This window comes from Trinickia sp. EG282A (genome assembly GCF_040965455.1).
GTDB classification, from domain to species: Bacteria; Pseudomonadota; Gammaproteobacteria; order Burkholderiales; family Burkholderiaceae; genus Trinickia; species Trinickia symbiotica.
This window is the reverse complement of the sequence record NZ_JBFRCC010000002.1, coordinates 57,672-287,034: the sequence shown is the minus strand read 5'-3', so window position 1 is coordinate 287,034 and position 229,363 is coordinate 57,672. Positions and strand designations below refer to the sequence as shown.

The 229,363-nt window shown below is 62.9% G+C and carries 210 protein-coding genes, 2 tRNA genes, 2 pseudogenes and 2 riboswitches (2 of these 216 only partly in view); of the genes and pseudogenes, 130 read left to right on the top strand and 84 right to left on the bottom strand.

The annotated features are described in order from the left end of the window. Positions 1-522 carry the 3' portion of a LysR family transcriptional regulator gene (locus AB4Y31_RS09205; RefSeq protein ID WP_368673681.1) on the top strand. It extends 369 nt beyond the left edge of the window, so 522 of the gene's 891 nt are visible here — the last part of the coding sequence; the start codon falls outside the window, past its left edge; its stop codon occupies positions 520-522. 104 nt (positions 523-626) lie between these two features. On the opposite strand, the gene AB4Y31_RS09200 is transcribed toward AB4Y31_RS09205, so the two are convergent. After that, positions 627-2,456, bottom strand: coding sequence for an ATP-dependent DNA helicase RecQ (locus AB4Y31_RS09200; protein ID WP_368673680.1), 1,830 nt, complete (start codon positions 2,454-2,456; stop codon positions 627-629). A gap of 177 nt (positions 2,457-2,633) precedes the next feature. Next, the gene (locus AB4Y31_RS09195) at positions 2,634-3,224 is read right to left on the bottom strand and encodes a ParB-like protein (RefSeq protein ID WP_368673679.1); all 591 of its coding nucleotides are present in this window, start codon (positions 3,222-3,224) and stop codon (positions 2,634-2,636) included. A 268-nt stretch (positions 3,225-3,492) separates the two neighbouring features. On the opposite strand from AB4Y31_RS09195, the gene AB4Y31_RS09190 reads away from it, so the two are divergent. Beyond that, the gene (locus tag AB4Y31_RS09190; protein ID WP_258187814.1) at positions 3,493-4,362 is read left to right on the top strand and encodes a YihY/virulence factor BrkB family protein; all 870 of its coding nucleotides are present in this window, start codon (positions 3,493-3,495) and stop codon (positions 4,360-4,362) included. A 164-nt stretch (positions 4,363-4,526) separates the two neighbouring features. Further along, the gene (locus tag AB4Y31_RS09185; protein ID WP_368673678.1) at positions 4,527-5,483 is read left to right on the top strand and encodes an alpha/beta hydrolase family protein; all 957 of its coding nucleotides are present in this window, start codon (positions 4,527-4,529) and stop codon (positions 5,481-5,483) included. A gap of 155 nt (positions 5,484-5,638) precedes the next feature. On the opposite strand, the gene ilvD is transcribed toward AB4Y31_RS09185, so the two are convergent. Together ilvD and AB4Y31_RS09175 are read right to left on the bottom strand one after the other, a co-directional pair. Beyond that, positions 5,639-7,501, bottom strand: a complete 1,863-nt coding sequence (gene ilvD / locus AB4Y31_RS09180; RefSeq protein ID WP_368673677.1) for a dihydroxy-acid dehydratase — start codon at positions 7,499-7,501, stop codon at positions 5,639-5,641. Positions 7,502-7,762: 261 nt separating this feature from the next. Then, the gene (locus tag AB4Y31_RS09175; RefSeq protein ID WP_368674463.1) at positions 7,763-8,398 is read right to left on the bottom strand and encodes an ABATE domain-containing protein; all 636 of its coding nucleotides are present in this window, start codon (positions 8,396-8,398) and stop codon (positions 7,763-7,765) included. Between the two features lie 241 nt (positions 8,399-8,639). Here AB4Y31_RS09175 and AB4Y31_RS09170 point away from each other — a divergent pair, with 241 nt between their 5' ends. Then, positions 8,640-9,494, top strand: coding sequence for an alpha/beta fold hydrolase (locus tag AB4Y31_RS09170; RefSeq protein ID WP_368673676.1), 855 nt, complete (start codon positions 8,640-8,642; stop codon positions 9,492-9,494). Between the two features lie 207 nt (positions 9,495-9,701). Here the strand turns inward: AB4Y31_RS09170 and AB4Y31_RS09165 are convergent, their stop codons facing one another. Then, positions 9,702-10,076 (bottom strand): DUF4148 domain-containing protein, encoded by a 375-nt coding sequence (locus tag AB4Y31_RS09165; protein WP_368673675.1) that lies wholly within the window; start codon positions 10,074-10,076, stop codon positions 9,702-9,704. Positions 10,077-10,115: 39 nt separating this feature from the next. Beyond that, the gene (locus AB4Y31_RS09160; RefSeq protein ID WP_368673674.1) at positions 10,116-10,490 is read right to left on the bottom strand and encodes a DUF4148 domain-containing protein; all 375 of its coding nucleotides are present in this window, start codon (positions 10,488-10,490) and stop codon (positions 10,116-10,118) included. Between the two features lie 583 nt (positions 10,491-11,073). Here AB4Y31_RS09160 and AB4Y31_RS09155 point away from each other — a divergent pair. From AB4Y31_RS09155 to AB4Y31_RS09135, 5 genes and pseudogenes are all read left to right on the top strand, one after another. Next, positions 11,074-11,847 (top strand): alpha/beta fold hydrolase, encoded by a 774-nt coding sequence (locus AB4Y31_RS09155; RefSeq protein ID WP_368673673.1) that lies wholly within the window; start codon positions 11,074-11,076, stop codon positions 11,845-11,847. A 108-nt stretch (positions 11,848-11,955) separates the two neighbouring features. Further along, positions 11,956-12,633, top strand: coding sequence for a heavy metal response regulator transcription factor (locus AB4Y31_RS09150; protein ID WP_368673672.1), 678 nt, complete (start codon positions 11,956-11,958; stop codon positions 12,631-12,633). Further along, complete coding sequence (locus AB4Y31_RS09145; protein WP_368673671.1) at positions 12,630-14,060, top strand: heavy metal sensor histidine kinase; 1,431 nt, start codon at positions 12,630-12,632, stop codon at positions 14,058-14,060. The genes AB4Y31_RS09150 and AB4Y31_RS09145 overlap by 4 nt, the downstream gene beginning before the upstream one ends. A gap of 39 nt (positions 14,061-14,099) precedes the next feature. Continuing rightward, positions 14,100-14,273: pseudogene (locus AB4Y31_RS09140) on the top strand (DUF4172 domain-containing protein); the annotation flags it as partial. A gap of 78 nt (positions 14,274-14,351) precedes the next feature. After that, entirely contained in the window at positions 14,352-15,383 is a 1,032-nt protein-coding gene (locus AB4Y31_RS09135) for a histone deacetylase family protein (protein ID WP_368673670.1), read from the top strand. A gap of 14 nt (positions 15,384-15,397) precedes the next feature. Here AB4Y31_RS09135 and AB4Y31_RS09130 read toward each other — a convergent pair whose 3' ends face one another. Beyond that, positions 15,398-15,988, bottom strand: coding sequence for a YSC84-related protein (locus AB4Y31_RS09130; protein ID WP_018441423.1), 591 nt, complete (start codon positions 15,986-15,988; stop codon positions 15,398-15,400). 448 nt (positions 15,989-16,436) lie between these two features. Between AB4Y31_RS09130 and poxB the strand changes: the two genes are divergently transcribed. From poxB to AB4Y31_RS09090, 8 genes are all read left to right on the top strand, one after another. Then, positions 16,437-18,161, top strand: coding sequence for a ubiquinone-dependent pyruvate dehydrogenase (gene poxB / locus AB4Y31_RS09125; RefSeq protein ID WP_368673669.1), 1,725 nt, complete (start codon positions 16,437-16,439; stop codon positions 18,159-18,161). A gap of 147 nt (positions 18,162-18,308) precedes the next feature. After that, complete coding sequence (locus AB4Y31_RS09120; RefSeq protein WP_368673668.1) at positions 18,309-18,626, top strand: hypothetical protein; 318 nt, start codon at positions 18,309-18,311, stop codon at positions 18,624-18,626. 132 nt (positions 18,627-18,758) lie between these two features. Then, positions 18,759-18,864: riboswitch (glycine riboswitch) on the top strand. Positions 18,865-18,886: 22 nt separating this feature from the next. Beyond that, positions 18,887-19,090: riboswitch (glycine riboswitch) on the top strand. Positions 19,091-19,182: 92 nt separating this feature from the next. After that, positions 19,183-20,301: a glycine cleavage system aminomethyltransferase GcvT gene (gene gcvT, locus AB4Y31_RS09115; protein ID WP_368673667.1), complete on the top strand. Its 1,119-nt coding sequence runs from the start codon at positions 19,183-19,185 to the stop codon at positions 20,299-20,301. Between the two features lie 74 nt (positions 20,302-20,375). Then, the gene (gene gcvH, locus AB4Y31_RS09110) at positions 20,376-20,756 is read left to right on the top strand and encodes a glycine cleavage system protein GcvH (protein WP_368673666.1); all 381 of its coding nucleotides are present in this window, start codon (positions 20,376-20,378) and stop codon (positions 20,754-20,756) included. A 122-nt stretch (positions 20,757-20,878) separates the two neighbouring features. After that, on the top strand, positions 20,879-23,854 hold the full coding sequence (gcvP, locus tag AB4Y31_RS09105) for an aminomethyl-transferring glycine dehydrogenase (RefSeq protein ID WP_368673665.1): 2,976 nt from the start codon (positions 20,879-20,881) through the stop codon (positions 23,852-23,854). Positions 23,855-24,149: 295 nt separating this feature from the next. Continuing rightward, the gene (locus tag AB4Y31_RS09100; RefSeq protein ID WP_368674462.1) at positions 24,150-25,151 is read left to right on the top strand and encodes an alginate lyase family protein; all 1,002 of its coding nucleotides are present in this window, start codon (positions 24,150-24,152) and stop codon (positions 25,149-25,151) included. Positions 25,152-25,264: 113 nt separating this feature from the next. Further along, the gene (locus AB4Y31_RS09095; protein ID WP_368673664.1) at positions 25,265-26,653 is read left to right on the top strand and encodes an L-serine ammonia-lyase; all 1,389 of its coding nucleotides are present in this window, start codon (positions 25,265-25,267) and stop codon (positions 26,651-26,653) included. Between the two features lie 40 nt (positions 26,654-26,693). Beyond that, a complete protein-coding gene (locus AB4Y31_RS09090; protein WP_368673663.1) occupies positions 26,694-28,391 on the top strand; it encodes a thiamine pyrophosphate-binding protein in 1,698 nt (565 codons plus the stop codon). Positions 28,392-28,490: 99 nt separating this feature from the next. Here the strand turns inward: AB4Y31_RS09090 and AB4Y31_RS09085 are convergent, their stop codons facing one another. Together AB4Y31_RS09085 and AB4Y31_RS09080 are read right to left on the bottom strand one after the other, a co-directional pair. Further along, a complete protein-coding gene (locus tag AB4Y31_RS09085; RefSeq protein ID WP_368673662.1) occupies positions 28,491-28,892 on the bottom strand; it encodes a type II toxin-antitoxin system VapC family toxin in 402 nt (133 codons plus the stop codon). Then, complete coding sequence (locus AB4Y31_RS09080) at positions 28,892-29,131, bottom strand: antitoxin (RefSeq protein ID WP_018441434.1); 240 nt, start codon at positions 29,129-29,131, stop codon at positions 28,892-28,894. Before AB4Y31_RS09080 ends, AB4Y31_RS09085 begins: the two co-directional genes overlap by 1 nt. Before the next feature lie 2,576 nt (positions 29,132-31,707). On the opposite strand from AB4Y31_RS09080, the gene AB4Y31_RS09075 reads away from it, so the two are divergent. Continuing rightward, the gene (locus AB4Y31_RS09075) at positions 31,708-33,294 is read left to right on the top strand and encodes a tetratricopeptide repeat protein (RefSeq protein WP_368674461.1); all 1,587 of its coding nucleotides are present in this window, start codon (positions 31,708-31,710) and stop codon (positions 33,292-33,294) included. Between the two features lie 25 nt (positions 33,295-33,319). On the opposite strand, the gene AB4Y31_RS09070 is transcribed toward AB4Y31_RS09075, so the two are convergent. After that, positions 33,320-33,694, bottom strand: coding sequence for a DUF2784 domain-containing protein (locus AB4Y31_RS09070; RefSeq protein ID WP_368673661.1), 375 nt, complete (start codon positions 33,692-33,694; stop codon positions 33,320-33,322). A 112-nt stretch (positions 33,695-33,806) separates the two neighbouring features. On the opposite strand from AB4Y31_RS09070, the gene AB4Y31_RS09065 reads away from it, so the two are divergent. Both AB4Y31_RS09065 and AB4Y31_RS09060 read left to right on the top strand, forming a co-directional pair. Next, positions 33,807-34,892, top strand: a complete 1,086-nt coding sequence (locus tag AB4Y31_RS09065; protein ID WP_368673660.1) for a phytoene/squalene synthase family protein — start codon at positions 33,807-33,809, stop codon at positions 34,890-34,892. A 45-nt stretch (positions 34,893-34,937) separates the two neighbouring features. Continuing rightward, a complete protein-coding gene (locus AB4Y31_RS09060; RefSeq protein ID WP_018441440.1) occupies positions 34,938-35,567 on the top strand; it encodes a LysE family translocator in 630 nt (209 codons plus the stop codon). A gap of 170 nt (positions 35,568-35,737) precedes the next feature. Here the strand turns inward: AB4Y31_RS09060 and AB4Y31_RS09055 are convergent, their stop codons facing one another. From AB4Y31_RS09055 to AB4Y31_RS09045, 3 genes are all read right to left on the bottom strand, one after another. Further along, positions 35,738-36,463: a DUF899 family protein gene (locus AB4Y31_RS09055; RefSeq protein WP_368673659.1), complete on the bottom strand. Its 726-nt coding sequence runs from the start codon at positions 36,461-36,463 to the stop codon at positions 35,738-35,740. Positions 36,464-36,666: 203 nt separating this feature from the next. Further along, positions 36,667-37,032 (bottom strand): hypothetical protein, encoded by a 366-nt coding sequence (locus AB4Y31_RS09050; RefSeq protein ID WP_368673658.1) that lies wholly within the window; start codon positions 37,030-37,032, stop codon positions 36,667-36,669. Positions 37,033-37,223: 191 nt separating this feature from the next. Next, positions 37,224-38,303 carry an oxidoreductase gene (locus AB4Y31_RS09045; protein WP_368673657.1) on the bottom strand — a complete coding sequence of 360 codons (1,080 nt, stop codon included), beginning with the start codon at positions 38,301-38,303 and terminating at the stop codon, positions 37,224-37,226. Positions 38,304-38,538: 235 nt separating this feature from the next. On the opposite strand from AB4Y31_RS09045, the gene AB4Y31_RS09040 reads away from it, so the two are divergent. Further along, positions 38,539-40,629, top strand: a complete 2,091-nt coding sequence (locus tag AB4Y31_RS09040; protein WP_368673656.1) for a UvrD-helicase domain-containing protein — start codon at positions 38,539-38,541, stop codon at positions 40,627-40,629. A gap of 32 nt (positions 40,630-40,661) precedes the next feature. Here the strand turns inward: AB4Y31_RS09040 and AB4Y31_RS09035 are convergent, their stop codons facing one another. After that, a complete protein-coding gene (locus AB4Y31_RS09035; protein WP_368673655.1) occupies positions 40,662-41,594 on the bottom strand; it encodes a cytochrome c5 family protein in 933 nt (310 codons plus the stop codon). A 355-nt stretch (positions 41,595-41,949) separates the two neighbouring features. Here AB4Y31_RS09035 and AB4Y31_RS09030 point away from each other — a divergent pair. Then, a tRNA-Arg gene (locus AB4Y31_RS09030) sits at positions 41,950-42,025 on the top strand. 65 nt (positions 42,026-42,090) lie between these two features. Here the strand turns inward: AB4Y31_RS09030 and AB4Y31_RS09025 are convergent. Then, positions 42,091-42,243 (bottom strand): hypothetical protein, encoded by a 153-nt coding sequence (locus AB4Y31_RS09025; protein ID WP_368673654.1) that lies wholly within the window; start codon positions 42,241-42,243, stop codon positions 42,091-42,093. A 113-nt stretch (positions 42,244-42,356) separates the two neighbouring features. Here AB4Y31_RS09025 and AB4Y31_RS09020 point away from each other — a divergent pair, with 113 nt between their 5' ends. Together AB4Y31_RS09020 and AB4Y31_RS09015 are read left to right on the top strand one after the other, a co-directional pair. Continuing rightward, positions 42,357-42,629: a BrnT family toxin gene (locus AB4Y31_RS09020; protein WP_368673653.1), complete on the top strand. Its 273-nt coding sequence runs from the start codon at positions 42,357-42,359 to the stop codon at positions 42,627-42,629. Then, complete coding sequence (locus AB4Y31_RS09015; RefSeq protein ID WP_368673652.1) at positions 42,589-42,861, top strand: BrnA antitoxin family protein; 273 nt, start codon at positions 42,589-42,591, stop codon at positions 42,859-42,861. The genes AB4Y31_RS09020 and AB4Y31_RS09015 overlap by 41 nt, the downstream gene beginning before the upstream one ends. A 51-nt stretch (positions 42,862-42,912) precedes the next feature. Here the strand turns inward: AB4Y31_RS09015 and AB4Y31_RS09010 are convergent, their stop codons facing one another. From AB4Y31_RS09010 to AB4Y31_RS08965, 10 genes and pseudogenes are all read right to left on the bottom strand, one after another. After that, on the bottom strand, positions 42,913-43,350 hold the full coding sequence (locus AB4Y31_RS09010) for a type II toxin-antitoxin system MqsA family antitoxin (protein WP_368673651.1): 438 nt from the start codon (positions 43,348-43,350) through the stop codon (positions 42,913-42,915). Positions 43,351-43,352: 2 nt separating this feature from the next. Then, positions 43,353-43,675: pseudogene (locus AB4Y31_RS09005) on the bottom strand (type II toxin-antitoxin system MqsR family toxin). Between the two features lie 7 nt (positions 43,676-43,682). Beyond that, complete coding sequence (locus AB4Y31_RS09000; RefSeq protein ID WP_368673650.1) at positions 43,683-43,919, bottom strand: type II toxin-antitoxin system MqsA family antitoxin; 237 nt, start codon at positions 43,917-43,919, stop codon at positions 43,683-43,685. Between the two features lie 300 nt (positions 43,920-44,219). Then, positions 44,220-44,663, bottom strand: coding sequence for a hypothetical protein (locus AB4Y31_RS08995; RefSeq protein WP_368673649.1), 444 nt, complete (start codon positions 44,661-44,663; stop codon positions 44,220-44,222). A 127-nt stretch (positions 44,664-44,790) separates the two neighbouring features. Further along, entirely contained in the window at positions 44,791-44,964 is a 174-nt protein-coding gene (locus AB4Y31_RS08990) for a hypothetical protein (RefSeq protein ID WP_368673648.1), read from the bottom strand. A 224-nt stretch (positions 44,965-45,188) separates the two neighbouring features. Further along, complete coding sequence (locus tag AB4Y31_RS08985) at positions 45,189-45,482, bottom strand: GYD domain-containing protein (protein ID WP_368673647.1); 294 nt, start codon at positions 45,480-45,482, stop codon at positions 45,189-45,191. A gap of 196 nt (positions 45,483-45,678) precedes the next feature. Further along, a complete protein-coding gene (locus AB4Y31_RS08980) occupies positions 45,679-47,235 on the bottom strand; it encodes a methyl-accepting chemotaxis protein (protein ID WP_368673646.1) in 1,557 nt (518 codons plus the stop codon). Between the two features lie 103 nt (positions 47,236-47,338). After that, positions 47,339-48,628 carry an MFS transporter gene (locus tag AB4Y31_RS08975; protein ID WP_368673645.1) on the bottom strand — a complete coding sequence of 430 codons (1,290 nt, stop codon included), beginning with the start codon at positions 48,626-48,628 and terminating at the stop codon, positions 47,339-47,341. 107 nt (positions 48,629-48,735) lie between these two features. Continuing rightward, on the bottom strand, positions 48,736-51,768 hold the full coding sequence (locus tag AB4Y31_RS08970) for an FAD-binding and (Fe-S)-binding domain-containing protein (RefSeq protein WP_368673644.1): 3,033 nt from the start codon (positions 51,766-51,768) through the stop codon (positions 48,736-48,738). Positions 51,769-51,820: 52 nt separating this feature from the next. Beyond that, positions 51,821-53,041 (bottom strand): alanine--glyoxylate aminotransferase family protein, encoded by a 1,221-nt coding sequence (locus tag AB4Y31_RS08965; protein ID WP_368673643.1) that lies wholly within the window; start codon positions 53,039-53,041, stop codon positions 51,821-51,823. A 149-nt stretch (positions 53,042-53,190) separates the two neighbouring features. On the opposite strand from AB4Y31_RS08965, the gene AB4Y31_RS08960 reads away from it, so the two are divergent. The 12 genes from AB4Y31_RS08960 to AB4Y31_RS08905 all read left to right on the top strand — a co-directional run bounded on the left by AB4Y31_RS08960 (position 53,191) and on the right by AB4Y31_RS08905 (position 68,334). Beyond that, entirely contained in the window at positions 53,191-53,913 is a 723-nt protein-coding gene (locus AB4Y31_RS08960; protein WP_368673642.1) for a GntR family transcriptional regulator, read from the top strand. 202 nt (positions 53,914-54,115) lie between these two features. Then, positions 54,116-54,859 (top strand): class I SAM-dependent methyltransferase, encoded by a 744-nt coding sequence (locus AB4Y31_RS08955; RefSeq protein WP_368673641.1) that lies wholly within the window; start codon positions 54,116-54,118, stop codon positions 54,857-54,859. A 9-nt stretch (positions 54,860-54,868) separates the two neighbouring features. After that, complete coding sequence (locus AB4Y31_RS08950; RefSeq protein ID WP_368673640.1) at positions 54,869-55,543, top strand: acetyltransferase; 675 nt, start codon at positions 54,869-54,871, stop codon at positions 55,541-55,543. Then, a complete protein-coding gene (locus AB4Y31_RS08945; RefSeq protein ID WP_368673639.1) occupies positions 55,540-56,463 on the top strand; it encodes a hypothetical protein in 924 nt (307 codons plus the stop codon). Before AB4Y31_RS08950 ends, AB4Y31_RS08945 begins: the two co-directional genes overlap by 4 nt. After that, the gene (locus AB4Y31_RS08940) at positions 56,463-57,434 is read left to right on the top strand and encodes a GNAT family N-acetyltransferase (RefSeq protein ID WP_368673638.1); all 972 of its coding nucleotides are present in this window, start codon (positions 56,463-56,465) and stop codon (positions 57,432-57,434) included. Before AB4Y31_RS08945 ends, AB4Y31_RS08940 begins: the two co-directional genes overlap by 1 nt. Beyond that, positions 57,421-57,885 (top strand): FdtA/QdtA family cupin domain-containing protein, encoded by a 465-nt coding sequence (locus AB4Y31_RS08935; protein ID WP_368673637.1) that lies wholly within the window; start codon positions 57,421-57,423, stop codon positions 57,883-57,885. The genes AB4Y31_RS08940 and AB4Y31_RS08935 overlap by 14 nt, the downstream gene beginning before the upstream one ends. Continuing rightward, positions 57,885-58,985 carry a DegT/DnrJ/EryC1/StrS family aminotransferase gene (locus AB4Y31_RS08930; RefSeq protein WP_368674460.1) on the top strand — a complete coding sequence of 367 codons (1,101 nt, stop codon included), beginning with the start codon at positions 57,885-57,887 and terminating at the stop codon, positions 58,983-58,985. Before AB4Y31_RS08935 ends, AB4Y31_RS08930 begins: the two co-directional genes overlap by 1 nt. 51 nt (positions 58,986-59,036) lie before the next feature. Then, positions 59,037-59,987, top strand: a complete 951-nt coding sequence (locus tag AB4Y31_RS08925; RefSeq protein WP_368673636.1) for a glycosyltransferase family 2 protein — start codon at positions 59,037-59,039, stop codon at positions 59,985-59,987. A 251-nt stretch (positions 59,988-60,238) separates the two neighbouring features. After that, positions 60,239-61,945, top strand: a complete 1,707-nt coding sequence (locus tag AB4Y31_RS08920; RefSeq protein ID WP_368673635.1) for a glycosyltransferase — start codon at positions 60,239-60,241, stop codon at positions 61,943-61,945. Next, the gene (locus AB4Y31_RS08915; RefSeq protein ID WP_368673634.1) at positions 61,935-63,962 is read left to right on the top strand and encodes a tetratricopeptide repeat protein; all 2,028 of its coding nucleotides are present in this window, start codon (positions 61,935-61,937) and stop codon (positions 63,960-63,962) included. The genes AB4Y31_RS08920 and AB4Y31_RS08915 overlap by 11 nt, the downstream gene beginning before the upstream one ends. Further along, complete coding sequence (locus AB4Y31_RS08910) at positions 63,959-66,355, top strand: tetratricopeptide repeat protein (RefSeq protein WP_368673633.1); 2,397 nt, start codon at positions 63,959-63,961, stop codon at positions 66,353-66,355. The genes AB4Y31_RS08915 and AB4Y31_RS08910 overlap by 4 nt, the downstream gene beginning before the upstream one ends. Continuing rightward, on the top strand, positions 66,352-68,334 hold the full coding sequence (locus tag AB4Y31_RS08905; RefSeq protein WP_368673632.1) for a tetratricopeptide repeat protein: 1,983 nt from the start codon (positions 66,352-66,354) through the stop codon (positions 68,332-68,334). The genes AB4Y31_RS08910 and AB4Y31_RS08905 overlap by 4 nt, the downstream gene beginning before the upstream one ends. A 4-nt stretch (positions 68,335-68,338) precedes the next feature. Here AB4Y31_RS08905 and fliT read toward each other — a convergent pair whose 3' ends face one another. The 3 genes from fliT to AB4Y31_RS08890 form a co-directional block, all read right to left on the bottom strand. Continuing rightward, a complete protein-coding gene (gene fliT / locus AB4Y31_RS08900; RefSeq protein WP_368673631.1) occupies positions 68,339-68,638 on the bottom strand; it encodes a flagellar protein FliT in 300 nt (99 codons plus the stop codon). Positions 68,639-68,656: 18 nt separating this feature from the next. Further along, positions 68,657-70,126, bottom strand: a complete 1,470-nt coding sequence (gene fliD / locus AB4Y31_RS08895; RefSeq protein ID WP_368673630.1) for a flagellar filament capping protein FliD — start codon at positions 70,124-70,126, stop codon at positions 68,657-68,659. Positions 70,127-70,319: 193 nt separating this feature from the next. Further along, on the bottom strand, positions 70,320-71,150 hold the full coding sequence (locus AB4Y31_RS08890; RefSeq protein WP_368673629.1) for a flagellin domain-containing protein: 831 nt from the start codon (positions 71,148-71,150) through the stop codon (positions 70,320-70,322). Between the two features lie 561 nt (positions 71,151-71,711). Here AB4Y31_RS08890 and rpsU point away from each other — a divergent pair. Then, positions 71,712-71,924: a 30S ribosomal protein S21 gene (gene rpsU / locus AB4Y31_RS08885; RefSeq protein ID WP_018441477.1), complete on the top strand. Its 213-nt coding sequence runs from the start codon at positions 71,712-71,714 to the stop codon at positions 71,922-71,924. A gap of 289 nt (positions 71,925-72,213) precedes the next feature. Here rpsU and AB4Y31_RS08880 read toward each other — a convergent pair whose 3' ends face one another. Next, entirely contained in the window at positions 72,214-72,816 is a 603-nt protein-coding gene (locus AB4Y31_RS08880) for a DNA-3-methyladenine glycosylase I (RefSeq protein ID WP_368673628.1), read from the bottom strand. A gap of 335 nt (positions 72,817-73,151) precedes the next feature. On the opposite strand from AB4Y31_RS08880, the gene AB4Y31_RS08875 reads away from it, so the two are divergent. From AB4Y31_RS08875 to AB4Y31_RS08865, 3 genes are all read left to right on the top strand, one after another. Continuing rightward, positions 73,152-74,066 carry a BadF/BadG/BcrA/BcrD ATPase family protein gene (locus AB4Y31_RS08875; RefSeq protein ID WP_368673627.1) on the top strand — a complete coding sequence of 305 codons (915 nt, stop codon included), beginning with the start codon at positions 73,152-73,154 and terminating at the stop codon, positions 74,064-74,066. A 49-nt stretch (positions 74,067-74,115) separates the two neighbouring features. Beyond that, positions 74,116-74,937: a Cof-type HAD-IIB family hydrolase gene (locus AB4Y31_RS08870; RefSeq protein ID WP_368673626.1), complete on the top strand. Its 822-nt coding sequence runs from the start codon at positions 74,116-74,118 to the stop codon at positions 74,935-74,937. Positions 74,938-75,270: 333 nt separating this feature from the next. After that, on the top strand, positions 75,271-75,582 hold the full coding sequence (locus AB4Y31_RS08865) for an H-NS family nucleoid-associated regulatory protein (protein WP_368673625.1): 312 nt from the start codon (positions 75,271-75,273) through the stop codon (positions 75,580-75,582). A gap of 80 nt (positions 75,583-75,662) precedes the next feature. Here AB4Y31_RS08865 and AB4Y31_RS08860 read toward each other — a convergent pair whose 3' ends face one another. Beyond that, complete coding sequence (locus AB4Y31_RS08860; RefSeq protein WP_368673624.1) at positions 75,663-76,730, bottom strand: glycosyltransferase family 4 protein; 1,068 nt, start codon at positions 76,728-76,730, stop codon at positions 75,663-75,665. A 572-nt stretch (positions 76,731-77,302) separates the two neighbouring features. On the opposite strand from AB4Y31_RS08860, the gene flhD reads away from it, so the two are divergent. The 15 genes from flhD to AB4Y31_RS08785 all read left to right on the top strand — a co-directional run bounded on the left by flhD (position 77,303) and on the right by AB4Y31_RS08785 (position 91,854). Then, complete coding sequence (gene flhD / locus AB4Y31_RS08855; RefSeq protein ID WP_368673623.1) at positions 77,303-77,623, top strand: flagellar transcriptional regulator FlhD; 321 nt, start codon at positions 77,303-77,305, stop codon at positions 77,621-77,623. A gap of 14 nt (positions 77,624-77,637) precedes the next feature. After that, a complete protein-coding gene (gene flhC / locus AB4Y31_RS08850) occupies positions 77,638-78,195 on the top strand; it encodes a flagellar transcriptional regulator FlhC (RefSeq protein ID WP_368673622.1) in 558 nt (185 codons plus the stop codon). A gap of 193 nt (positions 78,196-78,388) precedes the next feature. Beyond that, on the top strand, positions 78,389-79,249 hold the full coding sequence (gene motA / locus AB4Y31_RS08845) for a flagellar motor stator protein MotA (RefSeq protein WP_018441486.1): 861 nt from the start codon (positions 78,389-78,391) through the stop codon (positions 79,247-79,249). A gap of 57 nt (positions 79,250-79,306) precedes the next feature. Further along, positions 79,307-80,314 (top strand): flagellar motor protein MotB, encoded by a 1,008-nt coding sequence (gene motB / locus AB4Y31_RS08840; protein WP_018441487.1) that lies wholly within the window; start codon positions 79,307-79,309, stop codon positions 80,312-80,314. 7 nt (positions 80,315-80,321) lie between these two features. Continuing rightward, a complete protein-coding gene (locus AB4Y31_RS08835) occupies positions 80,322-80,693 on the top strand; it encodes a response regulator (protein WP_018441488.1) in 372 nt (123 codons plus the stop codon). 20 nt (positions 80,694-80,713) lie between these two features. Continuing rightward, positions 80,714-83,035, top strand: a complete 2,322-nt coding sequence (gene cheA, locus AB4Y31_RS08830) for a chemotaxis protein CheA (protein WP_368673621.1) — start codon at positions 80,714-80,716, stop codon at positions 83,033-83,035. A gap of 24 nt (positions 83,036-83,059) precedes the next feature. Beyond that, positions 83,060-83,590, top strand: a complete 531-nt coding sequence (gene cheW / locus AB4Y31_RS08825; RefSeq protein WP_018441490.1) for a chemotaxis protein CheW — start codon at positions 83,060-83,062, stop codon at positions 83,588-83,590. A 76-nt stretch (positions 83,591-83,666) separates the two neighbouring features. Then, entirely contained in the window at positions 83,667-85,658 is a 1,992-nt protein-coding gene (locus tag AB4Y31_RS08820) for a methyl-accepting chemotaxis protein (RefSeq protein ID WP_368673620.1), read from the top strand. A 100-nt stretch (positions 85,659-85,758) separates the two neighbouring features. Further along, positions 85,759-86,739, top strand: a complete 981-nt coding sequence (locus AB4Y31_RS08815; protein WP_368673619.1) for a CheR family methyltransferase — start codon at positions 85,759-85,761, stop codon at positions 86,737-86,739. Beyond that, positions 86,736-87,521 carry a chemoreceptor glutamine deamidase CheD gene (gene cheD, locus AB4Y31_RS08810; protein WP_368673618.1) on the top strand — a complete coding sequence of 262 codons (786 nt, stop codon included), beginning with the start codon at positions 86,736-86,738 and terminating at the stop codon, positions 87,519-87,521. The genes AB4Y31_RS08815 and cheD overlap by 4 nt, the downstream gene beginning before the upstream one ends. 5 nt (positions 87,522-87,526) lie before the next feature. Then, the gene (locus tag AB4Y31_RS08805; protein WP_368673617.1) at positions 87,527-88,603 is read left to right on the top strand and encodes a chemotaxis response regulator protein-glutamate methylesterase; all 1,077 of its coding nucleotides are present in this window, start codon (positions 87,527-87,529) and stop codon (positions 88,601-88,603) included. A 94-nt stretch (positions 88,604-88,697) separates the two neighbouring features. Further along, the gene (cheY, locus tag AB4Y31_RS08800) at positions 88,698-89,093 is read left to right on the top strand and encodes a chemotaxis response regulator CheY (RefSeq protein ID WP_018441495.1); all 396 of its coding nucleotides are present in this window, start codon (positions 88,698-88,700) and stop codon (positions 89,091-89,093) included. A gap of 1 nt (position 89,094) precedes the next feature. Continuing rightward, a complete protein-coding gene (gene cheZ / locus AB4Y31_RS08795) occupies positions 89,095-89,811 on the top strand; it encodes a protein phosphatase CheZ (protein WP_018441496.1) in 717 nt (238 codons plus the stop codon). Positions 89,812-90,032: 221 nt separating this feature from the next. Continuing rightward, the gene (locus AB4Y31_RS08790) at positions 90,033-90,542 is read left to right on the top strand and encodes a DUF2844 domain-containing protein (protein ID WP_018441497.1); all 510 of its coding nucleotides are present in this window, start codon (positions 90,033-90,035) and stop codon (positions 90,540-90,542) included. A 28-nt stretch (positions 90,543-90,570) separates the two neighbouring features. Continuing rightward, positions 90,571-91,854, top strand: coding sequence for a DUF3443 domain-containing protein (locus AB4Y31_RS08785; protein WP_368673616.1), 1,284 nt, complete (start codon positions 90,571-90,573; stop codon positions 91,852-91,854). A 163-nt stretch (positions 91,855-92,017) separates the two neighbouring features. Here the strand turns inward: AB4Y31_RS08785 and AB4Y31_RS08780 are convergent, their stop codons facing one another. Next, positions 92,018-92,338, bottom strand: a complete 321-nt coding sequence (locus tag AB4Y31_RS08780; RefSeq protein WP_368674459.1) for a type II toxin-antitoxin system RelE/ParE family toxin — start codon at positions 92,336-92,338, stop codon at positions 92,018-92,020. An 8-nt stretch (positions 92,339-92,346) separates the two neighbouring features. Further along, positions 92,347-92,643: a type II toxin-antitoxin system Phd/YefM family antitoxin gene (locus AB4Y31_RS08775; protein WP_368673615.1), complete on the bottom strand. Its 297-nt coding sequence runs from the start codon at positions 92,641-92,643 to the stop codon at positions 92,347-92,349. 229 nt (positions 92,644-92,872) lie between these two features. Between AB4Y31_RS08775 and flhB the strand changes: the two genes are divergently transcribed. Genes flhB through AB4Y31_RS08750 form a run of 5 tightly spaced genes read left to right on the top strand, consistent with a single transcriptional unit; the run spans position 92,873 to position 99,881 of the window. Further along, on the top strand, positions 92,873-94,111 hold the full coding sequence (gene flhB, locus AB4Y31_RS08770) for a flagellar biosynthesis protein FlhB (RefSeq protein WP_368673614.1): 1,239 nt from the start codon (positions 92,873-92,875) through the stop codon (positions 94,109-94,111). Positions 94,112-94,149: 38 nt separating this feature from the next. Then, a complete protein-coding gene (flhA, locus tag AB4Y31_RS08765; RefSeq protein WP_085952731.1) occupies positions 94,150-96,210 on the top strand; it encodes a flagellar biosynthesis protein FlhA in 2,061 nt (686 codons plus the stop codon). Beyond that, positions 96,207-98,255, top strand: a complete 2,049-nt coding sequence (gene flhF / locus AB4Y31_RS08760) for a flagellar biosynthesis protein FlhF (RefSeq protein ID WP_368673613.1) — start codon at positions 96,207-96,209, stop codon at positions 98,253-98,255. Before flhA ends, flhF begins: the two co-directional genes overlap by 4 nt. After that, entirely contained in the window at positions 98,248-99,120 is an 873-nt protein-coding gene (locus AB4Y31_RS08755; protein ID WP_368673612.1) for a MinD/ParA family protein, read from the top strand. Before flhF ends, AB4Y31_RS08755 begins: the two co-directional genes overlap by 8 nt. Before the next feature lie 32 nt (positions 99,121-99,152). After that, on the top strand, positions 99,153-99,881 hold the full coding sequence (locus AB4Y31_RS08750; protein WP_026229813.1) for an RNA polymerase sigma factor FliA: 729 nt from the start codon (positions 99,153-99,155) through the stop codon (positions 99,879-99,881). Between the two features lie 164 nt (positions 99,882-100,045). Here AB4Y31_RS08750 and AB4Y31_RS08745 read toward each other — a convergent pair whose 3' ends face one another. From AB4Y31_RS08745 to flgA, 3 genes are all read right to left on the bottom strand, one after another. Continuing rightward, on the bottom strand, positions 100,046-100,492 hold the full coding sequence (locus tag AB4Y31_RS08745; RefSeq protein WP_368673611.1) for a flagella synthesis protein FlgN: 447 nt from the start codon (positions 100,490-100,492) through the stop codon (positions 100,046-100,048). 161 nt (positions 100,493-100,653) lie between these two features. Next, the gene (flgM, locus tag AB4Y31_RS08740) at positions 100,654-101,007 is read right to left on the bottom strand and encodes a flagellar biosynthesis anti-sigma factor FlgM (protein ID WP_368673610.1); all 354 of its coding nucleotides are present in this window, start codon (positions 101,005-101,007) and stop codon (positions 100,654-100,656) included. Positions 101,008-101,226: 219 nt separating this feature from the next. Beyond that, on the bottom strand, positions 101,227-102,597 hold the full coding sequence (gene flgA, locus AB4Y31_RS08735) for a flagellar basal body P-ring formation chaperone FlgA (RefSeq protein WP_368673609.1): 1,371 nt from the start codon (positions 102,595-102,597) through the stop codon (positions 101,227-101,229). 320 nt (positions 102,598-102,917) lie between these two features. Between flgA and flgB the strand changes: the two genes are divergently transcribed. The 12 genes from flgB to flgL all read left to right on the top strand — a co-directional run bounded on the left by flgB (position 102,918) and on the right by flgL (position 115,044). Next, on the top strand, positions 102,918-103,430 hold the full coding sequence (gene flgB, locus AB4Y31_RS08730) for a flagellar basal body rod protein FlgB (RefSeq protein WP_368673608.1): 513 nt from the start codon (positions 102,918-102,920) through the stop codon (positions 103,428-103,430). A 98-nt stretch (positions 103,431-103,528) separates the two neighbouring features. After that, positions 103,529-103,951 carry a flagellar basal body rod protein FlgC gene (gene flgC / locus AB4Y31_RS08725; RefSeq protein ID WP_020566496.1) on the top strand — a complete coding sequence of 141 codons (423 nt, stop codon included), beginning with the start codon at positions 103,529-103,531 and terminating at the stop codon, positions 103,949-103,951. An 8-nt stretch (positions 103,952-103,959) separates the two neighbouring features. Continuing rightward, on the top strand, positions 103,960-104,682 hold the full coding sequence (locus AB4Y31_RS08720) for a flagellar hook assembly protein FlgD (RefSeq protein WP_026230150.1): 723 nt from the start codon (positions 103,960-103,962) through the stop codon (positions 104,680-104,682). 33 nt (positions 104,683-104,715) lie between these two features. Continuing rightward, positions 104,716-105,951, top strand: a complete 1,236-nt coding sequence (flgE, locus tag AB4Y31_RS08715; RefSeq protein WP_368673607.1) for a flagellar hook protein FlgE — start codon at positions 104,716-104,718, stop codon at positions 105,949-105,951. A 39-nt stretch (positions 105,952-105,990) separates the two neighbouring features. Further along, positions 105,991-106,749 carry a flagellar basal-body rod protein FlgF gene (gene flgF, locus AB4Y31_RS08710; protein ID WP_107153228.1) on the top strand — a complete coding sequence of 253 codons (759 nt, stop codon included), beginning with the start codon at positions 105,991-105,993 and terminating at the stop codon, positions 106,747-106,749. Positions 106,750-106,797: 48 nt separating this feature from the next. Continuing rightward, positions 106,798-107,586, top strand: a complete 789-nt coding sequence (gene flgG, locus AB4Y31_RS08705) for a flagellar basal-body rod protein FlgG (protein WP_368673606.1) — start codon at positions 106,798-106,800, stop codon at positions 107,584-107,586. 129 nt (positions 107,587-107,715) lie between these two features. Next, the gene (locus AB4Y31_RS08700) at positions 107,716-108,360 is read left to right on the top strand and encodes a flagellar basal body L-ring protein FlgH (protein WP_233216016.1); all 645 of its coding nucleotides are present in this window, start codon (positions 107,716-107,718) and stop codon (positions 108,358-108,360) included. A 2-nt stretch (positions 108,361-108,362) separates the two neighbouring features. After that, on the top strand, positions 108,363-109,559 hold the full coding sequence (locus AB4Y31_RS08695; RefSeq protein ID WP_368673605.1) for a flagellar basal body P-ring protein FlgI: 1,197 nt from the start codon (positions 108,363-108,365) through the stop codon (positions 109,557-109,559). A 22-nt stretch (positions 109,560-109,581) separates the two neighbouring features. Then, complete coding sequence (gene flgJ, locus AB4Y31_RS08690) at positions 109,582-110,577, top strand: flagellar assembly peptidoglycan hydrolase FlgJ (protein WP_018443262.1); 996 nt, start codon at positions 109,582-109,584, stop codon at positions 110,575-110,577. Positions 110,578-110,919: 342 nt separating this feature from the next. After that, the gene (locus tag AB4Y31_RS08685) at positions 110,920-111,687 is read left to right on the top strand and encodes a flagellar brake protein (protein WP_368673604.1); all 768 of its coding nucleotides are present in this window, start codon (positions 110,920-110,922) and stop codon (positions 111,685-111,687) included. A gap of 144 nt (positions 111,688-111,831) precedes the next feature. Beyond that, complete coding sequence (flgK, locus tag AB4Y31_RS08680; RefSeq protein WP_368673603.1) at positions 111,832-113,793, top strand: flagellar hook-associated protein FlgK; 1,962 nt, start codon at positions 111,832-111,834, stop codon at positions 113,791-113,793. Positions 113,794-113,805: 12 nt separating this feature from the next. After that, complete coding sequence (gene flgL / locus AB4Y31_RS08675; protein WP_368673602.1) at positions 113,806-115,044, top strand: flagellar hook-associated protein FlgL; 1,239 nt, start codon at positions 113,806-113,808, stop codon at positions 115,042-115,044. 87 nt (positions 115,045-115,131) lie between these two features. Here flgL and fliR read toward each other — a convergent pair whose 3' ends face one another. The 13 genes from fliR to fliF all read right to left on the bottom strand — a co-directional run bounded on the left by fliR (position 115,132) and on the right by fliF (position 126,934). Then, positions 115,132-115,914: a flagellar biosynthetic protein FliR gene (gene fliR / locus AB4Y31_RS08670; protein ID WP_368673601.1), complete on the bottom strand. Its 783-nt coding sequence runs from the start codon at positions 115,912-115,914 to the stop codon at positions 115,132-115,134. Between the two features lie 43 nt (positions 115,915-115,957). Beyond that, on the bottom strand, positions 115,958-116,227 hold the full coding sequence (fliQ, locus tag AB4Y31_RS08665; RefSeq protein ID WP_018442641.1) for a flagellar biosynthesis protein FliQ: 270 nt from the start codon (positions 116,225-116,227) through the stop codon (positions 115,958-115,960). 21 nt (positions 116,228-116,248) lie between these two features. Further along, entirely contained in the window at positions 116,249-117,043 is a 795-nt protein-coding gene (fliP, locus tag AB4Y31_RS08660; RefSeq protein ID WP_018442642.1) for a flagellar type III secretion system pore protein FliP, read from the bottom strand. Continuing rightward, positions 117,044-117,607, bottom strand: a complete 564-nt coding sequence (gene fliO / locus AB4Y31_RS08655; RefSeq protein WP_368673600.1) for a flagellar biosynthetic protein FliO — start codon at positions 117,605-117,607, stop codon at positions 117,044-117,046. Continuing rightward, positions 117,604-118,080 carry a flagellar motor switch protein FliN gene (gene fliN, locus AB4Y31_RS08650; protein WP_368673599.1) on the bottom strand — a complete coding sequence of 159 codons (477 nt, stop codon included), beginning with the start codon at positions 118,078-118,080 and terminating at the stop codon, positions 117,604-117,606. The genes fliO and fliN overlap by 4 nt, the downstream gene beginning before the upstream one ends. Next, positions 118,073-119,071 carry a flagellar motor switch protein FliM gene (gene fliM / locus AB4Y31_RS08645; protein WP_018442645.1) on the bottom strand — a complete coding sequence of 333 codons (999 nt, stop codon included), beginning with the start codon at positions 119,069-119,071 and terminating at the stop codon, positions 118,073-118,075. Before fliM ends, fliN begins: the two co-directional genes overlap by 8 nt. Before the next feature lie 91 nt (positions 119,072-119,162). Further along, the gene (gene fliL, locus AB4Y31_RS08640; RefSeq protein ID WP_368673598.1) at positions 119,163-119,660 is read right to left on the bottom strand and encodes a flagellar basal body-associated protein FliL; all 498 of its coding nucleotides are present in this window, start codon (positions 119,658-119,660) and stop codon (positions 119,163-119,165) included. 261 nt (positions 119,661-119,921) lie between these two features. Continuing rightward, complete coding sequence (locus AB4Y31_RS08635; protein ID WP_368673597.1) at positions 119,922-121,544, bottom strand: flagellar hook-length control protein FliK; 1,623 nt, start codon at positions 121,542-121,544, stop codon at positions 119,922-119,924. A 19-nt stretch (positions 121,545-121,563) separates the two neighbouring features. Further along, positions 121,564-122,019: a flagellar export protein FliJ gene (gene fliJ, locus AB4Y31_RS08630; RefSeq protein WP_018442648.1), complete on the bottom strand. Its 456-nt coding sequence runs from the start codon at positions 122,017-122,019 to the stop codon at positions 121,564-121,566. A gap of 24 nt (positions 122,020-122,043) precedes the next feature. Beyond that, a complete protein-coding gene (fliI, locus tag AB4Y31_RS08625; protein WP_368674458.1) occupies positions 122,044-123,447 on the bottom strand; it encodes a flagellar protein export ATPase FliI in 1,404 nt (467 codons plus the stop codon). A 29-nt stretch (positions 123,448-123,476) separates the two neighbouring features. Further along, positions 123,477-124,151: a flagellar assembly protein FliH gene (fliH, locus tag AB4Y31_RS08620; RefSeq protein ID WP_368673596.1), complete on the bottom strand. Its 675-nt coding sequence runs from the start codon at positions 124,149-124,151 to the stop codon at positions 123,477-123,479. Next, entirely contained in the window at positions 124,138-125,133 is a 996-nt protein-coding gene (gene fliG / locus AB4Y31_RS08615; RefSeq protein WP_018442651.1) for a flagellar motor switch protein FliG, read from the bottom strand. Before fliG ends, fliH begins: the two co-directional genes overlap by 14 nt. Then, entirely contained in the window at positions 125,123-126,934 is a 1,812-nt protein-coding gene (fliF, locus tag AB4Y31_RS08610; RefSeq protein WP_368673595.1) for a flagellar basal-body MS-ring/collar protein FliF, read from the bottom strand. The genes fliG and fliF overlap by 11 nt, the downstream gene beginning before the upstream one ends. A 278-nt stretch (positions 126,935-127,212) precedes the next feature. Between fliF and fliE the strand changes: the two genes are divergently transcribed. From fliE to AB4Y31_RS08585, 5 genes are all read left to right on the top strand, one after another. Then, positions 127,213-127,554: a flagellar hook-basal body complex protein FliE gene (fliE, locus tag AB4Y31_RS08605; RefSeq protein WP_026230036.1), complete on the top strand. Its 342-nt coding sequence runs from the start codon at positions 127,213-127,215 to the stop codon at positions 127,552-127,554. Between the two features lie 360 nt (positions 127,555-127,914). Next, entirely contained in the window at positions 127,915-128,349 is a 435-nt protein-coding gene (gene fliS, locus AB4Y31_RS08600; protein WP_018442654.1) for a flagellar export chaperone FliS, read from the top strand. Next, positions 128,346-128,675 (top strand): flagellar protein FliT, encoded by a 330-nt coding sequence (locus AB4Y31_RS08595; RefSeq protein WP_018442655.1) that lies wholly within the window; start codon positions 128,346-128,348, stop codon positions 128,673-128,675. The genes fliS and AB4Y31_RS08595 overlap by 4 nt, the downstream gene beginning before the upstream one ends. 71 nt (positions 128,676-128,746) lie before the next feature. Next, positions 128,747-130,318 carry a flagellar hook-length control protein FliK gene (locus AB4Y31_RS08590; RefSeq protein WP_368673594.1) on the top strand — a complete coding sequence of 524 codons (1,572 nt, stop codon included), beginning with the start codon at positions 128,747-128,749 and terminating at the stop codon, positions 130,316-130,318. Then, a complete protein-coding gene (locus AB4Y31_RS08585) occupies positions 130,315-130,668 on the top strand; it encodes an EscU/YscU/HrcU family type III secretion system export apparatus switch protein (RefSeq protein WP_368673593.1) in 354 nt (117 codons plus the stop codon). Before AB4Y31_RS08590 ends, AB4Y31_RS08585 begins: the two co-directional genes overlap by 4 nt. Before the next feature lie 179 nt (positions 130,669-130,847). On the opposite strand, the gene AB4Y31_RS08580 is transcribed toward AB4Y31_RS08585, so the two are convergent. The 7 genes from AB4Y31_RS08580 to AB4Y31_RS08550 all read right to left on the bottom strand — a co-directional run bounded on the left by AB4Y31_RS08580 (position 130,848) and on the right by AB4Y31_RS08550 (position 137,448). Beyond that, the gene (locus tag AB4Y31_RS08580; RefSeq protein ID WP_018442658.1) at positions 130,848-131,393 is read right to left on the bottom strand and encodes a CoxG family protein; all 546 of its coding nucleotides are present in this window, start codon (positions 131,391-131,393) and stop codon (positions 130,848-130,850) included. Positions 131,394-131,548: 155 nt separating this feature from the next. Then, on the bottom strand, positions 131,549-132,946 hold the full coding sequence (locus AB4Y31_RS08575; protein ID WP_368673592.1) for an amino acid permease: 1,398 nt from the start codon (positions 132,944-132,946) through the stop codon (positions 131,549-131,551). A 194-nt stretch (positions 132,947-133,140) separates the two neighbouring features. After that, positions 133,141-133,815, bottom strand: a complete 675-nt coding sequence (gene rqpR, locus AB4Y31_RS08570; RefSeq protein ID WP_368673591.1) for a response regulator transcription factor RqpR — start codon at positions 133,813-133,815, stop codon at positions 133,141-133,143. Positions 133,816-133,819: 4 nt separating this feature from the next. Beyond that, positions 133,820-134,701: a sensor histidine kinase gene (locus AB4Y31_RS08565; protein WP_368673590.1), complete on the bottom strand. Its 882-nt coding sequence runs from the start codon at positions 134,699-134,701 to the stop codon at positions 133,820-133,822. A gap of 433 nt (positions 134,702-135,134) precedes the next feature. Further along, positions 135,135-135,905: a ferredoxin--NADP reductase gene (locus tag AB4Y31_RS08560; RefSeq protein WP_368673589.1), complete on the bottom strand. Its 771-nt coding sequence runs from the start codon at positions 135,903-135,905 to the stop codon at positions 135,135-135,137. Between the two features lie 214 nt (positions 135,906-136,119). Continuing rightward, the gene (locus tag AB4Y31_RS08555) at positions 136,120-136,926 is read right to left on the bottom strand and encodes an endonuclease/exonuclease/phosphatase family protein (protein ID WP_368673588.1); all 807 of its coding nucleotides are present in this window, start codon (positions 136,924-136,926) and stop codon (positions 136,120-136,122) included. 30 nt (positions 136,927-136,956) lie between these two features. Next, on the bottom strand, positions 136,957-137,448 hold the full coding sequence (locus AB4Y31_RS08550) for a hypothetical protein (protein WP_368673587.1): 492 nt from the start codon (positions 137,446-137,448) through the stop codon (positions 136,957-136,959). Between the two features lie 311 nt (positions 137,449-137,759). Between AB4Y31_RS08550 and AB4Y31_RS08545 the strand changes: the two genes are divergently transcribed. The 3 genes from AB4Y31_RS08545 to AB4Y31_RS08535 all read left to right on the top strand — a co-directional run bounded on the left by AB4Y31_RS08545 (position 137,760) and on the right by AB4Y31_RS08535 (position 140,504). After that, a complete protein-coding gene (locus AB4Y31_RS08545; protein ID WP_026230038.1) occupies positions 137,760-138,737 on the top strand; it encodes an AAA family ATPase in 978 nt (325 codons plus the stop codon). Positions 138,738-138,880: 143 nt separating this feature from the next. Beyond that, positions 138,881-139,987 carry an NAD(P)/FAD-dependent oxidoreductase gene (locus AB4Y31_RS08540; protein WP_368673586.1) on the top strand — a complete coding sequence of 369 codons (1,107 nt, stop codon included), beginning with the start codon at positions 138,881-138,883 and terminating at the stop codon, positions 139,985-139,987. Positions 139,988-140,192: 205 nt separating this feature from the next. Further along, a complete protein-coding gene (locus AB4Y31_RS08535) occupies positions 140,193-140,504 on the top strand; it encodes a high-potential iron-sulfur protein (RefSeq protein WP_368673585.1) in 312 nt (103 codons plus the stop codon). 49 nt (positions 140,505-140,553) lie between these two features. Here the strand turns inward: AB4Y31_RS08535 and AB4Y31_RS08530 are convergent, their stop codons facing one another. Then, a complete protein-coding gene (locus AB4Y31_RS08530; RefSeq protein ID WP_368674457.1) occupies positions 140,554-141,252 on the bottom strand; it encodes a dienelactone hydrolase family protein in 699 nt (232 codons plus the stop codon). Between the two features lie 504 nt (positions 141,253-141,756). On the opposite strand from AB4Y31_RS08530, the gene AB4Y31_RS08525 reads away from it, so the two are divergent. Beyond that, complete coding sequence (locus tag AB4Y31_RS08525) at positions 141,757-142,905, top strand: branched-chain amino acid ABC transporter substrate-binding protein (RefSeq protein ID WP_368673584.1); 1,149 nt, start codon at positions 141,757-141,759, stop codon at positions 142,903-142,905. 191 nt (positions 142,906-143,096) lie between these two features. On the opposite strand, the gene AB4Y31_RS08520 is transcribed toward AB4Y31_RS08525, so the two are convergent. Next, positions 143,097-144,251, bottom strand: a complete 1,155-nt coding sequence (locus AB4Y31_RS08520) for an MFS transporter (protein WP_368674456.1) — start codon at positions 144,249-144,251, stop codon at positions 143,097-143,099. A 235-nt stretch (positions 144,252-144,486) separates the two neighbouring features. Between AB4Y31_RS08520 and AB4Y31_RS08515 the strand changes: the two genes are divergently transcribed. The 3 genes from AB4Y31_RS08515 (at position 144,487) to AB4Y31_RS08505 (ending at position 147,310) form a co-directional block, all read left to right on the top strand. Then, the gene (locus AB4Y31_RS08515; RefSeq protein WP_368673583.1) at positions 144,487-145,161 is read left to right on the top strand and encodes a HugZ family protein; all 675 of its coding nucleotides are present in this window, start codon (positions 144,487-144,489) and stop codon (positions 145,159-145,161) included. Positions 145,162-145,461: 300 nt separating this feature from the next. Further along, the gene (locus AB4Y31_RS08510; protein WP_018442672.1) at positions 145,462-145,761 is read left to right on the top strand and encodes an H-NS family nucleoid-associated regulatory protein; all 300 of its coding nucleotides are present in this window, start codon (positions 145,462-145,464) and stop codon (positions 145,759-145,761) included. A gap of 352 nt (positions 145,762-146,113) precedes the next feature. Then, positions 146,114-147,310, top strand: coding sequence for a cation diffusion facilitator family transporter (locus AB4Y31_RS08505; protein ID WP_368673582.1), 1,197 nt, complete (start codon positions 146,114-146,116; stop codon positions 147,308-147,310). Positions 147,311-147,376: 66 nt separating this feature from the next. Here AB4Y31_RS08505 and AB4Y31_RS08500 read toward each other — a convergent pair whose 3' ends face one another. From AB4Y31_RS08500 to AB4Y31_RS08490, 3 genes are all read right to left on the bottom strand, one after another. Further along, entirely contained in the window at positions 147,377-147,835 is a 459-nt protein-coding gene (locus AB4Y31_RS08500; RefSeq protein ID WP_018442674.1) for an Lrp/AsnC family transcriptional regulator, read from the bottom strand. Positions 147,836-147,924: 89 nt separating this feature from the next. Then, the gene (locus AB4Y31_RS08495) at positions 147,925-148,593 is read right to left on the bottom strand and encodes an exonuclease (RefSeq protein WP_368673581.1); all 669 of its coding nucleotides are present in this window, start codon (positions 148,591-148,593) and stop codon (positions 147,925-147,927) included. Continuing rightward, positions 148,590-149,234, bottom strand: a complete 645-nt coding sequence (locus AB4Y31_RS08490; protein WP_368673580.1) for an MBL fold metallo-hydrolase — start codon at positions 149,232-149,234, stop codon at positions 148,590-148,592. Before AB4Y31_RS08490 ends, AB4Y31_RS08495 begins: the two co-directional genes overlap by 4 nt. 664 nt (positions 149,235-149,898) lie before the next feature. Between AB4Y31_RS08490 and AB4Y31_RS08485 the strand changes: the two genes are divergently transcribed. Next, positions 149,899-150,498 carry a septal ring lytic transglycosylase RlpA family protein gene (locus AB4Y31_RS08485; protein ID WP_368673579.1) on the top strand — a complete coding sequence of 200 codons (600 nt, stop codon included), beginning with the start codon at positions 149,899-149,901 and terminating at the stop codon, positions 150,496-150,498. Between the two features lie 104 nt (positions 150,499-150,602). On the opposite strand, the gene rsmI is transcribed toward AB4Y31_RS08485, so the two are convergent. Further along, the gene (rsmI, locus tag AB4Y31_RS08480) at positions 150,603-151,499 is read right to left on the bottom strand and encodes a 16S rRNA (cytidine(1402)-2'-O)-methyltransferase (RefSeq protein WP_368673578.1); all 897 of its coding nucleotides are present in this window, start codon (positions 151,497-151,499) and stop codon (positions 150,603-150,605) included. Positions 151,500-151,590: 91 nt separating this feature from the next. On the opposite strand from rsmI, the gene AB4Y31_RS08475 reads away from it, so the two are divergent. The 11 genes from AB4Y31_RS08475 (at position 151,591) to AB4Y31_RS08425 (ending at position 161,870) form a co-directional block, all read left to right on the top strand. Beyond that, complete coding sequence (locus tag AB4Y31_RS08475) at positions 151,591-151,986, top strand: YraN family protein (protein WP_368674455.1); 396 nt, start codon at positions 151,591-151,593, stop codon at positions 151,984-151,986. 144 nt (positions 151,987-152,130) lie between these two features. Beyond that, entirely contained in the window at positions 152,131-152,781 is a 651-nt protein-coding gene (locus AB4Y31_RS08470) for an SIS domain-containing protein (RefSeq protein ID WP_368673577.1), read from the top strand. Positions 152,782-152,815: 34 nt separating this feature from the next. After that, the gene (locus tag AB4Y31_RS08465; protein WP_368673576.1) at positions 152,816-153,610 is read left to right on the top strand and encodes a BON domain-containing protein; all 795 of its coding nucleotides are present in this window, start codon (positions 152,816-152,818) and stop codon (positions 153,608-153,610) included. Positions 153,611-153,618: 8 nt separating this feature from the next. After that, complete coding sequence (locus tag AB4Y31_RS08460; RefSeq protein ID WP_368673575.1) at positions 153,619-153,984, top strand: c-type cytochrome; 366 nt, start codon at positions 153,619-153,621, stop codon at positions 153,982-153,984. Positions 153,985-154,063: 79 nt separating this feature from the next. Next, positions 154,064-154,139, top strand: a tRNA-Ala gene (locus AB4Y31_RS08455). A gap of 164 nt (positions 154,140-154,303) precedes the next feature. Next, complete coding sequence (locus tag AB4Y31_RS08450; protein ID WP_368673574.1) at positions 154,304-155,485, top strand: tyrosine-type recombinase/integrase; 1,182 nt, start codon at positions 154,304-154,306, stop codon at positions 155,483-155,485. Positions 155,486-155,690: 205 nt separating this feature from the next. Continuing rightward, the gene (locus AB4Y31_RS08445; protein WP_368673573.1) at positions 155,691-157,031 is read left to right on the top strand and encodes a tyrosine-type recombinase/integrase; all 1,341 of its coding nucleotides are present in this window, start codon (positions 155,691-155,693) and stop codon (positions 157,029-157,031) included. A gap of 105 nt (positions 157,032-157,136) precedes the next feature. Beyond that, entirely contained in the window at positions 157,137-157,436 is a 300-nt protein-coding gene (locus AB4Y31_RS08440) for a helix-turn-helix transcriptional regulator (protein WP_368673572.1), read from the top strand. Between the two features lie 613 nt (positions 157,437-158,049). After that, a complete protein-coding gene (locus tag AB4Y31_RS08435; protein ID WP_368673571.1) occupies positions 158,050-158,421 on the top strand; it encodes a hypothetical protein in 372 nt (123 codons plus the stop codon). Positions 158,422-158,907: 486 nt separating this feature from the next. Beyond that, entirely contained in the window at positions 158,908-159,768 is an 861-nt protein-coding gene (locus tag AB4Y31_RS08430; protein ID WP_368673570.1) for a DUF1837 domain-containing protein, read from the top strand. 2 nt (positions 159,769-159,770) lie between these two features. Further along, positions 159,771-161,870: a DEAD/DEAH box helicase gene (locus tag AB4Y31_RS08425; protein WP_368673569.1), complete on the top strand. Its 2,100-nt coding sequence runs from the start codon at positions 159,771-159,773 to the stop codon at positions 161,868-161,870. 383 nt (positions 161,871-162,253) lie between these two features. Here the strand turns inward: AB4Y31_RS08425 and AB4Y31_RS08420 are convergent, their stop codons facing one another. Continuing rightward, positions 162,254-162,553, bottom strand: a complete 300-nt coding sequence (locus tag AB4Y31_RS08420) for a helix-turn-helix domain-containing protein (protein ID WP_368674454.1) — start codon at positions 162,551-162,553, stop codon at positions 162,254-162,256. A 253-nt stretch (positions 162,554-162,806) separates the two neighbouring features. Between AB4Y31_RS08420 and AB4Y31_RS08415 the strand changes: the two genes are divergently transcribed. From AB4Y31_RS08415 to AB4Y31_RS08390, 6 genes are all read left to right on the top strand, one after another. Then, positions 162,807-163,439: a hypothetical protein gene (locus AB4Y31_RS08415; protein WP_368673568.1), complete on the top strand. Its 633-nt coding sequence runs from the start codon at positions 162,807-162,809 to the stop codon at positions 163,437-163,439. An 11-nt stretch (positions 163,440-163,450) separates the two neighbouring features. After that, positions 163,451-163,792 (top strand): hypothetical protein, encoded by a 342-nt coding sequence (locus AB4Y31_RS08410; RefSeq protein WP_368673567.1) that lies wholly within the window; start codon positions 163,451-163,453, stop codon positions 163,790-163,792. Next, on the top strand, positions 163,753-164,700 hold the full coding sequence (locus AB4Y31_RS08405) for an HAD domain-containing protein (RefSeq protein ID WP_368673566.1): 948 nt from the start codon (positions 163,753-163,755) through the stop codon (positions 164,698-164,700). Before AB4Y31_RS08410 ends, AB4Y31_RS08405 begins: the two co-directional genes overlap by 40 nt. Positions 164,701-164,761: 61 nt before the next feature. Continuing rightward, positions 164,762-164,986, top strand: coding sequence for a helix-turn-helix domain-containing protein (locus tag AB4Y31_RS08400; RefSeq protein WP_368673565.1), 225 nt, complete (start codon positions 164,762-164,764; stop codon positions 164,984-164,986). A gap of 146 nt (positions 164,987-165,132) precedes the next feature. Further along, positions 165,133-165,456, top strand: a complete 324-nt coding sequence (locus tag AB4Y31_RS08395; protein ID WP_368673564.1) for a helix-turn-helix domain-containing protein — start codon at positions 165,133-165,135, stop codon at positions 165,454-165,456. Positions 165,457-165,608: 152 nt separating this feature from the next. After that, positions 165,609-165,950 carry an H-NS family nucleoid-associated regulatory protein gene (locus AB4Y31_RS08390; protein ID WP_368673563.1) on the top strand — a complete coding sequence of 114 codons (342 nt, stop codon included), beginning with the start codon at positions 165,609-165,611 and terminating at the stop codon, positions 165,948-165,950. A 278-nt stretch (positions 165,951-166,228) separates the two neighbouring features. Here AB4Y31_RS08390 and AB4Y31_RS08385 read toward each other — a convergent pair whose 3' ends face one another. Then, a complete protein-coding gene (locus AB4Y31_RS08385) occupies positions 166,229-168,202 on the bottom strand; it encodes a hypothetical protein (RefSeq protein WP_368673562.1) in 1,974 nt (657 codons plus the stop codon). A gap of 887 nt (positions 168,203-169,089) precedes the next feature. On the opposite strand from AB4Y31_RS08385, the gene AB4Y31_RS08380 reads away from it, so the two are divergent. The 6 genes from AB4Y31_RS08380 (at position 169,090) to AB4Y31_RS08355 (ending at position 182,993) form a co-directional block, all read left to right on the top strand. Further along, positions 169,090-171,768 carry a hypothetical protein gene (locus AB4Y31_RS08380; protein WP_368673561.1) on the top strand — a complete coding sequence of 893 codons (2,679 nt, stop codon included), beginning with the start codon at positions 169,090-169,092 and terminating at the stop codon, positions 171,766-171,768. A gap of 22 nt (positions 171,769-171,790) precedes the next feature. Beyond that, positions 171,791-173,875, top strand: coding sequence for a hypothetical protein (locus AB4Y31_RS08375; protein WP_368673560.1), 2,085 nt, complete (start codon positions 171,791-171,793; stop codon positions 173,873-173,875). Positions 173,876-173,900: 25 nt separating this feature from the next. Next, entirely contained in the window at positions 173,901-179,747 is a 5,847-nt protein-coding gene (locus AB4Y31_RS08370; RefSeq protein WP_368673559.1) for a DEAD/DEAH box helicase, read from the top strand. A gap of 290 nt (positions 179,748-180,037) precedes the next feature. Beyond that, positions 180,038-181,213, top strand: a complete 1,176-nt coding sequence (locus AB4Y31_RS08365; protein ID WP_368673558.1) for a DNA cytosine methyltransferase — start codon at positions 180,038-180,040, stop codon at positions 181,211-181,213. 53 nt (positions 181,214-181,266) lie between these two features. Continuing rightward, positions 181,267-182,364 (top strand): DUF262 domain-containing protein, encoded by a 1,098-nt coding sequence (locus AB4Y31_RS08360; protein ID WP_368673557.1) that lies wholly within the window; start codon positions 181,267-181,269, stop codon positions 182,362-182,364. A 2-nt stretch (positions 182,365-182,366) separates the two neighbouring features. Then, positions 182,367-182,993 (top strand): MAE_28990/MAE_18760 family HEPN-like nuclease, encoded by a 627-nt coding sequence (locus AB4Y31_RS08355; protein ID WP_368673556.1) that lies wholly within the window; start codon positions 182,367-182,369, stop codon positions 182,991-182,993. Here AB4Y31_RS08355 and AB4Y31_RS08350 read toward each other — a convergent pair. Then, a complete protein-coding gene (locus tag AB4Y31_RS08350; RefSeq protein WP_368674453.1) occupies positions 182,975-183,394 on the bottom strand; it encodes a very short patch repair endonuclease in 420 nt (139 codons plus the stop codon). The genes AB4Y31_RS08355 and AB4Y31_RS08350 overlap by 19 nt on opposite strands. Positions 183,395-184,383: 989 nt before the next feature. Here AB4Y31_RS08350 and trfA point away from each other — a divergent pair. Beyond that, positions 184,384-185,298, top strand: a complete 915-nt coding sequence (trfA, locus tag AB4Y31_RS08345; RefSeq protein WP_368673555.1) for a plasmid replication initiator TrfA — start codon at positions 184,384-184,386, stop codon at positions 185,296-185,298. Positions 185,299-185,447: 149 nt separating this feature from the next. Here the strand turns inward: trfA and AB4Y31_RS08340 are convergent, their stop codons facing one another. From AB4Y31_RS08340 to AB4Y31_RS08330, 3 genes are all read right to left on the bottom strand, one after another. Further along, entirely contained in the window at positions 185,448-185,918 is a 471-nt protein-coding gene (locus tag AB4Y31_RS08340; RefSeq protein ID WP_368673554.1) for a hypothetical protein, read from the bottom strand. Positions 185,919-186,607: 689 nt separating this feature from the next. After that, the gene (locus tag AB4Y31_RS08335; protein ID WP_368673553.1) at positions 186,608-187,522 is read right to left on the bottom strand and encodes a DUF4868 domain-containing protein; all 915 of its coding nucleotides are present in this window, start codon (positions 187,520-187,522) and stop codon (positions 186,608-186,610) included. Positions 187,523-187,524: 2 nt separating this feature from the next. After that, complete coding sequence (locus AB4Y31_RS08330; protein WP_368673552.1) at positions 187,525-188,106, bottom strand: hypothetical protein; 582 nt, start codon at positions 188,104-188,106, stop codon at positions 187,525-187,527. Between the two features lie 769 nt (positions 188,107-188,875). Here AB4Y31_RS08330 and AB4Y31_RS08325 point away from each other — a divergent pair. The 8 genes from AB4Y31_RS08325 (at position 188,876) to AB4Y31_RS08290 (ending at position 204,781) form a co-directional block, all read left to right on the top strand. Next, positions 188,876-189,472 carry a GNAT family N-acetyltransferase gene (locus AB4Y31_RS08325; RefSeq protein WP_368673551.1) on the top strand — a complete coding sequence of 199 codons (597 nt, stop codon included), beginning with the start codon at positions 188,876-188,878 and terminating at the stop codon, positions 189,470-189,472. A gap of 132 nt (positions 189,473-189,604) precedes the next feature. Continuing rightward, entirely contained in the window at positions 189,605-189,946 is a 342-nt protein-coding gene (locus tag AB4Y31_RS08320; protein ID WP_368673550.1) for a hypothetical protein, read from the top strand. Between the two features lie 35 nt (positions 189,947-189,981). Next, positions 189,982-190,599, top strand: coding sequence for a phage tail protein (locus AB4Y31_RS08315; protein ID WP_368673549.1), 618 nt, complete (start codon positions 189,982-189,984; stop codon positions 190,597-190,599). Between the two features lie 48 nt (positions 190,600-190,647). Then, positions 190,648-198,714 (top strand): DUF4347 domain-containing protein, encoded by an 8,067-nt coding sequence (locus AB4Y31_RS08310; RefSeq protein WP_368673548.1) that lies wholly within the window; start codon positions 190,648-190,650, stop codon positions 198,712-198,714. Between the two features lie 23 nt (positions 198,715-198,737). Beyond that, a complete protein-coding gene (locus AB4Y31_RS08305) occupies positions 198,738-200,339 on the top strand; it encodes a TolC family protein (RefSeq protein WP_368673547.1) in 1,602 nt (533 codons plus the stop codon). A 134-nt stretch (positions 200,340-200,473) separates the two neighbouring features. Next, on the top strand, positions 200,474-201,220 hold the full coding sequence (locus tag AB4Y31_RS08300) for an efflux RND transporter periplasmic adaptor subunit (RefSeq protein WP_368673546.1): 747 nt from the start codon (positions 200,474-200,476) through the stop codon (positions 201,218-201,220). A 7-nt stretch (positions 201,221-201,227) separates the two neighbouring features. Then, a complete protein-coding gene (locus AB4Y31_RS08295) occupies positions 201,228-202,622 on the top strand; it encodes an efflux RND transporter periplasmic adaptor subunit (protein ID WP_368673545.1) in 1,395 nt (464 codons plus the stop codon). Between the two features lie 47 nt (positions 202,623-202,669). Then, complete coding sequence (locus tag AB4Y31_RS08290; RefSeq protein WP_368673544.1) at positions 202,670-204,781, top strand: HlyD family efflux transporter periplasmic adaptor subunit; 2,112 nt, start codon at positions 202,670-202,672, stop codon at positions 204,779-204,781. A gap of 27 nt (positions 204,782-204,808) precedes the next feature. Here the strand turns inward: AB4Y31_RS08290 and AB4Y31_RS08285 are convergent, their stop codons facing one another. From AB4Y31_RS08285 to AB4Y31_RS08270, 4 genes are all read right to left on the bottom strand, one after another. Beyond that, complete coding sequence (locus AB4Y31_RS08285; RefSeq protein ID WP_368673543.1) at positions 204,809-205,549, bottom strand: class I SAM-dependent methyltransferase; 741 nt, start codon at positions 205,547-205,549, stop codon at positions 204,809-204,811. Positions 205,550-205,731: 182 nt separating this feature from the next. Next, positions 205,732-206,445: a hypothetical protein gene (locus AB4Y31_RS08280; RefSeq protein WP_368673542.1), complete on the bottom strand. Its 714-nt coding sequence runs from the start codon at positions 206,443-206,445 to the stop codon at positions 205,732-205,734. 1 nt (position 206,446) lies between these two features. Next, positions 206,447-206,800 carry a Tox-REase-5 domain-containing protein gene (locus AB4Y31_RS08275; protein ID WP_368673541.1) on the bottom strand — a complete coding sequence of 118 codons (354 nt, stop codon included), beginning with the start codon at positions 206,798-206,800 and terminating at the stop codon, positions 206,447-206,449. A gap of 233 nt (positions 206,801-207,033) precedes the next feature. Continuing rightward, entirely contained in the window at positions 207,034-207,381 is a 348-nt protein-coding gene (locus tag AB4Y31_RS08270) for a hypothetical protein (RefSeq protein WP_368673540.1), read from the bottom strand. Between the two features lie 360 nt (positions 207,382-207,741). Between AB4Y31_RS08270 and AB4Y31_RS08265 the strand changes: the two genes are divergently transcribed. Beyond that, on the top strand, positions 207,742-208,545 hold the full coding sequence (locus tag AB4Y31_RS08265; protein WP_368673539.1) for a TSUP family transporter: 804 nt from the start codon (positions 207,742-207,744) through the stop codon (positions 208,543-208,545). Between the two features lie 177 nt (positions 208,546-208,722). Continuing rightward, entirely contained in the window at positions 208,723-209,136 is a 414-nt protein-coding gene (locus AB4Y31_RS08260; RefSeq protein ID WP_368673538.1) for a VOC family protein, read from the top strand. Positions 209,137-209,222: 86 nt separating this feature from the next. On the opposite strand, the gene AB4Y31_RS08255 is transcribed toward AB4Y31_RS08260, so the two are convergent. The 4 genes from AB4Y31_RS08255 to AB4Y31_RS08240 all read right to left on the bottom strand — a co-directional run bounded on the left by AB4Y31_RS08255 (position 209,223) and on the right by AB4Y31_RS08240 (position 211,722). After that, positions 209,223-209,933 (bottom strand): Imm52 family immunity protein, encoded by a 711-nt coding sequence (locus AB4Y31_RS08255; protein WP_368673537.1) that lies wholly within the window; start codon positions 209,931-209,933, stop codon positions 209,223-209,225. A 160-nt stretch (positions 209,934-210,093) separates the two neighbouring features. Beyond that, positions 210,094-210,813 (bottom strand): Imm52 family immunity protein, encoded by a 720-nt coding sequence (locus AB4Y31_RS08250; protein WP_368673536.1) that lies wholly within the window; start codon positions 210,811-210,813, stop codon positions 210,094-210,096. After that, on the bottom strand, positions 210,806-211,327 hold the full coding sequence (locus AB4Y31_RS08245; protein ID WP_368673535.1) for a restriction endonuclease fold toxin 5 domain-containing protein: 522 nt from the start codon (positions 211,325-211,327) through the stop codon (positions 210,806-210,808). Before AB4Y31_RS08245 ends, AB4Y31_RS08250 begins: the two co-directional genes overlap by 8 nt. A 47-nt stretch (positions 211,328-211,374) precedes the next feature. Next, on the bottom strand, positions 211,375-211,722 hold the full coding sequence (locus AB4Y31_RS08240; protein ID WP_368673534.1) for a hypothetical protein: 348 nt from the start codon (positions 211,720-211,722) through the stop codon (positions 211,375-211,377). 344 nt (positions 211,723-212,066) lie between these two features. Between AB4Y31_RS08240 and AB4Y31_RS08235 the strand changes: the two genes are divergently transcribed. The 4 genes from AB4Y31_RS08235 to AB4Y31_RS08220 all read left to right on the top strand — a co-directional run bounded on the left by AB4Y31_RS08235 (position 212,067) and on the right by AB4Y31_RS08220 (position 213,756). Continuing rightward, positions 212,067-212,426: a helix-turn-helix domain-containing protein gene (locus AB4Y31_RS08235; protein WP_368673533.1), complete on the top strand. Its 360-nt coding sequence runs from the start codon at positions 212,067-212,069 to the stop codon at positions 212,424-212,426. Positions 212,427-212,518: 92 nt separating this feature from the next. Continuing rightward, a complete protein-coding gene (locus tag AB4Y31_RS08230) occupies positions 212,519-212,749 on the top strand; it encodes a SymE family type I addiction module toxin (RefSeq protein ID WP_368673532.1) in 231 nt (76 codons plus the stop codon). 307 nt (positions 212,750-213,056) lie between these two features. After that, positions 213,057-213,422 carry a type II toxin-antitoxin system RelE/ParE family toxin gene (locus AB4Y31_RS08225; protein WP_368673531.1) on the top strand — a complete coding sequence of 122 codons (366 nt, stop codon included), beginning with the start codon at positions 213,057-213,059 and terminating at the stop codon, positions 213,420-213,422. After that, positions 213,415-213,756: a helix-turn-helix domain-containing protein gene (locus AB4Y31_RS08220; RefSeq protein WP_368673530.1), complete on the top strand. Its 342-nt coding sequence runs from the start codon at positions 213,415-213,417 to the stop codon at positions 213,754-213,756. The genes AB4Y31_RS08225 and AB4Y31_RS08220 overlap by 8 nt, the downstream gene beginning before the upstream one ends. 202 nt (positions 213,757-213,958) lie before the next feature. On the opposite strand, the gene AB4Y31_RS08215 is transcribed toward AB4Y31_RS08220, so the two are convergent. From AB4Y31_RS08215 to AB4Y31_RS08205, 3 genes are all read right to left on the bottom strand, one after another. After that, complete coding sequence (locus AB4Y31_RS08215) at positions 213,959-214,150, bottom strand: hypothetical protein (RefSeq protein ID WP_018441759.1); 192 nt, start codon at positions 214,148-214,150, stop codon at positions 213,959-213,961. 96 nt (positions 214,151-214,246) lie between these two features. After that, the gene (locus AB4Y31_RS08210) at positions 214,247-214,564 is read right to left on the bottom strand and encodes a YnfA family protein (RefSeq protein ID WP_368674452.1); all 318 of its coding nucleotides are present in this window, start codon (positions 214,562-214,564) and stop codon (positions 214,247-214,249) included. Positions 214,565-214,566: 2 nt separating this feature from the next. Then, positions 214,567-215,622 carry a cation diffusion facilitator family transporter gene (locus AB4Y31_RS08205; RefSeq protein ID WP_368673529.1) on the bottom strand — a complete coding sequence of 352 codons (1,056 nt, stop codon included), beginning with the start codon at positions 215,620-215,622 and terminating at the stop codon, positions 214,567-214,569. Positions 215,623-215,703: 81 nt separating this feature from the next. Here AB4Y31_RS08205 and AB4Y31_RS08200 point away from each other — a divergent pair, with 81 nt between their 5' ends. Further along, on the top strand, positions 215,704-216,039 hold the full coding sequence (locus AB4Y31_RS08200; RefSeq protein WP_018441755.1) for a helix-turn-helix transcriptional regulator: 336 nt from the start codon (positions 215,704-215,706) through the stop codon (positions 216,037-216,039). A 99-nt stretch (positions 216,040-216,138) separates the two neighbouring features. Here AB4Y31_RS08200 and hpnI read toward each other — a convergent pair whose 3' ends face one another. Then, entirely contained in the window at positions 216,139-217,371 is a 1,233-nt protein-coding gene (gene hpnI / locus AB4Y31_RS08195; protein WP_368673528.1) for a bacteriohopanetetrol glucosamine biosynthesis glycosyltransferase HpnI, read from the bottom strand. Between the two features lie 344 nt (positions 217,372-217,715). Between hpnI and AB4Y31_RS08190 the strand changes: the two genes are divergently transcribed. Further along, a complete protein-coding gene (locus AB4Y31_RS08190; RefSeq protein ID WP_368673527.1) occupies positions 217,716-219,404 on the top strand; it encodes a hypothetical protein in 1,689 nt (562 codons plus the stop codon). 158 nt (positions 219,405-219,562) lie between these two features. Here the strand turns inward: AB4Y31_RS08190 and AB4Y31_RS08185 are convergent, their stop codons facing one another. The 3 genes from AB4Y31_RS08185 to AB4Y31_RS08175 form a co-directional block, all read right to left on the bottom strand. Beyond that, a complete protein-coding gene (locus AB4Y31_RS08185) occupies positions 219,563-220,915 on the bottom strand; it encodes a TRAP transporter large permease (RefSeq protein ID WP_368673526.1) in 1,353 nt (450 codons plus the stop codon). A gap of 5 nt (positions 220,916-220,920) precedes the next feature. Then, positions 220,921-221,400, bottom strand: a complete 480-nt coding sequence (locus AB4Y31_RS08180; protein ID WP_018441751.1) for a TRAP transporter small permease — start codon at positions 221,398-221,400, stop codon at positions 220,921-220,923. A 94-nt stretch (positions 221,401-221,494) separates the two neighbouring features. Then, entirely contained in the window at positions 221,495-222,481 is a 987-nt protein-coding gene (locus tag AB4Y31_RS08175) for a TRAP transporter substrate-binding protein (RefSeq protein WP_368673525.1), read from the bottom strand. 456 nt (positions 222,482-222,937) lie between these two features. Between AB4Y31_RS08175 and AB4Y31_RS08170 the strand changes: the two genes are divergently transcribed. From AB4Y31_RS08170 to AB4Y31_RS08160, 3 genes are all read left to right on the top strand, one after another. Next, positions 222,938-225,085 carry a glycoside hydrolase family 28 protein gene (locus tag AB4Y31_RS08170; RefSeq protein ID WP_368673524.1) on the top strand — a complete coding sequence of 716 codons (2,148 nt, stop codon included), beginning with the start codon at positions 222,938-222,940 and terminating at the stop codon, positions 225,083-225,085. A gap of 130 nt (positions 225,086-225,215) precedes the next feature. Beyond that, positions 225,216-225,647, top strand: coding sequence for an STM2901 family protein (locus AB4Y31_RS08165; protein WP_368673523.1), 432 nt, complete (start codon positions 225,216-225,218; stop codon positions 225,645-225,647). Beyond that, entirely contained in the window at positions 225,648-226,004 is a 357-nt protein-coding gene (locus tag AB4Y31_RS08160; protein ID WP_018441747.1) for a DUF1493 family protein, read from the top strand. It begins immediately after the preceding gene. A gap of 45 nt (positions 226,005-226,049) precedes the next feature. On the opposite strand, the gene AB4Y31_RS08155 is transcribed toward AB4Y31_RS08160, so the two are convergent. Both AB4Y31_RS08155 and AB4Y31_RS08150 read right to left on the bottom strand, forming a co-directional pair. After that, complete coding sequence (locus AB4Y31_RS08155; RefSeq protein ID WP_368673522.1) at positions 226,050-226,352, bottom strand: acylphosphatase; 303 nt, start codon at positions 226,350-226,352, stop codon at positions 226,050-226,052. A gap of 28 nt (positions 226,353-226,380) precedes the next feature. After that, positions 226,381-227,259, bottom strand: a complete 879-nt coding sequence (locus AB4Y31_RS08150; protein ID WP_368673521.1) for a LysR family transcriptional regulator — start codon at positions 227,257-227,259, stop codon at positions 226,381-226,383. A gap of 127 nt (positions 227,260-227,386) precedes the next feature. On the opposite strand from AB4Y31_RS08150, the gene AB4Y31_RS08145 reads away from it, so the two are divergent. Next, positions 227,387-228,772, top strand: a complete 1,386-nt coding sequence (locus AB4Y31_RS08145) for an MFS transporter (RefSeq protein WP_368673520.1) — start codon at positions 227,387-227,389, stop codon at positions 228,770-228,772. After that, on the top strand, positions 228,769-229,363 hold the 5' portion of the coding sequence (locus tag AB4Y31_RS08140; RefSeq protein ID WP_368673519.1) for an NAD(P)/FAD-dependent oxidoreductase. The gene runs 530 nt beyond the window's last position; the window shows 595 of its 1,125 coding nt (coding positions 1-595); its start codon is at positions 228,769-228,771; the stop codon falls past the right edge of the window. Before AB4Y31_RS08145 ends, AB4Y31_RS08140 begins: the two co-directional genes overlap by 4 nt.

Sequence of the window (229,363 nt, the reverse complement as noted above, 5' to 3'; positions counted from 1 at the left end):
GATCTTGTGTTGTCGGATTTCGCGCGCGATTTGGTGGATGACCGGATCGATCTCGCGATTCGCTTGGGTGTTGTCAACGAACCGGATTCGATTGTGAAGCGAATTGCCAGCACTCCGCTGGTCTGTGTCGGATCGCGTCGTTATTTCCAGCAGCACGGCATTCCGAAAGATCCCTCGGAACTGGTCAATCACAATTGCCTGGTCTATGGCGGGTTGCTGGAATCAGCGCAGTGGCCATTTCACGGGCCTCGCGGCAAGTTCAGCGTCCCGGTGCGAGGCAACTTGTCGTCGAATAGCGTCGAGACACTACGATCGGCCGTGCTCGCGGGTGTCGGCATCGGTCTGTTCGCAAAGCTTTCTCTGGTCGATGAACTCGAGCATCCCGACGTCATGACCGTACTGGACGAATTCATTCGGGACACACGCGATGTCAGCATCGTCTGGCCGACGCGCCGTTTCGTGCCTCCGCGCGTGCGTCTGGTGACTGACTATTTTGCTGCCGAGATCCCGTCGCGTCTGTAAAGGCTCGATACCGCGACGCGCTTCAAACGCGGATCTTAGTGGAGCTTTTCCTGGTGCCATCCGTACCGACGTTCCCGTTGGCAGGTTGGGATGCGCGACAACGGTTACACGAGGGCGCTTCCTTGCGCGGCGCCAGCATCGCCGTCTTGCGACGCGGGTGGCGGCGCACGCTGCACGCGATCGCCAACGAAGGTGCGCACGCTCCCATCGGGGAATCGTATCGCCACTTGCTCGTCGGTCGACATGACCACTTCGCCGATGCCAAAGCGAGCGACCCGGACGCTTTCCCCACGTGTCCATCCATGCCGCTCCTCGGTCATGCGCTCCATGCGCCGGTGCGCGATCGCCACGGCTGAACGGGGCTCCGGCAGCGGCTCCACATGCGGCGGATGCATGCAATTGTCGCAAGTGCCGCAACGTTCAATTGTGGCGTCTTCCTCGTAGTAGTCCAACATCAGCCGCCACCGGCAACGCCCGCTCTGCGCATAGTCGATCATCTGCTGCAACGCCTTGTGGTCGCGTTCGCGCATGCGTTGAAACTGTTCCGCGGCAATGGGCACCGCATCTCGCAGTTCAGCCGTCGCCGGCCCTTTGCGCAGCCGGTAACGATGCTGCCGATCCCGCTGAACGATCCGCGCGTCAATCAACATGGCGAGCGCGACATCAACTTTGCCTGCCGCCAGGTCCGGCAGCATGCTCGCGAGCGCTTTCGCGGACACGGGCGTCCGGCCGGATGCGTCGGACCGCGACTGCCGTTCGTCGCGCGCCTCTTCCATCCCGCCCGCAATCGCATCGAATACCTGCAGCACCAGCGCCGTGTCCGGGTATCGCCCCGCCAGAAAGAACTGCTGAATACGGCGATCGTTGAGATCGAACAGAAGTACGCAATCCGCGGGCTCACCGTCGCGCCCGGCTCGTCCGGTCTCTTGATAGTACGCATCGAGGTTGCCCGGCACTTGATAGTGAATGACGAATCGCACGTCGGGCTTATCGATGCCCATCCCGAAGGCATTCGTCGCGACGATGAGACGTGAGTGCCCGTTCATGAACCGGTCTTGCTCCTCGCGGCGCTCGTTCGCCGGCAAGCGGCCATGATAGTGCGCCACGCTTTCTCCGGCCGCGGCAAGCCACGCACGTACGCGTTGCACGTCGCGCAACGTCGCGACATAGACGATCCCCGCACCCTTTAGTTCGCCGATCAAATCGAGCAGCTGTTGCTGCTTCAGCGCGAGCGCTCGAGCCGCTTCGCGACGGCCATGCCCAGCACCCGTATGCACGACGCGATACCGCAGGTTAGGTCTGTATGTGCCGGTGCGTACGATTGTTGGCTCACGCAGCCGCAGCGAGTGAACGATATCCGCGATGACCTCACGCGTGGCGGTTGCGGTAAGCGCAAGAACTGGCGGTGCGCCGATGGCCTCGACCGCGTGAGCGATGCCGAGGAATGCCGGACGAAAATCGTGGCCCCACTTGGAGACACAGTGAGCCTCGTCCACGACCACGAGCTCCACGGGGCGCCCGGTGCAGCCCGCCAGAACATCGACGAAAGTGGGCTGCGCGAGCCGCTCGGGCGTCACGAACACGATGCGTTTGCGGCCCTCTCGTAACGCATCGAGAACGGCCTTTTCATCCTTGTGCTTCAGCGTGCTGTTGACGAGCAGAGGCTCGAGGCCAATGGCCCGTAGTTTGTCCGCTTGATCCTTCATCAGCGAGATCAGCGGCGACACGACGAGCGTCATGCCTTCGAGATGCAACGCCGGCAACTGGTAGCACAGCGATTTGCCGGCGCCCGACGGCATCGTCGCGAGCGTGTCGCAACGCGCGAGCACACTACGGATGATCTCCTCCTGGCCTTCGCGCAGGCGTGCGATGCCGAATCGCTCGCGCATCGTCCTGCGCAGCTCGCGCAGCCGCTTATCCGCGGTCATATTCATCCCCGGTAGTCATGGCGACGACGCTTGCGCAAGGGCCATGCCGTGAGAGAGACGGCGAGACGGCGCACGGCGCCCACCGCCCATGCAATGCGCGCCGGGGCCAGCGTCCTGGTACCGTCCGTGGACTCCTATTCAGATGGCCATCCGGGACGACCGTCCAGTGGCAACCTCGGCGCGTTACTTGGGTCCGATGTACCCGGGCAGGTCGGCGGCGTCCTCTTCGCGCGCGACGCGCATCGCCTCGAGCAGCGCGAGGCTGAACGCGCCGGGAGTGTCCGAATCGATCTTGACACGATCGCGCATGTAGTTCGCCCAAACGAACGATATGTAGGCCCGCTTTGGCTTGCGGTATGCGCCGGCGCGGCGCGCCAAGGCCGCGAGGCTGTGGTAGGGATCGTCCTGCATGCCGTCGAGCGAGTTCGGCAGTGCCTCGAGTTCGCATCTCTGCCCGCGCTCATCGAACAGGTGCAGCCATCCATGTTTGCGCATCAATGCCCAGAAGTCGTTGCTGTCTATGTCGCGATAGTCTTTTTGCACGCGTACGGGCGCCTCGACAATGCCGAGCCGATGCCACGCAAACGCCCAATGGTGGTGATCGACGATGTAAGTGCCTTCGGGGCCGCGGACGACGCGAATGGCGTGATCGCGCAAGAACGGCTCGAGCGCAGTTCCCCCATGCCTTTGTGTGATGATCGATTTGACTTCGACGTAGGCGAAGCCGACCGTCATCTGCGTCGGACGTAGCGAGGACAGGAGCATGGTCTCCATTCGATTCCGCCATTGTGGTGAGATATCCAGCGCGAAGCAACGCGCATGCCGGTAATCGCCTGCTTCCCATAGACGCAGCGCGGCGCCGCTTGTCGGTGGGTCAGCACGGCGCCGCTTGTCGGTGGGGCAGCAGGGGCGCCACTTGTCGGTTAGGCAGCGCGGCATAGCGATTGCTCGTATGGCATTACCCGATGCGCACGGCGTATTCGGACGGAGATCCGCGATGTCGGGAGTTGGCCTGCAACGGTTCGGGACGCGCGCGCTGAACATGAAACCTGTTCGCCTCGCGATAAGCGCGGCCAAGGGCTTTTCGTCGGACCGATGCACGATGATGGGCGCGGGCATCGCCTTTTACTCCGCGTTTTCGCTGGCGCCGACGCTGCTCCTGGTGCTCGCCGTTGCCGGCTGGTTCTTCGGCGAGGCAGCGGCGCGCGGCCAGTTGTTCTCGGAGATCAAGAACGTCGTCGGCAGTGACGCGGCGCGTGCCATGCAGGACATCGTCACGCACGCGCATCACTCGGCCGGCGGAGGCTTCGCGACGCTGGCATCGATCGTCTTGCTGATCGTTGGCGCATCCGCCACTTTCACTTCGCTCAATACCGCACTCGATGCGGTGTTCGACACCGAGTCGCCGCCCGGCATCAAAGGGTTCGCGCTGTTGCTGCGCGCGCGGCTGATGTCGTTCGCGCTGGTGCTCGGCCTGGGATTCCTGCTCGTCGTGTCACTGGTGCTCGATACGGCAATTCAAATCGCCGCGCGCGCCATCTTCGGCGACAGTCCGGTCGTCATCATTGCCGCGATTCTCCAGTCCGCCGTCACACTCGCGATTCTGACGGTGGCGCTCGCCGCGCTGATCAAATGGCTGCCCGATACCCGGATACGCTACGGTCACGCGGCAATCGGCGCGTTTATCGCCGCCGTACTTTTCACGGTCGGCCGGCATCTGTTCGCGCTTTACCTCTCGCATGCGGGCACAGCGACCACTTTCGGCGCCGCGGGATCACTCGCCGTTCTGATGATGTGGCTGTACTTCTCTTCAGTCGTCTTCCTGCTCGGCGCAGAAGTGACGGCCGCGGTTCGCGCCGACCGCACGCACGCGTCCGACCGGGCGAGAGCGGGTGCAACGTCGAACAGGTAGACGAATCGCGGCCAATTAGCACGGCGTCCAATTCGTTGATGCGGTTGGCGCTGGGCAGTCTGGCACTCTTATAGTCATGGCTTCGCGCTATCATCCGGCTGCCAGGGCATTTTCGGTTCGTGCGCTCGATCAATAGCGGCCCGCTTCGTTAGAAAAACAACGTCATGAGAAAACTCATATCCATTGCGCTGTTCTGCTTGTCGACGACGATCACACACGCAGCGGGAATCAAGCTCGTGAATATTCCGCCCGACGCCAACGGCCCAGCATTAAAGGCGATAGTGTGGACGCCATGCGCGGCTGCGGCACAGGAAATACCGATCGGTCCGTACGTTCTATCAGGAAAACGCGACTGTCCGACAGTTGGCGAAAGATTGCCGTTGATCGTGATTTCACACGGTCACACCGGATCGTTCCTTAATCACCACGATATTGCCGAGAGGCTTGCCGACGCCGGCTTCGTCGTGGCGGCGATCAATCATCCAGGCGATTCGTTCTCCGATAAGAGCCGTCAGGCCGACATATCCGTATTCGTCGAGCGTCCGACCGACATCACGCGTCTCATCGATTACATGTTGAACCGGTCGCCGGACGCTGCGAAGATCGATCCCGAATCGATAGGCTTCTTCGGCTTTTCGCGTGGCGGGTACACCGGGCTGGTACTGGCTGGCGGTAACCCGGACTTCCTGGACGCCAACGTTCCATGCCCGGACCCTAAGCTCCCTATTTGCCAACAAATCGAGCGCAAAGAGGTTCCAGCGGGACCGTTGGCGCATGATGCGCGGATCAAAGCGTATGTGCTGGCGGACCCGCTCGACGAGTTTCCGACATCGGCTAGCCTGAAAGACGTGAAAGCGCCGATCCAGCTCTGGGCTTCCCAGTTCGGTGGAGACGGCGTGCTGCCCGAAACCATGCCGGCGCTTGCCCACGCGCTCCCCCAAAGCCCTGAATTCCACGTTGTCCCCGGCGCGGCGCATTTCGCTTTCCTCGCACCTTGCCCTACGGAATTGACGAAGGATGCGCCCGCGCTATGCGTCGACGCGAAGGGATTCGACCGCGTTGCCTTTCACGAGCAATTCGATGAGAAGGTGCTTGGCTTCTTTAAAGCCAAACTACATTGAGCGCCGATGACACTGAGGGAAAAAGGCTTTGACGTAAGCGCCCAGAGTAGACGGTTGACGCTGATCGGCGCTTTCGTCGATCAGCGGCGGCGCTGACCGGCACCGGAGGCATACTCGCGGCCCCGATCGCGTGACTGCGACGGAGCCGCGCTAGCTCATTTGCGCTTCAGCTGCGAGATATCGCGCACCGCGCCGCGGTCGGCCGAAGTCGCCAGCGCCGCGTAGGCCTGCAGCGCTTGCGACACCACGCGTTCGCGGTCCGTGGGCATCCACGCTTTGTCGCCGCGCGCTTCCATCGCTTGCCGGCGGCTCGCCAGTTCGTCGTCCCGCACCGCCAAGTGGATTTTGCGCTTGGGGATGTCGATTTCGATGACATCGCCGTCTTCCACGAGACCGATCGTGCCACCCTCGGCCGCTTCGGGCGATGCATGCCCAATCACGAGTCCTGACGAGCCGCCGGAGAAGCGGCCGTCGGTAAAGAGCGCGCAGCTCTTGCCGAGGCCCTTCGACTTCAAATACGACGTGGGGTACAGCATTTCCTGCATGCCGGGGCCGCCTTTCGGTCCCTCGTAACGGATCACGACGACGTCGCCCGGCACGACCTTGTCGCCCAGAATGGCTTCGACAGCCTCGTCCTGGCTTTCGAAGACGCGGGCGCATCCCGAGAAGACCCACTGCGATTCGTCGACACCCGCTGTTTTCACGATGCAGCCTTTCTCGGCGAGGTTGCCGTAGAGCACCGCGAGGCCGCCGTCTTGCGAATATGCGTGCGCCTTGCTGCGAATGCAGCCGGTTTTGCGATCGGTATCGAGCGACGCGAACGTCGCTTCCTGGCTGAACGCGACGGTCGTCGGGATTCCGCCGGGAGCCGCGCGAAAGAATCGCTGCGCCTGCTCGCCCGCGCCGCCGGCGATGTCCCACTTGGCAATGGCGTCGCCAAGCGTTCCGCTGTGCACGTTACCGCAAGACAAGTCGATGAGATCGGCCCTTGCCAGCTCGCCGAGGATACCGAGGATGCCGCCGGCACGATGCACGTCTTCGATATGGTACTTGTCGGTCGCGGGTGCCGCCTTGCAAAGGCACGGCACTTTGCGCGATATGCGGTCGATGTCGGACATCGTGAAATCGACACCGGCTTCCTGTGCGGCTGCCAGCAGGTGCAGCACGGTATTGGTCGAGCCGCCCATTGCCACGTCCAGCGCCATGGCATTTTCGAATGCCCGCTTGGTGGCGATGCTTCTTGGCAGCACAGAGCTGTCTTCTTCTTGATAGTAGCGACGGCAGAGCTCGACGACGAGGCGGCCAGCCTGCTCGAAGAGGCCCTTGCGCCATGCGTGCGTGGCGACAAGCGTGCCGTTGCCGGTCAACGCGAGGCCGATCGCCTCGGTCAGGCAGTTCATGGAGTTCGCCGTGAACATGCCGGAACAGGAGCCGCATGTCGGGCAGGCGCTGCGCTCGACTTCAGCCACTTCCGCGTCGCTGACTTTGGGGTCGGCGGCCTTGATCATCGCGTCGATCAGATCGATCTTCGCGATGACTTGGCCACTCTTCGGCGATGTGACCTTGCCCGCTTCCATCGGACCGCCCGACACGAACACCACCGGAATGTTGAGGCGCATCGCGGCCATCAGCATGCCCGGTGTGATCTTGTCGCAATTGGAAATGCAGACCATCGCGTCAGCACAATGCGCGTTGACCATGTACTCGACCGAATCGGCGATCAGCTCGCGCGAAGGCAGCGAATACAGCATGCCGCCGTGACCCATGGCGATGCCGTCGTCCACTGCGATGGTGTTGAATTCCTTGGCGACTCCGCCTGCCGCTTCGATCTCCTTGGCGACCAGCGCCCCGAGATCGCGCAAATGCACATGGCCCGGCACGAACTGGGTGAACGAGTTCACCACGGCGATGATGGGCTTGCCGAAATCGCCGTCTTTCATTCCGGTGGCGCGCCACAGGGCGCGGGCGCCGGCCATGTTGCGGCCATGCGTCGAAGTGCGTGATCGATAGTCGGGCATCTGTATTCCTTGGATATTGCTTGATCGAAACGGAGTCGCTCCCGGGTGAGCCGGTGGGCGTTGCGGGGTTGGCGGCACGCCGATAGCCTGCGCGTTGGCTCCCGGCAGGGCATGGCGTGCGCTTTGAGGTGTGAATAGTGCGAGAGCACCCGTCAGACGTCAAATATATTTTTCTGACGGGATTAGGTCGTAGAACATATCAATCGCACGGCTCGCCGCTGCCCCGAGACCGCTTGAGAGGTCTCGGCAAGCCCGTCGAACTCATCCGTTCTTGTTCCGTTCCTTGAGCCGCTTCCGATGAGCCGCAACTTTCGCGCGGTTGCCGCAAATCGCCATGCTGCACCACCGGCGCGCGTGACCGCGCGTATGGTCGGCGAACAGTAGTGTGCACCGGGGGCCTTCGCACGCCTTCACATGTGTAAAGTCCTCCTCGCACACGAGTTTCGCCAACGCCTCGGCGATCGGCGTCAGCAACGAGTCGGCGGTTTTCCAACGGCGGTTCCTCCGCAGCTCGAGTTCCGACTCGCCGCCGGAGCTGACCGCGACGAGTTCCTCGTATTGCTCGTCACGTTCCAGAAGCCGATTCAAGGGTTCCAGCTCACGCAAGTCCTTTGCGCCGAGCGCGCGGCCCTTCCTCTTCTGGACAAATCGCCTGAACCACTCGCGCAGCTCACGAGCCTCTGCGGCAACGGCGTCGAAATCGGCCGGCCCATATCGGGCGTGCAGCGCTGCAAGTGCCGAGGGCGGCACCATCCCCGCTTGTTCCAACCAATCCAGCAAGCCGCGCCCGTCGCTGATCCAGTCAACTTTTTCATCGACCGGGGTGGCTACCGAGTTCAGGAAATCGAGGCCTGGCGCATCGGCGACGAATATCGCGGGGAGCCGACGGTAGTTCATCGTATGACGAATAGGGAATAGTGATAGCTGGATCGTAACCAGAAAAAAAGCGGTTGACAAGTTACGCATCGCGTCTGTAACTTGTTTGTGCGCATTAAGAAGGTTACTTAGCATCGCTAAGGCGTGGTGCCGGTCGTGCGGCTGTGCTTCGCGTACTTGAATGAAGCGAGCCGCTTAACGAAGACGCTTGTTGTCAACGGGCCATGTCGGTCACCTAACCCCTTACCGCAGGAGAGACGCAATGAGTTCGATCGCCTACCGCCGCGCCGATGTCGACGGTTTCAACGTGTTCTATCGTGAAGCCGGCCGGCCGGGCAACAAGAAGCTGCTTCTACTGCATGGATTTCCGAGCTCGAGTCACATGTTTCGCGACTTGATTCCGTTGCTCGCCGACCGCTTCCATCTCGTCGCCCCCGATCTGCCCGGATTCGGGCAGTCCGACATGCCCGATCGGGATCGGTTTGCCTACACATTCGATAACATCGCCAACGTCGTGGACCGATTCACGGAGGTCATCGGATTCGATCGTTTTGCGGTCTACGTATTCGACTACGGAGCGCCGACCGGTTTTCGGCTTGCGCTCAAGCATCCTGAGCGGATTGCCGCGATCATTTCACAAAACGGCAATGCGTACGAAGAGGGATTGAGCGAGGGCTGGAACCCGATCCGGGCCTATTGGCAGGACGCGTCAACCGCGAATCGCGAAGCGCTTCGCGCTCTGCTCACGCATGAGACGACCGTCTGGCAATACACGCATGGTGTGCCTGACACGGCTTGCGTATCACCGGACGGATATAGCCTCGACGATTTCTACCTAAGCCGACCCGGCGCGCACGAGGTTCAGCTCGACCTGTTTCGCGACTATCAGAACAACGTCGGGCTGTACCCGGCGTTCCAGGAATATTTTCGCGCTCATCAACCGCGCTTCCTTGCCGTCTGGGGGAAGAACGACCCGTTCTTTCTGCCGGCGGGCGCCGAGGCATTCAAGCGAGACATGCCCGACGCTGAGGTCCGCTTCTTCGACACCGGCCATTTCGCGCTGGAGACGCACGCGAAGGAAATCGCCGCGGCCATGATGCATTTCCTCGCCAACTGACGCGAGGCAAAGACATATATAGGAAATGAGTGATTGCCACCGGGGCAAGCCAGGTTTTCGGTCGCTGGACCGCGTCGCATCACGCCATATCCGCTACGTTTCGAGCGGGTTCGGTGCGGGGCGGCTAAACCCGATACGGGGCGGCATATATGCGAGGCGGAATCCTGTGCGGGAGCGTTGCACAGGATCCGCATGTACCCGCGAGCATTACTTGCCGAAGTACGGATCACAGAAGGTCGCGGGACCGACACACGCGGTGTGTACTGCGATCCGCACTCGCGCACCCGAAGAGGCGGCGCTGCTTTGACCGGTACCGCCGACATCTTGCGTTGCAGGTTGCGGCGCATCTTGCCGCGCCGACTGGTTCGAGCGTTGAGCGGCGACTTTCGCTTCGGCAGCTTGGATGTCGGCCGGGTAGTTGGGGTCGTCAGCAAGTCCCGGGTTGTAGCCAGCCTGCTCCACCTGAATGAGCTCGGCACGGACCTGCGCGCGTGTGACCTGGCCATTCGATTGGGCGAAGCTGAGAGTCGGAGCGGCGACGGCCGCGACGGCGACGATGAGACCAGCAAGAATCTTCGACATGATTAGCACTCCTTGTTAAATATCAGTTATCCGATCGCATTAGTTGCCGAAGTACGGATCGCAGAAGGTCACGGGGCCGACACACTGCATATGCGACGCGATGTGCGTCGGCGAACCTGAAGAAGCGTTGCTGCTTTGGTTCGTACCGCCAACGTCTTGCGTTGCAGGCTGCATCGCGTTTTGCGTCGCCGATTGATTCTCGCGCTCAGCGGCGACCTTTGATTCCGCAGCTTCGATGTCGGCCGGGTAGTAGGGGTCGTTGGCGCGCGCCGGGTTGTAGCCAGCCTGCTCGACCTGAATGAGGTCCGCACGGACCTGTGCGCGTGTGACCGGGCCATTCGATTGGGCGAAGCTGAGAGTCGGGGCGGCGACGGCAGCGACGGCGACGATAAGACCAGCAAGAATCTTCGACATGATTAGGACTCCTTATTAAAAATCAAAGTTGACGGGCGAAAATGCCCAAGCTCGATGACGCTTGAAACCACTACTCACTTTCCTAGCGGTGCCGCTTCGTGAACTCACTCGCGAATCGGGTGGAAAGTCACTTCTCGATACCTGCTAAAGCTCGCTCACTTGTGATCATCGTAGTGGGTCGCTGCTGTCCGGAGACTGACGCGATGATTTCAAATTTGTCATGTTGACCTCGGCGATCCGTGAGCCGGCTCATTCCTTGAAAGCCCGATCGGGTACGGCTTGAAAGGGCTTCGGCTACAACGTGAGGCCAGTCTAGGGAGCGGGCTCCAACAGCGCCGTTACTCGGTCGTTACAAAAGAATGACAGGGGCAATCCGCGGCTGGCGCTTGGATATTGCGGGCGCGCTGAGTTCATCGAATCGTCCGTGTTCTCGCTGAGGCATTCGCCCGCAGCGGGACGCTCGAACGGGCTTCGTCATTTTTTTGTAATGACTGGGTAACCGCCTCGTTCGGGCGCGCTTCGTAGACTGGCCTCCAGTTGAACGACCATCCCCCTTCAAACGATGTCCATTCGAGGAGTTGCCATGCGTCTTCCCAAATTCTCTTCAGCCGTCGCGCAAGCAACGGCAGCCGTTTGTCTGTTCGCTTCGGCCGCAGCGCCCGCGCTTGCGGCGCCCATCAAGAACGTCGTGCTGGTTCACGGCGCGTTCGTCGACGGTTCCGGCTGGCGTCCCGTCTACGACATTCTCACGAAGGACGGCTACCACGTGTCGCTCGTGCAGGAGCCGCTCACGTCGTTCAACGACGACGTGACGGCGGCGAAGCGCGTGATTGACGGTCTGGACGGTCCATGCGTACTCGTCGGCCACAGCTACGGCGGCGCGATTATCACGGAGGCTGGAAACGACGATCACGTGAAATCGCTGGTGTACATTGCGGCGCACGCGCTTGATGTGGGCGAAACCGAAGTGGGTAACGGAAAGCGATATCCGAACTCGACGAAAGCGGTCGTCAGGACTGCTGACAATTTCCTTTACCTGAAACCGGCCGACTATCCGTCCGATTTCGCCGCCGACCTCCCGCGCGCTGAGGCAGAGTTCGAAGCGCATGCGCAGATGCCGACGGCCGCGTCCGTGTTCACGGCCCAGATTCCCGATCCCGCCTGGAAGAACAAGCCGAGCTGGTATATGGTCGCGAAGGCGGACAAGATCATCAATCCCGATCTCGAGCGCATGTATGCGGCGCGCGCTCACGCGCACACCGTGGAGATCGACGGCGCGAGCCATTCCGTATATGAATCGCATCCGCGCGAAGTCGCGGCGATGATCGAACAGGCGGCGCAGCAGTCGGGCCAGTGAGCAGCTGGTTCGCGGAGCGCGACGCGTCGCGGCGCGACAGGGTGTGGCTGATTCGGTTCAGCCTTGCCCTGCCGCCTCCATGCAGCCCAAACCGCGGGAGACGGCGAAATGAGAATCCTGGTGATCGAAGACGAAACCAAAACCGGCGAGTATTTGCTCAACGGTTTGACGGAGGCAGGCTATGTCGTCGATGTGGCGTCGAACGGCATCGATGGCCTGCATTTGGCGCAGGAGATGCGCTACGACCTCATCCTGCTCGACGTGATGATGCCGCAGATGGACGGCTGGACCGTCATGAAGAAGCTGGGTGCACGCACCAGCACACCTGTGCTGTTTCTCAGTGCGCGCGGCACGCTCGAAGACCGGCTCAAGGGCCTCGATCTCGGCGCCGACGACTACCTGGTCAAGCCCTTCTCGTTCGCTGAGCTGCTCGCGCGCATTCGCATCATCTTGCGTCGCGGACAGCCGCAGAAAGAGGAGGAAGAGGTACTCGTGGTCGGCGACCTGCGCATCGACGTGGCTAAGCGCCGCGTCGAACGGGATGGCGTGCGCATTACGCTGACGAACAAGGAGTTCAATCTGCTCCAGTTCTTCGTGCAGCATCAGGGGCAGGTCCTTTCGCGCTCACTGATCGCTTCGCGCGTATGGGACATGAATTTCGACAGCGACAGTAATGTCGTCGATGTCGCGGTGCGCCGGCTGCGCCAGAAGGTCGACGAGCCTTTCCCGGTGCGGCTGATCCATACGGTTCACGGCGTCGGTTACCGCTGCGAGCACGAAACATGAAACGGCTCTCACTGACGGCCCGCCTCGCGCTGCTCTTCGCGCTGACGGCGTTCGGCGCGATGGCGATGGTCGGCTTCATGCTTTATCGCCAGTTGGAATCGCAGTTGATCGTACGCGACGACGCGGCGCTCGTGACCCGCGTCGATCAGATTCGCACACTGTTGAACGACGCCGATGCACGCGAGCTGATTCGCGACAAGCCGCACCTTTTCGCCAACATGCTCGGCAATACGGAATCGCTGCTCGTCGTGCGTTTTCCGCATGAAGCGCCGCTGATTTCGGTCAATCCGGGCGATAGGGTGGTGCCGGATATGGCACCGGTGCCTGCCGACGTGCCGCTCACGCTCGGCGCCGTTCAACACATGCGCACGGCCGACGGCACGCCGTTCATTTATGTGGCGGCTGCGGCGCACGATGCGGCGGGGCCGCGCGATCTGCAAGTCATTTCAGGCCGCCTGCTGACCGAGCGTACGCATCTGCTGAAGCAATACCGCGACCGGATACTGCTTTGGGCGTCGGTTGTCGCGGCAATCGCAGCCTTGCTCGCATTCGGTTTCGTACGTCGCGGGATGCGTCCGCTGCGGCGCCTGGCGGCGCAGACGGCATCTATCAGCATGGGGACGCTTTCGACACGTATCGCGCAGCGGGACGCGCCACGCGAGCTCGATCCGCTGATCGACGCCTTCAATGCCATGCTGGACCGACTCGAGCGCGGCTTCACGCAATTGAAGCAGGTCTCGGCCGACATGGCGCACGACCTGCGCACGCCAATCGGGAATCTGCTCGGCTTGACGGAAGTGGGATTGAGTCAAGTCCGCGATATCGCTTATTACCAGCGGTTGCTCGGCTCGAACTTCGAGGAGTTGCAGCGGATGTCGAAGATGATCGACAACATGCTCTTTCTCGCGCGTACCGAGCACGCGGACAATGCGATCGAGCCGAAGAAGCTGCTGCTGGCAGACGAGTTCGAGCGGATGCAGGAATACTTCGAAGGACTCGCGGAGGAACGTAATGTCGGCTTCGAGTGGCGAGCAGAGGGATACGTGTGGGCGGATCCGCTGCTGTTGCGTCGCGCGCTAGCGAACTTGCTGGCCAACGCCGTGCGCTATGCGGATCCCGGAACCTCAATTTCGACGGTGGCCGAGCAAGGTCCGGACGGAACGGCCATCTGTGTCGAGAACCGCGGCCCGACAATCGAGCCGCATCATCTCGAACGCATTTTCGATCGGTTTTATCGAGCAGACGCCTCGCGTCATCGATCGTCCGAATCGAGCGGACTGGGGCTCTCGATCGTGCGAAGCATCATGTCGTTGCATGGCGGAACGTGGCGCGCTACGAGCAGCGCCGGCATAACGCGGTTTACGCTCGTATTTCCGCGGCGTGACGAAGAGGCGCCGGTTCCGGCCCGTATCGTGGCAACGCGTTGACTCCCTGCTGCCGAGCGTTTCGAAGGTTTCGCGTCTTGCCTGCTCGACGGGTTCGATGGCAAGCTGACTAGCAGCAAGTGGGCCTCGATCGCGAAATGCTCCCCGGATACCGCGCTGCGCGACATCAGCGAGCTCATTTCACATGGGGCGCTGCGAAGGTCAGCCGCGGGCGGTCGCAGCACGAGCTACGAATTACCCGGCCTGAAGGTTTAGGCAATCCGCGGCCTTTGGCGTTGAGCTGCATCCTATCCGATACGATGATGGCCGCAAACTTCCAATGTCATTGCCAGCATGCTTACCATTTACAGCACCGATCATCGTTTGCATCACGGCGTCGAACTGAAGGACGGCAAGATCGCCCCTTCCTTCGAGAAGCCGGAGCGCGCCGAAACGATTCTTGCCCGCGTTCACGCAATGGGACTCGGCAACGTCGTCAGCCCCGCCGTCTATGACGTCTCGAGCTATGTGGGCGCGCATTCGCAGCGCTACATCGATTTCCTCGCGACCGCATGGGACGAATGGAGCGCAACGGGAAAGACGCCCCAAGCCCTGCCGCTCGTCTGGCCAGTAAGAGGCTTGCCGAGCATCGCGGAGCCGACGTTCATCGATGGCAAGCTCGGCTTCTATTCGATGGACGCCGGCTCGCCGATCAACGCCGGCACGTGGGACGCGGTGCGCTCGAGCGCGAACTGCGCGCTGACCGGCATCGACGCGCTAGCGAGCGGCAAGCATGCGGCATTCGCCCTTTGCCGTCCGCCGGGCCATCACGCCGGCAGGGAATACATGGGCGGTTATTGCTATCTCAACAACGCGGCCGTCGCCGCCCAGCATTGCATCAACGGCGGCGCGAAGCGCGTGGCGATACTCGATGTCGACTTTCACCACGGCAACGGCACGCAAGATATTTTCTACGACCGCTCCGATGTCTTGTTCGTCTCGATCCACGGCGACCCGACGGTCTGCTACCCCTATTTCGCGGGGCATGCGGACGAACAGGGCGTCGGCGCGGGATCAGGGCTCAATCTGAATCTTCCGCTCGCACAGGGCACATCGTGGGACGGCTACAGCGAGGCGCTGCATCACGCGGGCAAGACGATCGCGCGGTATGCTCCGGAAGCCCTCGTCGTCTCGTTGGGCGTCGACACATTCGAAGGCGATCCGATCAGCCACTTCCGCCTGCGCACGCCGGACTATCTACGCATTGGGGAAACCATCGCAACACTCGAGGTTCCAACGTTGTTCGTCATGGAAGGCGGATATATGGTGGACGAGATCGGGATCAACGCCGTCAACGTCCTCCTTGGCTTCGAAGGCGAAGCGTAAAACGCGCCCTTAGTTTAGATAAGAAGACGCGAGATCTTCGTCCCTTCGAGCGACACGCCCGCCATGAGTCCCGCGTTCGTCAGCACGAAGGCCTCGACGGGATTCATGGCCGTGGACGTATCGATGTTGCCGTTCGCGCCGACCTTCACGACCGCGACGGTCGCGTCGACGCCGGCCGCCCAGCCCTGGCTTCGCACGAACTTGTCGAGTGCTTCCTGCGTCATGAACAGCATGATGATGGCTTTGGATTGCGCGCCGATTTGCAGCCCGAACGATGCGGCCGCGATGCTGTAGTAGCCCCGCGTCTCTTCTCCGACGCGCAGCGCGCCCTGGCCGTACTGGCCGCCGAACCAAAAGCCGGCCGAGATGACCGATGGGAACACGAGGACCCCACGCGCCTGCTGGACGAGCTCGCGCGAGCCATGAACCGTGTTGTAAAGGCGCGCGAGCGTTTCGTTGACATCGGCGTCGATCGATTGCCGTTTCCCGGCGTTTGCCTCGGCGGAGGAGCCCGACGAGATGGGTGTCGTCGTGCAACCGGTCAGGGACAGTCCTGCCGACGCAAGTGCGGCGCTGGTCATCGTAATGAATCGACGGCGTTGCATGGATTCTCCCTGTGATCGGTGGATGGCAAAGCATTTTGCCCCAGGTGCCGCGCGCAATGCGAAGGTTCGCGGGTGTTTGCGTTTGGTGGCACGCAGAAGCATATCGGGACAGTCGACGAAGCCGGCATTATTCGGGTTCTTTGTCAGACCTTGTTCGTTACCGCCGTAATTGACCGCCGCCGATCGGCGTTAGTTGCATAAGCGATGTAACCGCTGGTAAAAAAATTACAAGAGCGTCGGCATTCAGACACTCACGAGCGCGCTGACATCGCTTTGTCACGGGCGCGTCTTAGCCGCCCGGCAGGGGCGCGCCGACGCACGCTCCGCGCTGCGTCGACAAGTGCGCACTTTACCGACGGCTCCGACGACAACCTCCTATCATTGGTTTGAGTTTGCGCTGACCGACCGTATCCGTGGCAGTCAACCTGACACTACGAAGGAGCATCCGATGGCCAACATCACCGTAGCGGAGCAATTGGCGAAAACGCTCGAGCAAGCCGGCGTCAAACGTATTTGGGGCGTGACGGGCGATAGCCTGAATGGTCTCTCCGATGCGTTGCGTCGCATGAAGACGATCGAGTGGATGCACGTGCGACACGAAGAAGTCGCGGCGTTCGCGGCCGGCGCCGACGCGGCCGTCACGGGCCAGCTCGCCGTTTGCGCGGGCAGTTGCGGTCCCGGCAATCTGCATCTGATCAATGGTCTCTTCGACGCGCATCGCAATCATGTGCCGCTGCTTGCGATTGCGGCACATATCCCGTCGTCGGAGATCGGCCTCAACTATTTTCAGGAAACTCATCCGCAAGAGCTGTTCAAGGAATGCAGCCACTTCGTCGAGCTCGTGACGAATGCCGCGCAGATGCCGCATGTTCTACACCGCGCGATGCGCACGGCGATCGCCAAGCGAGGCGTCGCCGTCATCGTGCTCCCCGGTGACGTCGCCCTGCAGGAGGCGGCTTCGGTGGGCACGCGCTGGACGCCGCCCCTTCCCGCCAGCGTCGTGCCCGACGACGCCGAGCTGATTCGCCTCGCGAGCTTGCTCGACGCCCACGAGGCGATCACGCTGCTTTGCGGGAGCGGCTGCGCGGGCGCGCACGATCAGGTCGTCGCGCTGGCCGATAAGCTCGGCGCGCCGATCGTGCATGCGCTGCGCGGCAAGGAGCACGTCGAATGGAACAACCCGTTCGATGTGGGGATGACGGGGCTGATCGGGTTCAGCTCCGGCTACCAGGCGATGCTCAACTGCGATGTGCTGGTCATGCTCGGTACGGACTTCCCTTATCGACATTTCTATCCGGGCAACGCCAAGATCGTCCAGATCGATATCAACCCCGACGCGCTGGGGCGCCGTGCGCAACTCGAGCTCGGTATCGTGGGAGGCGTCGCTGAGACGATCGAGGCATTGCTGCCGAGGCTGCAGCGCAGGGCCGATCGGCGCTTTATCGGTGCGGCGCTCAAGCACTACGCCGATGCGCGTCAGGGGCTCGACGATCTGGCTCACCCATCGCCCGCGGGCCGGCCGATCCATCCGCAGTATCTGACACGTCTCGTGAGCGAGTTGGCGGATGAAGACACGATTTTTACCGCCGATGTCGGAACCCCCACTGTCTGGGCAGCGCGCTATCTGGAAATGAATGGCAAGCGCCGGCTACTGGGCTCGTTCAACCACGGATCGATGGCCAACGCGATGCCGCAGGCGCTCGGCGCGCAAGCCGCATTTCCGGGGCGGCAGGTCGTTTCGCTTTCAGGCGATGGCGGCTTCTCGATGCTCATGGGCGATTTCATCTCGCTCGTTCAGCTCGGCTTGCCCGTGAAGGTGATCGTCTATGACAACTCGACGCTCGGGTTCGTCGCAATGGAGATGAAGGCGAGCGGCTACCTCGATACCGGTACGGATCTGACGAATCCCGACTTTGCGGCGATGGCTAACGCGATGGGGGTACTTGGTCTGCGCGTCGAGCAATCCGAGGAACTCGAGGGCGCGCTGCGGCGCGCGTTTTCGCACGACGGGCCGGTGTTGGTCGACGTCGTGACGGCCAAGCAGGAGCTGGCGGTCCCGCCCGCGATCAAGCTAGAGCAGGCGAGAGGGTTCAGCCTTTACATGCTGAAGGCCATCATCAATGGTCGCGGCGACGAAGTCATGGAGCTCGCCAGAACGAATCTGCGGATTTGAGGGACCGGCGGCCTGTTCTTTACGTGCAACGCGGTGACGGAGCGGGCTGCCGCGAGATTGATCGTAATCCTCGTCAACCGGAGTGCCCCGCCCCTCGTTATGGGCATGTGAAGCGCCTCGTTTCACGCCACTAAGGAGGGGTTGGTCATGTTCAAACGATTTATCGCGGTAGCAATCGCCGGTCTGTTCATGGCGGGGATGGCCCATGCGCAAACGTCGGCATCGGCACCCGCCGCCACGTCGGGCAACACGGCCATGTCGGGCTCGAGCTGCGAGGCGAAGGCCGTCGACAAGAACGGCAAGCCGCTCGCCGGTGCAGCCAAGAATTCGTTCGTGAAGAAGTGCATGAAGACCGAAGCGAAGTCCAGCTGCGAATCGAAGGCCGTCGGCTCGAACGGCAAACCGCTCGCGGGCGCCGCGAAGGCCTCGTTCGTGAAGAAGTGTGAGGCGACGGCCGCGAAATAAGCCAATGCGGTGCAGAAGAACGAAGTAAAGACACACTTTGAACAGGCTGGCCTAGTCCAGCCTGTTTTGTCGTGTCTGCGAGCGGCCGCGCCTCCTCTCGTTTGACAAGCCCCCCACCGTCGCGTAAATTGCGGCCACGCGTCGGGAGAGCGCGTCCGCGACGGATTTTTGTCCGCCTGCGACGCCGCCGAAGGGGCACACCCACAAACTCTCAGGCAAAAGGACCGACCGCGTCGAAACGCTCCGTATTTGCTCGCGGCGTTTCGCACTCTGGAGAGCGGCAGTAGCCCGTCGGCCCGAATATTGGTCGAGGCGGCCCTTCGCAACCCACCGCGCAGAATGCGTAAAGGGATGCAAGGCCCGGGCAGGCTGCCCACCGAAGGGGCGCGCGTTCAATTGCGAACGACAAATTCGATCGTTCGCGGCAGCGCAATCTCTCAGGTACCGAGGACAGAGGGGCATGCATGATTTGCCGCCGCCACCCATCGGATTGGCGCGCAGCGTGATCGGCATGGCCCTTTTTTGTTTTCGCGATACCGTAAGCGCCGAGGCCCCGATGACCGATTTGAAACGCACCCCCCTTCACGCCACCCATCGCGCGCTCGGCGCACGCATGGTCGATTTCGGCGGCTGGGACATGCCCGTCAACTACGGCTCGCAGATCGAAGAACATCAGGCGGTACGCGGCGACGCGGGCATGTTCGACGTCTCGCACATGTGCGTCGTCGATTTCACCGGCCCTCGCGCCCGCCCGTTTTTCGAATTCGCGCTCGCCAACAACGTCGCCAAGCTGCAAACGCCTGGCCGCGCCCTTTATTCTTGTCTGCTCAATGATAACGGCGGCGTCATCGACGATCTGATCGTCTATTACTTCGCCGACGATTTTTTCCGCGTCGTCGTCAACGCCGGCACGGCCGAGAAAGACATCGCCTGGTTCAATCGCCTCAACGCCGAACGCGGCTTTGCGCTCACCATCACGCCGCGGCGCGATCTGGCGATCGTCGCCGTTCAAGGGCCGCATGCCCGCGCAAAGGTCTGGCAAGCCGTGCCGGCCGTGCAGCAGGCCACGGAGGCGCTCAAGCCTTTCAATGCCGCGCGCGTCTTCGCGACGCCATTCGGCGATCTGACGGTCGCGCGCACCGGCTACACGGGCGAGGACGGCTTCGAGGTCATCGTGCCTGCCGCGCAGGTCGAAGCGTTCTGGCAGGCGTTGCACGAGCAAGGCGTGCGGCCGTGCGGCCTCGGCGCCCGCGATACGCTGCGCCTCGAGGCGGGCATGAATCTTTATGGGCAGGACATGGACGAATCGGTGTCGCCGCTCGACGCCGGGCTAGCGTTGACGGTTGATCTGTCGGCTCCGCGCGAGTTCGTCGGCCGTCCGGCGCTCGAAGCGGCCGGCTCCCGGCGCGCGTTCGTCGGGCTCGTTTTGCGCAAGGAAAACGGCAAGGCGGGCGGCGTGCTGCGCGCGCATCAGAAGGTGCTGACGGCGGCCGGCGAGGGCGAGATTACGAGCGGCACGTTTTCGCCGACGATGCAGGAATCGATCGCGTTCGCGCGCGTGCCGAAGGAAGTGCAGCCGGGCGACACGGTGCAAGTTGAGATCCGCGACAAAACGTTCAACGCAAGCGTGGTAAAACTGCCGTTCGTGCGCAACGGCAAGGTGCTCGTCGCTTGAGGGCCGACGCCGCTCGACGCGCGCGTCAAGCGTTTGTTTTACCGACGTATTTCTTCCATTCTCAGGAGCATCCGATGAGCAACGTTCCGGCCGATCTCAAATACACCGACGAACACGAGTGGTTGCGCACCGAAGCCGACGGCACGATCACGGTCGGCATTACCGATCACGCGCAAAGCACGCTCGGCGACATCGTCTTTCTCGAACTGCCGGAAGTCGGCAAAACGGTGACGGTCGGCGACGCGGTCGGCGTGGTGGAATCGGTGAAGGCCGCCTCCGATATCTACTCGCCTGTCTCGGGTGAAATCGTCGAAATCAACGAGTCGATTCTCGATACGCCCGATGCCGTCAACAACGACGCTTACGCGAGCTGGCTCTTCAAGATCAAGCTCGCTCCCGGCGCCTCGACCGATAAGCTGCTCGACGCCGCTGCGTACTCGAAACTGATCGACTGAATTTCCTTGTCACTGCCCGCGCGGCGCATTGCCTTTTACGTCTCGTTCGTTTCCGTTTCGCGCTCGTCGGAAACGGCTCCTCGAAAAGGCTGCCGCGCGCACTAAGCTAGAACCCTGCCAACATGAAGCTCGAACACCCGGATCGCCTGATGAATCGCACCCCCGTTTCGCTTGCCGCGCTCGAAGTGCATGACGCCTTCGCCGAGCGGCACATCGGCCCGGACGCTGTCGATCAGCAGAAGATGCTGGACGCGCTCGGATTCGCGTCGCGGGCCGCGCTCGTCGATGCGGTCATTCCGCCGGCGATCCGCCGCACCGAGCCGCTGCCGCTCGGCCTGTTCGCCGAGCCCAAGAGCGAGGCCGAGGCGCTCGCGGCGCTGCGCGAGCTCGCGAGCAGGAATCACGTGTTTCGCTCCTATATTGGCCAGGGCTACTACAACACGCACACGCCAACGGTCATCTTGCGCAACGTGCTCGAGAATCCGGCGTGGTACACGGCCTATACGCCCTATCAGCCCGAAATCTCGCAAGGCCGCCTCGAGGCGCTGCTGAACTTCCAGCAGATGGTGACGGATCTGACGGGGCTCGCGATTGCGAATGCCTCGCTGCTCGATGAGGCGACGGCCGCGGCCGAGGCGATGACCCTGCTGCAACGCGTCGGCAAGCCCAAGTCCAACGTTTTCTACGTCGCTGACGACGTGCTGCCGCAAACGATCGAGGTCGTGCGCACGCGTGCGCGGCCGGTCGGCATCGAGGTGCGGGTCGGCCCGGCGGACGCCGCGGCTCAATCGAACGCATTCGGCGTGCTTCTGCAATATCCGGGCGTAGACGGCCATGTGCGCGACTACCGTTCGCTCACCGAGCAGGTCCATGCGGCCGGCGGGCACGTCGTCGTCGCGGCAGATCTGCTCGCGTTGACGCTCTTGACGCCGCCGGGTGAGTGGGGCGCCGACGTGGCCGTCGGCAACTCGCAGCGCTTCGGCGTGCCCGTCGGCTTTGGCGGACCGCACGCAGCCTATCTCGCCGTGCGCGACGAATTCAAGCGACAAATGCCGGGACGACTCGTCGGCGTGACCGTCGACGCGCAAGGCAACCCGGCCCTGCGCCTCGCGCTGCAAACACGCGAGCAGCATATCCGCCGCGAAAAGGCGACGTCGAACGTCTGCACGGCGCAGGCGCTGCTCGCCATCATGGCGAGCATGTATGCGGTCTATCATGGCCCGCACGGTCTCAAGGCGATCGCGCAGCGCGTGCACCGGATCGCCGCGCTCTTTGCAGCCGGTGTCAGGCAACTCGGCTACTCCATCGTCAACGATACGTTCTTCGATACGCTGACGATCGAAACGGGCGCGCGCACCGCGCTGGTCCATGAGGCGGCGCAGCGTTCTTGCATCAACCTGCGCCGCGTCGGCGATTCGCGTGTCGGCGTATCCATCGACGAAACGACGACGCGTGCGGATCTCGCGGATCTGCTCATGGTATTCGCTAACGCGGCCGGCGCGATCGACGTACCGCATATCGATGCGCTCGACGCAGCGCTTTTCCGTGCCTCGGCAGAGGGCAGCCAGGGCGGGCGGGCCGGCGAGGGCGAAGCGACGCCGCTGCCCGAAGCGCTTCTGCGCACGAGTGCTTACCTCACGCATCACGTCTTTAACCGGCATCATTCGGAGACCGAAATGTTGCGCTATCTGCGCAGCCTCGCGGACAAGGATCTGGCGCTCGACCGCTCGATGATCCCGCTCGGCTCGTGCACGATGAAGCTCAACGCGACTTCGGAGATGCTGCCTGTCACATGGCCCGAGTTCGGTCGCATTCATCCGTTCGCCCCGGCCGCGCAAACGGCCGGCTATCGCGAGATGATCGATCAGCTCGAACAGATGCTCGTCGCAGCGACAGGCTACGCGGCGGTTTCACTGCAACCGAATGCGGGCTCGCAAGGCGAATATGCAGGACTGCTGATCATTCGCGCCTATCACGATTCGCGCGGCGAAGGTCACCGCGACGTCTGCCTGATCCCCGCGTCGGCGCACGGCACGAACCCGGCGTCGGCGCATATGGCCGGCATGAAGGTCGTCGTCGTAGCATGCGACGAAGAAGGCAATGTCGATATCGACGATCTCAAAGCGAAGGCCGCCGAGCATGCGACCCGGCTTGCGGCGATCATGATCACGTATCCCTCGACGCACGGGGTGTTCGAGCAGAACGTACGCGAAATCTGCGAGATCGTTCATGCCCATGGCGGGCAGGTTTACGTCGACGGCGCGAACATGAACGCGATGGTCGGTCTGACGGCCCCGGGGCAATTCGGCGGCGACGTCTCGCACCTCAATCTACACAAGACGTTCTGCATTCCGCACGGCGGCGGCGGCCCGGGCGTTGGCCCTGTAGCGGTCGGCCCGCATCTCGCGCAGTTCCTGCCGAATCAGACGTCCACCGGCTATCGCCGCTCGGAAAGCGGCATCGGAGCGGTGTCGGCGGCGCCTTACGGGTCGGCGTCGATTCTGCCGATCTCGTGGATGTATATCGCAATGATGGGCGCCAAGAATCTGACGGCGGCGACCGAGGTGGCCATCCTCAACGCGAATTACGTCGCGAAGAAACTGAGCCCCTACTACCCCGTGCTGTACTCGGGTGCTGGCGGCCTCGTCGCCCACGAATGCATTCTTGATTTGCGCGCGATCAAGGACACGAGCGGCATTACGGTCGACGACGTGGCGAAGCGCCTCGCCGATTTCGGCTTTCATGCGCCGACGATGAGCTTCCCGGTGCCGGGCACGCTGATGGTCGAGCCGACCGAGTCCGAATCGAAGGAGGAACTTGATCGCTTCATCGAAGCGATGATCGCGATCCGCGAGGAGATCCGCGCCGTCGAAGAGGGCCGCGCCGATCGCGAGGACAATCCGCTCAAGCATGCGCCGCATACGGCAGCCGCCGTGACGGCGAATGAATGGAAGCATGCGTATTCGCGCGAAACGGCGGCTTACCCCCTGCCGTCGCTCGTCGCGAAGAAATACTGGCCGCCCGTCGGCCGCGCGGACAACGCTTATGGCGACCGCAATCTCTTTTGCTCGTGCGTGCCCGTTGCCGATTACGCCTGACGGTCTTGCCGGGTGTCTGTCGTCCGCCGCGCCCCGCTCACTTCGCGTGAACCGGGCGCATTGGCCGTATGTTGCTTTTTTATGCGTTACGCGCCCCCAATACCGGCTAACATCTGTCACCGCGATGAAGCTAGAGAAGGAGCGACGCATGGTGCGACAGGTGCCGACGACGACGCGTAGGGTGAGCAAACCCGGCGAGCCGGCCCGATGGGAATCGAGCAAACGCGCATCGATCTGGCTCTGGTTCCTGGCTTGCGTGGCCGCCGCGGCGCCGGCCGGTGCGGCGCGTGCGGCGATGAACTTCTGCGCGGCGCCGGCGTTGCAGACGAGCGAACGGGCGAATGCGGCGCCCGCCGTCGCATCGCTGATGAAGCGCGTCGCGACGCGGCTCAACGACGCGCCGAAACCGCTCGCGCGATTGCACACCGAAGGCACGCTGCCGCATGAAGGCATCTACGACGAAAGCGTCGAAGCCGAGCAAGACCTCGACCTGATGCGCGACGCGGCCCTCGTCTGGCGCGCGACGGGCGACGAGCGTTACCTGAGGCTCGTCGATCGTTTCCTGAGCGCATGGGCTAACACTTATCGCCCGAGCTACGACCCGATCGACGAAACGCATTTCGGCGCGATGATCCTCGCGTACGATTTGACGGCAAGCGCATTGCCCGTCAAGACGCGCAACGCCACCGGCGCATTCATCGCGGCGCTCGCGAACGGCTATGTCGCACGAATCGATGCGCAGCCGCGTCCTCTTTCCGACACATACCGCAACAACTGGGAGAGTCATCGCGTCAAGCTCGTGGCGATGGCGGCCTTCACGCTCGACGATCGCAAGCTCATCGCCGCTGCTCAGCGTCTCTTCGTCGAGCAGATCACGAACAATGTCTCATCCGATGGAACGACGTTCGATTTTACCGAGCGCGATGCGCTTCACTACGTCGCCTACGATCTCGAACCGCTCGTCTACGCCGCCTTGGCCGCACGCCGACATAACCGCAATTGGCTGATGGAGCGAGGCAAGAACGGCGCTTCGCTCGCGCTGGCACTGAATTGGCTCGTGCCTTATGCGCTCGGCGAGAAAACGCACGAGGAATTCGTCGGCTCGCGCGTTCCGTTCGACGCCAAGCGTCGCGAAGCCGGCGTGCCGGGTTTCTCGGGGCAATGGGACCCGAAGGACGCGGCTGAGCTCTTTCATCTCGCGGCGCGGTTGTCAGGACGCTACGCGCCCGTTGCGCAGCGCTTGCAGCCGCAGCCTCCGGCGTGGCTCGCCGTCTGCTTGCCGTTGGCGGCGCGCTGAGCGAGCGTGGTTCGATGTTTCCGCCCTGAGCTTTGCGCCTTTGATTCTTTGATTCTTTGATTCTTTGATTCTTTGACTCTTTGATTCGAAACGGCAGTTTTCCGGAGCAGTAAATGGCAGTCAGCGTTTTCGATCTCTTCAAAATCGGCATCGGTCCTTCCAGCTCGCATACCGTCGGGCCGATGCGGGCCGCGCTCCTTTTCGTCCAGGCGCTCGAGCGCGACGGGCAGCTCGAATCGACGGCTTCGGTCAAGGTCGAGCTCTACGGCTCGCTTGGCGCGACAGGCAAGGGCCATGGCACGGATCGCGGCGTCATGCTCGGCCTCATGGGCGATGCGCCCGATACGGTCGATCCGGATACGATCGGCGCGCGGCTGGAAGCGATCGGCAAGTCGAGGCGTCTTGCTCTCATCGGCAAGCACGAGATCGACTTCGTGCCGAAAGAGGCCATCGCGTTCTACCGCCAGGCTTTGCCCGAGCATCCGAACGGTCTGAAGCTGCGTGCGCTCGACGCGGCCGGCGAGACGCTGCGCGAAGGCACGTACCTTTCGGTTGGCGGGGGCTTCGTGGTGACGGCAGGTGCGCCGAATACCAAGGTGCTGTCGGCTGTCGATGAGCTCGCCCACCCGTTTCGCACCGGTAACGAGCTGCTGGGGCTTTGCGCGTCGACGGGCAAGACGATCTCGCAATTGATGTGGGAAAACGAGCGTGCCTGGCATACGGATGAAGAGACGCGCGCCGGTCTGCTGAAGATCTGGAACGTCATGCAGTCTTGTGTCGCGCGCGGCTGCGGCATCGGCAATCCCGATGCCGACGGAACGCTGCCCGGGCCGTTTCAGGTCAAGCGCCGCGCACCGCAGCTGTACCGGGCACTGACGGCGAGTCCCGAGCAGAGCTTGCGCGATCCGCTTTCGATGGTCGACTGGATCAATCTCTACGCGATCGCCGTCAACGAGGAGAACGCCGCGGGCGGGCGAGTCGTGACGGCGCCGACGAACGGCGCCGCGGGCATCATTCCCGCCGTGCTGCACTACTACACGCGCTTCGTCGCGGGCGCGAACGAGCAGGGCGTCATCGATTTCCTCATGACGGCCGCCGCGATCGGCATTCTCTACAAGCTCAATGCGTCGATTTCGGGCGCCGAAGTCGGCTGCCAAGGCGAAGTCGGTGTCGCGTGCTCGATGGCGGCCGGCGCGCTCGCCGCCGTCATGGGCGGTAGTCCCAAGCAAGTCGAGAATGCGGCCGAGATCGGCATGGAGCACAACCTCGGGCTCACTTGCGATCCGGTCGGGGGGATGGTCCAGATTCCATGCATCGAGCGCAATGCGATGGCGTCGGTGAAGGCCGTCAATGCAGCGCGCATGGCGCTGCGCGGCGATGGCAGCCACTACGTTTCGCTCGATTCGGTCATCAAGACGATGCGCGAGACGGGAGCGGATATGAAGACGAAGTACAAGGAGACGTCGCGCGGCGGGCTGGCCGTCAATATCGTCGAGTGCTGAAGACTCAAGCTACCCAAACCATTCAGGAGGTTGCCGCATCATGCCGAACGCCGCCGATACCGCCACCATGTCGGGAGCGCGTCTCCTCGTCGATGCCTTGCTCACGCACGGCGCCGATCGTGTTTTTTGTGTGCCGGGCGAGAGCTTTCTGGCCGTACTCGATTCGCTCCACGACGTGAGCGAGCGCATTCAGACCATCGTCTGCCGCCATGAGGCGGCGGCGGCCAACATGGCCGAGGCGACGGGCAAGCTGACCGGCCGGCCCGGCATCGCGTTCGTGACGCGCGGCCCGGGCGCCACGCATGCTTCGATCGGCGTGCACACGGCGTTTCAGGATTCGACGCCGATGATTCTCTTCATCGGGCAATGCGCGCGCGACCATCTGGACCGGGAGGCGTTTCAGGAGATCGACTATCGCCGCATGTTCGGGCAGATGGCGAAGTGGGTCGCGCAAATCGACGACGCGCGCCGCATTCCGGAATATCTGAGCCACGCGTTTCATACGGCTTGCTCAGGACGGCCGGGACCCGTCGTTCTCGCGCTGCCGGAAGACATGCTCTCGGACCCGTGCCCGGCCGTTCCGGCTGCGCCCAGATACCGGCGCGTGGCGGCAGCCCCGGCGCCCGCGCAGATCGACTCACTGCGAGAGCTGCTCGAAGTGGCAAAGAAGCCGATGGCGATCGTCGGCGGCAGCGGATGGAACGAGCAGGCATGCTCCGATTTGCGTGGTTTTGCCGAACGGTGGCAGTTGCCTGTCGGCTGCGCGTTCCGCTACCAGGACACGCTCGACAACGACCATCCGAACTATGCGGGCGACGTGGGGCTGGGCATCAATCCCGCGCTCGCGAAACGGATCCGCGAGGCCGATCTGTTGTTGGTGATCGGGCCGCGTCTGGGCGAGGCGACCACCGGCGGTTACACCTTGCTCGATATCCCCAAGACGAAACAGACGCTTGTGCATGTCCATCAGGGTGCGGAGGAGCTTGGGCGCGTCTATGCGGCCGACCTGCCGATCGTGTCGGGCATGCCCGAGTTCACGGCTGCGCTGGCCGCGCTCGATCCGCGCGCGACGCCCGCCTGGGCGGGCAGCGCCGACGAGGCCCATCGCGAATACCTTGAATGGCGCGGTCCCCGACCGATGCTCGGCGACGTTCAGCTCGGCGAGATCATGGCGCAATTGCGCAAGCGGTTGCCGGCCGACGCGATCGTGACGAACGGCGCGGGCAACTATGCGATCTGGCTGCACCGCCACTTCGCCTATCGGCGGTTCAAAACGCAGCTCGCACCGACGAGCGGCGCGATGGGTTACGGCGTGCCCGCCGCGCTTGCGGCGAAAGTTTGCCACCCGGAGCGCATTGCCGTGGCCTTTGCCGGCGACGGCTGTTTCATGATGGCGGGGCAGGAGCTTGCAACGGCCATGCAGTACGGACTCAATGCGATTTTCATCGTCGTCAACAATGGGCACTACGGCACGATCCGCATGCACCAGGAGCGCCACTATCCGGGCAGGCCGCACGGCACGGGGCTGACGAACCCCGATTTCGCGGCGTTCGCCCGTTCGTTCGGCGCGCATGGCGAGACGGTGGAGAGAACTGCCGACTTTTTGCCGGCATTCGAGCGCGCAATCGAAAGCGGGCTCCCCGCACTGATCGAGATTCGCGTGCCGCAGGAAGTCAGCACGCCCAATGCGACGCTCGAGCAGATTCGGGAGCAAGCGCGTGCGGCGCGCGGGCAGTGAGAGCGGCTGATCTCCATCGCCCTCTGGAAGGTTCGTCGAGGAAATGCGTTGCTGCCCACTAAGCCGATCGTCGTAGACAATCCTGAGATTCGAGGCGAACTACCGAAGCCAATTCTCCAAGGGCAGGTTAGGTACGCGGGCGAACTCATCGGTGTTGTCGGTTACGAGCACGGCATCGATCGCCAACGCGTGTGCGGCAATCAACATATCGTTCGCGCCGATCAGCTTTCCACGCCGCTCTAGGTCTGCGCGCAGATGTCCGTAGTACCGATCTGCCTCGCCGTTGAGCGCCATGACCGTTAGGCTCGCCAGGAAAGTGTCGACGCGATCCGAGAGTGCCGGTGAGCCTTTCTTTTCAGCGCCAAAGCGTAACTCCGCGGCGACAACGATCGATGTGCAGAGGCGCTCGGGCGGCATTTCGCGGATGCGCGCGGCGCAGCCTCCGCGCGTATTGCGAATTGCGTCGAAGATGATGTTTGTATCGAGTAGGTAAAGGGTCACTATAGGTCCACCGGTTCCGCGGGAAGGTCTCCGATATCGGGGAAATCATCATCGAGCGGTTCCCACTGGGCCAGGAGCTCTCTCAGCGGAAGAGTCTTTATCGGTTCGATGATGAGGCATGCACCTTCCTTCCTGATGATGACCTCATCACCGGGAAGTTCGAGTTCACGCGGAATGCGAATGGCTTGATTGCGCCCATTGCGGAATATCCGGACATGCCGGCCTTCTAGTGTCGTCACGATAATCTCCTTGGCATATGCCTAAGCATCGGCCAAACCGGGCAGCGTTGCAACGCATACTTGAGACGTGGCGAAGCTTGCTTGGCAGCGTCGCCAAGCTGCTCGTTCAGCGCGGCGTTGAATGTGCATCGATGGTGTATGGGCGAGACAGCCGCTGGGCGGTGCCTGGGCAAAGAGCGGCTGATCGGTCTGCGGCAGTCCGTCACTCGCCAGCCGTACGCTCGCCGTGACAGGCCGACCGGCACTGTAGACAATCAATGCCCTCGATAAAGCTCGACCTGCATTTGCGACAACTGTGCGCGCCGTCGATCAGCGGTCGGCATTTGGAACATCCACCGCGGCTTGAGCGTCGTGAAAAACGGCGTATCCGATTGCTGAGATGCTCGCTGCGGCGGCGTCTCAGCCACAGCTAGCGTGCGGCGGTGCGTCCGCCGGACAGGATGCCTAGGCGCGGCCGACGCCGCGTGCTCGACAGGGCGCTTTCTCACGCTCGATTTGCTGGCGGCGGGGCGAGCAGGCGACGCGTCGTCGTCGCGAGCATCTTGCTCGACCGATCGGGTTGAACTTCTCGATGTTTCGTCCGCGCTGCGCGGCTCGCTCTCTGCGCTTTGTGAATTGGCAGCGGCCGCGGCAATTGTTTCGCATGCCGAACTATCTTCGCTGTTGCAGCTCTCCGAGGCGGCGCGCGTTGGTGCTGGTGCCGCCATTGCCTTTGCGGTCTCGTCTGGCTTTGCCGATGTCGTCGGCCCGGGTCCCGGCTCGGCGTCGCGCGCGATCGCCGGCTCCTGGGTTGCCGTCGGGGAAGCGTCTGTATGCGTCTGAGCCATTGGCGAAGTGAGCGGTCGCTCACTTGATGGAGAATGAGCCGTCGTTGTCGACCGCGGCTTCGCGTGCGCCGACGGCGGCGATCTGTGCTGAGCGCGTAGAGGCGTCCGAGATGTCGGTTGCGCAAGAGTCAACGCCGGCGCCGTGGGCGGAGCACTGGCTGGCTCGCCAGTTCGCTCGTTGGCGAGTAGTGAAGAAGAAGAAGGGGGCGAAGTGGGCGCTTCCATCGCCGCGATGATCGCCGTTGACGAGGCGCTGGCGATCGCCGGCGGTTTGGCCGTGATTGCTGCCTCGGCGGCCGCGATCGCTTCGGATTGCTGAGTTTGTTTGCTGAGTGCCGGCTTCGGTTCGTGCCCGGCCGTGAGGCTGGGGGGCGTTTGAGTCGGCACGGTTGCTCGCGCAGGTGCTGGCGTTCGGGGCGGTGCCGGCTCATGCGCGGAGGGCTTCGGCGCTTCGGCCAGTACCTGATCGCGCCGAGGCTGTGCCGGCGTTTGTGCAAGTGCGGGAGCGCTCGCCGCGGGCTTCGGCGTCTGCGCCAGTGCGGGGGCGCTCGCAGCAGGCTTCGGCATCTGCGCCAGTGCGGGAGCGCTCGCCGCGGGCTTCGGCGTCTGCGCCAGTGCGAGTTCGCGCGCCGAGGGCTTTGGCGCTAGCACTGCCGCCGACTCGCGCGCAGGCGGCTTGGGCCGCGCCTCGGTCGTGCTTGGCGCAGGTGCGGTGGGCAGCGGCTTCACGTTTGCTGCAAGCGGCGTCTGGGGCTGCGCGGGGGCCGGCGCGCTCGGCGGTGTCCGACGCTGCTGCGCGGTGGAACGGTTCGGGTGCTTGGAATCGCCTAGCCTCGTCGCATCGCTTGTATCGTCCGTGCGTGCGCTCTCGATCTGCTGCTGCAGCAGCGCGACGAGCGAGTCGGACGTCCTCGCCGGGTGAGGCGAAGCCGAGTCGTCCCGCGCTTCGTCGGTTTCGGGATTGCGGGCATCGCGGCTCGCTTGCTCGGCATACCGGCCTTCGACGTTGCGCCACATCTCCTGCGCATTCTCGTGTTCGGTGATGGCCACGTAGCTGCCGAACCCGGCGGCGAAGCCGAAAAGAATCACAGCCACGCTGGCCGAAACGCCCCAGCGTCGAGCGCCGTTGGCATCGGCGGGAGCGAGGCGTCGCGGCAGCGCCGTGCGCGTTCGCGCGGGTTGGCGTGCCGTCCGATGAAGCACAGGGAGACCCGGCGGTTCGCGCGTCGTCGCGGGCGAGTGCGAATCGTCTGAGATGGCAAGCCCAGCGTCGAACCGCAAAAGCACGCGCTGCCCGCATCGCGGGCAATTCGCGCTCGTCGCTGCCAACGCCGATCCGCAGCGCGGGCACTGCAACGGCTGTGCCTGCTTCGTCGCTTCCCTCTGCATAGGCCCTCGGGGATGAAGCCATCCCCAATATATGTGCCTCGTCACACGAAAGATCAATAAAGGATGGCGCGCGGATGTTCGCTACTTAACATACGAAAGCGAACGCGGTACCCCAAACGCGCTTTCCGTTGGGGACTTCCCCATCCTTGCCGTGTAACATCGTTTCCAAAGCCGGCCAATTGCGGCGGGGACCCCATGAGCGAAAGACGAATGCGCGCCCGGGTCGCGAGTATCGCGATCGCTTCGGCCGTCGCGTGGTCGTGCCATGCCGGGGCCGCGCCCGAAGCTTCCGCACCCGACGCATCCACGAGTCGTTGCTCCCCGGCGTTTTCCGAACGCGACGTGGAGCGAGGCCTCGTGATGCACACCAACTGTGGCTTGCCGGCGCCTGTCGTCGAGCGCCTCGTCGACGAGCCGAACCGTGCCGCTCAGCGTGCCGGACTTGCGAGCAATCAGCGTGCCGCGCTTGCGCGCGCCGCCAACATCATGCTTGCCGCGGTGCGCGAGGAAGCGCTCGAGAATGCCGCGCCGGTGCTGGCCGCGCTCGCGGCGATGGCGCAAAGCCATCCCGACGTCGATTTCGTTGCGGTGGCGCAGCAATGGAGTATGCGGTATCGAAAGCTGCTCCACGAGACATCGGTGACGCGAACGTCCGATCCGACCGAGCTCGATGTCGATCGTGCGGTCGGCCATTTGGAGCTCGGGGCCGCCGCCAAGCTTCTCGCGGGACAACTACGCGAGGACCAGGTCCCCTCCGCGCTCGCCGCGGCGCGCCGACACGAGGCGTCCATCGTCGAATGGCTCAGGTTCTCCCCCGAGCGCGCGCTCGGTTATGCCAAGGCGGCTCACGCGCTGCAGCCCGACGATATCGAGCTGTCGGAGACTTACGCCGACATGCTCGACGAGCTCCGCCTGTTCGAGCAGGCAGAGCCGATTTACGAGTTGCTGCTCGTCCGCTATGAGTCCCTCGCGCAGGATCGGCCCACCGTATGGCGTCCTCGAATCGGGCGGCTTTTTTTGAAACTTGGCGGTCTTTACGCGGCGCTGCAGTTGAGGAAGGATGCAGAGGGTGCTTACCTGCGCGCCCTCGGGATCTTCTGGGGACTCGCGCGCGGCGAGCCCCTCACGTACGGTCCGTCCGTCGCCGTCGCATTCGCCGATCTCGGCATGCTCTACCGCGATTCGGACCGGCCCGAAGACGCGCTCGAAGTCTATGGCGAAGCGCTCACGCTCGATCGCGCGCTGGCGCAACACGACAAGAGCGCTTACGACCCCGACGTTGCCGCGACGCTCAACGATCTCGGCGTGCTTTACCAGACGATGCATCGCAACGACGACGCCAACGGCGCTTATGGCGAGGCGCTGGCAATTGATCGCCGGCTCGTGAGCGAGAATCCCGCGGCCTACCGCCCGGTACTCGCGCGGACGTTGAACAATCTGGGCAATCTCGACAGCGACATGGGCAAGCGGGACGACGCGTACCAGGCCTATCGCGAAGCCTTGCAAATTCGACGTCAGCTCGCGCGCGAAAGCTTCGTGCTGAATGGCGGCGACGTCGCACGCACGTTGTCGAATGTGGGCGCGCTGTATCGGGCGCAAGGCCGCTCGGCCGAGGCGCAACAGACTTACATCGAGGCGCTGCGAATCTATCGAAGGCTGCGCGGCCGCGCGCCAACCGACTATCGGCCCGACGAAGCGCGCACGTTCAACAATTTAGGGGTCCTATACAGCCGGACCCATCGACCGCGCGAGGCCGAGGATGCATTCCGCCGATCGATCGCGCTTTACGATTCGCTGTCGAGAGCGGATCCCTCATCGCATCGCAAGGATTTCGCGCGCGCTTTGAACAACCTCGCGCAACTCTATGGTCGGACCGGCCGTCCGCAAGAGGCCGATGCGGCCAGACGCAAGGCCGCCAAGATGCTCGAGGCCGCCAGCGAGCAGTGATTGGCCGAGCGCGTCCTCTCGAGGCTTAACGACGCCTGCGCGGAGGAACGAAGCGCCACGTGCAGAGGACGAGCAACGCAAACAGTGAATAGGCCACTGTGAAGACCCAGGGCGGAAAGTCGTAATAGATCAGGCGTTGCAACCAGTACTCGACGAAACCTTGATTCGACGTCGCGCCGTGACGCAGCCAGGTCTCGAGCACGGTCAGCGGACAGGGGATGTCGGCGACGGCGAGCAGTGCGACGATACCGATCGCGCCCAGATGCAAAAGCCGGAAAACCGGATTGCGCACCCATTGCCAACCTAGCGCCACGCCGACCCATATCGCCGCGAAGCCGCCAACGATGAACGAAACGACGAGTGCATGAAGGATGAGGACGATGTCGGCCCAGGCGGTCATGGGCACAGTTTACCGTCTGGGCAGAGCCGCGATTCTCTCGGGGTTGGCGCTCGCGCGCTCCCGGATACAATTCGGCAGCACCGCATCCACTCGACACGAGGCGAATTGATCCATGCGTAATTCCGACCGGGCGTTCCTGCTCGGCCCGTTATTGAAAGGCGTTTCGCGTTCCTTCTACCTGACGCTGCGCGTGCTGCCCAAGGGCATGCGCGAGCCCGTCGGTCTCGCCTATTTGCTTGCGCGAGCAGCGGACACGATCGCCGATACGTCGTTGATCGAGCCGGCGCAACGGTTGTCTCTGCTGCACGAATTGCGTGAGCAAGTGAACGGCGCATCGGATGATGGCGCATTCGCCCGGCGTCTTGCCGGCGAAGTCGCGGCGCGGCAAACGCAATCCGATGAGAAGGTTCTGCTCGAATCGCTCGAGCCGGCGTTGCATCTCTTGGCGCAATCGAAAGAATCCGACCGTGAAGCGGTGCGCGGTGTCGTGACGACGCTGACGAGCGGGATGCAGTTCGATTTGCGCACGTTTCCAGACGAGCGCTCGGGCTCCCTCGCTGCGCTTGCGAAACCGGCCGACCTCGATCGCTACACCTACCTCGTTGCGGGGTGTGTCGGCGAGTTCTGGACGAAGATGACGTACGCGTATGCGCCGGGCTCGCTCGTGGGCGATCCGGCTCTGGCGATCGAGCGCGGGGTGCGATTCGGCAAAGCGCTGCAATTGACGAACGTGCTCCGCGATTGCGCAAAGGACCTCCGCATCGGCCGCTGCTATCTGCCGACGACGATGCTGAGCCGCTACGCGATCACGCCCGAGGATCTGAAACTGCCCGATGCTTCGGCGCGTGCACGACCGCTCATGCTCGAGTTGGTAGGCGTTGCCCTCGAACACTACCGCGCGGCGCTCGACTATACGTTCGCCATTTCCGCGTGGTCCATCCGCTTGCGGCTCGCGTGTCTCTGGCCGATATTCATCGGTCTCGAGACGCTGCAATTGCTCGTCGACAACGAAAACTGGCTCGATCCCGCCAAGCCTTCGAAAGTGCCGCGCGCTCGCGTCTACGAGATCATGGCGCGCTCCACGGCGACAGTCGCATGGAACGGGGCGCTGCGCGGATGGGCCGACGGCATCATCGCCGCGATCGAGGCGCGCATCCAAGCCGCTGAGCCATTGCGCATGCCGAGAGTCGAACCGTGAAATAATGGGCCGGTCCACACGCCTCGCGTCGAGGGAACTCACGAAATGCCCACATCCAGTTCACTGCTCGCGTTTGGCCTCGTCGCGCTCGGCATGGCGCTGACGCCCGGCCCCAACATGATGTATCTGGTCTCGCGCTCGATCTGCCAAGGCCGCACCGCCGGTATGATCTCGTTGGGCGGCGTGGCGCTCGGGTTTCTGTTCTACATGTTGGCGACGGCGTTCGGCATCACCGCCTTGCTTTTCGCAGTACCGCTTGCTTATGACGCATTGCGCTTCGGCGGTGCGCTCTATCTCGCCTACCTTGCCTGGCAGGCCCTCAAGCCGGGCGGCCGATCGCCGTTCCAGGTGCGCGCGCTGCCGCCCGACAGTCCACGCAAGCTCTTCGTGATGGGGTTCTTCACCAATCTGCTCAATCCGAAGATCGCGATGCTCTATCTGTCGCTGCTGCCGCAGTTCATCGATCCACATGGCAGCGTGCTCGCGCAGTCGATGACGCTCGGCAGCATGCAGATCGTCGCGAGCCTTGCCGTCAATTCCGTCGTGGCGATCATGGCCGGTTCGATCGCTTCGTTCTTTTCGGGGCGTCCTGCGTGGCTCGTCGTACAGCGTTGGCTGATGGGTACGGTGCTCGCCGGGCTTGCGCTCAGGATGGCGACGCAGGCGCGGCGTTGACTTCTATCCGGTAAGAAACGCGGGATGATTCGGCCTCCCGGGCCTTCATCGCGCATTGCACGGCGAATAACGTGCGATGTCAGCCGTTCGTCAGCCGCTCAAACGGGAATTGCATCGCACGCAAAGAGGCCGCCCCGACGGTTCGTTGGTTTATCTGTCCGGCGGAGTCGTTAGTTGTCCGAAGGATATTCGAGCTTAGGGTACCAATCGGTGCCGCGGCCCTCGGGCGTCATGTCGAGAATCGTCCAGATCGGCTGGATGTCTGGCGCGCCACGCGGATCCTGGCCGGGGTCGGCCGTCTCGGGCCCCATCTCGCCGGCCCAGAAGTGATGAATGCGGCCGTTCCTGCGCACAAAGACGTTGAACGCCGGGTTGTCTCCCGATTCGGGGTCCTCGTGCGCGTAGTCGACGTTGAATGCGTTCCCGCCCGACGAATAGAGCCGCAGATACCGCCAGCCGCGCTCCTGCTTGAAGGCTGTGAGACGCTCGATCGGCGAGCGCGCGATCACGGCGAATGCGACGCGCTGGAGGATGTCGGGCATTTCGCCGTCGAGGGCGCTCAGCAGCGATGTGCACATCGGGCACGGACGCTGGCGTTTGGGGCCGAACATCCAGTTGTAGGTGACGAGCGTGTCATGCTTGCCGAACATTTGCGCGAGCGCGGTAGGGCCTTGCTCGCCCTCAAAACGGTAATCCTGCGGCACGACTCCGCCCAGCGGCAATGCACGGCGCTTCGCCGCGACGCGCTCGATATGGCGGCGCAATTCGATCTCTTCAGCGAGCAGGGCGTTGCGCGCCTTGCGGTATTCCGCGCTTTCGTTTGGGAAACGAAGTTTTGACTGCGCAAGCAGGAACGCCGGTTTCAATGCCTGATCGGATGCTTCGGAATGGCTCATGAACTTGCCTCCTTGGGATCGACGGTAAGTGGGGCAGAACCGGATGCCGTACCGCGGAACGGCGGGCATGGCGCTGTCCCCGTTCCTACGACGAACGACCAGAGGCGAAATCGACACGACGGCGCAGCTCGTGATAGGTCGGGAGTCCGAACGATTGGAAGACCCCCGGCCGACGTTTGGCCAAGCGATCGCGGTGGCTTGCCTTATTCGCCGATGGCCCGCGCGGCGCCGTCGAGTTCCTGATTCAGCACGTGCTGCTCGTCTCCCGACAATCCGCCGCCGTGCTGAGTTGCCATGTCGTGCGCTTCCTGACGGATCACGTCGAGCCGGTGGTGCAGTGCGCCTCCCTGCGGGGGCGGATAGTAGCCCTGATTGACGTGCCAGTCGATGCGCCGGCTCAGGTTGTCGATGCGATCGCCAATCTGATCGAAGCGTTGCAAGGCGGCCTCCCGCGGATTCGGCCGCGGAGGGGGCGGGGCGCTCACTCGCTGCGGCGGCGGAGTCACCACGCAGGCCGCCAACGATGAAATCAATGCGGCGCACGCGAGCGCTCGGATCGTATGTGGCATTCCCATTCTCCTTGTATTGGCGTTGTCGTTCACGGTGTTGCTAGCGTTGCGATGCCCGCGCGCAGCGCGATGTCGCGATGTCGCATTTCAGGCGACATCGCAAAAACGGCTCAAGTGATCGCCGCGATGACATCGCGGTCGCGAAAGTTGTAACGGAGTCTTCGGCGGGCCCCGCCTTTCGTCGCGCGCTTTCAGGCGGTCTCGCGAGCGAACGTCAGACGTCGGCCCTCGCGCGCGCTGCGCTCGGCCAGCTCAATGATCGTCATGACGTCGACCGCATCCTGCGGCGTGACCGGGAACGGCGAGCCCTGCCGGATCGACGACGCGAGCGCTCGATAGAAATCGGCATAGGCACCCTCCTTCGTCGGTAGCGGGCGCTCGGTTTCCTGACCGTCCGAGATCACCCGCAGCGTGCCGGCCGCGTTGCCGCCGCCGAAGCCCGCGTCGCCCGGGCGCAGGCCGGCCTTCAATTGATCCTCTTGCGTATCGAGGCCTGCTTTCACGTAGCTGCCGAGCGTGCCGTGGATCGCGAAGCGCGGAGGCTCGAGGGCGGACAGCGCGCTTGCATGGAGCACGACTTCCTTGTCGGCATAGCCGAGCAGCAGGTGGACGTAGTCAGGGGCCGTCGCATGATCGCGGTGCGTCTTCACGCTCGCGTAGACCGTCTCCGGCGCCCCGAACAGCACGAGCGCCTGATCGATCAGATGGGGACCGAGGTCGAAAAGCAGTCCGCCGCCGCGCGATGCTTCCTCGCGCCAGCGTTGGCGGATCTGCGGACGAAAGCGATCGAAATGCGACTCGAAATGGACGATGCGGCCGAGCGCTTGGCTGTCGATGAGTTCGCGCACGGTAAGGAAATCGCCGTCCCAGCGCCGATTGTGGAAAGGCGCGAAGACGAGGCCGCGATCGCGCGCGAGCCGGGCGAGGGCGAGGGCGTCGGCTGCGCGCAGCGTGACAGGCTTGTCCACGACGACATGCTTGCCGGCCTCGAGCGCCTTTGCCGCCATCTCGAAGTGCGTATCGTTAGGCGTGGCGATGACGACGCACTCGACTTCGTCGAGCGCCAGCAGCGCTTCAAGATCGGGGACCGTCTTCGCCTGCGGATAGTCGGCGAGCGCTTGTTCCGGCTTGCTCGTCGCAATCGCCGCGATGCGTGCGATGGGTTCGCGCCGATCGTCCGCGGCATGGCCGCAGTGCTCGATGACAGGTGCGTGGAACGTCGCGCCGGCGAAACCGTATCCCATCAAGCCGATTTTCAGCGATGAAGTCATCTGGGCTTTCCGAAAGCTTTCAAGCGGGTTGGCGCATCGCAGCCTCACGAGGCTAGTCGTGCGCGAAGTCCGCATTTTGGCACGAGGCGACGCAAGAGAAGCGGTAGCCGCAGCGCTCACCTTGGTTGGCGCATGGAGTCGCAATTCGTTCGTGTTAACATCGCGCACTCGCCCTCAGCTTTCCATCTGGCTCGAATAAGCGCTAAAGCGCCCACTCGCCAACTCCACGAACAAGATGTCCGCAGCAATGAATGCCGCCCAAAGCGAGGCGGTTCGCTACTTCGACGGCCCGTGTCTCGTGCTTGCCGGCGCAGGCAGCGGCAAGACGCGCGTCATCACGCAGAAAATCGCCTATCTCATCGAGCAGAAAGGCTTCGAGCCGCGCCATATCGCCGCCGTGACGTTCACGAACAAGGCGGCGGCCGAGATGCGCGAGCGTGTCGGCAAGTTGCTCGAAGGCAAGACGCTGACGGCGCCCGGCAAAGAAGGGCGCAAGGTGCCCGTGAACCAGTTGACGGTCTGCACGTTCCACTCGCTCGGCGTGCAGATTTTGCGGCAGGAAGCCGAGCATCTGGGTCTCAAGCCGCAGTTTTCGATCATGGATTCCGACGATTGCTTCGCGATGATCCAGGAGCAGGTCGGCTCGACCGACAAGGGATTCATCCGCAAAGTCCAGTCGATCATCTCGCTTTGGAAGAATGGCCTCATCGATCCGGAGGCGGCGCTCGCTGGCGCATCGAATGAAGACGAACATCAGGCTGCGATCGTCTACCGCAACTATGTCGCGACGCTGCACGCCTACCAGGCCGTCGATTTCGACGACCTGATCCGGCTCCCCACCGAGCTTTTCGCGCAAAACGAGGCCGTACGCGACCGGTGGCAAAACAAGCTGCGGTATTTGCTCATCGACGAGTATCAGGACACCAATGCGTGCCAATACGAATTGCTGAAGCTGCTGGCAGGTCCGCGCGCGGCGTTCACGGCGGTGGGAGACGACGATCAGGCGATTTACGGCTGGCGCGGCGCGACCCTCGAAAACCTCGCCCAGCTCGGCAAGGATTTCCCGAAGCTTCACGTCATCAAACTCGAGCAGAACTACCGCTCGACGGTGCGCATCCTCACGGCCGCGAACAACGTCATCGCCAATAATCCGAAGCTGTTCGAGAAAAAGCTGTGGTCCGAGCACGGAATGGGCGATTCAATCACCGTGACCGGCTGCAACGACGAAGAGCACGAGGCCGAATCGGTCGTGTTTCGACTCTCCGCGCACAAGTTCGAGCGGCGCGCGCAGTTTCGCGACTATGCGATCCTTTATCGCGGCAATTTTCAGGCGCGGATCTTCGAGCAGGTATTGCGGCGCGAGCGCATCCCGTATGTTCTTTCGGGGGGCCAATCGTTCTTCGATAAAGCCGAGATCAAGGACATCTGCGCCTATTTGCGCCTCATCGCCAATCCCGACGACGACCCCGCGTTCATTCGCGCCGTGACGACGCCGCGGCGCGGCATCGGCAATACCACGCTCGAAGCGCTGGGCTCGTTCGCGGGACAGGCGAAGGTGTCGCTCTTCGAGGCGGTCTATATGGGCGGCATCGAAGCGCGCCTGTCGGCGCGACAAGTGGAGCCGCTGCGCGTGTTTTGCGATTTCATTCAGCGCATCGGCGAGCGGGCGACGAAGGATGCGGCGACCACACTGATCGACGATTTGATGGAGGCCATTCATTACGAGGCCTACCTCTACGATACGTTCGACGAGCGCCAGGCGCAGTCGAAGTGGCAGAACGTCCTCGAGTTTCTGGAGTGGCTCAAGCGCAAGGGGACCAAGCCCGAGCGCGAAGAGGCCGAAGACGGCGAAGCGACGGGCTACGACAACGCCGACGGACTGGCCGACGAGGGCAAGAATCTGCTCGCGCTCATTCAGACGGTAGCGCTGATGTCGATGCTCGACGGCAAGGACGAGGATCCCGATGCGGTGCGCCTGTCGACCGTTCATGCATCGAAAGGGCTCGAGTACCCGCACGTGTTTCTCGTGGGCGTCGAGGAGGGCATCATGCCGCACCGCGGCGGCGCGGACGACGAGCCGATCGACGATGCGCGCATCGAGGAAGAGCGGCGCCTGATGTACGTGGCGATCACGCGGGCGCAGCGCAGCTTGCATCTGAACTGGTGCAAGAAGCGCAAGCGCGCGAGAGAGACGGTGGTTTGCGAGCCTTCGCGCTTCATCGCCGAGATGGGGCTCGACGAGGCGCCGCCGCCCACGCCCGAGGAGGCGCCGATGACGCCGAAAGATCGGCTCGCCAGCCTCAAGGCATTGCTTCAGAAGTCCTGAACATCAGAGCTCCTGAATATTGGCCGTCCTGATTATTTCGCCGCGCTGACCATATAGTCGACGGCGGCTTTCACGTCCGCATCGGACGCCTGCGATCCGCCCTTCGGGGGCATGTTGCCCTTGCCGTGCAGCGCGTAGTTGTAGATCGTGTCCATCGGATCCTTGAGGCGCGGCGCCCAATCGGCCTTGTTGCCGAACTTTGGCGCGCCGAGCACGCCGGCCGCGTGGCAGGCCTGGCAAACCTGCTGGTAGAGAGCCTTGCCGGCCTGGTTCGCGTCGGCGCTCGCGGTGGTCGTGGCGGGAGCCGATGCGGGTTCGGCCTTGGATGCCGAGTTCAGCGCGGCCATCGCGGCGGCGGCTTGCTGACCTGCCGCTTGGGCGCTGGCGTCGGCTGGCGATTGTGCCGAGGCGCCCGACGCTCCCGGGGCGGCTTGGGCCGTCGCCGTTGCACTTGCGCCCTGCGCCGGTGCGGCCGGCTCGGGGAAATTCGCCCCGCCGTGATCGGCCATATAGACGACAGCGCGGGCGATCTCGTAGTCGCTGTAGTCGTCGGGCGACGTACCGCCGCGCGGCGGCATCGCGCCCTTGCCCGTCAATGCCGTGTGCAGCAACGTGTCATAGCCTTGCGCGATGCGTGGCGCCCAGTCCGCGCTGTTACCGAACTTCGGCGCGCCCGCGGCGCCCGTGCCGTGGCAAGTCACGCAGACCGCCTTGAAGACTTCCTCGCCGGTCTTGTAAGCGTGCGGCGCGTTGGCATCGCGAACCGTGACCTGCGCGATCGGGGCGATGCGCTTCGCGACGGCGGCATCGGCGAGCTCGTCCGTGCCGGCGCCCGTGCGGACCGTCTCGTTGACGTTATAGGCCAGCAGCCAGATGATCACGATCGGGATCGCGAACGCGGCGACGACCGCCGCAATCAGCTGGCCCGGCGTTTTGATCGGGGCTCCGTGTGGTGCTTCGCTCATGCTTGTCTCGTCTCCCGGTGAATATTTGTTCGTGAGCGGTACAGCGTGACGGCAACGACGACTACGGCAACGACTTACTTCATTCCATCGACCACGGACGATTATAGACGGAAGGTTTTGGCGTCGGCGAGATGGCGCTCGGATCGCGTGGGGCGCGTTTACCCGCAATGATTTGCGGTGGGTTTCCGCGGTAGCGGCGGTTGTTTGGAGGCGTGAGGCGAGGCAGGGCGGGCGTTGCTCGGTATTCGGGGGGGGATCGCGGGCGGGGGGAAGGTGGACGCGTCACGCGAAACAAGGTATTCTCTTCGTCTTGCTCGGCGCTGCGTCCCACCGGCCGCGGCGCCTTCGCATTGAAGCGCCCGTAGCTCAATGGATAGAGTACTGCCCTCCGAAGGCAGGGGTTGCTGGTTCGATCCCAGCCGGGCGCGCCAAGTCTGGTAAGGCATTCAGCCGTTCCGCTACCGCATCGTTTTCCTCGAGTACAGTGAAAATACAGTCAGCCGACAGCTAGATGCCCGTCGGGGGACTGCGTATGCGGCTGCACCCAGCGCGTCAGACGATCCGCTATTGCGGCGGCCACGGGCGACGACTCTGCGCTCTGCTGCGCGAGATCGTCGCGCAGACAGTTGGCGCATAACCGCTGCACCATCTCCAAAGTTCCCTATCCGCCAAGCTCTGTGAGCACTCCTAGCGGCGCTGCCGGATAAACGTACTAACAAGAATCCCTTGCGCTCTCGTTTTATTGTAAATACAATAAATCGCATGGAGATCGAATTCGACGCCAACAAACGCGACAAGACGCTGACCGAGCGGGGACTGGATTTCGCGCGCGCGGCCGAGGTCTTCGCCGGACACCATTTCACCGTAGAGGACGCACGTGAAAACTATGGTGAATTGCGATATGTCACGGTCGGCAAGGTGGATGGCCGGATGATCGTCATGGTATGGACTCCACGCGGCGAGGCTCGCCGCATCGTCAGCATGAGGAAAGCAAATGACCGTGAGCAAACGCGCTACGCATACCGAGTGGGTTGATCCGGACGACGCGCCGGAGCTGACCGACGAATTTTTCGAACAGGCGGACGAGTACATCGGCGATAAGCTCGTGCGCCGCGGACGTGGGCGGCCGGTAGGCAGTCACAAGACCGCCACGACTATTCGGCTCGACGACGACGTGCTCGAAGCCTTCAAGGCGACGGGGCGCGGTTGGCAGACGCGCATGAATGCCGCGCTGAAGGACTGGCTTGCGACCCACAAGCTGGCCTAGAAAAGAGCCGCTCCTACTAGGTTCCGCCCGAGGCCAGCGCAGTACAGTGAATCACTCGTGCAATTGAAGCTCGATTTCATGCGGTTGTACCAACACATTCAGCAACTCCGGCCGAAGGTCCAATAACTTCAGCAGATTGACTACGGCCGCCACGGGCATGGCTTGGCCGCTCTCGTAACGCGAGAACGCGTTGTGTCCGCCCCCCGTCAGGCGGGCGGCCTGCGCCTGGCTCAGATGCAATTTCTTGCGGATGCGACGAATCTCGTGTTGGGTGTGCTCGCGCGCCTTCAGTACCAGTGCATCGCTGGCCGCCGCATATTGCATTGCGCTTTGCGGATCGAACTCGACTTCCTCGCACGCGCGGCAGCGCCAGCCCGACAGCCCACGAACCTGGGTGGCAAATTCCTCGTGCCGGATCGTAAAGGTTTCATTCTCAAACCGCATCATGCCATTACGGGTGCCGCAGTTCACGCAGTTGCGATTCTTCATAGTCACTTTTCCTTGAACTGGATGACCGGTGCACCGTCGCTTCGCTCGAAAACCTTGACGTAGGCCACTTTGCCGTTTGGAGTATCGGCGTGATACACGTCTTGCCATACCTGTGATCCGCGTAAGTGGTCATGGACTTGAAGAAGTTGCCGCCGCGCCGGTGCGACGCGGAGCTCAACCTTGCTACGACGGCAAGCATCTCCGCACTCGTAAGCCCCATAGCTCGCCCGCCATCAAGAGCGGTCTTGGTGAAGGCCGCCGCCCCCAGCCGAGCAATGGTGGCTTGAATGGTGGTGAGCTTGTAATGCGGTGTGTTCTTCTCCATCTAGATATTACCCTTTGAGGGTAATATTGGCAGGACCGCTCTCGCCCCGGCAGGCGTATCCGCTCGCGCTTGCGATCGATTCGCCAGGACGCGCCGACACCACCATATCGAGCATTGAATCGCCGCACGCCGGGCAGAGATCACCGGTTAGGCGAGGAATCGCAGCCGACTCGCCGTTGTACGAGTAAGAGGTTTCTCGCATATCGCGGATCAGGCCGGCCGCACCGCAAGAGGGGCACTTCATATTCGTCACTCCTTAATCGCTTAAACAAGGCGATCAAAGATAGTGACTGCTATCGAACAGTGCTCGACCCACGGATTCGGACTACATGACCCCCTCTTCGCATCGCTGCAGGTTTGCGGGCTGCACCGGCGCATCGATGTGCCAACGCTGGGGCAACGGAGTCCCCATGACGCACGGATTCACGACGCACCAGAGCGGCGGTCGAAGATAAGGTGATCGGCTATTGCGGACATGCGTCGAATCGCACAAAAACCCCCGGTCGCGACCCATGGAAATCCCCCGTGTGGCGGGCCGGTTTCACTAAGCCTTGGCGTGAAGCACGCGATGGGCCATCGATACAATCACGCCTGCGACTAGCGCGAGACCTAGCCAAATCTTGCACCATACCTCGTAGCTGGCGGCGTCATACGCAGATTCTCCGTCGAGACCGAATTGTGCGCCCAGTACGCCTAAGACAAGGTGATCGAGGAGCGGGGAAGGCAAGCTGCGCAATAATACGGTTGTGAGGACGTTTATTGCAGCGGCGCCAGAAAGGACGGCGAACAGTATGCGAAGCTGCTTGCCTCTTAACTTGTTCGCCCGCGATGCGATGGCAATGCTGCAGAGAAGCAGCAGTATCAATCCGCCGCCGGTGTACAGATCTTCACGCGGCGCCGGCAGCAAGAGGATGAATGGCGCAACGTCGAATAGTGCCAGGACGCCAGCCAGCAAGCTGCTTGTAACGGGTGAATTTGGTTTGCGCATTGTGCCTTCGTTGACCCGAAAGTTTTCTTCGGCTGAGCCTAGAAGGTGATGGCTATTGCCCGATTCATGTGCTTATCGCAGCGTCTTTTGGCGTGATCGCCCTCCGTTTCGCTGGCGAGCGAGTACATCACCGCAGTAACTCAGCCACACCAAGCACGGCGCCCACGAACGCCGTCGCCCATATCACGGGATACCAGCGCGCGTCGCGTTGCAGCTTGGCCGTTTCGGCGCGAAGCTTCGCGCCTTCGTCAACCAACTTCATCGTCTCGGCCATCATCTTGGCAATGTTGGCCTCGATCATGGCGACGTCCAGTTTTCCTTCTTCCATCTTTCGATGTCCCGAGCATTCAGTGTTCGCGCCCTGAATGGGCGGCCGCGAGCATTGTGCATCGGCTTCACCGCGCGATTGTCAATCCACGGAGAAAAATCAGACACCGCTCCCGTCGTCCGAGAACCGCACAGGGCGGGCGGGAGCGGCTTCCCCCGGGACGCTGACGCGTCAAATGCCATCAGCAAGTTGATCGATCAAGACAGCTTGCCGATCATCGACGCCAGTTCGTTCTTCGTGAACGCGCGCAAAGACTGCGTACGCACGTTGCCGGCGGAGCCCAAAGCCAGACCGAAGGTCGTAAAGCTCTCGTCATCGGGAGCGTCGATAACCGCGACGATGTCATATTGGCCGAGCGTCCAGAAGACTTCCTTCATTTCGCAGCCAAAGCCCTTGGCCATTTCCGCTACCTGGCTAGCCCGTTGCGGGCTGTTTTTGATGTTGCGGATACCCTGATCAGTGAACTGCGCAAGCACGATATAAGTCGCCATGACGATTCCCCTTACGATTCGACGTGTCGGGACTTCCGCGCGAGCGCTGCCGCGCGGGTGCACGGCAACGGTCCGCGCGCCATTTCATTCTAGGCGACGCGAATCGGCCGTTTCAGCGCTATTGCAAGCACTGCGGCGCCAGGGGAATCGCCGCGATTTTGCTCCGGCAAAGCGAGCCGCGAGGAGACCTCCGAACTCAAGCAGTCCTGAATATGGCAACCGCCGCCGACAGCCGCCGAGCCTGATCCTCGAGCGAACTCGCCGCGGCGGCCGCCTGCTCGACGAGCGCGGCGTTCTGCTGGGTCACCTCGTCCATCTGCGATACGGCCCGGTTGACCTGATCGATCCCCGTGCTTTGCTCGATCGCCGCCGATGCGATTTCGCTCATGATCGAGCTCACGCGCGTAATCGCGCCGACGATTTCGCCCATCGTCGACCCGGAGCGCTCGACTAGCTGCGCGCCCGTCGTGATCCGCCCGGTCGACTCGTCGATCAACGTCTTGATTTCCTTGGCGGCCGCGGCGCTGCGCTGGGCGAGCGAGCGGACCTCGCTCGCGACGACAGCGAAGCCGCGCCCTTGCTCGCCGGCACGCGCGGCTTCGACGGCCGCGTTCAGTGCGAGGATATTCGTCTGAAACGCGATACCCTCGATCACGCCGACGATGTCCGCAATCTTGTGCGAATCGCCGACGATCGCCTGCATCGTATCGACGACCTCGCGGTTGAGCTCGCCGCCTTGCGCGGCGAGACTCGAAGCGCCTTGCGCGAGCTCGCTCGCATGCTTCGCGTTGTCGGCGGTCTGCTTCACTGTCGAAGTCAGTTGCTCCATGCTGGCCGCCGTCTCCTGCAACGATGCGGCTTGCTCTTCGGTGCGTTGAGAGAGATCGGCGTTGCCGGCCGCGATCTCGCTCACGCCCGTATCGATCGCCTGGGTTCCCTGCCGCACGACGTCGACCGTGCCGATCAGCGCTTCTTGCATCGTCCCGAGCGCCGAGGCGAGTTTGCCGACCTCGTTGTCGCTTTCCGCAGCAATGCGGCCCGTCAGGTCGCCACGCGCGATACGATCGAACTGCTCGATCGTGGCATCGACCGGATGCACGATCGCGCGCATCAATATCGCACGCGCGAACCAGGACAATACGAGCGCAAGCCCGATGCCGACAGCCACCGCGGCGCTCACGAAATGAAAGCGCGCATGCGCCTCGCGGTAGCGTTGCTCGCCGCTGTCGACATGCAGGCGTTCGAGCGCCTGCATCGCCTTTTCGTAGCCGTTATAGAGAAAGGGCAGCTTATGCGACTGCAGTTCGAGGAACGTATTGCGGTCTCCCGCTTTCAGCGCGGCCATTGCAGGCTCGACGCCGTCATGCAGGAGCGCATCGCGCTTGTCCTTCATGTCCTGCAAAAGACGCTGCACATTATCGTCGTCGCCCGCGATGCTCACATAGTGAGCAAGCAGCTTGTTCGACAACTGCAAGTACTTATCGAATCGCGTCAGAACCGCTTCGGCGCCCTTCTGATCGTTCAAATCGGTTAAAGACGCGTAAGTCGCAAGGGCAAGCCGCAGGCGCAGCAGCTGCCCCGCGCTGCCCTCGAGATCGGCGACGGCGGGGGTATCGATCGTGTACATCTGCTGTAGCGACTCGTTGCTCGCGCGCAGCGAGAGCAACCCCGCTGCGGCCCCGATCAGCAAAACGACCGCAAAAAAAGCGACTAACGCCGTCAAGCATGCGCGAATCGACAGCTTCTTCAACATCGGTTATCTCCCGTAATCTCTCAGTGGCCCCGGCAGGAAACACTGCCTCATGAATTACGGCAGATTCAGGAAAAACTTAACCGAGTTAAGGAATTTCCTACGATTACACGAGCTTGCGCACCCCTTCGGCTTTAACGTCGCGCTCCTCGACATCGAGCGTCCGATTGGGCTGCATCGTGAACGAAAGGACGATGCCGAGCGCCATCAACGCCATCGAAATAATGAACGGCAGGTTCCAGTTTCCGGTGCGGTCGATGAGGAAGCCGCCCACGACGGGGCTCACGATCGCCGCGAGCGCCGAGCCCGTGTTCATCACGCCGCTCGCAATTCCGGAGTGCTTTGGCGCGATGTCCATCGGCACCGCCCACATCGGCCCGATCGTCATTTCGTTGAAGAAGAACCCCGCGCTGAGGCAGCACGCGGCGAGCGTGATCGACAGATCGGACACGAACATGATCGGCGCGAGCGAAAGCAGAGTGAGGAACATGCAGATGCCGACCATCAGATTGCGCGCCATGCGCACGTTGCCGCTTTTCTTGAGGATCGCGTCGGTGAGGGAGCCGCCGAGCCAATCGCCGAGCACGCCGGCGAAGAAGACGCCCGAGGCGAAGATCGCCGACTTCGTGAGCTGCATGTGATAGTTGTGCAGGAAGTACTGCGGAATCCAGCTCAGGAAGAGCCACAGCACCCAGCCGTAGCAAAAGTAGACGGCGGTGACGGGCGCCATGCGGGCGAAGAGACGCCGCCACGGCGTCGCCGGGCGATTCTTCGCGCCCGAGTAGGTCGGCAACGCGGCGCATTCGTCTTCGGTGATGCGCGGATGCTCGCGCGGGTTGTCGCGGAAATACCAGATCCAGGCGATCGCCCAAAGGAAGCTCAAGATGCCGGTGATGATGAACGCGCCGCGCCAGTTCGTCGCGATCATGAGCCAGCCGATGATCGGCGGCGCGACGGCATTGCCGATGCGCGACGCGGCGTGCGTGATGCCCTGCGCCATGCCGCGCTTCTCGGGCGGCATCCAGTTCGACATCGCTCGCGTGGCGGTCGGGAACGTCGCCCCTTCGCCGAGACCGAGCAGCAAGCGCGCGACCAGCATCGAGGCGAGGCCGCCCGCGAGCCCGGTCAGCACCGTGGCGCCCGCCCAGATGATGCCGCAAAGGGCAAGCGTGCGGCGTGGGCCGAACCGGTCGCCCACCCAGCCGCCGATGATCTGAAACACGAGATACGGATAGGCGAACGCGGAAAACACGAGGCCGATCTGCGTATGCGACAGGTGCATCTCCGGACCGAACGCGCTCGCCGCGGTGCTGACGTTCACACGATCGACGTACGTGATGAAGTACATCACGCATAGAAGCAAGAGCACTCGCATCGTGGCACGACGAAACATCATGGTCTCCTTGCTAAGTAGTGCTGCGTTCATGAGCTTCAATTCAAACCGCCGAATCCGACTGCGACTACGACTTCATTCGTTGCGCTCGTCGCCGCACGCGCATTGCTTCAATCGTCCGGCAACGCCTGCGCCAGGATGCGTGCCACATGCAGTGCTTCCCTTTGCGCTCCGTCGGCGATTTGATGGCGACAACTCGTGCCGTCCGCGACGATGAGCGCATCGCCCGCTTCACGCACGGCCGGCAGCAGCGATAGCTCGGCCATTGCCATCGACGTTTGATAGTGCTCGGCCTCATAGCCGAAGCTGCCGGCCATTCCGCAACAGGACGATTCGATCGTGCTGACTTCGAGCTGGGGAATCCAGCCGAGCACGACCTCGGCAGGACGCAATGCATCGAACGCTTTCTGATGGCAGTGGCCATGCACGAACGCTTTCGCATGCGAGAGCGGCTTCAGATCGAGCGCGAGGCGCTGCGCGGCGTTTTCGCGAACGAGAAACTCTTCGAAGAGAAACGATGCGGCGGCAAGACGCTTCGCCTCGTCGCCGAAGCCGTAAGCGAGGAACTCGTCGCGCACCGTCAGCAGGCAAGACGGTTCGAGCCCGACGATCGGTATACCGCGGTCGATGTAGGGCATGAGCGCGTCGAGCGTGCGTCGCGCTTCAGCTTTGGCCTCGTCCACACGCCCCGCTGAAAGGAAGGTCCGCCCGCAGCAAAGCGGGCGCTCGCCGTCTTTCGTGTTGAAGTGCACCGTATAGCCGGCCGCCTCGAGCACGCGCCGCGCCGCCCGCGCATTGTCGGGCTCCATATAGTTGTTGAATGTATCGACGAAGAGCAACACCTCTTTGCCGCGGCTCACTGGCCGATTGCTTAGGACTGCCGACGAAAGGAACGGGCGAGTGAAGCGAGGGAACGCCCGCGTCGGGGCGAGGCCCAGCCGCCGCTTGACGGCGCGCGCGAATGCCGGCGCTTTCTCGATCGCGGCGACGAGCGCGGGCGCGCGGCTCGCGAGAGGTGCATAGCGCGGGAGGAACGCGACTAGCCGATCGCGCAGCGTCGTGCCGTGCTCCGCATTCCATGCGGCACGCGCCTCGATCTTGATCCTCGCCATATCGACGCCGGTAGGGCAGTCGCGCTTGCAGCCTTTGCAAGAGACACAGAGGTCCAGTACTTCCTTCACGTCGCGGCTCGCGAGCGCGTTGTGCCCATCGTCCGCGAGTTGGCCCGAGAGCGCGAGCCTCAGCGTGTTCGCGCGGCCGCGCGTCAGATGCTGCTCATCGCGCGTCACGCGGTAGCTCGGGCACATCGTGCCGGCGTCGAACTTGCGGCAATGGCCGTTGTTGTTGCACATTTCGACGGCTTTCGCGAGGCCACCGCTCGCGTCGCCGCCGGAGCCGGCCGGGCCTTCGTCGCCCGTGAGCGGATCGCGCGTGACGTTCCAGCGCGACCAGTCGAGCCGTGGCTGCCATGTGCTTTCGCGATAGCTCGGCGAAAAGCGGAACTTGACGGGATCGTCCATGCGCGGCGGATCGACGATCCGGTTGGGACTCATCCGGTTTTCGGGATCGAAGAGCACCTTGATCTCGCGGAACGCCGCGTTGATGCGCGGCCCATATTGCCAGGCCACCCACTCGCCGCGGCACAGACCGTCGCCGTGCTCGCCCGAATACGCGCCCTTGTACTCGCGCACCATCGCGGCGGCTTCTTCGGCGATCGCGCGCATTTTTCCGGCGCCGTCGCGACGCATGTCGAGAATCGGCCGCACATGCAGCGTGCCGACACTCGCATGCGCATACCAGGTGCCTTCGGTGCCGTGCTTATGGAAGACTTCGGTCAGCCGGCGCGTGTACTCGGCCAGATGCTCGAGCGGGACGGCGCAATCTTCGATGAACGAGACGGGCTTGCCGTCGCCCTTCATGCTCATCATGATGTTGAGCCCGGCCTTGCGGACTTCCCACAATGCCTTTTGCTGCGCGGCCTCCGGCATCTCGACGACCGAGCCCGGCAGGCCGAGATCGGCCATCAGTTCGACGAGGCGCGCGAGCTGCGTCAACTGTGCGGCTCTGTCATCGCCCGCGAACTCCACGAGCAAGACGGCTTGCGGCGAACCTCTCAACGCCTTTTCGATGACGGGGCGGAACGCATCGTTCGACATCGACAGGTCGATCATCGTGCGATCGACGAGCTCAACGGCCGACGGCCCGAGCCTCACGATGTGCTGCGTCATGTCCATCGCCGCGTAGAACGTCGGGAAATTCACGACGCCTAGTACTTTGTGCGTGGGCAGTGGAGCCAGCTTCAGCGTGAGCTGCCGGCTGAACGCAAGGGTGCCTTCCGAGCCGACGAGCAGATTCGCGAGATTCGGCTCGCCGTCGCGGCTGTAGGGCAGCGGGTTCTGGCAGTCGAAGAGATCGAGGTTGTACCCCGCCACACGCCTTAGCACTTTCGGCACGCGCTCGCGCAACTCGTCGCGCTCGCGCTCGGCGATGCGGCGCACGCCTGCAATCAGTTCGCGTGTGCGAGCATCGTTCGGCATCTTCGAGAGTGCGGCGAAACGTGTCTCGTCACCGTTGGCCAGCACGGCGTCGATCGCTTCGACGTTGTGCACCATGATGCCGTACTCGATCGAGCGGGAGCCGCACGAGTTGTTGCCGGCCATGCCGCCGATCGTGCATTGAGCGCCCGTCGAAACGTCGACGGGAAACCAGAGTCCGCAAGGCTTGAGCCATGCGTTCAGGTGGTCGAGCACGATGCCGGGCTCGACGGTGACGGTGCGCGCGTCTTTGTCGAAGTCGACGATCCGATTGAGCCATTTGCTCGTATCGACGACGAGCCCTTCGCCGACCGTTTGACCGCACTGGCTGGTTCCGGCGCCGCGTGCGAGTACGGCGGCCTTACTGTCGCGCGCGATTTCGAGCGCGAGGCGCAGGTCGGCCTGGTCCTTCGGGACCACCACGCCGATCGGCATGATCTGATAGATCGACGCATCGGTCGCATAGCGGCCCCGCGAGGCTCGATCGAACAGGACGTCGCCCTTCAGTTCTTTGGCGAGCCGAGCCGCGAGCGGCGTCAACGCGGCACGCGCGGAAGCGGGCATCAGTCGGATCGGTTGGACGAGTCCCGGCGAATGATCTTTGCGCATCGATATCGCGATCGGTTGAGTCAGGCGAGGGCCAGCTCGGTAGACATGACGATTACGCCGCGACCTTCAGCTTCGGCTTCGCGACATGCTTCACGAGGTAATCCATCGCCGCGGCCACGCCGCTGCCGGCGAGCTTCACGCCGGCCAGCTGCAAGCCCATTTCGCAACCGGAGAGCGTCGCCATCAGCGTGAGATCGTTGCATTCGCCGAGGTGGCCGATGCGGAACATTCGGCCCTTGACCTTGCCGAGCCCTGTGCCCAGCGACATGTCGAAGTGCTCGTAGATCAGCTTGCGCACGGCGTCCGCATCGACGCCCTCGGGCATGATCACACCGGTTAAAACGGGCGAGTAGACAGCCGGATCGGCGCACTGAATGTCGAGCCCCCACGCGGTGACGGCCGCGCGGCATGCCGCCGCGAGCCGCTGATGGCGCGCGAAGACGTTCTCGAGCCCCTCCTCGAGGATCATGTCGAGCGATTCAGACAGCCCGTAAAGCAGGTTCGTGTTGGGCGTATAAGGCCAATACCCCTGCTTGTTCATTTCGATGATCTCGGACCAGCCCCAGAACGCACGCGGCAACTTTGCAGTGCGGCTCGCTTCGAGCGCCTTCTTCGACACGGCGTTGAAGCTGATGCCGGGCGGCAGCATCAGGCCTTTTTGCGAGCCGGACACCGTCACGTCCACGCCCCATTCGTCGTGGCGATAGTCGGCCGATGCGAGGCCCGATATGGTATCGACGAGCAGCAGCGCCGGGTGCCGGGCCGCATCGATCGCGCGGCGCACGGCCGCGATGTCGGAGGTGACGCCCGTCGATGTCTCGTTGTGCACCACGCACACCGCTTTGATCGCATGGGCCGTGTCGCCGTTCAGGCGAGCTTCGATCATCTCGGCCTGCACGCCGCGCCGCCAACCCTCGATGCCGGGCAATCCGAGAAACTCAGGCTTCAGCCCGAGGTTTTCGGCCATCTTCTTCCACAGCGTCGCGAAGTGGCCGGTTTCGTACATCAGCACTGCGTCGCCAGGGGAGAGCGTGTTGCAAAGCGCCGCTTCCCACGCCCCCGTGCCCGAGGCCGGATAGATCACCACGGGCTGCGTCGTTTTGAAGATCGTCTTGATGCCTTCCAGGACCTTGCGCCCTAGAGCGCCGAACTCCGGCCCGCGATGGTCGATCGTCGGATAGCTCATCGCCCGCAGGATCCGGTCCGGAACCGGGCTCGGGCCGGGAATCTGCAGGAAGTGGCGGCCCGCGGGATGGAAGTCGAGCTTCAACATGGTGCAGGATCCTTTGAATTTTGCATGCAAAAAACTTTAGCCTACGATGGAGGGGAAGGAAAGCGATATCGGGCCTAGGGAAATCCCTGGCCGGATGCTGGTGCCCGCCAGTGCGTAAAATCGGGATCAAAGTAATCGCGGAGTTATGTATGCAAGAGGCGGATACGCTGCGCGACAAGGTCGTGGTGCCCTTGTTGCCGAAAGTCGAACGCCAGCGTTTGCACGACATGGTGGTTGAGCATCTTCGGACCTTCATCGTCGAAGGCGTGCTCGTGCCCGGGATGAAGCTCAATGAGCGTGAGCTCTGTGAGCGGCTCGGCATCTCGCGCACGCCGCTGCGTGAGGCGCTGAAGGTGCTCGCGGCCGAGGGGCTCGTCGAAATTTCACCGAATCGCGGCGCCACGGTATCGAGCATGACCGAGGGCGAGATTCGGGAAATGTTCGAGCTGATGAGCGGTCTGGAGGCGTTCTCGGGCGAGCTTGCCTGCGAGCGCATCACCGCGGCGGAGCTGGCGGCCATCAAGGCGCTTCATTACGAAATGCTTGCCTGCCGTGAGCAAAACGATCTTTCGGGGTACTACGCGCGCAATCAGGCCATTCATGATCGGATCAACGAGGCGGCGCGCAATTCGGCGCTTCGGCAAGTGTATGTGTCGATGAATCGGCGGTTGCAGGCGCTACGCTTCCGATCGAACTTTTCGACGGCGAAGTGGGACAGCGCGATTCATGATCACGACGAGATGATTCGGGCGCTCGAGGCCCGGGATGGGAAGCGGATGGGGGCGATCCTGCGCGCGCATTTGTTGGCCAAGCGGGATGCGGTGTTGGCTCAGGAGGCGGGGGAAGGGGGCGCGCCGCGATTTGCAGAATAGACCTATGTTCTCACGTTAATTCGCCGTTTAGAGCGCGACCGATCTGAACGATACTTGGCCCCATTGGACATTGCTCCAGCCCGACGGGGCGCCCAGGCGTTGCTTGCGCGTCCATGCGAAGCAAAAAAGCTGCACCAGACAATCGACGGCGACTGCATACCGCTTCGAAGGAGGCTCCGTCAACGGATGAAAGAGGCCCCCAATGACACGATCCTTCGACGGTATTGGCTACGACGATTTCCGTCGCATGGCGAGCGACGAGTCGCTCAGCCTGCATGAGCGGATCGGCTTTCCGGATTCCTACAGGGAAGGATACGAGGCTGCGATATTTGCCGATATCGCCAGCAAGCTTTCCAATCTAGACGGCGCTTCGAAGAAGATTCTCGATATCGGCCCGGGTTGCGCCGGCTTGCCCAGGTTGCTCATCGAGCACAGCGTTGCACGTGGACATGAGCTGGTCCTCGTCGATTCGGCGGAGATGTTGGCGCATCTGCCGGACTCCGACGGAGTGATCAAGGTGCCGGGCTTCTACCCGAATTGCGACGCGGCGCTTGATGAGTGGAAAGGAAAGTTCGACGCGATACTGTGCTACAGCGTATTTCATTATGTGTTCGTGGAGGCGGGCTTCTGGAAGTTTCTCGATTATTCGATCGAGCTGCTCGCTGAGGGCGGGCAGTTGCTGATTGGCGACATTCCGAATGTGTCAAAGCGCAAGCGCTTTTTCGCCAGCGAAGCGGGTGTTCGATTCCATCAGTCATTCATGAATACGGCCGACGTGCCCGAAGTCGATTTCCGGGCCGTCGAAAAAGACAGAATCGACGACGCCGTCATCCTGGGACTCATCATGCGCGCCCGCGCTCAGGGCTGCGATGCCTATTGGCTGCCACAGCCGTCGACGCTTCCGATGGCGAACCGCCGTGAGGACGTCCTTATCGTCAAGCCTTGAGAGGCCGCCATGCCCAATAGAAAACTCGTGATCGTCGGCGACTCCGCGTTTGCGGAAATTGCGCGCGAGTACTTCGACCACGATTCGGATTACGAGGTCGTGGCTCACGCCGTCGAAGAATCCTATCTCAAGCGACCAGAGCTGAACGGCCTGCCCGTCGTGCCCTTCGAATCCGTCGAGCGCCAATTCGCGCCGGCCGAGCACGACATTTATGTCGCCGTCACTTACGGTCAGTTGAACCGGCTGCGGACCCGATTGGCGGGGGCGGCGAAGGGGAAAGGGTATGCGCTCGCTTCATACGTGAGCTCGCGAGCGTTCATTTGGCGCAACGTCGATCTCGGCGAGCATGTGTTCATTTTCGAGGACAACACGGTCCAACCCTTTGTGCGACTCGGCGACAACGTCGTTCTTTGGAGTGGCAATCACATCGGCCATCATAGCGTAGTGCGCGAGAACGTCTTCGTTTCGTCGCATGTGGTCATTTCAGGCTTCTGTGATATCGGCGCGAACTCTTTTCTAGGGGTGAACGCGACGATTGCAAATAACGTCACGTTGGGTGCCGACAACTGGCTGGGTCCGAACACGACGATCATGAAGGACACCGAGCCCGGCGCGTTGTTCAAAGCGGAACATGATGCCGCGGCGGCCGTTTCCGCCTATCGGTTCTTCAAGGTATCCGCATGAAGTGGCTCAAGCACGGCGTGGTGTGGCAACCCTCCGGCGAAGCATGGTGGGCGCGCACTCATGCGACGTGTCCCACACCAATCTGGATCGACGAAAGAACGCTTCGCGTCTACGTCCAATGCCGCGACGAGGACAACGTCGGCCGCATCGGCTATGTCGATCTCGATCCGGAGGACCCGCGCAAGGTGCTCCGTCAGTCGGCGGAGCCGGTGCTGGACGTAGGGCAGCCTGGCGCCTTCGACGATAGCGGCGTTTTCCAGACGTCCGTCCTGCGCGTTCCCGATGGCCGGCTCTTCATGTACTACGTCGGCTTCGAGCTTTGCCGAAAGATCCGATACCGGCTGCTTACTGGCTTGGCCGTCAGCGATGACAACGGAGAGACATTCGTTCGAGTGCAGACTACGCCGGTCCTCGAGCGCGCGCCGGGCGAAGAACACTTTCGCTGCGGGCCGTGGGTCATGATCGACGACGGGCGCTTTCGCATGTGGTACGTCGCCGGCGGCTCATGGGAGCAAATTGGCGATAAGCGCATGCCCGTCTACGACATACGATACGTGGAGTCGGATGACGGCATTCAATGGCCCTCGAGCGGGCAAGTCACGCTGCCAGTGAATCTCGTGCACGAACACGGCTTTGGCCGGCCCGTCGTTCGCCGCGGGACCGATGGCTATCGGATGATCTACTCGATCCGTCGCCGGGATCCTGCTGCTTACCGGATGGGATACGCCATTTCGTCAGATGGCCTTCACTGGCAGCGCCGAGACGATTCAATTGGGATCGATGTATCCCGCGAGGGTTGGGATGCGGAATCGATCGAGTTCGGGGTGGACATCCAGACAGCCGGCAAGACGTGGCTGCTTTACGATGGAAATGACTTCGGCGGAACCGGATTTGGTATTGCGGAGCTTGTCGAGGCGTGATGAGAGCGCGTTTTTTTCAAGCCGATGACGCACTCCGCTGGGACGACTTTTGCGCGCGTTGCCACGGGGCGACGTTCCTGCATTCATACCGGTTTCTCTCCTATCACGGCGACAGGTTCGCCGACCGGTCGATCATCATCGAAGACGGGGAAGATTGGCTCGGCGTCATCCCCGCCGCGCGCCACCCTTTCGACGAAGACGTCGTCGTGTCGCATCCCGGCGTCACTTACGGTGGCATGCTTCACGACGGTCGCTTGCGCGGCGTGCAGATGATTGCCGCGCTCGATGCCGCGGCAGGACTCTGGCGGTCAGCCGGGTTCAAGCAATTGCGGTACAAGTGCGTGCCCCACATCTACCAGGCCGCGCCTGCGCAAGACGATCTTTACGCGCTTTTTCGTGTCGGCGCGGTCCGTTACCGCTGCGATTTGTCGAGCTGCATTGATTTGCGCCATCGTCTCCCCGTGAGCGGGCGACGCTTGCGCGCGCAAAAAAAGGCAAGCCGTGCCGGCATACTCGTCACGAGAGGCAACGAGCGTCTGCCCGAGTTTTGGGCCGTGCTCGAAGAGAACTTACTCCGCAAGCATTCGGCTAAGCCCGTCCATACGCTCGATGAGATCGAGATGCTGGCTGAGCGCTTTCCAGACCGGATCCGATTGATGGCGGCGACGCTGAACGGCAACGTCGAAGCAGGAATCGTGCTGTTCCTTTCGGAGACCGTCGCCCACGCGCAGTACATCGCCTCGAGCGAGCCAGGCTACGAGGTCAATGCGCTCGACGCTGTTTTTGAAGAATCGATCGAGCAAAGCCGCATGGCCGGCAAACGATTCTTCGATTTCGGGATCAGCACGGAGGACGACGGCCGTGTGTTGAATGAAGGATTGAACCAATTCAAGAACGAGTTCGGCGCCGGTGGCGTGGTCTACGAATTCTATCAATGGGACCTTCGGGGGAATGACAATGGCGCTGAATGACTGTCGAATAATCGAGCTGCCCAAAATCGCAGACCCGCGCGGCAACCTGACGTTCGTCGAGGGAAGCAATCACATCCCCTTCGAGATCCGGCGCGTCTACTACCTCTACGACGTTCCTGGCGGCTCCGACCGTGGCGCGCATGCCCACAGGCAACTGCATCAATTCGTGATCGCGATGTCGGGAAGCTTCGATATCGTCCTTGACGATGGCGATCGCCAGCGGCGATTTCATTTGAATCGCTCGTACTACGGTCTCTATATATGCCCGATGATGTGGCGTAAGCTCGACAATTTCTCTTCGGGCGCCGTATGCATGGTGCTCGCGTCGGAGAACTACAGTGTCGAGGACTACATACGAGACCACGATGAGTTTCTCGAACTGGCGCGCGCTCGCACCGGGCTGCGCTCAGTGCGGGGCAGCATCGGGAGTGGCGGGCCTGCAAACACATGATGGCAATCGATTTTCTCGATCTGAAGCGGGCCAACGAGCCGCACGAAGCCGCGATTCGCGAAGCGATGGAGCGGGTTGTAGCGTCAGGCCGCTATATCCTCGGCGAGGAGAGCGCGGCATTCGAGCGCGAGTTTGCCGAGTACTGCGGCGTCGCCCATTGCATCGGTGTCGGTAATGGGCTGGACGCGTTGCAACTTATTCTGCGTGCGTACGGCATAGGCAACGGAGACGAAGTCATCGTTCCGTCGACGACGTTCATTGCAACCTGGCTCGCTGTGAGTCAGATCGGCGCGCGCGTCGTGCCCGTCGAACCCGATCCGCGCACATGCAACATCGATCCCGCGCGCGTCGAGGCTGCCATCACGTCGCGTACGCGAGCCATCATTCCGGTGCACTTGTATGGGCAACCGGCCGATATGGAGCCAGTGAACGAAATCGCGCGGCGGCACGGCATACGCGTCATCGAAGACGCTGCGCAGGCGCACGGGGCCCGCTACCGTGGCCGGCGAACCGGGGGGCTTGCGGACGCGGCAGGATTCAGTTTTTACCCTGGCAAGAACCTTGGCGCGCTTGGCGATGGCGGGGCGATCACGACCAATGACGATCAGTTGGCCGCCGCAGTACGGAAGTTGCGCAACTACGGCTCAAGCGTCAAATATCGGCATGAGGTGGCAGGTGTCAATTCAAGGCTGGACGAACTGCAGTCGGCGATTCTCCGCGTGAAGCTACGACAGCTCGATGCCGAAAACGAGAGGCGGGCCGAACTCGCTTCAGCGTACATGAGTGCGTTGACGCCAGCGGGAGCGCTGCTGCAGCTCCCGCACGTCATAGCTGAATCGGCACCGGTTTGGCATCTGTTCGTGGTCAGGACGCCGAATAGGAACGCTTTGCAGGCGCGTTTGAGCGCGAGAGGCGTCGGCACGCTGATCCATTATCCGATCGCGAATCATCGCCAGCAGGCGTATGCAGGCGAACGATGGCCGGACCTTCCGATTGCGGATCGCTTGCAGAACGAAGTGCTCAGTCTGCCGATGGCGCCCTACCTGACGATCGACGAGATTCGAGTCGTCGCCGCAGAGGTGCTCGAGTTCTTTTCCTGACTGGCTCAGCGACAACAACGCTCAAAACGGTACGACGACCCTGAAGATCACGTGAAAATCACCACTATCATTCCTGCGTACAAGGCTAAGTACCTTCACGACTTGCTGATCGCTCTTTATCACCAGACGGTGAGGCCGGAACGCGTCATCTTCTCGGACGACAGCCCAGACCGCGCTTTCCATGCCGAGTTGCAAAGCGATGCCCTGAAAGCGGCGACAGCCGGCATGAACATTGAAGTCGTCGACGGGCCGCGCGCCGGAGCATTCGCCAACTGTCGGCACTTGTTGAAGGTATGGAACGGTAGCACCCCCCTCGCGCATTTGCTCCTGGATGACGACGTCATCTATCCGGACTTCTACGAGCGACACTTGGCCGTTCATGCAATGGGCGGCGTCGATTGCACGGTGAGCAGGCGCTGGACGGCGGTCGAATCGGGGCAGCCGGTAGGTCGGCTCCCGGTTCCCGAGCAGGTCCGTCTGCACGGTGAGCGGGCTTTTCTGCTCGCGCCCGAATTCCTTTTCTCGACGACGATCCCGACATGCAACAACTGGCTGGGGGAGCTCTCGAATGCCGTTTTCAATCACGACACTGCCGCATTGCTCGACGATCCGAGGCTCGCGGGAATTTCTTTTGAAGGTCTCGGCGATATCGGCCTTTTTCTTTCGGCGAGTCTGAAAAAACCCGTTGGCTTTCTGAATGAGCCACTGGGGTACTTCCGTTTGAGCCCGTCGCAAAACAGTCAGGTCAGGTCGACTCGCGACTTCAAGCAAGGGCGCCTCGCATGGATCGCGCTCGGGCTGGCTGCCTTGCGGTTGAACAAGCTCGGGCGCGACCAGGCGTCCCAGTGCTTTGGCACCTCAGCGGGTTTGATCATGAACGATTACGCTGGCGTCGAGGACATGGCGGCTTTTTGCGATCTGCTTCCTGGGCTGGTTCGCTGCGAGCCTGCCGCGTGCGAGCGTTTCGTGGAAATCTGGCACGCGTTTCTCGCAAGCCGATGACGTGCCGGAGCGCTACCGATGTTTGCGGCGACGCCCGGCTGACGTCCCGAATCTGGGCGTGAATCATCGGAAAAAGGCCCTGAAACACTCTGCTGTTCCACTGATTGCCGCGGCTTCCTTGTTGCTAACCTGCTAGCGCCCGCTCTGCCTCGGCTGCGCGTGCAGCCGCTGCGCAGCGCGAGCGCGCCTGCCGGCCCGATAGCCGTGGGGCGGTCCAACCATCGTACGTCAGTCAAGGAACAAGCCGCCTCATGGCAACCGTCAGCATTCTGATTCCGGCGCGCAGAGCCGATTATCTCGGCCGCGCGCTGATCAGCGCCCAGCGCCAGACGTTCGACGACGTCGAAATTCTCGTCGGCGACGAGACGCCCGATGCGGCATTGCAGCCGATCGTCGAACGCCTCGACGATGCTCGCATTAGCTATTTCCACCACGGCCCGGGCGACGCCCTGCGCAACGAAGAAGCATTGTGGGCACGCGCGAGCGGTCGCTACGTGAAATGGCTCGGCGATTCGGACATGCTGATGCCCGAGTCGGTGGAGCGGCTCGTCGATGCGTTCAGGCGCGCACCGGCTTCGGTGCTCGCGTTTCACGGGCGCGTCTTCGTCGACGCCAACGACTCGGTCGTCGACACACCCCGATCGCTCATGAAGGTGAACGAGCTGGGCCTTGTCGGCCGTGATTTGCTCGTGAGGGAAATGGTCGGCGAGTTGCGCAACTTCATCGGCGAGACGTCCAATGTGATGGTCGACCGGGAACGAGCCAGCGCCGACGATGTCTTCGCGTACCGCGGTTTCAAGCTCGACGGGCTCGGCGACGTGGGGATGTACCTTAACCTCGCGGAACGCGCGCCGCTCATTGCCGTCGGCGGATACTGGAGCATGTCGCGTCGCGATGCGAGCGAGCGGGCGCGTCGGCTACAGACGTACGAGAGTGCCGCCATTTATGAATGGGAGCTGTTTGTGCGAGGCGAAGCCGCATCCGGGCGCCTCACCGGAGCGGCCCTTGCCGAAGCAGCGGCGCGCCTGCAGCGAGTCTATTCAGCGCGCAAGGGCGATTTTCCAGAACTCGCTCGGCTGCTCGACAATCTCGGTGAGCTGACTACGATCGCGGCCCCCGAGCTATTCGATACGGAACGCTTTCGATCCGGCTACGCCTCGGCCCGTGCCGCCGTTGCTGCCCGGACGTCGCAAGCCGCATTGGGAGCGTCGCCGAATGGGCACGCTGCGGCCACGGCCGCACCGAGACACGCGGACAGTCCGACCGCGGTGACGGCCAAGCCGGTGAGGCTGGTGTGCGCGACCCGCGTTTCGCAGGAGCGGTTCATGACCGACACGGCGCTCGGCCGTTCTTTGTCGGCGCATCGATACGAGCAGGCGCCGGAGTTATTGCTCTACGCCAACAACTCGACGGGACTGCCGACGCTCTACAACGCAGCCATCGAGCAATCGGCCTCTCATCCGGCCATCCTTGTCTTCGTGCACGACGATGTGTCGATCGTCGATTTTTTCTGGGCCGAGCGTGTTCAGGAGGCGCTGCGGCACTTCGACGTAGTGGGCCTCGCCGGCAATCGGCGCCGCTTGCCCCGGCAGCCGGCCTGGGCGTTCGGCACGCCGGATTTCAAGTGGGACGACGCTGCGTTCTTGAGCGGTTCCGTGGGCCATGGCAACGGTTTTCCGAGCCAGGTTTCGCGTTTTGGTCCCGCTGGTGTCGAGTGCAAACTGCTCGACGGGCTCATGCTGATCGCGGACAGCGAGCGACTGGTCCAAGCCGGCGTGCGGTTCGATGAGCAGTTCGCGTTCCATTTCTACGACGTGGATTTCTGTCGCCAGGCCGAATCGAAAGGACTGCGCATGGGCACCTGGCCGATCAGCGTCGTGCATGAAAGCGGGGGCGCATTCGGCTCCGCCACGTGGCGCGCCGGATACGAACGCTATTTGCGCAAGTATGGCGAGTGACCAAAACCAGGCCCAGAACCGGCTCTTCAACGAAGCGATCGATGCCTTCGGCTCCAACGCCGAGGGCGTCGCTTCTTTGCGTCCCACACTGAAAGAAGAGCCCAGCGTTCGGTTCGTGACGCCGCCGGCGATTGCCGTTCGTCCCGCACCGAGCGCACTTTCGACGTCCGCTTCGGCATCGGTACCCGCGCACGATCCCGTATCCCGCGCGCCTGCGCCGATCGAAGCCGGTCTTGCCCATCAGCAAGCCGGTCGCTTTGCGGAAGCAGCAGCCATCTACGAGCAGATTCTCGCGGTAGACCCCGAACACCCCGACGCGCTGCATCTGCTGGGTCTCGTCGCTTATCACCTGGGAGACTATCCCTGGGCGATGGACCTGATCATGCGGGCACTTTCTCACCGCGAAAGCGAAGTCTTCTACGGCAACCTCGGCAACGTACTTGCCGCGCGCGGCATGAAGGCCGCCGCGATCGAGAGCTTTTGCCAGGCGATCGTGCTCAAGCCGGACTACGTGCCGGCGCAAAACAACCTCGGCAACCTGTTGCGCGAAAGCGGTCAATTGGCCGCGGCCGTCGAATGCTTCAAGAGCGTGATCCGGCTTCAGCCCGACTACGCCGAGGCTCACAACAACCTGGCCAATACGCTCGTCGATCTCGGCGAGCTCGACGCCGCAATCGATCACTATCGTCGCGCGATCGAGCTGTCGCCGTACCGCTTCGAGATCCGCAGCAATCTGCTCTTCATCGTTGCCTACCGCGAAAACCTCGATCAGGCAGAGTACCTCGCCGATGCGATGGCATTCGGTCGCGCCGTCGAGACGACGGTCAAGCCGCGAACCGACTGGTGCGTGCCGCTCGTGCGCGAGCGCGCGGGACCGCTGCGCGTCGGGCTCGTTTCGGGCGATCTCAAGGTCCATCCGACCGGGTTCTTTCTCGAAAGCATCCTCGAACATATCGACCGGCGGCGTATCGAGTTCGTCGCGTATCCGACTCGGCGTTTTGAGGATTTCCTGACCGCGCGCATCAAGCCTCATTTTGCCGAGTGGACGAGTCTCGCAGGGCTTTCCGACGAGCTCGCGGCGCGCCGCATCCGCGACGACCGAATCGACATACTCGTCGATCTCTCGGGACACGCAAATTTCAATCGCCTGCCGCTCTTCGCATGGCGCCCCGCGCCTGTACAGGCGACCTGGCTCGGCTATTTCGCGACGACTGGCCTCGCATCGATCGATTACATTCTCGGCGATCCTCACGTATTGCCGCCCGGATGCGACGATCAGTACACCGAAAGAATTTGTCGGCTGCCCGACAGCTATCTGTGCTTCACGCCGCCCGACTACGCCGATGTAGCCGTCGGCGAGCTGCCGATGCTTGCGCATGGCCAGGTAACGTTCGGTTGTTTCAACCACTTGATGAAGATGAACGACCGCGTCGTCGCCGTGTGGGCGCGGATTCTCCATGCGGTGCCGGGCTCGCGGCTCTTTCTGAAGGCGAAGCAGCTCGGCGACGAGCACGCGCGCGAGGCGACGCTCGCGCGATTTGCGGCCGTCGGCATCGAGCCGGGCCGGCTCATCCTCGAAGGGGCTTCGCCGCGCAAGGCGTATTTCGAGGCCTATCGCAATGTCGACATCGCATTGAGCCCGTTTCCCTATCCGGGTGGGACCACGAGCGTCGAGGGTCTCTGGATGGGCGTGCCCGTGCTTTGCCGCCGCGGCGATCGATTTCTCTCGAACATCTGCGCGAGCATGCTGAACTCGGCAGGACTCGAGGACTGGATTGCCGAAGACGACGATGACTACGTGGCGAAAGCTATCACATTCGCGAACGATCGCAATGTGTTGACCGAATTGCGCGCAGGGCTCCGCGCGAGATTGATCGCCTCGCCTCTGTGCGATGCGAGGCGTTTCGCGCGCCATCTGGAAGCGGCGTTCGAAGGAATGTGGCGCGAGCGTGTCGGCGAGCTCTCGAGAACATCGGCAATGGGCCCTGGTATTCCGCCATCGGAGCGGGTTCGATGAAGCCGCGAATCAACGCGCAGCAACAAAGCGCGCGCGGCGTTGGAGGCGGTGTGCAAGACGTCGCCCCTCTCTTGAACGAGGCGCTGGCCCATCACCAGGCGGGGCGCCTCGTCGATGCCAAGGCGCTCTATTCGCGGATTCTTGCGATCGCGCCCAAGCACGCCGACGCGCTCCATTTCATGGGGCTGCTGGCCTGCCAGATCAAGCAACACGACGCGGGACTCGTGCTCATGCGCGAATCGATCGCGATTCATCCGAGCCCGATCTACCACAACAACTTCGGTAATGCGTTGCGGGAGGCGGGCCGACTACCCGAGGCGATCGATGCCTATCGCCAAGCGGTGGCGCTCAAGGTCGACTACGCCGAGGCGCACAACAATCTCGGCAATGCACTGCGCGAAAAGGGTGAACCCCGAGCCGCGCTCGAAAGCTGCGTGCACGCGATCGAGCTGCGTCCGGGCTATGCGGAGGCTTACAACAACCTCGGCAATGCGCTGAAAGACTTGGGTGAGCTCGCCGCCGCGGCCGAAAGCTACGGCAAGGCCATCTCGTCGAAACCAGCGTTCGCCGAGGCGCATCTGAACCTCGGGCACGTGCGCAAGGCCCAGGGCGAGCTGGAGGCGGCAGTGGCCTCGTACCGAGCGGGCATTGCCTGCGCGCCGAATCTCGCCGCCGCGCACGATAGTCTCGCGACGCTGCTTCTGCACCGTGGCGATATAAACGGCGCCATCGAGGCGTATCGACGCGTCGTCGAACTCGAGCCGGCTTCGGCTGAAGCGCACAATACCCTTGGCAATGCGCTCAACAATGCGGGCCGCCCTGACGCGGCCGTGCCGTTCTATGAGCAGGCCATCGCGCTCAAGCCGGAATTCCCGGATCCCTACCACAACCTCGCGAACGCATTACGTCGGGTCGGCGTGCCGACGCGTGCCGTTGGGTTCGCCCGGCGGGCGATCGAGCTGCGCGGCGGCGACTCGCCGTCGTTTCACAACAACCTCGGAGCGATCCTCGCCGATCTGAATCAGTTCGGCGCGGCGCTACAGTCTCATCGCAATGCGCTCGCGATTGACCCGGACTTCGGCGAATCGCACACTTGCGTCCTGTTCGGACAATCGTACATCGCGAACTGGTCGGCCGAGACCCATCTGGCCGATGCGCGTTACTTCGGCGAGCGGATGGCGGCACGTGCGCGGCCCTATACGCAGTGGCCGGCGCTCGAGGCCATGAATCGAGCCGAGTCATGCGCGCCTGTGGAGTCGGGCCTGCCGCATCGGCGCGAAAAACGACCGCTGAAGGTCGGTTTCGTTTCGGCCGATTTTCGAAAGCACCCGGTAGGCTATTTCCTCGAGTGCGTGCTCGCGCAGCTCGACCGCACACGGATCGAGCCGATCGCTTACTCGAACGGATTGCACAACGACGAGCTGACGGCGCGCATCAAGCCGCGCTTCGCGACGTGGCGCCATGTCGCTGAGATGGACGATGCGGCGCTGGCCGAGCGCATCCATGAGGACCGCATCGATATTCTCGTCGACCTCGCCGGCCATACGGGGCGCAACCGTCTGCCGATGTTCGCCTGGCGCCCCGCGCCGGTGCAGGTGAGCTGGCTCGGCTACTTCGCGACGACGGGCCTCGCCGAAATCGACTACGTGCTGGCCGACCGGCACGTCGTGCCGCCGGGCGAGGAAGGGCAATACGTCGAGCGGATATGGCGGCTGCCCGATTGCTATCTCTGCTTTACGCTGCCCGACGACATGGCGCCGGTTTCGCCGCTGCCCGCGTTGAAGAACGACTACCTGACGCTCGGCTGCTTCAACAATCACAAGAAGCTCAACGACGGCGTGATTGCTGTCTGGTCGCGCGTGCTTCATGCGCTGCCGGACTCGCGTTTGCTGCTCAAGAATCACCAGTTGAGCGAAGCAACGATTCGCGATGAGACGCTCGCGCGATTCGCCGCGCAGGGGATTGGGGCGCAACGTTTGATCCTCGAAGGACCTTCTTCGCGCGAAGAGTATTTCGCGGCCTATCATCGCGTTGACTTCGCCCTCGACCCGTTCCCCTATCCCGGGGGGACGACGAGCGTCGAAGCTCTCTGGATGGGCGTACCCGTGCTCGGCCGGCGCGGCAATCGGTTTCTCTCGCATCTCGGCGAGATGGTCCTGCAAACGGTCGGTCTGCCCGAATGGATCGCGACTGACGACGACGATTACGTGGCGCGTGCCATCGCGTTTGCCGGCGAGCTGCCGGCGCTCGCCGCGCTGCGCTCGGGCTTGCGCGAGCGTGTGGTGTGCTCTCCGCTTTGCGATGCGCCGCGCTTCGCGGTTCATCTGGCGGGGGCCTTCGAGCAGATGTGGGAAGCGCGCGTCGAACAACATGCCATGGAAACGAGCCGATGAGCGATTTCACGACAGACCACGGCAGCGCTACAGGATTATTCGAGGCTGGCGTTGCCCATCATCGCGCCGGCCGCCTGGACGAGGCGCGTGGATTTTACGAACGCACGCTTGCGGCGATTCCCCAGCATGGCGACGCGCTGCACCTGCTCGGCGTGATTGCGATCCAGCGGCAGCAGTACGCGCAAGCGTTCGATCTCATCTGCCGTGCCATCGAAATCAGCGAGCAGGCGATCTACTTCGACAATCTCGGCTCCGCCCTCTTCGGTTGGGGCAAGCTCACGGCGGCCGCGGAAAGTCATCAGCAGGCGATCGCGCTCGACCCGCAGAGCTTTCGCGCCCATAACAATCTCGGGAACGTGCTTCACCGGATGCGGCTGCCGGCTGCCGCCGCGGCGAGCTTTCGTGCGGCGATCACCCTCAACGCCGATTTCGCCGAGGCGCACAGCAATCTCGGCAATGTACTGCGCGAACTGGCCGAGCCGGAGATGGCCGCCGAGCATTGCCGCAAGGCGATCGCGCTGAACCCCGAGTTTGGCGAGGCGCACAACAATCTCGGCAATGCACTCAGGACGCAAGGCAAGCTCGTCGAGGCCGCCGAGTGCTACCGTCGGGCGCAACGCCTGATGCCTGAGGAGGCACAGGTTCCGCTCAATCTTGGCATCGTCAGCCGCGAGATGGGAAAGCCTGACGAGGGCATCGCCTATTTCAGGCAGGCTCTTGCGTTGCGCCCATCATGGGCCGAAGCGTGGAGCAACCTGCTTTTTTCGCTGAGCTTTGCGGAGAACGTGACACCCGATGCTTATCTGCGAGAGGCGCTGACATTCGGGCGCATCGCGCGCGAAGCGGTTCGGCCGTACACAGAGTGGTCCATCGATGCCACACCCGGTGCACCGCTGCGCGTCGGTTTAGTTTCAGGCGATTTGCGCTCGCATCCGGTCGGCTATTTTCTCGAAGGCGTGCTCGCGCATGTCGATCCCGCGCGCGTGCGGCTTTACGCTTATTCGACTCGACCAATCGAGGATGCACTGACTGCGCGAATCAAGCCGCGTTTTGCCGTGTGGCGCACGCTGGTCGGGCTCAACGATGAGCAGGCGGCGCGCGCGATCCATGACGACGGCATTCAGGTGCTCCTCGATCTATCTGGACACACCGACAGCAATCGGCTTCCCGTCTTCGCATGGAAGCCTGCCCCGGTGCAGGCGAGCTGGATCGGCTATTTCGCGTCGACGGGCTTGGCGGCGATCGACTATGTCATCGGCGACGAATGGGTGTTGCCGCCCGGCGAGGCGGCCCATTTCGTCGAGCGTCCATGGCGTCTTCCGCACGGCTACCTGTGCTTTACGCCGCCCGAGCCGCCAGTCGAGATCGACGCATCGCGCCGAGAAGCGGATGCGGCGCCGACCTTCGGCTATCTGGGTGATTTTTCGAAAGTCAATGATGGTGTCGCGGCCGTTTGGGCGAAGATTCTTGGCCGTGTTCCCGGCTCGAAGCTGTTCCTCAAGGCCTTTCAATTCGGTAATGAGGCCGAGCGGGAGGCGGCGCGGGCGCGCTTTGGCGCGCTCGGGATCGACTCGGAACGATTGGTCCTGGAGGGGCCTTCGCCGCGTGCCGAGTATCTGGCCGCCTACAATCGCGTCGACCTCGTGCTGAGTCCGTTTCCCTATCCGGGCGGCACCACGACTGCCGAGGGCTTATGGATGGGCGTGCCCGTGCTGTGCAAGCGCGGTGACCGATTCCTGGGCCACCTGTGCGAGAGTGTGGTGAGAAGCGTGGGGCTCGACGATTGGATTGCCGCTGACGAGGACGATTACATTGCGAAGGCGATCGGGTTCATGCAGGACCGGCGAGCACTCGCCGCACTGACCGCCACGCTGCGAGCGCGCGTGCTCGCGTCTTCCCTTACCGATGCACCACGCTTTGCGCGCACGCTCGAGGATGCCTTCGCGGCAATGTGGCGGGCTTACGAATCCGCTGCCTAGGGTACTAGCGTAGCCGCTGTGTCTTCCGATAGAGGCGGGCCGCTTCGATGCCGCGCCGCGCTTCGGAAAAGCGCGACGAGCACATGTCGCGTGCTTCGCGCGCCTTCTCGATGATGACGGCGTTCATCGCTTGGATTTCTCGGATCATGGCGAGGTTCTCTTCGCTCTGACCGGCGGCAAGCGACATCAGGAGCGGAGCGCGCTCCTTGGAAACGTCGGCCGCGATCTGCCAGTCGCCCGCCTCGAGGGCGGCAATGATGGTCCGGCTGAGTTCGTACGCGCGAGCAAGCGCTTCCTGAGACATTTCGTTCGGTCCTTCGCGTTACTTGCTGTTCATCGAGCCCGAGAGGCCGCCGCCGCCGAAGAGCCGGTTCAGGTAGCTCGTTTCGTTCGTCGTCTGCGCCATGAGCGTATTCAACTGCGTGAACTGGGCCTGATACTGCGCGGTCAGCGTCTGCTCCCAGGCGGTGAGCGACGTTTGCGCCTGCGATTGTGCCGCGAGGTCGGCATTGAGCGACGACTCGCGTTGCGTGATCTGGCCCGTCGCCGAATCGGTATACGAACTGATGAAGGCGTTCAACTGCTCGCCGAAGCCGTTCGTGCCGTTGAAGATCGCCGAGACGGTTGAAGGCGATGTCGCGAGCGTCGAATTGAGCTTCGACGTATCGAGCGAGAGCGTGCCGTCGTGATTGAGGTTGATGCCGATCTGCGCCAGATCGTAGGTCGTGCCCCCCACCGTGATGCCGCTGCTCATGATGGATGCGATGCCGTTCACAGCGGAGTTCAGCATGGCGTCGCCAAGCAGCGGCCCCGCTTGCGAGCCCTGTGCCGCGCTCGCATTGAACGAGGAGAGCGACGTCTCGGTCGAGATCCACTGGTTGTACGCCGTCACGAAGCTTTGAATCTGATTAGAGATCGCCGTCGTGTTCTGGGCGATGCTCAGTGTCTGCGTAGTGCCGACGGATGCGCTCGTGAGCGCGAGGTTGACGCCCGTCAGCGCATTCGTGATCGTGTTGCTCGCGCTATCGATGGAGGTGCCGCTGACCGTCAGCTTCGCGTCTTGCGCCGTGGTGACTTGCGTGAAGTTGGCCGTCGCCATGCCCGAATCGACGCCGGCGCCGCCCGATACGGTGACGGTGTTCGCGGCGCCCGTTTGCGTCGACGTGAGCACGAGGTGCTGGCCGTCCGTGCCGGTGACGACGGCAGCCGTCACGCCCGGGTTGCTCGACGAATTGTTGATCGCATTGGCGACGCCTTGCAGCGTGTTGTTCGTCGAGTTGAGCGTGATCGACATTGAGCCGCTGCCCACGCCGATCGTCAGCGTGCCCGTGCCGAGCGTGGCACCGCTCGCGTAAGCCTTCGAGGAAATCTGGTTGGCCGTTGCGATCTGCGTGACGTTGATCGAGTAGCTGCCTGCGGCGGCGCCTGTCGTCGTCGAGGCGGTGATGCCGCTTCCGCTCAATGTTGCGCTGAGCGATTGGAAGATAGTGCCATCGACGAGACTACCGGCCTGGCCGGCCGTCGACGTTTGACCGGACAGCGCGCTCAGCACGGACGACAGCGCCGACTGCATGCTGCCGAGCGCCGAAAGCATCGTGTTGTCGCTCGAAATGGCGTTCGTGATCGTCTGTTGCTGCCCGGCGGTCTTTGCGGTAACGAGCGAGGAGACGAGCGAGCTTACGTCGAGTGTCGAGTTCGTCAGGCCGGACAGAATAGATTGCGCCGCTTGCTGGAGTAGAGAGCTCTCGCTGCTCGCAGTGCCGTTGACGCCCGTCGTCGTGATAGTGCTCATGTCATGCTCTCCACACGCTGCCGTTGTCTCTAGGGTTGAGTCGGTCGTTCCTTTGAGTCAGCGGTTCCTCAATGCACAACGGGAGGCATGCCTCCCGATGATCCGCCGACGATGGTGCGACAGGAGTTCGATTGCCGATGGCGCCTGTCGCACCGTGACGAACCGAACCGGTCCGTCACGCGAAGTGCGTAGCTTACTGCAGGAGCTTCAGCACTTGTTGCGGCAGCGAGTTGGCCTGTGCGAGCACCGAGATACCGGCTTGTTGCAGCACTTGAGCCTTCGACAGGTTCGCCGTTTCTTGCGCGAAGTCGGCGCCGACGATCTGCGATTCCGAAGCCGTCAGGTTCGTCGATTCCGTTTGCGTGTTCGTGATCGCGGCCTGGAACGTGTTCTGCGTTGCACCGAGCGTTGCCTGGAACGTCGAGATTTGCGACAGTGCGGCGTCGATCGCGGTGATAGCGTTTTGCGCGCCCGTGGTTGAGCCGACGTTCACGCCGGAGACGCCGAGGCCACCCGAGTTCCACGTGGTCGTGCCGAAGTTCGCCGTGATCGTCTGGTTCGCGCTCGCGCCGATCTGGAAGCTCACGCTGCCGCTCGAGCCGAGCTGGCCGCCGAGCAGCGTTTGACCGTTGAACGACGTTTGCTGTTCGACGCGGTCGATTTCAGCGAGACGCGTGCCGACTTCCGTCTGCAGGTCGGCCTGTGCCGCCGTGCCCAGCGAGCCGTCGCCCGATTCGACCGCCAGCTGGCGGATACGCTGCAGGTTCGAGACGATCGACGAGAGCGCGCCGTTCGCCGTTTGAACCATCGAGATACCGTTGTTCGCGTTCAGCACGCCTTGGTTCAGCGCGTTGATCGACGCGGTTTGCTGCGTGGCGATCGCGAGACCGGCGGCGTCGTCGGCGGCCGTGTTGATGCGGTTGCCCGACGACAGACGGTTGATGGCTTGCGACAGGGCGCTTTGCGTGCCCGACAGGTTCGTCTGCGTCTGCAGCGACAGGATATTAGTGTTGATGTTGAGCATTTCTTTCCTCGTGTGAAAACGTCCAGAAAACAAGGCCGTACGGGTTCGGCGTCGCGCTTCCACGATTGGCGCTGCCCGCCTGTCCTGGTTGTCGGCGAGGGCGGGAAGAAACTTTAGGGAAGGATTGACGAAATAGCCGACGAATGCATTTCGCGGCGATCGGACAGGCCGGCGCGACGGTGCGATGAGCGGTGCGCAGGCCCTCTTGCCGTCGGCCGATTACGGGCGGTTAACTTCAGCCTTGGGGGCAGGGGAACCGTCGGTATGCGGCGTGGGGTCATTCCATTGCATTCCATTGAATTCTTGTCATCCGTTGGTCATCGTTGCCGACATCTTCAACGGAAACCACGGCGGGCTAGCAATCGCCCCCAAGTTCTGATACCATCCACCGTTTCGTCCGTGTCTCGACGCCGACCGAGCGGGTTTTCCCAAAGGTGCGGGGCATGGGGGCGCGGCCTGTAAGGGAATCTGACGGAACCTTGCGAAGGGAACCGCCGCGCCGGCGGAAGCGGCGCGTGCGCGTCATGCCGCCCCACGCACTTGAACGTACCTGGAAAATAGATGACGACGATTTTGCTGAAGGAAAATGAGCCGTTCGAGGTGGCGATTCGCCGCTTTCGCCGCGCCATCGAAAAGAATGGACTGATCGCCGAGCTGCGCGAGCGCCAGACCTATGAAAAGCCGACGGCCGTGCGTAAGCGCAAGAAGGCCGCCGCGGTCAAGCGCCTGCACAAGCGCCTGCGCAGCCAGATGCTGCCGAAAAAGCTCCACTGAGCGAGCGTTGCCGCATGTCGGGCATGGCTCGCATGCGGAGGCTTCAGACAGATGGCGGTGCGCTCCGGAACGGAGCGGCGCCGCCGTTTTGTTTTGCACGATGGATTTCGTGAGGGCAACGGCGTTTGCGCAAGTTGCCGGCACGAGCCGCGGTGCTGGCGGCTTCAGGTGCCGTAGAACCTAGCGCTTAGCGTTGCGCCCCTCGGCATCCGGGTCACGGATCTGCTGACCTTTTGGTTTGGGGTTCTTCAGGCTTTGCGGATGTCGGCGTTGGTTATGCCGGCTTGTGTCAGGCCGACTTCTTTCTGCTGGGCTTCGCTTTGGCCAGCTTGGCGCACCGTGCTCGCCAGGCGCAACTCGTCTGGTGATCGTTGACCATGCCGACGGCCTGCATGAACGCATAGCAGATCGTTGAGCCGACGAACTTGCAGCCGTATCCCTTGAGCGCCTTGCTCAGTTCGTCCGATATGGGCGTCGAGGCGGGCGCGTGCTCCTTGTATAGCGCCCAGTCATTCTGAATCGGCTCGCCGTCGACAAACGACCAAACGAAGTTCGCGAGCGAGCCATGCTCGGCTTTGATGCGCAATACAGCGCGCGCGTTGGCGACGGCGGCCTCGAGCTTGGCACGATTGCGCACGATGCTGGCATCGCCCATCAGCCTCTCGATATCGGCTTCCGTATAGCGCGCGACAGCTTCGACGTCGAAATCGGCGAAGGCGCGGCGATACCCTTCGCGCTTGCCGAGGATCGTCGACCATGAGAGCCCCGCTTGCGCGCCTTCGAGCACGAGCATTTCGAAAAGATGCCGGTCGTCGCGAGACGGGACGCCCCATTCACTGTCATGGTATTGCTCGTCGGCCGGTGTTCTTACCCAATTGCAGCGCTCGGTCATTCGGAGGCTCCTCGTTTCGCGTTGGCGTCGGCGCGATTCGGATCGGTTTCGCCGTGCCTGGCCAAGAAGAATAACGGATCGGCGGCGCGAGGTAACTTGGCCGAATGGGAGATTGGCGGCGAACCGCGAAGCAGATACGCTTGCTCATCGGCGCGGTCCGGTGAGGCGCGATCGAAAGACGCGCAGCCTGCCGCGACCGGTCTCGGGCAACGTTCAGCCAGGCTTTGCATACCCACTGCTCGGAACCGGCCTTCAGGCGGCGGTTTCGGCTCGCAGCCTTGAAGGGCGGAGTTTTAAGCCGAGGCTCCTTTTACGGAAAGCGATATCCAGCACTTATGAGTATCGAAGAAAGAGCGCAAGCAGCGCAGTTCCTCGTCGGTGTAGACGGCGGCGGCAGCGGCACACGTGTCGTACTGGCGGACGCGACGAGCGGCAATGAGCTCGCGCAAGCCACGGGCGGCGCGTCGGCGCTCGCGCTAGGCGCCGAACGTGCGTGGGCAGCAATCGGCACGGCTGTCGCGCAGGCCTTCGAGCGCGCGGCGCTGGAACTCGAATGGTCGCGCTGCGCGCTCGGCTGCGGGCTCGCGGGCGTCAACAATCGCGACTGGCTCGCCGCATTCCAGGCGCAAGCGCCGCGACTCGCCGCGCTCGCCGTGCAGAGCGATGCCTACACGACCTTGCTCGGCGCGCATGGCGGATCGGCGGGCGTCATCGTCGCGCTCGGCACGGGCAGCATCGCGGCCGTGCTCGCGGAAGACGGCAGTTGCCGAATCGCCGGCGGCTATGGCTTCCCGTCCGGGGACGAGGCAAGCGGCGCATGGCTCGGCTTGCGCGCGATCGTGCATGCGCAGCAAGCGCTGGACGGCCGCGCGCCGGCGGACGAGTTTTCTGATGCGCTGCTCGCGCAAACGGGCGCGCATGACCGCGACAGTCTCGTCGTCTGGCTGTGCGCCGCGAATCAAGCGGCCTACGCGAGCCTCGCGCCGATCGTGCTCGCACATCGAACGCATACGGTTGCAATGCGGCTGCTCGCCGAAGCCGGACGCGACATCGCTCGGCTCATCGACGCGCTGGATCCCTCCGCACGCCTGCCTGTGGCGCTTTGCGGCGGCCTCGGTGAGCCGCTGCGCGCGCACATTCCGCATTCTCATAGCAACCGGCTCGTCGCGCCGCGCGCCGATTCCGCGCATGGCGCCCTCGAACTCGCGCGGCGCGCGGCCGGCGAGCAGCCGCCGCGCCAGCCGCACTAGCCACGTTAAAATGGCGGCCTCGCCGTTTCGGCCCGTTTGCCCTGAAGCCATGTATCAAGTCATTGCCACCGATCTCGATGGAACGCTGCTCAATAGCGAGCATCAGCTCGATCCTTTCACGGTGGCGACGGTGCGGCGGCTGGCCGAGGAAGGGATCCATTTCGTCATCGCGACTGGACGCCACTACTGCGATGTCGCGGGCATTCGCGATGTGCTCGGTATCCGCCCGTATCTCGTCACATCGAACGGCGCGCGCGTGCACGCGCCCGACGACACGCTGATTCACGCGCTCGATCTGCCGGCCGCGACCGTGCGAAAGCTCGTGCGCCCCGAAATTGCGGGCGAGCATCGACGCGTCATCGTCAATCTTTTTGCCGACGACGCCTGGCTTATCGATCGCGATGCCCCGCATCTGCTTGCGTTCCATCGCGACTCCGGATTTCGCTATGAAATCGTCGATCCGCTCGAGCATGACGGCCACGATATCGCCAAAGTGCTTTATATCGGCGAGCCCGACGATCTTGCGCAAGTGGCGGCGAATCTAGCGCGCGAATTCGGCGAGACGCTTTACGTGACTTATTCGCTGCCCGACTGTCTGGAAGTCATGAGCGCGTATGTTTCGAAAGGCCGGGCCCTGGAATTCGTATTGGCGCGCATCGGCGCGGACAATGCGAACTGCGTCGCTTTCGGCGACAACATGAACGACATCGATCTGCTCGAGACGGCCGGCCACCCTTTCATGATGAACAACGCGAATCCGCAACTGATGGCGCGGCTGCCGCAAGTGCCGCGCATCGGGAACAACTTCGAAGCCGGGGTCGCGCATCAGCTTCGCAAGCTCTTTTCGATCACCGACGAATTGACTTCCTGATAGCCGCGCCGGCCTCATTGGGCGGCTCAGTCGACTATAAGCAGGGCCCATGCGCCATGCGGCCAGGAGATTCGATGCATTCGACCTGCATCGGCTGCGAGCGATCCGGCATTACGCAATGACTGGCGCAACGCTCTAGCGAATTAGTGAATTCCCTGAATACGTCACGAACGGAAATATTTCATTGCGTTAATGTGGCATTACCCACGGTAGGCGCGGGCTCGAGAATTATCATATGATTTCCTGGTAAACCCAGGTGAATTGAGCATTGCCAGCTTTGCGCGTTCCGACTAACCTCCGGGCACGCATTGTTTTTTATCCAGGGAGACCACGATGTCCCAATACGCAGAACTCAAGGCACAGATTGCGAAGCTGCAGGCGCAGGCAGACGAGGTGAGGCGCGCCGAGCTTGCCGACGTCATCGCCGACATCCAACAAAAAATCGCCGAATTCGGCCTGTCGGCGCGTGACCTCGGTTTCGCGGAAGCGCCTCGTCGTGGTCGTCCCCGCAAAGGCAGCGCCCAGAAAGCGCCGCTGCCGGCGAAGTACCGCGATCCGAAGACGGGGGCGACGTGGAGCGGCCGCGGTCGGGTGCCCGGCTGGATGCAAGGCAAGAACCGCGACCGTTATCTCATCAAAGAGTGAATGCACTGTGATGCGCGCCGCCGAAGGCCTGCTGCTTCCGAGCCCCCACTGGCGCCGCGCAACGACCGTCGCACATCACATCAACCCGCCGCGACGCTGCGCAGCGCGGGGCGGCGAGCGGTGCGCTCGATCAGCGTTTCATACTTCTCGACATAGGCGCGCGCCATCGCCTGCGCGGTGAAGCGCCGCTCGAACTGAGCGCGGATTTCTTCGCGCGAGAGCTCGTCGAGCCGCTGTACGGCGGCAACGGCGCTATGTGTGTCTTCGACGATGTACCCGGTCACGCCGTGGTCGATCACCTCGGGCACCGAGCCGCGATTGAACGCGACAACGGGCGCCCCGCACGCCATCGCTTCGATCATGACGAGCCCGAACGGCTCGCACCAGTCGATCGGGAACAGCAACGCTTTCGCGCCCGAGAGGAATTCGGGCTTTTGCGTCTCGTCGATCTCGCCGATGAACTCGACATGGGCTTCGCCGAGCAGCGGCTCGATCTCCGTCTTGAAGTAGTCGCGGTCGACCTTGTCGATTTTTGCCGCGATCTTGAGCGGCAGCCCGCTCATGGCGGCGATGCGAATCGCGGTATCGACACGCTTTTCCGGGCAGATGCGGCCGAGGAACGCCAGATACTCGGGCTCCTCCTGCGTGCGCGGTGTCAGCAGCCCCGAGGGCAGGCCATGGTAGACGTTGCCGAGCCAATTGGCCTGCGGCAACGGTGTGCGCTGCGACTGCGATATCGAAATGACCGGTGCATCCGTGAACGTGTTGAAGACGGGCTGCAGCTCGGGCAGATCGAGCCGCCCGTGCAGCGTCGTCACGAACGGCGTCCCTGCGTTCGCGAAAAGGGCGAACGGCAGGTAGTCGAGATGGAAATGCAGCACGTCGAAGTCGGACGCGAGACGCCGCACTTGCTCGAGCAGCAGCATGTGCGGAGCGAGGGGATCGCGAATCGAGGGGTCGAGCCGCAGGGCTCGCGGCCACGCCGCTTCGAGCGTAGCCGAAGTCACCGAGTCGCCGCTCGCAAACAGCGTCACGTCGTGGCCGAGCTCGACGAGCGCTTCGGTCAGGTACGACACGACGCGCTCGGTACCGCCATAGAACTTCGGGGGAACGGCCTCGTAAAGCGGCGCGATTTGAGCGATTCGCATACGGGAATCTCCTTGCTTAAAAAGAGCGGCGCCGCTTTTCGCTGCTGCGCCGCATAAGGGCCTTGGTTGTCATTATCGGGACCGGACGCGCCGCTGATTAGCGCATTTTCAAACCCTTAACCCTTGTTACAGCCCGAAACAGCGGGGTCGCGAGCGGGCGTCGACGCTGCGCAAGCTTTTCGCAAGGCGCGCGCAACGTTCCGCGCGGCGTCGAGCGAGCGCACGCATTTATTGCAAAGCAGCGAGGGCCCTCCCTATAATCTGCCTGGGTGCCGCCGCGAAGCGCGCCGTGATTTCCCGCAGCGCCAACCCCGGCGCGGGTTCACGAGCGCTTGCCAGTCTCCGAAATAGCAAGAACGCGGCCCGATGTAAGAATAACTCCTACATGCATTCCAGATAGTTCCGACACGCCTCGCGGTTCTTCTTCCGATTTCCAGTCTTTTTACAATTCGACACAATTGCGCCAAGCCCAAGAAGGGCCGGCTCGCGCGCGGCGTTGGCGCCGCATCGGGCAAACGTTTCCGAATGACCGAGCACCGCATCGGAAGTGTGCGGCATCGAACGGGGGAATCATGGACGCAACCAGCGAAACGCTCAGCGAGATCAAAGACGTCAATCTGTCGTATTTGCTGCTTGCCCAACGGCTGCTGCGCGAGGACCGGGCAATGGGGATGTTCCGCATGGGCATCTCGGACCAGCTTGCCGACGTGCTGGCGAGCCTCACGCTCGCCCAGACGGTGAAGCTCGCCGCATCGAACCAGCTTTTGTGCCGCTTCCGCTTCGACGATCACGCGGTGCTTTCGTCGCTGGCCGATAAAGGCAAGTCGTCGGCGCTCTCGCATTCGCATTCGGCCATTCTGATGGCGGGCCAGCCGGCCGAAACGATCGGCTGACCGCTCAGGCTGATATGGCAACGAAGAGCGTAGTGCTCGAAGTCAAGGAAATTACGCTGGCGATCGAGCTGATCGAACTTGGCGCGCGTTTGCAGTTGCTCGAGGCCGAAACCAGCCTCTCGCGCGACAGGCTCATTAAGCTCTATAAGGAATTGAAAGGCGTCTCGCCGCCGAAGGGCATGCTGCCGTTTTCCACGGACTGGTTCATGACTTGGCAGCCGAACATCCATTCCTCGCTTTTCTACAATATTTACCGGTTCATGGCGCTCCATGGCCGCTGTGAGACGATTCAGAGCATCGTCAAAAGTTACCGGCTCTATCTCGAGCATGCGGCCTTGCATGGCGACGAACCGCTGCTTTCGCTCACGCGTGCCTGGACCCTCGTGCGTTTCTTCGAGTCGGGCATGCTCCAGATGACCGCTTGCGTGCGTTGCAAAGGTCAATTCGTCGCCCATGCGCACGATCCGCAGAACGGTTTCGTCTGCGGGCTCTGCCAGCCGCCTTCGCGAGCCGGCAAAACCAAAAAGTCCGCCGCGAAGACGGCCGTGACCGGCCTGGCCGAGGCGGCCTGAGCGTCCGGCCGTCTTTCGGCATGTCTGACCCGCTTCGAGGGAAGCCTTGCATGTCGACGCGCGTTCCGGTTCCCGCGGCGGACCCATACCGCCGCAATACTGCCGTTTACGCGCATTCGTCCTCAAAGTTTCGGCCCGCCTGCCGTAAACCTGATCAACGGCGGTCTCCGCCGACCATTGTGAGGACCCGGCAGTGCTGATTTTCGTTGGAACACTCGTGACTGTGCTGTCCGTCTTCGGCGGCTATGCGCTGGCGGGCGGACATCTGGGCGCGCTCGTGCAGCCGGAGGAGGCGCTCATGATTATGGGCGCCGGGCTCGGGGCGTTCATCCTCGGCAATGGGCTCAAGACGATCAAGGCGACGGTCAAGCTTTTGCCGACGCTCTTCAAGGGCTCGAAGTACACGAAGGATGTGTACATGGAGCTGATGGCGCTCCTTTACGTTTTGCTTGCGAAGGCGCGCAAAGAAGGCACGCTCACGCTCGAGGCCGATATCGACGACCCCGAGAAGAGCCCTATCTTCACGCAATATCCGAAGATCCTCGCGGACAAGCATATCGTCGAGTTCCTGACCGACTACCTGCGGCTCATGGTGGGCGGCAACATGAATGCTTTCGAGATCGAAAGCCTCATGGACGAGGAAATCGAAACGCATCACGCCGAAGGCGAGGGGCCCGCGCACGCGCTGATGCGCACGGGTGACGCGATGCCGGCGTTCGGCATCGTCGCCGCGGTGATGGGCGTCGTCCATACGATGGCATCGGCCGACAAGCCGCCCGCGGTGCTCGGCGCGATGATCGCGCAGGCGCTCGTCGGCACGTTCCTCGGTATTTTGCTTTCGTACGGGCTCATCGGCCCGCTCTCGAGCCTCGCCGAGCAGCGCGTGGCCGAGTCCACGAAGATGTTTCAGTGCATCAAGGTCACGATCCTCGCGAGCCTGAACGGCTATGCGCCGGCGATCGCCGTCGAGTTCGGCCGCAAGGTGCTCTTCTCGACCGAGCGCCCGTCGTTCGCCGAGCTCGAAGAGCATGTGCGCCGCGTGAAGGCGAAGTAAGCGCGGACGGCGAACCAACCTGGCAGGCGGCAAGGCACGACTCGAGGAAGCGCGCGGATGAGCAAGGGCAAGGACAAAGCGATCGTCGTCAAGCGCGTGGCGCCCGCAAGGAAGGGGCACCACGGCGGCGCATGGAAGCTCGCCTATGCGGACTTCATGACCGCGATGATGGCGTTCTTTCTGCTGATGTGGCTGCTGTCGGCCGCGACGCCGGTCCAGCTCAAGGGCATCGCCGAATACTTCCAACAGCCGCTCAAGGCGGCGCTTTTCGGCGGCGATCGCAGCGCCGATTCGTCGAGCATCCTGAAGGGCGGCGGCCGCGACATCTCGACCGACGCGGCCGGCGTCACGCGCCGCACCGAAGGCTCGACCGACAAGGCGACGCATACGACCGCGCAGAACGACGATCAGGCGATCGATCCGCTCAAAGGCTCCCTCGAGCGGCGCGAGCAGGAGCGCCTGCACGACCTGCAGGTGAAGCTGATGGCGGCGATCGAGGCGAACCCGATCCTCCGGCAGTTCAAGCAGCAGATCCGCATCGATTCGACGCTGCAGGGCCTGCGCATCGAGATCGTCGATACGCAAAAGCGGCCGATGTTCGCCACGGCGAGCGACGACGTCGAGCCCTACATGCGCGACATTCTGCGGGCGATCGGCAAGACGTTGAACGACGTGCCGAATCATATCGTCGTGCAAGGCCACACCGATGCCGTGCCCTATGCCGGTAACGGTCGCGGCTATACGAACTGGGAGCTCTCGGCCGATCGCGCGAACGCGTCGCGGCGCGAGCTCGTCGAAGGCGGCATGGACGAAGGCAAGGTCCTGCGCGTGCTCGGCCTCGCGTCGACACAAAACCTGAACAAGGCGGATCCGCTCGATCCGGAGAATCGCCGCATCAGCATCATCGTGCTCAACCGCAAATCCGAGGAAGCGGTGATGCGCGACGACAGTACAACAACGACGCTGTCCAACGACGCCGCCGGCGCGACCTCGTTCGCGCAGAAGATGCAGCCCCCGCTTCTGAAGGCGCCGGGCGAGCAGGCCGGATCGACGGGCAAGCAGTGAGGCACTCATGATCAGGGACATTCTGGCGATCGACGACTCGGCCGCGATGCGCGAAATCCTCGCCGCAACGCTGCGCGAGGCGGGCTACGAGGTAACCGTGGCGGCCGACGGCGACGAGGGGCTCGCGAGCGCGCTCGCGCATCCGCACCCGTTCGATCTCGTGCTGACCGATCAGTACATGCCGAGGAGAAGCGGCCTCGATGTGATTGCCGCGCTGCGCTCGCAGCCGGCCTACGAGGCCACGCCGATCTTCGTGCTGACGACGGAGGACGGCGATGCGTTCAAGGACGCGGCGCGCGCGGCCGGCGCGACCGGCTGGATCGCCAAGCCGCTCGATCTCGATACGCTGACCGAATTGATCGCGGCGCTGCCCTCATGATTCTTCGCGGTGACTGACGCATGACACTCGACATCACACAGTTTTATCAGACGTTCTTCGACGAGGCGGACGAGCTGCTCGGCGAGATGGAGCAGTTGCTGCTGAATCTCGACGTCGGCACGCCGGATCCGGAGGACCTCGCGGCCATTTTCCGCGCGGCCCACTCGATCAAGGGCGGCGCCGCGACGTTCGGCTTCGCGGCGCTCACCGAAACGACGCACATTCTCGAATCGCTGCTCGATCGCGCCCGCAACAACGAACTGACGTTGCGCAAGGACATGATCGACACGTTCCTCGAAACGAAGGACGTGCTCGCCGATCAGCTCGCCGCCTATCGCGCGAGCGCAGAACCCGACGCCGCGGCAGCCGCCGCGATTTGCGCGAAGCTCGAGCGCTTGCGCGATGGCGAGCCGGCGCAAGCTTCGGCCCCGGCGGCCGCCCCCGCGGCGGCGGTGGCGTCGGCTCCGGCGCCCGCTCCCGCACCCGCGGCGCAAGCGAGCGCCGCCGGCGGCGCGGCCGAAGGCATGGCGCCCGATCATGTCGTCGACCAGGCGATCGATGCGACGCACGGCACCGCAAACGCTGTCGTGCCAGATGCGGCGCAGGCGGGCCAGGCTTCAACGGATGCAGGACCTCACCTGAAAGTGACGCTACGGGGGGTGGGGGAGAAGGACCAGGCGCTGCTCATCGAAGAACTGGGCAACCTCGGCCACATCGTCGAACAGGCGAAGAGCGGCGGCGACTTGATCGTCTACCTCGAGACCGACGTGCCGACCGACGACATCACCGCCGTGCTGTGCTTCGTGATCGACGAAAGCCAGATCGTGATCGGGCGCGGCAAGGCGCCGGGTGCGGAAGGCGAGGCTTCGGCCGAGGCGGCGGGAGACGCGGCATCCGTGGCGCAGCCGGCCGTTGCATCGGCTTCAGCCTTCATGGCCGCGGCGACGCAAGCCGCGCCCGCACCGGCGCCCGCGCCCGCGGCGATGCCGGCCCCGGCCGCGGCGGCTCAATCGGACGCACAGCCGGAGGCACAACCCGAGCCGAAGCCGACAATGCCGGCTGCTGCTTCGTCGTCAGCTTCATCGGCATCCTCGCCTTCCTCCGCGAGCGCCGACGAGCGCAAGGCGCGCCCGGCCGCCGCCGCCGCGACGAGCGAGGGCGGCTCGATCCGCGTGGGCGTGGAGAAGGTCGATCAACTGATCAACCTCGTCGGCGAGCTCGTCATCACGCAGGCGATGCTGGCCGAGACGACGAGCACGTTCGACCCGGCACTGCACGATCGACTCTTCAACGGCATGGCGCAGCTCGAGCGCAACGCGCGCGATCTGCAAGAAGCGGTGATGTCGATCCGCATGATGCCGATGGACTATGTCTTCAGCCGCTTCCCGCGCCTCGTGCGCGACCTCGCCGCGAAGCTCGGCAAGGAAGTGGAGCTCGTCACGTTCGGCCAGGCGACCGAGCTCGACAAGAGTCTCATCGAGCGGATCATCGATCCCCTCACGCACCTCGTGCGCAACAGCCTCGACCACGGCATCGAGACAGTCGAGGCGCGCCGCGCCGCGGGCAAGGATCCGACGGGACAATTGGTTCTCTCGGCGGCGCATCACGGCGGCAACATCGTCATCGAAGTCAGCGACGATGGGGCCGGCCTGCGCCGCGACAAGATTCTCGCGAAGGCGGCCAAGCAGGGGATGCAGGTCAGCGACTCGATGACGGACGAGGAAGTCTGGAACCTCATCTTCATGCCGGGCTTCTCGACGGCCGACCAGGTGACGGACGTTTCGGGCCGCGGCGTCGGCATGGACGTCGTCAAGCGCAACATTCAGTCGATGGGCGGACACGTCGAGATCGCCTCACAGGCAGGCAAGGGCACGACGACGCGCATCGTCCTGCCGCTTACGCTCGCGATCCTCGATGGCATGTCGGTGAAAGTCGGCAACGAAATCTTCATCCTGCCGCTCAATTTCGTGATGGAGTCGCTGCAGCCGTCGGCCGACGATATCTACACGGTCGCGAACGGCGAGCGCGTCGTGCGCGTGCGCGGCGAATATCTGCCCGTGGTCGCGCTGCACGAGATCTTCTCGGTCGAAGGTGCGCGCACCGACCCGACGCAGGGCATCGTCACGATCATGCAGACGGAGGGCCGCCGCTTCGCCATGTTGATCGACGAGCTCGTCGGTCAACAGCAGGTCGTCGTGAAGAACCTCGAAACGAACTACCGCAAGGTGCACGGCATCTCGGCGGCGACGATTCTCGGCGACGGCAGCGTCGCGCTGATCGTCGACGTGGCGGCGTTGATTCGCGATTCGCGCGCCTCGCATGGCGCAATGAATTTTTCGTAATTCCCAACCGTGGTGGGGGCTAACGTGGCAGAACTCCAAGTCAGCAATACGAACAACGCGCTCGTCGCCGGCGGACGCCGCGACGCGCAGCAGGCCGACGCGAACGGACAGGAATTCCTCGTCTTCACGCTCGGCGCCGAAGAATACGGCATCGACATTCTGAAAGTGCAGGAAATCCGCGGCTACGACAGCGTGACGCGCATCGCCAATGCGCCCGAGTTCATCAAAGGCGTCATCAATCTGCGCGGCATCATCGTGCCGATCGTCGATATGCGCATCAAGTTTCATTTGGGCCGCGTCGAGTACGACCATCAAACAGTCGTGATCATCCTCAATGTCGCGCACCGCGTCGTCGGCATGGTGGTGGATGGCGTCTCCGACGTTCTCACGCTGACGCCCGACCAGATCATGCCCGCGCCCGAGTTCGGCGCGACGCTGACGGCCGAGTACCTGACCGGTCTCGGCACCGTGGACGGCCGCATGCTGATTCTGATGGACATCGAGAAGCTGATGACCAGCAAGGAAATGGCGTTGATGGACTCGTTCGCGGGATAAACACACGCGTCGCGCCCGTCATATCGCCGGGCGCGGCCGGTGCCGCGTTCGCCAGCAAGACACGGAGATTCGAGAAATGCTGCACAACTGGTCGATTCGCACGACGCTCACGGCGATGGGTGCGGTGTTCCTGGCGCTGACGCTCGCCGTCGGCGCGCTCGCGCTCACCGCGCTCTCGGGAGCGGGCCGCACGCTCGACGCGCTTGCGCTCGACGATTTGCCCGCGATCCATTCGCTCGACGATACGAGCGCCTATCTGCTGCGTTCGCGCATCGCGCTCGACCGATTTCGCGCGCTGACCGAAGCGAACAACGCCGATGAGGCCAAGAAGGTTCTCGATCGGGCGCAGGAGCTTTACGGGAAGGCGGGTGAAGCGTGGCAGGCGTTCCAGAACGCCCCGAAGGCAGGCCTCGATTCCGCGCTCGTCGCCGAACTCTCGGCGCGCTACGCCTCGCTCACGCATGACGGTGTCGATCCCGAGTTCGCCGCCGTGCGCGCAGGAGACATGGCCGGCTACCACGCGATCGCCGATACGAAAATCAGCCCCATGTTCGTCGCCTTCGACCAGACGGCGAGCAGCGTCGTGAAGGCACGCCAGCAGCACGTCGAGCAAATGCGCGCGGAGGCGGAATCGCAGATCTCGCTGATGAAGTCGCTCATCGTCGGCATCGGCGTGCTCGCGATCGTACTCATCGTCGTCATTCGCCTGGCGCTGCGCGGCCTCATCGTCAAGCCGCTCGACGATGCGATCGAGCACTTCGAGCGCATCGCCGAAGGCGACCTCACGCGCCGCGTCGAAGTGACGAGCAAGAACGAAGTCGGCCGCCTTTTCGCGGGCATCCGGAAGATGCAGGACAGCATCACGGCGATGGTGAAGGCGGTGGCGAGCGGCGCCGAGTCGATCGACGTCGGCGCGCACGAGATCTCGATGGGCAACACGGATCTCTCGCAGCGCACGGAGGAACAGGCGTCCTCGCTGCAGCAGACGGCCTCGAGCATGGACCAGCTCACGGGCACCGTGCGCCAGAATGCCGAGAACGCGCGGCAGGCGAGCCAGCTCGCCGTCAACGCGTCGGATATCGCGATGCGCGGCGGCGACGTCGTGAGCCAGGTCGTCACGACGATGCAGGACATCGCGACGAGCTCGAGCAAGGTCGTCGACATCATCGGCGTCATCGAAGGCATCGCGTTCCAGACGAACATCCTCGCGCTCAACGCGGCCGTCGAAGCGGCGCGCGCGGGCGAGCAAGGCCGCGGCTTCGCGGTCGTGGCGGGCGAAGTGCGCGGCCTCGCGCAGCGCAGCGCGGCGGCGGCCAAGGAGATCAAGGCGCTCATCGGCGATTCGGCCGACAAGGTGGCGAGCGGCTCCGAGCTCGTCGGCCGCGCAGGCTCGACGATGGAGGAAATCGTTCAGGCCGTGCGCCGCGTGACCGACATCATGGGTGAGATCAGCGCGGCGTCGGAAGAACAGTCGACGGGCATTGAAGGCGTCAATCGCGCGCTCGTGCAGATGGACGACGTGACGCAGCAGAACGCGGCGCTCGTCGAGCAGGCGGCCGCCGCTGCGGCCTCGCTCGAAGAGCAGACGCGGCAACTGAAGGCCGAGGTGAGCCACTGGCGCGTCAATGAGCATGCGCCCGCCAGCGGTGGCGGTAGGACGTCGATGCCGCACGCGGCGCCGGCGTCGCCGGCAGCCCAGACGGCCCAGACGGCCACGGTATCGCGCAAGCCGGCACTGTCGTCCGCGAAATCCGCGCGTACCGTGTCGCGGCCTTCCTCCGCCGCGTCGTCGCGCGCTACGCATTCGGCGGGATCGGCCGCCAACGCATCGCACGATTCGACGGCGCCGAAAGCAAACGTTGCGCAGGCCAGCGCACAAGCCGTGCAGTCCCATCACGAAGCCGCCGCGACGCCGCCGGCAACGGCGAACACCGCCTCGACGGTCGCGCGGCCATTGCCGACGAAGCCCGCCAAGCCGAGCGTCGCCCAGCCCGCGAAGCCGGCGCCAGCCATGGCCGCGGCGGTATCGACGAGCAAGTCTTCCGACGATGACTGGGAAACGTTCTGAGAATGAAGAAATGAAGATGAAGACGCAGCCCAAGACGATGGCCTGAACGCCCCGACGAAGACACGAAGCGACGAAGTGACGGAACGAAAAGAGTAGGACCATGACGATAGCGCGCGCATCCGAGCGGCCCGATGGGGTCGAGCCAAGCGGCCCCGGCCTCGCCGAGCGCGCCGGCTTTGGCGATCGCGATTTCGAGTTCACGTCGGCGGACTTCGCGCGCATTCGCGAACTCATCTATCGGCGCGCGGGCATTTCGCTGTCCGACCATAAGCGCGACATGGCGTACAGCCGCCTCGCGCGGCGCCTGCGCGCGCGCGGGCTCGACAGCTTTCGGCGCTACCTCGATCTGCTCGAGTCGGAGCAGGATGCGGCCGAGTGGGAAGCCTTCACGAATGCGCTGACGACGAACCTCACGGCGTTCTTTCGCGAGGCACATCACTTTCCGATACTGGCCGAGTTCGTCAAGCGCCGTCAGCAGCCGGTCTCGATCTGGTGCTCGGCGGCCTCGACGGGCGAGGAGCCCTATTCGATCGCGATGACGCTCGTCGAGGCGCTCGGCGATTCGGCCGCGCGCCAGGCGACGATCCTCGCGACGGATCTCGACACACAAGTGCTCGCGAAGGGCGAGGCGGGCGTCTACTCACTCGACCAGGTGAAGCCGCTTTCGACGGAGCGCCTCAAGCGTTTCTTCCTGAAGGGGACCGGCCCGCATGCGGGCCTCGTGAAAGTGCGGCCCGAACTGCGTGCGATGATCCGCTTTCAGCAATTGAATTTGACCGACGCCGATTATGGATTGCGCACTCAGTTCGACGCGATTTTCTGCCGCAACGTGATGATCTACTTCGACAAGCCGACGCAGTCGCAAGTGCTCGCGCGCTTCGAGCCGCTCGTGAAGCCGGGCGGCCTGCTCTTCGCCGGTCACTCGGAGAACTTCACCTATGTGACGCAGGCGTTTCGGCTGCGCGGGCAGACCGTCTACGAGCTCACGCGCGATACGGCGGCGGGCGCACGCGCGCAGGCGACGGGACGCGCGGCGGCGAGCGGCAGCGCGGCAAGACGCGGGCAGGAGGCTGAAGTATGAGCAGCCTGCCGATCGCAACCAATCATTACTTCGACAACCACTTCAATCGCCGTGGCGTGAAGCTGCTGCCGAACGAGTTCTATACGACGGGCGACGATATGGTGCTCGTGACGGTGCTCGGCTCGTGCGTGGCGGCCTGCATTCACGACCGCACAGCGGGAATTGGCGGCATGAACCACTTCATGCTGCCCGACGATGGCGAGCCGACGCAGGCCGCGTCGGAATCGATGCGCTATGGCGCTTACGCGATGGAAGTGCTGATCAACGAGCTCATCAAGATGGGCGGCCGGCGCGAGCGCTTCGAGGCGAAGGTGTTCGGCGGCGCGGCGGTGCTCGCCGGCATGACGACGATCAACATCGGCGATCGCAACGCCGAGTTCGCGCGCCGCTATCTCGCGCTCGAGAAGATCCGCATCGTCGCCGAAGACCTGCAAGGCGTGCATCCGCGCAAGGTCGCATTCATGCCGACGACGGGCCAGGCGATGGTCAAGAAGCTGCGGCTGCAACAGGAGCCGAGCGTCGCCGAGCGCGAGCAGGAACTCGCGAGGCAGGTGGCCGAAGCGCGCGCGGCGCGCCACGCGCGCGCCCGCGCGAAAGAACATGCCGAGTTGTTCACGTCGCACGCCACGCCGGGTGCCGCGAAGCCGCGCGCCGACTTCGCGGGACCGGCAACGGCAACGGCGGCGGCGCCGGCCAAGCCGCGCATCGAGCTCTTCGGCGCGGTGGGCGGTGTGCGCGGCGGCAGCAATAGCAACAGCCCTAAGACGGTAGAGGAGGCCTGAGCGCTGTGCAGAAAATCAAGGTTTTGTGTGTCGACGATTCGGCCCTCATCAGAAGCCTCATGACGGAGATCATCAACGGTCAGCCGGACATGACGGTCGTCGCCACGGCGCCGGACCCGCTCGTCGCACGCGAGCTCATCAAGCAGCACAACCCTGACGTGTTGACGCTCGACGTCGAAATGCCGCGCATGGACGGGCTCGATTTTCTCGAGAAGCTGATGCGCTTGCGGCCGATGCCCGTCGTCATGGTGTCGTCGCTGACGGAGCGCGGCTCCGAGATCACGCTGCGCGCGCTCGAGCTCGGCGCCGTCGATTTCGTGACGAAGCCGAAGGTCGGCATCCGCGACGGCATGCTCGAGTATTCAGAAAAGCTCGCCGACAAGATTCGCGCCGCCTCGCGCGCGCGCGTGCGTCAGGCGCAGCCGGCCCGCGCGGGCGGCGCGGTGCCGGGCGCGCCGGCGCCGATGCTGAACAATCCCCTCGTCAGTACGGAGAAGCTCGTCATCGTCGGCGCCTCGACGGGCGGCACCGAGGCGATCCGCGAGCTGCTCGAGCCGCTGCCGCCCGACGCGCCGGCCGTCATGATCGCGCAGCACATGCCGCCGGGCTTTACCAAGTCGTTCGCACAGCGCCTGAACGGGTTGTGCCGCATCACCGTGAAGGAAGCGGAGCATGGCGAGCGCGTGCTGCCGGGCCATGCTTATATCGCGCCGGGCCATGCGCATCTGCTCTTGGCGAGAAGCGGGGCCAACTATATCGCGCACCTGTCGGACGATCCGCCCGTGAACCGGCATCGGCCGTCGGTCGACGTGCTGTTCCGGTCCGCCGCGCAGCACGCGGGCAAGAACGCGGTCGGCGTGATCCTGACGGGCATGGGGCGCGACGGCGCGGCGGGAATGTTAGACATGCGAAATGCGGGCGCATACACTCTCGCGCAAGATGAAGCGAGCTGCATCGTCTTCGGCATGCCGCGCGAGGCGATCGCGCTCGGCGCGGCCGACGAGATTGCGCCTTTGTCGGAAATGAGCCGCCGCGTGATGGCGCGTCTGGCGGCGATGGGCGATCGGGTACAGCGCGTGTAGCTTCGGCCGACGGCCTGGCACCCGGGGGAGAGACGGGTGCGAGGCTCGACGCGGCGGCTTTCGTGCGGGCGAAATTGGGAACTAAGGGAACGAGATGGACAAGAGCATGAAAATTCTGGTGGTGGACGACTTTCCGACGATGCGACGGATCGTCCGCAACCTGTTGAAGGAGCTCGGCTATTCGAATGTCGACGAAGCCGAGGACGGCGCGGCCGGCCTGTCGCGCCTGCGCGGCGGCGGCTACGACTTCGTGATTTCGGATTGGAACATGCCGAATCTCGACGGCCTCGCGATGTTGAAAGAGATCCGCGCCGACGCTTCGCTTCAACACTTGCCGGTGCTGATGGTGACGGCCGAGTCGAAGAAGGAAAACATCATCGCGGCGGCGCAGGCCGGCGCGAGCGGCTACGTGGTGAAGCCTTTCACGGCCGCCACGCTCGACGAGAAGCTCACGAAGATTCTCGAGAAGTTGGGCAAGACCGGGAGCTGAAGTGGACCAGCCGACAAACCTCCTCAGCGAAGGCGCCGATCTCGCCGATCTGACGACCGATCGCATCCTCGCACGCATCGGTCAGCTCACGCGCACGCTGCGCGATTCGATCCTCGAGCTCGGGCTCGACAAGCAGGTAGAGCACGCGGCGCAAACGGTGACCGACGCGCGCCAGCGCCTCAACTATGTCGCCAATATGACCGAGCAGGCCGCTCAGCGTGTGCTCGGTGCGATCGAGATCGCGAAGCCGATGCAGGAGCAGATGCAAAGCGACGCGAAATCGCTCGATAGCCGCTGGGAGCAGTGGTACGACGCGCCGATCGAACGCGAGGAGGTACGAGCGCTGCTCTCCGAGACGCGGACGTTCCTGGGGGGAGTGTCGGAAGCGACGAGCGCGACGAATGCGCAGTTGCTCGAAATCATGATGGCGCAGGATTTTCAGGACCTGACCGGGCAGGTCATCAAGAAGATCATGGACGTCGTCTATTCGATCGAGCAGCAGCTTCTTTCCGTGCTGATCGAGAATATCGCGCCCGAGCGGCGCGAGCAGTTCGCGCAGAACGCGGCCGCGCTCGCGGCCGAGCCCGGCACTTCGTTCAGCACCAGCAGCGATGACGACGGGCTTCTCAACGGTCCGCAGATCAATCCGCAAGGCAAGGCGGACGTCGTGCAGGATCAGCAGCAGGTCGACGATCTGCTCGCGAGTCTCGGGTTCTGACGATTTCGGCGGCGATTTCGCAGTTTGTTTCGATTTTGAAACGGGCGGACTTTGATGGTCCCGCCCGTATTGTCGTTGCGGCTCGATGAACTTTGCACGATGCGACGCATGCGTGTTACGGAGTAAATCATCGGTGGCAAACGATTGCCGCGTGATGGTAGTTTACAAGACGAAAATCGAGATTTAGCGACATAACAGCAAATCGAGGGAGAGTCTTTCTCATGTTCATTCGTTCGATTCAGGGCACGTTGCCGGCTGTAGTTGCGGCTTGTGCGTTGCTTGTGGTCATGGCCCCCGCTCACGCAGCGCTCGGCGGGGCGCCGATGCAAACGCCATCAGGGGCGACCGTCGATAGGGCGTCGACAGTGGCCCATGCGGCCTCGTCATCTTCATCTTCTACGACGTCTACGAGCACCTATACGGTCAAGCAAACGACGCTCGAAACGGGCACCGTCGTGCGCGAATACATCGGATCGGACGGAAATGTGTTCGGCATCGCATGGCAAGGCGCTCAGATGCCCGACCTGTCGACGCTGCTCGGCAGCTACTTTCCGCAAGTGCAGAGCGCAGTCGCTGCGCAGCGGGAGCAGCGAGGCGGCGGCCGCGGGCCAACGAATGTCGAACAGTCAGGTCTCGTTGTGCATGTGGGCGGGCACATGGGCTCTTTCGTGGGCCAGGCCTATCTGCCGAGCGCATTGCCGAGCGGCGTAGCCGCCAGCGATATCCAATGAGCGGTCGACTACGAGCGGAGAAATCATAGTGCGATCAGAAAACAGATTTTTGCGCAGGATCTGCGCAGTATGCGTGGTCATTGCTACAGCATTGCTCACCGGGTGCGGCGGGGGCGGGTCCAGCGGTTCCGGTGGTTCTAGCAGCTCGAGCAGCTCGGGAAGCTCGAGTGGTTCGAGTAGTTCGAGCTCATCCAGTACGGCGAGCAATCAAGTGACAGTAACGGTCGCTAAGAGCGCGTTGACGTCGACGCGCACGCCCAATATTCCGACGGTGAGCGTGACCGTCTGCGTCCCCGGGACTTCGACTTGCCAGACCATCGATAATATTCAAGTCGACACGATGTCGTATGGCTTGCGGCTCGTGAATACGGCTGCTTCGGCGGTACTTGGCAGTCTGTCGGCCGAGACGGACAGCAGCGGAAATGCGATTGCCGAGTGCTCCGTATTCGCGGACGGCTATACGTGGGGCTCAGTGCGCAGGGCTGATGTAAAGATCGCCGGCGAAACGGCGAGCAACATTCCGATTGGGATCCTCGGTGATATGGACTCGACCATTGCGGCGCCGTCTAGCTGCACATCGCGAACGACCGGCAGTTCCGAGAATACGGTGAACGCGATCGGTGCGAACGGCATTCTCGGCATCGGAGTGGCGCCATATGATTGTCCGACTTGCGTGACCACCGCGAGCAATGGCACGTATTACAGCTGCGGCAGCAGCACCTGTAGTCAAACGACGATGGCATTGACGAGCCAAGTTGCCAATCCGGTCGCGAACTTCACGTCCGATAACAACGGCATTATTTTGACGATGCCGTCGATCGATACCTCCGGGGCGGTCTCGGCCACCGGTACGTTGACATTCGGTATCGGCACGCAGTCGAACAACACATACTCAGCGTCGCACAAGTTTGGAACGGATTCATCGGGCAACGTGAATAGCACCGTGCTTTCATCGACGAGCGCTTCGACTTTCGGATTCTTCGACTCTGGTTCAAACGGCTACTTCTTCGACGACAGCACGCTTGCGCAATGTTCCGGCGGCACTTGGTATTGTCCGTCGCCGACGACTACGCGCAGTGTGACGGTTTCGAACAAATCCGGTTCGGCGGCGTCCGCTAATGTGACGATGACCATCGCCAGCGAAAGCACGTTGAGTACCAGCAACTATGCGTTCAACGATTTGGCCGGCACACTGGGCCTCTCCAATGTGATGGACTTCGGCCTGCCATTCTTCTACGGCAAGACTGTCTACTTCGGGTACGACACAGCCACGGCAGGAACCGGCAGCCAATCGCCTTACGTGGCGTACTAGCCGAAGGTCGATACCTTTCCTTTCCTATCGCTTTGTGGGCGGGTGATATCCCCGCCCATAAGCGCTTTCCTTGGCCCGCCTGGCATTGCCCGGCGCATTCGAACCGCCGTCCCCTCCCGTCACCCGAATGACGGCCGTGATGCCCGCCACGCTTTTTTAGCGGCTAAAGCTTCGCCATGAGCAGCATATCGAACAACTTCCCGAGGTCCTGCCGGACGTCGACGATAAAAGCAATGTAGATCGTGTCGCCATCCGCCTTATAGATGATTCGGGTTTTGCCCGTAATCGCTTGACGCCAATCTTTGACGGCTGGCGTCTCATCGTCCACGAGCGTGCCCATCAATGGATACTGGCAGATGGTCTCGATCGTCCGCTCGATGGCTGCCTTGGTCTCGAGCCATGTTCGTTGACCGAATCGAGTCACGAGATAGCGGCGCAAAGTCTGGACGGTGATATCGGCGGTCGGGTAACGCCTGACTCGCATGGACACCGTCACTCGTCGGCCTTCGTACGTCCGAATTCGGCCCGATCGAGCTTATCGAGTTGTTCGAAGAGCTCCGAGATGTCGCCATGCTCACCGGCCCGATGATGTTGCTCGGCCAGCGCCAGCAGTTTGAGCATCTCTAACTTGTCTTGCAGCGCTTGATAGGAGCGGACATCCTGAATGACGAGTTTTGCTTCGCCGTTTTGCGTGATGACCATGGGCTGCCCGCTCTCCTCGAGGTCCCTCACGATTTGCGCAGCCTCGGCCCGCAGGTAGGTGATGGGCTTGATGTTCTCCAGTCGCATAGGATCCTCCACAGTTCGGTACGAATATATACCGAATTCGGTACGGCGCCAACCACACGACTGTCGGACAGAATCAAAAGCGTCAGCCGCGGCCCTCTCAGCCCCGCACCATCAAGCGAATTACACCCCTTTCCCCGCCCTTATCCGCCGATCGTCGATTGACGCCAGCGGGAATAATCCGTGTCAGTGAAAAGCGGCATTGCGCCGCGCGAAGAGCGGAGAAAGCCTGGTGGCAGAGGACAGCGACCTCGAGAAAACCGAATCAGCCACTCCCCGGCGCCTCGAGAAGGCGCGCGAGGAGGGGCAGGTCGCCCGCTCGCGCGAGCTCGCTTCGTTTGCATTGCTTTCGGCCGGATTCTTCGGCGTATGGGCGCTCTCGGGCCCGATCGGCCTGCATCTAGAGGCCATGATGCGCGGCGCGTTCATGTTCAACCACGCCTACGTCGTCGACACGAACCGCATGCTGATCGGCGCCGGCACGGCCAGCCGCGAAGGGGTGATCGCGGTCGCGCCCGTGCTCGCCCTGACCGCGCTCGCCGCGCTCCTCGCACCCATGGCGCTCGGCGGCTGGCTGCTCTCGAGCAACGTCTTGCAGTTCAAACCCGAGCGGCTTTCCCCCATCGCCGGCATCGGTCGCATCTTCTCGATCAATGGCCCGATCCAGCTCGGCATGTCGATCGCGAAGACGCTCGTCGTCGGCGTCATCGGCGTGCTCGCCGTCCTCCACCACAAAAACGAAATCCTCGCGCTGCCCTCGGAGCCCATGCTCAAGGCGATCGGCCATAGCCTCTCGCTCGTCGCCGTCTGCTGCGGAACGACCGTCGCCGGCATGTTCGTCATCGCGGCGATGGATGTGCCGTACCAACTCTGGTCGTTCCACAAGAAGCTGCGGATGACGAAGGAAGAAGTGAAGCGCGAGCACCGCGAGAACGAGGGCGACCCGCACGTGAAGGGCCGCATTCGCCAGCAGCAGCGCGCGATGGCCCGCCGCCGCATGATGGCGGCCGTGCCGAAGGCCGACGTCGTCGTGACGAACCCGACGCATTATGCCGTCGCGCTCCAGTACGCGGACGGCGAGATGCGCGCGCCGAAGGTCATCGCCAAGGGCGTCAACCTCGTCGCCGCCCGCATCCGCGAACTCGCCGACGAGCACAACATCCCGCTGCTCGAAGCGCCGCCGCTCGCGCGTGCGCTCTATCACAACGTCGAGCTCAATCACGAGATTCCGGGCACGCTCTACAACGCGGTGGCCGAAGTGCTCGCCTGGGTCTACCAGCTGCGCCGTTTCCGCCGCGACGGCGGCGACGTGCCGGCCGCGCCGACCGAGCTCGAGGTCCCCGCCGATCTCGACAAAGGGCCCGTCACGGACGAGGACGCGCTCGAAGAAGAGGAAGAGGCACTGGCGTCGGGGACGACGCGCACGAGGCGCGCAGCGGGGCGTGACGCCGGCACGGGAGCGTCGGCATGAACGCGCGCGTGCAAAGCCTCTTCGGCAAGGGCCCGCAGATGCTGGCCCAGGCCAATTTGCGCAAGGTGGCAGGGCCGGTCCTGATCTGCATGATCCTCGGCATGATGATCCTGCCGTTGCCGCCGTTCCTGCTCGATCTGCTCTTCACGTTCAACATCGCGCTCTCGGTGATGGTGCTGCTCGTCAGCATGTACACGATGAAGCCGCTCGATTTCGCGGCGTTCCCGAGCGTGCTGCTGTTCTCGACGCTGCTGCGTCTTTCGCTCAACGTCGCGTCGACGCGGATCGTGCTGCTCGAAGGGCACACGGGGCCGGCCGCCGCGGGCCGCGTCATCGAATCGTTCGGCCACTTCCTCGTCGGCGGCAACTTCGCGGTCGGCATCGTCGTCTTCGCGATCCTCATGATCATCAACTTCATGGTGATCACTAAAGGCGCGGGACGTATCGCCGAAGTGGCCGCGCGCTTCACGCTCGACGCGATGCCGGGCAAGCAGATGGCGATCGACGCCGACCTCAACGCCGGCCTCATCAACGAGGAAGGCGCGCGCAAGCGCCGCCAGGCCGTCGCGCAAGAAGCCGAGTTCTACGGCGCGATGGACGGTGCTTCGAAGTTCGTGCGCGGCGACGCGGTGGCGGGCCTCATCATCATGGTCGTCAACGTGGTGGGCGGGCTCATCGTCGGCGTCGCGCAGCACGGCATGGACTTCGCCTCGGCCGGCAAGACCTATACGCTGCTGACGATCGGCGATGGCCTCGTTGCACAGATTCCGTCGCTCGTGATCTCGACGGCGGCCGGCGTCATCGTTTCGCGCGTGGCCACCGACGAGGACATCGGCACGCAGCTCACGGGCCAGCTCTTCACGAACCCGCGCGTGCTGCTGATCACGGGCGCCATCATCGGTTTGCTGGGCCTCATTCCGGGTATGCCGCATTTCGCGTTTTTGGTGCTCGGCGCGGGCTTGATCCAGCTTGGCCGCCACCTCAAGAAGCGCGCCGAGGCCGCCAAGGCGAGCGCGGTGCTCGTCGAATCGACGCCGGCCGCGGCGCCCGTCGAGAACAACGAGGCGAGCTGGGACGATGTGACGATGATCGATACGCTCGGCCTCGAGGTCGGCTACCGGCTCATCCCGGTCGTCGACAAGAATGCCGACGGCGAGCTGCTCAAGCGCATCAAGAGCATCCGCAAGAAGTTCGCGCAGGAGATCGGGTTCCTGCCGCCCGTCATTCATATTCGCGACAACCTCGAGCTGCGTCCGAACGGTTATCGGATCACGCTCAAGGGCGTCGAAGTCGGCACCGGTGAAGCGTACCCGGGCCAATGGCTCGCGATCAATCCGGGGCAAGTCACGGCCGCGCTGCCGGGTGCGCCGACCAAAGACCCGGCCTTCGGCCTGCCCGCGATCTGGATCGACACGAACCTGCGCGAGCAGGCACAGGTGTACGGCTATACGGTCGTCGATGCGAGCACGGTCGTGGCCACGCACCTGAACCATCTCGTCGTTCAGCATGCGTCCGAGCTGCTCGGCCGGCAGGAAGTTCAGGCGCTGCTGACGCGCATCGGCAAAGATGCGCCGACGCTCGTCGAAGACCTCGTGCCGAAGATGTTCTCGCTCGCGACGCTGCAAAAGGTGTTGCAAAGCCTGCTCGAGGAAGGCGTGCCGATCCGCGATATGCGCACCATCCTCGAAGCGTTCGCCGAGCAGGCCGGCAAGCTGTCGGACGCGCACGATCTCACGGCCGCCGTGCGCCTGGCGCTCGGGCGTGCGATCACGCAGCAGTGGTATCCGGGCAGCGGCGAGATGCAGGTCATGGGGCTCGACGCGAATCTCGAGCGCGTGCTCTCGCAGGCCCTTTCGACGGGCGCGAACCCAGGCCTCGAGCCGGGTCTCGCCCATACGCTTCTCGCGGAGACGCAACGCGCGATCGTGCGTCAACAAAACACCGGGCTGCCGCCCGTGCTGCTCGTGCAGCACGCGCTGCGCGCGATGCTCGCGCGCTTTTTGCGCCGCAGCCTGCCGCAATTGAAAGTGCTCTCGTACGCCGAAGTGCCTGAGACACGCACGATCAAGGTCGTCAACCTCATCGGGGGTCTAGCTTGAATATCCGCAAATTCATCGGCGCGACGAGTCGCGACGCGCTGCGCCTCGTACGCGAGGCCCTGGGCGCCGACGCAGTCGTGCTTTCGAACCGGACCAACGATGACGGCAGCGTGGAAATCGTCGCGCTCGCCGATACGGATCTCGCCGCGATCGCGCCAGGTGCCGGCGACGGGGCCGGCAACAACGCGAACGCGAATGGAAATGGCCAAGGCGCCGCGGGTTCCTACGGCGCGGGCCTCGCCAGCCGCCCGCAAGGCGGGCAGGACGCCGACGGTGCACATGTCTCGATTGGCGCGCATGCCGCGGCGGGATATCCGATGCTCTCGGCGTCGATGTCCCAGACTTCGCAGCCCGCTCCCATGCCGGGCATGATCCCGGCCAACCCCTACGCGAACGGCATGCCGGACGTGTTCTCGGCCGTGTTCGGCGCAAGCGCGGAAGTCGGGGCGACGAACGCGGAAGGTAAGCCGGTCGAGACGTTCGCGCCTGCCGCGATTTCCGATGTCGGTGCGTTGACCACGGCTGCGGCCGGCGCGTCGGCTGGCAAGCTCGCGCCGCGCGAGCCGCGAGTCGAAATGAAGCCGTTGCATACGGCTGCCGCGAAAGCCGGTGTCACGAGTCCTGGCACCACGCATTCCGCCTCGCCGGCAGCGGCGAACGGCGCGGCCGCGGCCGGTTCGTCGGCGTCGCGTCCGCCCGAATCGTCGCCGACGATGGTCGAATCACATCCGTGGCTCATCGAGCACGCTCATCGCATCGCCGCGCAGCAGCGTGCGGCGCACACGGCCAGCCCGACAAGGTCGCACGCGTTGACACCGTCAGCGGCTGCGGCGAAGGGGCTCGGCACGCCGGGCAAGATTCTGTCGCCCGAGGAACTGGCTTCCGCGGAAGTGCCGGACTGGGCGCAAGAGGCGGCCGAAGCCGCTGCGCGCCGCGTGGTTCCGCGCATTGCACCGGCTTTCGAAGGGGTTGCCGCATCGACGAAGGCGCGCGGCGCCGATGGCGCCGGCACGTCCGACGGTGCCGCCGCCGTGGCCGACGCGGTCCGTGCGCGCATCGAGGAAGTCGTCAGCAGCACGGTGATGAACGAGCTTTCCTCGCTGCGCGGAATGATGGAAGAGCAGTTCGCCGGGCTGCTCTGGGGTGACCGGCAGCGCCGCAGCCCCGTGCAGGGCACGCTGACGAAGCAGCTCTTCGCGGCCGGCTTCTCGGCGCAGCTCGTGAGAATGGTCATCGACAACCTGCCCGCCGTCGAGAACGTCGACGCCGGCATGGACTGGATTCAATCCGTGCTCGCGGCCAATCTGCCCGTGCTCGAGAACGAAGACGAATTGATGGAGCGCGGCGGGGTGTTCGCGTTGATGGGGCCGACGGGCGTCGGCAAGACCACGACGACGGCCAAGCTCGCGGCGCGCTGCGTGATGCGCTTCGGCGCAAGCAAGGTGGCGCTGCTCACGACCGACAGCTACCGGATCGGCGGCCACGAACAGCTCCGCATTTTCGGCAAGATACTCGGGGTGTCCGTCCATGCGGTGAAGGACGCGGCCGATCTTCAGCTCGCCCTTGCCGAGCTGCGCAACAAACATATCGTGCTCATCGATACGATCGGCATGAGCCAGCGCGATCGGACCGTCTCCGATCAGATCGCAATGCTCTGCGGCGCGGGGCATCCCGTGCAACGCCTCTTGCTGCTCAACGCGACGAGTCATGGCGACACGCTCAACGAAGTCGTCCAGGCCTACCAGAGCGCGGACGGTCAACCCGAGCTCGCGGGTTGCATCCTCACGAAGCTCGACGAAGCCACGAACCTCGGCGGCGTGCTCGACACGGTGATCCGCTACAAGCTGCCTGTCCATTACGTGTCGACGGGGCAGAAAGTGCCCGAAAACCTCTACGTCGCCACGAAGAAATTCCTGATCAAGAGCGCCTTTTGCATTCCGCGCGACGGCTCGCCGTTCGTTCCGCACGACGACGACATTCCCGCCTTGCTGTCGGCGCTCTCGACCCGTTCGACCGCCGAGCTGCACGAGGTTCGCTTTGGATAAGCACGTCACCGATCAAGCCGAAGGTTTGCGCAGGCTGCTCGCGAGGACCGGCTCGCGCGTCGTTGCGGTGACGGGCGGACCGATCGGCGTCGGCTGCACGTCGACGGTCGTCAACCTCGCGGCCGCGCTCGCGGGTATCGGCAAGGACGTGCTCGTCATCGACGAATGCCTTGGCGCGAATTCCGTCTCGACGATGCTGGGCGGCGTGCACGGCGCGGGCAGTCTGCGCGCCCTGCTGCTGGGCGAAATCGGTATCGAGGAGGCCGCGCCGCGGCATGAGCTCGGCTTTTCCGTGCTGGCAGCCTCGCGCGAGAACTGCGCGGGCTACAGCGCGGCGCAGCTCGGCGTCATGCTCTCCGGGCCGGCCGACGTCGTGCTCATCGATGCGCGGCTCGATCGCAAGGGCGCGCTGTCGCTCCTCGGCGCGCAGGCGCATGACGTCATGATCGTTACGCGTGTGGCCGCGCAGGCGATCACCGAGGCGTATGCCTGCATGAAACGTTTGCACTACGAGCACGCGATCGGGCAGTTTCGCGTGCTCATCAATCACGTATCGAGCCTGGCCGATGCGCATACCACGTTCGAGAACCTCGCCGAGGTGGCGGGGCGTTATCTGACCGTTTCGATCGCACATGCCGGCTGCGTGGCGTCGGATCCGCTGATGGAGCATGCGCTCGAGCTCGAGCGCTGTGTCGTCGATGCGTTTCCGTCGGCGCCGGCCGCGCGCGATTACCGGCACGTTGCGGCGGAAATGCTTTATTGGCCGATGCGCGCGGCGCTTTCGCCGCGCGCGAGTGCGCTCGTCGGCACGGGGATGCCGGCCTCGGCGCTCGCTGACGCGCCATCCGCGCGCCAGCATGCATAACACGTAGGGGACAGGAGAAAAGGGGGCCCTCGATGTACAACGCTCAAGGGAAAATGTCCCAGACGGATGTGCTGACGCAGTACGCGCCGCTCGTGAGACGGCTCGGACTGCAGCTCGTGGCGAAGATGCCGGCAAGCGTCGATCTCGACGATCTCATTCAGGCCGGCATGATCGGTCTGCTCGATGCAGCGAGCCGCTATAAGGAAGATCAGGGCGCGCAGTTCGAGACGTACGCGAGCCAGCGGATTCGCGGCGCGATGCTCGATGAGCTGCGCAACAACGACTGGCTGCCGCGCAGCCTGCGCAAGACGTCCCGCGAAGTGGAATCGGCCGTGCATCAGGTCGAGCAGAAGCTCGGGCGCTCGGCGAGCGAGACGGAGATCGCCGACCATTTGAAGATGCCGCTCGATGCATATCAGACCATGCTGCAGGACCTGCACGGTTCGCAGCTCATCTATTACGAGGACTTCGATCGGTCGGCCGACGACGAGCCGTTTCTCGATCGGTATTGCGTCGATCACACCGATCCGCTCTCGGCGCTGCTCGATGAAAGCCTGCGCGCGGCGCTTGTCGAGGCCATCGAGAAGCTGCCGGAGCGGGAGAAGCTCTTGATGTCGCTCTATTACGAGCGCGGGATGAATTTGCGCGAGATCGGCGCGGTGTTGGAGGTCAGCGAATCGCGGGTTTGCCAGCTGCATAGTCAAGCGGTGGCGCGGCTGCGAACGCGGTTGCGCGAGATGGCTTGGGCGGGGGTGGATTGAGGTTCGCTATGCTTGGCTAGCTGGACGTGGGAATGGATGGGCCGCTTATCGAAGCGGCCTTTTCGCTTCCTGTTTCGTCACTATGGAAAGCAAGCGTGCCTCGCGAACGGCGAGGACTTTAGAGGCGGTGCATCGCCGATAGGCCACAACGGGCCGCGGAACGCCTAAACCGCCGCCATCCGGCCATCCGGCCCGTAGACATTGGCGGCGCCACCGCGCGTGGAGGTCGCGCCGCGCAAGACCGCGAGCGCTTTGTCGTTGTAGTTCATCCGCACGCGGATCATCATGCCGTTGGTCAAATTGGCGTGACGCGCACGCTGGACCACGCCCTGCAGCAGCTTCCACTGATTGGCCACGCGTGCGTCGTCGGCACCCGCGAGCTCCATCCCTTTCCAGCCGGCCGGCAAACCCATTTGGCGCAATTGCCCGTCTCGCTGCTTCTCGAGCGAGGCCAGCTTTTCAGTCAGTTCGGTTTTCTTTTCGATGATCGGAGGCAACTTTTCGAGTGGCGACGCGTCGGCTAGGGCCTTTTGCTCGTATGCCAGAAGCGACGCGAACGCTTCGAGCGTCGCATGTTCTTCGATGAGGGTGTTCAGTAGGACGTCTTTCATCGGTATCGCCAAAAGACGAGCGCATGCGCCCGATCGATCAAATCAATCCAATCGTGGGGCGACCAAAGGGAGTCCCTTCAAGGACGACCGAATGGGTCCTTTTAGGGACGACCAACGGAACCCCCAAAGGAGACTGTCTCGGCAATACCGACGCTAGCGCGTCAGCCGCCCGACGATTGAGTTGCTTGCAGCAGATTGCGAGCGGTCTCCAGGATCCCGTCCGCGATCTTTCCGGTGTCGATCATCAGCGTGCCGTCCTTGATGGCCTGCTTGATCGACTCGACTTGTGCCACGTCGATATCCGCCGCGCCCGATGTCGCCAGCGCGTGCAACTGCGACGACAGCCCCGACAAGCTGACGTTGGCGTCGCCGCCCGACTCGCCGCTCGTCGCCGGCGTATAAGCCGCACCGGCGTTCGCGGCGCCCGTGCCGCTTGCCGCGCCGCCCTGGCGCGTGCCCTGCACGCCGCCTTTCGTCGACGACAGGCTGGAACTGGTGGATGAATCGACTTTCACGATTGGCTTCCCGAGGATCTCGATTTGAGTGTGATATCGGCGCTCCTTACCGAAACTTTAGCGCAACCCGCCACCCCTTTGCCCGTCCTGTTTCCGCCTTTTCCCCATCCGCTGCCGATCCTTTCGCCGGCATTCATCCACTTTCGAATCACCTTTCAGTCGTCGTCAGGCCAGGCTCGCCCTTGTCCCGCCACAGTTAGGACCGCCCGAATCTCCGCTTCACATCTGGATTTCGACCGTCGAACCGTCCTTGACGATGCCCGAGATGATCTGCCCCCCGGGCGTCTTGACGCGCACTTGCTGGCCGGGCGACGCGTTGTTCATCACGCTGCCTTCCGACGAAATCGTGAATCCCGGGCCGACGGCGACGACGCGCACGGTCTGCCCGATCGTGACCGACGTCGCGCTGCGCAGCATGTCCTGCCGCAGCGGCATGCCGGCGCTGATGCGCGAGAGCGCGACGGCACCGACCGCCTGCGACGGATCGGTGACGATCTCGCGCGGCAGGTTCGATAAGTCGCCCTCGCGGGTCGTCAGGTCCGCCACCGTCAGCACGCTGCCCGGTTCGATCTGGCGGGCTGCCAGGTAGTAGGTCGCCTCGAGCGAGACGCGCGCCTGCAGGTAAAGCGTCCACGGGCGCTCGCCCGCGCAGCGAACCCCGACGGTCGTTCGTCCCCAGAGGCGAGCGCCAGGCGGCGTGAACGGCACCATCGTGGTGCAGGCGGCGAGCCCGCGCGCAAACGCGGGCGCGACCGTGACGGTGACCTTGCCAGGCAATCCGACCGTCTGCTGTTCGAGATAAGTCTGCGCGACACGGCGGATCGATTCGCCGTCCTGTTGGCCGGTGGGTGCGGACGCAGCTTGCCCCTGCGCAAGTGCCGCCGCAGGCGTCGCCGGCGCAACCGCCGGCGCTTGAGCGGGCGAGGGCGAGGCCGGCACGGAAGGCGCGGGGGCAGGCGGAACGACTTTCATCGACACCCGCGTCAGCGCACCGGTGCCCGTGCTCGCAACCGAGTTCGGCCCGAGGCGAGGCGGCTCACCGCGCGCCGCGAGGGGATCGATGCTGATGCCGGCGTCGTTCGCGCTGGCGGGCCGATCCACGACGATCGGCTGCGGCGCCCGAGCGGCACGCGCGGATGACGTGACGATGATAGGCGTGACACGCTGCTCGGCCTGACTCATCGTTTCGCGCCGCAACGCGACGCTAGTGGCCGGCGTTTCCGCCACGGCCACGGCCTGGCTTGCGTGTTCGCCGGGCCCCGGGATCACGATCATGCCGCTTGCGGCGTTTGCGTTTGCGTTTGCGTTTGCGTTTGCGTTTGCGTTTGCGTTTGCGTTGACGTTGGCGCCCGCGACAGCCCCCGCATTCGCGGCAGCCGCGGTATTCGCCGCCGACGCAACCGTCTCACCGGGACCGGGAATATAGATCTGTCCGCCGCTCACATGCTGCGCGTGAGCTGCCCCGATCGACAGCGCGCAGGCCGCGAACGCACTCACGGCCGCGCGCGTCCATGCGCGCACGCCGGAACGCGCGCGGCGTCGGGGCGCGCAAGCGGCCTCAAGCGGATAGGGCGGCGACAGCGGCGACATCAGTTCAGTTTCTCCATCGGACGGGCCCCGCGCTCATTGCAGCTCGCACTGCACGCTGCATCGCATTGCCTGAGCGCACGGACCCCATGACTGCTACGGCATTCTAGGAGTCCATCGAGTGGCGCAAACGTTGAATAGAGGGCTGCTTCCCCGGTTATTCGTCCGATTGCGGGTTGCGCCTCGCCCCTAATATGCATCCCATGTGAAAAAGCCTTCCCGGCGCGCATGCCGTACGCCTGTCGTTGCCCGGGAGCCGTCAACCGTCACTCGTCTCGCGCCGCGAGTCGAAGCCAAGCCTGGCTGGCAACGGAGAACGCTCGATGCTGGATCAACTCGATGCCAATTTCGCTTTCAACCGCGAGGCGCTCGATGTGCGCGCCTATCGGCAGGAATTGCTGTCGTCGAACATCGCGAACGCGGACACGCCGGGCTACAAGGCGCGCGACGTCGATTTCTCCTCGTCCCTCGCCGGCGCCCTGAAGAAGGCGGGCGCGTCGGGCAGCTCGAGCGCGACGACGATGGCCGGCACCTCGAACGCGGCGCCGCTGCCGATGGCGCAGCCGGCCGGCGTGACGGTGAGCATGTCGATGGCGGCGACCGAGGCCGGCCACATGTCGGGCAATGCGAAGCTGATCCCGGTCGGCGGCGACAGCGGAAGCTACGGCCAACTCGCGTACCGCATTCCGAGGCAGCCCGCGCTCGACGGCAACACCGTCGATCTCGACGCCGAGCGCGTGCAGTTCGCCGACAACTCGCTGCACTACGAAGCGGGGCTCACGGTCGTCTCGCAGCAGATCAAGGGAATGCTCGCGGCGATCACGTCGGGCGGCTGACGCCGACGCGCGCCCAAAACGATGAACGATAAGCGACCGATGAATTCGATAAAACGCTACGGGGTTAATACCAAAGGCCGCAAGGAGGCTATGCCGCCATGTCATTGATGAACATCTTCACCGTCGCGGGTTCGGCGCTTTCAGCCCAATCCGAACGGCTCAACGTCACCGCGTCGAATCTGGCGAACGCCGACAGCGCGACCGGCCCCGATGGTCAGCCTTACCGCGCGAAGCAGGTCGTCTTCGCGGTGAAGCCGATCGGCGGCGCGGCCACGAGCTCGGGCCAGCAGGTGGGCGGCGTCGAGGTGACGAACGTCATCGACGATCCGACGCCGATGAAGACGACTTACGACCCGAGCAACCCGGCGGCCGACGCCAACGGCTACGTGACGATGCCGAACGTCGACCCGGTGCAGGAAATGGTGAACATGATCTCGGCCTCGCGCTCGTATCAGGCCAACGTCGAGACGCTGAACACCGCCAAGAATCTGATGCTGAAAACCCTGACGATCGGCTCGTAAGGAGAGACCTGTTGAGCTCCACTTCCAGCACTTCCAGCGCGAGCAGCGTCTCGCAGCAGCTGCTCAATACGATGAACGGCACGTCGTCGTCGTCTTCGACGACGAGCTCGTCATCGTCGACGGGCTCGTCGTCCGCGAGCGATCTGCAGACCACTTTCCTGAAGCTGCTCGTCACGCAGCTGCAGAACCAGGACCCGACGAATCCGATGGACAGCTCGCAGATGACTTCGCAGCTTGCCCAGATCAACACGGTGTCGGGCATCAGCCAGTTGAACACGACGCTCACGTCGCTCGCCTCGCAACTGCAGGCAGGACAGAACGCGCAATCGTCGCTGCTCATCGGCCAAAACGTGCTCGTGCCGGGCACTTCGGCGATCGTCTCGAGCGGCAAGTCGCCGGGCTTCGGCGTCGAGCTCACTTCAGCCGCAACCGACGTGCAAGTCACGATCAAGGACTCCTCGGGCAACCTCGTCAACACGATCGACCTCGGTGCGCAATCGGCAGGCACGATTCCCGTCTCGTGGACGCCGACCGATTCGTCGGGCAAGACACTCAGCGACGGCACCTACACGATTTCGGCCGCGGCGACGGTCGGCGGAAAGACGAGCAGCGTCACTACGCTTTCCGGCGAGCAGGTGCTCTCCGTCATCCAGCAAAGCTCTGGCACGACGGGCCTGCGGCTCTCGGACGGCTCGACCGTCGACGCGACGAGCGTCGCTGCGATCCTCTAATCGAATTCCGGACTATCCGAACGGAGACCAGCAATGGGCTACCAGCAAGGTTTGAGCGGCCTGGCCGCGTCGTCGAGCGACCTCGACGTGATCGGCAACAACATCGCCAATGCGAACACGGTCGGCTTCAAGCAGAGCACGGCCGAGTTCGCCGACGTCTACGCGAACACGATCGCCACGTCGGTCAATAACCAGATCGGCATCGGCACGCAGCTCGCGAACGTTCAGCAGGACTTCGCGCAGGGCACGATCAACACGACGGGCACGGCGCTCAACGTCGCGATCAACGGCCAGGGCTTCTTCCAGATGTCGAACAACGGCGCGCTCGAGTACTCGCGCAACGGCGTGTTCCAGCTCGACAAGAACGGCTTCATCACGAACGCTCAGGGCCTGAAGCTCATGGGCTACGCGGCCAGCGCGGGCGGCGTCGTCAACACGGCGCAGACGGTGCCGATCCAGATTCAGACGGCGAACATCGCTCCGGTGGCGACGCAAAACATCACGGCGCAGCTGAACCTCAACTCGCAGGACACGGTGCCGACCGTCACGCCGTTCTCGGCCACGAACGCGCAGACCTACAACTACTCGACCTCGATACAAGTCTACGACTCGCTGGGCGGCTCGCAGCAAGTCAACATGTACTTCGCAAAGACGGGCTCGGGCACGTGGGATGTGTACGGCGGCACGAGCGGAGCGGTGACCCAGATCGGGACGGTCGGATTCAGCTCGTCGGGCGCATTGACGTCGACCACCGCGACGGGGACCGCCTCGACGTCAGGCACCGGTCTTCTGACGTTCCCGATCACGAACAGCGACGGCAGTACGTCACCGCAATCGGTCACGCTGAACCTGACGGGCACGACGCAATACGGCAGCACGGACGGCGTCAACAATTTGGCTCAAGACGGTTATGCAAGCGGCCAGCTGTCGAACTTCACGATCGGCGCGGACGGCACGATCACGGGCAACTACTCGAACGGCAAGACGCAGACGCTCGGTCAGATCGTGCTCGCCAACTTCTCGAACCCGAACGGCCTGCTGAACCTGGGCGGCAACGAGTTCCAGCAGACGTCGGATTCGGGCGTGGCGCAGATCTCGGCGCCGGGCAGCACGAACCACGGCACGCTGACGGGCGGCGCGGTCGAGCAATCGAACGTCGATCTGACGACGCAGCTCGTCGACCTGATCACGGCGCAACGCAACTATCAGGCGAACGCGCAGACGATCAAGACGCAGCAGACCGTCGACCAGACGCTCATCAACCTGTAACGGCTGACGCTTCGATCGATATCGCGGGGAGTTGAGCGAATGGACCGATTGATCTACACGGCGATGACGGGCGCGAGCCAGGCGCTCGAGCAGCAGGACGTCGTCGCCAACAATCTGGCGAACGCGTCGACGACGGGTTTCCGGGCACAGCTCGCGGCGTTTCGCGACGCGCCGCTCGCGTTCGGCGACGGCACGACGATCAACACCGATACGACGCGCACGTTCGTGCTCTCGTCGACGCCCGGTGCCGACTTCTCGCCGGGTCCGATCTCGCAGACGGGCAACCCGCTCGACGTCGCCATCGAGGGCCCGGGCTGGCTCTCGGTGCAGACGCCCGACGGCAACGAAGCGTACACGCGCGCGGGCAACCTGCATGTCGATCAGAACGGTCAGCTCGTCACGGCGAACAACCTGCAGGTGATCGGCACCGGCGGTCCGATTTCGGTCCCGCCGGGCGCCGATGTGACGATCGGCAAGGACGGCACCGTCTCGGCGCTGATCCCGGGCAACCCGCCCACGGCGATCGCCACCATCGATCAGTTGAAGCTCGTGAATCCCGATCCCGCCACGCTCCAGCGCGGCAACGACGGGCTCTTCCGCACGGCCGACGGCCAGCCCGCGGACGCAGACCCGACGGTGCAAGTGGCCTCGGGCGCGCTCGAAGGCAGCAACGTGAACTCGGTTGCGGCGATGGTCGCAATGATCACGAACGCGCGGCAGTTCCAGATGCAGACGAAGCTGCTTCAGACCGCCGACCAGAACGACCAGTCGGCCAACCAACTGCTGCAGTTCAGCTGATCCGCGCACCTCGTGTGAGCCGATCGATCTACCAGGAGAAGTTTTACCGTGAACCGCTCGCTCTATATCGCCGCCACGGGCATGAACGCCCAGCAGGCCCAGATGGACGTGATCTCGAACAACCTGTCGAACGTCAGCACGAACGGGTTCAAGGGCTCGCGCGCCGTGTTTCAGGATCTGATCTATCAGACGCTGCGCCAGCCCGGTGCGAACTCGACGCAGCAAACCGAGCTGCCGTCGGGCAGCCAGGTCGGCACCGGCGTCGAGCAAGTGGCGACCGAGCGTCTTTACACGCAAGGCAACATGCAGCAGACCGGCAACTCGACCGACGTCGCCATCAACGGCAACGGCTTCTTCCAGGTGCAGATGCCTGACGGCACCACGGCCTATACGCGCGACGGCGGGTTCCAGAAGAACGCGCAGGGACAGCTCGTCACGGCGAGCGGCTATCAGCTCATTCCGGCGATCACGATCCCGAACAACGCCACGTCGCTCACGATCGGCACTGATGGCGTCGTCAGCATTACGGTGGCCGGCTCCACGAATACGCAGAACATCGGCACGCTGCAGCTCGCCACGTTCATCAACCCGGCCGGCCTCGAGTCGAAAGGTCAGAACCTCTTTTCCGAGACGGCCTCGTCGGGCACGCCGAACGTGACGACGCCGGGCCTGAACGGTGCGGGCATGGTCCAGCAAGGCTACCTGGAGGCGTCGAACGTGAACGTCGTGCAGGAGCTCGTCAACATGATCGAGACGCAGCGCGCGTACGAAATCAACAGCAAGGCCGTTCAGACTTCGGACCAGATGCTGCAGACCCTCAGTCAGATGTCGGTGTAAGGGTTGGCCGTGTCGTCGTCGTCGAAGATCAGGCGGTAGAAAAAGATGTCGCAAACGAGCCCCATTCCGTTTCGCATGCGCACCCTGCGCGCGGCGCTCTCGCTGGTTCATGCGGGCGCGTTGGCCGGCATGCTCGCGGGCACGCTGGCCGGTTGCGCCCAGATCGAGCATCGGCAGCCGATCACGCAGCAGCCGATGACGGCCACGCCGCCCGTGCCGCCGCAGCTTCAGCCGCCGGGCTCGATCTACAACCCCGGCTTCGCCGGCCATCCGCTCTTCGAAGATCAGCGGCCGCGCAACGTCGGCGACATCCTGACGATCGTCATCCAGGAAAACATCAACGCGACGAAGACGTCGGGCGCGTCCGCGAATCGGAACGGCTCGACGGGCTTCTCGGCAACCGGGCCCACGGGCGTGCTGCCCGGTCTCTTCAGCCACTTGAACGGCTCGGGCACCGGGACCAACACGTTCTCGGGCACGGGCGGCGCGAACGCGTCGAATACGTTCAGCGGCACGATCACCGTGACCGTCACCAACGTGCTGCCGAACGGCAATCTCGTCGTGAGCGGCGAGAAGCAGATGCTCATCAATCAAGGCAACGAGTTCGTCCGGTTCTCGGGCGTGGTGAATCCGAATACGGTCACCGGCGAGAACACGGTTTATTCGACGCAGGTAGCCGACGCCAAGATCGAATATTCGGCGAAGGGCTACATCAACGAAGCCGAGACGATGGGCTGGCTCCAGCGTTTCTTCCTCAACATAGCGCCGTGGTGATCATGAAGACGGACTTCGCCCGACGCGTACACGCAGGGTTGCACCGCATCGCCGTACTGACGCTTGCCGCCGCCACGATCGCTTGCGGCGTTTTTGCCGGCGTCGACGCCGCGCACGCCGAGCGCCTGAAGGACCTCGTCTCGATCCAGGGCGTGCGCGACAACCCGCTCATCGGCTACGGTCTCGTCGTCGGCCTCGACGGCACGGGCGATCAGACTTCGCAAACGCCGTTCACGACGCAAACGCTCGCGAACATGCTCGCGAACCTCGGCATTTCGCTGCAAAGCGGCAGCGTGAACGGAGGCAACAATACCGCGCCGAGCAGTATCTCGAACATGCAGCTCAAGAACGTCGCCGCGGTGATGGTGACGGCGACGCTGCCGCCTTTCGCGCGCCCCGGCGAAGCGATCGATGTGACGGTCTCCTCGCTCGGCAACGCGAGCAGCCTGCGTGGCGGCACGCTGCTGCTCACGCCGTTGAAGGGTGCCGACGGTCAGGTCTACGCGCTCTCGCAGGGCAACGTGGCCGTGGGCGGCGCAGGCGCGCGGGCCAACGGCAGCCGCGTGCAGGTCAATCAGCTCGCGTCGGGCCGGATTCCGGCGGGCGCCATCGTCGAGCGCGCGGTACCGACGCAAGTTGCGCAGGCGGGCGGCACGATGCAGATGGAGCTGAACGACATGGACTACGACACGGCGCAGCGCATCGTGTCGGCGGTCAACAGCCGGTTCGGCGGCGACACGGCCACGGCGCTCGACGGCCGCACGATCCAGTTGCGCGCGCCGGTCGACCCGACGCAGCAGGTGGCGTTCGTGGCCGAGCTCGAGAACATCGACGTCAAGCCGGCCCAGGCCGCGGCCAAGGTGATCCTGAACTCGCGCACCGGCTCGATCGTCATGAACCAGATGGTGACGCTGCAAAACTGCGCCGTCGCGCACGGCAATCTGTCGGTCGTCGTGAACACGACGACGGCCGTCAGCCAGCCGGGCCCGTTCTCGAACGGAACGACCGTGGCGACGCCGCAATCGCAGATCCAGTTGAAGCAGGACAACGGGGCGCTCAAGTACGTCACGGCCGGCGCGAATCTCGCCGACGTCGTGAAGGCGCTGAACGCGCTCGGCGCCACGCCGGCCGACCTGATGTCGATCCTGCAGGCAATGAAGGCCGCCGGCGCGCTGCGCGCGGACCTTGAAATCATTTGATGCGCGGCTTACGGAGACGCAGATGGACTCGAATCTACCGAACGCCAACGTCGACTTGACGCAGCGCTTCGCGCTCGATTTGCAGGGCTTCGACAGCCTGCGCGCGCAGGCGGGGGCCTCGCCGCAGCAAAGCCTGAAGACGGTCGCGAAGCAGTTCGACGCCGTGTTCCTGCAGATGATGCTCAAGAGCATGCGCGAGGCGACGCCAAGCGACGGACCGCTCGATTCGCAAGACGGCAAGCAATTGACCTCGATGCTCGACGAGCAGCTTGCGCAGTCGATGTCGTCCAAAGGCGTCGGCGTGGCCAATGCGCTCATTTCGCAACTGTCGCGCAACGCGGGGCTTGCCGGCAGCAATGCGAGCGCGGGCGGCGGCGCGGCCGGCATGCTCGGCGCGATGACGGGCGGCGGCAACGCCGGTGGCGCGGACGCGGGCAATACGGCCATGCTCAATGCGCTTGCGCGCGCCTACTCAAACTCGGCGGCGAACGGGGCGCTGGCTGGCGGCTCGGGCTACTCGGCGGCGAGTGCGCTGACGCCCCCGTTGCGCGGCAACGGCGAGTCGCCGAAAGTCGATGCGTTCGTCGAGAAAATGGCCGCGCCGGCCCAGGCGGCGAGCGCGGCGACGGGCATTCCGGCGCGCTTCATCATCGGCCAGGCCGCGCTCGAATCGGGCTGGGGCAAGGGCGAGATCAAGAATGCGAACGGCACGCCGAGCCACAACGTCTTCGGCATCAAGGCCACGAAGGACTGGACCGGCAAGACGGTCACGGCCGTCACGACCGAGTATGTGAACGGCAAGCCGCAAAAGGTCGTCGAGAAATTCCGCGCCTACGATTCCTATGCCGATGCGATGACCGACTACGCGAAGATGCTGCGCAACAATCCGCGCTACGCTTCCGTCGTCAACAATTCGCATGACGCGGCGAGCTTCGCGCGCGGGATGCAGCGGGCCGGCTATGCAACGGATCCGCACTATGCGCGAAAGCTGATTTCGATCATGCAGCAGATGGTTTGATCGAGCGGCAAAAAAAACGGGAAAAACTCACGCAACGCGCTGCGGCTATATCGAGTGCGACGGGGCCAAGCGGGAGAAAAGACGGTGAAGACCGGCCGTACGAAAGGCGGCCGGTCGAAACCGCAGTCGATGCCCAACCTGGGCGGTGTGCGCTCGTCGTCACGATTGCACCCAAAAAACAGAAAAATCAGTCAAACTATAAAAAATTTTCTGAAGGGCTACTAAACTTTGCACGTTTGATGCCGCTAATCAGATAGTCCCTGTTCGGATCGCTGTAAAGCATTCGAAAGCATGCGCGCAGGCGCCTTCGGGGCAGCGCGTTACTACGCATACGGCAAGACCATGGATACCAATCAGGCGAACGACTCGACTTCGGATGCCGCTCCGCACGCCGCTGAGCCCGAGCTCGATTTCGGCCGGCGCAACCCGCTCGAGATCGGCGTGCAGTTGCGCAACCTCGCCAATCGGGGAGACTTCCTGACCGTCCAATACAAGGGCGGCCAATTCGTGACGCGCATTCTCGAAGTCGACGTGCGCGCCCGCACGTTCCTGTTCGATTGGGGTGCGCTGCCCGAGCAGAATCGCGGCGCGCTCGCCTCGCCGGCGCTTACGTTCCGTGCCTCGCCCGAAGGCGTGCGCGTCGAGTTTTCGACGGCCACGCCGACGGAAATGCGCTTCGAGGGGCTTCCCGCATTCGAGGCGGCGTTCCCCGAGGTGCTCTTCTACGTGCAGCGGCGCGAGTACTTCCGCGTCGACGCGCCCGTGCTCGATCCTTACTTTTGCCGCGGCACGCTGCCCGAAGGCGACGCGTTTCGCTTCGAGATTCACGATCTCTCGCTCGGCGGCATCGGCCTGCGCACGACGGACGAGCGGGTCAGGGAGCTGCCGATGGGCGTCACGCTGCCCGAGGTCGAGGTCAATCTTTCCGGCCACGGCACGCTTTCCGTCGACCTCGAACTCGTCTCGATGCGCTCGACGGAGCTGCCCAACGGCCTCAAGCGCTTCCAGCTCGGCATGCGGTTCGTCTCGCTGCCGGGCAGCGCCGAGAACACGCTGCAGCGGATCATCACGCAACTCGAAATGAAGCGGCGCTCGCTCGTCAGGGCGTAGGTCAGGGCGTAGCCGGCGCCCAGGGGCGTAACACAACGAAATGCGCTCTCGCCCTTAAATTTTCTTACCGACGGCCGATATACATCTGTTGGCACTCTCTCAACAGGCGGCGGCACGCGTGCCGGCCGCCCTTCAGGATGAAGCATGTCAAGCAGCGATATCTTCGGCATCGGCTTGTCGGGCCTCGCGGCCGCCCAGTGGGGCTTGACGACGGCGGGCAACAACATCAGCAACGCGTCGACGGCGGGCTACACGGTCGAGACCAATGTCTACGCCGAGTCGGCGGGACAGTACACGGGTTCGGGCTATTTCGGCAGCGGCGTGACGACGGTCACGGTCCAGCGCAACTACAGCCAATACCTCAGCACCGAGCTCAATAACGCGAATTCAACGGGAAGCGCGCTGACCGCCAATTACACCATGGCGTCTCAGCTCAACAATCTCGTCGGCAGCCCGACGACGGGCATCTCGGCCGCGATTTCGGCCTATTTCACCGGGTTGCAGAACGTCGCCAATGCGCCGAGCAATCTCGCCAATCGCCAGACGGCGATCAGCGACGCCCAAACGCTCGCGTCGCAGCTCAATGCCGCCGGTCAGCAATACGATCAGCTGAGGCAAAGCGTCAATCAGCAGCTCACGCAGTCGGTCAACCAGATCAACAGCTATACGCAGCAGATCGCCCAGCTCAACGTTCAGATCAAGAACGCGAGCTCGCAAGGCCAGCCGCCGAACCAGTTGATGGATCAGCGCGATCAGCTCGTCTCGCAGCTCTCGCAGCAAGTCGGCGTGTCGGTCGTCCAGAATTCGGACGGCTACAGCGTCTTCCTCTCGAGCGGCCAGCCCCTCGTCGTCGCCAATTCGAGCTTCGATCTCGGGACGGCCGTGTCGGCGGGTGATCCGAGCGAGCTCGCCGTCACCTACAACGGCCTGCACGGTGCGGCCCCGGCGTCGACGACGAAGCAATACGTGTCCGATAGCACGCTGTCGGGCGGCACCTTGGGCGGACTGCTCGCGTTCCGCAGCCAGACGCTCGATCCCGCCGAGTCGCAGCTCGGCGCGATCGCCACGAGCTTCGCCGCTCAGGTCAACGCGCAAAACGCGCTCGGTATCGATCTAACCGGCAGCGCGGGGGGCAACCTCTTCACCGTGGCTGCGCCGACGGTTTATTCGAATTTGCAGAACACCGGCAACGCCACGCTCTCGGTTGCATTCGCGAATCCATCGACGCCGACAACCGACGACTACGCGCTTTCATTCGCGGGCGGCACGTACACGCTGACCGATACGACGACGGGCTCGGTCGTCGGCACCTCGGCGTCCATCGCGACAGGCAGCCCGGGCACGACGATCGGCGGCCTCGTGCTCACCATGCCGTCCGGCTCGATGAACGCCGGCGATTCGTTCACGATCCAGCCGACGCGCGGCGCGCTCAACAGCTTCGCGCTCGCGACGACGAACGCCTCGTCGGTCGCCGCCTCGTCGCCGGTGCTCGTCACTGCCTCGAGCACGAATACGGGCGCGGCGACGGTCACGCAAGGCACGGTCTCAGCCGGCTATTCGCTGCCGAGCAACGTCACGCTGACCTATACGGCCGGATCGCCCGGAACGATCACGGGTTGGCCCGCGGGCGAGCAGTTGTCCGTCAATGGCGGAGCGGCGATTACGACCACGGGGGCGACGTCGATCAGCTATGCGTCGGGCGACAGCTTCACGCTGAACGGCGTGTCGTTCACGATCAGCGGCACGCCGTCCAATGGCGACACGTTCACGATCGCCAAGAACACCGGCAATGACGACGGCCGCAACGCGCTCGCGATGTCGAACCTCGTGTCGAGCACCGTGTTCTCGAACAACACGACGCTCACGGGCGCCTACGCCAACTACGTCAACAACATCGGCAACGCCGCGAGCCAGCTCAAATCGGCGAACACGGCGCAATCGGCGCTCGTCTCGCAGATCCAGTCGGCCCAGCAGTCGGTGTCGGGCGTGAACCTCGACGAAGAAGCCTCGAACCTGCTCAAGTATCAGCAGCTTTATCAGGCGAACAGCAAAGTGATTCAGACCGCCGAGACGATGTTCCAGACGCTCATCGGCGCCATTCAGTAAAGGGTCCAGGCCATGCGCATCTCGACGGCACAGTTTTACAGCCAGAGCGTCCAGTCGATGGACAATCAGCAAGGCGAGCTCAATCAGCTCTACCAGGAGATTTCGACCGGCAAGTCGCTGCTGACGCCGGCCGACAATCCGGTCGGCGCCGCGCAGGCGGTGCAGCTCACGCTGACGTCGGAGACGCTCACGCAGTACACGACCAATCAGAACTCGGCGCTTTCGGCGCTGCAGCTCGAGGACAAGACGCTCCAGAGCGTGACGAGCGTCATGGCGAGCATCAAATCGCTGATCACGCAGGCGGGCGACGGTTCGCTCACGGACTCGCAGCGAGGGGCGATCGCGAAGACGATGGAGGGCTACCGCAGCCAGCTGCTGTCGCTCGCGAACACGAGCGACAGCAACGGCAGCTACGTCTTCTCGGGCTTTCAGTCGAAGACCGCGCCGTTCTCGAACAACGCGTCGGGCGGCGTGAGCTACCTCGGCGACAACGGCGTGCGCGAAGTGCAGGTGGCGAACACGACGACGATCGCGACGAACGACAGCGGCGCGAACGTCTTCCTGACGGTCCCGGGCCTCGGCACGTCTCCCGTGGCGGCAAGCTCGCCGTCGAACACGGGCAACGGCACCATCACGCAGCAACCGGTCATCACGGACCCGACCGCCGTGTCGAACAGCGACAGTTACACGATCACGATCGGCGGCACCTCGGCGGCGCCGACCTACACGATCGCGGACACCTCGCCGACGGGCGGCACGACGACGACGGGGCCGTTCACTTACACCGCCGGCGCGTCCATCGCGCTCGGCACCGGCATGTCCGTGACGCTTTCGGGCAACCCGAACCCGAGCGACACATTCACCGTGACGCCGTCGACGGCCTCGCAAAACAGCAGCCTCTTCACGACGATCGACTCGATCATCTCCGCGCTGCAGACGCCGACGACCGGCAGCGGGGCGGCGGGAGCGTCGCTGGCGAATGCGTTGTCGGCGGGGACCGTGCGCTTTCAGAACTCGCTGTCGGCCATCAGCGTCGTCCAGGCATCGGTCGGTGGGCGCGAGCAACAGCTCAACGCGCTGCAGACGGTGACGCAGACCAACTCGGTGCAGACGCAGAGCAACCTCTCGAACGTCACCGATATCGACATGACGTCAGTCATCAGCCAGTACGAGCTCCAGCAGACGTCGCTGCAGGCCGCTCAGCAAAGCTTCGTCAAGATTCAGGGGATGTCGCTGTTCCAGTATCTCTGACCCGCACGTCGATACCCGCCGGGCTAGCCCCGGCGTGCCAACCTGAGGAAGGCCCCTTGCTGTGCGAGGGGCTTTTTTTTCAACCGTTCAACGCATCCCCGCCGCGACGCGACCCATCGCCTCGGTGCCGAGATCGAACAGCCTCGCGAAGAACGGGATCATGTTGGGCAGCATCAGTTGCAAGAGCAGCAGGCCCACGAGCAGCGTCACCGAAAAGCCCACCTGAAAGATGCCGATCTGCGGCGCGGCGCGGTTGAGCACGCCGAGCGCGAGGTTCGCGATCAAGAGCGCGACGACGACGGGCAGCGCGAGCAGCAGCCCCGCCGAGAACACCGCGCCGCCCCATTGGACGAGCGCGTTGAATCCGCCTCGGCCGAGCATGTCGGCGCTGACCGGTATCGTCTGGAACGAGGCGGCGAGCGACGTGATCAGTTGCAGGTGGCCGTCGAGCGCCAGGAACGCGAGCATCGCGATGGTGCTCATGTAGCGTGCGACGACTTCGGCCGAGGCGTTCGAGGTCGGATCGAAAAACGTTGCGAACCCGAGCCCCATCTGCAGGCCGACGAGCGTGCCCGCCTGCTCGATGGCCGCGAACGCGAGCTGCATCGTGAGCCCGAGCGCCGCGCCGATCACGAACTGGTTGACGAGAATCCAGATGCCGGTCGCCGAGAACACCGTCGCCTGGGGCAGCGGCGCGAGCGTCGGCGAGACGACGAGTGTCAGGAACGCCGCGAGACCGATCTTGACGCGTGCGGGCACCGACGACTGACTGACGACGGGCGCCGTCCCGATCACGGCCGCGATGCGCGCGAACGGCCAGAGGAACGCTGTCATCCAGACGTTCAACTGCGCATAGGTGACGGTGAACATCGGGTCCGTGGGCGAAGAGGAGCGGGAGAGAAGCGGCGCCGGCCTACCCTGCCATCGAAGGAATGCTCGTCAGCACCTGGCGCATGTAGTCGAGCACGATCGAGAGCATCCACGGCCCCGCGATGACGAGCGTGAGCGCCACGGCGACGAGCTTCGGAATGAAGCTCAGCGTCGCTTCGTTGATCTGCGTCGCGGCTTGAAAGAAGCTCACGAGCAGCCCGACCACGAGCGAGATGACGAGCGGCGGCGCGGTAATCAGCAGCGCGACGTACATCGCCCGATGCGCGAGCGTGAGGACGGATTCCGGCGTCATTCTCTGCGACTCCTGGCGAATTTATGAGGCGAAGCTCTGAGCGAGCGAGCCGATCAGGAGCTGCCATCCGTCGACGAGGACGAACAGCATCAGCTTGAACGGCAGCGAGATCGTGATCGGCGAGACCATCATCATCCCCATCGACATCAGCACGCTCGCTACGACCATGTCGATGATCAGAAACGGGATGAAGATCGTGAAGCCGATTTGAAAGCCGGTCTTCAGCTCGCTCGTGACGAACGCCGGCACGAGCAGTGAAAGCGGCACATCCTCGGGCCCTTGCATCGGCGGCGCGTGCGAGATCCGCGCGAAGAGCGCGAGATCCGATTCGCGCGTCTGGCGCAGCATGAACGTCTTGAACGGCGCCAGGCCGCGCTGCACGGCCACGTCCATCGAGACCGCGCCCTCCGAGAATGGCTTGTAGCCGTCGTTGTACGCCTTGTCGAGGACCGGCGACATCACGAACAGCGTGAGAAAGAGGGCGAGGCCGACGAGCACCTGGTTCGGCGGCGTCGTCGCCGTTCCGAGCGCCTGTCGCAGCAGCGAGAGCACGATCACGATGCGCGTGAAACTCGTCATCATGAGCACCATCGCCGGCAGGAACGACAGCATCGTCAACACGAGCATCGTCTGCACGGTCAGCGAATAGGTCGTGCCGCCGTTCGCGCCCGGTGTCGCCGTGAGGGCGGGCAGGCCGGCCGCCTGTGCGAACGAGGAGGTGGGCGCGAGCGTAAGCGTCAGCGCGATCAGCGCGAAAGTGACGGACGATGCGGCTCGCGCGAGCCGCGCCGCCCGCGCGGTCGAGCACAACGACATTTACTTGCCTCCGCCCGAGGGCAGGAAAAAACGCTTCTTCGTCTCGGCCGCGAGCGCGGCGCGAAAGCGCGAGCTGAATGAGGTAGGAGACGCGGGATGCCCGCCGTCGGGCCCGCCCGAGCCCAATCCGCCGCCCGCGGCATGCGCGGCATCTTTCGAGCCCGCCGGCAGCGTATGGAGCAACCGCACGTTGCCGGGCGCGGCGCCGAGCACGAGCCAGGTGTCACCGATCTCGACGACGGCCACGCGCTCCTTGCCGCCGAGCGAGACGCCGCCGACCGTCCTCACGATGTGGCCGCGCGCTCCCGGCGCGAAGCCGGTGCGCCGCGCGACCCATGCGCAGGCGAGCACCAGGGCCACGACGGCGGCGAGGCCGAACAGCGTCTGCAAAACGGCGCCGATGCCGAGCGACGGCGCAGCGGTGCCGGCCCCGACGGCCGACGCGATGCTCGCGGCGTGATTGACGGCGTTCATGTCGGCGGCGAGCGCACTGCCGGGCAGCGCGAACAACGCGAACAACACGGCCAGCGCGCCGGCCGCGGGCCGACGCAGCACTTCGATCATCGGTTCAGCTTCCGGATGCGTTCGGACGGCGTGATGATGTCGGTGAGCCGGATGCCGAACTTGTCGTTGACGACGACGACTTCGCCCTGCGCGATGAGGCAGCCGTTCACGAGCACGTCCATTGGCTCGCCGGCGAGGCCGTCGAGCTCGACGACGGAACCCTGTGCGAGCTGCAGCAGATTGCGGATCGCGATCTTCGTGCGGCCGAGCTCCACGGTCATCTGGACCGGGATGTCGAGGATCATGTCGATGTCATTGCGCGTCGACGTCGGCGCGACTTTCGAGAGCGGCTGGAACACGCCGGCCGCGGCCGTCGGCGCCTCGTTCGAGTTCTGCTCGGCGAGCGCGCTCGCCCAGTCGTCGAGGCTCGCTTCGTCGCTTGCCGCGGCGGTGGCCTGGGCTTCCATCGCGGCGGCCATCTGGGCTTCGGCCGCGTGGGTGCCTTCGTTGGGCGTGGCGTTGAGGTCACTCATATCCAGCTTCCTTCATCGTATCGGCCGCGCTGATCATCTTTTGCACGCGCAGCGCGTATTGACCATTGAAAATTCCGTAGCCGCATTCCATGACGGGCACGCCATCGACCTTCGCCACGATGTGCTCGGGGATGTTGATCGGCAGCACGTCACCGGCTCGCATGTTGAGGATGTCCTCGAACGTCACGTCGATGGCGGCGAGCTCGGCCGTCAGCTCCACTTCGGCCGCCTGCACTTGCTGCGACAGCACGCGCACCCAGCGCCGGTCGACTTCGAGCGCTTCGCCCTGGATCGGCGAGGAGAGCACGTCGCGAATCGGCTCGATCATCGAGTACGGCATGCAGATATGGAGCGTGCCGCCCGTCGGCCCGAACTCGATCGAGAACTGTGTGACGATGACGATTTCGTTCGGCGTCGCGACGTTGGCGAACTGCGTATGCATCTCCGAGCGCACGAACTCGAACTGCAGCGGCCGCACGCTCTTCCAGGCCGTCGTGTAATGCTCGAAGACGAGGTTCAGCAGCTTGCCGATGATGCGCTGCTCGGTGGCCGTGAAGTCGCGGCCCTCGACGCGCGTATGAAAGCGCCCGTCGCCGCCAAACAGATTGTCGACGACGAAAAAGACGAGGTTCGGATCGAACACGAACAGCGACGTGCCGCGCAACGGCTTCACATGCACGAGATTCAAGTTCGTCGGAATCGGCAGGTTGCGCGTGAACTCGCTGTACTTCTGCACCTTCACGGGCCCGACGGAGATTTCCGCCGTGCGGCGCATGAAGTTGAAGATGCCGATGCGCATGAGACGAGCGAAACGCTCGTTGATGATCTCGAGGCCGGGCATCCGGCCGCGGACGATGCGCTCCTGCGTGGCGATGTTGTAGGGACGTACGCCCGATTTGTCGCCGTGCTCGGCAGCGGAGTCGGACTCGCCCGTAACGCCCTTGAGGAGTGCATCGACTTCCTCTTGGGACATGAACTCTTCGTGGCCCATCGCGCTTGTTCGTCCCTCGTTTGATGAGATCGCTCAGGTGGCGTCGGTTGGTGCCCGGTGTGTCATGTCATGCACCCGGGCGTGGACGCCGCTACTGGACGACGAATTCCGTGAACAGCACTTCCTCGACCTGCACGGGCGGCGCGCCCGCATCGGTCGGTTGCTGCACGAGCGACTGCAACTCTTTCGCGAGCGCGCGCTTGCCGTCGAGCGTCGAGAGATCCTCGGGGTGCTTGTTCGACAGGTCGAGCAGGATCCGGCTGCGCAGCTCGGGCATATGCTCCGTCAGGCGCGCTTGCATCTTTTCGTCGGCGAGCTTGAGCGTCAGGCCTACGCGCAGGTAATGCTGGCCGTCGTCGGAGAGCAGGTTCACCGTCATCGGCTCGAGGGCGAAGAAGACGGGCGGCGCGGGCGGAGGCGGCGGCGCCGGCTTGCCCGGGGCGCTCTTCGCCAAAAAGAAGTACATGCCGCCCGCCGCCGCGCCGGCCGCGACGAGAGCGATCAGGATGATCAGCACGATGCGCTTAACCTTGCCCGTGGTGGCGGGCGGGGCGACGTTCTGCTGAGTGGCTGCGGTCGTGGTGGCCATGAAAATGCGTTGCGTGTGAGCGGTAGGATGGATTGTTGGCCAAACGGGGCGCCAACGATAAGCCGAAAAGAAGGGACATTCGACGCCATCTCGTCCGTTTGGCGCGGGCGGGCGAGCGGATCGCGCCCGCGTTGACGTCGGCCGCCGGCGGCGCGCCCAAATGCGACTTTCTCAGAGGTGCGACGCCGACGGGCGCGTTCAGGGCGCGCCGCTCATGCTGATTGCCTCAGCGGCGACACGCCCCGATGCATCGTCGATGCTTCAAGCGAACGTGTCGACGAGGCCCGTCGTGCGGCGCGTGGGTAGCGTGCTCGTCGTGGTGACGGTGCCGTCGATCGCATCGTCGGCGCCCGCGCGCCGCGAGCCGTTCCGGCCTCCGCCGCCCGATTGATATTGCTGGTTCGCCTGGCGCGCGGAGCCGTCGCTGACGCTTGCGCTGCCGAGGCTCAAGCCGCCCGATTCGAGGGCGTCGCGCAGCTTCGGCAACGCCGCTTCGACGGCTTCGCGCACTTGCTGATGCTGCGAGACGAAGAGCGCGTGCGCATGGTTGTCGGCCACTTGCAGCACGACCTGCAGCGGGCCGAGCTCGGGCGGGTTGAGCGTGAGCTCGGCGCTTTGCTGATGCGCGTTCGACAGGAAAACGACCTTCTGGGAGAACGCGTCTTCCCACTCGTCCGTGCCGACGGTCGGCGCAAGCGAGGCGGCGCTTGCTGCCGCGCTGGCCGTCGTCGTCGCGCCGGCCGCGCTCGAGGCCTGAGCGGTCTGTGCGGCCTGCGCGGCCTGTGCCGTCTGGGCGTCCGTCAATGCGGCATGGGCCGCGTCGGCGACGCCCTTCAGCGCCGCGGCGTCCTGCGAATCGCCGCCGCTCGCCGCCACTGCTTGCGCGGCCGTCGAAGCGGCCGTGCCGTCTTGCGAGACGGTCGCGCCTTGCACTGCCTTCGCCGCTTCCGGCGTGCCCATCGCCGGCGCGCCATTGGCATTCTTGCCTTGGCCCGTGAGCGAAGCGAGCGCCTTCGAGGCCAGCGGGGAAGCGCCGACGCCCGTCGTCGAGCCGCCGCTGCCGCCGAGCATATGCGTGCCCGTGCTTGCTGCCGACGATCCGCTCGAGGTGGCGGCCATGCCGGCCGCGGTGGCCTGCGTGCCCATCTGCGCGGCGAGCGCGGCTTCGATCGCGTCGCGCACCGACTTCGGCGCCGTGCTTGCCGGCTTCGCGTTGCCCGTCGCCGTCACGCCGGCGAGAGCGGGGTCGCCGCCGTCGGAGCTTGACGACGTGCCGGCGTCCGTTTGCGTGCCGCCTTGTCCGGCGACATTGGCGGCCTGTGCCTGCGCCTGCGCTTGCGCTTGCGCGGCGGCGGCTGCCGCGACCGCCGCGGCGGCTTGGCTTGCCGCGTCGGCACCGGCGTTTTGGGCAGCGCTCGTCTGCCCGTCGCTCGATTTGCCGTTCGTCCCCTTGCCGGTGCCGCTTGCGCCGTTCGCGCCGTTTCCGCTCGCCTGAGTCGAGCCTTGCGCCGATGCGGAGCCGTCGCTGGCGCTCGTGCTGGCCGTGCTCGAGTTATCGCTCGAGCTGCTCGACGCGTTCGTGCTGCCCGCGTTGCTTGAACTGCTAGCACTGCTCGAACCGCTCGAGCTGCTCGAGCTGCTCGAGCTGCTCGATGCGGCCTGCGTGGACGACGAGGCATCCGACGAAGCGCCGGAACCGGCGTTGCTCGACCCGCTGCTTGGCGGTTGCGCCGCAGCCTGCTGCTGAGCGTCGATGCTTTGCTGCAAGGTTTGCGCGAACGACGTGCCGCCGGACGCGCTCGAGCTCGCCGAGCCATCGGCCGCGCTCGCCGGCGTGCCGGCGCCGACGCCCGTGAGCGAACCGAGGAGAGAAAAGAGCGACATGGGAAAAGTCCTCTGAAAGTCAGTTCAGCTGATCGCGGCGCTCCATGCGCAGCATTTTCGCGGCATGCTCGTCCGCTTCGCGCTGCTCGCGCCGCGCGGCGACGCGCGCCTCGGCGGCTTCGCCGCGCGCGGCCAGCACCTCGTACGAGCCGAGCTTGCGCTTCTGACGCTGCCACTCGGGCTTGGCCGCCTCGACGCGCGAGGTGGCCGCCGCGAGCAGGCGCCGCTGTTGCTCGATGGCGCCGTCGAGTGTGTCGATGAACGCCTGGAAGTTGCGCCAGTTGCCGGCCGGCATGCCCGATTGCGCCGCCGTCGAAAAGCTCGCGTGGTATTCGTCGCGATAGCGGATCAGCGCTTCCAGCTGCGCTTCGACATCGGCCCGTTCGCGCTGGACGCGACCGAGCTGCCGCGCGGCCGCGTCGACATCGTCCTGGGCCAGATCGATCAGCGTCTTGATCGGAAAATCGTTCGTCATCGCCGGACTCCTGGGTCTGCCTCGTTACTCGAACAACGCGCCGAGCAATTCGAGGCTCGGCGCGAACGGCGCACATTCGCGATAGCCTTGCTGCAGGAACGCTTCCATTCGCGGGTAGAGCGCGATGGCACGGTCGAGCAGCGCGTCGCGCCCGCTCGAATACGCGCCGACGTTGATCAGGTCGCGGTTGCGCTGGTAGCGCGAGAGCAACTGCTTGAACATGCGCACGCGCTCGAGATGTCTGTCGTCGATGAGTGCGGTCATCGCGCGGCTGATCGACGCTTCGATGTCGATGGCCGGATAGTGCCCCGACTCCGCGAGCGCGCGCGAAAGCACGATATGGCCGTCGAGAATCGCGCGGGCCGCGTCGGCGATCGGATCCTGCTGATCGTCGCCTTCGGTCAGCACCGTGTAGAACGCCGTGATCGAGCCGCCGCCCGCCGGGCCGTTGCCCGTGCGCTCGACGAGCGCCGGCAGCTTGGCGAACACCGAGGGCGGATAGCCCTTCGTCGCGGGTGGCTCGCCGATCGCGAGCGCGATTTCGCGCTGGGCCATCGCGTAGCGCGTGAGCGAATCCATCAGCAGCAGCACATGCTTGCCCTGATCGCGGAAGTATTCGGCGAGCGAGGTCGCGTAAGCGGCACCCTGCATGCGCAAGAGCGGCGAGACATCGGCGGGGGCCGCGACGACGACCGAGCGCGCCAGGCCGTCGCTGCCGAGGATCTGCTCGATGAATTCCTTCACTTCGCGCCCGCGCTCGCCGATGAGACCGATCACGATGACCTCGGCGCTCGTATAGCGCGCCATCGTGCCGAGCAGCACCGATTTGCCGACGCCCGAGCCCGCGAAGAGGCCCATGCGCTGGCCGCGCCCGACCGTCAGCAGCGCGTTGATCGCGCGCACGCCGACGTCGAGCACCTGCTGGATCGGCTCGCGCTGGAGCGGATTGATCGAAGGCGAGGAGAGCGGCGCATCGGCGCCGGCGTCGAGCTCGCCGAAGCCGTCGAGCGGCCGTCCCGACGCATCGACGACGCGCCCGAGCATGCCCCAGCCGACCGGCAGGCGCTTCACACCGGCGAGCGGATCGGCGACGGGCGCGCTCTCGCGCGGAAAGACGCGTGCACCGGGCAACAGGCCGGCGACTTCGGTCGTCGGCATCAGGAAGAGCCGGTCGGCGGCGAAGCCGACCACTTCGGCCTCGGCCATCGGCAGCGAACTGCCGGACGGCAGCTCGATCATGCATTCGGCGCCGACGCCGAGGCGCAAGCCCACGGCTTCGAGCACGAGGCCCGCCGCGCGCGTGAGGCGCCCGCACGACGAGAGCGGGCGCGCGAGCGCATTGCGCTCGCCGGCCGCGTTGAGCCGCGCGCGCCAGGCGGCGAGATGCGGATTGCCGGCGAGCGCCGGATCGGGAGCGGAAAGCGGCATGCGCAGCGACGGCGCGGCGGTTCGGGCCGTCACCATTGGCTCACCTTGCCGAGCGCGCCCGCCACGCGCTCCCAGCGTGTGGCGACGCTCGCGTCGATCTCGCCGCTCGCGGCTTGCGCGCGGCAGCCGCCGCGCTCGATGGCCGGGTCCGTGCGCACTTGCCAGCCGAGCGATTCGAGCTCTTCTTTCAGATAGGCTTCGACGACCGGCAAATCGGCCGGATGGACAATCAGTTGGGGCGAGCCGGTGAGGGCCGGCTCGGCGGCGAGCACCTCGCGCGCGCAGGCGACGAGCGCCGCCGGGTCATGCGCGATGTGCTGGCGGACGACTTGTTGAGCGATGTCGAGCGCGAGCGCGACGAGCGATTCGGCGAGCTCGCTTTGCACGCCCTCGAGCGCCGACTTGAAAACGCCTGCGAGCGCGCTGATCCGCGCGGCCTCGGCGAGCGCTTCTTGCTGGCCTTTTTCGAAGCCTTGGGCGTGACCCTGGTCGAAGCCGGCCTGATAGCCGAGCGCCTGACCGGCGACGTGTCCCGACGCGAACCCCTGCTCGTGTGCCGCTTCGCGCAGCCGCTGCAGCTCCGCCTCGAGCGCGCTTTCGGCGGCCGGGTCGGGCGGCGGGGGCGGATCGAACGAGGCCATCTCCCAGCGCTGGTACGCCGAGAGCTGACCTTTGTCCGAGCCGCGCGAATCAGACATAGGCATCTTCCGCCTTTCCGCCGATCACGATCTGCCCGCTCTCGGCGAGGTTGCGCACGATCTGGAGGATGCGCCGCTGCTGGGTCTCGACTTCGGACACGCGCACCGGCCCGCGTGCGTCGAGATCTTCGGCGAGCAGTTCGGCCGCGCGCTGCGACATGTTCGAGAGGAACTTCTGCCGCAGCGCGGGCTGCGCGCCCTTCAGCGAGATGATGAGCGCCTCCGACTCGACTTCCTTGAGCAGGAGCTGGATCGCGCGGTCTTCGAGGTCGAGCAGGTTTTCGAAGACGAACATCTGGTCGATGATCTTTTGCGCGAGCTCGGCGTCGTATTGCTTGATGTTCTCGAGCACCGTCTCTTCGTGAGAGCTCGACATGAAGTTGAGGATTTCCGCCGCCGTGCGCACGCCGCCCATCGGGCTGCGTTTCAGGTTGTCGCTGCCCGAGAGCAGACCCGTCAGCACGTCGTCGAGCTCGCGCAGCGCGGCCGGCTGAATACCGTCGAGCGTCGCGATCCGGAGGAGCACGTCGTTGCGCAGCCGGTCGGTGAAACAGGCGACGATTTCGGAAGCCTGATCGCGATCGAGGTGGACGAGGATCGTCGCGATGATCTGCGGATGCTCGTTCTTGATGAGCTCGGCGACGGCCGGCGAATCCATCCATTTGAGGCCTTCGATGCCGCTCGTGTCGCCGCCTTGCAGAATGCGGTCGATGAGCGCGCCGGCCTTGTCCTCGCCGAGCGCCTTCGTCAGGACCGAGCGGATGTACTCGCTCGAATCGAGCGACATCGCCGTGTGCTGCTCCGCCTCTTTGACGAAGTCCTGCAACACGTTCTCGACCTCTTCGCGCGTCACGTTCTTGAGCGCGGCCATCGCCGCGCCGATCTTCTGCACCTCGCGCGGCCCGAGGAACTTGAATACCTGCGCCGCTTCTTCCTCGCCGAGCGACATCAGCAGCAGCGCGCTTTTGGTGACCCCTTCAGCGCTCATCGGACACCCAATTCTTGACGACGGTGGCTACGATCTTCGGATCCTGGCGCGCGATCGTGCGCGCGTAGTCGAGATTCCGCTCGAATTTCTGTTTCTCGCTCTCGAACGCGAGCAGGTTGATCTCTCTGTCGCTGTCATGCTCGAGCGCCGTCGTGACGGGCGAAGAGTTCGCCGGCGAGCCGTCGAGCAGCACGGGCTCATCGGGCGAGCCGACGTTCGGGCGCGCCGCCTCGGTCGCCGCTTGCGGCGGCGGGAACGCGCGGCGCAGCACCGGCCGAACCATCATGAAATAGAGGACGAGGGCGACGATGCCGATGCCGATCCACTTGGCCGCCTGCATCGCGAGCGAGATCACATCGGGCTGGCGCCACCACGGCAGGTTTGCGAGCGGATCGACCTCCGTCTCGAATGCGCTGTTGACGATGTTGACCGAGTCGCCGCGCTTCGCGTCGTAGCCCATCGCGTCCTTCACGAGCTGCTCGACTTTCGCGAGCTGATCGGCGGCGAGCGGCTGCATCGTCACGTGACCTTTGGCATCGACCACGCGCTGATAGTTGATGACGACCGCCGCCGAGATCCGGCGGATCCCGCCCATCGGCTGCTCCGTATGCGAGACCCGCTTGTCGAGCTCGTAGTTCGTCGTCGCGTCCTTATGCTCGCTGATCGGCGTCGTGGCGGCCGTCGTCGCGCTGGTCCCGCTGGCCGCGACGATCGGCGCCGAGGCCGGCTGCGGCGGCGTGTTCGACAGCGCGCCCGGCACGCCCGAGGCGCCCGTTTGCCCCATCTCCGTCGACAAGCTCGTCTGCTGGCTGCGGATCGCCGCCTGCTGCGGGTTGCCGTTCGGACCGTAGCTCTCGGCCGTCTGCTCACTCTGCGCGAAGTCGATGTCGGCGCTGACCTGCGAGTGAGCATTGCCGGCGCCGAAGAGCGGGGCGAGGATCGCATCGATGCGGCGCTGCGTGTTGCGCTCGACCTGCTGCACGTACTTGAGCTGACTCGCATCGAGGCCCGAGCCCGTCGCCGGCTGCGTGAGCAGGTTGCCGTCCTGATCGATGACGGTCACGTTCTTGAACGGCAGGTCGGGCACGCTCGACGCCACCATGTGCGTGATCGCGGCGACCTGTCCTTCGTCGAGCGCGCGGCCCGGAAAGAGATTGACGAGCACCGACGCCGTCGGCGCTTCCTTCTCGCGCACGAAGACCGTCGGCTTCGGAATCGCGAGGTGCACGCGCGCGCGGCGGACCACCGAGATCGACTCGATCGTCCGCTCGAGCTCGCCTTCGAGCGCGCGCTGGTAGTTGATCTGCTCGGCGAACTGGCTGATGCCGAACCGCTCGTTGTCCATCAGCTCCATGCCGACGGAGCCGCTCTTCGGCAGCCCTTGCGAGGCGAGGCGCATGCGCACTTCGGCTACCTGATCGGACGGCACGAGAATCGCGGAACCGTTTTCGGAGAGCTTGTAAGGCACATTGGCCTGTTGGAGCGCGGTAATGATCGCGCCGCCGTCCTGATCCGACAAGTTGCTGTAGAGAACGCGGTAATCGGGGGCCCGGCTCCAGAGGACGAGGGCGGCCACGACGGCGACGAATACGGCCACGGCGACGATCAGCGCCGCGCGCGGGTTGCCGCGCACTTGCGAGAGCGACGACAGGCGCTGGGCGAAGCCGCCGAAATCGGCCGCCCCCGCGCCGGCGCCGCCGGCGCCTGCCACGGCGCCCGCGGCCGGCGCGCCCGGCTGCGCGCCGGCCGCGAGGCCCATGCGGGCGTCGGGGTTGATCAAAGAGTTGGCCTGCGAATCCATGCGTCGGGGTTCTCCGGGATGCGGGGGTGTCCGTCCGGTGCGGGTGCAGGACTACGTGAAACGTAGGCCAAGCCGGCACGGGCAGACACTTTCACGAGGGGGATTATCCATGCCGGGCTGACAAGCCATCAGTCGAATAGAACCGGGTTTACCCCCCAGTTTCGCAAGTTTGGGAAAGGCGGCATTGCTATGCTTATCGTCCATAACCGCTATCACGGTCACGGATGGGCGAGGCGGCCAAAGCGCCAGGCCCGGACAACAGAGCAGAGGGAGAAACGATGACAGTGCCAGTCAACCCGCTCACATCCGCGCTGCAGCAGATGCAGGCGATGGCGGCCGAGGCCGCCGGCGGCTCGAAGGCGTCCGCGCTCGGCGAGCAGGCGGGCGCGGCCAATGCCGGCAGCTTCGCCGCCGCGCTCAAAAGCTCGCTCGACAAGATCAGCTCCGACCAGAAAAAGGCCGACAACGAGTGGAAGGCCTTCGAAGTCGGCGCTTCGAACGTCTCGCTCAACGACGTGATGGTCGACATGCAAAAGGCTGGCATCGGCTTCCAGTTCGGCCTGCAGGTCCGCAACCGGCTCGTCACGGCTTACAACGAGATCATGCAGATGTCGATCTGATCGCGTCTCGCCGGCCAGGCTCCGCTCGGCGGCTCGCTGACGGCAGCCGCCCCCATGATGATTTTCCCCCGGGCAGGGAGTCGCGAAAGCGGGTTCCCTTCGTGCGTATTTCATCAGAAGATTAAGTGCAGCTTTCAAAATGTCATTTTTTGAAAGGTCATTTGCCCAAATTGCGCGTTATTACGACTAAAGCTTTCCTTTTGCGATCCGATAACCGCCTTATAAGCGAGGCATGTCCGGCGAGGCATGCCCGGGGCTGGCGCGGCCCCATGCTCGGCCTGCGGCGTGCGCGCGCCGCGGCGGGCAGGTCGCGCCTGGCGTTCACCACTGCGAACCATTGAAGAAGAAGGAGAAGCGCCGATGTTTTCCCAAGGCAACGCTGGAGCAAGCGCTTACGCGCGCGTCGGCGTCGAGACAGGGGTGATGGGCGCGGATCCGCATCGGCTGATCCTCATGCTTTACCAAGGGGCGCGCCAGGCGATCGCGCAGGCTCGCATGCATCTTCAGCAGGGCAATATCGGCCCGCGCGGTGAAGCGATCAGCAAGGCGATGAACATCATCGCCGGCGGCCTGCAGGCATCGTTGAAGAAGGACGTGGGCGGCGACCTCGCACTTCGGCTCGACGCGCTCTACAACTACATGGTTCGCCGCCTGCTCGACGCCAACCTGGAGCAAAGCGAGGCGATCCTCATCGAAGTCGATCGGTTGCTCGCGACGTTGGAGGAAGCCTGGATCGGCATCAGCGATCAAGTGGCAAAAAGAGCAGCGCAGGGAGCGCCGGACGCACAACGATGAACGCCAAAGCTGACTATTTCGCCCGCTACGAGGCGATTGCGGCCATTTCAGCACGCATGCTGACGGCGGCGCGCAAGTCGCTGTGGGACGAGCTTACCGAGCTGCAAGACGAGTATCGGGTGCTCGTCGACGCGCTTTGCGCGATCGACGCGGACGTCTCGCTCAACGAGAGCGAAAGGCTGCGCAAGTACGACCTCATCCGCCAGATTCTCGCCGACGATGCCGCCATTCGCGATCTCGCCAACCCGAGCATGGCGCGCCTGCAGGTTTTTTTTTCGGCGCCGCGTCCCGCTCACGTGTTGAAGGGGTTGTTCCGCGCGGGATAGCCGCGCCGTATCAGACGCCGCCAGCCGTCACTCCCTGCGCACGCCGGTGACGCGGCACACGAGGCCCGAGCATGACCGGAATCGACTCGACGCTAGGCTCGATGCTGACGAGCCGCCTCGACGCCCTCATCGAGAACGTCGGCGCCGGTGCGCGCACGGCCACGACGCAAACGGGCGCCTCCGCCGAGGCCACCGATACGAGCACCGCGCCCATCGGCGGCGCGATTCCGGTTGCCGACGCGCCGCCGCCGGCCTCGGCGCAAGCCATCTTGTCCGAGGTCGCGCTGACGCTCGACGCCATCTCGCGCTTCGGCGGCGAGGCTACGCAGCCCGTACTCGGCGAAGCGCCGATCTGGCCAGCGCCGCCCGCGATCGACGCGCAACCGGCCGCGGACGCTGGGCCGGTTGGCTCGGACGCCGCCGCGACGAGCGCATCGGGCGGCACCGCGATGTCGGGCGGGGCCGCCGCGTCCGCGAGCTCGACGGCGGCCACCGCCGCGACGTCGGCCGCGGCACTTCCCGTCGAAGCCCTCGCGGCCGCGCTCGAAAAGACGGTGGCCGAAACGGGCCTCTTCTACGAATCGCATCTTGCGCAGTGGCTCGCCGGCAGCTATCCGGCCGATCTGCTCGCCAATGAACCGCAGACCCGCCTCGCCGCGACGGCCGCCCAGCTTTCGTTCGATTGGGAGCAGCCGGCCTCCGCCGGCGCTGACGGCTCCGACGCGTTCTTCGGTGCGGCGCCAGCTTCGTCGCCCTTTGCATCGGCGGCAGGCGTCCTCCGGGATGGTGCCGCGCTGGCCACTGCCTTGCTGCAGCACGCGACAGGTTCGCAGTCGTCCGCGTCGCCGATGCTGCCCGGCGATCCGCGCATGTCGGCTTCGGCCTATGCCGGCGCGCGCCCATTTGCCGGACAGCCGGGGGCGGCAACGGCCTTCGGCAACTCGGCCGACAGCTTGCGCTCCGCGGCGACGGGCGCAGCCGGCGCATCGGCCCGCTCGGCGAGCGCGCTCGGCGCGTCCGGCGACCCCTTCGGCGGCGCGCCCGCCTCGGTCGCCGCGTCGATTCATCCGGCGACGATTCCGCTCGTGCGCCAGCAACTCGATCTGCTCGCGACCGAGCAATTCCGCTGGACCGGCGAAGTCTGGCCGGGCACGAAGCTCGACTGGACGATCGAGCCCGAGCCCGACCGTTATCGCGGCCCCGGCGACCAAGGGGCCGCGGACCAGCAGGCCTGGCGCACGCGCCTGACGCTCGCATTGCCGACGCTCGGGACCGTCGATGCCGATCTCGTCCTGAAGGGGACGAGCCTTGTCGTTCGCGTGCAGGCAAGTCCGGCCGGAGCGGCCCGGCTCGCCACGGGCGGCGAGGCGTTCGGCCGCCGGCTGCGCGCGGCCGGCATCGAGCTGACGGGGCTGACGATTCGGGAGGTCGGCGGAGCCGATCCCGCCGCGACGGCCGATGCCGTGCAGGCGGCGACAGCGGCCTACGCGCGCGCGGCGGCGGCCGCGACCGACGCGCAGGCGCACGACGCGACCGCCGCGCCGGACGCTGTCACCGCATCCGGTGCGGGAGAAGGATGGCGCGGGTCGCCGACGCCGCTCGAGGGTCTCTTCGACGATCCATTCGAATGGAGCGGCACGTGAGCCGCCCCCGACGCCGAAGCGCGGCGGCGCTTGCCTACGACGGCAAGGGCGAAGGCAGCGCACCACGTGTGGTGGCGAAGGGCTACGGCCTTTTTGCCGACATGATCATTCAGCGAGCGCAGGAGTCAGGGCTCTACGTGCATCGTGCGCCCGAGATGGTCTCGCTGCTGATGCAGGTCGACCTCGACGCGAAGATTCCGCCCGAGCTCTATCAGGCGGTGGCGGAGCTGCTGGCCTGGCTTTACCGGCTCGAAAGCGGGGCCGCCGATGGCCCGGCGCCGGCCGAGGCCGGCGCGCGGTCGGAGCCGGCCGGCCCGATTTCGTATCCATTGCTGCCTTCGGCGGAGTGATGGGCGAGAAGACCGGCGCTCCCGCGCCTCGCCAACCGGAGAGTGAAGACATAGGGCCTACGGAAGCGGCCGTTGCTCGAAAAGCCCGGCCGCCCGAGAAGCCATTGCCCGGAACCGGCCTTCAGGCCGGGGTCCCGGTTCGCCGCCTTGAAGGGCGGGGTTTCAAACCGAGGCTGGTTTTACGATGAGCGGGTGGTCCACGCTTTCCAGCACTTCGCTCCCTTTCCCGCGGGAGCCGATTCGGCAACGGCCGCATGCTGCACCGAAGGGTCGGACGGCAGCGGCGCATCGCCGACGACGCCGAAGCCGTCACCCGCCACACAAGCGGCAAAGCGCTTGCCGAACTCGTCGGCGAGCTTGCTCAGCCCCCCCGCCGAGCCGTTCGCCTGGCTCTCGGCCTGATAGGACAGTGTCGTCGACGCGTCCCCGTCGGCGTCGAGATGGACGCGCGCATTGCCGACGGCGCCGGCCTCACTGCCCGCATCGCTCTCGAAGCGTAGCGTGCAGGTGTGCGGCGGATCGGTGTCGAGCATGCGCATGTGTCCCGAGAAGCGCGCTCGGACCCCATCGACGGACAGATTGACCGCGAACGTGAAGGCGTCTTCGCCCTCCGCGCGTATCTGCTCGCATCCCGGGATCGCGGTGCGCAGGACTTCGGCATCGGTCAGCGCTTCCCACGCACGTTGCGGCGGCACGGGCAGCGTATAGCTTTGCGTCAATTCCATTGCGTTGTCTCCCACTTTGAAGGACGACCGACGACTGCCGATGCGACAGATCGCCGGCCAACATTCATTATGAACCTGGGATGACGAGACGCCAGCGAGACGCGCCGCCGCGGGCGACGCGCCCAAAAAGGGGCTGAAGACGTGGGCCGAAACGCTCAGCGCGAATTGACGGCGAGCAGCGAGCGACGACGCGAATAGCCGAAATAGACCGTCATGCCGATCACGAGCCAGACGAGGAACGCGATCCAGGTAATGGCCTGCAGGTTGACCATCAGGAAGACGCAGGCGGCGACGGCCAGGATCGGCACGACGGGAACGCCGGGGCAGCGGAACCCGCGCGGCAGATGCGGATGCGTGCGCCGCATGATGAGCACGGCGATCGAGACCATCGAAAACGCCGCGAGCGTGCCGATGTTGATGAGCTCGGCCAGCACGTCGAGCGGCACGAGCGCGCCGATGAAGCCGAAGAAGAGCCCGACGAGCCACGTCGTCGTGAACGGCGTCGCGAAGCGCGGATGCACGTTCGAAAGCTTTTTCGGCAGCAGACCGTCGCGCGACATCGCGAAGATGATGCGGGTCTGGCCATAGCTCATGACGAGGATGACCGTCAGCATGCCGAGCACGGCGCCGAGATCGATGAAGCCGGCCACCCACTTCTGGCCGGCCACTTGCAGCGCGTACGAGACCGGATGCGAGATGCTCGCGAACTGCGCCGACGGCACGATACCCGTCACGACGGCCGCGACCGCAACGTAGAGCACCGCGCAAACGGCGAGCGAGGCGATGATGCCGATCGGCAGGTCGCGCTTCGGATTCTTCACTTCCTCGGCTGCCGACGAGACGGAATCGAAGCCGATGAACGCGAAGAACATGACGGCCGCCGCGCCGAACACGCCGTGCCAGCCGTTCGCCATGAACGGGTGCCAGTTGGCCGGCTCGACGTGAAAGGCGCCGACGGCGATCACGGCGAGCACGACCGTGACCTTGATCGCGACCATCAGGTTGTTCACGCGCGTCGATTCGCGCACACCAACCGAGAGCAGCGTCGTGATGACCATCATGACGAGGAAGGCCGGCAGATTGAACAGCGTGGAGGCGCCGGGCACCGTGCCGGGCGCGGCCGTGAGCGCGACGGGCAGCTTCAGTCCGAAGCCGGCCAGCAGCGATTGCAAATAGCCCGACCAGCCGACGGAGACCGCCGACGTCGCGAGCCCGTACTCGAGCATGAGGTCCCAGCCGATGACCCAGGCGGCCAGCTCGCCGATCGTGGCATAGGAGTACGTGTAAATGGAGCCGGCGACGGGGATCGTCGAGGCGAACTCCGCGTAGGCGAGCCCGGCGAGCGCGCAGGCGACGGCCGCGATGAGGAACGAGACCATGAGCGCCGGGCCGGCCTGCACGGCGCCCGTGCCCGTGAGCACGAAAATGCCGGTGCCGATGATGGCGCCGATGCCGAGGAACGTCAGGTCGAGCGCGCCGAGCGCTTTCTTGAGCCCGGTGCGCTGGGCCCCGGCGATCATCTGCTCGACGTTCTTTTTGCGAAAAAGGGACATGGGAGGCGGTCTCCTACGGATTGCACCGGAACGGTGCGTGCCGGCCGTTGGGAAAGCCTTCGATTTTAGCCGATCTGAGTCGGCAAGCTTGCGCAGCGGTAGGAAACTCAGACATATCGCGCGTTCGGGCACCAAAACAGGGCGCGACCGGCAGGGGGCGTCGAGCTGCGCCGCCGACGTGGCGGGCGCGAGGTTCAGCTAGGCGAAGTGTCGATCGTCGCAGTGGGATTGAAGTCGATGAGGCGATTGCTCATGACGTAGAACGTCAGCTCGGCGTTGTTGCTCAGCTTCATCTTCTCGAGCAAGCGCGTGCGATAGACGCTGACCGTCTTCACCGAGAGCGAAAGCGTGTGGGCGATGTCGGTCAGCCGCTTGCCCGATGCGAGCATGCAAAGCGTCTGATACTCGCGATCCGAAAGCTTTTCATGCGGCAGCGGCTCATTCTCGATCGAGACATATTCGGCCAGCGCCTGCGCAAGCGCCGGGCTGACGTATTTGCGGCCCGCCGCTACCTGGCGGATCGCGTCGATCATCTGCGTGGCCGTCACCGTCTTGGACAGATAGCCGGCCGCGCCAGCCTTCAGCGCGCGGACCGCGTATTGGTCCTCGCGAAACATCGAGAACATCAGGACGGGCGTGCGGGGCGCGCGACGCTTCACGCGCTTGAGGACTTCGACGCCATTGATGTCGGGCAGTGAGATGTCGAGCACGATGACGTCGAACGGACGCTCGTCGTCAAGGCTCGCGAGCGCTTGCGCGCCGGTGTCAGCTTCGGCGACTTCGCGCGCGACATCGTGCGTCAGCAGTAGATGCCGCACGCCCTGACGCACGATCGCATGGTCGTCGACGAGCAAAATGCGCAATGACATAGCCCTAGCTCGCCGATGCGGCGTTGCCCCGCAGCGGTACCATGCGGCGTTGCGTGCGCGTCATGGCCGTCGTGCTGGTGTTGCCAGTGATGCTGGTGCTGCCGGTCGTGCTGGCCGTGCCCGCCGAGGTCCCGACGCGCTCGGCGAGTGCGCCGAGCAAGGCGTCCCAGGCGAAGCGGGCGCGCACCGTCGTCCCCGTCCCCATCCCGCCGGCTTTGGCTTTGCATTGCCCGCACGTGGTCACGCGCAGCGAGCCGCCGAGCGCCTCGCAGCGCGCGCGCATGCCGGGAAGGCCAAAGCCTGTCGCCGATTCGTGATCGAGCTTGCGCGCGCCGCGCGGCATGCCTCGGCCGTCGTCCGCGATGACGAGCGTCAGATGGCGCTTGTCCGTTTCGATGCGCACGTCGGCGCATGACGCGTTGGCATGCTTGGCGACGTTGCCGAGCGCTTCCTGCGCGACGCGAAAAATAGAGAGGGCCGTATCGTGCGGCAACTGCGTCAGCCGGACGTCGGCTGCGCAGACGAAGCTCGTCCGCAGGCCCGTGCTTTCCGTGAAGGTGAGCGTCCATTGCGACAGCGTGCCGACGATGCCGCCTTCGAGCTGCGGCCCGTGGAGGTCGGCCACGATGCGGCGAGTGGCCTCGCAGGCGGCTTCGAGGGAGCGCTGAGCGAGCGCGAATGCCTGTTCCGCGCCAGGCCACGCTTGCGTGCCCGAAAGGACGGCCCCCATGCTGGCCAGCGCGAAGCGCGCGGCCGTGAGTTCGGGCCCCACGCCGTCGTGCAGCTCGCGAGCAAGATGAATGCGGGCGGCTTCGCTCGCCGAGACGAGCTCGCCGGCAAGCTCACGCAGGCGAGCTTGCAGATTGGCCAGGCTTTCTTCGCTCATCACTGAAAAGGGCAGCTCAAACAGCGGATACGACTGGAGTGTTCCTGTTGAGCCGGCAGGAAAAACACCGACGGAACAGGTAACGAAATTTACATTTTGTAACTAAAGGATCACACAGTAGGAATCGATTCCGTCTGGTGACCGATGCGGCGGATCATATCTCAAAAACAGGAAATAGTCAGACGCAACAAGGCTTGCGGCGGGACCGCAAACGACCGCCGGCAAAGGCCGTCTCATCCTTTCGTAGGAAAAGCCTTACGATAAAACAAGGCAAGCGGTGTGGCGCGGATGTAACAGACGTAACAGCGCAGGCGAGCAATGTCGCAGCGCTGGGGCGGCTGGAAAGAAGACCGGAGCACAGCGGCTCCGATCGCGAGGTGAGTGTGGCTGTGGCTGTGGCTGTAGCTGCCAGCTCTCGGCGATTCGCCGCTCGTTAGCCGACGAACGCCTTCTCGACGACGTAGTGGCCCGGATCGTTGTTACTGCCTTCCTTGAACCCGAGGCTGTCGAGCAGCTCGCGCGTATCGCGCAGCATGTGCGGGCTGCCGCAGAGCATGACGCGGTCCGTCTCGGTCGAGAACGGCTGCATGCCCAGATCGGCGAAGAGCTTTTGCGTGTCGATGAGCTCGGTGATGCGGCCGCGGTTCATGAACGATTCGCGCGTCACCGTCGGGTAGTAGATGAGCTTTTCACGGACGATCTCGCCGATATGCTCGTGCGCCGGCAGATGTTCCGTGATGTATTCCTTGTAGGCGAGCTCGTCGACGAACCGGCACGTGTGCGTGAGCACGACCTTCTCGTAGCGGTCGTAGATGTCGGGATCCTTGATGATCGACATGAACGGGGCGAGGCCCGTGCCCGTCGAGAGCAGCCAGAGCGTCTTGCCGGGCAGCAGGTTGTCGGCCACGAGCGTGCCCGTCGGCTTCTTGCCGATGAGGACCTTGTCGCCCACCTTGAGGTGCTGCAGACGCGAGGTGAGGGGGCCGTCGGGCACCTTGATGCTGAGGAATTCGAGGTTTTCCTCGTAATTCGCACTGGCCATGCTGTAGGCACGGATCAACGGCTTGCCGTCGACCTCGAGGCCCACCATCGTGAACTGGCCGTTCTCGAAGCGGAACGAATCGTCGCGCGTGCAAGTGAAGCTGAAAAGCGTGTCGGTCCAATGATGGACGGTAAGGACGGTTTGCGGATTAAGGTTGCTCATGGGCTTCGAGAGTGCGACGCGTCTGGCTGACGCAGAATTCGCTATTTTAGCGCGCTTTGGACGGCCAGGCTTCGCGTCGCCGTTCCGTTCGCGCGCCGCCCGCCTCTCGAAGGCGGCGGGCCTTTGGTTGGGTCGTGAGTCGGGTCGTTAGTCGGGCCTTTATCGTCCGTTCCGTTCGATCGGGGTTCGATGTCGCCCCGTCGCGAGTCGCCGCTCAATCGTCGAGCCGAAGACGCGCGACATACGGCAGATGATCCGAGAGCCAGGCCGTTTCCTGTGCAGGCGGAATCCATTCGACGGGGCGCATGCCGCGCACGAACATCTTGTCGAGCGCGAGCGCCGGCGAGAAGGCCGGGAACGTGCGCGCGCTCTCGCCGAGCTCGGTCGCGACCTCCTGCAGACCGTGCTCCCCGAAAAGCGGAATCGAGTCGTTGCGCCAGTCGTTGAAATCGCCCGCGAGCACGAGTGGACCGTCGGGCGCTTGGCGCGCAATCCAGTGCGCGATCCAGTTCATCTGGCGCAGCCGCGCCGAACGCGTGAGCGCGAGATGGGCGCACAGGAGCGTGACCGACCGGCCGCCGAACATCGCGCGCGCGACGAGGAGCCCGCGCTTTTCGAAGCGGTGGGCCGAGATGTCCCAACGGCCGCCGAGGTCGAGCGGATGCGGCGACAGGATCGCGTTCCCATGCCGCCATGACGGCTTGAAGACGTTGGGCCCGAGCGCGATCTCGAGCTCGAGCGCCTGCGCGAGCTCCGTCGCCTGACAGTCCCACACGTCGGCGAGCGGCTCGTGGACCGGCGCGCCAAAGCTCGTCGCGAGCGTCGGTCCGGGCATGCGCCGCGCCATCGCCTCCTGGAGGAAATAGGCGTCCGCATGCGTCGATTGGACCCAGCGCTGCATCGCCTTCCACGCCGTGAAGCCGAGCGGCGAGCGCCCTTTGTGCAGATTCCAGCTCACCGCGACGAATTCCTTCTTCTCGCTCGCCGCGGCCGCTTGCACGAGTTCTTCGGGATTTCGCATGCCGAGCGGTTCCTGCTTCATTGATCCATATTAGTGCGAAGCGACGCTTGCGCGAACGCGATAGACGAGTGCCGGATGACTCTCGAGGATCGTCCAGTTCGTCCATTGGCCGCTCGGCACGACGAGCCCTGGATGCGAAGCGGTCAGGCGCCTCGGCTCGGGCGGCAGTGGACAGCCGTCGGGGGTGCGCTGCTCGGTATCGTCTTCGATCGTGTCTTGCGCCTCGATCGCGAGCGTGACGCCCGACGCATCGAGCCTGACCGGCGAGACCGTCAGCGAGCGCACGAGGTCGATGCTGGCGGCCGGCGCTTGCTTGCAGCCCACGCGGTGCACGGTTTCATGGTGATGCGTGGCCGCTGCCGCCTGGCCGATCGGCGTCGTGCCGTCGAACGTATCGATCGTGGTGCCATCGCGCACGACGTCGATCTCCCACGTCACCACAGGCGGCTCCGTCGTCGTTTGCGCGCAAGCCACAAACGAGACGCAACCGAACGCTGCCGCGATGACGGTTTTTGCTCTCATCCGCTGCACTCCTTTACTGCACCAATGCGTCGAAGCTTGAACCGCACATCTTACGCCTAACGACCCGCTCTCGCCGTATCGGGTGTTTACGCTGTCATTTGGCGTCGAGTTGCCGTGAGATGCATCGATTAGCGCACGTCGAACTATCAGCAGCACGGCACGCCGGCTGCTTGCTTTGCGCATGGAACTTGCATGGCTACACTTTGAATCGTGATGTCGAAATGAAGCGAAGTAGTGCGCGCCTTAGGCGCAGATGAGCGGGGTCGACCTGTGACCGAGTGGGGCGCTCGATTCGCGGGGTGAGGTGAGCAATGACAACAGCGATGGTGAAACAGGAACTCGCGGTGGCATCGTTCAGCAAGGTCTACGACCTGGATCAGGTCGAGACAGCGCTGAATGAACTGGGGGACAGTGCGAACGAAGCACTGCGCGCCACCTACGAGAAGATGCTGAAGGTCGGCAATCTGCGGTTTTGCGTCAAGCCGAACCGCATGCCGGCGATCGATGCACTGCTCGATCGGCTGCCGAACTTTTCCGAGCCGCTCGAAGACGTGCGACGACAAGTCGCACTCTGCATGGAGACCGAAGACCGGCTCGAGCTGATGCCGATCCTCTTGCTCGGCGATCCGGGCATCGGCAAGACGCATTTCGCGAAGGCGCTCGCGCGGCTCTTGGGAACGGCTTATCAATATGTCGCGATGAGCTCGCTCACGGCCGGCTGGATTCTTTCGGGCGCCTCGTCGCAATGGAAGAACGCGAAGCCGGGGAAGGTGTTCGAGACGCTCGTGAATGGCAGCTACGCGAATCCCGTCATCGTCGTCGACGAGATCGACAAGGCCAACAGCGATTCGCAATACGATCCGCTCGGCGCGCTCTACGCGCTGCTCGAGCATGAAACGGCGCAATCGTTCATCGACGAATTCGCCGAAGTGCCCATCAATGCCGCGCAGGTCATCTGGGTCGCCACGGCTAACGACGACCGGTCGATTCCCGAGCCGATTCTGAGCCGGATGAGCGTATATGAAATCACGCCGCCCGATACGGAAGGCGCGCGGCGGATTGCGCAGGCTATCTACGAGGAGATCCGCTCGGCGCATGGGTGGGGCATGCGGTTCCCGGAGGTGCTCGGCGAGGATGCGCTCGAGGTGCTCGCTCGGGCCTCGCCGCGCGACATGCGGCGCGCGATCCTGCATGGGTTCGGTACGGCGCGAGTCGATGGGCGCGATGAGATTCGCGGCGACGATATTCGGTTGGAGCGGGGGACCCGGCGGAGGCCGATCGGGTTTTGAGTACAATCCCCCTTGCACGTGAGCGGCGCCATACCGCGATACGAAACGTGCGATGAACGTGCGTTCGGGCAGCGCTAGCCGGAGCGTCCCGTCAACGGCCATACCGGCAACGACGCGCGGTCGCGGAGCCGCGACAGACAACCATGGATCAGATCGAATGCGTAGTGATCGGCGCAGGAGTGGTCGGTCTAGCCATCGCGCGCGCGCTCGCCGAGCGCGGCCGCGAGGTGATCGTGCTGGAAGCGGCCGAAGCCGTCGGCACGAGCACGAGCTCGCGTAACAGCGAAGTCATTCACGCCGGGATCTACTACCCGCGCGGCTCGTTGAAGGCAGCGCTCTGCGTGCGCGGCCGCGAGATGCTCTATGAATACTGCGCTGAGCGCGGCGTTCCGCATCAGCGCTGCGGCAAGCTGCTGGTCGCCACCGCGCGCAATCAACTGCCACAGCTCAAGACGCTCGCCGCCCGCGGTAAAGAAAACGGCGTGCTCGACCTCATGCCGCTCAGCGCGGACGAAGCCCAAGCCCTCGAGCCGGCGCTCGAGTGCGTCGCGGCGGTCTTCTCGCCGCAAACCGGCATCGTCGATAGTCATCAGCTCCTGCTGGCGCTCGAAGGCGATGCCGAGCGCGGCGGCGCTGTCTGCGCGTTCCACTCGCCCGTCGAATCGATCGAAGCAACGGCCGGTCGATTCGTCGTGAAGGTCGGGGGATCGTCGCCGACGACATTGAGCGCGGCATGCGTCATCAACAGCGCCGGGCTTCACGCCAACGCGCTCGCGCGCAAAATCCACGGGCTCGATGCGCGTCACGTGCCGCCGCTCTACTTCGCGCGCGGCAACTATTTCAGCATCTCGGGCCGCGCGCCGTTCTCGCGTCTCATCTATCCGATGCCGAACGAAGCCGGACTCGGTGTCCATCTGACGATCGATTTGGGCGGTCAGGCGCGCTTCGGCCCCGACGTCGAATGGGTCGATTCGATCAACTACGACGTCGATCCGCGTCGCGCCGAAAGCTTCTATGCCGCCATTCGCGAATACTGGCCGGGCCTCGCCGACGATGCGCTGCAACCGGCCTATGCCGGCATCCGGCCCAAGCTCTCGGGGCCCGGCGAGCCGGCCGCCGATTTCGTCATCCAAGGGCCGGCCGCCCATGGCGTGCGCGGGCTCGTGAACCTGTACGGGATCGAGTCACCCGGCCTGACGGCGTGTCTCGCCATCGCGCAACGCGTCTGCGAAATTCTTGGACGAAACTGAGGGGTGAGGGGCAACGGCTGCTGTCACGGCGCTCACTTCCTTCGGCGGAGCCCGCACGGCGAGCGCGAATACTCGTTATCCCGGCCATTGCGGAATTCGGCGGTGCGCCAAACGTTCTTCGTTGTATGCTCGGTCTTGCCGTTCAACGGTGGCAGACAAGGTCCCTGACAAACGGGCCCGATACAACACTTGGAGAGTTCCCCCAATGAAATCGTCTCGTCGCACGTTTTTGATTACGAGTCTCGGCGCCGCTTCGGCGCTCGCCCTCTCGCGCCAGTCGTTTGCCGATGCGCCGCACGTTGCCGAAAGCGATCCGACCGCCCAAGCGCTCGGCTATAAGGAAGATGCCACCAAGGTCGACAAGGCCAAGTACGCGAAGTATCAGGCCGGCGAGGTGTGCGGCAACTGCCAGTTGTTCCAAGGCAAGGCAGGAGACGCCTACGGCCCCTGCGCACTCTTCGGCGGCAAGCAGGTCAATGCGAAGGGCTGGTGTAGCGGCTATACGAAGAAGGCCTGACGCTCGCCCCCAAAAAGGCGCTTGCACTGGCAAGCGCCTTTGTCGCTTGTTAAAGATGGGCGGACAGGAACGTCAGCGTCCGACCGAGCGCGAGGGCGGACGAGCGCTGATCGTAGGACGCCCGATCCGTACAATTGAAGCCATGCCCCGCGCCAGGGTAAACGTGAAACTCCGCGTTCGTCTTCCCAGCGAAGCTCGCCTTGACGCGCTCGACGGCATCGAGCGGAATGGACCCATCCTTCTCGGCATAGTGGAACAGGATCGGCGCGCGAACCTTGCCGGCTTCGTCGAGCTTGTTCTGAATCCCGCCGCCGTAATACGCGACTGCCGCATCGACCGAACCTTGCGCCGCCAGCAGATAGGCGAGCTGCCCGCCGAAGCAGTAGCCGATCGCGCCCACCTTGCCGCCCGTCACCTCGGGCCGGCTTTTCAACGTGCGCGCGGCGGCGCCGAGATCGGCGACGGTCTTGCTGACGTCGGTCTTTTGCATCAGCGCGATACCCTTGTCACGGTCGGCGCCCTCGTAAGTGAGCTCCACGCGCCGCTCGCTGCGCCAGAAAATATCGGGTGCGAGCGCGACATAACCGGCAAGCGCGTATTGCTCCACGACTGAACGGATATGCCCGTTCACGCCGAATATCTCCTGAATGATGACGATGGCCGGGCCGTGGCCGGTGCGCGGCAGCGACAGATAGCCCTGGAAGCGCCCGCCGTCGTCGCTTTCGATGTCGATCCATTGCGAAGTCACGTTCATGGTCTTTCTCCACTCCAAGATAGATAGGCGAATCGGTCAGGCGCGACAGTTTGGCACCAATCGCGAACCGCTGCAGCGAGCCACCGGTTAGTGGATACGCTCGAACGCAAATTGAAAGGCGACTGAATCGTCCACCCATTCTTCCCAACCAATCGAGGTTGCACAAAAACGACGGCCCAAAACCCCCGATCGCCCAAGACCCGCGCCGGCCGCGCGTTCCGACGGAACCGGCCGGTCCGCCTCGACGTCGCACGAACATCCGGCATAAACCTATTAGTACTCCTCCCAACTATCTCAAAAAAATCCCAAACTTTAATTTGTTGCCCTACACTTCTCGCGCAGCACGGAGTGCGGCTTGTCACGAACTTGCCACTTTCCGTGCAAGCAAAGTGCATGACGATGCATTCCGGCGTGTACGCCCCTCGAGTCGATCGAAAAAGAAGGCGAAGACGGGGTTCGGGCGGTAACGTCGTTTTTGGACCGAAACTGGAGACTTACATGAAAATGAAGATGCACAAGGTGTTGCCGATCAGCGCGGCGGCGATGATGTTTGCCGCATTGGCAACGAGCGCAGTGGCGGACGAGGTCGTGAAGATCGGTCACGTCGCACCGCTGACGGGGCAGATCGCTCACCTCGGCAAGGACAATGAGAACGGCGCGCGCCTTGCTGTGGAGGAAATCAACGCTAAGGGTCTCACGATCAACGGCCAAAAGATCAAGCTGGAGCTCGACGCGCAGGACGACGCGGCTGACCCGCGCCAGGCCACGCAGGTTGCCCAGAAGCTCGTCGACGATAAGGTCGTCGCGGTTGTGGGCCACTTGAACTCCGGCACGTCGATCCCGGCGTCGAAGATCTACAGCGATGCGGGCATCGTCCAGATCTCGCCTTCGGCGACGAACCCGCAGTACACGCTGCAAGGCTTCAAGACGACGTACCGTGTCGTGGCGACGGACGCTCAGCAGGGCCCGGCGCTCGCGCAGTACGCGGCCGACAAGCTCAAGCTGAAGAAGGTCGCGATCGTCGACGACGCGACGGCGTACGGCCAGGGTCTCGCGAACGAGTTCGAGAAGAAGGCCAAGTCGCTCGGCATGCAAGTGCTCTCGCACGACGCGACGAACGACAAAGCCACCGACTTCCGCGCGATTCTGACGAAGATCAAGGGTGAAAACCCCGACGCGATCATGTACGGCGGCATGGATGCCACGGGCGGGCCATTCGCGAAGCAAGCGCGCCAGCTCGGCCTGCGCGCGAAGATCCTCGCGGGCGACGGCGTCTGTACCGACCAGCTCGCATCGCTCGCCGGCGACGCCACCGACAACGTCGTCTGCTCGGAAGCGGGCCGCTCGCTGCAAGCGATGGGCAAGGCCGGCGAAGAGTTCCAGGCCAAGTTCCAGAAGCGTTTCGGCGTGCCGATCCAGATTTACGCGCCGTTCACGTATGACGCTGTCTACATCATCGTCGACGCGATGAAGCGTGCGAACTCGACCGATCCGGCGAAGATCCTCGCCGCGATGCCGGCCACCGACTACCACGGCGTCATCGGCGAAACGACGTTCGACTCGCACGGCGATCTGAAGCATGGCGTGATCACGCTGTACGACTACAAGTCGGGCAAGAAGACGCCGCTGACCGAAGTGAGCATGTAATCGGCGTGGCCGGCCCGATGCGGGTCGGCCAAGCTCGTAGCCGGAGCGGCCTGCCTGCCTGATCGGCCGGCTGCGGCTTCAAGCGATAAACACGGGCGGGGCGAGCTTCTCGCAGTCCCGCGCGGCAGGGGAGCGGGCGTGCCTATGCGGGTACGCCCGTTTTTTTTGGGGGGGGTGGCGCCCGCCTCGCCTCAGACGTTGAGCCGCTTCAGAACACGCGGCCCGACGATCGCGACGAGCGCCGCGCACAACGCGACGACCCAGAGCCCGATCGTCAGATTCGTGACCTGGGCGACACCGCCGATCATGACCGGGCCGAACAGCAATCCGCAATAGGCGAGGCCGGCGACGTGCGCCATTCCTTCCGCCGCATGGATGCCCTTCACGCGCATCGCGGCCGCGAAGAGCACCGGCATCATGTTCGCGAGACCGATGCCCATCAGCGCGAAACCCGTCAACGCCGTCAGCGGGAATGGCAAGACGAGCGCGCCGACCATCCCCGCACAAGCGATCGTGGCACTCACGAGCACGAGCTGGACAGCGCCGAAGCGGGCGCGCACGGCGTCGCCGGCGAAGCGGCCCGCGGCCATCGCGCCCGAAAACGCCGCGTAGCCTGCGCTCGCGAAGGCGGGCGTCGCCCGGACGACGTCGCGCATATAGACCGTCGCCCAGTCGTACATCGCGCCTTCGGCCACGAGCGCGATCAGCGCGACGATCCCGAGCGCCCAGAGCGCGGGCGAGCGCCAGCGGTTCGTGCCGTGCTGCGGGGCGTTCGGATGCGCGTCGTGCGGAACGTGCGGCAGCACGGCCGGGCAAGCCCAGCCAAGCACGAGCGTGCCTAGGACGGCGACGAGCGCGAGATGAAGCGTCGGCGCCAATCCGAACGAGAGCAGAAGGCCGCCGCCGGCGGCGCCGGCCATGCCGCCGATGCTGAACATGCCGTGCAGCGAGGACATGATCGGGCGCCCGATCGCCGCTTCGACGGCGCTCGCCTCGGCATTCATCGCTACGTCGAGCGTGGCCATGCCGCCGCCGAATGCCGCAAGCACCGGCAGCAGCAGCCAATAAGAAGGCGTGACGAGGATCAGCGATGTACTCACCATCATGACGATCCCGCCGACGAGGCAGGCGCGGCGCGTGCCGACGCGCGCGATCCACTTGCCGTTGGCCGTCATCGTCGCGATCGAGCCGCCCGTCAGCGAGAAGAGGGCAACCGAGAGCCAGGCCGAATCGAGCCCGAACTTATCGCGCACGGTCGGGACGTGGACGCCCCATGAGGCGTACACCATGCCCGCGATGAAAAAGAGCGCCATCGTCGCGAGCCGCGCGCGGCGGCGCGCCGACATCGACAGATTGCGGTGGGCGGCGGGCAGCGCGGAGGTTTCGGCGGTCTGAGACACAGGGAGGAATGGCTGAATTTCGATGGAGAAACGCTACGATTAATGCAAGTCGTCGATTCTAACGGAGCGCTTTCATGCCTGCTCGGAGCCGGACGGTTTCCCGGACGTGGGGAACGCGGGGAAGCGTGCAGGCCATCGTGAGTCGCCCAACGCTGCGCAGTAAAAGGAAGGAGCCTCGCCCATGAATATCCCGAACCAAGCCCCACTCGATCTACTGCATCGCAGCCCGGTCGGGACACTGGCGACGCATCTGCGCGAGCCGGACGGTTTCCCCTACCCGACGATGCTGCCCTACGCGCCCGACGCTCGCCACCGTCCCGTCATCCTCGTGAGCGGACTGGCCGAGCACACGCGCAACTTGCAGGCCGATCCGCGGGCCGGGTTTCTCGTCGTCGATGCAGCGAACGCCGACGTGCTCGCCGGCGAGCGCGTCACGCTGATCGGGCGCTTCAGTCTGATCGAGCCCACGCCCGAGCTCGTGCGCCGCTATCTCCGGTACCACCCCGAAGCCGAGCGCTACCTGGCGCTGGGCGACTTCGCATTCCGTGCAATGGAAATCGACCGGCTTCGCTATATCGGCGGCTTTGGCGCGATGGGTTGGCTCAAGGGCGACGAGCTCGACCCGCTCGAGCCGCTCCCGGACGAAGACGAGAACGCGCTGATCGAGCTTTTCGAGAGCCACCCGGCACGGCCGGCGGGGCTCGAGTTACTGGGAATCGACCGTTACGGCGCCGACGTCAAACTACCGGGGGATACGCAAAAGGCCGCCGTACGCCGACGCGTTAACTTCAATGGTGCGAAGACAACCTTTGCCGAATTGAAGCGTTCACTTACGGATTGGATTGAGTCGACGTGAGAACCTCTCACGTCATGAAAGCTTTAATTGAGATAGCCGCATCTCATTTCATGATTTGATAGAGATCACGTGCATCTATGTTGAAACCATCAATAGCAGGCAAAACGCGCACTGGGTAAATCCCCGATACGCCGAAGCAGGAAAGAATCGCGAAAGGTTTCTTTACGATTTGTGTTTTTTGGGCTTTTCTCACGCTGCATTTTTGTGCTAATCTCCCCCCGAAATCTCCGAGGCACCAAGTATTCGAATGGCGAGCCGGCGAAGAGACCGGTGTCATTTAACGAAACCGCAAGGGAACTCATGTCTTCTTACAAGGAACTACTCGCACAGCGCGAAAAGCTCGAAAGGCAGATCGAAGAGGCGAAGGCGCGTGAATACGCCGAAGTGCTGAATGAGATCAAGCAAAAAATGGCCGACTACGGCATTACGCTCGCCGAACTCGGCGGCGGCCGCGGCAAACATGGCAAGGCTGGTCGTCCCCGTGCTGGCGTGGCTCCGAAATATCGCGATCCGATCTCGGGCGCGACGTGGTCGGGCCGCGGCAAGGCGCCCCGCTGGATTGCCGGCCAGAATCGCGACCAGTTCCTGATTCAACGATAACCACAGCGCCAAATCAGGCGCAAAACGCACAGACCCGTCTTTTCGGCGTTGCGGCAAATCAAAGCTCGGCGCCATCAGACGAATGTGCGAGAAAACCGCATGCCTTACGGTCGTGCGGTTTTTTCGTTTGTATAACGATATCTCTCAGTGGTTCGTAAGTGGAATGCTTCGGGAGTGGCCCAACGGGTTTGCCGGGCGGCAAACGCGCGATCTGAACGCAAATCGTTACTGTTCTCATAAGCAACTGATTTAAAACGGAAAATTCAAGCAAACGCCGGCATGGCGGCGTAAGGCTTGATAGAATTGAGATGTTTGCGAGCGTTCCTCGCCTCGTCCCTGTCCTCGGGTTCCCATGCGTTCCGAACTCCAATCTGAATCGGCCGTTAAGCAGACGGTTGCGCGCCGAAGCACGTTGGCGAGCGTTGCCGTCAACATCGTGCTGATGTCGCTGCAAATCGTCATCGGTTTTGTCGCTCACTCCCAAGCGCTCGTTGCCGACGGCGTCCACTCGCTCGCCGATCTCGTTTCGGACTTCATCGTGCTCATCGCCAATCGCGCGAGCGGCGAGAAACCCGACGCCGACCACAATTACGGCCATGCTCGCTACGAAACGGTCGCCTCGCTGTTTCTCGGTGCGCTGCTGATTGTCGTCGGCGTGGGCATGCTTTGGCGCGCGGGCACGCGCATCGCCAACCTCGGCGATATTCCGCCGGTACACATCAGTGCGTTGGCCGTTGCCGGGCTCGTGCTCGTCTCGAAAGAGGGACTATTTCGCTACATGTTGCGCGAAGCTCAGCGCGTGCGTTCCGCGATGCTGATCGCCAACGCCTGGCATGCGCGATCCGATGCCGCCTCGTCGCTCGTCGTCGCGATCGGCATTATCGGAAGCCTCGCCGGCGTGCGGCTGCTCGATCCGATTGCCGCCGCCATCGTCGGTTTTCTCGTCGCGCGGATGGGTTGGACGTTCGGGTGGAATTCGCTCCAGGATCTGTCCGATCGGGCGCTCGATGAAACGACGGCGTCCGATATTCGCAAACTGCTGGCTTCGACGCCCGGCGTGCTCGACGTTCACGAGTTGCGGACGCGGAAAATGGGCGATTTCGCACTCGTCGATGCGCATATTCTCGTCGATCCGATGATCTCGGTTTCCGAGGGACACTACATCGCCGAATCGGCTCGAACGCGCGTGATGACCGATAAACGCGTCCTCGATGCGCTCATTCACGTCGATCCTGAAAACGACGCCGTGACTCATCCGCCTGCCCGGATGCCGACGCGAGCCGCCGTCGCCGCGCTAGCCGATGCCGAATTGGCGAAACAGGGCCTACGCGCCGTCGGATATAACGTGCATTACCTCAGCACCGGACTCGACGTCGATATCACGCTTGCCGCCGATGCATCGGCCGATCGGGAGCATGATGACGATCTCGCGAAACGCATCGATCTCAGCGAGCTGAAAAAGCGGCTCGGCGCGCGCAACGTCACGCTGCAACGGCGCGTCGAGTCGACAGCGCATCTGGCCACCGTCGCCACGACACGGCCTATGTAGATTTGGATTGGAGGGTACCCCTCCGCGGGCACTGGCGCTCGATAAAAACGAGCTCGCCGCGCGGTTTCAAAGCGGCAATTGCGTATCGAATTTGATTTCGCGCAGCACGACGCTCGTGCGCACCTGAGCGACCGCCGGGATTTTGAAAATGCGCTCGTGCAGGAAAGCGTCATAGGCTTTGATATCGGGCGCGACGATCTTGAGGATGTAATCCGATTCGCCCGTCGTGCTGTAGCACTCCGTGACTTCCGGGCAGGTGGCGATCTCGCGCTCGAACTGCTCGACGCCGCCTTCCGTATGGCGAGTCAAATGGATATGCGCGAGCGCGCAGACGTGCAGACCGAGTTTTTCGCGATCGAGCAGCGCCGTGTAGCGCTGGATAATGCCCGATTGCTCCATATCCTTGATGCGCCGCCAACAGGGCGTGCTCGAGAGGCCGACCTGATCCGAGATCTCCTGCACCGAACGGCGAGCATCGAGCTGCAATAGACGCAGGATTTTCTGGGAAAACGTATCGAGTGACATCCGCGCCTCCGGTTCGGCCGCAACTTTTTTAATATTAGTGGCGGAAGAAACAAAAGGCAACCGAACGCGGGTTTAATGAGACAGATCGCCTAATTTGGCGGGCTCTCGGCGTCGTTTTGTCCTATCTCGTCCTGCTCGTGTGCTCGAGCTTCGGATTCGTCGGCCTTGCCGATCGGGGGTGCGTTTTTCTGCCAGATGCGCAAGTCGGCCAACATATTGCAGAAGAGCGCGCCTTGCTCGATGGCGTCGTCGAGCGCGATATGCGTGTGCGGATGATCGTCGAACCAATGCTTCGGCATCCGCGGTTTGATGCATTTGCGATAGGGCAGCCCCGTCATCGCGAACGCGAGCGTCTTGATATCGAGCGCCGACCACGAGAACGGGCACTTGCCCGCGAACCGCATCATGTACCAGAACATGAACGTGAAATCGAAGCCGGCCGGCATGCCGACGAACACCGGCTTGCCCGGCAACGCCTCGACCCACGCCACGTAGGCCTGCAACGCTTCTTCGGGCTTGCGCAGGTCTTGGCGACAGGCCTCCCACGCCTCGCGCTGCGTCTTCCACCAGGCCGCCTGAATCGGATGCGCCTCCGCGCCCGGCAACGTCTCCAGATTGGCCGAGAACGTGCCGATCAACTGCTTGTCTTCCGTGAACGCCGCCGAGGCGAAGCTCAGCATCGAATGCGGGCCGGGGATCGGGCCGTCCGCTTCGACGTCCGTGCTGACATAGATCTCGGGCGTGGGTTTCGTCGTCACGCGCGCACTCCGTCGGCCACGAACGGATTCGTGCGCCGCTCTTCACCGAATGTCGACGTCGGGCCGTGGCCGGGGACGAACGTGATGTCATCCCCGAGCGGCCAGAGCTTCGTGCGGATCGACGCGATCAGATCGGCATGATTGCCGCGCGGGAAATCGGTGCGGCCGATCGACCCCGCGAACAGCACATCGCCGACCAACGCGATCCGATGAGCGCTGCTGACGAAAACCACATGCCCCGGCGTGTGGCCCGGGCAGTGATAGACATCGAGCGACTCGTTGCCGAAGCGGACCGTATCGCCATCGACGAGCCAACGATCCGGCTCGAACGGCTCGGCCGGCGGAAAGCCGAAGCGCTGACTTTGCGTGGCCAACTGATCGATCCAGAAACGCTCGTCGACTTGAGGACCTTCGATCGGTACACCGTAGCGAGCCGCGATTGTCTTCGCGCCGCCGCAGTGGTCCAGATGGCCGTGCGTCAGAAAGACCTTCTCGAGTGTGACCTTCTCCTGCTCGATCGCCTGCAGGATCCGCTCGACATCGCCGCCCGGATCGACGACAGCAGCATGGTGCGTTGCTTCACAGACGAGCAGCGAGCAGTTCTGCTGGAATGGCGTGACAGGGATGACGAAGACCTTCATGGAAATTGGAGATGCCGTGGGGGCGAGGGCGAAAACCACGATTGTACCGGCCGCGTCACGACCGTGCCGCGACTGGCCGATCGAACGAGGCTCCCGTCTTCGGCTAAGCGCCACGGATACATATTGTTACATCCATTGCTTTAATTAATATGAAAGAAGCCCGCCCTGGCGGGATTCCACCGCACCTTTGCTATAATCCTGGTCATCGAGCGCGGAGATCCGCGCCGCCAATGGGCGACCGGGCTTGTTGAGTCACTTTCCGGTCGCTGTCATGTGGAGCGGTAGAAGACCGCTTCGCTCTGTATCGACAGTGTTCGATGCACACGTCTTTCCCGGCCGGGCGCCACGCGCCTGGAGCGGTCCTAGCCGGCCGCATGCCGGGGAGGCCTATGCCGCCGTTCCTCGCGTCGTGAAAGCGACGCAAGCGGGCGTGGTTTGGACGACACGTCTGACGGTGGCATCTGGGGTCTGGGAAGGCTGCTGGGGACAGTTGCACCAGACGTGAATACCAACCGGGCAAATTGCGGCCGAGTGTGGCCGCACCCGAGCTCCAATCGCTGGCCGCGTTCGCGCGCCCCGCGCGGTTGCTGCTTGGTTGCCAGAGTCGCTCGTACAAGCGGAGTGCTGCCTGCGCGACGGCTCGACACTGTGGCGTGCACGTCTTATGAAACGTCGATTACATCGATTCGTGGGGACACTGTTTGCTGCCGGTGTGCTGGGAGGCTGCGCGATGCCGCCGTCCCAAACCGGCGACGCGAAAGTGACGACGATCACCTCACGCACTGGCGCGGGCGCACCGCTCGCATTCGGCCAGAACAAGCCGGCGACGCCGGCTCCCGCCGCGTCGGATTCCAAGCTGGCGGACGCCAAGCCGATCGATGAGAGCATTCCCGACATTTCGGGGTTCCATCAGGTCGGCCGCGCGTCGTGGTACGGCCGCTGGTTCCATGGCCGCCGCACCGCGAGCGGCGAGCGCTTCAACATGCACGCACTGACGGCCGCGCACAAGACGCTGCCGCTTTCGTCGTATGTTCGTGTGACGAATACCGAGAACGACAAGACCGTCATTGTCAAGATCAACGACCGTGGGCCCTACGTGCGCGGCCGGATCATCGATCTGTCGTACGCGGCCGCGCGCGAGCTCGGACTGCAGCACGACGGCACCGCGCATGTGAAGATCGTCGGACTCTCGCAGGAAGAGGCGAGTGAGGTCGAGCGCGGCGAGAAGCTCGCATCGGCCGATACGCCGAAGAGCCCGCAGTAATGCGGTGTGCTTGGCGGGCTCGGTAGTCGAAGAGGGCTTGGGCTTGTTAGCCCAGGCCTCTCGAGGTCCGCTCGCGTCCTGCGGACGCTCAGTTTCTCAGTCTGTCAGCTTTCTTCTTGCTGTTTCTTGAGCTCGAGCGCGCGTGTGTAAAGCGTATTGCGCGAGGCGCCCGTAATCGACGCTGCGATACGGGCGGCTGAACTGACCGTCACCTCCTCCAGCAGCAATCGAAGCAATGCATCGTGTGCTGCTGCGTCTTCGTTCGCCCCATGCGCTTGCGCGGGCGCACCTTCCACCACGAGCACGAACTCCCCGCGCTGACGATTCGCATCCTCCTCCAGCCACGTTGGCCCTTCGGCCAGGGTGCAGCAATGCAGCGCCTCGTGTAGCTTCGTCAATTCGCGGGCAATCAGGATTCGCCGCTCACCCCCCAGTGCTTCGCCAAGCGCGCGCACCGTTTCGACGATGCGATGCGGCGCTTCGTAGAAGACCAGCGCATGCGGATGGGCGGCGAGCGGCTGAAGAAACGCCGCGCGTTGCTTCGCCTTGGTCGGCGCGAAGCCGAGAAACGTGAACGTCGCGGCCCAGTCTCCGGCAACGGAGAGGGCTGTCGCGACAGCGCTTGCGCCCGGCAAAGGAATCACGGGATAGCCCGCCGTGCGCACCGCATCGACGAGCTTCGCGCCCGGGTCCGAAATGCCCGGCGTACCCGCGTCCGATACGTAGGCGATGCGCTCGCCCGCTTGCAGATATTCGATGATGCGCTCGGCCGCCGCGCGTTCGTTGTGCTCATGCACGGCGACGAGCGGCTTCGCGATGCCGTAGCGAGCGAGCAATTGCCCCGTGTTGCGCGTGTCTTCGGCGGCGATGCGATCGGCGAGGCCGAGCAGGTGGAGCGCGCGCAGCGTGATGTCGGCGGCATTGCCGATCGGCGTTGCGACGATGTAGAGCGCCGAGCCCGGGTACTGCTGCCGTTGGGCGAGTTCGAGGAGGTCAGACATGGAACGAAGAACGCGGCCAAGCGAAGCGAGGAGGTCGCCATTGTGCCACGCGGGGCAGAACCGGCCTCGCGCAAGTGCGGCTGGGACCGCGATGCGGACGCCGGGCGATGCCGACAACTTTTCGACGCGCCGAGAGTCGAAGCGGCTCGGAGCCGTCTTCGAAGCGCGTGCGTGCGAGTATTTGCAGCGACAGCGCTTGCGCCTCGTCGCGCGCAACGTGACATGCCGCGCTGGTGAGATCGACCTCGTCATGCGAGACGAGGCGGGTGTGCTCGTGTTCGTCGAAGTGCGCGCGCGGGCCTGGCGCGGCTACGGCGGCGCGATGGCGAGCGTGGGGCATGAGAAGCGTCGCAGGATCGTTCAGGCGGCGCAGTACTTTCTCGCGACGCGCGGCGTGATGAATAGCGTGTGCCGCTTCGACGTCGTGGCCTTCGATGGGTGTGAAGTCGTCTGGGTGCGAGATGCGTTTCGCGCCGATGGAGTATAGGTTTTTGGCTGTTATTTGAAGATCCGAGGTGCCGTGCCGCATGAGGAGTGGGTTAAACTTGCGCGCGAATGTAGTGGTCGAAGTCAGTAGTAGCGGTGCGCGGATACAGTCGATAAGCTCGCGTGCCGAATACGTAGAGAAGCGATGTCACTCGAACGGATTCAACAGCATTTCCGCGATAGCGCCGCGCTCCAGCTCCAAGCGTTGGATGCGCTCTCGATGCCGATTGCCACGGCTGTCGACACGATGTTCGGCGCGCTGGCGAACGGCAACAAGATACTCGCTTGCGGCAACGGGGCTTCGGCGACGGACGCGCAGCGCTTTGCCGCGCAGTTGACGGCGCGCTTCGAGCGCGAGCGGCCCGGGTTGCCCGCGATTGCGTTGACGGCGGATTCCGCGGTACTGACGGCGTTGGCGGCCGATGGCCCGTTCGACGACGTCTACGCAAGACAGGTCCGCGCGCTGGGACATTCCGGCGACGTGCTGTTGGCCGTGACGGCGACAGACGATTCGGCCAACGTGCTTGCGGCGATTGGCGAAGCGCACGAGCGCGAGATGTTCGTGATTGCGCTGACCGGCAACGGCGCTGTGAGCGGGGCGGGCGGGGCGGGCGGGGCGAACGGCAGCGGCCCTAACGGTGGCAATGGCGGGGGCAAGATTAGCGAAGCGCTTGCCGATACGGACATTCATATCTGCGTGCCGTCCGAGCGCGTGGCGCGCATTCATGAGCTTCACTTGCTGACGATTCATTGCCTCTGCGACGGCATCGACGCCATGTTGCTCGGCGAGGACTAACTTCACCTTTCTTTCGATAAAGGGGATACGGCTGATGAACGCGAAGTGCGTCGCGAAGACGCTTGTGCGGGGGACGCTCGCCGCCGGATTGGCGGCATCGCTCGTGGTGACGCTGCAAGGGTGCGTGCTGGCCGTGGCCGGTGCGGCAGGGGGCGGCGCGCTGCTGGCGACCGATCGGCGCACGATCGGGACGCAGACCGAGGACCGCGAGATTCAAGTCAAAGGGTATTCGCAGATCGCCAACGAGTTGGGCGATGCGTCGCATGTCGATTTGACTGTGTTCAATCGACGGGTGTTGTTGACGGGGGAGGTGCCTGACGACAACGCCAAGCGCAGGGCCGAGGAAATCGTGCGCGGGCTGCCTAATGTCGATGCGGTCATCAATGAGTTGGCTGTCGGGCCGAAGACGGATTTTGGGACGCGGGCTAATGATTCTTATCTCGTTGCGCGCGTGAAGGGCGGGCTCGTGGCCGAGAAGGGGATTTCGGCGAACGACTTCAAGATCGTGGGCGAGAACGGGAATATTTATTTGATGGGGCTCGTCACGCAGGATGAAGGGGATCGGGGGGCGAGTGTTGCCGCTTCGGTGCCCGGGGTCTCGCGCGTGGTGAAGGTGTTTCAGTACATCTCGCCGCAGGATCAGCAGGCGGTCGCGGCTGCGGCGGCGACTGCGGCTAGTGCGCCGAGTTCGGCGCAGTCGGCGGAAGCCGCGCCGACGGTTGGGGCGGTGCCCTCGTCAGCGATCAGCTCGCAGCCGTTGGGGCAAGCGCCCGCGCCGGTGTCTGATTCGACCCAGGTTCGGCCGGGGAATGGTACCCGTAGTCAATGAGGGACGGGATGGTAGGGGTTTGGGCTCGTCGGGTTTTGGCTGCGGCTCGGGTTGGGGTGTTGGGGATTGTGGTGGTTGCTGGGTGGCCGGTGGGCGCGAGTGCCGCGGCGGCGCCGGCTGGGTTGGATGTCGCGCGTAGCAATGCCTGTCTCGGGTGTCATGCCATCGATCGGAAGCTCGTCGGGCCTGGATTTGCTCAGGTTGCTGAGAAGTACAAAGGTGATCCGCAGGCACAGAAACGGCTCGAAGCTAAGGTGCGCGATGGCGGGAGCGGCGTTTGGGGCGTGATTCCTATGCCCGCGCATCCGAGGATGAGTGACGCGGACATTAAGACGGTCGTGCAGTGGGTGCTCGACGGGGCGCCTTCCAAGTGATTCGACGCATCGCACCGGTGCTGCGGCCGCCCCCGCTTGCAATAGGCCGGACCCGGTGTGCTACAATCGCAGCTTCGTTGGGGCGGTAGCTCAGCTGGGAGAGCGTCGCGTTCGCAATGCGAAGGTCGGGAGTTCGATCCTCCTCCGCTCCACCAAATTGAAGTCTGGAGAAATCCAGCGAAGGCCGGAAGGTCCTTGTCCCCCAAGGCTTCCGGCCTTTTTTGCATCCAGGGTCGTCCAACACCGTCTGTTGAAATCTTGGCCCTTTTCGGGGCAGCATAAGGGGCATCGGTTCATCTTCTCACTCGAGGATGCCCCCATGCTCACCGACTTCGCTGTCAAGAATGCCAAGCCGACCGGGAAGACCCAGCGCCTCTGGGACGGCGGCGGCCTGTATCTCGAGATAACGCCTGCCGGGTCGAAACTCTGGCGCCTGAAGTACCGGTATGACGGCAAAGAGAAGCGGCTCTCGTTCGGCAAGTACCCGGACGTAGGCTTAAAGGACGCGCGCGCCAAGCGCGACGATGCGCGCAAACTGCTGGCCAACGACGTCGACCCGAGTGCGCACAAGAAAGCAGTCAAGGCCGCGCGGCTGGAGCGGGCGTCCAACAACTTTGAGGCGGTGGCCCGCGAGTGGTTTGAGCGGATGATGGCCGACAAGGCGAAGTCTCACAAAGACAAAATCATCGCGCGGCTCCAAAACGATATCTTCCCCTGGCTGGGCAAGCGACCGATAGCGGACATTACCGCACCGGAGGTGTTGGCCTGCCTGAGGCGAATCGAAGACCGCGGCGCGCGCGATACGGCGCACCGGGCGATGCAAAATTGCTCGGCGGTTTTCCGGTACGCCGTGACCATCGGCAAGGCGAATAGCAACCCCGCTGCTCACCTAAAGGGGGCGCTGCCGCCCGCTAGGCCAGGCCATTTTGCCGCCGTGACTGAGCCGGAGAAGATTGGTCCTCTGCTGCGCAAGATGCATGAGGTGAATGCAACTTTTCCGGTGAAGTGCGCGCTCAAGCTTGCTCCTTATCTGTTTTGTCGGCCTATCGAGCTACGGACGATGCGGTGGGACGAGGTCCACCTCGACGCAGCCGAATGGCGCTACATCGTGGGCAAGACTCAAACGCCTCATTTGGTTCCGCTCGCGGCGCAAGCCGTCGCCATCCTGCGTGAACTCCATCCGATGACCGGGCGATGGGACTACGTCTTCCCTAGCCGGCACCGCAAGAAACAGCCCATGTCGAGCAACACAGTCAACGTCGCGCTGAGGCGGGCGGGCATCAGCACCCGCGAAGAGCAGACGGGACATGGCTTTCGAGCGATGGCTCGCACCATCTTGCACGAGCGACTGGGCGTTAAGCCCGAGGTCATTGAGCATCAATTGGCGCATAGCGTGCCCGACCCACTAGGCACCGCCTATAACCGAACCAAGTTTTTGGAAGACAGGCGAAAAATGATGCAGGAATGGGCGGATTATTTGGATAAACTGCGCGAAAATTAGAATAAAGTTGCTAAAAGCCTGCAAAAATTAATTGACCGTGCGCATGCTCACCAGTAATACTTCCTCCGTCGTCACTGGACGACAGGTTGCTGGCAAACCCTGCTCCAGCAGCTTCCAGGAAAAATTGAGGCTGTATTTCCACGACCACGTCGTGGAGTGAGGACATATCTCCGAAGGGCTGTTTGCTTTACATGGAGATAGCTACATGCAAACCCTGCATGGCTCCGTCGTGCGCTCGACAAATGTCGTGGCGCTGTTCCCTGTTCGACGTCCGGTTGCTGTTGAGCGCGGCGCTCGCAGTCCGCTCACGGACCTTGCCATCAAAAAAGCCAAGCCTCGCAACAAGGTCTATCGGCTTTACGACACCAAGAGCCTGTATCTGGAAGTTACTCCCGGAGGGTCAAAGCTTTGGCGACTAAAGTATCGATTCGACGGAAAAGAGAACAGACTTTCGTTGGGCCGATACCCTGCAACCACGTTGGAAAAGGCACGGGAAAAGCGGGACGCGGCGCGCAAGCTGCTGGCCGACGGCGTCGACCCGAGCGCGCACCGGAAAGCGGCCAAGGCGGCAAGGCTGGCGAATGCCGCGAACACCTTCGAGGCCGTCGCCCGCGACTGGTTCGAGCGGATGATGTCCAAGAAGGCAAAGTCGCACCGAGACAGGGTCATCGCGCGCCTTCAGAACGACATTTTCCCGTGGCTGGGTAAGCGACCCATCGCGGACATCACCGCACCTGAGGTGTTGGCGTGCCTTCACCGCATTGAGAGCCGCGGCGCCAAAGACACCACACATCGTGTCAAGCAGAACTGCTCTCAAGTGTTCAATTACGCCGTCGCCTGCGGTCGAGCGCAAAGCAATCCCACCGTCTACCTAAGCGGCGCGTTGGCGCCGGCTAAGCCGGGTCACTTTGCTGCCGTGACCGACCCGGCGGACGTCGGACCGTTGCTCCGCGCAATGGACGCGGTCAGTGCGACCTTCCCGGTCAAATGCGCCCTGAAAATAGCGCCCTACGTCTTTTGTCGGCCCGGCGAGCTGCGGACGATGCGCTGGAAGGACATCGATTTGGACAAAGGCGAGTGGAATTACATTCCCGAAAAGCGGGAGGAGGGTGCTGGCACTTGCCCCAATTCCATTCTTCACTTGGTTCCGCTGGCGAGCCAGGTCATCGCCATCTTGCGTGAGCTGTATCCGCTCACCGGACGACATGAGTATGTCTTTCCTGGAGTGGCTGACAAGACAAAGCCGATGTCTGGCGGCACGGTGAATGCCGCCCTGCGTCGCGCAGGTTACAGCACCCGCGAGCAACACACTGGGCATGGTTTTCGGGCGATGGCGCGGACCATCCTGCATGAAGGTCTGGGTTTCCTACCGGAAGTGATTGAGCATCAGCTGGCCCACCGTGTTCCCGACCCACTGGGGGGCGCCTACAACCGCACGAGATTTCTCGCCGTCAGGCGACAGATGATGCAGCAATGGGCGGATTATCTGGACCGCCTGCGCGAAGGTGCCCACGATAAGGTGTTCGTCGACGTGGAAGCCGCCTGACCATCTGCACGGCGGCAGAGCCTGACATCCTTTGCCGCTAGTTGCCCGCAGTTGCCGGCAAGCCCGACGCCGACAGCTGATGGGAAAAATTCAAGCCGTATTTCCATGGCTTATCCGTGGATAAGCGACATCTGCACGGCCCTCATTTCTGGAGATAGTTTTATGCAAACTCAGCATGACTTACTTTTGCGCCTTCCGGCAGTGCCGGAGCTTGATAGTCTCATGCAACCCTCCCGTGACTCCCTTCTGCGCCTTCCGGCCGTACTGGCGCTTGTTCCGGTTTCCCGTGCCACCTGGTACGCGGGAGTGAAAAGCGGCCGCTATCCGCAGCCGGTTTCCCTTGGCCCTCGCTGCGTTGCATGGCGGGCCAGTGATATTCAGCAGCTTGTCAGTCAAGGCGCGTAAGCGCTTCTTGCTGAATAGCACGTCGTTACCGTAGACCTGCCAGTTCGAGCAGCTACGGTTTGTCCCAAGTCGCCTGGCGTGGCCTCAAGCATAGGGCTTGAGCGTCTGGGCGACCTTGGATTTGCACGCCCATGCTTTCGGAATGGCCAAGTATGGGTGCGGAATACGTTTTAACCCGCCGCATTTCAGCACGCGGAGGACACATTTCTTTACTGAGGGCAGCTATCTGGCTGAAGCGGCACACACACGAGGTGTGCCATGTGTTCTGTTTCGCCGACGGCGGCTCGCCGTCCCTCTCGCTCCGCAGCGTCCGCGACCCGCTTCGCTGAACTTGTCAAAAAGATTGAAACAAGTGCGATGCTCTCCACAAAGAAGCGAAGAACCAAGGCCCGCAAGAGACTGCTGGGAGCTATCGGGGAGCATCGCCGCCAAGCCAAAGCTACGCGCTTGCATGCCATCGCATTGACGCTGACGTTCGAGGACAACGGGGACTTCTGCCCCGGGGCATATCAGTGATTTCCTCGCTCGAGTACGCCAGGCCCTGAAGCGTCGCGGGCACCGGCTGCCGTGCACGTGGGTTCTTGAGCGCGAAGGTCGGCTCCATTACCACCTGATGCTCTGGCTACCCCGGGACTTCATCCTCGACAAGAGGAAGCTGGCGCAATGGTGGTCATGGGGCTCCACGTGGACCGCCTGCTGCAGGCACGTCAAGCGATGGGGCCGCTACATGGCCAAGTTCAACTGCATGACGCGCATCCCGAAAGCCGCTCGCCTTTTCGGCTACGGCGGACTGGATGATAGCGGTAGGGCAGCGGTACAGCGCGCGGGCCTCCCTCAATGGCTGCAGGCACTGTTGCCCAGCGGTAGCACCGTTCGCCGCTTCATGGGCGGCGGATGGGCCGACGCCGGAACCGGCGAGAGATTTGTTTCGCCCTACCTGTGGACACCCTGGGGGTGGGTGGGGCGACGTTCGGGTGCGGGCTGACGCCGGCGAGGTGACCATATCCCATGACTCACGACGGGTCCGATTCAGTCATACAGTGTGGAGGACTGGCACGCGTAAGGCGTCGCGCAGTCGTCTAAATGAGGAAGCCGGATGGGTTGACGCAGCAACGCATCGGAATACGGGATGCCGACGTGTTGCTTTACGGAGGTGATTTGCACAACGCTAACCCGCCCGCAATGGCACCGTCGTTACTCAGCGCTCGCGCACTTCCGACGTCATCAGCTAGTCTGCAGGTGTCGTCGAAAAGATTCTCGCCACCTGTTGATTTTCAGCGAATCACGACCGAGAATCAGCGATGCATAGAACTTATGCGCCATGCACCGCACAAGAGCTGCCCTGTCTCATTCGAGTAGCAGAGGGGAAAATGACACACCTGAGATGCCGAGTCGTCGACTATCTTCCCGGCGAGAACCATGCGAATTCGTTGGTAAGCAGTCAGGCGGTTAACGCGGCCAAGACGCCAGCATGATGAACGTCTACGACAGCACTCCTGCGCGGCTGCTACTTCAGTTGCATTCTGAGGCATCGCCATGGCAGCACGACAGCTATTGCGCGGGCTTCGAGATTAGTCAGTGGCGATGCTCAGCGCTCGCCGACCACATTATTGAATGGCTGCCAGACTATGCCCTGAAAGAGGACGAGCTGAACGTCAATCACGGCAACATCTATGTTCGACTGAAAGAAGCAGCCGCACGGGTCTACTCCACAAAGGCCTACAATAAGCGCGGGGAGCTTGGCGAAATTACGTTGCACGCAATATGCCGCGACTACTTCAAGACGATTCCACTCGCTCCACGTGTCTTTTATAAGACGGCGTCAAACGATGTTGTCAAATCCTTCGATATGGCGCACGTCAGATACGTTGATGACAGCACGTTTGAAATCTGGCTCGGCGAGTCGAAGTTCTACAAGAACGGGGTTTCGGCCATTTCCGCGGCAATCAAATCCGTGAAGGACCACATCGATGCAGGGTTCTTAAAACGTGAGAAGTTCATACTGGGCCCACAAATTTCGCAATCGCTACCCCACGCCGACAAGATTCGAAAGTTATTGGCGACTCAAACCTCGATTGACGCCCTTTTTCAGAATGCCGTTTTCCCTGTATGTATCGCATGCGATAGCGATGCGGTGAAAATGCACAAAGAACACACGGCCGACTATATTGAATGTGTATATGCTGAATTGACGGAGTTGCGCGAGAAGATTGAGCAATCTGGTCTGCCGAGTAAAATCAAGATGCATCTCATCTATGTGCCGTTGGCGTCGAAAGACCGAATCGCAAAAGCGTTCGACAGACGACTAAAGGGTTTGACCGTCGAGGACTAGCCATGCAAATCTCCAGCGAACAATGGAACCAGATTTCATCGCTCCGCGGCAACGATTTGAAAGGCGTAGTCTTCGATATCCTGAGAGGTGCGGCGAGCGCAATTCAACGCGAGGAAAGCGACGACCCGAGCACTCTGGATATCGTTCCGAGGCTCGCGAAGCTCATAGAGGACCGGCAGGAACTGGCATCGTACCGGGAGCCGTTCAGTGCGCTCGCCAGAGCGTCTGGGTTGTGGAACTACATCGACAAAGCGGTGGCGTCGGAGCCTGACCTCTTGTTAGCAGAGACGGTGACCGTACCAGAGCTTGACGGCATCACTCTTCACCGCGAACAGGTAGATGCGTTGAACGAGCTGCTTGCAGGACGGAATCTGATTCTGAGTGCACCCACGAGCTTCGGGAAAAGCCTACTTATTGACGCGCTTCTCGCATCCGGACGATACACCCGCGTCGCCATCGTACTCCCCACTATCGCGTTGCTTGATGAGTTTCGGCGACGCTTGCGTCGACGATTCGAGACTCGCTTCTCTGTCGTCATGCATCCCTCCGAAGAGGCGTCTGGAGATACACCGACAATCTTCCTTGGAACCCAGGAACGTCTGATTCATCGGAATGACCTTGGTAAGTTGGACCTCACCGTAGTAGACGAGTTTTATAAGCTCGACCCGAGCCGGAAAGACGACCGGAGCATCACACTGAATGCCGCGGTGTACAAGCTTTTGAAGCGCTCTCGCCAGTTCTTTTTCCTCGGCCCGAACATCGACGGCGTGCGATTCGCGGAGGGAGCGAAATGGAAGTTTGAGTTTTTAAAGACCAAATTTTCCACAGTTGCAGTCGATACCTACGACCTGCGAAAAATCGCGGACAAGGAGGAGCGGCTGCTTGAGGAAATCGGCGAAGATAGCAACTGGCCAGCACTGGTGTTTGTCTCGTCCCCAGACCGTGCGAACAAGATTGCGAGCAAGGCCGCGGAGGGGATGGCAGTATCGGACTACGCTGATGCTTTTGCGCAGTGGCTCTCGAGCAATGTTGGGGCAAACTGGTCGCTCATCGACACAGTACGTTTTGGGTTTGGCGTTCATCACGGACGGCTGCCGCGAGCGATTGCGTCCCAGATGGTGCGGCTATTCAACGAAGGTACGTTGCCGGTTCTGTTTTGTACCTCAACCCTCATTGAGGGCGTCAATACCGCGGCGAAAACGGTCCTGATATACGACAAGAACATCAACAAAGCTCCGTACGACTTTTTCACGTATTCGAACATAAGAGGTCGCGCGGGGCGTCTTGGCCAACATCATGTTGGGAAAGTCTTCTTGTTTAACGAAGCGCCGACGCATCAAGAGATGGAGGTGTCTCCAACATTGTTCGCCGACGAAGAAGACGCTCCGCTAGATTACGTAGTGCAACTGGATGAGCCTCCAGCTCAGACCACTGCCGATAGCCGAATCGTAGCGGTACGCGACTCACTTGCTCTGGACTGGCCCGACCTGCGCTTGGCTGCCTCGCTGGGACTTGATGCCGCGCAGCGACTGAAGACGAAAGTTCAGAGCGCCCTTGATGGAGGCGCTGCCCTCGTATGGACTGGCGTGCCCCGCTACCCGGAAATCAAAGCTGTTGTCGAAGTAATCTGCGCCGTTCGACCAGCCAGTGAATTCGGGGCTTATACAGCGAATTCGCTGACGTACTTCATCGGTGGATTACGGAAATCCAAGGGGATGAAGACCTTCTTAAATGAATACGATGCAAAATACAAGGGGTCAGCAGAGAGCTACGACAGTGTCTTTCGTTTTCTCAGGGCATGCGAATACGGTCTACCGCAATGGTTCTCGCTTGTCGAGGCTTTTGTGAAATCGGCGGGGTTTCACGCGGACTACAGCCTTTTTGTGCAGGCGTTGAGCAGGTGGTTTCTTGCGGAGGAGCTGAAGAACCTCGACGAGGAAGGGATACCCATTCAGATATCGGAGCGATTCCACGTCGGGGAAAGCAAGGCAGTGCTCACAGACCGCCTCGCAGCACTCGCACTATCTGGCTCTGCCGAACTCACTCCGTTTGAACGCGATTGGATTATTTCAGCACTGGAGCTTAATGAGTCTGACCAATAGTCCGATTCCAACGGGCCGTTACGCTTATTTGTGAATTTAAACGGCTAGCTTCCCTAACTAATTCAGGCTATCCGACGTTAGCGTGCAGGCCCGGTTTGGCCACAGCGGTCGTTGGTGTCGCGCGTGTACGCACTCGCGGCGAAACGTCCGCGCGTCAAATATCTCCCAGCTTTTCCATCATTCTTCGCGTCTGCGAGGCTGCGCAGGCGGCGCTGGGACGCCTCACACCTGGTGGCGCGTCCCGTCCGCGGCTCCCCCTATGGGCACAGAGTGACTAGCGTGTCGTTGTTGATAACGAACAACTGAACTTTCCAGAGAATGATTTAACCCGGGCCTACTTTTACCGGGCGACGGTGCCAGCAGGAACTCGCCATGGCGAAAATCTACTTGCTTGCAGGCGTGTCCGTTCGCCTCTTCCGGCCGCTCTTTAGGGGCGTTGGCTTTTCGTCGCGTTCTTGGAAGAGGTCTGCTTCGTCCACTCCAAGCGCCGCCGCCAACGATACGAGCGTGTCCAACATCAAGTTGGTGCGCCCACGCTCAATTTGACTGAGCTGAGTGCGATGTAAACCAGCACGGTCCGCAAGTGCTTCTTGGGACATGCCTTGCTTGCCGCGAAGTAGTTTGAGGTTATTTGCGATTCGCCCTCGGACTGCCTCTAGGCGCGCGTTCACGTTTTCTGCCATATGGGGCAGGAGCATCCCCGATTGCAGCATCTAAAGCTACAGTTAAGAAACTGTCTGTTTATAAACTGGCTGTCTTTACACTACACATTTTTCCATTTACACTGCGCTCGCACCGGGCCCGAGCGCCCGCTGGTATGCCGCGCTACCGTCAAAAGTCAACGTCCCGTGACGTACGTCGGCAGCAAACTTCATTTTCACAATCGCTGCTGCGAGGGGTGTGTTCGTCCTGCGGCAGGTCGATGACGGAGGATTCTTGGTGACTGCTCCTCGAGCACAGCGTCGTACACGGTCGGTTGAAAACTCGCCGGCAGTGCGCCGACAGGTCAAGTTGTTTGAACCCGTGGACACCGAACTGCATCCCAAGCCGCGCTTGTGGATGCTGAATGCCGGGCAAAACGACCTGTTCTCGCGATTCCCGCTCTTCTTTCGCGCGGTACACCATCCCGATTCGTACCCGGCAAACATCTCGCACTTCGGCATTCAATGCGGAGTCGGCTGGTATCCCATCATCGAAGCGCTGGCGCGCGACGTTGAATTTGAGCTACGTGCGCTCTGGCGCGAGCAGCTCCAGTTTCCGGAAAAACTCGCGGAACTGGATAGCGCGCTGGTGTCCGGCCGGGCCACCTACCCGGTGCTTCCCATTTGCACGGACATTGGGCAAGTCGCTGGTGAACTCAAGGTTGCGCTCATGCACGGGCATTTATGTCCCACAGATGTTTGGGTGCGCATTCGCTCGTACGTAGATAACGCTGAGGCAATTGCCCGGTGCATCTGCGAGAGCTGCGGCAATCCGGGCGAGTACCGGGAAGCCTATTGGCGTCGCGTCTATTGCGATGACTGTGTCACCCCGGGGGTCAACCTTAGGCAAGCGGAGTCGCGCGGTTAAGCGAGCTAGAAATGGAGACGACCTCTCAGCCGTCGAGCGTCCCTGATAGCTTCCCCCGTGACGCGACGCACGGCATCGTCGCCGGCGCCCAACAAAAGGTCTGTGCCGTCCTGTCTGACGGCAGGTATGTCGCCGGGCAAACGGCCCGCGAACGTGAGGAACGCTGGAGCATATGCGAAGACCTCGCGCAGCAGCTCGTGCCGAAGGCGGTGAAAGACGCAATGGCTCATCCGGAACACGACCGGGACGCCACCCTCGAACGCGTGCGCGCCGCAATCGCCCGAAAGGGATGGGTTTCCGAAGACGAACTGGCATGGCTCATATCCCGCCTGCGCGTACTGTTGAACTGGTAATCGTTTCTGGGATTGATGCACCTTTCCCGCTCACCATCTACCAAATGTCTCCAGCATCATCCACGCCGAACTCGACGCTCAGCCCGCTGGCACTGGACCTTCAAGCGCTCGGCCGCCTGATTAGAAATCAACGGCAACAATGCGAACTCAGCCCCCTCGACGCCGCTGACTATCTCTTCGTCGATGTCGCCGAATTGAGCCGTATCGAAGACGGATTGTCCGCCGGTACCGAGTCGCTGTTTAAAGTGCTCGCTGGGTTCGGACTAGAGATGCTCGTTATGAAACGAGATGACGCTGGCGACGCTATCAAGGCAGTCGGCCATACCGTCGACTGGTGTGAAGTGATGGAGCGGCGTTTTCCGCGGCGAGAACAGCCGAAGCCGGTGCCATTGGTCATGGACAACATGACGCCAACATTGTTCGTCGATTTCGACGGAACGCTCCACGTCGGCAACGCGTACATCGGCGAGGATGACGAGATAACCCTCGACTCTGGCCGCCCGCTGCTGGAGCTTGCGCCCACATTGGTAGAGTTGCTCGCGCCGTACCCCGACGTGAAGATAGTGCTCACGACATCATGGGCCCGTCGCTTGCCAGAGGAGCGCGTCATCGCGTACCTGCCGCCAGAGCTACGCACGCGCGTGCTCGGCACGACTAGCAACATCAAGCCCCAGCGCAGCTATGTGCTCGACGGTACTGAGCGCACGCATGTCATTACGAGCTACGTGTACGGCAAGCGCCTCAAGCACTGGCTCGCAATCGACGACGCAGTTTCTGGTGCCGAGCGGTTCGGCCAGCAACCAGGTGAGCTAGCGCGGCATTTTCTGCTACTCGACCCGACGCGCGGTATCAGCGACGAGAATTCACTGCAACGAATCAGGGAATGGCTGCTCGAGACGCATACCTAACACGCTCGCCCCCTCCCTCTACGAACTTCGCGGCGCCGAAAGTCATTGAAAGGAGCCAGTCATGACAGTAGAAGAAGCCGCTAAGCTTTTATTTGTCAGCCGCCCCCATGTTCACCAGCTCGTTAAGCGCGGAGCGTTATCGGAGGTTCTCCCCAAACGCCCCAACGACACCGTCAACATCGACCCGCTCTCGGCGCACGCGCTCCTGACAAAGCGAGAGGCAGCACAGCGCACATATCTCGATTCGCAAACCGAGGATGCCGACCCGCTAGGCTTGTGGCCTTGAACGGTCCAAGGCACGCTTGCGATGAAGTCCCGCGTCGTGCAACAAGCAGCAACATTTTTCCGATTAAACGCACTTTAAGCTTCAATGGGCAACTTCTTGCCGGTCGTTGCTAGCGTGTGCGCACGTCGTCGCCCTTCGAGGTAGGGATGCAAATCAATCGGACGCCGGCACGGACGCCGGAAGAGCAAGAAGAGCTACTCGGCCAACGTTTGAAGATGCTGCGAGTTCATAAAAACCTGGACCAAACGACTGTTGCGGCACGCGCGGGGATAAGCGTGCGCTCGCTGAGAAACCTGGAAAGCGGCAATGGTTCGTCGCTGCAAACTTTAGTCAGGGTGCTGCGCGTTCTCGGCCGCGAATCGTGGCTGGAGACTATTGCTCCGGTCCCGACTATCAATCCCGAGATGATGACGCGCAACGCGGTACCGCGGCAACGCGCCAGCAAATCGAGAAACAAGAAAATCTCGTAGAGCGCAGACGCGACCGTAGCAACGCAACACCCTATCTTGAACCAAGCGACTTCCCGGCCGACCATGAGTATTGCTGTCCATTGTGCTATCGTGGCTGCACATCACGCGCACCGGTCAGCCCGACTACCGTGTGCTAAGCAAAGACGAACCGGATGGATGAGAGAAAGCGCGAAAGCATCGTCGCCTACCTGCGACGCAGAATGGCCGAATTCAGTATCGAACCCGAGGACGTTGCTGCTTCGATTGCCGAGGACCAACGCCGCCAGCGTGCGGTGAGATATCGCGACGCGTTTGGCAACAGCTGGGATGGTGAAGGCGCTGCTCCGCAGTGGGTCGTCCAGGCGACCAGTGCCGGACAATCGCTCGAGCATTTCGCGGTCAGCACGATGCGCGAGCAAAATTCGCAGCAGCACCCGAGCGTCGACTGGCGCGACGACCCGTTCGCCGGAACCCGTTTGGCGACAAACAAGTTCGAGCATCTCGAATCTTTCTGAGCGTTCGCGCCTCGCGCAAGTGTCTACTTAGCGTTCGTGCTATTGATGTCAGCTCGGAACTTGTCGGCCGTATCCGCTAGCTCCGAGGTATTCGTGTGGTCAATCCTGCGTCATGCCCATAGAACCAATTACGACATCTCTAGCGTGCGAGGAACATGCATCGTCGCGATTCGGCTACGCGCGCGAGCACTTGCAGAGCTGAAGCCGCTTTGCAGTGTTGCATACGACAGCCTGACAAAGACCGGGTGTCGAGTACGACGCCCGGCCGTGCAGTCGGCTCACATCCGCGCGAAGGCGGAGTCCAGTAACGTGTGCACGAAGTTGCCGCCATCGGAGGGGCGCAGATGAGCGTAGTGTGCCTTTACCGTATCGACTTCATCGTGGAGAACGGCAGCAGCTGCATCCCAGGCTCCTGGTGCCTTTTTCAGCGTCGCAGTGCCGATGATGTAACGAAAGCCGTGCCCTCCGATGCCCGGACAGTCCCACAAATAGCGACGAGTGAGGTAGAAAATCCGTCGGTTCAAGGATTTCCATGCACCGACGTAGCCGTCTGACTGTTCTTCAGATGTAGACAAGAAAACAAAGTCCACCTTGTCTGCATCCGGCAACATCGGGCGATAGACATTCACATAGCGTTCAATGTCTCCCCACACTACGTGGTTGACGGGCATGTCGTAATCCCGGCTCTTTGCGGCTCCCTTGGCATTTTTGAAGGCACGTCTCTCAATTCTGATGAACCAACTGCCATCTGGACGACGATAGAGGTTGCCTGTGTTGTCAGCGCGATAGGTGAGCAACTTCATGTTCTTGGCGCGCAACGGATTCGACGTCATCAGTTTGACGAGGAGCAGGTCTCGCGCCCAAACAGCCTCGCTAATGCCGCCAGTGGTCGGTCGACAACTCTTCATTCGCGAAATCATGTCCGCTACCGCCTCCAGCGGGTCGTCTAGCTCCAGTACACTCTTGATGGGTGCCATTGGGTCTCTTGAATGCTCGACACCATCTGCCCGCAGATTCTTCTTCATCTCAGCGGCCCATGCGTAGGCTTCTTGGCAAGCGTCTTGCCAAACTCGGGGGCGGTTAGCCTCGGAAAGCCGCTCTCGGAGTTCGGGCATTTGGGTGAGGTAGCCATGCTGGGGATGGTTGAGCGCCCCAATCATCATTGCAAAGTGGACCACGCCCTCATGCACTATGTCTTCGGCGCGCTCAATCCGCCATTTTAGGTACCGATGAGCCATCCGTTTATTCGATAACCAGGCAAGCGTCTGGACATCGTCAGTAGTAAGCCCGGCTCCGCCAAGCTCTCGCGCGCGGTTGAGCCATCCAAGGTAAGAAGTCACATACGACCATGCAATGCCCGCCGACGGAACGTATTTACCTTTGATAAAACAATACCAGTTGCGGTCCGTTTCCCCCTCCGTGAATAGGTCTGTCGAGACCCACACGCCACGCGAAAATCGTCGAAGGTCTGGCAGTTTCTCAGTTTTGTGCGCGACGAAACTTAACCATTCCTGTGCCAAGGAATCGGAAACTTGCGTCAGGCGGTACGCGTCCTTCGAAGCCCTGGCTAATCTCTCCCGATAGGGAATTTTCATAGCCGGCTTGCTTTCCAGTCGTGTGAAATTGTGTCGCTCATATGCCAGGTCTATAAGTTTATTCGGCTCCAGAGCGAAGAACCGCTCAAGCCGTTTCAACGAAGGAACGGCGCGGGGATTCGGCAACGCTCCTTTGACCCAGGCGCCAAGTGTCGACTTAGAAATACTTGCCGCTCGCGCCAACCCTGCGACAGTCGTTTGGCTTTGGGTGAGCAGGTCGTTCAGCATCGACTGAAAGGGGGACATGCGGTTTGATGCTGCGGCCTCAATGCGGTCGAGATGCGTTACAAGTGAGCACCACTTCCCCATCAAGCTCTTTCGATTTGCGATGTAGCTCTTGTCGCGACCCTCGGCTTGTAACTGCTCGACGTGGAGGCGAAGATTTCGGTAGTACGAGCGGCGCAGCATCGAACCAACAATGCCCTCTTCGGAAGCGTCGAAGCTCGCTAGGAACGCCCGAAGGGCCGATTTCAAGTTGGGTAGCGTGGAGGCGGGCATTTCGCCATTCGCTACGAGCTGGTGCATCTTTTCCGAGAGTTCGCGGAAGGTTAGAGTTGAAACAGCAGACATACGTTTTTCCCGTTTGCCTGCCCGAACCGCCTGGATTGGTCGTCTCTGCGAGCTATTAAGAGTGACCGGTATGAGCAAATTATCCATCGTCGTAAGTCCTTGACGAAAAAGGACAATGCGAAGATTCTATCAAACGTACGCCTTACAAGAAGTGCGCTCTATTGTTCATTATTTTTTCCTATTCATACCGATAAACCGGAGTCGGGCAATGTCGTCTCGCCTTCGGTATAGCTCGAACAACAGGTGTGCGCCGTTAAGTGCGAAGTGTCCATCCGGCGGTAGTCGTTGCGCCCTTGTCTTTTTCGAGGAACGCGCCACAATGGCACATCGATTAAGCGCCATGTATGCGGCTGGCTGCGCATGACGGTCGAAAAACAGGATGTTGCGTTTCTCTTTTCGTCACTATGGAGCGCTGACAAATCGCCTTTGCTAATAAGGCAAATTTCCTCGACATACCTTGGTTTTCAAAAAGAATTGGCATTCAAGAGCGTCATCACCCGCCCACATACTCGCTTGCAATGACGCGCATCCTGTTCGCCGAGTCATCTCTGCGCCGAACAGCAGGGCCGTCTGTCCGTCGACGCGCTTCGGTGGTGTTCAATTGCGGCTTGCGTGGCGCCTTGTATCCACACCCTAGGGACTACGCGCTGAAGGTCATTAAAGTTCACGCCTCAGCGAACGAGACCTGCCGGCTTCCTCGACTCGGCCGTGCCCGACGTCCTCCTACTTTTGCTGCTGGCGCGGTCGAAGCCGCGTCGGCCTCCCTCCAACAACCCGGTCGTCACTCCTTGCCGAACACCCCGTCGGCGAGTTGGCGAGTTCCCGCCCGTCATCCGCAGGGTCGATTTGCCACACCCATTGACGTAACGGTCTGTTACATTTATATGATTAGATTGAGTCGTTTCGGCTGTGCACCGAAACGGCTGACGAGAGGCGCAGTAATTCCGAGATGAGGGTCTACGGTGCTAGCACCAGTGGCGGACAAGTGTTCAGCGGCTGACCAGTTGTGCGTCGAAGCTGCGCTCACGGCTTACTATTTGCATTCCGACGGCGGTTTTGGTGCCGGCGCGCTCCGGTATATCGACGCGTCTGAATCGCAACTGCGTGCGGCTTTGGGAATCGCACGTGATGCAGACCCCGTAAAGGTTCTGGCCGAAGCATGCGGTGGCCCGGCCGCGATGGCTGATGCGCTGGCGTATGGTCTCGTGCCATTCAAGCCAAGGCCGGGGCTACCGGGGTTTTTCCGGTTTCTCGTGATGACATGTGCGATTGTCGCAACTGCTGACAGCAACGACTCCACTCGGGATTTCGGTAAAAACCTCGCCCGAGCCTTTGGCACCCAAACCCCCTTTAATAACCGTTCCTCGTTGTCGGACCTTTGGCGCCGGTTGCAGGACTGGTGCAACGAGGCTCATGCCGCCGGCGAAGCAGTTCGACAGGTAATGCTTCCGCCTCCCGGGACGGGCAAGCACCTGGGCCTCACTAACGCCATAACCTTTCCGGCGTGGCGTGACGTGCGGCGATTACGTCAACTCCTGGACCGTCGAACGGAGTACCGCGCAATCGCCAGTCCGGCTGAAGCCGCAATTCAGCTTTGCCCCTTAGTCCAAAACGACACCAGCTTTTCGCCGGCAATGCGTCAGGCGAGCGGGGAGTACCGGCAGCTTTATCTAAAGAAGGCATCATTGCTGAGGTTGCATCGCTTCTGGGTAGCCTTGGCCGGTCTTCTGCGGGAACAGCATTCACCGGCATCGGAGCCAACCCTTACACCGCGCTTTGAGCTCAGATTCGGAGCGACGCTTGATGACGTTGAGCTGCGCGTCGTCCTGGCCGACAGGAAGGGCAATGTCGACCCGCTCCAGGTCCTGGAAGATTTCCCTGACCAGGTATTGGCGCGAACTGGGCCTTGGGCTACCCAGAAGGTCGGGAAAGGCGCAAGCGCAGCGCTGGTTTCGGCCATCAGCCGAGGCGGTATCCCGTTCGTCGAAGCCCATTTTGGCGTGTGGCATTCGAATCTGCTAGAGCCATCCATTCCCACGCGTTGCCTTCTACTCTTGTCGAAGCGAAACCGGGGTATCGCCAGTAAATGGGGGGTCGCAACCGAGCCGGTTGGAGATAGCTGGGTACTGGCCGGCCCCATCCCAGCCCCCGACTGCCGCTCCGTGTATCAATACATTGGGCTGGGTATCGAATCCCCCGGTTTGCCTTCCCAGGCCATGATGCTTGTTGGCGGACACAATACCGGCTCGGGATTTCTTGGCCGACAGTCGCTTCTTCCGCAAGTCAGGATTCCGGGCCCCGGAACCGTGACGCTTAGTCCCGCAGGGGACGATGGCTCGAAGTGTGTGCTCCACCGTGAATCTGACACCCTCTATTCAATCATCGCGGACACTTCGCTTGAGGGTGCCTACAAGCTTCGTCTCGATGAGAACATGATTCCGTCGGCGGAGCATCTCGCCATCGAGACGCCCATCGTCTTTTTCTCCGACGCGGTCGAACACGTCAAGCTCGGAGATATCGACGAAGCGACGTGGCGACACCGTGAGGAAGCTCGTGTTCGCTCGACATGCGGACCGATTGTCCTGGCAGCTATCACCGATGACTCTCCACCCGCGGACAGCGAGCAGTCCGCACGATTCCAGGACTGGCTGGAGGCGTTGTACGCGGGTGGCCGCGCTGGCTGGTCTGAACAAGAACTTGTACCGACAATCCGCACCGTCCTCGGAGAGGACGCGCCCCCCGTATGGGACATACTGCGCGGATTGATGGAGTGCGGCTGGCTCACGCCAACTTTCAACGTCAGATGGCGGGCTCGCCGATGGTGGCTCACGCCGCCTTCCCTCCTCAATGTCAGGAATGCGGAGGGCGTCGAAGGCTTACTGCTCGTTGGAAGTGCTCCCGCGAACATCCGGCGCCGCTTTCGGCAGACCGCTGAAGCCGCAGGCTGTACTGTGCTGCAAAGGCCCGGGGCGAGTGAATACACGGCGTATATACAGCTCGCGAGGGGACCTGCCCTGGGCGAGGTCGCGGAAGAACTCGGATGGGCGGTTGCCGAACGGGGGATATGCACACCCATGGCTGCGCCAGAGTGCTGGCCATCAGAGAACGTCGACGAGTCACGACATCGGCGCGTGGCGAGGTGGGACTGGGACAACGGCGGTTTCCGAAGCCGGGATACCACGAATCCCGGGTCGGTAAACCTTGAACGTTTCCGACGAGAACGGGGCGACCGGGACGACATCTTCGTTGTCACGGGCCCCGGCTCGGCGCGGTATGTGACCACTTCCCGGACATCAGCAATCATCGAGGCGTATCGCCGCGCGCGAATCGCGATGTTCAGATGGGACGGCGCCCGTCTCGTCCGAAACAGCGAGGACGGCCATCTCGTCGAGCCACTTGCGAATCTCGCGATGCTTTCATCCTGCCGAAGTCCCGGTCCGGCATTGGTGGATGGGCGCTGGACGTATGTCTACAACATGACTGCAGACTGCGTTGCCTGGATACGGTCCGTGTTCGGCCATGCGTTCGTCGAGGACAAGTCGACGCTTAACCCGAAGGTAAGTGGCCTGTCAGCAGAAGCACTCGGATGGTCCCGAAGTAGGAACGTGTTTCGGGTTCAGGAATTGATGCCGCCCCCTGTTGGGCGTCGGTAAAAATAAGGGTTACGGGGTTGTGATGGACGACGAGTTGTTCTTGGGAAAGGTCTTTAGAAACGAAGCGAGCTGGGCACGGATGGAGCCCCTCGCGGTGCGAACCGCAGGGCAATGGAAAAGAATCGAAAACGCTGTGGAGAGGTTTCCCACGCAAGGGAAGATATTCTCGGCGCGCCCCCTGCTTAACGCCCCGATAGACAGCTTGTGGACATTCACGCAGCGTCCGAACGAGCGACGTGACCTAAATGGTCCAGACCTCCTGCTCGCAGAGGACATCGTGCGGGCGACTCCGATTGTCGACTTGTCGTCGATGTCGCTGGAGATGGCACGACGAAGGCTCTTCAATCAGGGCGTCGACCTCCCGCTTGAATTCAGCTCGGTGACTGCGGTCATTCTGCTGCTTGATGACCTATTCTGTGATGTAACCCTCACGCGCTCGGCTGATGGTCTTTGGCGGAGCAACAGCCTCTCCCGGCCTGTGCAATTGAAGGAAATGCCCAGCGGCTGGAAATCATCGGTGGACTTCAACGGATTACAGGTCATTCCAGCTCAGGCCATTCCGCATACGCCCGTCATCAAGACAGTCAACTGGTGTAGCGACCAAGATTTTATCGAGCGCGTTATCGACCGCTTCCGCAAGTTCATGCAGGGTGTTGGAGATACGCCTTACGCGCGGCCGTCACGAGATGCCGTCAAATACATCTCTCGCGCGCTCCGGCAGGCCGACCTCATGCCGGGAGAGGACAACGACATTCTGCTTGACATGGAACGGCTCCGGGTAGACTGGCCGATACTTGAAGCACGACTGGATGCCTCCGAGGCACTCAGTTCGCTGGTACTCGACCTCAAGAGTACCAAGGAAAAAGTGCAGGCCGCGGCCGAACTGGCGACCCGTCGTTCTCTCGAGGAAGCGCGGCCCAGCCTTGAACGTCAGGTGAGAGAGGAAATCGAGGCATCCCTTACCGAATCACGACGCCAGCTCGAGGAACTCTCGGGAGAGGTCCTGAATTTAGAGCAGCGTCGCACCCGGGCTTCGAGCGACCTCGCAGAGCTGGAAAGACTGTGTAACGAGAGTCACGAGCAACAGAAGGCGATTTCGGATGGCTTGTCGGCGATTGCCTCAGAATTGCGCACCAGCCTAGCCCAATGCCCCGGTCAAGGGCATCCCGCCCTGTCGTTCATTGCCGAACGACTTGAGGGCATGCTGACTCAGCATGGTTACCATGGGCCGTCGCTTATTCCACCGGTCATGCCGCCTTGGGGAACCGGATTGCCGAGTGGCGCCTGCAACGAAATTGGATATGGCTCCTTGACCGCCGTCATTGGCGAGGAAGCGAAGCGCCATGGAATCGACGAAAGCGCGCTGCGACTGACTGACATTTTCGCGCGAGCGGGTGAGTTGATATTGCTATGCGGCCCGCAGGCCGAACTCGCCCTCCGGGCGTACGCGCGTTGCATCTCCGCCGGTGTTTATCGAACGATGGCTCTGGACCCCAGCATCATCGGGCTTGACGACCTCTGGCGGGCACCCGGGACGCAAACACCGACCGCGTTTGCACATGCCTGGCAGGCAGCCTTGGGCGCACCCGATTGCTTTCATATTCTTTGCATGCGAGACATTGATGCCGCGCCCTACCGGCTATGGCTCGCGTCGTTTCAGACCGTCCTCCAGAGTGCCTCCCGTCCGACCAACCTTTTGGTATTCGCGACGACCACGGGCCGAAGTGACGCGCAGCCTGGCGTGGGGTCTCCCGACGATAGTTGGTCCGGATACCTGGTTCCAGTTTTTCCCGGCGTGCATGAGGCCGGCGCGGTCGCCGCACTGGCGAGCGCCGTTGCGCCCGTCCCGCCGCCTAGCCGCCTGTCGGTTGCCCCGGATACCGTCCCGACCGGTTCCATCGCCGGCGACTGGCTGACACGGGTCGTCACATTTGATTTGCCTCCGGGCGTGCTCGCCCGCCTCGCAAGATTCAGAAATCAGTTCATCGGCGACGACGCCGAGCACCTCATGACAGCCGTTCAAGGATGGGGACAGTTTCTCGGCTCCAGGGATGCAACAAGCCTCCCGTCGACACTGAGAGACGGTTATGCGTCGATGACGAATTGAAGACACAACAATCACGGTAAACCACATGCTCGACCCGATAGGCGCTACCAATAGAATCCGGGAATTCTTCCTCTCGTATCTGGAAACCGCTTTCCGGATTCGCGACCAGTCCGTCTCAGCGGCACGGCGAGAACTGCTAACCCGACACGGCACTCTGACGACGGAGCCCTTCCTCGAGCCGGTGCCACGCTATGAGCAGGTGGCGTATTTCCTGCAGGACCTCGTCCTGCTCGACTCAGGGAATCCGTTGCGCTCCTTTTCGAGCGCGGCCCGGCGCGCATTTGTGGAACTGGCACTGTCCGGATTGTTTCCCGGCGAATCGTCCGGCAGGGACGATGTGCGGCGAACCAGCAATGTGCGCTCCTACCTGCATCAATGGCAGATGCTCGAACGCGGAGTGGGTCGCGGTACGCCTGGAATCGTGACGTCCGGAACCGGCTCGGGAAAAACCGAATCGTTCATGCTACCCATCTTCGCGAGCATCGCGCAGGAGGCTGTGCGGTGGCCAGCGCCACATGGCGAAAAGCTCTCGAACGAATGGTACAAAGAAGCTGGGCAGGAATTCGTCGCACAACGGTCCAAGGAAAGTCCCGGCCGACCCAAAGCGGTTCGCGCGTTGCTCATCTATCCGATGAACGCGCTGGTCGAAGACCAGATGACGCGACTACGCCGTGCGCTCGACTCCGACGAAGCCACATCCGTGATGGATGAACGATTCAGCGGAAATCGCATTTTCTTTGGCCGATACACTGGCGCCGCTCCGGTCACCGGCCACCTCAATCATCCTCGACGGGCCAACACTGCGCAGGAAAAGCGCAAGCGGGCGCGACGCATGGAGACGATGCGAAGCCGGATGAGCGACCTGGCAGCCACGCAGACACTTGCGCGCGAACATGATGCCCGCGAGCTTGCCGATGCACACGCGGCTGGTCGAGAAGCCCCCGAGCCCACGAGGTTTTTATTTCCCTCGCTCGATGGCGCGGAAATGGTCACCCGCTGGGACATGCAGGCAACCCCGCCGGATATCCTGATTACCAATACGTCGATGCTCGCGACGATGCTCGTGCGCGAGGTGGACGAGCCAATCTTCACATCGACTCGCAAATGGCTCGAAGAAAACGACGATGCCTATTTCTTTCTGGTCATGGACGAGCTTCACCTGGTTCGTGGCTCGGCCGGAATGGAAGTCGTCGGCCTCCTGAGAAGCCTCTTCGCCAAGCTGGGTCTCGACAGACCGGAGCATCGGCACAAGGTCAGGATTCTGGCGTCGAGCGCCTCATTGCCCGATGAGGGGCTCGACTCCGAGGTCAGTCTCCAGTATCTGTTTGATTTTTTCGGTAGCTTTGGCTCAGCCCGTGAACCCGGCGACGCTGGTTTTCGCACACCCGCAGACTGGCGCAATGCAATCGTGCGTGGACGGCAACTCACACAGCGGTTCGACGGGACACTGCCGCTCGCTACAGAGCCGTTCGTGGAGCTCGCCGCTGTCCTGGAGGTCAACGGGGCTGATTTTGCTCCACAAGTAACCGCGCGCACTTCCGAGCTCGACGTCGCCATCGCGCGTGTCGCGAGGTCGTTGGGAATAGACGCAATTCCGACGGATGTTGCCGCGGCGCTGCCCAAAGTGATTGCCGCCGCATCATCCGCAATTGTTCATGCGTGCACGACCGGCGATGAAACGTCCGCAGTGCTGCGCGCCACCGCGGTCAGTGAAATCGCTCAGCGACTTTTCGGAAGCGATGGCGTCGACGCCGAGAAAGCCGTTCGAGGGTTGTGCATCCTGCGCGGGCTTGCCGATACGGTATCAACGCCCGAACTCTACGGCATTGCGGTTCCGGACGGACTTCCAAGTGTCCGCCTTCACTCCTTCTTCCGGAGTATCGAGGGCATGTTCGCCGCACCCTATCGGGACAGCGGCGGAAAACTGCACTTCGACGGGCTCTCGGTTGAGCGCGGTCACACGCACGCTCTATGCGATGACGGCTCGACCAGGCGACTGTTCGAGCTCGTGTACTGCGAAGCGTGCGGCGAACTGTTTGTCGGTGGACGTCGAAACGCCGACGACAATTTGGGGGCAACCGAGCTGCTGACGACGGCGCCGAACTTGGAACACCTACCCGAAGCTGCCGCGATTACCAACTACGAAAATCTCAGCTATAACGAGTACGCCATTTTCTGGCCGCGGCGCGACGAGCCGAAGGACGGTGAAACCAGGCACGAACAATGGCCGGATGCGTCTCTTGATACGCGCAACGCGATGGTCACGCCCGTTGCCTCATCCGACAATTCGCGTCTCGCGGGACGGCTCTTCCACATGAATCAAGCGGACGACCTGGCCAGGAGGCCCGGGTCGGCTTCACCGCGCTGCTGCCCCGCTTGCGGGACCGACTACAGCAGGCGCAGGCCAGGGATGGGGGCCATGTCGCCGTTGCGAAGTTTTCGTACCGGTTTCGCGAAAACGTCGCAGTTGCTCGCGACCGAGCTGTTTTCGGCCTTGAGGGTGAGCGGTCGAACTCCCAAGTCCGTGGTCTTTTCCGACAGCCGGCAGGATGCTGCCCGCGCCGCACTGGATATCGAGCGTCGGCACCATCAGGATACCCGCAGGCAGATGCTCATCGAAGCGCTGAAGTCGGTCGTTGCTGCGCGGCCGAATGGCGAAGCGCGCGAAGAGAAGAAGAAACAGGCCGACGAGGCACTCAAGAGGGGCGACTTCCTGGAACTGAAGCGGCTCTCCGATGAGCTGGCAAGGTTGCAGCTTGCGACCGACCCGTCACGGGTTGCACTTGCCGAAGTAATAGAACCGGTACTGCTGACTTCGAACGAACTGCGCTCCTACCTGCAGCGACATGTCGAGCTTGGCATTCATCCGACGGACGCCGCGGGTATCGGCTTCATCCGCAACGAGCCGTGGAATCACTGGGTCGTCCCCGCTGGAGCAAGCGGGAAGCCGGAATGGCCCGCACACAGCGACAGCGGGGAGGCCGGGGAGGCTCGCGCCGAAATTCGCGAGGACCAGCGTCCGCTGACCTACGAAGTGCTGTTCGCGAAGACCTACTTCGCCCTTGAGGAGACGGGTATTGGCTATCCGTCGATGACCGCCAGCCAGACCACTGATTCGAACCGGCTCGATGCCTATCTGCGGGTATTCGCAGATGCGTATCGTGTAGCGGGAAACCGTTGGTCCGACGATGCAGCCCATGTCGACCATGCGCAGGAGTTTGGCCCAAGGCACCGGATTTTCAAGTTCGCGCGCGCCAGCGTACCCGCGGCGCCCATCGTTGAACTGGACGACGTGCTCGAGAAATTCAGGGGCCTCGAACACGCGCACGGTATCGTGGAGCTCAGCAAACTCTACGTCAGGCTGAGCCAACGGGGAGACCCTTACTATCGTTGCAGGAACTGTGGCCGCGTTCACCTGCACCGAGGAACCGGCGTATGCACGCGTTGCCTTGACCCATTGCCCGCCGAGCGGGAAGGCAATGTCGAACAGCTGTGGGATTCGAACTTCCTGGCACGGCGCACGACGCGTTCCGAGCAGGGCAATGAATCGGCGTTCCGGCTGCATTGCGAAGAGCTCACGGGACAGACCGGCTCGCCGGCTGCCCGGCTCAGAGCCTTCAAGGGAATTTTCGTCGGAGAAAAGCAGTCGCCTGAATTTGAGCTCTTCAAGCGCATCAACGAAATCGACCTGCTGTCGGTCACGACGACGATGGAGGTTGGTATTGATATTGGTGCGTTGCAGGCCGTGTATCAGGCGAACATGCCGCCGCAGCGATTCAACTATCAACAGCGCGTCGGTCGCGCGGGTCGGCGCGGTCAGGCATTTTCAATGGTAGTCACCTTATGCCGGAGCCGAAGTCACGACCTCCACTATTTCCGCAATCCCAAGCGAATAACCGGTGACGTGCCGCCTCCGCCGTTCCTGACCACGGGACATGTCGTGATTGTCGAACGGATTGTGCGGAAGGCCTGGCTGGCTGCCGCATTTGCACGCCTGCGGGATGAAGACGGCCCCGCTTATCCAGGAGATGACCTGACGGATACGCATGGTGAGTTTCCGCCCGCGTCCAACTTCTATGCCGCCACTGGTAACTGGCGGAGTCGGCTCGAGGGCGCGCTGGCCGCCACGCTGGCAACGCGGGACCGGGTCATTGATGCACTGTTCGACAAGGACACGGCCCAAGCCAGGGCCATGAAAGATGCAATGACGCCGCAACACCTGACGCACCAGGTCTGGTCCCTTGCCGGAGAAGGAGCGGGCAGTCCACTGCCACTGGCACAGTTTCTTGCTGAGCAGGGTTTGCTGCCCATGTACGGTATGCCGACAAGGGTACGCGACCTGTACGTGGGCATCGAGAACAACGAGGAAAAGACTCCTGAATTTGCAACTATTGACCGGGACCTTGACATCGCGGTCTACGAGTTTGCACCGGGTCGTTCGCTCGTGCGCGACAAGAGGAAGCACGAGTCAATTGGCTTCTCGCCGGCGCTGCGCGAACCGGACGTGCAACCGAATCGCGCGACTTCATTCGGGTCATGGAAAGCAGAAATCCGATACATCGCGTTTTGCGAGTCCTGCGGGGCCGTGTCGAGTCTGGCCGACCTCCCGGTGGAACAGGTCCGATGCGTGGATTGCGAATGTGAAATTCCCAGCGAAAGATTCGCGAGATATACCAGTCCGGTTGCTTTCACCACTGATTTCCGGCCTAAGTCTGTCGAGGAAGGAGAACTGGCGCCCGTGTTCCGGCGCGTAACGACAACTGAGGCCTCCAATGTATCTCTCGACAGCGTGCCCGGTTCGAACATGTCGGTTGGCACGACAGCGGACGCACGCGTTCTTCGACTCAACGAAGGCAAGCTCGATGATTCCGGTGCGGCCCAGCCGTTCGCTATGGTTCCGACCAAGGACCACCGGGTGCCCGCACCGGGGAATCGGAAATGGTCGTTGGACGGTCAACTCCTTACCGAAGAAAAGTTCGCCGAACTGGACATGCGCGGCGGTGCGCGACGCAACACGGACTTGACCGACGAAGCGGTCCGGCTGATGGCCCGCAAGAAGACGGACGCCGTGTATCTCACTCCGGTCCGGGTTCCGGAAGGGCTGGATATCGGCCGGGTCGGTCGTGACTTCGGGGACACCTCGGTCCGCGCGGCGCTGATTAGCGCGACTCATCTGTTGATGCAGCGGGCCTCCCTCGAACTGGACATCGCACCTGACGAGTTCGAGGCTCTGGAGCCGCGCCTGCGCAACGGCAAGCCGTTGCTGCAGATTGCAGACTTCCTCGTGAACGGTGCCGGATTTTCAAACCGCCTTGCCAAGGGGAATCCTCCGCTAGTCGTCAGGCTTGCGAAGTCCATGGTCGATGCCCCGCTTTTAGACAGCCTCGTTGCCCCGTACTTTCACGAGACGCATCGCGGTACGTGCTCGCAGGCTTGCTACGAGTGTATGCAGCGGTATGGCAACCGGGCCTATCACGGTCTGCTGGACTGGCGACTCGGACTGTCGATGCTTCGGGTATTTCTCGACGCGTCGTCGATGACGGGTCTGGACGGCAACTGGGCCGCCTCCCCCGAACTCGCCGACTGGCCGGATTTGGCCTGGCGCTCGGCGGAAGAGATTGCCGGACTCAGCCCTGACCTATACGACCTGAAGCGCGTTGGCCCCCTGCGGCTGCCGTCGATAGTGGAGCGCAATACGACGCGTCGATACATAGTCGTTCATCCGTTCTGGTCGAGAAAGGCCGTGCTGGAACAATGCGCAGACGGGTTTTCTGGGACAACGCTGTTGATTGACACATTTCAGGCGGCAAGGCGTCCGCAGCGAGTCCTCTTCGCGGCACGTGAGCATGCGCAGAAGCACGGACTGACGTAAGCCTTCCTCCGCGAGCAGCCAGGCGCTCACGGCTTCGCAACCGCCGAGCGGGAGCGCCGTTGATGCCATGGGTGCTGCCCTCGCCTGGTGTTCCCTACACGGGCGCGCTGGGTTGCGGCGCGTCGACCGTCTGCATGTGAAGCCCGCAATACCCGCTAAAAATCCTCGAGGCCGTTGGCAAACTCGAGTATCCTTCCGAGTGGCGCATTCCTGGGTGAAGGCGCCAGAGAAGTGCGACTCGGTCCCGGCATGACGTTGCGCACGCGACCAGAAATAGCGACAGATTAAAAATGAGATTTGCAGGACTCTTTGCCGGAATCGGCGGATTCGAGCTCGGCCTGGCGGAGGCAGGTCACCGCACAGGGCTACTCTGCGACGTCAATGTAGCAGCCGAAGCAGTGCTAAAACGCCACTTTGCCGACGTGGCTTACCACTCCGATGTAACGACGCTGAGGTCCCTGCCGTCCGACATCGACGCAATCTGCGCCGGCTTCCCGTGCCAGGACTTGAGTCAAGCCGGTCGCGGTGCGGGGCTTGACGGCCAGAAGTCCGGGCTCATTGCGGAAGTCTTCCGCCTGTTGTCGCGACGGCGAATCCCTACCGTTGTAATCGAAAATGTGCCGTTCATGCTACAGCTGAACGGCGGCGCAGCCATGCGGGCTATCGCTGACGAATTCGAGCGCCGCGGCTATCGCTGGGCATATCGCGTCGTCGATACGTTTGCGTTCGGCCTGCCGCAGCGGCGGGAACGGGTCTTTATGGTGGCTTCGCGCGAAATCGACCCGGCAGGGGTTGTTCTTGCTGACGAGAATGTACTGCCCCGTCCGAAAACCGACGTCGGTCGCATTGCGCATGGCTTTTACTGGACCGAGGGACTCACGGGCCTCGGATGGGCGGTCGACAGCGTTCCGACGCTCAAGAATGGCTCGACGATTGGCATTCCCTCGCCACCGGCGGTGTTGCTGCCAGATGGACAAATCGTCAAGCCGAGTATCCGTGACGCGGAAAGATTGCAGGGATTTCCACCGGGCTGGACTGAACCCGCCGAGAATGCCGTTCGAGCATCGTTTCGCTGGAGTCTCGTAGGAAGTGCCGTCAGCGTTCCCGTTGCCCAATGGCTGGGGCAACGGCTGGCCAATCCAGGGGCCTATAACAGGCAATTGGACGGCGAGTTTCCGGCGTCTGGCCGGATTCCGCGGGCCGCGCGCTTTGACGGCAAGCGCAGATATCAGGTATCCATAGGCGTTGACCCCTTAGGACACCGGCCACCCTCCCTGTCGGATTTCTTGCTCGACGAGGGTGACCCGCTTTCCCTCAAAGCAACACTGGGCTTCCTGACCCGAACCCGCCGCGCCAAGCTCAAGTTTGACAACGCCTTCATAGCGGCGGTGGAGCGCCATGTCGAGCTGCTAGGCGGCGAGATTCCGCCCCGGATTGAAAGACAGTTGGAACTGCTGCCGGCCTGACATTGACGTCGAGGGGCGCAGCGCGTGATACGGAACATTTCAGATAAATTACCATGGCAACGACAGCACGAAACCAGCTCCGCTTTATCACGGAAGAAGACAAAACGGCAGCTGAAGCGCAGGTTCGTGAGCTGCAAACTGACGTCGACTATGAAACCAAGGAATACACGGTCGAACTCATAGTGCAGAAGTATCTCGAAGGAGAGCCCGAGGACGCCAACGAACTCTTCGTTCCGGCCTACCAGCGCGACTTCGTATGGAGCCCCGACCGTCAAAGCAAGTTCATCGAGTCGGTGATGCTGGGGCTCCCGATACCTTACGTGTTCACGGCTTCCCTCGCGAAAGACATCGATTCGGACGAAGGTCGCGTCGAAATCGTCGATGGTTCGCAACGCATTCGCACGCTCGCGGCCTTCCTAAACGACGAGCTGATTCTCGATGGCCTGGAGAAGCTGTCCAAATTGAACGGATTCAGCTTTTCGGACATCGAACTCTCACGGCAGAGAAAGTTCAAGCGGCGCCCTATCCGTGTGATTGAATTATCGGAGAAAGCCACGGAATCGGTCAGGCGCGACATATTTGAACGCATCAATACAGGCAGTGACGAGCTCAGAGCGATGGAGAAACGTAAAGGCATCTTTACGGGGCCTTTCTATGATTTCATCGCGGAATGCGCCGCGCTTCCGCTGTTTAACGAAGTGTGTCCGATATCGTATCGCAAGCAGCGGAGGGAAGAAGCGGAAGAAATGGTACTTCGTTATTTCGCGTATGCCGACCGCTATGAGCAATTCAACCACAGCGTTCGAAGCTTCCTTGACGGCTATCTGAAGGAACACCAGAACGACTTCGATAAGGAGAAGTTGCTCGCCCGCTTTGTAACGATGCTTGAGTTCGTTCGCGACAATTTCCCCTTTGGCTTTCGGAAATCTCCCACAAACTCGTCCGTTCCACGAGTCCGTTTCGAAGCAATTTCTGTCGGCGTAACGCTCGCGCTGCTGAAGAACCCTGAGCTCAATGCGTCGAAGCAGGATATTGCCGACTGGTTGGCGTCAGATGAATTTTCGAAACATACGGTTTCCGACGCGAGCAATTCGCGACCCAAGGTGAAAGCCCGCATCGAATTTGTTCGAGACCAACTTCTGCACGTATAAAAATGCACTCCGTTCGAGCCGACTACGACAAACGATGTGCCGAAATCAAAGACTATCTCGACTGGCTTGAAGACACCGAATCGAAGGACCACGGCATCCCCAAGGGACTGCCGCCTACGATGAAGGCGGCCGCGATGCTGTTGCTTTACAACCTGGTTGAGTCGACCATGACCAACGCGGTAGAGGCCATATTTGACGAGTTGCAGACGAGAAAAGTGGCTTTCGACTCACTGAGTACCAGCCTCAAGGTTGCCGTACTTGCGAATGTCAAAAACGTGGCTGCGGACAAGCTAACGGATAAGCTGGTTGCCATCACCACCGACATCATTGGCTGCACGTTCGACAAGGCCAAGGTGTTCAATGGAAACGTGAATTCGAAAAAAATACGCGAAAAGCTGACCGAATTCGGGATTAAAACAACCAATGCTTACAAGGAGGAACGTCTTAACGCCATCATGGTGGCCAGAAACCGGCTGGCACACGGCGCGGAATCATTTGGTGACTACGGCAAGGACCTCACTGCGGGCGAGCTAATTCGCGACTATGAGCGCGTAAGTACCTTGCTAGCTTCTGTGCTCAACGACGTAGAAGAATTTCTCAATCACCGTCACTATCTGTCCGTGGTTTGAATCGCTACACGTATCCGGCTCACGCACCCTGTGAGGTCCTTTTTGACTTCATGCTCCCACAAGCGTACAACGCGCCACCCGGCCGCAGAAAGTTTGCTATCGACCTGTTGGTCCCGCTGCTGGTTTCGCGTGATTTTTTCTGCCCAGAATGACACATTAGATGCCGGTCTAGTGCCATGTAGCGGACATCCATGCCAGAAGCACCCGTCGACGAAAACAGCGACCTTGACGGAGGGGAATACAACATCCGGTCTCCCCGGCAGGGAGTTCGCTGCCTTCAGCCGATATCGGAGACCTGCCGCCCAGAGCGCGCGTCGCAATCGCAGCTCTATGCTTGTTCCCGTTTGGCGCACCCGCCGCATACGGGCGCTCCGCTGCTCCGCCGTAAGAATGTCGACCATCGAAATACCTTTTTGAACCGCCATTTCTCATAGTTACAGAATAAACCACAGCGCGGCAACACGAATCGTGCGGCGTGGGCTCAAGTTCTCCACGGGTGCGTGAACCCCGGAGAAAGCGATGACCGCTCGAGGCGTCGAGATTCGCTTCGCCCCGCTCAAGGACAACGAGGTCGCTACAGCGCAGAGGTGCGAACTGCTCGGTAAGGCACCGCGACGCTTTTGCTGGCACCTTCTCGCAGACCGCACGAAACGGCCTGCGTGACGACATAGGTTCGGTCGGCGCCAGTCAGCACATAGCGATTCAGGGGGGCCGTCTGGGCATCCATCGTTGTTTCGCGTTCCCTATGAATGGGCGCGGCCCCGACGCGGCTGTCTTTGTCCTTCCCGTCAGCCTCCAGTTCTTTTTTGTTGAAAAAACGAGCTATGGGGAAGCGTTTTCGTCGGTCGCATAGCCACAGGTCCCCACCCCAATTGAGGCAAGTGAACTGCGCCGGCCTCGTGCATATCCCGGCCCGGAGTGCCGGCTGACCAGGCGAGGCACGTGACAACTGCCGCCCATACTCTGACATGAGCACGGCGAAGTTATGGTATAGAAGCGGGCAACCGCGGGCGGCGACATCGTTGAGCCCAGATGGCGACAGGCCGCCCGTCCTGGTAAGCAGCAAAATCCACCAGGCGCGAAGGTCTGCGTCGCCGCCGCAGGCTGCATAACTCTTCCCCGGGTGATGGCGAGTGAAGCGAGCTGATTTAGCTTTGAAATATCATCGCCTAGAAATCTTTTAAAGATGTATTGGCCGCTTCAATCCCCCAAAAAGTCCGTGTAGTTAGGCTGAGTATTCCTCCACCCCGGTTCCACAGGTCCCTCGCGCGGTAGCCACAGGTCCCTTCCTGCCGGCCACAGGTCCCCGTCGCAACAATTCATGGTTCATCTTCCGACGTATACTGTCTGCCGTCTGACGAGCGGCCATGTAAACCTGACAGGAATGACAATGACCGCGACGCAGAACAGCACGCTGACAGCATGGCCGAAGCTGCCACTTCCCCACGGCCTGGGTAAGAACTTCGTTACCGCGCACGCGCTCGCCCGCAGTGCCATCTTCAGCACGCAGTCATACTGCAAGAAGGCCCCTCGTCCCCAGTATTCGTCGAAGACAAAGCTGGGGGCGACTGAAACGAGCGGAATCGAGGTCTTTCAGGCCGCCGGTCAGGGGCTAGACCAGGGCGACGCGGAGGTCTTTTACGAACTTCTTAGGCGCGTCTTCAACAGCGGCCACGAAATGCATCGTGAAGCGCACGTATGTTTCAATCGAGGCGAGTTAATCAAGGCGCTCGGACGTGCCGCTGGCGGAAAGACGAGAAAGTTGCTCGACGACTCGCTCGACCGTCTCTTTCACGCCGAGTTCGAATTTTCGGTCCCTGGCATTTTTATTGGCAAATCCAGGCTGATTCTCAAGATGTACCGCCGTGAGTGTAAGTCGACAACAGAGTACGACTATGACGTTCTGCTCGATGTCGAGCTGGGTAGGCTCTTCGAGAGCGGGCAATGGACGCTGCTGCGGCGGTCGGAGCTGCAATCGCTCAGGGGCAATCCGGTGGCACAGGGCGTGTACGCCTATTACTCGACACACAGGTCCCCGTATCCGATGCGGCCGGCAACCCTTCAAGTCTTGATGGGGCGGGATATGCAGTTGAGCAAGTTCGTCAAGGTACTGATACCTGCGCTTGCCATGGTCAAGCAGGCTACCGGCTGGACCAAATGTGAATTGGAGCTGACGGGGAAGAACGCAGGAAAAGTCGTCGTCGAGAAAGGCGAACGGGTTAAGGCACCGGCGTCGGCAGGGAAGACCAAAGTGCCAGCGCCTGTTGCGGGCGAAGCTTCATGCGGCCCATATGGGGACATTTAGGTCCGACACGCAGTGCCAATCCAGCTGGAGTGTCGGCTGCTGACGCGTTGGACCATGCAGCGCACGTGTCCCTGTGCCGTCAATGCCAGCCACCGGCCGCATGGCAGGCTCGAAAGAACGGAGTTTCCAGTTGCGTGAGCTCAGCAGCGTTAGTTGTACACGCGTTCGAGCGAGTACGCTCCGTTGGCCAATTGACGGGCGGCGAAGTCACGACCTGCGTACGAAGCTAGGTCAACGCCTCCGAATAGTACGCCTCGACCGAAGCTTATGCCGGGGCCCATCGTGACACCGTTGATTGCAACAGGTACCTTCGGGGAAAAGCTTCCGTCAGCGTTGTGCGCAAAGAGGTCGTCGAAGTGAACGCGGGTCAGCCCGTCACCAGACTGCTGCTGGGGCGCTACAGTCGCCGGCTGTTGCGCGTAGTTGACCGACGCCGCGGGCGCTTGTTGCGCATCGCCGTTCTGGTTCGCATCCGGTGTAGCGGGGGCGGGCGCCGCAATTGCCGCAGTGGTATCGGACGCAGCATTCGCTACGGCGGTAGGTGCGGCATCCTTGTGGCAGCCGGTGGCGAGAACAACAGCAAGCACGACTGGCGGCAGCGCGAATTTCTTGAACAGCATGAACAGGCTCCTCTTATAAATGGCCTTCACGCTATATCGGACGAGCCGCCACAAATTTTAGAATCCAGCATGAAAAAAACCAGTGCGTATTAATGGAGTTTTCGGTGCTGCTATCTCCGCTCAGGGCCCCGAAGTGTGGTTGGCGTCCGAGTGAATCGTCGGTCGGTTGTTTCCCGCCAAACTGAGCCGTTAGTTGCGCTAATCCAAAAAGCGTGATGCATCGGGAGACACGACCCTCGAGAAACGTGTGTTTCGCTCTCCTTCGAGAGCGGGGCTGCGGCGACGCGCAGCAAATCCTTATCGGGCAACTTGCCGCCACTGGCTTGGCAGTGTCGATTTGCGAACGGAATTGGGCGCATGAGGCGGGCAGACGAGCACATCGAAGCCGGGGTCTGGCCCAATCCACCTCGGGGAGCCCTCAGGACAAGAGCCCCTTATGTTGAAAGTCCGAGCGGTAGAACTAGAATTCGGGATAATTAGCGAAGTCGCGGTGTGCCCTCTGCCGCCGTGTTGCAGTTTCTGCGGTCCGACTTTCAGGCCGGATTTGCAGCCGCATCGTCTTTGGGGCACATTCTGGGGCAAGCCGAAAACGCGCGGACAAAAAGTCCGTTTATGCTTTTGGCGTTTTTACAACAGTTATGTGGGCCTCCGCTCAACGACGTCGATCCCGAGGCATATTGGAAGAGACGCTACACGGGAACGGCGTCCGGCACATCGTATATGTTCTGGGTGACCTCGCTAAGCAGACGGTGATCAAGCAGGACCTGCAAAATCGTGCGTGCGGTCTGCTCGCAGGGGATGAGCTGGTTGGTGTGCGCGTCGAAATTCAGCCCCCAGCCGCGTGCGTTGCTGACTGCCTGAAGGGCTGGCAGAAAGTTCGGGTTCGCGTACAGTGCTTTCTGCTCGACCACGGCCATGCGTCGCAGCTGTATGGAGTTTGTGCCCACGTAGTCGACAAGCGGCTGCATGTTGGTGAACAGCCGCGAGAAGGTAGCATCCCGCTGCAGCTCGGCGAACGCGCGGACGTAGGCCTCGCGGTGATTCATCGCCGATTCGAAGGCGCGCTTTGCGGCGACAAAGATAACGCCATCCAAATAGTGAAAGTCGAAGTTCCTCTCGATCGAGAAACTCCTGTCCTCCACTGCCGACAGCTCGCCATTGTGAAAGATCATGTTGATATATTTGGCCGGATACTTCGTCTTCCATGTCGCAGACGAGCGCTTCACGGCGTAGACAGTCCGGCCTGCGTGCACGAACTTGACGACGTAGCCCTCCGCGCCGGTCAGGTCCTGGACTGACCGTGCGCTGCATTCCGGCTCCGGTCGGTCGACCTGCGCCTTGAGGAACTCGAAGTCATCCCCTGCGGCAGGCAGGGCAAGGCAACTGCTCTCGTTGGTTTCGGCGAGATAGGTGTAGGGTGCGAACTCCGTAATGCGAGTCATCTCCGTGACGATGACTTCCCGGAGCACGCGGTTCAGATTATCGTCCGTGCGTACGTAATACGCTGAAAATCGGCGGACGGTCGTACTCCGCTTGAAGACCCAAAGGTGGATGTCCGCATCTGCAAACTGAAAAGCCCTAAGGGCGTTGAAGGTCTCCTGCATTCTCAATCCCCGGCAACGTAAAAGTCCTGAATTGTTTCTGCGCGCTGGGCGCCGGCGTCAAGCTGCCCCTTCTTCAATATGCGGACCTCTCGCTCGACGCCGTTGATGACGATCGTTGCTTCGTGCAAGCGCCAGCCGAAGACGATCAAAAGCGGATTCATCAGAATTTGCCCCGACCGGTACGTAATCGCAAACATCCACAGCAAAAAGACGACGAAGCCGAGGAGCTTTTGCGAGTCGGCGTAGGTGATGCCCATGAACGACACAACGTACGGAAATGTATAGTTAATCAGTTCGTTAGAAATGGCCTTTGCGTGCGTGACCTGAATGGCGAACCTGAACGAGATCCGCCTTAGGAAGTGCCGGGTGGCCGCGACGGCGAGCATTGAAATGCAGGGGAATGTGAGCGCAAAAGCCGGGTGGTCGAATGGCAAGAAAACGCACCGGCCGTCGAGCAGTGCCTTCCTGCTGCAGAGCGGCTGCGCCCACCAGGACTGCGGGATGTCCTGCACGGCCAGGATGATCGTAAGCGGGAAGTACGATCCGATAAAAATGAAAAACCCCGTCAGTAACCTGAATTGCATACGTAGCTTTGTTATGCGCGCGATTAGAGCTGTTCGGCACCTACGTCGTTTGCGACGTTCAATCGAGCGTTCCTGCCTGACAGTGTGAATCTCGCCAATTTCTGCGGTAGCGCAAGCCTCGTTCGCGCGATTGCGAGGTCTCGTGCAGCTTATACAAGAAACGGAAGATATGCCAACGCTTGGCGATTATTTGCCAGCAAGCGGCACGGGCGCCAGCGCCGCTCGAGGAGGTCTAATTAGTCTAGAAAACCGTCCTGTAGATTTGCGCAGGCTGACTACACTACCGCAGTCACCCATACGAGGGGATGGCCGTTGCTTTTTGGCAACTGTTCAAAGCGGGCGGAGCACGTTCCCTTCGCCAAACGATATGGTGAAAACCGTCCAGCTTCGGGTGATCGGCGAACTGCTTGGTGGCATGTCCGTTCAGCCATGAGCGCCTCGCGCACGGGTTAACGTGTGTCCGCCTTTGAAATATATTGCCCCGCGCACCACCAGGGCCACTCCGACAATTGCTTTTTAAGCGGGCGGTTCATATAGCCCAAAGCGTCACGCATTTTCCTGAGCGACGCTTACCGGCCGCCCGTTTTCAACGCGGGCGGCCCGTCCGTCAAAACGTCGATCCGGTTAACTCCGTAGAACCCCACGAATTCTCGCGGTTGCTACGTCACAATCTCTAGACTAATATCCGCTAGCGCTTGCAAACTTTGGTAAGAATCGGTCGACCGCGGGTGCCTTTACGACGACCGACTCGGTTCGATCAGGCCCTGAAATGAAATCCCAGATGGTCGATAGCGTCGATGCTGCTTCCGCCTCGATGCAGCTTGGCGATACCGCCAAAGGCGACCTATTGCGGCTTCGGCCTGCCCAAGAGCACGATCGTCCTTTTCTGCAGGCCGTTTTCGAAACCACGCGCGCCGAAGAATTCGCGCAAATCGGATGGAGCCCCGAGCGCATTGCCTCGCTGCTGGCCGAACAATTTTCGATGCAGGACAGGTATTACCGCCAGCATTATCCCCACGGCCGCTTCGACGTGGTGACGTTGGGTGAAACCGCGGTAGGCCGCCTTTATCACTCGTGGCACGGCAGCGAAGCGCGGTTGATCGACATCGCGCTCATGCCCGCTCATCGGGGTGCGGGCATCGGAGGCCGGCTCGTGCGTGCATTCGTCGCGCAGGCGGCGCGCAAGGCGATGCCGGTGGTGCTTTATGTCGAGAGGAACAACCCGGTCCAGGGGCTGTATCGCCGGCTGGGTTTCGAGACGATCGGCGAGAGCGGCGTGTATTGGCAGATGCGCCGCCCCGCCGTGCCGTACGTCGATCCGAGCGAGGAGCCTGTAGAGGGGCTCGCGCCGGGCGACGCGAAGTAGCGCCGCGCGCGGCCTAGGCCGCCGCGGTTTGCGGCTCCCTTCGGTGAGAGCCGCCCGAATAAGGTTGCAACAACATAGACCAAGGCCGGCGGTGCCGGCCGCCAGCATAACGAATAACGAGAGGGGGCTTGCTTGCGGTCCATCCCTACCCATGAAGAACTGATCGAAGCGATCGGGGAAAGCTTCACGTTCGGCCTGGCCGACGGGCAAACCGTCGAGGCGGTGCTGTCGCACGCGCCGGCCGGCATTCCCATGAATGACAGCTTCGTCTGCTATGCGGCCACCTTCGAGTTGCCCGCGGGCGTTTTTCTTCCGCAGGAAATCTATCGAATCGGCTCGCCGGCCGGGCGAGCGTGGGATCTGCTCGCGACGCCCACGAAACCCACCGATGACGGGCGGTCGACGCTCACTGTCGTCGTGCATACGCGTGCCGCGAATTTCGCGAATGCCGCCGGTTCGCGGGACGTGACGTAAGGCATTTGTTTGATTATCGACAGGAGGCGTTAAAAATGAGTGATCCGTATGTCGGCGAAATTCGCATGGTGGCCTTTAACTTCGCGCCGCAAGGTTGGGCGCTATGCCAGGGCCAATTGCTCGCGGTCGCGCAAAATGAGGCGTTGTATTCGCTGCTCGGTACGTTTTACGGCGGCAACGGCGTATCGAACTTCCAATTGCCGGATTTGCGAGGCCGTACGCCTGTGGGCGCCGGTCAAGGCCTGGGGCTGTCGAGTATCAACCTCGGCGAGCAAGCCGGAACCGAGAACGTCCAATTGACAATCTCGAACATGCCGTCGCATACGCACTCGGCGACGGCCCAGCCCGGCACTGCGACGGGATCGGTCGCGCTTCCGGCAACGACGTCCACGGCTTCTGAGAACGAAAGCGGCGTACCGGGACCCAACGCTGTCTTGGGACCGGTCAGCTCCAGCGGCCGCCCGCTCGGCCTCTACAGTACCGCGACCGACAACGTGACCACGCTTAAGCCGTTCAATGTGTCGCTGCAGACGAGCGCCCCGGCGATAACCAACAGCCCCACGGGGAGCAACACTCCCGTCCCGGTGCGCAATCCGTACCTCGGGATCAACTTCTGCATCGCACTGCAAGGCGTCTTCCCGCCGCGCGGCTAAGAGCGTATGTGTGCCGCGCGAGCGGCACGCCTTTAAGGACACGAAGCGATGAAACTCGCCGCCCGCCTTTCGAAGATTCGCGCCGCGCTACGTGCGTCTCGAACGACATCCCGAAGGGAAGTCGCCGCGCTGCCGGCGCCGCTCATCGTCGCGCTCGAGCCGCGCATCGTCTACGACGCATCGGCTGCCTCGATCGGTGCGGCTGCCGTCGCGGCACCGCACCACGCGGACGCGCAAGCGCATGCGGCGAGTGTCGCGCGTGAGCCGGGGCAGAACGCGGGGGCGGCGTTCGGTATTTCGCCGGCAGCATCGACCGACATCGCAAACTCGTCCAATTCGTCGACGACGACGCGTGCCGTGCATGGGTACACGCCTGCGGTGGCCAACGAGACGGCGGCCGGGACGGGCGACGCACCCGCGATCCGCGCCATCCACGGCTTCACCGATACGGCAGCGCGCTCGACGGGTTCGCAAGTCGTCTTCGTCAATTCGAACGTCACCGACTATCAATCGCTCGTCGCCGGGCTGCCCCAGGGCACGCAGGTGGTCGTACTTGATTCGATGAAGGACGGGCTTGCGCAGATCGATCAATATTTGCAGCAGCATCCGGGTGTCAGTGCGATTCACCTCGTCTCCCACGGGTCCGACGGCAACGTGCAGATCGGCAGCACGTGGCTCAACGAAGGGGATCTATCGGCGTATAGCGCGCAGCTTGCGCAGATCGGCGCGGCGATGAAGCCGGGCGGCGACTTTTTGATCTACGGCTGCGATGTCGCCGAAAACGCGGACGGCAAGGCGCTGGTGCAGCAGATCGCCTCGATCACTGGATTGAACGTGGCGGCGTCGACGGATGCGACCGGTGCGGCCTCGCTCGGTGGGGACTGGGCGCTCGAATACGATGTCGGCACCGTCCGTACGCCGGTGATTTTTTCGCAGGCGGCGGAGCAGCAATACAGCGAGTTGCTGGGCGTCGCCGATGAAACCTACGACAGCCAAGTCGGCTTCGTGACAAGCGGCGGGGCGGCCGGCGTCACGTCGTTCACGCTGGACGGCATCACTTACACGATGGATCAGGCTTCGGAGTTCGCGGTCGACACCACGACAGTCAACCAATTCGGACCGCCGCCTCTGAGCACAAGCGCAACCGATGGAGTGCTGTTCGGCAACGTGCAAGGCACCTCGTTGAAGTCGATGACGATGACGCTGGCGAACGGCGACAGGATGGCGGTGGAGAATTTCGACATCGATATCAATTCGCCGTCGATCGTGGCAGTTGAGGCGCTCGACGGCGCCGGGAATGTCATCGACAGTGTCACGCTCGATACGTCGCAGAACGGAAACAGTTCGGTGTTTCATGTGGACCTGTCGAGCAAGTCTACGTTTGCCGGCATCAAGAGCCTAAGGATCATCGAGACGGATTCCGCGTTTCTCACCCCAACGCTCAACAACTTCAGCTACGTCGATCTCTCTTCGCCGCCGGCCTTGACGGCCAGCGGCGGCAGCACCGCTTTCGTCGAAGCCGACAACGTCGCATCCACGCCCGTTACGGTCGATGCCGGAATCACTTTGACCGATAGCGTCGCGGGCGCTGCGAAGCAGGGCACGGTCATGATAACGAGCAACTTCGCGAGCGGGCAGGACGTTCTGAGTTTCTCGAACACTAGTGCCTCGACATTCGGCGATATCAGCGGCACATACAACGCTTCCACTGGCGTGCTGACGCTGACGTCGACGAGCGGTACCGCCACGATCGCGCAGTGGCAGAACGCATTTCGTGCGGTGAAGTACACGGATGCGGCGGTGACGCCTAGCACGTCGACGCGCACGGTCAGCTTTACGCTGACGGACGACGCCTACTTCTCGAGCAGCAATACGGTGACGAAGAACGTGACCGTCACGGCCACCGATCAAACGCCGATCGTGACGACGACAGGCGGTACCACGACGTATTCCGACGGCGCTTCCCCCGTGACGATCGACAGCGGCGTCCACGTGAGCGACTCGGACAACACGACGCAATCGTCGGGGACGGTGTCGATCAGCGCGGGCTTTCATAGCGGCGACACGCTGACTTTCACGAACAACGGTTCGACGATGGGCAACATCGTAGGCTCGTACAACGGGGCAACCGGCGTGTTGACCTTGACGTCGTCGGGCGCGTTAGCCACCGATGCGCAATGGGCGGCTGCCTTGTCGGCGGTGTCGTTCTCGAGCACGGGTACGCCCTACGGCAGCCGCACGATTTCCTTCGCGACGAGCGACGGGACCAAGACAAGCACCGCGGCGACGGACACCGTCAACGTCGTGAATCCGGTGCAACTGACGACCGATTCCGGCTCGGCCGGTTTCGTCGCCGGCGACAACACGGCCTCGACGCCGGTCGCGATCGATGCGGGCATTACGCTGAGCGATACGGCGACCGGTACGCTATCGACGGCGACGGTGGCGATCACGGGCGGCTATGCCGCCGGCGAAGACGCGCTCGCGTTTACGAACGACGGCTCGACGATGGGCGACATCAGCGCGTCCTACAACGCGGGAACGGGCGTGATGACGCTGACGTCGGCGAGTCACACCGCAACGATTGCGCAATGGCAGAGCGCGCTTCGGTCGGTCACCTACACCGATACGGCGGTCACACCCAACACCGCGACCCGCACGATCGGTTTCTCCATCACGGACAGCCTGGCCAACACGAGCTCCACGGCTACGCGGACGGTGACGGTGACGGACACGGACCAGACGCCGATTGTTACGACGACGGGCAGTACGACGACCTATGTGGGCGCGTCGGCGGGGGTGACGATCGACGGCCACGTCACGGTGTCCGATCTGGACAACACGACGCAGACGTCCGCCACGGTGGCGGTCACCACGGGTTTCCATGTCGGCGATGTACTCAGTTTCACGAACGACGGCGCGACGATGGGCAACATCCAGGCGTCCTACAGTTCGGGGTCGGGCGTGCTGCTGCTGTCTTCGATCGGCAGCACCGCCACGAATGCACAATGGGCCAGCGCGCTGAGCTCGGTCACGTTCTCGAGCACCAGCACGACATACGGCGATCGCACGATCTGGTTTCAGGTGAACGACGGTACCAAGAACAGCACGCAAGCGGCGGATACGATCCACATCACGGCGCCGCCGAAGATCACCACGGATTCGGGGTCGGCCGCGTTCGTAGCCGGCGACAACGTCGCCTCGACGCCCGTCGTCATCGACTCGGGCTTGACGGTGTCCGACGGTAGCGCCACGACGTTCAGCACGGCCACCGTCGCCATCACGGGCGGTTTCCATTCGAGCGAAGACGTGCTCGCGTTCACGAACGACGGTGCGACGATGGGCAACATCGCCGGTTCGTACAACGCGGCAACAGGGGTATTGACGCTGACGTCGGCAAGCGACACCGCAACGCTGGCGCAGTGGCAAAGCGCGCTGCAATCCGTGACGTACACCGATACGGCCGTCACGCCGGACAATACGACGCGCACGATCAGCTTCACGGCGGTGGACACCGCAGGCAACACGAGCGCCACGACCACGCGCACCGTCTCGGTGACGGACACCGATCAGACTCCGGTCGTGACGACGACGGGCGGCACGACGAACTATGTCGCCGGTAGCGCGCCCACGACGATCGACGGCGGTATTTCGGTTACCGACCGCGACAACACGACGCAAGCGTCGGCGACGGTGTCGATCACAACGGGCTTCAATACTAGCGACGTGCTCACGTTCGCCAATACGAACTCGACGACGTTCGGCAACATCGTCGGCTCGTACAACTCGACGACAGGCGTGCTGACGCTGACGTCGTCGGGTGCGGTCGCCAGCGACACACAGTGGTCCAACGCGTTGAGCGCGGTAACGTTCGGGACGGCCGGGAATGCACCCCCGGGCAACCGCACGATTTCGTTCACGACGAGCGACGGCACGAAGACGAGTGCGGCAGCGACCGACACCGTTGACGTGCTCGGGCCGCCGACGATCACGACCGACTCGGGCTCTGCGGCGTTCGTCGCCGGGGACAACACGGCATCGACGCCCGTGGCGATCGATTCAGGGCTAACTTTGACCGATGGCGTGTCACCCACGCTGGCTTCCGCCACCGTCGCGATCACGAGCGGTTTCAACAGCGGCGAAGACGTGCTGGGATTCAGGAACACGAGCGCGGCGACGTTCGGCAACATCGCCGCGTCGTACAACGCGGCCACGGGCGTGCTGACGCTGACTTCTTCGGGCGCCTCGGCGACACTTGCACAGTGGCAGGCGGCCCTCGATGCCGTCACCTACACCGATACGGCCGTCACGCCGAATAATGCGACGCGCACGATCAGCTTCGCCGCGGTCGATACCAGTGCCGTCACGAGCAACACGGCGACGCGCACGGTGACGGTCACCGACACCGATCAAACGCCGATCGTCACGACGACGGGCGGGACGACCAACTATGTCGGCGGCACGTCGGCTGCGACGATCGACGGCGGTATTTCGGTTACCGACCGCGACAACACGACGCAATCGTCGGGGACGGTGTCGATCACATCCGGCTTCCACAGCGGCGACACGCTGACGTTCGTCAACACGAGCTCGGCGACGTTCGGCAACATCGTCGGCTCGTATAACGCGGCGACAGGCGTGCTGACGCTGACGTCGTCGGGTGCTGTCGCAAGCGACACGCAGTGGTCCAACGCGTTGAGCGCGGTGACGTTCTCGGCGGGTTCGAGTGCGTCCCCGGGCAACCGCACGATCTCGTTCACGACGAGCGACGGCACGAAGACGAGTGCGGCGGCGACCGACACGGTAGATGTGCTCGGGCCGCCGACGATCACGACGGACTCGGGCTCTGCAGCGTTCGTTGCCGGGGACAACACGGCATCGACGCCCGTGGCGATCGATTCAGGGCTGACTTTGACCGATGGCGTGTCACCCACACTGGCTTCCGCCACCGTCGCGATCACGGCCAACTTCCATAGCGGCGAAGACGTGCTGGGATTCAGGAACACGAGCGCGGCGACGTTCGGCAACATCGCCGCGTCGTATAACGTGGCCACGGGCGTGCTGACGCTGACTTCTTCGGGCGCGTCGGCGACGCTTGCGCAGTGGCAGGCGGCGCTCGATGCTGTCACCTACACCGATACGGCCGTGACGCCAAACACTGCGACGCGCACGATCAGCTTCGCCGCGGTCGATACCGGTGCCGTCACGAGCAATACGGCAACGCGCACAGTCACAGTCACCGATACCGATCAAACGCCGATCGTCACGACAACCGGTGGAACGACGAACTATGTCGGCGGCACGTCGGCTGCGACGATCGACGGCGGTATTTCGGTTACCGACCGCGACAACACCACGCAATCGTTGGGGACGGTGTCGATCACATCCGGCTTCCACAGCGGCGACACGCTGACGTTCGTCAACACGAGCTCAGCGACGTTCGGCAACATCGTCGGCTCGTATAACGCGGCGACGGGCGTGCTGACGCTGACCTCGTCGGGTGCGACCGCCAGCGACACGCAGTGGAACCACGCGTTGAGCGCGGTGACGTTCTCGGCGGGTTCGAGTGCGGCCCCGGGCAACCGCACGATTTCGTTCACGACGAGCGACGGCACGAAGACGAGTGCGGCAGCGACCGACACGGTGGACGTGCTCGGGCCGCCGACGATCACGACGGACTCGGGCTCTGCGGCGTTCGTCGCCGGGGACAACACGGCATCGACGCCCGTGGCAATCGATTCCGGGCTGACCTTGACCGACGGCGCGGCGCCGACTTTGGCTTCCGCCACCGTCGCGATCACGCAAAACTTCCATAGCGGCGAAGACGTACTGACATTCAGGAACACGAGCGCGGCGACGTTCGGCAACATCGCCGCGTCGTACAACGCGGCCACGGGCGTGCTGACGCTGACTTCTTCGGGCGCCTCGGCGACACTTGCACAGTGGCAGGCGGCCCTCGATGCCGTCACCTACACCGATACGGCCGTGACGCCAAACACTGCGACGCGCACGATCAGCTTCGCCGCGGTCGATACCAGTGCCGTCACGAGCAACACGGCAACGCGCACGGTGACGGTCACCGACACCGATCAAACGCCGATTGTCACGACGACGGGTGGGCCGACGAACTATATCGCCGGCACGTCCGGCGTGACGATCGACAGCGGCATTACGGTCAGCGATCGAGACAACGGGACGCAAGCGTCGGCGACCGTCTCGATCACGGGCAACTTCCACAGCGGCGAGGATGTATTGGCGTTCACGAACGGCAACGCCGCGACGTTCGGCAACATCGCCGCTTCGTACGACGCGGCCACGGGCGTGCTGACGCTGACTTCGGCCGGCGGCACAGCCACCGATGCCCAGTGGGCGAACGCCCTTAGCGCCGTTACATTCTCGACCAGCGGCACGCACTTCGGCGACCGCACGATCTCGTTCACGACGAGCGACGGCACGAAGACGAGCGCCGCGGCAATCGACACGATTACCGTGCTCGACAAGCCGCACGTCGTCACCGATTCGGGTTCAGCTAACTTCGTAGCAGCCGATGGCACCGCCTCGACGCCGGTCGCCGTCTCGCCTCATCTCACGCTCTCCGATGCCAGCAGCGCGACGTTGACGTCGGCCACCGTCGCCATCACGGGCGGCCTCCATTCGGGCGAAGACGTGCTTGCGTTCAAGAACGACGGCGCGACGATGGGCAACATCGCTGCTAGCTACGACGCGACGACGGGGGTGATGACGCTGACGTCAGCCGGCGGCACCGCCAAGCTCGCGGAATGGCAAGCGGCGCTCGCGTCGATTACCTACACCGACATGGCGGTTACGCCCAATACCGCCACGCGCGTCGTCAGCTTCACGGTGACGGACGGCAATGGCGCGGCCAGCGACGCGCAAACGCGCAACGTGACGGTGACGGACACCGATCAAACGCCGGGCTTGAGCATCGGCGGCAATGTGACGTTCACCGCGAGCGGGATCGGCTCGACGCCGGTGGCCGTGGCCCCGCAAGTCACGCTCAGCGATCGCGACAACACCACGCTCGCGTCCGCGCAAGTTTCTATCGGCAGCGGGTTCGACGCAGGGAACGACTTCCTCGTGCTCCTCGACAACCCGGCGACGATGGGCAACATCAAGGCGAGCTACAACGCTTCCACCGGGGTGCTGACGTTGACGTCCGCCGGAGCGACGGCCTCGCTCGCACAATGGCAGAACGCGCTGCAATCGGTCGTGTTTACCGATGTATCCCTTAGCGCGGGCAGCAGCCGCACGGTGACGTTCACGATCAGCGACGGGGTGAAGACGAGCGCGGTCGCGTCCAATACCATCACGATCGTCAACCAGCCGCAGTTCCCGCCGATCTTGCCGCCGCCCACAACCACGACCGACTTGCCGGCAACGACGACGTCGTCGTTCGACGGCTCCGATGCGACGTCGCCGCCGGACGTGCTCAACGAGTTCGCTCGGCCGCAGCCGATCGGTGCCGTGCCGCTCGTGCAGACGATGACGTTCGCCGATCCGAACGCGCCGGCCGGGACCTATTCGCTCTCCGGCACGACGGTGCCGGGTTTCGACATGGCCGGCTTCGACGTGGCGCTCGCGGCCGCGCCCGGAGTCGCGCCTGCCGATTCGCCGATTCCACTGCCCGACATCTCGTTCGACATGGCGCCGGACGACCCGTTCTCGATCAGCGTCGCGACGCTGCTGCCGCCATCCGAAGCGATGCAAGGCGGCTCCGACGTCACGGTCCAACTCGCCGACGGTCGATCGCTGCCGGGATGGATCCATTACGACGCGGCGAACGGGGTATTGCGCGGCAAGCTGCCGCCGGGCGCGGAGAACGTGCGCATTGTCATCGAGACGCGCGATGCATCGGGCCATGAAACCCGTCGAGAAATCGTGCTCGCTCCGCATGACAGGCATGGCGGCTCGCACCACCACCAGCGCCATGTTTCCCATTCGAAGGCACCCGGCCACGCCGCGCTGACCGAGACGACGCGTACTGTCGCCAATGCGGCGCGCCCCATGGGCAAACCTTCACTCGATCAACAATTCGCGCAGGCGCGCGCGGCATTGCACGTGTCGCGTCCCGGTGACGCCGCGCATCGCGTATGAGTTACCGTCATCCCTTGAGACCAATGAGACTCCAACCGTCAGTTGCCGAAGCGATGCCTTCGCCCGCCTTTGCGCCCGCCGCACCCGCTGCAACCGCCGCGCGCGAGGCGCATTCCAAGCGAGCCTTTCGCCCCTCGTTAATCGCCGCGTCCGTCGCCTTGCTGTGGCTGTCGGGGTGCGCGATCAAGCCGACGCCGTTTACCGATGCCGAGCGTGCGCAGAGCGCACAGACGACGCGCACGGCGATGTTCGCGGACCAGCCACCCATTACCGGCCCCGTCACGCTCAAAGAGGCGATGGCACGCGCGATCCGCTACAACCTCGATCATCGCCTGAAGATGATGGAAGAGGCGCTCGCGCAAAAGCAACTGGATGTGGCCAACTTCGATATGCTGCCGCGCTTGACCGCCGCGGCCGGCTATACGTATCGCGATCACCCGCTCGCGTCCGAATCTATCTCGCTCCGGACGCACCAGGTGTCGTTGGAGCCGTCGTTTTCGACGGATCAGAACGACCGCACGGCCGACCTCGCGTTCTCGTGGAATTTGCTCGACTTCGGCGTCAGCTACTACGAGGCCAAAGAGCAGGCCGATCGCGTGCTCGTCGTCGAGCAGCGCCGCCGCAAGGTCGTGCAGCTGATGATGCAGCAAGTGCGCGAGGCATACTGGGAAGCAGTAGGGGCACAGCGTCTCGAGACGCGCATCGGCCCGCTGCTGGCGCAGGCCAAGCAAGCGCTCGACGAATCGCGTCGATCGCAATCGGAAGGGCTGCGTTCGCCGCTCGATACGCTCGGCTATCAGCACGCGCTGCTCGACATCATGCGTCAGCTCGAGGCCGTGCGCGATCAGCTCGACGAAGCAAAGCCGCGGCTTGCCTCGCTGATGAACGTCGCGCCCGGCACCGACATCACGCTCGCACCGCCCGAGGGCTTCTCGGTGCCGACGTTCGATATGCCGATGGAGCGCATGGAAGAGACGGCGCTCGAGCGTCGCCCTGAGCTCGTCGAAGCGAGCTACGACGAGCGCATCAGTATCAACGAGACGCACAAGGCGATGGCCAAGCTGTTGCCCGGCATCGAGTTCCAGCTGGGTACGCACTACGACAGCAACAGCTTTCTCGCCTATCACGCGTGGCGTGCGGCCGGCATCAACGTAAGCTGGAATTTGCTGAATGTGCTCAATGCCAAGAACATCCGCGGCATGGCCCACGCTCAGCTGGAAGTCTCGCATGCGCAGCAGCTCGCGCTATCGATGGCGGTGCTGACGCAAGTTCACGTCGCGCGCACCGAGCTCAGCGCGAAGCAGCGGCAGTTCGACCTGTGCAAGCAGATCAACGACGTCGACGGCCAGATCCTGGAGCATACGCACAACGCCACGATGGCCAACGCGCAAGGCAAGCTCGAAGAGATCCGGGCGGCCACTTCCGCGATGATCTCGGAGCTTCGCCTCTATCAAAGCTATGGCGAACTCGAAAGCGCCTACGGCCAGATGCTGGCGACCCTTGGGCTCGATCCGGTGTCGGTCGACGCAGGCAAGGGCGATTTGAAATCGATCGAGCAGTCGATCGACAAGGAGCAAACGCGGTGGGCCGCCTTCGGCCGCGCGGACGGAGCAAAGACGCAATGAAACGATGGTGCAGGGCAGGGCTGCGCAGTGCGGCCCTAATGGGGGTGGTCTTCAGCTGTTCGGCCGTGACTGTGCAAGCCGCGGGGCCTCAAGTCCAACCCGCCGCAACCGCAACTGCAACGGCGCAGCGTGCGATGTCCCCTGCGCCGGTATCGTCGCTATCGTCGGGCGCACCAGCGCCACCGGCCGTTTCCTCGGCGGGGCGGGCAGACGACGACGGCCGCATCCGCATTCAACTTGTCGCGCGCGATCAGGTCGATCTATCGAGCGAAATCAGCGCGAAGATTGCGTCGATGCCGCTGCGCGACGGCGACGCATTCCATACAGGGCAGATGCTCGTTTCGCTCGATTGCTCGCTCTACGCGGCGCAATTGCACAAGGCGCAGGCCGAAGCCGAAGCCGCCGTGCAGCTGAAGCGCGTCAACGATCGTCTGGCCCAGTTGCATTCGATCGGCCAGATTGAAGTGGACGAAGCGGACGCCAAGGCGAAAGCCAGTGCGGCCGAAGTCGCCTACATGCAGGCGACGGTGCACAAGTGCGGTATCGCGGCGCCGTTCGACGGCCGCGTCGTCAAACGCAGCGCATCGGCCCAGCAGTTCGCCGAGCCCGGCAAGCCGCTGTTGACGATCGTCGATACGAGCCACCTCGAACTCAAGATGATCGTGCCGTCGAAGTGGCTGTCCTGGCTCAAGCCCGGCCATCCGCTGACGGTCAATATCGACGAGGTCGGCCGGGCCTATCCGGCCACCGTTGCTCGCATCGGCGCGCGTGTCGATCCGGTGACGCAGACCGTCGACGTGACGGCGGCGCTGTCCGGCCGCGCGCCTGAGCTCTTGCCCGGCATGAGCGGCTGGGCGAAGTTCGCCGACGCCGGCCGCTAGGCGCATCATGAACGCCCCGTTGCACGTCGAAGCGAGCGCACTCGCGCTGCTATGGCAATTGTCCGCGCGCGCGAGAGAGGCCTCGAGCGAGGAGACGCTCGGCTTCGTCATCGTCAACGAATCGCTCTCGCTCGTGCCGTACCGTCAGGCCGCATGGTGGCGCGCGCCGGCCCCCGTGCCCGGCGCGGTCGCGGCCGTCTCCGGGCTGCCGCAGAGTGATCCGGGGGCGCCATACGTGCAGTGGCTCGGCGAAGCATGCCGCGTGCTCGAAGGGCGCTTCGTGCAGGCCAGGGCCGCTACGTCGTCGGAAGCCGTCGACCCTGCCGCCAAAACGAGGCCGTACGCCTTTACAGCGGACAGCCTACCCGAACCGCTTGCCGCCGATTGGGCCGCCTGGTGGCCGACGCATGCCCTATGGGTGCCCCTCGCCGACCGCACCGATCGCTCGCTGGGCGGTGTCGTCTTTGCGCGCGAAGCGCCATGGACGCACGTCGAAGAAGCGCTGCTCGCCGAGCTCGCGCGTGTCTGGTCGCATGCGTTGGCGGCGTTTTCGCCGCGGGCTTCGTGGATCGAGCGCGGCAAGCTCGTGTTGCGTGCGGGCAAGCATCGGCGCCGCGTCATTGCCGCCATCGCGGTGGCGCTCGTCGTGCCCGTGCCGTTGACGGTGCTCGCACCGGCCGAAGTCACACCGAAGGATCCGTTCGTCGTGCGCGCGCCGCTCGACGGAGTCATCGATCGTCTCTACGCGCAGCCGAATCAGCGCGTCGAAGCGGGCACGCCGCTCTTCGCACTCGATTCGACGACGCTTGCCTCGCGCTATGCGCTAGCCGACAAGAACTACGCCACGGCGCAGGAGGAATATCGCCAAACCGCGCAGCTTGCCGTCACGGACGACAAGGACCGGCTCGACATGGCGCTGCGCAAAGGCAAGCTCGAGCAGAGCGCGGTCGAGCTCGACTACACGGCGCGCGAGCTGGCACGTGTGCGCGTGAACGCGCCGCGCGCGGGGGTGGCCGTGTTCTCCGATCCGAACGATTGGAACGGTAAAGCCGTCTCGATCGGCGAGAAGGTCATGCTGCTGGCCGATCCTGCCCGCGTCGAGCTGACGGCGTACGTACCCGTCGCCGACAACGTCGACGTCGTGCCCGGCGCCACCGTGACGCTCTATCCGAAAAGTTCGCCGCTCGCCGCGTACGATGCGCGCATCGATACCGTGGCCTATCGTGCGGAGCCGACGCCCGATGGCGTCGTCGCCTACCGGGTAAAGGCGATGTTCGTCGGTAGCGTCAAGCCGCCGCTCGGCGTGATGGGCACCGCACGCATTCACGGACACTGGGTGCCCCTCGCTTATTATTTGCTGCGCCGCCCGCTCGCCACGGCGCGGCAGTGGCTCGGCTGGTAGACCATGCGCCATGCACGGTCCCTGCCTTCATCTCACGTAGCGCGTCGATGTCTCGCCTGCCGCCCCTTCGCCAAGAACTGACGCTGACGCCCGGCCCCGCGACGCCGGAAGGCGCGCCTACCTGGATGCTTCACGATCCGGCGGGAAACCGTTTCTTCCAGATCGGCTGGCCCGCCTTCGAGATGCTGGCGCGCTGGCCGCTCGACGATGCTGAGGCGATCGTCGCATCGGTGAACGCCGAGACGACGCTGCATTTGACGATGGACGACTTCGAATCGCTCGTGCGGATGCTGCATCAGCAGCATTTGCTCGTGGCGATGAGCGCCGCCGACACGGGGCGGCTTGCGAGTGCGGCCGCGGCGGGCAATCTTTCGCACGCCATGTGGCTGCTCAAGCACTACTTGATGATCCGGGTGCCGCTCTGGCGGCCGATGCCGTTTCTGAAGCGCTTCGCGCGCTATGCCGAAGTCGCTTACCGTCCCCCTTTCTGGGCTGGCGTCGCGCTCGTCGCCCTAACGGGGCTCGTGCTCGTCTCGCGCCGCTGGGACGAGTTCATTCATACGTTCCACGGCTATGCCGATTTGCGCGGGCTGATCGCGATCGGCGTGGCCATTGGCTGTGCGAAAGTGCTGCACGAGTTCGGGCATGCATTCACGGCGCATCGATATGGCTGCCGCGTGCCGACGATGGGCATCGCGTTGCTCGTGATGGTCCCGGTGCTTTACACCGATACGACGGAAGCGTGGAAGGTGCCGGGGCGTGCCGAGCGATTGCGCATCGGGGCGGCCGGCATGCTCACCGAGCTCACGCTGGCCGCGTTCGCGACGTTGGCTTGGAGCGTGTTGACCGACGGCCCGCTGCGCGCGGGGGCCTTCCTGCTCGCCACGACGACATGGATCGGCACATTGACGATCAATGCGAGCCCGTTCATGCGCTTCGACGGCTACTTCCTGCTCTCGGATTGGCTCGACATGCCGAACCTGCACGATCGCGCATTCGCGTTCGGCCGCTGGTGGATGCGCGAGCGCCTGTTCGGGTTCGGCGATCCGCAGCCCGAGCCGTGCGCGCCGCGGCGCCGGCGCTTCCTGATTGCATTCTCGTTCGCGACGTGGCTCTATCGGCTCGTCGTGTTCTTTTCGATTGCGCTCATCGTCTACCACGCCTTTTTCAAGGCGCTGGGCATGATGCTGTTTTGCGTCGAATTCGGATGGTTCATCGTGCGGCCGATCGTGCGCGAGATCACCGCTTGCTGGCGTCGTCGCGCGGCGCTGCGTTGGTGCCGCCAGACGCGGCGCAGTGCGATCATCGCGGCGGTGCTGCTGGCCTTCATCGTGCTGCCGTGGCACGGCGGCGTCGGCGCGCCGGCCGTACTGGGGCCGTTGCGCGCACAGGGGCTCTATGCGCCCGAGGCCGCTTACGTGACGGGCGACGCGCCGCTTGCGCACGACGGCCAGCGCGTGCACGCGGGCGATGTGCTTGCCGTTTTGGCATCGCCCGATCTTGTGCATCGCCTGCGAGCGGCCCAGGCCGACGAAGCGCTGTTGCGTTGGCAGGTCGACCAGCAGTCGTTCGACGATCGTCTGCTCGAACAAGGCGTGGCGCTGCGGCGTCGCTGGGATGCGGCGCGCGAAACGGTGGCCGGCCTGACGGCGCAAGTCGCGCAACTGACGCTGCGCGCGCCGTTCGATGGCGTCGTTCAAACGGACGATGCGTTGGCTCCTGGCACTTGGCTGCCGCGCGGCGAGCGCGTGTTCGACGTCGTCGGGCCGACGGGCGTGAAGGGCGAGGCGTTCGTCGGCGAAGAGGATGCGGCGCGCGTGGCGACGGGCGATCGCGTCAGCTTCGTCGCATCGCTGCCCGAGCTCGGCGCGGTGCAATGCCGCGTGACCGCCATCGATCGCGTCAACGTCGCCACGCTCGACGAGCCGTCGCTCGCCAGCGTCTACGGTGGCCCGCTGCCCGTACAGACCCAGCCCGGCACGCACCAGCTCATACCGCTCGCGGCACTTTACCGGGTGCGGATCGGCGATTGTCCGGCGAACGAAGCATGGCCGCGCGAAATCGTCGGCACGGCGACCATCGGCGGCGCGCGGCAAAGCTTCGCTTGGCGCGCGCTCAAGCGGCTCGTCTCTGTTTTCCAGCGTGAGAGCGGCGCATAGGGCTGCGGCGCGCGCGCGTGGGCTCTTCTAGCACCACGCGCGCACGCAAATGAAAGCTGGCGCCCGGGACAACTCCCGATAAAGCCATTCCGAGACCGTCTTCATCTCCGGCAGCGGCAGTGGCTCGACGAATCGATCGAGCCGCCACCCAGCGTCGATCAACGCGTTCAAGATATCCGAAAGCGGCCGCCGATAAGCCTGCACGTAGGGCTTCGGCTCACCGAATCCGGACCAGTAAAACCCGAATCGACTCGTATCGAAGTACGTCCCGTCACCACGAGTTCGCTCGTCCGTCCAATCCCGCATCGGATGAGCCATCGAAAACACCAGCGCCGCTCCGGGGCGCGCCACTCTGCGGAATTCACTGAGCGTTGGCCCGAGGTCTTCCACGTAGTCGAGCGCGAGCGAGCACAGAATCTTGTCGAACGCCTGATCGGGCAGCCACGATAGCGGAGCGGTGAGATCGCCAGTCACCACTTCGACTGGCAGGCCGGCACATCGAACGCGCGCGAGCTCCACCATCTGCGGCGTGACATCGAACGCATGCACGGACGCCCCGCCGCGAGCGAGATGTTCACTACAGATACCAGGTCCACATCCAGCGTCGAGTATGTGCAAGCCGCTGACGTTCCCGAGCAGCGACATCGTCGCGGGACGCTCGTAAAGGGCGTTATGTGGTTTCGTCGGCGCGATCGCGGCATAGCGCTCCGCAAAGTCCGCGTATGCGTTGCCGCCGATGGCTTCGTTTGCGGTATTCGAATCGCTCATGTGCTGGTCTTCTGCTGACGAGGGGGAGTGGTCATTGTGCCTCAAGCCAAGGGCGGCAAGCGAGGATGAAGTCGCAGCGCAACGCTTCGCTGACGGGGCGGGTTGCCGGTGTGCTCATGCGCACGTGATACCGTGCATGACCCACCCCGGCGATGCAGCCGCCTATCTGCCGGCGGACCTCTCTATCGGCACAAGAGGTCTTGATCTGCCAATCGCACTTCAATTGCGTTGGCGACCTTCACGTGCTCGGGGTTGTCGACGGAGAAGACCTCGTTGGCGACGCTGACGACGATGGTGCCTTGCTGCGTTTCGCCTTCCATGACCGGCACGAGGTCGGCCGCTTCGGGCAAGTCACTGGCGGTGATTACGTGCGGAAGATAGATCATCCAGCCCGCTCCCGGCCTTTGGGGAAAGACTTGAAGCGTGGTGAAGTACTTCAGCGGGCCGACTTCGATTACCGAGGCGCCAGGCCATATGTCTAGCAAGCCAAAGATGAATCGCTGCATGTTCTCGGCGTCGTTGAGCTGCTCAATATCATACAGTTGGAGCCTGAACACACAGATTGGGTTACCGACATCAGAGGACAGCGCGAGAGAGAAGATGGCCCGCGTGCCCTTCATCCTGCCGCACCAGATGCTCGTTATTCGGTAGTTGATTGTCGAGTCCCTCGCGTCTTTCGCTGCAAGTATCTCCACGGCGGCCGGTGTCGGGCTGCTATGGTCGAAAGCGGGGTTAGCGAGGGACTTTTTCGGTGTGCCGGCGGCGGACGGATACCACTTCTCAATGGGGAAGCCAAACGGCTCGAACAGTTTCGCGACGCGCCAGAGATAGCGAAGATGCTCTTCCGGAGAAGGGAGTTCGCTTCGTTGTAGCCGGAAAGTGAGAATTACCTTCATATCATGGATCCAGAAAGGATTGGATCGCGAGTCCCTCGGATTGGAATTCGCGGGAGAAATAGGTGTAAGAGATCGGCTGCATGAAATGCCACGTCAGCTTTGCTGGCGGGTTACTCCTTACGATGTCGCTTTGCTTGCGAGCTTGGTCGAGCATGTCTCCCACTCCACCAAAAATCACAAAGAAGTCTTCTGGAAGACCGGTTTTTGAGTCAAAGAACTGATCGTACTTTCCCCTCGCTTCTTGCAAGCGACACTCCTGCGGGCGGAAGCCGTCAAGCTCGATTTCGAATAGCCATTCCGTGTACGGTTGGAAACCGGTGATACGGGCCTGGTACTCACGCGAAATGTCGGACATGCTCCACCTGCGTATCACTAGCCGCCCCCGAGTTGGAGGGCAGTGTTCTCGAGACGCATCGGGTATAGGTAACGCGTGCGTGGTCGACTTCGCTTTGTCTCGTTCGAGATCGTCCGAATCAGTCGATGCACGATCGGAGGTCCCACGAACAGCGCTATCCACGGCGACGGCGGCAAGCAATGCCGCGAGGGCGATGGCGGCGGCTTCAAGACCGGAGAGAGGTATCGTTGCCATTAGTGATCCTCTCTGCTTAGTACAAGCTTCTTCCGAAGCACGGCGAGCAAGTCCTTGAAACGGTCGTCGACCGGAGCGCCCGGCTTTTCGAGCCAGTTCGAGATCGCGGGCTGCCCGTAAAAGCCTGGCACCTCCGTTTCGAGCCATAGGAATTCCGCAAGCAGTTCGTCCTCTGTAAGCCCCATGCGTTTGCCTTCGTCATATGCCATGGTGAGCCGGTCGAGCAATTCGGGATCGTCGCCGAGTTTCGGATGGGCGCTGACAATGCTGTCTCGGACGGCTGTGACGAAGCCACGCTCGTCGCTATTGAGGAGGTCGTTCAGTTGTTGATCGGTTTCTTCACGCATAAATCGAGATGTGTAAGTGTTTGCCTTCCGCCTGTCGCACCGTCGAGCGGCATGACAAACGGATCGTTCGCACGAGGACCGGCGACGGCGAGGGCGTCGCAATCGCTGCGGTCCGGCGGACATTCTTCAAGCGCAACGGCGGCAGCGACTCTTTTGAGCAAAGAATCAGACCAACGGACGCCGGCACGATCCAGGCAGTCAGTGCACTTGCGACGTATCCGGATTGGTTACACTTGGCGGTTGTGTAGCGAGTAGGGGGTGGCGTTGCTCGCCGCGATTTCGGAATCGCGCTCGCGCCGGCACGCGTTTGGCAGCATTCGATTGCACCCACACCACGATAAGCACGACAACAAACGAACGATGAACGAGCTCTCCCATTTCCACGCTCATGCGGGCCTGCTGTTGCCGACGCTGCAGACGCTCGATGTGCGTACGCTATTCGGCATCGCCGCAGCGCTCATACTCGGTGGAATCGTGAAAGGCATCGTCAGCATCGGCGTACCGATCATCGCCATGCCGATCCTGAGCCAGTTCATGCCGATCAAGCAGGCGGTGCTGCTGCTCTCGATGCCGGTGATTCTCGGCAACATTCCGCAAGCGCTCGAGGGCGGCGAGCTGTTGCCAACCGTGCGCCATATCGCGGCACCACTCGTGGGTACGGTGCTCGGCAATCTCGTCGGTGTCTCGGTGCTGATATCGCTCGAGCCCCACCATGCGCAGATCGTGGCAGGCGCGCTACTGGCTTTCGCGGCCGCGCTGCTGCTCATTTCGCCGCGATTTTCGCTGGCGCCGCGTTGGGTTAAGCCGGTGGGGTTCGTGCTCGGCTTTGGGGCTGCGATGATGGAAAGCATCGCGTCGATTCCCGGGCCGTTGCTCGCCATCTATCTGATCGCCTCGGGTGCGCGTGGCAAAGCGTTTACGAAGCAGATGGCGGTGATCCTGGTCGTATCGGTCATCACGCTGCTGATCGCATTCAGGGGCGGCGCACAGGCGAGCGGCTTCGATCTGCTGATTTCAGCCGCGGCGAGTGTGCCCGTGATCGCCGGAATCGTGCTTGCGCGCCCGCTGCGCGACAAGCTGCCGCCGCACGCGTTTCGTATCATCGTGCTTTTGTTCGTGCTCGTGGCCGCGGCGCAGATGATTCGTAAGGCGGTGGGGTGGTAGCGGCAGCAAGATTCCAGACGTAGTGACCGACGGGATCGTCGGGCGCTTACACTACGGTTTCAGCGCAAGTTGTTGACTGAAAATATTCTTTACAGCTGTTGTCGATTCTCCTCCTCCCCATTCGTTCGTATTGATGCTGCGGCAATCCTGCCGCGGCTACATCTAAAGGACCAAGCGATGAGCAAGCTGATCTTCGTTAACCTGCCAGTGACAGACCTGAAGCGGTCGAAGGCGTTCTACGAGGCAGTGGGCGCGGTCAACAATCCCGCGTTCACTGACGATACCGCAGCGTGCATGGTGTTCTCCGATACGATCTTCGCGATGCTGCTCACACACGACAAGTGGCGCCAGTTCACGAGCAAGCGGATCGTCGATGCGCACGCGGACGCGCAGGTGTTGCTGTGTCTGTCAGCGGATAATCGCGAGGAGGTGTCCAGCATGGTCGATAAGGCGACTGGTGCCGGCGGCAAGGCAGACCCCACCCCTGTGCAAGACCTCGGCTTTATGTATGGCCGCAGCTTCGAGGATCCGGATGGCCATATTTGGGAAGTGATGTGGATGGATCCCAAAGCTGTGCCGCCGCACGGCTGATATTCCTCGAACGAGAATCGTGGATCGCCCCGAGGTTCAGCCCGTTTTTGGCGATGCCCCCGGGCGATCGCAGGCGAGGGGTCTTGCTATCGGCACAAGAGGTCTTGATCAGCCAAGCGCACTTCGATCGCGTTAGCGATCTTCACGTGCTCGGGGTTGTCGACCGAAAAAACCTCGTTGGCGATGCTGACGATGATCGTGCCTCTCTGCTTGTCGCCTTCCATGACCGGCAACAATCCGGCCGCTTCCGGCAACTGCTCCGTTGTGACGATCTTTGCAAGGTAGAGCATCCAGCCAGCACCTGGCTTGTTGCGGAAGACCTTACGCGTCGTGTAGTACATCAGAGGTCCAACTTCAATCTCAGAGGCAGCGGGCCATACGTCGAGCAAGCCGAGCATGAGTTGTTGCACCTTCTTCGCATTGTCGAGCGTCTCCGGATTTTGGAATTGAAGTTTGAAAACACAGATGGGGAAGTCGCTGTCGGTGGAGAACGAGACGTAGAACGCGCTTCCCCCGGCTTTCTGTTTACCGTTCCAGACGGAAGTGATTCGATAGTCGGTTGTCCGATATTTTTTGTCTTCCGCTCGGAGCATTTCCACGGCGGCAGGCGTTGGGCCATCGCGGTCGAAGGCTGGAGTCTCGAGGGACTTCTTCGGTGTCGCCGCGGGCGGATACCACTCTTGCATGGGGAATCCGAACGGCTCAAGCAGTTTGGCGATCTTCCAAAGATAGCGAAGATGCTCCACCTGCGACGGGAGCGCAGCTTGTTGTAGTCGAAAAATCAGGGTTACCTGCATGTCTATGTCACGAGTGGAGTAACGATTCGATCGAAAGCAGTTCTCTCGAAAATAGCTCGAGGTGCGTTCTGTGGTTTATTTCAATCATGACGCCGTGGCGCCGCCAATGGCGCCGAACGGCGAGCCCTGATTCGATTCTTGATGTTGCTTGCTCAGCTCGTTACTGAGGCAAGAGGTCCTGATCGGCCAAACGCACTTCGATCGCGTTCGCGATCTTCACGTGCTCGGGATTGTCGACGGAGAAAACCTCGTCGGCGACGCTAACGATGATGGTGCCTTTCTGTCCGTCGCCTTCCATGACAGCCACAAGCTCGGCCGCTTCTGGCAACTCCCGTGCGGTGATCGCCTTTGCAAGGTAGAGCATCCATCCCGCTCCCGGCCTCTTGGGAAATACGACTCGCCTTGTGTAGTACATCAGCGGCCCAACTTCGATGACAGACGCGTTCGGCCAGATTCCAAGCAAGCCGAGCACGAGTCGCTGCATGCCGGTCTTGTTTAGAAGCGCCTCGACATCGTCGAATTGGAGGTAGAGCACACATGTTGGGTTGCCGGCATCAACGGACAACGAGACGGAGAAGGCGCTGCCTCCCTCCTTCTGTTTGCCATTCCAGACCGCAGTGATTCGATAGTCGGTTGTTTTTTCTTTCTTGTCTTCAGCTCGAAGCCTCTCGACGGAGGCAGGTGTCGGGCCGTTGTGGTCGAAGGCGAGGGTCTCGAGGGACTTCTTCGCTGTTGCTGCGGGCGGATACCAGTTTTCAATGGGGAAGCCGAACGGCTCCAACAGTTTTGCAACCTTCCAGAGGTAGCCGAGATGCTCGTGCTGGGAAGGGAGCACGGCTTGTTGTAGTCGAAAAATTAGCGTTATGTGCATGTTAGGCATGAAGCAACGATTCGATCGGAAGAGTTTCGCTCGCGAATTGCCGCGAGAAGAACGCATGGGAAATGGGCTGCATAAAGTACCAAGTGAGCTTTGCTGGTGGGCTGTTCCTGACGACAGCGCTTTGTTTTCGAGCTTGCGTTAGCATCCGCGACACTCCGCGGGCCTCAAAGAAGGCCTTCGGATAGCCTGTCTTCGGATCGAAGAACTGGTCATACCGAGCCTTCGCTTCTTGCAACCGGCATTCGATCGAGCGGAAGCCGTCAAATTCGATCTTCTCGAAGAGCCATTCGGTGTACGGTGCGAAGCCGGTGACGCGGGCTTGGTGAGCGCGTGAGATCTCGGACATGCGCCATCTCCGCGTGACGAGCCGTCCCTGGTCCGCAGGGCAGCGGTTGACGGTTTCGCCTGGAATCGGAATCGCGCGCGCAATCGACTTGGCTTGATCTCCGAGTTCGTCGGCATCAGAGGCTCCGCGAACAACGCTGTCGACGGCGACGGTAGCGAGCAATGCCATCAGCGCGATGGCTGCCGCTTCGAGACCGGAGAGAGGGATCGTCGCCATCAGCGATCTCCTCTACCGTCCTCGGTCTTCTTGCGAAGCACGTCGAGCAGGTCCTTGAAACGGCCGTCGATCGGAGCGCCCGGCTTTTCAAGCCAGGTCGAGATCACGGGTTGACGATAAAAGCCCGGTACTTGCATTTCGAGATACAGGAATTTCACGAGGAGCTCGTCCTCTGAAAGCCCAATGCGTTTGGCTTCGTCATATGCCGACGCGAGCCGGTCGAGCAACGCGGGGTCGGCGCCGAACTCGGGATTCGCGTTGACGATGTTGTCTCGGACAGCTCTGACGAAGTCACGCTCGTTTCCGTTGAGAAGGTCGTTCTGTTGTTGGTCTGTTTCTTCACGCATAAGTCGATGTTTGAAAGCGTTTGCCTCCCGTCTGCTCGCGCCGACGAGGGCGCGCCAAACGGATCGTTCGTACGAGGACCGGCAACGGCGAATGGCTCTCGGTTGCTTTAGTCCGGCGATGATTCTTGACGCGGGGCGGGCTGCAGCGGCCCTTTTCGGGAAAAAATCAGACCAACGGAAGTCGTTTCCGGGAGCCAAAGGGTGAGGGAGGCGTGATGCATCGGCTCGTTAGCCATTCGGCTATGTTCCGCCATATGTTTTTGAGACACACACGGTGATAGGCTTAAGTAATTCTGAGCAAGCCCGCAATGGCGAGCTGCCATGAACGATTTAGGTCTTCGAGCATGGAATTTTCACAGCGCTTATTTCGGTTACGCAAAGCACGCGGGCTATCGCAACAGGCCCTGGCCGACCTGATCGGCGTTACCGTGTTGCAAATTCACCGTTACGAGAAGGGGGCGTCGCAACCCCCCTTTGCCGCAATTCGGAGGCTAGCAATCGCGCTGGGTGTCAGCGCCGATGCGCTCGTGTTTGATCGCGACGAGCGCCGTCCCGATGACACATTGCGGTACCACTTCGAAACGATTTCGCGTATGCCGGAGCACGAGCAGCAGATTGTGCGCGAGCTACTGGACGCCCTGATTTTCAAGAGTCACGCGGTCAACGAGCAAGCAACGAACTCGTATGTACGCAGCAGGAGGTAAAGAAGGCAAGCGGTAAACGAAGCGCGGGCCGAGAGTGTTACGAGCACTCACGACCCGCTAACCACAACCCACTCTTCACAGGAGAGCAGATCATGGCTGACGCCAATCATAAGTCACGTACTGTCGTCTCGGAACGTTTTGTCACCGTTCAGGAGTCGAGGCGCTACCAATCGTCGTGGAACAAACCTCCATACCGATACCCGGCGCCGGTGTTTTATCCCCTGAAGCTTGCCGGTCGATGGATCGAGCATGCGGGGTTCCGGCCCGGGCAACGCGTGAAGATCGCTGTCGAAGTCGGCAGGCTGATCATTACCGCTGCTTGAATGTGGGCAGGGCCGTGCCGCGGTTCTGCTCGCGGGTGGCAGTCGCCCATACTTAGGACAAACGAAAGCGGCCACCCGTCTTCACGTCCCGGAAGCTAGCTTCCGTCCAAAGCGGGGGCTAAGCCGTAATTCAAGCGCTCACGCCGAAAACGACGAGACCTACGCGCGCTGCCAATGGGTGGGCATTGGCAGACCGAACTGAAGGTGCCGGCGTGAGCTAACTGTCTGGAAATGGCTTCAGGAAGGCCCGGGTGCAGCCGTGCTCTAAGGCGACTGCCGAGTTTTATCTATATTTGGGTATAATTCGATGTCTGGAACGATCAAACCGCTGTACTGGGTGGGCTCGGCAAAACGGGACCTGCGTGCCATGCCCGAAGAAGTGCAAGACACCTTCGGCTACGCCCTTCATTTGGCCCAAGCGGGCGGCAAGCATAGCCGAGCCAAGCCTTTGAAGGGTTTCGGTGGGGCGGGTGTGCTCGAAGTGGTGGAAGACTGCCAGCGCGACACTTATCGCGCTGTTTATACGGTACGGTATGCGCGAGCGGTGTATGTGTTGCATTGCTTCCAGAAGAAGTCGACGAGAGGGATTACCACGCCGAAGCCGGAGATGGAATTGGTCGAGCGGCGATTGAAAGTGGTGGCTGCGTTGGAAGAGGAGCAGGGACATGAGTAGGATAGCGATCGTTGACGGCATCGCCATTGAGCGAGGCAGCGACAATCCGTATGCGGACTTAGGCTACCCGGCGGCTGACGAAATGCTCGTCAAAGCGGGGCTGGCGCACGAGATTGGCGAAATTATCAAGAGCCGGCATCTGACGCAGCAGCGGGCGGCTGAGTTGCTCGGAATGCCGCAACCGAAGCTATCGGAAATGCTGCGCGGCAAGTTCCGAGGTATCAGCCAGGCAAAGATGATCGAGTGTCTGAATCGGCTGGGGCGCGATGTCGACATAGTGGTGAGGAAGGCCAAACGGCGCGCGATGGGGCATACGCACGTAGTCTTGGCCTGAGGAGCCGCAACAAAATTAGTCGAGGGGTGGTCGGCCACTACCGATTAGTACCCCGGGCTTGTGCGCTGATGCACGCGGGAATCCCACTGCCGATCATCCCATGCGCGATATTGTTCCTTTTGCTGCAGCGGTGTCACATCGAAGGTCTCGTCGCCGGCGCGGTAAAAGCTTGAGTCACCGCGGCGGAGACGAGTCTTCGTCCTCAAAGAATCCTGAGCTGGCGAATCTTCCCGATCTGCGGTGACCGCTTGAGAATCATGTCGGTGATGTACTCGACCAGGAGCGCGCGCGGCACATTGTCCGGCACCCCCTCCACAAGCTGTGTCGGAACGTGAACGATGAACTCGTCCGGTTTGCTCTTGAGACTGTGCTCGTAACTTACGCGGTAATCCATGATTTTGCCTAACATTGGTGCGGCTATTGCAGCGCTGATTCTACCGGTCCCGTGAATCTCGGAGGGATAGAACACTGGCCGTGGGTGCGCGATCCCTCACTTCGGCTGAAATGCAATAACAGCCATGCCTCCGACGGTCAAAGCAACGCCAAGGCAGTCCCACCCCGTGGGGCGGACACCTTCGACAATCCATAGCCACAAAATAGCGACAGCGATGTAAACGCCGCCGTACGCGGCGTAGGTCCGGCCAGCCGCCGCCGGATGCAGCGTGAGCAGCCAGGCGAATGCCGCCAGACTGACGGCTCCCGGCACGAGGAGCCACGCGCTCGCCCCTTCGCGAAGCCAGCGCCATGGCAAATAACAGCCGAGTATTTCGGCGACGGCGGTGATGGCGAAAAGCGTGAACGTCTTCACGCTCAATGACAGTCCTTCGCGCCGGACCCGCCACGAGCGGACGCGTGCTGGTCCGCGCACTCGTCGTGCTCGATCTGCACGGTGACGTGATCGATATTGAACTGCGTCGCCAGCCGGCGCTGAACCGCCTTCACGACATCATGCGGATCGGCCTCGACCGCGGGATGTACATGCAGCGTCAGCATATGCTGCTCGCCTGTCATCGACCATGCGTGGATATGATGCGCATCGCGCACGCCCACGACGTTTTGCTCGAGGTCCGCTTTGATGTCGGCCAGGTTCACGCCCGCAGGGGTGCCTTCGAGCAAGATATGCGCGGACGACTTGACGATACCCCATGCGCTCTTGAGGATCACGAGCGCAACGAAGATCGACAGAATCGGGTCGATGGGCGTCCAGCCGGTAAAAAGAATGACGCACGCCGCTACGATGGCTGCCGCCGAGCCGAGCATGTCGCCGAGAACATGCAGCCAGGCTCCGCGCAAATTGAGGTTCTCGCGGTTGCCGCCGTGCAGAACCGCGAACGCGGCGATGTTCGAGGCAAGACCCGCGATCGCCACGATGAGCATCGTCTTGCCGACGACGGGTACCGGTGACGCAAATCGCTGGATGGCCTCGATCACGATCCACGCGGCGATGACGAACAGCGCACACCCGTTGACGAATGCAGCGAGGATCTCGAGGCGCTTATAGCCATACGACAGTTCGGCCGTGGCCTCGCGCCGGCCGTAGTGAATCGCGAACCAACTGAATCCCAGCGCGGCGGCATCACTGACCATATGGCCCGCGTCGGCCAGCAGCGCGAGCGAGCCCGCCATCAGGCCGCCGACGATCTCGACGACCATGAACACGGCGATGATGATGAATGCCCACCCGATGCGGTGCTGATCCGTTACGCCATGCAGGTGATCATGGCCGGCATGACTGTGCCCTGCATGACCGGGGCCGGCGTGGTCATGTCCCGTATGGTCATGGGCATGTTCGTGGCTCGCATGCGAATGACCTCCACCATGGTTGTGGGCCGCATGGCCGGAACCGTGGTCGTGATTGTGTGCCATCGGACTATCGCTCGGCTGGATCCTGGATGGGCTATTATATACACATATAAGTATGCGTTAATGTGAAATATCGGAGGCGAGATGCGGCCGTTCGAATTGAGCGACGACCAGGTCACGGAGTTGTCGGAGATGTTTCGGCTGATGGGCGACCCGACGCGCCTGAAAATCATTGTCTCTTGCCTGAGCGCACCGATGTGCGTCACCGACATTGCGGCGAAGCATGGTCTGTCTCAGCCGCTCGTCAGCCATCATTTGCGGCTGTTGCGCGCGGCTCGCGTGCTGCGGGCCGAGCGCCGCGGGAAGCAGATTTTTTACGAGGCGGCGGACGAACACGTTAAGCGCGTCATCGGCGACATGGCAGACCATGTTTGCGAGCATCCGGGCTCGGAATTCGAGGAGTCGGCGAAGGAAGCCTAAGCTTCTGGCAGGCAAGCGTTGGAACGCGCGCCCACGCCCGCGCCCGCCAAGCGGAAAGACGCGTCGTCGTTCGGGGATGAAAACAACCGTAAGTCCTGCTCAATCATCCTGTAGCGGATGCAAAAGGCCTTTCGGGCCAACATTGAAACTGGCCCCGCGCCAGACCACGCGCGTCGAGAAGAAACTCGCGACCAGTATCGCGACCGAGTAGAGGTCCCGCAACGGCAGCAGCCATAAGTCGCGGCGTCGCTCGTGCACTGCAGCGTCAGCGACTAACTTCAGCGCGACGCGCGCCAGCAGCGCGACGATCACGAGCGGCCATGACCATATCGCGCCGCCGGACAAGCCGGCGGCGATCAGCGCGAGCGGGAACGGGTGCGTGAGCACTGAGCCCAGATGGCCAAGCGGATCCATGATGCGCAGCGAGCGGCTCCAGCGAAGCTCGTGCGCAGTCAGTGCGCTGAAAGTCGATTCAGCCGAAGTATGGGAAATGACGATCGGCGGGATGGCGGCCTGCTCGCCCGCGCCCCGCACTGCTTCGCCGATAGCGTTGTCTTCGACGAGGATGTGGCCAAAGCGCGCGAAGCCGCCGATCTTGGCGAGCGTCTCGCGCCGCGTCGCGATCGTCTGCCCGAAGCATGGCCGCGCGATCCTTAGCGCAAGCCCCGTAACGACGCTCGGCAGGAAGTTGTAGTTGATGCCCTGCGCCGATAGATGCGGCCAGAATCCCGGCGCCGGTCGGCCGCGGTAAAGGCAAGTCACGAGGCCGACGTTCGGTTTTTGCAACTCGCCGATGACACGCCGGAGATAGTCAGGAGCGACTCGGATGTCGCTATCCGCAAATACGAAAATATCGTGTACTGCGTGCGGCATCATATTGATGAGGTTGCTGACCTTCCGATTCGGGCCATGCAGGCGCGGATCGGCGACGACCGTGATATGCGCTTCCGGAAAAAGCTGCTTCAATTTTTCGACGGCTTTTAACGCGGGGTCTTCGCTTTGCTGGACGCCGAACAGGAATTGGATGGCACCCGCATAGTCTTGCCGGCAGAAGCTTGCGAGGCCGTCGAGAAGCCCCCATTCGGCGCCGGATAGGGGTTTCACGATCGTGACGGGCGGAAAGCACGAGGGTTCGGCTTTGGGTTTCTTGAAGAATCGCCAGACCAGTGCGGTCGCCGAGAACGTGTACGCGATACCGACCGCTGCACATAAGGCGAAGAAAGCCGCTAACGCTGTAAGAAGGATGTCAGCGGCTGCGGGATCGATGCGGTCGATACCTTCCAATGCCGCTGGAGTGCCGACCAGACAGGCGAGCCATATCACGTACCTCATTCACCGAGCTTCCAAAAATTGCCGCACGCGGGCCGCAGCCCGGCTTACGAGGTAGGTCTTGCACACGCGCGCCCGCGTGCCATACGACAGTCCTCCATTTACCTCCCGCATATTTCCTGCCACGGCCTCGGATACCGCGGTGGTCCTGCATCAATGTCGATCAGAGGGTCGCGCCGCCAGCCTCCGGACGTTAAACGGAGAGCAATACACCGATAGCCTTCTTCGCTTAGCACTGCCAAGTAGCTGCAATCAAACGGTCATCAAGCGCCTCTAGGGTAGCGCGTGGTTCACCTGCTGGTCCGCCTCAGAACAAATCCACTCGATTCCCCTGCGGAGACTCCAGAATGACAACGACGTCCCTTCGTCCGACAAATCATCGCCCGTTGCAAGCCGGGCGCGCTTCGCTTTTCGCGCTGACCTTGATTGCCGCCAGCCTCAGCGCACACGCGGAGCAGTCCGACTCGCACCGCGACAGCCATTTTTATCCCGGCATGTTGGTAGTCAGCCGGAGCGTTTACGACAACCTTTCGAGCAACGTTCAAACCGGGGCAATCCTGCCGCCGAACTGCGCCAGCACCAAAGGCGGCTGCGGCGCGGCGACCGGCGCACCCTACGACGGCACCTACCCGTACGTCTGGAACAACGATCTCTATGACGGGAGCTTCGGCATCACGTCGCGAATCTTCCTCGATCAAATCACCCCCGGCGGGGCGCTCGTCAGCACGCTCGAGGTGCCGAACAGCTTGCAGAGCGGCGCGGCGCACGACGAGCTCGTCACGAGCTTCAGCTCGAAGTCGGAGCTCTCGCTGCACCTCTCCACGAACGGCAAGTACCTGACGTTCATGGGATACGTCGCGCCCGTCAACACGCTCGACGTATCGAACTCGAACACGCCTGGCGCGGTCGATCCGACCAATCCCGTCGGCCAATCGTTCTATCGCGCTGTCGCGCGCATGGACCGCGAAGGGCATTTCCGCTTCACGGAAACCAACGCCTACAGCGGCAACAACGGACGCAGCGCGATTCTGAACGACCGCGACGGTGATGACGTGTTTTACACCGTCGGTAATGCCGGCAATGGGGCGAACCCGCAACCGGACGGCGTGATCCTCGGCGCCGGCGCGCAGCTCGTCGTTCCTTCGCACGAGTCTGAAGCGAAGCAGAGCCCCGGTACGCCGACGCCGGTCGGCAGTTTCTCCGTCACTGAGCTCGGTGCGAAGGCGGACAAGATCGGCAAGGACGACAACTTTCGCGGCATGACGGTCTTCAACAACGTTCTCTACTTGACGAAGGGCAGCGGCGGCAACGGCGTCAATACGGTGTACTTCCTCGATACGACGGGCAACGCGTGTCCGTCGGGCGTGGGTGTGCCGGCGCCGAACGCAAAGCTTCCGAGCACAGCACTCCCCTATGACGCGGCGACGCTGCAAAGCTCAGGACTGCCGAACAATCTTTGCATTCTGGCCGGCTTCCCGTCGACGCCGAACAAAACGGCTACCAAGCTTTCCTATCCGTTCGGCCTCTGGTTCGCCGATGCCAATACGCTCTATGTGGCCGATGAAGGCGACGGCTACGTGGGTGGCGCGGATCTCGACACGCATGCCGCGGCGCAAGGGATGGCTGGCCTGCAGAAGTGGGTGTACAACGCGGCCACGAAGACGTGGACGCTCGCGTACACGCTCCAGGCTGGCCTCGACCTCGGCAAGCCGTACACGGTGCCGGGCTACCCGGCCGGGTACAACTCGGCGACGGGCCTGCCGTGGGCGCCGGCGACGGATGGCCTGCGCAACCTGACGGGCCGCGTTGATGACGATGGCACGGTGACGATCTGGGCCATTACGTCGACGGTCAGCGGCAATGGTGATACGGGCGCCGATCCGAACAAGCTCGTGGCGATTCGCGATGTGCTCAAGAACACGAGCGCCGCGGGGGCTGCGCACGAAAAGTTCGTGACGCTGCGCACGGCGGGGTTCGCGGAAGTGCTTCGCGGCGTGTCGTTTGCGCCGGGAACGGATTTCGACCGGCGGTTCTGATGTCGATGTGGAAGTCGCGGATCTGATTCGCGACGAGTGTCTCGGGTGGCACGGCGCAACGCTCTCTCTTGCGGGCACGGGCTCATCATCGGGCCCGCTCCGCAGCCTTGCCGCCTCGCAATGCCGCCTGAGCGCATCGCGCCAGGCGGCCCGCCGAATCAATAAACCGGATGTCCGCTGATGAGGCTGGGCAGCCAGGTCGAGAAAAACGGCAAATACGTCACGATATTGATCGCACTGAATATCGCGAGGTAATACGGCCACGCAACCTTCGTCGTTTCCCCGATCGACACATTGCCGATCGCGCATCCGACAAACTGCACGGACCCGATCGGCGGATGCACGAGCCCGAGCGAGCAGTTGAGCAGCAGCATGATGCCGAACTGCACCGGGCCCACGCCGCAAGCCATCGCGATCGGCAGGAACAGCGGCGTCGTGATCAGGATGTGCGCCGCCATGTCGACGAAGGTGCCGAGGAACACCTGCAGGACGTTGATGTAGAGCAGCATCAGCCAAGGCGCGGCGCTCGATTGCTTCAGCAACGCCTCGATCGCATCCGGAATCTCCAGATACGACATCTGGAAGCGCAGCATATTGGACACGGCGATCAGCAGCAGAACAACGCCCGTCGTGCGGGCCGCGTGCGACAGGGCGCGCCACAGCTTCGCCCGATTGAGCGTGCGGTAGACGAAGGCCGTCAGCACGAGCGAATAGACCACGGCAATCGCGGCGGCCTCCGTCGCCGTCGCAATCCCTTTCGCGACACAGACGAGAATGATGGCAATCACCATGAGCCCCGGCACGGCGCCCGCAAAGCTGCGCGCGACGGCATACCAGCCCGGAAACTTCGGCAATTCGCTCGACCCATCGGCGCGACGCGGATAACCGTGACGCACGGCCTGCCAGTAGGCAGCGGCAAGCACGAAGCCCATCACCCACAGCACGGGCAACAGGCCCGAAAACAGCAAATCGCCGATCGACACGCCGCTCACCGAATGCCCGTTGAGCATGCCCGTAATGCCCTGTGCGGCGAAGGCATAGATGATCATGTTCGTTGACGTCGGCATCAGCGCGCCGGCCAACGACGCGTGCGTCGTCACGTTGACCGCATAGGCTGCGCTATAGCCTTCGCGCTTCATCAATGGAATGACCACGCCGCCCATCGCCGAAGTATCGGCCGTCGGCGAGCCTGAAACGCCGCCGAAGAGCGTGCAAGCGACGACGTTCGCCATGCCGAGACCGCCGCGGAAGTGGCCGACGGCGGCCTGTGCGAACCGCAGGATCCGGTCGGCAATGCCGCCGTGCAACATCAGCTCGCCCGAGAAAATGAAGAACGGCACGGCGAGGAACGAGAACGCATTCATTCCCGACACCATTGACTGCATCGCGGTCGCAATCGGGAGGCCTTCCGCGAAATAGGTGGCCACGCACGAAAGCCCGAGCGCGAACGAGACGGGCACGCCGAGGACGAGAAACAGCAGAAAACTGCCAGCGAGGATCGCAAGTTCCATGACTTTTAACGGTGTTCGTGACTACGGAGCGCAAGCAAGTGCTCGAGCGAGAAAAGGATCATCGCGATGCCGGCCGGAAGCGCGATCATGTAGCGCAGTCCCTCGGGCAACCCGAGAATCGGAATGCGGTCTTCCATCGTCGTGCTCGCCATACTCCCGCATCCGACGATGATCGCGATGGCAAATCCGATCAGGCACAGGTGCTGGAATGCGATCGCTACCGTGCGAGCCTTCGGCGATAAGCGCTGCACGAACGAATCGAGGCCGATGTGGCCGCCGTCGCGAACTTTCAAGGCGGCGCCGAACATCGCGATCGTGACGACGAGCAGCAATGCGATGGGCTCGACGAAATCGGGCGCGTTATCGAAGACGTAACGCATCACGACGCCGTAGAACACGAGCACGGTGAGTGCGATGAGACAGACGGACGCAACGATGGCGAGCGCCCGAAAGAGCGCATCGTTCGAGCGCTTGAGGAGCTTCATGACTTCGGTCCTTCAACGAATACCGCCCGCCTCGCCGCCGGCCATCGGCCGGAGGACGTGCGGGCGTTGCCTGATGAACGCGCGTCGCGCGTCGTTACTTGATCGCCTGGATTTCGTCGACGATCTGCTTCATCTCCGGCGTCTTCTCGTACTTCGTCCAGAGCGGCTGCATGGCCTTCACGAACGCCGCGCGGTCGACTTGCGCCGCGGGGATGATCTTCGCGCCGCCCTTCGTCACGGTGTCCTGCGCCTCGGCTTCACGCGCGGTCCACAGTTTCTGGTAGTAGGGCACCGAATCGGCCGCCGCCTTCTTGATGGCCGCCTGTTCCTGCGGCGTCAGCGTATCCCACACCTTCTTCGAGAACACGAGCACTTCCGGCGTCATGGCGTGCTGCGTTTCCGAGTAGTCCTGCGCGACCTCGAAGTGCTTCGTCTCTTCGTAGGACGGCAAGTTGTTTTCCGCTGCGTCGACGAGCCCCGTCTTCAGACCCGTGTAAACCTCGGCGAACGGCATCGGCGTCGGCGTGCCGCCCATCGCCTTGATCTCGTCGACCATCAGGTCCGACGGCTGCACGCGCACTTTGAGGCCCTTCATGTCGGCGGGCGTACGCACCGGCCGCTTCGCATAGATCGAGCGCGCGCCGCTCTCATAGAACGTCAGCGCGATCATGCCCTTCGCTTTGAAGGCATCGAGGATCTTCTGGCCTTCGGGGCCGTACATCACCTTGCGGAAATGATCGATGTCGCGGAACAGGAACGGGAACGACGGAATCAGCGACTCGGGCACGATCTCGTTGAATGCGGCACCGTTCGCGCGAACCATGTCGATCGCGCCGATCCGCACCTGATCGATCGTGTCCTTCTCGGAGCCGAGCGCGCTGTTGCCGAACACCTTGATCGAATCCTTGCCGCCCGTCTCCTTCGAGAGCTCGTCGCTCATGAACTTCACGGCCATGTTGGTCGGGAAGTTGTCGCCGTGCACGTCCGCCGAGCGGAAAACGCGTGCCTGCGCGGACATGGCGAAGCCGGCGAGCAGCGCCGCTGCAAGCGCCACGCGGGAGCGTGTGAATGTCTTTTTCATCGTCAGTTTCCTGGTTCTAAAGCCCGTCTCCGAAGATCGTACATCGTACGACGCGTTGCGCGACTTTACGGATATGCGCTTGTTCGCTCACTCGGTAGTTACCCTTAGGTGCGCGGAATGAGGGCGCCACGGTAGGATAAGCGGGCCGTCGTGCTGCGACTCGGTAAGGCAAGGCATTCGAAGGAAATTCGAAGGTTTCTCGAAAACGGAGAATTGTCGCGCGCGATACTCGCGATCGCCCGATGGCTATTTCTTCCGCCGCGCTTGCTGGCGCCGTATGTTGTAGGACGACTGATGACGACGATCGCGTACGAAGGGGGAGGCCCGCTCCTTGTCTCGTACCGCCGCACCGTCCCGCGGAGGGGGCGGTGTCGAGTTGCCCCGATCTCGTCTGCTCCACAGAAAAAACCAACCGGCATCGCCTTTCAGCGAGGCCACGACACGGAGACGCTCGTCATGACATCCCGCTTTCCCGCTTTAAAGAGAAGATCGAGGCCCCTTGGCCTGTTCGCGGCGCTATTGGCCGCCGCCGCGACGTTGGCCGCATGCGGCGGCAGTGGCGACGCGCCGGTCGCAGCAGCCGCGACACCGACGGTCAACAGCGTCTTCCAAGTCGGCACGACGACGTTCGATGCAAATTTGCCCGCAGAACCGACGCTGCCGACCGACGCCCAAGTTTGCAGCACGCTCGAAGCAAGCAATTCGCTCGTGAGCCGGCCGGACGGCTCACTGCCGCCGGAAGCGGATCCTTCTATCGTGGGCGTGGGCAAGGCGGTCTCCACGGCCACCGCGAATCCGGACCAAGCTCGTATACAGGCGGCACTCGATGCTTGCGGGGCATCCGTCGATGCCCAAGTTGGCACAACGATCGCGGCTGCCGACGCCGCGGCGACCGCTTCCGAGGTGGCGGCCGCGGTTCCCAACGTCAACATCTCCGGCGCGTCGGGTGAGGAACTGGCCAAATCGAAGTACCGCGCCAGCAAGTTCGCGGTGCGGCTCGTCGTGAGCAGCACGGGGCCGGGCAACAGTTTCATCAGCGGTCCGTTGACGCTGCCCTCTGGCGTGACGCTATGGATCGACAAGGGCGTTACGCTCTATGCATCGCGCGACGTCAAGGCTTATTCGCCGAACGTGGCGGGGCCGTATTGCGGCAATACCGCCGTCAGCGCGACGAAGGCCGGCAGCTCGTCCAACTGCCTGGCGCTGATCACCGGGACGGACCTCGTGAACTCCGCCGTGGTCGGCGACGGCCGCATCGACGGACGCGGCTATGCGGAGATCGTCACGTCCGACGCGAAGTATCCGTTGATGAAGGTCGATCTGACGTGCTCGAACACTTACGCGGCCTACAAGACCGGCACCGTTGCAGCCGACGGCACCGCTTGCGATGACGGCGGCACGATCGTCGATTCGAAGTCGCCGGCGCGCAACATGACGTGGTGGGACCTTGCCTATCTCGGCAACATGGTCGACAACGGCACGACCGGCGTCGGCTCGCAGTCGAACTTCCGTCTGATGGTGTTCAACTACGCGAAGAACCTGACGCTCTATCGAATCACGCTGAGCAACAGCCCGAATTTCCATGTCGTGCCGAGCGGCGTCGACGGTTTGACCATATGGGGCGTGAAGGTGCAGACGCCGAACCTCGCCGCGTTCGCTAATCCCGCGGGCAATGGCAACCCGCTTTATACGGGGCAGACCTTCAATCGCGACAACGTCAAGAACACCGACGCGTTCGATCCGGGCTCTGCATCGAAGGCCATCTCGGCGACGCTATCGACGGGCAGCACGACGACGTCCGCGAGTCCTATCTCTTTCGACGGCTATCTCAAGAACTTCGTGTTCGCGTACAACTACGTGAGCACGGGCGACGACGATATCGCGCTCAAGGGGAGTGCCAATCCGTCGCCGGCTGGCTCGGGGCTCTTCGGCATCGACGGCAACCGCGACGTGAGATCCGATCGCAAGTGGGGCGTCGTCATTGCCCACAACCACATCTATTGGGGGCATGGGATTTCGATCGGCAGCGAAACGAATGCGGGCGTCACGAACGTGCAGGTCTTCGACAATTCGTTCTGGAATTCCGAGGAAGGGCTGCGTATCAAGTCAGACTATGCGCGCGGCGGCGAGGTCAGCCACATTCAGTACTCGAACATCTGCATCCAGGATGCGACGAACGCGTTGTTGTTCACGCCGTACTACAGCACGAAGGCCGTGCCGTCGACCGGTCCGCTGTATCCGAACTTCCATGACATCTCGCTCAACAACGTCGTGATCATGGGCAATGCCGGCGTGAAGCTGCAGGGGTTCGAGGCCAACACGGGCGGCTTCGGAGAGCCGGCCTTTCCGCTCGTGATGTCGCTGACGAACGTCGTGGCGGATACGCCGACGGGGATCTCGCTGATCTCGTCCGACGCCAATCTGACTGTCGACCACGTAAATCTGCCTATTGCCGCGTCGACGGCGAACCGCGTCGTCGTCAACGGGACAGTGCAGGAGAACCTGCCGACGAGCAGCGTGCTTGATTGCAGCAAAGCGTTCGTCGACTTCCCCGGAATCGATCAATCGAGCATCTTCGGGACGACATGGGCGTCTTTGCAGTAGCGGTTTGATCGCGGCGACTCTCGAGCGGGGCTCGAGGGTCGCCCGAAGCGGCGTAAGGACGCGGTGTTCTTGATCGCTGCGCGCGTGTCGGCTATCCTCGGCTCAAAAGTTAGACAAAAGAGAGGGCCGAGTGAGCAACACTTATCGATATGGCATACACGAGGGGCTGACGCCCGCCGAGCTGTTTTTCCTCGTCGTGCTCGACGAAACTTGCAAGCAAACCGGCATCGAGGACCTTGTCAGCGTCTCGATGATTTTGCTTGGGCAGCGTTTTATACCGACGAGGGGAAAATTCAACGGCGCAGTCAAGGGCACGTCAATCGCCTCGGTCGTCTCGCGAAGGCTCCTTCCATACGAGATCAAGCGAAAAGTGCTGCCCACCGTTACATCGTTCACTAGCTTGGTGACGCTGCGACTCAAGTTCACCGGCAACCTCGGCGTCTTTGTCGGGCGCGCGATACCGGGGGTAGGCTGGGTGCTATTTGCCTCCGACGCGTCAATGATCATTTTCCGTTCTGTCAACGCGTACAACCGGATGGTGAAGCCGGAGGATAGACTGTAAATGCCCGAATCAAACGAGACATGGGTACAGCTCGTGAGATTCTTCGAGCCAAGGCTTGCGAAACCGATCTTTGGCGAGAACCGGCTCACGAGGAATACCGATCTTTACCACGACCTGGACATGGAGCCGGACGAGATTGAGCAGGTACTGCGCGAATGGGCTACTGCGTTCGACGTCGACATGTCCGCTTTCGACCTTGGGCACTATTATCCGGCCAGTGAACTCAATCGGAAGGACTTCTTTGTCACGCTGCTCAAAGTGCCGTTCAGCAAGCGGGCTCGAGAAACGCTAGGCGGGTGGCAACTCACGCTGGGGATGTTGGAAGACGCTATGCGCAGCGGCAAGTGGGTGATCTAGCGCCTGGTTCCGACAAGCGCGGCAGCGGCACTGACGCGCCGCGCCTCAAACCGTGGGTAGCTGCTCGAACCCGTTGAAGCGCGGAAACGGCGGCGCGATGTCGGCAATCTCCATTTCCTCGACCAAAGCGGTCGGCATCCCGTCCTCCAGCCACTCGCACATCTCGGCAACCTGCTCGGTCGATCCTTGCAACATCGCCTCGACCGATCCGTCCATCCGATTGCGCACCCATCCGCTGATGCCCAACGCCCTTGCGTGCTCGACGCACGCATCCCGATACCCCATACCTTGCACCGTTCCGCGTACGCGCACGAGTCGGGTCTCAAGCATGCTCTCGTAGGATTCCATCGCGATTTCCCTCCACGCGAAGTCCTGCCTAAGCTTGCAACGCTCTTAGCGCCCGCTCCACAGCCTCCGAATCGCGCTCGGCGAACGTACTATCGTGCCTGCGCGAGATCCTGTATAGCGCAATGTCAGGCGGGGGCTGATGCGCGAGTCGGTGGATCGAGCAACCCGTCTGCGCGCGCAACGCCTCCACCATGAACGACGGCACCAGCGCCCACGCGCCCGGACGCTTGAGCAACGGCGCAAGTAAATGGCTCTTATCGGCCGAGTTCAGCGGCCTGAGCAGCCCGCGCTTCGTGCGCCACAAATCGAACTGCCCCGACCAGGGCAGGTAGACCTCGCGCGAGTAATCAAAGCTCGTCAAATCGGCGCACTCCTCGATCTCCTGCTCTCCGTTTTGCGGCATGTAGGCGATCCGCATGGCGTAGCTTCGAATTCGAGTCGATACGAGATCGGCATGGTCGGCGGGCGACAAAGTAAATGCGGCGTTGAGGTGTCCCGATGCGACTCTGTTTGCCAGCTGCCAGTACCGCCCGCTTTCCAGGTGCAGGCGGATCGGCGGATCTTCGCGCGATAGTTCGCTCACGAACGGCGGCAGAACGTGGATCGCAACGGCATCGACAGCGCCAATCGCCAGATAGCGATCGCTTTCCATTTTCAACTGCTCGGCCTCCATCTCGAGGCGCTTCCACCGCTCGGCGATGTCAAGGAACCGCTCGCCATGCGGCGTAAGCGCGATTCGTCGGGAGCCGCGCGATCGCAGCAGCAACGAATGGCCGATCCGTCGTTCGAGCGCCTGAATGCGATAAGAAACCGTCGACTGCGTCGCGCAGACGATCTCGGCCGCTTGCAACAGGCTTCCGGTGCGTACAACCGCTAGAAAGGTATTGATCTCTTCGCTGAACAACATATCGATCCCTTCGATATGACGTAAATAAAGAACGACATTGACCGATATTTAACGCGTCTCTAGCCTTGATGCAAGCGGATGAGAAGAAGCCGCCTCTACCCCACACGTAAGCATCGGGAGCCCCACCATGACAGAGAGACGTGTCAGCCTCGACGAATTGCCTACCAGTCGCTTTCATCGACGCGTCGCGCTCGTCGCCGCCGGCGGACCGTTTTGCGACGGTTACTTGCTCGGGATCATCGTTGTAGCGTTGCCGCTCATCGCGCGCGATTTACATCTGAGCGCGGCCCAAGCGGGGCTGATCGGCGCGGCGAGCTTGCTTGGTATGTTCGTCGGTGGAATCGTGTTCGGTCCGATGACGGACCGGTTCGGGCGCCAATCGATGTATGTGCTCAATCTAGCGGTGTTTGTCCTCTGCTCGATCGCGCACCTTTTCGTCACGGGTGCGACGGCGCTCTTCGCGCTGCGCCTCGTCATGGGGATCGCGCTCGGCGCCGACTATCCAATCGCAACGGCGCTTGCCTCCGAGTTCTTGCCAAGGCGGCTGCGCGGGCCTGTTCTGTCGAGCCTCGTGCTCTGCTTGTGGGTCGGCTACACGCTGAGCCTTGCCACCGGGCTGTTCGTCCATACCGGCGATAGCAGTACCTGGCGTTACGTGCTGGCCAGCGCGGCCATTCCATCCGCGATCTTCCTCGTGCTTCGGCTGAACATCCCCGAATCGCCGCGCTGGCTCGTGTCCGTTGGACGAATCGACGAGGCGCGACGGATCGTCGAAACCCATCTCGGGCGGCAGGCCGACTTCGATCACCTGCTTACGCATACTTCGCGGAGCGCGCCGCGCACCGGGCTCGGCTTGTCGAGCATTCGGGAGTTGTTTGCGCGCGGTTACGGCCGGATGGTGTTTTTCTGCTCGGTGTTCTGGACCTGTCAGATAGCGCCTTCATTCGCCATCAAGACATTCCAGCCGCTGCTGCTGAAATCGCTCGGCGTGACTCACGTGCTCAGCGGCACGCTCGTGATCATCTCATTCGCGATCGTCGGCACCGCCCTCGGCATGCTCGTGATCAACCGCATCGGCCGCCGGCCGCTGCTGATTGCGTCGGGCACTATCGCAACGCTCTCGTTGTTCGCACTAGCGACGCCGCTCTCGGCGCTGGCTGTTTTCGCCATCGCGCTGTTCATCGTTTTCACAATCGCCGAAGCCGCCGGCTCGGCGCTGCAGTTCGTCTATCCCAATGAGGTGTTCCCGACGGACGTTCGTGCCACCGGCATGGGCCTCGCGATGTCGGTGAGCCGCATCGGCGCGGCGGCCGGCACATTCGTGCTGCCGATCACGATTGCGAAGTGGGGCGCGGCAAACGGGCTCCTGATCGCAGCCGGCATTGCTGCACTGGGCTTGCTGGTGTCATACCGGATGGCACCGGAAACACGCAATCTGCCGCTTGCGGACTCCGAGCCGCCTCAAGCGCGCGAAAAAGTTTCTTCTGTGAGCAACAACGAGGTGCATACATGACGATTTCTTCTCCCCGCGTCCTGATTGTCGGCGCAGGCATCATCGGCGCCATTCTTGCCTACGATTTCTCGCGTCGCGGCGCGCGCGTCACCGTGCTCGACCGCAATGAGAGAGCGAGCGGCGCGACGGCGGGATCATTCGCCTGGATCACGAATCAGACGAAGTTTCGCAATGCCGATACGCTCAGCGAGGCCGGCGCACGCGACTATTTCAATCTTCATCGGCTCTCGCATCTGCGTTGGCGCTATTTGCAGGACGAGGTGAAGGCGAAGCTGCCGCTCCGCTGGTGCGGGTGTCTGCAACTGGCGATTCCAGGCACTCAGCAAGCGACGGAGCTCGACGCGGAACTGCAGCGCCGCCTGAGGTGGGGGAGTCCGACGTTCAAGGTGAGTGCCGCCGAGGCGCGCGAACTCGAACCGGCCCTGCATCCCGGTGACGAGACATTCATCACCTACACGCCGGACGAAGGCATGATGGCGCCGGTGCAGATGACCGCTGCGATGCTTGACGAAGCGATTGCGCTCGGAGCCTACTACAGTGCGAACGATGCATTCGCGAGTCTGCAACGAACTGCGGGGGGATATACGGTGA

Coding starts and splice junctions, on each gene's coding strand:
- AB4Y31_RS08540 (WP_368673586.1), top strand. CDS start 138,881: ATGGATCAGATCGAATGCGTAGTGATCGGCGCAGGAGTGGTCGGTCTA.
- AB4Y31_RS09065 (WP_368673660.1), top strand. CDS start 33,807: ATGCGTAATTCCGACCGGGCGTTCCTGCTCGGCCCGTTATTGAAAGGC.
- AB4Y31_RS08685 (WP_368673604.1), top strand. CDS start 110,920: ATGGATACCAATCAGGCGAACGACTCGACTTCGGATGCCGCTCCGCAC.
- AB4Y31_RS08545 (WP_026230038.1), top strand. CDS start 137,760: ATGACAACAGCGATGGTGAAACAGGAACTCGCGGTGGCATCGTTCAGC.
- AB4Y31_RS08520 (WP_368674456.1), bottom strand. CDS start 144,251: ATGTCGGCGCGCCGCCGCGCGCGGCTCGCGACGATGGCGCTCTTTTTC.
- AB4Y31_RS09040 (WP_368673656.1), top strand. CDS start 38,539: ATGTCCGCAGCAATGAATGCCGCCCAAAGCGAGGCGGTTCGCTACTTC.
- AB4Y31_RS08460 (WP_368673575.1), top strand. CDS start 153,619: ATGGTAGGGGTTTGGGCTCGTCGGGTTTTGGCTGCGGCTCGGGTTGGG.
- fliE (WP_026230036.1), top strand. CDS start 127,213: ATGACAGTGCCAGTCAACCCGCTCACATCCGCGCTGCAGCAGATGCAG.
- AB4Y31_RS08420 (WP_368674454.1), bottom strand. CDS start 162,553: ATGGCAGAAAACGTGAACGCGCGCCTAGAGGCAGTCCGAGGGCGAATC.
- AB4Y31_RS08375 (WP_368673560.1), top strand. CDS start 171,791: ATGGACGACGAGTTGTTCTTGGGAAAGGTCTTTAGAAACGAAGCGAGC.
- AB4Y31_RS08220 (WP_368673530.1), top strand. CDS start 213,415: ATGAGTAGGATAGCGATCGTTGACGGCATCGCCATTGAGCGAGGCAGC.
- AB4Y31_RS08485 (WP_368673579.1), top strand. CDS start 149,899: ATGAAACGTCGATTACATCGATTCGTGGGGACACTGTTTGCTGCCGGT.
- AB4Y31_RS08860 (WP_368673624.1), bottom strand. CDS start 76,730: ATGCGAATCGCTCAAATCGCGCCGCTTTACGAGGCCGTTCCCCCGAAG.
- AB4Y31_RS08910 (WP_368673633.1), top strand. CDS start 63,959: ATGAAGCCGCGAATCAACGCGCAGCAACAAAGCGCGCGCGGCGTTGGA.
- AB4Y31_RS09155 (WP_368673673.1), top strand. CDS start 11,074: ATGCGTCTTCCCAAATTCTCTTCAGCCGTCGCGCAAGCAACGGCAGCC.
- AB4Y31_RS09100 (WP_368674462.1), top strand. CDS start 24,150: ATGAACTTCTGCGCGGCGCCGGCGTTGCAGACGAGCGAACGGGCGAAT.
- AB4Y31_RS08505 (WP_368673582.1), top strand. CDS start 146,114: ATGCGTTCCGAACTCCAATCTGAATCGGCCGTTAAGCAGACGGTTGCG.
- AB4Y31_RS08215 (WP_018441759.1), bottom strand. CDS start 214,150: ATGGATTACCGCGTAAGTTACGAGCACAGTCTCAAGAGCAAACCGGAC.
- flgK (WP_368673603.1), top strand. CDS start 111,832: ATGTCAAGCAGCGATATCTTCGGCATCGGCTTGTCGGGCCTCGCGGCC.
- AB4Y31_RS08890 (WP_368673629.1), bottom strand. CDS start 71,150: ATGCTCAACATCAACACTAATATCCTGTCGCTGCAGACGCAGACGAAC.
- cheD (WP_368673618.1), top strand. CDS start 86,736: ATGAGCAGCCTGCCGATCGCAACCAATCATTACTTCGACAACCACTTC.
- cheA (WP_368673621.1), top strand. CDS start 80,714: ATGACACTCGACATCACACAGTTTTATCAGACGTTCTTCGACGAGGCG.
- AB4Y31_RS08930 (WP_368674460.1), top strand. CDS start 57,885: ATGGCAATCGATTTTCTCGATCTGAAGCGGGCCAACGAGCCGCACGAA.
- AB4Y31_RS08820 (WP_368673620.1), top strand. CDS start 83,667: ATGCTGCACAACTGGTCGATTCGCACGACGCTCACGGCGATGGGTGCG.
- AB4Y31_RS08225 (WP_368673531.1), top strand. CDS start 213,057: ATGTCTGGAACGATCAAACCGCTGTACTGGGTGGGCTCGGCAAAACGG.
- AB4Y31_RS08975 (WP_368673645.1), bottom strand. CDS start 48,628: ATGATGTTTCGTCGTGCCACGATGCGAGTGCTCTTGCTTCTATGCGTG.
- AB4Y31_RS08535 (WP_368673585.1), top strand. CDS start 140,193: ATGAAATCGTCTCGTCGCACGTTTTTGATTACGAGTCTCGGCGCCGCT.
- AB4Y31_RS08270 (WP_368673540.1), bottom strand. CDS start 207,381: ATGCGTGAAGAAACCGATCAACAACTGAACGACCTCCTCAATAGCGAC.
- AB4Y31_RS09095 (WP_368673664.1), top strand. CDS start 25,265: ATGGCAGTCAGCGTTTTCGATCTCTTCAAAATCGGCATCGGTCCTTCC.
- AB4Y31_RS08360 (WP_368673557.1), top strand. CDS start 181,267: ATGGCAACGACAGCACGAAACCAGCTCCGCTTTATCACGGAAGAAGAC.
- AB4Y31_RS08325 (WP_368673551.1), top strand. CDS start 188,876: ATGAAATCCCAGATGGTCGATAGCGTCGATGCTGCTTCCGCCTCGATG.
- AB4Y31_RS09190 (WP_258187814.1), top strand. CDS start 3,493: ATGAAACCTGTTCGCCTCGCGATAAGCGCGGCCAAGGGCTTTTCGTCG.
- fliL (WP_368673598.1), bottom strand. CDS start 119,660: ATGGCCACCACGACCGCAGCCACTCAGCAGAACGTCGCCCCGCCCGCC.
- gcvP (WP_368673665.1), top strand. CDS start 20,879: ATGAAGCTCGAACACCCGGATCGCCTGATGAATCGCACCCCCGTTTCG.
- AB4Y31_RS08960 (WP_368673642.1), top strand. CDS start 53,191: ATGCAAGAGGCGGATACGCTGCGCGACAAGGTCGTGGTGCCCTTGTTG.
- AB4Y31_RS08285 (WP_368673543.1), bottom strand. CDS start 205,549: ATGAGCGATTCGAATACCGCAAACGAAGCCATCGGCGGCAACGCATAC.
- AB4Y31_RS09195 (WP_368673679.1), bottom strand. CDS start 3,224: ATGGAGACCATGCTCCTGTCCTCGCTACGTCCGACGCAGATGACGGTC.
- AB4Y31_RS08835 (WP_018441488.1), top strand. CDS start 80,322: ATGATCAGGGACATTCTGGCGATCGACGACTCGGCCGCGATGCGCGAA.
- AB4Y31_RS08815 (WP_368673619.1), top strand. CDS start 85,759: ATGACGATAGCGCGCGCATCCGAGCGGCCCGATGGGGTCGAGCCAAGC.
- poxB (WP_368673669.1), top strand. CDS start 16,437: ATGGCCAACATCACCGTAGCGGAGCAATTGGCGAAAACGCTCGAGCAA.
- AB4Y31_RS08275 (WP_368673541.1), bottom strand. CDS start 206,800: ATGTCCGACATTTCGCGTGAGTACCAGGCCCGTATCACCGGTTTCCAA.
- fliG (WP_018442651.1), bottom strand. CDS start 125,133: ATGAGCGCTGAAGGGGTCACCAAAAGCGCGCTGCTGCTGATGTCGCTC.
- AB4Y31_RS08595 (WP_018442655.1), top strand. CDS start 128,346: ATGAACGCCAAAGCTGACTATTTCGCCCGCTACGAGGCGATTGCGGCC.
- AB4Y31_RS08235 (WP_368673533.1), top strand. CDS start 212,067: ATGGAATTTTCACAGCGCTTATTTCGGTTACGCAAAGCACGCGGGCTA.
- AB4Y31_RS09135 (WP_368673670.1), top strand. CDS start 14,352: ATGCTTACCATTTACAGCACCGATCATCGTTTGCATCACGGCGTCGAA.
- gcvT (WP_368673667.1), top strand. CDS start 19,183: ATGACCGATTTGAAACGCACCCCCCTTCACGCCACCCATCGCGCGCTC.
- trfA (WP_368673555.1), top strand. CDS start 184,384: ATGACCGCGACGCAGAACAGCACGCTGACAGCATGGCCGAAGCTGCCA.
- AB4Y31_RS09060 (WP_018441440.1), top strand. CDS start 34,938: ATGCCCACATCCAGTTCACTGCTCGCGTTTGGCCTCGTCGCGCTCGGC.
- AB4Y31_RS08915 (WP_368673634.1), top strand. CDS start 61,935: ATGGCGAGTGACCAAAACCAGGCCCAGAACCGGCTCTTCAACGAAGCG.
- AB4Y31_RS08430 (WP_368673570.1), top strand. CDS start 158,908: ATGATGAACGTCTACGACAGCACTCCTGCGCGGCTGCTACTTCAGTTG.
- AB4Y31_RS08550 (WP_368673587.1), bottom strand. CDS start 137,448: ATGAGAGCAAAAACCGTCATCGCGGCAGCGTTCGGTTGCGTCTCGTTT.
- fliN (WP_368673599.1), bottom strand. CDS start 118,080: ATGAGTGACCTCAACGCCACGCCCAACGAAGGCACCCACGCGGCCGAA.
- AB4Y31_RS08525 (WP_368673584.1), top strand. CDS start 141,757: ATGAAAATGAAGATGCACAAGGTGTTGCCGATCAGCGCGGCGGCGATG.
- AB4Y31_RS09150 (WP_368673672.1), top strand. CDS start 11,956: ATGAGAATCCTGGTGATCGAAGACGAAACCAAAACCGGCGAGTATTTG.
- AB4Y31_RS09070 (WP_368673661.1), bottom strand. CDS start 33,694: ATGACCGCCTGGGCCGACATCGTCCTCATCCTTCATGCACTCGTCGTT.
- AB4Y31_RS08305 (WP_368673547.1), top strand. CDS start 198,738: ATGAGACTCCAACCGTCAGTTGCCGAAGCGATGCCTTCGCCCGCCTTT.
- AB4Y31_RS08965 (WP_368673643.1), bottom strand. CDS start 53,041: ATGTTGAAGCTCGACTTCCATCCCGCGGGCCGCCACTTCCTGCAGATT.
- AB4Y31_RS08280 (WP_368673542.1), bottom strand. CDS start 206,445: ATGAAGGTAATTCTCACTTTCCGGCTACAACGAAGCGAACTCCCTTCT.
- AB4Y31_RS08635 (WP_368673597.1), bottom strand. CDS start 121,544: ATGTCGCTCTTTTCTCTCCTCGGTTCGCTCACGGGCGTCGGCGCCGGC.
- AB4Y31_RS08290 (WP_368673544.1), top strand. CDS start 202,670: ATGTCTCGCCTGCCGCCCCTTCGCCAAGAACTGACGCTGACGCCCGGC.
- fliS (WP_018442654.1), top strand. CDS start 127,915: ATGTTTTCCCAAGGCAACGCTGGAGCAAGCGCTTACGCGCGCGTCGGC.
- AB4Y31_RS08370 (WP_368673559.1), top strand. CDS start 173,901: ATGCTCGACCCGATAGGCGCTACCAATAGAATCCGGGAATTCTTCCTC.
- AB4Y31_RS08445 (WP_368673573.1), top strand. CDS start 155,691: ATGCAAACCCTGCATGGCTCCGTCGTGCGCTCGACAAATGTCGTGGCG.
- AB4Y31_RS08450 (WP_368673574.1), top strand. CDS start 154,304: ATGCTCACCGACTTCGCTGTCAAGAATGCCAAGCCGACCGGGAAGACC.
- AB4Y31_RS08750 (WP_026229813.1), top strand. CDS start 99,153: ATGTACAACGCTCAAGGGAAAATGTCCCAGACGGATGTGCTGACGCAG.
- flhA (WP_085952731.1), top strand. CDS start 94,150: ATGCTGGCCCAGGCCAATTTGCGCAAGGTGGCAGGGCCGGTCCTGATC.
- AB4Y31_RS08500 (WP_018442674.1), bottom strand. CDS start 147,835: ATGTCACTCGATACGTTTTCCCAGAAAATCCTGCGTCTATTGCAGCTC.
- AB4Y31_RS08470 (WP_368673577.1), top strand. CDS start 152,131: ATGTCACTCGAACGGATTCAACAGCATTTCCGCGATAGCGCCGCGCTC.
- AB4Y31_RS09175 (WP_368674463.1), bottom strand. CDS start 8,398: ATGAACTACCGTCGGCTCCCCGCGATATTCGTCGCCGATGCGCCAGGC.
- AB4Y31_RS09000 (WP_368673650.1), bottom strand. CDS start 43,919: ATGAAGTGCCCCTCTTGCGGTGCGGCCGGCCTGATCCGCGATATGCGA.
- AB4Y31_RS09045 (WP_368673657.1), bottom strand. CDS start 38,303: ATGACTTCATCGCTGAAAATCGGCTTGATGGGATACGGTTTCGCCGGC.
- flhD (WP_368673623.1), top strand. CDS start 77,303: ATGGACGCAACCAGCGAAACGCTCAGCGAGATCAAAGACGTCAATCTG.
- fliH (WP_368673596.1), bottom strand. CDS start 124,151: ATGCCTATGTCTGATTCGCGCGGCTCGGACAAAGGTCAGCTCTCGGCG.
- AB4Y31_RS08575 (WP_368673592.1), bottom strand. CDS start 132,946: ATGTCCCTTTTTCGCAAAAAGAACGTCGAGCAGATGATCGCCGGGGCC.
- flgE (WP_368673607.1), top strand. CDS start 104,716: ATGGGCTACCAGCAAGGTTTGAGCGGCCTGGCCGCGTCGTCGAGCGAC.
- flgC (WP_020566496.1), top strand. CDS start 103,529: ATGTCATTGATGAACATCTTCACCGTCGCGGGTTCGGCGCTTTCAGCC.
- AB4Y31_RS08265 (WP_368673539.1), top strand. CDS start 207,742: ATGAACGAGCTCTCCCATTTCCACGCTCATGCGGGCCTGCTGTTGCCG.
- AB4Y31_RS08955 (WP_368673641.1), top strand. CDS start 54,116: ATGACACGATCCTTCGACGGTATTGGCTACGACGATTTCCGTCGCATG.
- AB4Y31_RS08245 (WP_368673535.1), bottom strand. CDS start 211,327: ATGGCATTGCTCGCTACCGTCGCCGTCGACAGCGTTGTTCGCGGAGCC.
- AB4Y31_RS09010 (WP_368673651.1), bottom strand. CDS start 43,350: ATGAAGAATCGCAACTGCGTGAACTGCGGCACCCGTAATGGCATGATG.
- AB4Y31_RS08355 (WP_368673556.1), top strand. CDS start 182,367: ATGCACTCCGTTCGAGCCGACTACGACAAACGATGTGCCGAAATCAAA.
- AB4Y31_RS08935 (WP_368673637.1), top strand. CDS start 57,421: ATGGCGCTGAATGACTGTCGAATAATCGAGCTGCCCAAAATCGCAGAC.
- AB4Y31_RS09120 (WP_368673668.1), top strand. CDS start 18,309: ATGTTCAAACGATTTATCGCGGTAGCAATCGCCGGTCTGTTCATGGCG.
- AB4Y31_RS09170 (WP_368673676.1), top strand. CDS start 8,640: ATGAGTTCGATCGCCTACCGCCGCGCCGATGTCGACGGTTTCAACGTG.
- gcvH (WP_368673666.1), top strand. CDS start 20,376: ATGAGCAACGTTCCGGCCGATCTCAAATACACCGACGAACACGAGTGG.
- AB4Y31_RS08230 (WP_368673532.1), top strand. CDS start 212,519: ATGGCTGACGCCAATCATAAGTCACGTACTGTCGTCTCGGAACGTTTT.
- fliM (WP_018442645.1), bottom strand. CDS start 119,071: ATGGGCCACGAAGAGTTCATGTCCCAAGAGGAAGTCGATGCACTCCTC.
- AB4Y31_RS08590 (WP_368673594.1), top strand. CDS start 128,747: ATGACCGGAATCGACTCGACGCTAGGCTCGATGCTGACGAGCCGCCTC.
- AB4Y31_RS08905 (WP_368673632.1), top strand. CDS start 66,352: ATGAGCGATTTCACGACAGACCACGGCAGCGCTACAGGATTATTCGAG.
- AB4Y31_RS08970 (WP_368673644.1), bottom strand. CDS start 51,768: ATGCGCAAAGATCATTCGCCGGGACTCGTCCAACCGATCCGACTGATG.
- AB4Y31_RS08745 (WP_368673611.1), bottom strand. CDS start 100,492: ATGAAAGACGTCCTACTGAACACCCTCATCGAAGAACATGCGACGCTC.
- rsmI (WP_368673578.1), bottom strand. CDS start 151,499: ATGTCTGACCTCCTCGAACTCGCCCAACGGCAGCAGTACCCGGGCTCG.
- AB4Y31_RS08425 (WP_368673569.1), top strand. CDS start 159,771: ATGCAAATCTCCAGCGAACAATGGAACCAGATTTCATCGCTCCGCGGC.
- AB4Y31_RS08510 (WP_018442672.1), top strand. CDS start 145,462: ATGTCTTCTTACAAGGAACTACTCGCACAGCGCGAAAAGCTCGAAAGG.
- AB4Y31_RS08865 (WP_368673625.1), top strand. CDS start 75,271: ATGTCCCAATACGCAGAACTCAAGGCACAGATTGCGAAGCTGCAGGCG.
- fliI (WP_368674458.1), bottom strand. CDS start 123,447: ATGCCGCTTTCCGCTCCCGATCCGGCGCTCGCCGGCAATCCGCATCTC.
- AB4Y31_RS09055 (WP_368673659.1), bottom strand. CDS start 36,463: ATGAGCCATTCCGAAGCATCCGATCAGGCATTGAAACCGGCGTTCCTG.
- AB4Y31_RS09050 (WP_368673658.1), bottom strand. CDS start 37,032: ATGCCACATACGATCCGAGCGCTCGCGTGCGCCGCATTGATTTCATCG.
- AB4Y31_RS09200 (WP_368673680.1), bottom strand. CDS start 2,456: ATGAATATGACCGCGGATAAGCGGCTGCGCGAGCTGCGCAGGACGATG.
- fliT (WP_368673631.1), bottom strand. CDS start 68,638: ATGTCTCAGGAAGCGCTTGCTCGCGCGTACGAACTCAGCCGGACCATC.
- AB4Y31_RS08175 (WP_368673525.1), bottom strand. CDS start 222,481: ATGAAAAAGACATTCACACGCTCCCGCGTGGCGCTTGCAGCGGCGCTG.
- AB4Y31_RS08190 (WP_368673527.1), top strand. CDS start 217,716: ATGACAACGACGTCCCTTCGTCCGACAAATCATCGCCCGTTGCAAGCC.
- AB4Y31_RS08170 (WP_368673524.1), top strand. CDS start 222,938: ATGACATCCCGCTTTCCCGCTTTAAAGAGAAGATCGAGGCCCCTTGGC.
- AB4Y31_RS08775 (WP_368673615.1), bottom strand. CDS start 92,643: ATGCGACTGGAGAACATCAAGCCCATCACCTACCTGCGGGCCGAGGCT.
- AB4Y31_RS08985 (WP_368673647.1), bottom strand. CDS start 45,482: ATGGCGACTTATATCGTGCTTGCGCAGTTCACTGATCAGGGTATCCGC.
- AB4Y31_RS08155 (WP_368673522.1), bottom strand. CDS start 226,352: ATGGAATCCTACGAGAGCATGCTTGAGACCCGACTCGTGCGCGTACGC.
- AB4Y31_RS08870 (WP_368673626.1), top strand. CDS start 74,116: ATGTATCAAGTCATTGCCACCGATCTCGATGGAACGCTGCTCAATAGC.
- AB4Y31_RS08880 (WP_368673628.1), bottom strand. CDS start 72,816: ATGACCGAGCGCTGCAATTGGGTAAGAACACCGGCCGACGAGCAATAC.
- AB4Y31_RS09165 (WP_368673675.1), bottom strand. CDS start 10,076: ATGTCGAAGATTCTTGCTGGTCTCATCGTCGCCGTCGCGGCCGTCGCC.
- AB4Y31_RS09145 (WP_368673671.1), top strand. CDS start 12,630: ATGAAACGGCTCTCACTGACGGCCCGCCTCGCGCTGCTCTTCGCGCTG.
- AB4Y31_RS08315 (WP_368673549.1), top strand. CDS start 189,982: ATGAGTGATCCGTATGTCGGCGAAATTCGCATGGTGGCCTTTAACTTC.
- AB4Y31_RS08920 (WP_368673635.1), top strand. CDS start 60,239: ATGGCAACCGTCAGCATTCTGATTCCGGCGCGCAGAGCCGATTATCTC.
- flgL (WP_368673602.1), top strand. CDS start 113,806: ATGCGCATCTCGACGGCACAGTTTTACAGCCAGAGCGTCCAGTCGATG.
- AB4Y31_RS08335 (WP_368673553.1), bottom strand. CDS start 187,522: ATGCAGGAGACCTTCAACGCCCTTAGGGCTTTTCAGTTTGCAGATGCG.
- AB4Y31_RS08385 (WP_368673562.1), bottom strand. CDS start 168,202: ATGGATAATTTGCTCATACCGGTCACTCTTAATAGCTCGCAGAGACGA.
- AB4Y31_RS08205 (WP_368673529.1), bottom strand. CDS start 215,622: ATGGCACACAATCACGACCACGGTTCCGGCCATGCGGCCCACAACCAT.
- rqpR (WP_368673591.1), bottom strand. CDS start 133,815: ATGTCATTGCGCATTTTGCTCGTCGACGACCATGCGATCGTGCGTCAG.
- AB4Y31_RS08465 (WP_368673576.1), top strand. CDS start 152,816: ATGAACGCGAAGTGCGTCGCGAAGACGCTTGTGCGGGGGACGCTCGCC.
- AB4Y31_RS08950 (WP_368673640.1), top strand. CDS start 54,869: ATGCCCAATAGAAAACTCGTGATCGTCGGCGACTCCGCGTTTGCGGAA.
- fliO (WP_368673600.1), bottom strand. CDS start 117,607: ATGATCGAAGTGCTGCGTCGGCCCGCGGCCGGCGCGCTGGCCGTGTTG.
- AB4Y31_RS08330 (WP_368673552.1), bottom strand. CDS start 188,106: ATGCAATTCAGGTTACTGACGGGGTTTTTCATTTTTATCGGATCGTAC.
- AB4Y31_RS09025 (WP_368673654.1), bottom strand. CDS start 42,243: ATGGTGCAGCGGTTATGCGCCAACTGTCTGCGCGACGATCTCGCGCAG.
- AB4Y31_RS08200 (WP_018441755.1), top strand. CDS start 215,704: ATGCGGCCGTTCGAATTGAGCGACGACCAGGTCACGGAGTTGTCGGAG.
- AB4Y31_RS09015 (WP_368673652.1), top strand. CDS start 42,589: ATGACCGTGAGCAAACGCGCTACGCATACCGAGTGGGTTGATCCGGAC.
- AB4Y31_RS08400 (WP_368673565.1), top strand. CDS start 164,762: ATGACAGTAGAAGAAGCCGCTAAGCTTTTATTTGTCAGCCGCCCCCAT.
- fliD (WP_368673630.1), bottom strand. CDS start 70,126: ATGAGCACTATCACGACGACGGGCGTCAACGGCACTGCGAGCAGCGAG.
- AB4Y31_RS08990 (WP_368673648.1), bottom strand. CDS start 44,964: ATGATCGAGGCCAACATTGCCAAGATGATGGCCGAGACGATGAAGTTG.
- AB4Y31_RS08565 (WP_368673590.1), bottom strand. CDS start 134,701: ATGAGCGAAGAAAGCCTGGCCAATCTGCAAGCTCGCCTGCGTGAGCTT.
- flgA (WP_368673609.1), bottom strand. CDS start 102,597: ATGTCGCCGCTGTCGCCGCCCTATCCGCTTGAGGCCGCTTGCGCGCCC.
- cheY (WP_018441495.1), top strand. CDS start 88,698: ATGGACAAGAGCATGAAAATTCTGGTGGTGGACGACTTTCCGACGATG.
- motB (WP_018441487.1), top strand. CDS start 79,307: ATGAGCAAGGGCAAGGACAAAGCGATCGTCGTCAAGCGCGTGGCGCCC.
- AB4Y31_RS08940 (WP_368673638.1), top strand. CDS start 56,463: ATGAGAGCGCGTTTTTTTCAAGCCGATGACGCACTCCGCTGGGACGAC.
- AB4Y31_RS08580 (WP_018442658.1), bottom strand. CDS start 131,393: ATGGAATTGACGCAAAGCTATACGCTGCCCGTGCCGCCGCAACGTGCG.
- AB4Y31_RS08695 (WP_368673605.1), top strand. CDS start 108,363: ATGAAGACGGACTTCGCCCGACGCGTACACGCAGGGTTGCACCGCATC.
- AB4Y31_RS08410 (WP_368673567.1), top strand. CDS start 163,451: ATGGAGACGACCTCTCAGCCGTCGAGCGTCCCTGATAGCTTCCCCCGT.
- AB4Y31_RS08440 (WP_368673572.1), top strand. CDS start 157,137: ATGGCTTATCCGTGGATAAGCGACATCTGCACGGCCCTCATTTCTGGA.
- AB4Y31_RS08980 (WP_368673646.1), bottom strand. CDS start 47,235: ATGTTGAAGAAGCTGTCGATTCGCGCATGCTTGACGGCGTTAGTCGCT.
- ilvD (WP_368673677.1), bottom strand. CDS start 7,501: ATGCCCGACTATCGATCACGCACTTCGACGCATGGCCGCAACATGGCC.
- AB4Y31_RS08250 (WP_368673536.1), bottom strand. CDS start 210,813: ATGCCTAACATGCACATAACGCTAATTTTTCGACTACAACAAGCCGTG.
- AB4Y31_RS08555 (WP_368673588.1), bottom strand. CDS start 136,926: ATGCGAAATCCCGAAGAACTCGTGCAAGCGGCCGCGGCGAGCGAGAAG.
- AB4Y31_RS08180 (WP_018441751.1), bottom strand. CDS start 221,400: ATGAAGCTCCTCAAGCGCTCGAACGATGCGCTCTTTCGGGCGCTCGCC.
- AB4Y31_RS08875 (WP_368673627.1), top strand. CDS start 73,152: ATGAGTATCGAAGAAAGAGCGCAAGCAGCGCAGTTCCTCGTCGGTGTA.
- AB4Y31_RS09160 (WP_368673674.1), bottom strand. CDS start 10,490: ATGTCGAAGATTCTTGCTGGTCTTATCGTCGCCGTCGCTGCCGTCGCC.
- AB4Y31_RS08945 (WP_368673639.1), top strand. CDS start 55,540: ATGAAGTGGCTCAAGCACGGCGTGGTGTGGCAACCCTCCGGCGAAGCA.
- AB4Y31_RS08310 (WP_368673548.1), top strand. CDS start 190,648: ATGAAACTCGCCGCCCGCCTTTCGAAGATTCGCGCCGCGCTACGTGCG.
- AB4Y31_RS08365 (WP_368673558.1), top strand. CDS start 180,038: ATGAGATTTGCAGGACTCTTTGCCGGAATCGGCGGATTCGAGCTCGGC.
- AB4Y31_RS08340 (WP_368673554.1), bottom strand. CDS start 185,918: ATGCTGTTCAAGAAATTCGCGCTGCCGCCAGTCGTGCTTGCTGTTGTT.
- AB4Y31_RS08790 (WP_018441497.1), top strand. CDS start 90,033: ATGTTCATTCGTTCGATTCAGGGCACGTTGCCGGCTGTAGTTGCGGCT.
- fliR (WP_368673601.1), bottom strand. CDS start 115,914: ATGTTCACCGTCACCTATGCGCAGTTGAACGTCTGGATGACAGCGTTC.
- fliJ (WP_018442648.1), bottom strand. CDS start 122,019: ATGACGAACGATTTTCCGATCAAGACGCTGATCGATCTGGCCCAGGAC.
- hpnI (WP_368673528.1), bottom strand. CDS start 217,371: ATGAGGTACGTGATATGGCTCGCCTGTCTGGTCGGCACTCCAGCGGCA.
- AB4Y31_RS08405 (WP_368673566.1), top strand. CDS start 163,753: ATGGCTCATATCCCGCCTGCGCGTACTGTTGAACTGGTAATCGTTTCT.
- AB4Y31_RS08515 (WP_368673583.1), top strand. CDS start 144,487: ATGAATATCCCGAACCAAGCCCCACTCGATCTACTGCATCGCAGCCCG.
- AB4Y31_RS08560 (WP_368673589.1), bottom strand. CDS start 135,905: ATGAGCAACCTTAATCCGCAAACCGTCCTTACCGTCCATCATTGGACC.
- fliP (WP_018442642.1), bottom strand. CDS start 117,043: ATGTCGTTGTGCTCGACCGCGCGGGCGGCGCGGCTCGCGCGAGCCGCA.
- AB4Y31_RS09075 (WP_368674461.1), top strand. CDS start 31,708: ATGCACACCAACTGTGGCTTGCCGGCGCCTGTCGTCGAGCGCCTCGTC.
- AB4Y31_RS08255 (WP_368673537.1), bottom strand. CDS start 209,933: ATGCAGGTAACCCTGATTTTTCGACTACAACAAGCTGCGCTCCCGTCG.
- AB4Y31_RS09020 (WP_368673653.1), top strand. CDS start 42,357: ATGGAGATCGAATTCGACGCCAACAAACGCGACAAGACGCTGACCGAG.
- AB4Y31_RS08150 (WP_368673521.1), bottom strand. CDS start 227,259: ATGTTGTTCAGCGAAGAGATCAATACCTTTCTAGCGGTTGTACGCACC.
- fliF (WP_368673595.1), bottom strand. CDS start 126,934: ATGGATTCGCAGGCCAACTCTTTGATCAACCCCGACGCCCGCATGGGC.
- AB4Y31_RS08995 (WP_368673649.1), bottom strand. CDS start 44,663: ATGCGCAAACCAAATTCACCCGTTACAAGCAGCTTGCTGGCTGGCGTC.
- AB4Y31_RS08435 (WP_368673571.1), top strand. CDS start 158,050: ATGCTCTGGCTACCCCGGGACTTCATCCTCGACAAGAGGAAGCTGGCG.
- AB4Y31_RS08475 (WP_368674455.1), top strand. CDS start 151,591: ATGCGGACGCCGGGCGATGCCGACAACTTTTCGACGCGCCGAGAGTCG.
- AB4Y31_RS08390 (WP_368673563.1), top strand. CDS start 165,609: ATGGATGAGAGAAAGCGCGAAAGCATCGTCGCCTACCTGCGACGCAGA.
- fliQ (WP_018442641.1), bottom strand. CDS start 116,227: ATGACGCCGGAATCCGTCCTCACGCTCGCGCATCGGGCGATGTACGTC.
- AB4Y31_RS08490 (WP_368673580.1), bottom strand. CDS start 149,234: ATGAAGGTCTTCGTCATCCCTGTCACGCCATTCCAGCAGAACTGCTCG.
- AB4Y31_RS08260 (WP_368673538.1), top strand. CDS start 208,723: ATGAGCAAGCTGATCTTCGTTAACCTGCCAGTGACAGACCTGAAGCGG.
- flgB (WP_368673608.1), top strand. CDS start 102,918: ATGCTGGATCAACTCGATGCCAATTTCGCTTTCAACCGCGAGGCGCTC.
- AB4Y31_RS08350 (WP_368674453.1), bottom strand. CDS start 183,394: ATGGTCGACATTCTTACGGCGGAGCAGCGGAGCGCCCGTATGCGGCGG.
- AB4Y31_RS08300 (WP_368673546.1), top strand. CDS start 200,474: ATGTCCCCTGCGCCGGTATCGTCGCTATCGTCGGGCGCACCAGCGCCA.
- AB4Y31_RS08780 (WP_368674459.1), bottom strand. CDS start 92,338: ATGCGAGTCAGGCGTTACCCGACCGCCGATATCACCGTCCAGACTTTG.
- AB4Y31_RS08240 (WP_368673534.1), bottom strand. CDS start 211,722: ATGCGTGAAGAAACAGACCAACAACAGAACGACCTTCTCAACGGAAAC.
- AB4Y31_RS08295 (WP_368673545.1), top strand. CDS start 201,228: ATGAACGCCCCGTTGCACGTCGAAGCGAGCGCACTCGCGCTGCTATGG.
- AB4Y31_RS09035 (WP_368673655.1), bottom strand. CDS start 41,594: ATGAGCGAAGCACCACACGGAGCCCCGATCAAAACGCCGGGCCAGCTG.
- AB4Y31_RS08395 (WP_368673564.1), top strand. CDS start 165,133: ATGCAAATCAATCGGACGCCGGCACGGACGCCGGAAGAGCAAGAAGAG.
- AB4Y31_RS08160 (WP_018441747.1), top strand. CDS start 225,648: ATGCCCGAATCAAACGAGACATGGGTACAGCTCGTGAGATTCTTCGAG.
- flgJ (WP_018443262.1), top strand. CDS start 109,582: ATGGACTCGAATCTACCGAACGCCAACGTCGACTTGACGCAGCGCTTC.
- flgF (WP_107153228.1), top strand. CDS start 105,991: ATGGACCGATTGATCTACACGGCGATGACGGGCGCGAGCCAGGCGCTC.
- AB4Y31_RS09185 (WP_368673678.1), top strand. CDS start 4,527: ATGAGAAAACTCATATCCATTGCGCTGTTCTGCTTGTCGACGACGATC.
- AB4Y31_RS08185 (WP_368673526.1), bottom strand. CDS start 220,915: ATGGAACTTGCGATCCTCGCTGGCAGTTTTCTGCTGTTTCTCGTCCTC.
- rpsU (WP_018441477.1), top strand. CDS start 71,712: ATGACGACGATTTTGCTGAAGGAAAATGAGCCGTTCGAGGTGGCGATT.
- AB4Y31_RS09090 (WP_368673663.1), top strand. CDS start 26,694: ATGCCGAACGCCGCCGATACCGCCACCATGTCGGGAGCGCGTCTCCTC.
- flhC (WP_368673622.1), top strand. CDS start 77,638: ATGGCAACGAAGAGCGTAGTGCTCGAAGTCAAGGAAATTACGCTGGCG.
- AB4Y31_RS09130 (WP_018441423.1), bottom strand. CDS start 15,988: ATGCAACGCCGTCGATTCATTACGATGACCAGCGCCGCACTTGCGTCG.
- AB4Y31_RS08700 (WP_233216016.1), top strand. CDS start 107,716: ATGCTCGCGGGCACGCTGGCCGGTTGCGCCCAGATCGAGCATCGGCAG.
- AB4Y31_RS08145 (WP_368673520.1), top strand. CDS start 227,387: ATGACAGAGAGACGTGTCAGCCTCGACGAATTGCCTACCAGTCGCTTT.